Source organism: Listeria kieliensis, from assembly GCF_003369925.1.
GTDB lineage: Bacteria > Bacillota > Bacilli > Lactobacillales > Listeriaceae > Listeria > Listeria kieliensis_A.
This window is the reverse complement of sequence record NZ_LARY01000002.1, coordinates 403,700-634,385: the sequence shown is the minus strand read 5'-3', so window position 1 is coordinate 634,385 and position 230,686 is coordinate 403,700. Positions and strand designations below refer to the sequence as shown.

Below are 230,686 nucleotides of genomic sequence, written 5' to 3'. Positions count from 1 at the left end.
AGAAAACTATCTTCTGTGCTTTCTTATATGACGGATGGTGTTATTGCGACGGATCGTCGCGGGAAAGTTATTCTGATCAATTCGCCGGCAGAAAAAATGTTACGTATGCCTCACGAAAGTGCCAATGGTGAAGCGATCATTGATGTTCTCGATATTGGAGATAGCTATCAATTTGAAGATTTGATGGGACAAGAAGCGACGATCACACTGGACCGGAGCACGGTTGAGGAGCGGTATATTTTACGTGTGAATTTTTCTGTCATTCAGCGGGAAACGGGCTTTGTGAACGGAGTTATTGCGGTTTTACACGATATTACCGAGCAAGAAAAAGTCGATCAGGAACGCCGTGATTTTGTATCGAATGTCTCGCACGAGTTAAGAACGCCGCTTACGAGCATGCACAGTTACTTAGAAGCTTTAAGTGATGGTGCTTGGCAAGATCCTGAACTTGCACCGAAATTTTTGGAAGTGACACAAAATGAGACGGAGCGAATGATTCGGCTCGTTAATGATTTATTGAAACTTTCAAGAATGGACGGTGAGCGGGAACATATGGATAAAAGCTTCGTAAACTTCACAGATTTCTTCAACCATATTATTGACCGTTTTGAAATGATGAAAAAAGACTCGATTAGATTTAAACGATTTATTTCGAAAGAACCTGTTATTATTGAACTTGATGAAGATAAAATTATGCAAGTGCTCGATAATATTATTTCAAATGCCAACAAGTATTCACCAGATGGTGGACAAATTTCCTTTTTCTTGAAAAAATTTACTGATCATATTGAAGTCGCGATTAGTGATGAAGGACTTGGAATTCCAAAAGAAGACTTGGATAAAGTATTTGACCGCTTTTTCCGTGTAGATAAAGCGCGCTCAAGAGAAATGGGAGGAACAGGGCTTGGTCTTGCGATTGCACGAGAAGTGATTCGGGCACATGGTGGCGAAATTTGGGCAGAAAGCAATCGCGGCAAAGGGACCACTGTGAAATTTACCCTGCCATATAGCGAGCTTCCGGAGGATGATTGGGAATGAGAAAATTTTCTTATGTAAGAGGCTTGCTTTTAACGATTTTAGTTGTTTTAAGTGTCGTCTTAAGCTATTTAATTTGGAAAGCACAGCCTAATTATGAGTCGATTGATGTGAAGGAAGTAAAAAACACGGCTATTGATAAGCAAAAAACAGCTTCTCAGGTCTTTAAACCGATTCTTGCTCAAATTAACCAAGGCGGTTTGCATTATCAAACGAATACGGCGGAATTTGTAAATCACTTGGCCACTCAAGGTCGAGCATTTACATTTTCTGAAATTGTTTCTTCTGGTAAAAAAAGCAGTCAGGAATATGACCGGTTAATCCATCAAAATGGGACAGTTGAACTGGTTTATCCAAATAACATTCCTTTTTCGATTTTCTCGCAGATTTATGATCTTACTGGAAAGGATTTAGAAACTGCTTCGTTTAATCGTATTGTTTTTGATACGAATACAACAGAAGCTGGACTTTATACGGTGTACTTTACAAATGACCGTGAAGATACGATTTATCAAAGTTCACTCCCTCAGAAAGATATTACGATCGTGCGAAATTTGGTGGACGGTGCTAATGAACAAGATGATCTCGCCAAAGTGGAAGAAGTTAGCACAAGTAATCATGCCTTGTTTCTTTCAAAAAAAGCAACAACGCTAAAGAGCAAGAAGTATATCATTGATACGATGGATATTAGTTTGTTTACAAAAGCGTTATTCCCAGATGCGAGCTCTGTTAAGAATGAGGATAACTCGTATACAGATGGTTCTAGCAAGATTGTGCTAGATACAAATAACAAGGTGCTTGAATACATTAATCCAGCGCAAGAAAATGCAAATCCGGCTACGCAAAGTGAAGCGCGGCGGGCAAACATGATTCAAGATAGTTTTAATTTTGTAAATGAGCATTCGGGCTGGACAGATGAATATTATTTTACTGGTTATAACTTGGCAAACGGCAGTACGAAATTCAGCATGTTTGTTGATAATCTTCAAGTGCTAAGTGATAACGGGATGTCAGAGATAGCAGTAACGGAAGGCCAAGAAGCGGTGTATAAATATAGTCGTCCGTTGTTCAAGCTTGACTATATGATTCCGCGTGAAAGTACAAATGTGTCACTCCCATCTTCTTATGATGTTTTTAAAAAATTGCGGGATGAGAATATCGATATGGATGGATTACAAATGATAACGCTTGGCTACAAAATAAACTGGTCTGAGGATAAGGGCTTGAAGCGAATTGTCGAGCTGAAACCAACATGGATTTATAAATATCACGGGAAATGGCTTGAGGCTGACATGAAGGAGAGTGACTAAAAATGGATTGGAGAAAAACAGAAATCATTTTTATCGTTGCTTTCCTGTTGCTTGATATTTTTCTTGGCGTGATGTTTTTGAATAAGCAAGCAACAAATGATCCAGATAAACTCGGAAACGATACGCTACAAGATCACTTGAAAACAGATAATATTAGCTATCCAGAGCTTTCTTCAAAGGAAGTTTATGGTGAGGTTTTCACAGCTGATAAAGTGACAATCAATGAAAAAGACGTTTCAGATTTAAAAAATCAAACAATTACGCTTGCGAATAATTCTACAGAAATTATTTCGACGCTACAAAATCCTGTAAAAACGGATGGTAAAAAGGAAAGTGAAGAGTTTAAGAAGTTTCTGAAGGAAGATGTTTATAAAGGCAGTTCCTATCAGTTCTGGAAATACGATGAAGAGAAGCAAGAATTGATTTATAACCAAGTGATCAAAAGTGACATGGTATTGTTCGATACAGCCGGACAACTCGTTTTCAAGTTAAATAATGATAATGAAGTCGTCGCTTACCGACAAACCGTTCTTGGGAAACAAGATGATTTGCAAGAAAAGAAAAATTTGCTTTCGTCAATGGATGCACTGGAAGCTGTTTACCAGCATGGTGATTTAAAAACAGATAGCGAAATCACGCAAGTCGTATTTGGCTATTACACGACTGTTCAACTTTCAAGTGGGGACGTATACTTCCCTGTTTGGTGTTTTGAAGTAGAGCACAAGGGCGTGACGAGTTATTTTCTTGTCAACGCGAAAGACGAGCAGGTCATTAATCTAGATGAAACTAGACAACAACAGTAAAAATAGAACAAGACTTTTCGAAAAACCGCTTTTCTAGGCTTAGAAGGCGGTTTTTCTTAGAAGTACAATTAATTTTGGTTTTCTTTTTGCTTTATTAAGGTTAAAATAGGAAACAGATAGGAAATGTGCTCGGGGGGTAAAAGAAACATGATGAAAAGCCAAATTTTAACAGAAAAAGAAACCGAGCAAATTCGGTTTAGTATACTTGCGAGCGGCAGTACAGGGAATGCAACTCTGGTTGAAACTGCAGATCAGAAGATTCTGATTGACTGTGGTTTAAGCGGGAAAAAAATGGAAGGCTTGTTTAGTCAGATTGGGCGATCGATTGAGGATCTGGATGCGATTTTGATTACGCATGAACATTCGGATCATATTAAAGGTCTTGGCGTTTTGGCGCGGAAATATAAATTGCCGATTTATGCGAATCAGAAAACTTGGAATGCGATGAACGGTATGATTGGCGAAGTGGCATTAGAGCAAAAATTTGAATTTGGAATGGAAACAGTCAAAGATTTTGGCAGCTTACAAGTGGAATCATTCGGCGTTTCTCATGATGCTGTCGAGCCGATGTTTTACATATTCCATAATGGGAATAAGAAGTTTGTCATGATTACGGATACGGGTTATGTGAGTGACCGAATGAAAGGTCACATTGCGAATGCTGATGCGTACTTATTTGAAAGTAATCACGATGTGGAAATGCTCCGGATGGGGCGCTATCCTTGGAACGTCAAGCGCCGAATTCTCGGAGACGAAGGTCACGTTTCGAATGAAGATGCTGGGATTGCAATGAGTGAAGTGATTGGTGACCGGACGAAACGAATTTATTTGGGCCATTTAAGTAAAGATAATAACATGAAAGACCTTGCGCGGATGAGTGTTTCCCAAACGCTGAAGCAAGAAGGTATTATTGTTGGCGAATCTCTGGATTTATTTGATACAGATCCGGAACAACCAACAGATCTTTTCACAATTTAAAAAAGTGGCGACTTCTGGTCGCCTCTTTTTTAAATAAAAGGATTTTCATGTTATTTTTTAAAATTAATTTCATGAATTTTTCATATTTGTCATGTAGGATAGAATTATCAAGAGTTGAATCTGTGCAGGAAGGAATGAATTGCTTTGGAAGAAGAGAAAAGAGAATTTGAAAATACGAACCACCCGCAAGAACCTGTAAATGGAAATTCGCCGAAAGAGGAAGCGACACCTAACCAGGAAAGTCGGTCTGAATTTGTCTTTCCTGAAGCGGAGCGCTCCGCGGAGGCTGAACAAAATCGTCAAGCGGCACCTGAAACAGCGAGCGCCTCTTATCAAAATGCTGAGCGAAGCAGCGCAAACGAGGCTCATTCAAGCGGTGAAAGTGGAACTCCTCCTATTCCCCCAATCCCACCGACACGTTCGGGCGGAGGAAGCGGCGACGGTAACGAGCCACCTAAAAAGCCACGCGGTAAAGTACTTTTAGGCTATTTTTTAACTGGGCTTTTAGGTGTTATTGTTGGCGCGGTCATTATTTTCTTCGCGGTATCGGGCTTGAATCATGATGACTCCAACTCTTCGTCGGGTTCATTGGGAAATACGAGCTCAACGAAAAGTAACACGGTTGAAAAAGTTTCTTATAAAAATTCAACGGACATTACAAAAGCTGTTAGCAAGGTTCAAGATGCGGTGGTTAGTGTCTTGAATTATCAAGCTTCGTCTAACTCGCTTGAAAGTGGTCTTGGCGGCTTTGGAAGCGGCGGTAGCAATGGAAAGTCAAATGGTTCGGATTCCTCTTCTGAGAAAGAGGCTTCGTCTGGTTCCGGTGTGATTTACAAGAAAGCTAATGGTAAAGCATATGTCGTGACAAACAATCACGTGGTTGACGGCGCGGACAAACTGGAAGTAACTTTTTCAAATGGTAAAAAATCAACGGCTAAATTGATTGGAACAGATGAATGGAATGACCTTGCTGTTCTTGAAATTTCGGATAAAAATGTGACAAGTGTTGCGAAGTTTGGCGATTCTGATGCCTTAACGGTTGGCGAAACAGTCATTGCGATTGGTAGCCCGCTTGGAACAGAGTTTTCTGGTTCTGTTACGCAAGGAATCGTTTCGGGATTAAACCGAGCAGTGCCTGTTGATATCAATGGTGATGGACAAGAAGATTGGGAAGCTGAAGTTATTCAAACCGATGCAGCAATTAACCCAGGAAACAGTGGGGGAGCGCTCATCAATCTCGAAGGACAAGTCATTGGCATTAACTCGATGAAGATTTCAACGGAAAATGTGGAAGGGATTGGTTTTGCACTTCCAAGTAATTCTGTGGAACCGATCATTACGCAACTGGAAGAAAAAGGAGAAGTACAGAGACCAGCACTTGGCGTTACGCTTCGTGATGTGGATACGATTCCGGAACAACAACAATCCAGTGTGCTTAAATTGCCAAGCAACATCAATTACGGGGCAATGGTACAACAAGTCACTTCTAATTCTGCTGCATCGAAAGCAGGACTTAAACAATATGATGTAATTGTGGATATTAACGGTCAAAAGATTACGAATACGGTTGAATTGCGGAAAGTCCTTTACAATTCGAATCTGAAAATCGGCGATACGGTGAAAATCAAGTATTACCGGGATGGAAAAGCGAAATCGACTTCGTTAACGCTTGAAGAAGCGAAAACTGTTCAACAATAAAAATGGGAAAGCAGCCCCTCGAAAAGAGAGGCTGCTTTTTTGTGTGGAAAAAGGGAATCGACTTGTGGATAAATTGTGGATAGTGAAAATGGATGGGCGCTTATCTTGCTGGGAACACATATTCGGGCACAAAATATAGATCGTGGTTGTGGATATGTGGATGGAATTTGTGGATAAGATGTGCGTAAGCTGTGAGAAAGTGAAAATACTGAAAAATATAGTGAATAATACGAGGGATCATGGACTTTTAAGGCAGAATCACAGGATTTAATAGGTCCTTCATCCCTATTGTGAATGGTCTAGTTGAAAAGTAGCTTTTATCCACAATTTTATTAGGATTGGACTTTGAGAAAAAAATAAAAGTAAGTCAAAAATGGCTTTATGAAGGGATTTAAAGAAGCTGTGGAAGTGCTGGATTTACTTGTGGATAAGTTGTGGATAAAGAATTTGGATGGAAATAGATATGGGGGAGAACAAATTTTCTTGCACTAAATATGGATGGGGTTGTGGATATGTGTATAATTTTTGTGGATAACTACTGTGGGTAAGTAGCAAATGGATGTGGAAAACGAAAGTGTACTCATTTATTTGGCAATTTAGGTATTTTTACCCTGAAAAGCTATTTTTGATACGAATTTATGGGTTATGGTATCCATTTTTATGGCAAATTAGTGTATGATAAGGGAAACAGGAATTTTGGGAGTGTAAAGATGCGAATTCAAATCATTTGTGTAGGAAAATTAAAGGAAAAGTATTTAGTCCAAGGGACCGCAGAATACCTAAAGCGCCTTGGCTCGTACGCGAAGGTTATCGTGGAAGAAGTTCCTGATGAAAAGGCTCCTGAGGTTTTGAGCGAGGCGGAGATGGTGCAGGTGAAGGAGCGCGAGGGCGAGCGGATTCTCGGGAAAATTTCGGCGGACACGCACGTGGTGGCGCTTGCGATTGACGGAAAAGAAAAGTCGAGCGAGCAATTTGCGGCAGGAATCGACGGGCTGATGACTTACGGAAAAAGCAAAATCGCTTTCGTGATCGGAGGCTCTCTTGGCCTAAGCGATGCAGTTTTAGCGCGCGCAGACGAAAAAATCTCGTTCGGACGGATGACGCTGCCCCATCAGTTGATGCGCCTCGTGCTGCTCGAGCAAGTGTACCGCGCGTTTCGGATTATGCGCGGGGAGCCTTATCATAAGTGAATGAAGGTATAAAAAAGTTGAAAATTAATCTAGTTTGCAATTGGTTCATTTGACTAGTGTACTATAGGATATAAAAGTCGTGCACGGTGAATGGATCTCCTTAATAAGCTCATTCTAGATAAGTAATATTTAAACTGCTTTTAATAAAATTAACCTATTATTAAATTATAGGTGAGTTTTTTATGACATGCTATCTTTGAGTAACTTTGCAAAATACTTATAATCATGAGGACCTTGAAAATGATTATATATCCGCTCTCTTAGAAAAACTGCTTGTGGATTATATTATAAGCATTACTAACTCCATAAGGGACAGTCTTAAGAGAATTAAGTATGTTTACATGGACAAAAATTGATGTCATTTTTAATATAATAAAATAGTGTTATCTTTTTTTCTTATGAATATCTTCTTCTCTAATTTGCCTTATATGCTAAGCGACAAGCTTCCGCCGTATAATCACAGGCTTGAGCAATAAATTGAACTGTGGAAAATTAGGTGTGTGGGCGTCGTATCATTACTTGGATAAGAGTATTAATCAAAAAATATTTTCTCTTTTCCTTTTATCAGTAGATTGAGTAAAATGTGAGGAAGTCTAAGTTTTTTATAGAAACTTTGTTAGACTTACAAAAGCTATTCATTAATTGATTTCCCACCTTGATATCCGGTAGTGAACGAAGGAAATAAAAGCAAAGACCTGGGTATTTATCAGATTTAACTGACTATTTTCAGGTCTATATTTTTGCATATTTTCCACATATAATTAAAATTATTTTATACTAGCGTAATCCATCTGAAAACTATAGCAAAAAGTTGATAAATGCGATTAGAATTTGTCTAATATCAGCAACTGCTAGACCAACCTAAGCGATAAAGCCTTGTAGAAACCCCATTTTTTCATCCCCTCAAAAAGTGTATAAAATTTGTTTTATTCCGCGTTTAGATCAGCAAGATATGTTAAAATATTTTGTATCATTTGTAACCGAAGTATCAACGCTCACCTCCCTACAAATCCCAGTTTGCAGTGTAGCTGGAAAGGATACTGCAGAATAAAATTGAACAATTTGCTATTTAGCTTCTCGTTCATAAAATTTTTTCTACAAAAAGAAACTAAAGTCCAGAATTAATAGGCTTTGATTTCTTTTTTGGACTAGAAAGAGAGCACGTTCTACAGGATTACTAGTGATTGGATAATAATAGCGGGAAAATTTTGAAAACAATTACACAGGCTCAGATTTGGAACAATGGTACTCCTCAAACTATGGTAGGCGTTAAGAATGGTACGTTAGATGGGCCTATTATTAACTAAAAGCAGGAGATCTTGTCAAGCTTGATTGTAAAGATGCCATTGGACAAAGGGATCCGTAGAAACAAACTGTAATTACTTAAAATGAATAAGTTATAAAAATGATGAAAATATTTCATTGATGCCGTCTCTTCTAATATTAGATGATAAGTCTAATGTTAGGAAAGGCAGCTTTTTTATTGGATATGATGTAAATACTATACAAAGAGTTAAAAAGAGAGATTCACATAAAGTTGTGACAATAGGAAGGGATATCAAACGAGTTTCGTACAACTTCAAAATTTTCCTTGGAAAAGATAGGCTTTGCGTCAATTGTTTTTATAATAGTGCTTTAAATAGAAGTGACAGAAAAGAGTTTATAATCTTTTAGTTGTAAAGAAATCCTAGAATCTCTTTTGATATTGTGCAGCTCCCCAATCTCCAGATTGCTTGTTACAACCATCAGAAAACTAATATTTTTTACAGTTTTTATCCAAGACTAATCACCCTATGTTTTTCTCTTCTCGTTTTATATGTAATACTGGGGACACTGCTGTAGCTACATTATAACTTTTGTAAGTTGAAAATCCATTTTATCCAAGATAACACTGATTGTGATCGTCGATATACTAGATTTGGACTACATACATTATAATTTTGAGCTAGTTCCTTAATAAATTCAATATCTGGAAATTCTCCATGTTGGAGAACAAATTCAAATGAATCTCTAAATATTTTATGAGAAAGTATTAGTTCTACCAACTTTAATTGCCTATCTTTATAATTAAGTTTATATATTTTTTTACCTAGATCTGTCAATCTATAATAACGAAGCTCATCTTCTTTATATTTTTCAAACAACCCTAAGTATCGTCCAGCATTAAAATAATAATCTCTTTGTCTACTTGTAAACTGCATTAAATTTTCTATTTCATCGGCAGTCATATTATTCATATACATATTTTCAAGAAGAGAAACTATTCTATCAAAATTGTCAGCTTGTATAAAAGGCACATCGGAAATATTTTGATTATCATCAATAATATTAGTTACGCTATCAAATGCTCTCTTTAGCTCATCAATGCTAATATCTGTATTTTCTAATGAATAGTTTCTAGTCTTAATTAATTTAATAGATGAATAATTATCAGTTTGAACAAAGACATATTCCATAAGTCTAAATATTTTATTTGAATACACCGAGAAAATTAATTTGACAGGCTTTTTAACTTTATTTTCCCATAGTCTGAACGGATAATATAATTGTCGAATATGAAAATCTTCATGAATAACATTTTTGGCTTCTAAAATAGTTACATAATGTTCTGATTCAAAGCCGCCATCAATTTCAACTTGAGCGTTATTCACATGAATCGTTTGCGTATCACCTTGGAATGTATCAACATGGAAGCTAAATTCTCCAGATTTCATTCTACCATTAAAAGTAGCATACAAATCTTCTCCTACTTCTAAACCTAAAAAATCTTCTAAAATGCCTGATATTTGTAATACATTTATTGCATTTGCCTCAGAACTAATGTTATCAATATCTACAGTTTCCAACTGAGGAAGAACGACCTTGGGCATAGTTTGGACATGTTCTTCTAAACTAGGTAAAGGTTCATATAATTGAAATTCTCCTAGAATGTAAGATTTTCTGCTGTTAGGTAAGATATTAATTTTATTCTTTTTAAAAATTTTAGGTAGCTGTTCACTACTATCCCATTTAGCCATCAATCTTGGTTCGCGAAATTCTTTAATTTCATTTGCTGTTATATGATAAATTCCATCATTTTTAATTTTTTCAAGTATGTCATATTTATCAAATAATTGTTGCCACGCACTATCAGTTAAGTTTTCTGTTTTCTTGTTTAAGTTTTTATCCCTATTCATAATTATATATTAAAACTTCATTAATCTCGCCACGCTTATTTGCTTTGCTATTAATATTTCTGTTTGCTCTTACAACTTTTATGGTGAAAATGGAAGTATCTGAATAGAGGTCTAATATCTCTGGTGAATAGGAATTCGAAAGCAAAAACTTAATTCCTTTACTGTGAAGTTTTAAACATTCATTTCTCAATTCTGTCTGCTTTTCAAGCCCAAAACCTAATTCAGTGTATCCGGTGAAAGATGAAGACGATGAAATTGGCATATAAGGTGGATCGAAATATACAAAAGCTCCCTTTCTTAAATTTTTAAGTGCTTCCTTATAATCTCCGCTTGTAATTTTGATATTGCAATTATTGAAATAATCAGAGACAGCACGAATTGCGACTTCATTAACGATATTTGGATCTTTATATTTTCCATACGGAGAATTAAATTGTCCAGCTCTGTTTACTCTAAATAAACCATTATAGCACGTTTTATTAAGATATAACATTCTTGCAGCTTTATCTATGTTTCCAATAGTTTTGTATGAATCTGTTCTATCTAGAGCTCTAACTTCATAAAAAAATTCTTCGGAATTTTTTTCTTTATAATGTTTTAGCATGTCAATCAGCTCTTCAGGTTTATTCTTTATTACATTATAAACATTGATCAACTCTTCGTTGTAGTCATTTACTATAGCTTTATTGGGTTGTAAATCAAATAAGACTGCTCCGCCTCCTACAAAAGGCTCAACATAAGTACTAATATTTTTAGGAATTAGATTACTAATTTCATCTAACAGTTGTCTTTTTCCGCCCACCCACTTTACAACAGGGGTTATAAGAGTATTTTTTTTCAATTTTAAGCACTCCTCCATGTTGGCTATTGTAACATGTTTTTGTGCTAGACATCAATTAACACAACCGTGTTGTAATGCTAGCTTTTTAATCTCCTTCAACCAAATCCCGGCGTTTATACCCGATATATCCGAGTACAAGTAGCACAATCCCGATTGCCATAACGGTTAGGAAAGTAGGTAAATCAAAGGATTCACCCGGAAGTTGCGGGAACCAAAATTGGACAGCGGTTTTTGAGAACCAGTTTGGAAGGTCGAGGATGCCGCCGAAGTAATTCAACATAAACGAATAGCCTAAATAAATGTAAACGAGTTTTCCAAGTTTAGGTAGCCAGCCTAGGAATAAGCCGGCGAGGCCAATGAAAAATAAAATGGCAGGGAAAAAGTTGAAGCCGGCGCCAAGGAAATCGCCGAAGTTCATTTTTGTACCGCTTCCCATCGAAGACAGTGCAGCCCCACCTAAGCTTCCTGCGCTAAGAAATAGAGCTAGTACACCTGCTAAAGTCGCTAAAATGGCGCTTGTCCAGTAAAGCTTTGCGCGTGTGACTTTTGTCGAAAAAATTTGGCTGAAACGTCCACGCGTTTCTTCTGCGAAAAGTCGGTTCATGATCGCAATCGGTAAAATCGCCGATAGGGAAACGAGAACGATCATGATCGTCCCTGTGAACGATTCCTCAAGCGAGATGTGCGAACTGCTAAACATCTGCTTCATTAATGCGTTTCCTTCTAAAAAGGATTGCATGTCGCCATAAATCGAGCCGTATGCCGCTCCCATCACGATAAACGCGATCAGCCAGCCAATCGTAATACCTTTGTTTAGTTTGGTGAGTAAGCCGCGAACGGATAGCAAGCTACGTCGCGCTTCTCCTCGTCCTTCGCGCTGCGGAATGTAGCCGTCTCCCATGTCGCGCCCGCTTTCCAAAACGAACGAAAGGAGAGTGACTACGACTACGAAAACTAAAAGGTAAAGGACCGGTAACCAGTTATTTTCTGTGAAAGGGTAGGTGAGATACGTCCAACCCATGGGATTAAATGCGGATAAATCCACATTAGCCGTGTCGGTCGCTGCACGCAAGATGTAAAGTAAACCTAAGAATCCAAGCGAGGCCCCTGTCGTGCCTGATGATGCGGGCATAATTTGTGCGAAAAAGAGCGCAATCGCGGCGCCAAGAAGTCCCGCGCCGGCTACAGAGAAGCCGAATAAGAAGGAGCCTTCTGCTGTAATCGTATCTGCGCCAAAGCTTGTCATGATGATGCCGATGACTGTGCCGAGAAGTAAGTTGATTAAAAAGGTTTCTTTCATAACGGCGAGCGAATTCGCTTGGCGCCCAACGCTAAATGAGCGGACGAGTTCTGTTAAGCCAAGGTCTTCTTCTTTACGTGTGTGGCTTACGACGTGCAAAATGGAGATGACTGCTGCAAACAAACCGCAGAAAAGTAGCATTTCATTGGCATACATTGCCCCTAAGGTATAATCCCCAGCTCTTGTGATAGGGGTTGGTCCGACCATCGAAATCATCGCCGGGTTTTGCATCGTTTCGTACATGCCGATTAGTCCCGTCCCTTTGCTGATTTCTTCAAAAGCGGGAACGTAAGCGCCAGAAAAGAGTCCAAGTCCTCCGACCCAAAAAATGATTTTCTTCCAATCTCGTTTTAAATATTGGATGAACAGAAGCATCCAACGTGAAAATTTCTCATTCATTCTAATTTCCCTCCTCCGTGTCGCCTAAGCTTCGTAATGCCGCATGAACAAGTCTTCAAGCGTTGGCGGAACGGATTCGAATTTCATTACGCCGAGTTTAGCCGCGGTTGCTAGGATTTCATTCATTGCGGCATGATCTGCTGAAAATGTCGCTTCATCGTCTTTTTGAACGAAATCATGAACGCCATCCAAGTTTTTAAATGTCGCTACGTCTTCTTTAGTTTGAACGGTAATCGTGGAGCGAGTTAAGTGGCGAAGTTCAGCCAGTGTTCCAGTTTCTACGACTTTTCCTTGGCGGATAATGGCAATTTTATCCGCGAGGCGTTCCACTTCACTTAAAATGTGTGAAGATAAAATGATCGCTTTTCCTGCCTGCTTGATTTTTTCGACTTCATCTTGGAAAATAGCTTCCATGAGTGGATCAAGTCCAGATGTTGGTTCGTCAAAAATATAAAGGTCAGAGTCAACGGAAAGCGCCGCGATTAAACCGACTTTTTGCCGATTTCCTTTTGAATAGTTTTTAGCTTTTTTCTTCGGGTCGAGTTCGAATTTTTGAATAAGAGCATCGCGCTTGGCTTTATTGCCGTTTCCATGCAGTTTCATGAATAAGTCAATGATTTCTCCGCCAGTTAAGCTGCCCCAAAGAGCGACGTCTCCCGGAACATAGGAGATACGTTTGTGGATTTCAAGGCTGTCTTTCCAAACGTCTTTGCCGAAAATCTCAGCTTGGCCTCCGTCGCTGTGAATAATGCCAAGTAAGGTGCGAATCGTAGTGGATTTTCCGGCGCCATTTGGACCGATAAAACCGAGGACTTCTCCTTGGTTTACGGTGAATGAAACATCGGATAATGCGTGGAATTTGCCGAATTTCTTTTGCAGATGTTCGACTTTTACAATTTCTGCCATGATTTTTTGATACTCCTTTTTTAAAGTTTGATGATAAAATAGAACGAGATGGCTTTCTTAGGTTTAAAATTACCCGTATTTTCTATTTTATAAACTGGAATTCTGATTTCAGGACAATAATATTCCATTTTGTATCACTTGTCAATCAAAATTTTTATAAATTTTAGGACTGTTTTCTGCTTGATAGTTTATTAAATGAACTATATAATAGGAAGAGAAAATAATATGAACTTAAAACTCTATAATAGTTTATTATATAAATGAGAGGTTGAAGAGCAATGAACGGATTTGAAAAACGCAGCGAAGAAAAAAGAAAGCAAATTTTAACCGCTACTTTTGATTTAATGAATTCTCCTGATGGGGTTGAGGGGCTTACGGTAGATGAGATCGTCAAACAATCGGGAATTAGCAAAGCTACGATTTTTAAGTATTTTGGGAGCAAGGATAATTTGATTCACCAAGTGTTCATCCAGTTTATGACGGATATGGCGGACTCGGCGAAGGAAATTATGGCGGAGGAGCGACCGTTTGAAGAGACTTTGATTGCTATGAGTCAAAACAAGATTCGCTATTTGGAGCGGATTGAACATCAGTTTTACATGGATTTGATGGGCTACTATACGCAAAAAGAAAATCGTGATTTGTCGCTATTAATGGAAGCTTATACAAAAGAAAGTTTCAGCATTATGCTCGATTTATTTCACCGCGGGCGCAAAGAAGGAAAAGTCGATTTAAGATATTCCGATGAGTTTTTGATGCTGTTTTTCGAGGCGCTCGTAGAAGGGATTTCAAATCCCAAAATCTATGATAAAATCTTGCCGTACACGGAAGAATGGACAGAAATTATTGTTAAGGGAATTGCCCCAAGCAAGAAATAGGAGGTTTTGCGTGGATGAATGAAAAAGTATATGAATTTGATTCGGAAATTTATGAAGCGGAAGTTGGAAAAGGCGGTGCTTATACGGTATTTCCATATGATGTACGAGAGGAATTCGGGAAAGGCCGTGTGAAAGTTGCGGCAACATTTGATGGTGTACCTTATGAAGGAAGCATCGTCAATATGGGCGTTAAAAATCCAGATGGCTCGGTGTGTTATATTTTGGGTATTCGAAAGGATATTCGCACGAAAATCGGCAAAACAATTGGCGATACGGTTCATCTTACGGTGCGAGAGCGAATTTAAGAAAGGAAGTCTTTAGGATGGAATATAAAACTTTAAATAATGGATTAAAGGTGCCAGTACTTGGATTTGGTGTGTTTCAAATTACGGATCAAGATGAAGCGGAACAAGCGGTTTTACATGCGCTTCAAACAGGGTACCGTTTGATTGATACGGCTGCGGTTTATTTGAATGAAGAAGCGGTTGGCCGGGCGATTCAAAAAAGTGGCATCTCAAGAAGTGAAATCACTTTAACTACGAAGCTCTGGATCACGGATGCAAGTTATGATGGTGCGATGCGTGCTTTTGAGCGCTCGACGAAAAAGCTCGGGACGGATTACTTGGATATCTTTTTAATTCACCAACCTTATAGTGATTATTATGGGGCATGGCGGGCTTTAACGGAACTTTATCGGGCAGGAAAAGTGAAAGCGATTGGCGTTTCTAATTTTTCAACGGGAAGGCTAACGGATTTAATTTTAAATCAAGAAGTCAAACCAGTACTTGACCAAATTGAACTCCATCCATATCGCGGGCAAGCATGGCAACGTGATACGGCGGCTCATTTTGATGTGGCGATTGAAGCTTGGAGCCCGTTTAATCAAGGGAAGGATGGCATTTTTGAAGATCCTGTTTTAATGGCTATTGCGCGGAAACATGGGAAGACGGTTCCGCAAGTGATTTTGAGATGGCAAATTCAGCTCGGGAATATGGCCATTCCAAAATCAACGCACGCAAATCGGATCGAAGAAAACTTTGCAATTTTTGACTTTAAGTTAACGGAGGAAGAAATGCAGCAAATAGCAAGCTTGGATCGCGCACCTGATAGCACAGGTCCTCGTGAAAATTATCAGCTTGTGGAGCGATTGAATGGAATTACTTTAGATTGATTGAAGAAAGCTACCAATGGAAGAGAATTGGTAGCTTTTTTATGTCTATGTGTTTATGAGAGACTAAGGGGGTTATTAATAGGGGGATTATTGATTATAATTATAAATGTAAAATAATATAAATTTAGGTGTGTGTAAGCGAGGCTATAACCACTTCTGAGGGATTGTCCGTCTCTATGGACATAGATTGACGTGTAAACGCATACAAAGGTCTTATAATAATAACTGTGAGGTGGTTGAAATGATTTTTAGTACAAACGAGAGCAACGTATTAAATGTATTAAATTATGAAACGTTCACTTCTGCAGGTGAGTTAGCCAGTCAACTTTTTGTTTCAAACAAAACCATTTACCGATTAGTGAAGAAAATCAATGATATTGCACAAAGTGATTATCAAAAACCTCTCATTTTATCCGAAACGGGGAAAGGCTATATTTTGAACCCGGCATTTATTAATATCAATATTCAGCAGTCGATTGACTATAAGGAAGAAAATCAGTTGAATGACTTATTACTATCGTTAATGTATAAGCATCCTAACAAAAAAAGTCGTGAAGCCTTTAAGTTTGAATATGTGAGTGAAAGTACGGCGGAACGGCTGATGAAAAAATTGGAAGAGCGACTGCTCGCTTATCGCATTAAGCTTCGAATGAATCTGGATTATGTTTGGATTGAGGGGAAGGAACAAGATATTCGTAAGGCGATTCATGAAATTATTTTGGAAACACATAACTTGAATGCGCTTGGGGAAATTGGGATTGAATTGAACGAATTTGATAAGCATTTCCTAGATAAGCAATTGGCGCTTCTCGAGGAGTCGATCGGAGAAACTATTAATTACCCATATGATATTACGCTTTATACGCATCTTTATATGCTTCTGAAACGGTATCGCGAAGGAGATGTTAGTTATCTTCAAAGGCAGGAACCACTGGAAGTAGACGAGTTGCAGTTGCTTCATGCTAACAGGCGACTTGCTGAAGTGGCTAGGCAAATTAAAGGCAATATTGAACGCTATTTGAATCTTGAATTAAGTGAAATGGAAGAATTCTTTATTTTCCAAAATCTATATTCGATTAATATCCAAGAAAGAGAAAGCAGTAATGTAGACAAAAGCTTAGCCGAATTAATTTCCAATCGGTTGATCACTAGTTTTTTCAATATCTCGGACAAGTCACTCTTGCCAAGTTGCCGCTCTTTGTATGAGGATATTTACCAGCACACGCTCCCGATGCTTAGTCGGTTGAGAAGCGGCATCACGGTAGAAAATAATTTGCTAGAAGAAGAGAAAGTGGAATATCGAGATACTTTTTATAAGCTCAAGGCGATTATTACGGAAATCAATAAGGAGCTGACTTTTGAAACGAAAATCAATGAGGAAGAAATTGGTTATCTTACGCTGTACTTTGAAAAGTATAAGTTAAGCAAAAGCCAAGCCAAAAATGTGCTGCTCGTTTGTTCAACGGGGATTGGCACTTCGGAATTGTTGAAGATTCGTTTGGAAAAGAATGTTCAAAATATCAATATCGTAGCTGCGATGAGCCAAAGACAGATGAAAAATAACAAGGCGTTTTTAAATGAGAACATTGATTTGATTCTTTCAACTTTGCGAGTTCCACTGAATTCAGTAAATCTTCCAGTTTTAACAATCAGTCCGTTATTAACGAGCCAAGATATACAGAAAATCAATTACATGCTAAAGGAGACTTAATTATGGAAAAGGTGTTATTAGAAGAAGTCATTCATAAAGAGTTGATTTTAATTAACTCAAAGGCGGGAAATAAGGACGAGATTTTGAGGGAGCTGATTCATTTGCTTCATGAAAATCACTATATTGCAGATGAAGCGGCTTTTTTAGAGGATGTATATCTGCGGGAAACGGAAGGTGAAACGGGAATTGGTCAAGGAATCGCTATTCCGCACGGGAAGTCTGCTTCGGTTGAGACGACTACGATTGCGGTGGCTACGCTAGAAAAACCGATCCAGTGGGAAACGCTCGACGGTGAAGATGTTGAAGTAGTCATTTTGTTTGCAGTGAAAGACTCGGATATCAATACTACACATGTTTTGCTACTACAGCAAGTGGCGACACTACTCGCAGATGAAGACTTTTTAGATGATTTAAAGGGAGTTACGTCAGTCGATGAAATGTATCAACTGATTACCAATAAATAAAATACAAAAGGAAAGTAGGAGAGGAAATTATGTTAGTATCTGGAAAAGAAATTATGGCGGTAGCAAAAGAAAAAAAGTTCGCGGTTCCTGCGTTTAACGCTGGATCTGGACAACTTTTAAATGCGGTAATGGAAGCGTGTGAAGAAGCAAAATCACCAGTTATGATTGCGATTCACCCGGATGAATTAAGCTTTTTAACGGATAGTTTTGTGGATCAAGTGAAATATTTGGCGAATCATTCTAAAGTGCCAGTTTGTATCCACTTGGACCACGGAGCAAGTTATGAACAAGTGATTCATGCGATTCAACTTGGTTTTACGTCAGTCATGATTGATGCTTCTCACTTACCTTATGAAGAAAATATTGAGATTTCGAAAAAAGTAGTCGCGGCAGCTCATCCAGTGGGGGTTTCTGTTGAGGCGGAACTTGGAACGATTGGCGACACAGGGAACACTGTTGAAGGCGGCGTTAGTGAAGTGATTTATACGGATCCGAAAGTGGCCCAAGACTTCATTGATAAAACAGGTGTTGACAGTTTAGCGGTTGCGATCGGAACTGCACACGGCATTTATCCAAAAGACGTTGATCCGAAATTGCGCCTCGATATTCTAGAAGAAATTGAAAAAGCAACGGACATTCCGCTTGTTTTACACGGCGGGTCTAGTAATCCGGATGAAGAAATCGCCAAAGCAGTCACGATGGGGGTAAACAAAATCAATATTTCAAGTGATATCAAGATTGTTTTTGCGAATAAGCTTCGGGAAATCTTGAATAGCGGTAACTCCGAAATTCGCGAACCAAACGTACTTTTTCCTGACTGCATGAAAGAAACGAAAAAAGTCGCACTTGAAAAAATCAAACTGTTTAATTCGATCGATCAAGCCAAACATTATTTTAACTAGAAGGGGAGGTTGGACTGATGAAAATTGTTGGTATTGCAGCCTGCACAGCGGGTATTGCCCATACTTATATTGCGAAGGAAAAACTTTCTAAAGCGGCGGAAAGCAGAGGGCACGAAATTCATATCGAAACGCAAGGCCTTGCCGGAACACAAGATGCGCTTACGCAACAAGATATTGATGCGGCGGATATTGTAATCATCGCAGCGGACATTAAAGTGAACGGTCGCGAACGGTTCAAGGATAAAAAAATTGTAGAAGTTCCAACAAGTTTAGTCGTTAAATCACCAACTAAACTCATTGAAAAAGTAGAACAGGTTTAAAACAAAAAAATAAGCAAGGTGCGTTACGGAAACCAATGTGCCTTGCTTTTAGGAGGTAAAACAATGAAAGCGCTTAAAAATATCGGTTTTAAAAAGCATCTCATGACAGCCATTTCGTTCTTTCTACCGATCATAGTGGCTTCTGGTTTCTTGCTTGCCATTGGAAACATGACAGGTGGAGTAAATATTGAAAGCTTCAAGGACGGCTTTTCCTTCTCTGATGCCTTAACAACGATGGGAGGATACGGACTCGGCTTACTGCCAATGATCGTTTCGACGGCTATTGCGTATTCGATTGCGGATAAACCAGGGATTGCGCCCGGATTAATTGTCGGGATGGTCGCAAATGGAATTGGTACGGGCTTCCTTGGCGGCTTAGTGGGCGGTTATATTTCAGGTATTATTGTAGTTTTATTAGTCACTTATATTAAAGTTCCAAGCTGGATGGAAGGCCTGATGCCGACGCTTGTGATTCCATTTATCAGTACGCTTCTGGCTGGAATCGTGATGTATTATGTCGTTGGAACGCCAATTACTTGGTTTACAGAAATGCTGACTAATTACTTAGGAAACTTGAATACGTCGTCACTCTTTGTTTATGGGGCGATCATTGGCGTGCTCGCTTCGATTGACTATGGTGGAGCCATCAATAAAGTGGTGTTTGCCTTTGTATTCGCACTGTTCTCTGAAGGAATCTATGAACCGATCACGGTACTCATTCTAGCTTCTATGGTCACACCATTCGGACTTACGATTGCATTTTTCTTAGGCAAAGTGGTTCGCAAAAATATCTTTAACAAACAAGAAGTGGAAACTTTGAAAACGGCCTTTCCGATGGGGATCTGTCAAATTACGGAAGGTTGCTTCCCGATCGTTTTAAATGACTTATTGCGCTGTGTACTCGCAACGGGAATTGGTGGCGCTGTCGGTGGCGGACTAAGCATGTTATGGGGAGCAGATAGCCATATCCCAGCTTCTGGCATGTTCGCTGTTCCAACGATGACACATCCATGGGCATTCCTTGCGGCACTCTTGATTGGTTCACTTGTAACAGCCGTTTCCATCTTGATTCTTAAAAAACGAGTGGATCCAAATGCGGAAATCGTTGTGGAAGAAAAAGAAGAAGATGAAATTTCTTGGGATGATCTTAAAATTAATTAATATTTAGGAGTGGAAGGAAATGGATTATCAAGCGCGAATAAAGCAAGCTTTTCTAGATTCGGGGATTGCTTTTACGGAAGAAGAGCTAAAAAATATTGATTATGCAGACTTTGGCTTAAATCGCTTGGAGACGGAAGGCTTAAATTTGATCGTTTACGTCAATAACGACACATATTGCGCCAAGGAGATGGTTTTGCTTCCTGGACAAACGTGCCCAGAACACCGTCACCCGCGCCGAGGAGCGCATCAGGAAATCGAAGGAAAGCGTGAAACGTTCCGCTGTCGCAAAGGGAAAGTCTATCTTTATGTGGAAGGCGAGGAAAATACGGCAGCCATCAAAAGTACGATTCCGGCGGGGCAAGAAGCTTATTATACGGTTAGGCACGAAATTGAGCTGAATCCTGGTGAGCAGTATACGATCGAACCGGACACACTTCACTGGTTTCAAGCCGGCGAAGAAGGAGCTATTATTTCTGAATTTTCGACGCCAAGTGATGATCCAAGCGATATTTTTACCAATCCAAATATTGAACGCGTGACGAAATAATGATTTGGCAGACTTGGGCTTATTTTAAGTTCAAGTCTGTTTTTCGGAGGGAAGCATGAAAACTTATCAAATTGAAAATGAAGCAGTGCGGATCGAGTTTATCGACCAAGGTGGCTGCTTGACGAAGATGGTCAACAAGAAAACGAATACCAATTATTTAATTCATTATGCGGACTTAAATGAGTATCGAACGAATCCTTACTTTTTAGGGGCTACGATCGGACGAAATGCCGGCCGAACTTTTCCGCCTTTTTATACCAATTTCGCTGGGGAAAAAGTGGCACTTGATTGTAATGAAGGGGATCTTCATTTGCATGGTGGCCAAAACGGTTTGCAATTTCAAGAGTGGCAGGTACGAAAATTGAATGATTCTGCCTATGAGCTTTGTTTAGTGGATGACGCGAAGTCGCTTTATGAAAAGATGGCATTTCGGCTCGTTTACCGGCTTGAGAACAACCGATTCCGCATCGAGATGTATGGCACAGCAGAGGTGCCGACGATTTGCAATTTAACCAATCATGCTTTTTTTAATTTGAATCAAGATAAAGCAACCATTGAGTCGCATCAATTGAAAACTGCAGATGCGAGGTTGCAGCTGATTGATGAAGCGTTTGTGCCAACGGAAGAATACATAGACTTCCGTGTTGGGGATCCAGAATATGCGCCGTTTAATTTTAATTCGCGCGCTCAGGTCGGGAAAGCTTTCGAACTTGGGACACAGTTATCGGAAATTTGCGCGGGTGGAATTGACCTAGCATATTGCTTTGAAGAACCGAATAATCCCGAAGTGGCAAAAATTGAGCTCACAGGTGAAGCGGAAACGAATAAGCTAGTGATTCGTTCTAATCAAGAAGCTTGCGTGATTTATACCGCCAATAAAGTCGCAGCCCGAGTACCCATTAACGATGGCAAGCGCATGACGAAATATCAAGGAATCACCTTTGAAATGCAGCGCATGCCTAACTATGTTCACGAAGCGACGGATTATTTGACGGATGATTACTATGCTTTCACAGAATATGAAATTCTTTAAAAAGGAGTGAGTGATTTGGCGTGTTACGTCGGAGTCGATTTAGGAACCAGTTCCATTAAAATGATAGCGGCACGAAGCGACGGGACGATTTTAGCTACGACAACGAGCCCGTTTAGCATTATTTCCGAACAGTCGCATTATAGCGAAGAAAACCCGCAGGACTGGCTTCAAGCATTTGATGAGGCTTTCAGCCAGTTGTTGTTAGAAGCGCCGGAACTTGCGTGCGATCTTGAAGCAATCTCATTTTCCGGACAGATGCACAGCTTGGTCTTGCTAGATGAAACGGGATACCCACTTCGAAATGCTATCCTGTGGAATGATACGCGAACGGTGGCGGAAGTGGAATTTTTGAAGGCACAATATGCGGAACATTTGCTGCAAGTTGAAAAAAATATCGCTTTGGAAGGCTTTACGCTACCTAAAATTTTGTGGGTCAAGCGCAATGAGCCAGCGTTATTTGAACGAACGTGGAAATTCATGATGCCAAAAGACTATCTCGTTTACTATTTGACGGAGCAGGTTTTCACGGATCGTTCAGATGCGTCTGGAACTATTTTGTATGATGTGAAGCGCCATGCTTGGGATGAAGAGTTGCTTCGAGAGTTAGAAATCAAGCCTGAACAGTGCCCGGAAGTCGTGGAATCAGTGGCGGTTGTTGGAAAACTTAAACCAGCGCTTCAAGAAAAATTTGGCATGGAAAGGGAGGTGCGGATTGTGATTGGCGGGGCTGATAATGCCTGCGGAGCGCTTGGCAATATCAGTCATCCAGAAACGCAAGGATTGATTTCTGTTGGGACATCGGGCGTGGTGTTAGCCTATTCACGGCCGGCGGGTGAAGTGACGGGAAAGTACCATTATTTTAATTCCGCCATCTCAGGATGGGATTACAAAATGGGGGTAACCTTATCTGCGGGTTATTCACTCGAGTGGTTTCGAAAGGTTTTCGCGCCCAATGAAGATTTTGAAGAATTGACGGGTGAGCTTGCGCAAGTTCCGATTGGGGCGAATGGGGTTCGTTTTAATCCGTATTTGTTCGGTGAACGCAGTCCTTATTTTAATCCCTATTTGAGTGCATCGATCACTGGAATCAGGGCGAATCACAGGCGTCAGGATATTGTTCGCGCACTTCTTGAAGGTGTAACGTTTTCACTTAAAAATGTCTACGACCAAATGGAACTTGGTGAGGCGATCCAAACGTTTCGTATTACGGGCGGCGTAGTCAAAAATCCGCTTTGGCTGCAAATGTTTGCAGATGTTTTTGAAATGAGGATGGAGGTGCTCGCACTGGATGAGGGGCCAGCGTTTGGAGCACTCATTTGTGCGATTCAAGGAATAGAAGGCGGTGAATCAGCAGAAATCTTGAGGAAATTTAATCCACTTCGGAAAACATTTAATCCGATTGCAGGGAATGTGGAGCGCTACAGAGAGGCTTATCAAGGCTTTTTGGAACAAAGTGAGATGCAAAACCGAATAAGCAAGAAAATGGAATAAGAAAGCAGTTGAGCGCACCCGTGCGTTCAACTTTTTTATAATATTTATTTTTTGTGTGAAAAAAAGTGTCGAAAAATTGTCACATTAAAACGTCAGTAGATATGGTAAACTAATGACGTGAATAATGAATAAGAAAGGAGAAGGTAGATGAAAAGAAAAGCTTATCGAAATTCACCAGCATTTGTACTGCTAGCATGGGGAGCCTTTTTAGCTTTCCTCGCATTGATGATTATTGGATTAATCACGTTAAAAGAGCCGCTGATGGTAAAAGGTTATTACTTTATGGCTTCCATTGGTCTCGTTTCTTCGGCGTTTACTGTGGCAAAAGTGGTACGTGATAATCAAGAAGACGAAGAACGTTATAATCAAATGTTTCGTGCAGTCGACATAGACCACGATCAGAAAACAAGCCAAGAATAATCAAATTCAACTAAGAGGGAGAGAAGAAAGGCGTCATGTTAATTCTATTATTTGTTTTAGCCGTTGTTTATACAATTTGTACAGTACTAATACATAACCTGATTAAGAAAAAGAATCTCAGCAGCATGAGTTATGGTATTTTTTCCGTTATTCAGGGAGCTTGCATGAGCGCAAGTGTCATTATTTTATTTATTTTGTTGTTAAAAGGAAGAACATTAGTTTAATAACATCATTTCAAAACAATCTGTGAGTTTTTAAAACTAACAGGTTGTTTTTATTTTGAGTAAAGTAAGTTTTTTTATAAATAAAACGTGGCAAATAGTGTATAACTTGAAAATAAAGTAAAATTTTTCTATTATAATGAAAAAGGAGACAGCCCATGTTTGAACTAAGTGAAAACTTAACGAGGTTTCTTTTGCCGGTGATGGAGTGGATTGTTTTAATTCTTAACTTGATCTCGATTCTTATTTTAGTGATCGGCGTTTGGCAGGTTGTGTGGTTTTTACTAACAAAACTCATTTGGCCAGGAAAGAAACAAAATATCGTAAGAGCAAATAATTCAGTAAAAAATAAGCTCGGAAGTTATGTGCTACTCAGTTTAGAAGTGCTTATTGCCGCTGATATCATTGAAACCATCGTGAAGCCGACATTTAAAGATATCATGATGCTGGGCTTAATCGTTGTTATTCGAACGATTATTTCCTATTTTTTAACAAAAGAAATCAAAGAATTTGAGGACAACTAAGGAGAGAAACAAATGACAGAAAAACGTAAAGTTTTAGTAGCGGTAGACGGATCAGAGAAATCTTATCACGCTTTTTTAGAGGCGCTAGAATACGGAGAGAAAGCAGAGCTTACTTTGCTTGCAGTGGTGGATCAATCGCTACCAAATGATCAAGAATTTTATTTATCACCAGAGTACCAGATTTTACCGGAAACAGATGAATTCGAAACAATAGCTGAAACGTATTTAAATCAGCTTGTAGCAAGTGCAGAAACTAAAAGGCCAATTCAAAAAGTAACGGTCGAAGGTGATGCGAGTAAACAAATCGTTGAATATGCGAAAAAAAATGCAATGGATTTAATTATTTTAGGAAGAACAGGGAAGAATGCAGTGGAGCGAATGCTACTTGGTTCCACTTCGGCTTATGTCACGAAACATGCTCCTTGCAGTGTGTTGATTGTGAATTAATACAGATTTTTTGAAAAGAACTGCTATCACTATAGCGGTTCTTTTTTATGTTTTGCTTTTGATGAAATTTCCCTATATATGGTGAAAAACATTGCGTTGAAAACGTTTACTATTGGAAATAAAATAAATATGTACTAGAAAAAAGCATAGTTAGTGAAATGCGAGAAGGGAGAAAGTGAAATGGAAAGTCCAATTGCTCTTTTAGTCATGAGTCATGGCGACTTTGCAAAAGCAGCTATAGATAGCGCTGAGCTAATTGTAGGCAAGCAAAGCAATTATGCGACGATGGGGGTTGTTATGACAGATGAACTTGATTCGCTCAAACAAGAAATGCGAGAAAAAGTACAACAGCTTGATCGAAAGAAAGGTTTGTTGATTTTAACAGATATTGTGGGAGGAACGCCGACGAATCTGGCAAGTGAATTTTTGATGGAAGAAGAAACGTTACTTGTTTCTGGAATAAATCTACCAGTTTTGCTTGAAATTTTAATGAATCGAGCAAACTCATTAGATACGCTTAAATCACTTGTTAAGACGGCATATAAACAAGGTCTCTCTATTCGAACAAAAAGAGATTTGGAAGGGGAAGTGGACGATGATGATTTGCTTTAGTCGAATTGATGACCGTTTGATTCATGGCCAAGTAGTTACAACTTGGTCCAACTTGTACAACATTGAACAAATTATTGTATTAAACGATAAAATCGCAGGAGATATAACTCAGAAAAATATATTATCAATGGCTGCACCACAAGGAATTAAAGTGAAAGCTTTTCCCATTAAGAAATTTAGTGAAATCATTCAAACGACAACGATTACGCGCCGAACGATGCTACTTTTTTCGACAAGTGAAGATGTTTTGGAAGCTGTTCAAAATGGGGTTCCGATTGAAGCGTTAAACGTTGGTGGGATGCGTTATCAGGAAGGTAGAGAACGATTGACTAAAGCTGTTGCTGTCACTCCGTCTGAAAAAAAAGCTTTCCAAACACTTTTAGAGCATGGGCTTGAGATAACGGTGCAGATGGTTCCTAATGATGAAAAAGTCAATTTAAAGGAGGTTCTCTAAATGCTGACTGCTCTTTTAGTTTCAATTTGGGCCGGTATTTGTGCACTAGATGATATTGGTACACAAATGATTCGTCGCCCGTTACTGATTGCGACTGTTGTTGGTTTAATCATGGGAGACTTGAAAACTGGACTTTTGATTGGGGGAACACTTGAAGTAATGTGGATGGGAATCGGAAATGTAGGAGCTTACTCTGCTCCAGATATCATTTCTGGAACAGCGATTGGAACGGCTCTCGGGATTTCTTCAGGCGGAACGGCTACGGCTGTCGCGCTTGCAGTTCCGGCGTCACTTCTCGCACAGCAATTGCTTATTTTATACCGATCGGGAATTGTTTATTTAAACCCCATTGCAGATCGTATTGCAGATACGGGTGATTTTAAACGTGTTTTTCGGATTAACTATATTCCTATCTGTATTGCGTTTTTGATTCGAGCAGTGCCTACTTTTTTAGCCATTTATTTTGGTGCTGGGGTAATTGATAAAGTTGTTGAGGCGCTTCCAGATTCGATCATGGATGGGTTAAGTATTGCTGGCGCGATTATACCGGCTGTTGGGATTGGGCTTTTAATGTTAATGATGCTTAAGAAAGGTGCACTTTGGACATTTTTGATTGCTGGATTTACACTTGCTGTTTATTTGGATTTATCAGTGCTTCCGATTACATTAATTGCATTGCCACTTGCGGTCATTTATGATTTGGCCCAGCAAAATAAAGCTGCACCAGTGCAAAAAGAAGCAGCCATAGCTGATGAGGAGGATTATGACTTATGACAGCGGAAATTGGTACTCACAAAATTACAAAGCAAGATTTAAATAAAGTTTTTTGGCGGATGCAACTTTAGAATGTTACGAATAATTTTCAATCGATGCAGGCGATCGGATTTTTGTCTAGTTTTGTTCCCGTGCTTGAAAGACTTTATGAGGGGAAACCAAAAGAAATGCGCGTAGATGCGATGAAACGGCATTTAGAATTCTTTAATAGTCATGTCAATGCAGATGCGCTTATTATGGGCGTTGCTGCTGCAGTTGAAGAGACAACACCAGAGCAAGAAAAGGAAACAGTAACAGCGATTAAAACGGGACTGATGGGTCCGCTTGCTGGAATTGGAGATAGTATTCTAAAGTTTACTTGGTTGCCGATTTGTGGAAGTATCGGGGCATCGCTTGCATTAAATGGCAGTGTGATTGGACCGATTTTGATGTTTTTACTATACAATGTCGTTAATGTAGCAACGAAATATTATGGAATTCATTTGGGATATGCAAAAGGCATGGAGATGATAAATGGCGGCGGGAGCAATCTTTTACAACGACTATCAACGATGGCCAATGTAGTTGGACTAATGGTAATTGGGGCATTGATTGCTTCAGTTGTGAAGGTGCATGTTGTTGCAAAAATTTCTGCAGGAGAAAATGTAATCAAATTCCAAGAGATGTTTGATAAGGTCATGCCAGGACTTTTTAGTTTGCTCGTGACAATCGCAGTTTATTTTATTTTGAAAAAAACGAAAGGGAAACACGCTCCGCTTTTGATTTTGGGGATCATGGTGATTTCAATTCTTTTCACAATGTTTGGGGTGTTAGGTAAATAAAATGACAGAGAAATATTCGGTCACACAAGTGGAAACGGGTAAGTTTATCTTTAAAGCCGCATTCGCAGATTCTAGCCCGATAAAAGTTTATCATTTAAAAGGTCTAAATGACTTGCATCCACAATTTTTGCTTGAAACAGATGATGTGGAGTTTTTGGTATCACTTAACTGTGGGAATCAGCGTCCTTATTTTTTGCTTGAATCTGTGAATGGTAGGTTACAAATGGTTGCAGAGCGGACGCTTCCGGTTGACGGTATGAATAATTTTCGCGATATGGGTGGCTATTTAGCAGAAGACGGAAAAATGGTGAAATGGGGAAAGCTGTATCGTTCGGATCATTTATATAATGCAACGGATCAGGGTGTTGATTATTTGCAGCGACTAGGAATCCAAACAATAATTGATTACCGCAGCGATGATGAAATTGAAAAGTATCCAAATCGACTGCTTGATGAAGCTGTTAACACTTATAAATTAGATCCGGCAGCACATACTGCAGAGCTTTCAGCGCAATTCACATCTTCTAAGCAGGATGAAGATAAAAATTTGATTCATGAGATTTTTGTGCAAAAACAAAACGGAACACTTGTAAATCGGTATGATATTGTAATGCAACAGTATCGGAATTTTGTCTTTCAAAAAAAATCACAAGCTGCTTTCGGAGCGATGCTTAAGATTGCGGCGAAAAAGGAAACCCCAGCAATGGTTCAACACTGTCGTGGCGGAAAAGACCGCACTGGTTTTGGGGCTATGCTGTTGCTTGGTGTATTGGGAGTGAAAAAGGAAGACCTGATTGAAGATTATATGTTGACAGCAGCAAACAGAGAGGAACGCAATCGTGTGAAAATGACGGCTTACCGAAAGTTAACGGATGATGAGGAAATTTTACATTATTTATATTCGTTGATTGAAACACGTCCAGAATTTATTGAAGCTTCTATCGAACAAATCGAAAAGGAGTTTGGTTCAATTACAAATTATGCACGTGATGCACTTGGAGTTTCTGAATTTGAACTGGATTGTTTGAAGAAAAACTATTTAGTATAATGAAAATGAATTTTTTGAGAGGAGGAGAAGAAGGTGGTACTGGATTTAGCAAAAAAACTAGAATTTTTGAATAGTAAACCTAGATTTAAAGCACTTTTTCTCCTTCTATTGCGAGCTGAAGATTACGTGAAAAGTGAGGAATTAGCTCATGAGCTTAACGTTACGTCCAGAACAGTTAAAAATGACATCCAAAATTTGAAAGCTGAGCTTGAGAAAACAGGAATTCCCCTAATTTCTAAGCGTTCTAAGGGATATAAATTGGCAATTACAGATTTAAAATTGGAAAATGAGTTAAAAGGCTATTTTCAAATTTATCAATCGGAAACTATTGATAGCGAGTATGATTTACGTGTGCAGTATATTGTGCGAAGATTGCTTTCCACGAATGCTTTTGTCAAACTTGAAACGATTCAAAATGAGCTGGCGAGTACCAATCCCTTAACAAAAGAAATTTATCGAGTAAAGAAAATAGTCTCAGATTATGGCCTTTATTTTCGTGTGCGCCCTCATTATGGCGTTAAAATCGAAGGTGCAGAATTTCGAAAAATTATGCTCATCATTCGCTTATATAAATATTTTAATAAGACAGCTAATCCAGATTTCGGCATTTTGACATATAATGCACTTTTTTTCTGTGATCCAGAAGAAAAGAAACGTTTACGTAAGGTTTTCTATAAGACTATGACTCACTCTCGAGTTGTCTTTTCTGATATTAATGCGGAACGATTTTTCGTGTACCTACTCTACTTTAGAAATCAAGTATTGGGAAAAAATAGTGTTTTTCTTGACTTACCAAACATTGAATTTGATTTTCGGCATACAGAAGAATTTGTCCTTGTTTTGGAACTATTACAAAAGTTAAAGAATCAATTTAAGGGGTTTGATTTTTCAGATGAGATCATAGAATTTTTGACAAACATTGCAGTGATTAGCTCAGACTTATATCGTTTTCGTGACTGTACAAAAGAAAACTATGATACCCTGCTTGAGTTTGGAGAGGAGACGCGAAATTTTTTGTTTCGTAGGCTATCCGAAAAATTGCAAATTGATGTGTTTGACGATTATACTTGCATGAAAGATCTGCTTAAAATTATGATTCCAATTGGGCTCAAGATCAAATGGAATGTTTCAGACAGTGTAGATCTTGGTTATGAAAAAATTCGGATGAATGATGGAGAACCGCTGCTACAATTTTTTATGGCACAGATTTATCAAGAATTCACGGAGAAGTATGGTTATCATTTCTCTAGGCGGGAGCAACACATGATTTTTAGTACGTTTCTGGGGATGCTTAATCGGATTGTATTAACACATCGTAAATTAAAGCTTGCGATAATTGCTATTGATGGTAGACTAAGTACACAGCAACTAAAATTTAATTTGAAACGATATTTTTCTGAATACATCGAACATATTGAAACGCGTGTTTTATACGAATTAGATTTTTCGAGTGACCGTGACTATGATTATTATCTTTGCGCTAATTACGGTAAGAATATGAATATTCAATATCGGCCAATTTATTTTGCTGAAGAAAATATGACAGAATTTGAATATGTAGATTCTCTTAGACACATTTTTTTGGAAGCCTATGATTATGATGAAATACTTCCGCCAATCCATTTTGAAGTGATTCCGCCTAATTATAAATTTCAATCTTTTCCGGTCATGAACTTTTTTCAGGAAGGCATGATTTATGAGAGGATGGAGTTAAGTGGGAAGATGTCGATCCATATATACTTAAATCTTTGTTCGAAGCAAGAAGAATTTCAGATTTTTTCGTACGAAGCACAGGAGGCAAACACTGAATTTTATCTTAAAATCAATTTAATGATTGCGGAGAATAAGCAAAAGTTGCGTATGCTACTAAATATTCTCAATCGTTTAGCTGAAAATCCGGAGAAACTAGCTGAGCTTTATAGTGAGAAAAATACTTCTTATGGCAAGCTATTTCTATAAAAAACATCGAGGTGATAAGAGAATGAGAGTAGAAAAGGAATTGGAATTTGGTTGGAAGGCTTATTCAAATCAGGAAGTGCGTGTGTTTCGGGAGGGAGAAGGTAGCGTTGCTCTTTTTTTAAAGGAGAATTCGTTTAGTTTTGGAAATGCTCCTTCCGTGTGTTTACTTGCATTGACAGAGGATAGTTGTGAGCTAATGAGTGATCCGCAACTAGTGAAATCCATTAAAATAACACTTGAAAAGGAAATTTGGATTGACTGGCTAGAAGACTTCATGGATATGAGTTCGGCAGAGGAAGGAATTTATGTAAGCTAGCAAGAACTTGAATAACGTAAAAAGGAGCAGATCACTACATACTCAGAAAAGTGGTCTGCTCTTTTATTTTGGCAATTATTTGTTAGCTAAATTATCTAAGGAATAGTCTAGAAGAACGTCTTGTTTAATATATGCAATAAGCTTATCAGAATCAATTGTTTTATTTTCGCGTTGAACAATTATGCCTATTTGGTAGAACTCCTTGATCACTTCATTGGTTCGAGCTTTCCCTGTGTTTGAGATCTGGGATAAAAAGGCCTGAGTTACGAATCTAGGAAGACTAATCAAATTTGTGTCTTTTTGATTTGTTTGCCCAACTTTTACAGCAATGCGATACAAAGCCCAAGCGATTTTAGTTTGTGATTTTTTATTAGAAATCACATTTGAAAAAGAGATATTGACAAGCTGAACAATAATTTTTTCAAATAAGCGATGATATTTTCGCGGATCAACGTATAAATGTGACAATAAAAATTCTTTTTCAATTTCATAAACTTCAACAGAGCCAAGTGCGGTGACTTGGTATTGGATAAAATCTGGTATTTCCCAAGTGGGGGGAGATTCTAATAAAGCTTCAACATTGATGATATCCCCTTTCACAAGGATCTCTGTACTGATTTTTTCGCCTTGTTGATTTGAGATTTGAACTAAAAGAGTGCCCTGATTAACAAGTAAAATCTTGTTATCTTCTGGCTCTATGCTGCTATAACAGACTTGGTTATTGTCATATGACTTGGGTTTCCAAAAGATCGATTGCCATTCTTTAAATTCAATCGTTTCATGAAGCATGTTATACCATCCTTTCAATAGTAGTAATGGCGTGACGAGAATTGTGCTCGCCTCTGAGAAGTGAGGTTGACTAAAAAACGAGCATTTTTTGAACAGCCGATATATCCCTGTTTGAGTGAAAATGAAAATTCGTTTAGCCGTTGCGGCGAGCGAGTTTTCTTTTTTTTGTTTTATTAAAGTAAAAATGTTCAAAAAATGCTCATTAAAACAACAAAATGTATTAAACGCCTAGTATTAGTTTTGGATTTTTCTGTTTATATTTTTATTAATAGCAGAATATTAATGTGTCAAGAATTAGGTATAGACCAATGTGCTAAAAAAAATTTATAATCATCGCAAAATACTTCATGATTTGATAGTCAAATAAATTAAATTTTAAAAACCAGACATATTATACATAGTTCTGAATTAATTGAATATAAAAGTATAAAACAATATTAATCATATCATTGATCTTGTGTGAGAAATGATTGCAGAAAACACTAATATAATACTAATTATAAGTGCATATAAGTTTTGTTATGTTTCTTCAAGAAACATAAGCGCTTTTTTGTGTGACTATTCTATGAAGAATTGACACTTTTATTGTCGGCTGAAAAGAATATTAAGAATTTTGTTTTTAAGCGAGATTTGTTATAAAAGTTATTCATATACCGTCTTTATAGAAAGACGAAAGATAAAAAGTAGAATCCATATGATTAGTGTATCTTTGTTTACTTTATATTCCATTTAAAGCGTTAAAGTCTAAAAAAATTATCTTTTAGATCGTCAGAATAAAGAAAGTGTCATAAAAAATCAGCCATATATTTGTGGGCTTAAAGCACTTCTTTTTTATTGATTATCATTTTAAAAATACAACGATCAGATCATAAATTGAAAAAGAATTCTTTCTTGAAGAGCATTGCAATTAGGCTTTAAATAGGCCTTTTTTCCATTTCGTGTTAGAGGATAACAAATTCATACTATATTAGTCTTGAAACGATGATGGTACTGGTATGCTGATTTAAGCTTGGTTTTTGAATTTTATATCTGATAGTTATAGAAAATCAACAATAAGCAAAAAGAACAAATGACTTTAACACGTTAAATGATCATTTGCTCTTTTTGACCTATAATCTTTTGATTATATAGGCACTTAGAATCAAGTATATATTTTTGTTGTAAAAGTATTTACTTATTGAACTTATTCAGGTAAATTGGTAGTAAGGTGTGAAAGTAAACTTTTTCACATAATAATGACACCAAGGATAAAACTTCCGAATTAATCAATTGAGTAACCAATTAATCGCTGAGAATAAAAGTGTTACTAAAAATGATGAAAGGAATGAAATGATGATTATTGATAAAGATCTAGCTAAAGAATGGTATCCGACTTTTTGGAAATCAACTTATTTTAAGCCACAACAAATTTGTTATAGTACGAAAGAAGAAAAAGATGATCGGATTTTGATTATTGAAAAGGGAACCTTAATTGTTCAAGTCGCAACGGAAGATGGTAAGAAAATCCATACTGAAATTCTTACTAAGGGCAATGTAATCAATGCCGAAGCGCTTATTGAAAATCACTCGGAATGGGTAATCAAAGACTTCATACATTATCAAGTTATTGCACTCGATAATGTTGAAATTTACGAAATTGAAAAGGAATTCTTCCTATCTCACCTCTACTTGGATCCTCGCAAATACCACCAATTGATTGAAGAAATCATCAAACAGTTTATCACCGTATCTTTTTCTCACATTCTTGCCAATAAAAAAACGGCTGTTAAAATCTCATGGGCATTAGTAAGAATTGCTAAGCAAGTTGGCGAAAAGCTAACGGATGATTTATACCGACTGCCGAGCTTTGCTAACCGTACATTTATCGCACAAATTGCTAACGCAGGGAAAGCTAGAACAAGTGAAGCAATTCGTGAACTGGATGACTATGGTATTTTTGAAAAATGTGATAAAGAATTGATTATTAGTCGAAGTAGATTACAGGAATATCTAAAAGCTGAAAGTTTTTCTGAATACAGCGTGTTTTAAATTATTCTTCTCCTAAACTGGCCACAATAACTGCCTATTTTCTCCAACTTGATAATTCTGCACTTCCTCACTCTTGAATTTGTCTAACATGTTCGTGAACTTGAAGTTTTATATCGCTATATGAAAGCCCCTGAACACGTCTAGATTCGATGTTTTCCATGTAGTATTTTTTTAAGTTACGATAATAAGTGATATCTGTTTGATGAATAAACCTGGTTTCGAAGGTCTGCTGCTCATCGGTTGTTAAAGGTTTTCCTAAAAATAAAGAACAATTCATTGTCTGCTTACTCTTCCTTTCTTGCCTTATAAGTGTATTTCTTCACTTTTGATAATTTTTAGTAGCTCGGGAAATACTTTGTTTTGAATGCCAGTCTTACGCTCGTCAATTTGTGGACCGTGCCCATTTAACCAGCGAGAAACAGCTGACTTTGTTGAGGCTTCGTAATATACCTTTCTGGTTTCAACTCCGATAATTTTATACATTTTTTCCTCCTCAAACAGAAAAAAGGATATCCAGCTGTTGGATATCCTTTTTTTCGTAAAGTAGCCAAAAGCTTTTTAGTAAAATTGATTGCAAAATTGTAGCTGTCTATAAAAGTATACTGGAAACTGAAGGAATAATTTTTTCTTAAAGAAGGGAAAATAAGAAGTTTGTGAAGTTTATGTGTAAATTTTTAGCCGAATTTTGTTTCTTGTAATGAAGAAGTTGTATTCTGGATGGGAAAATATTTCCATAAAGAAAAGAAGTAAAGCAGAAAAAACTATGCTTAATTAAAGAGAGGGGATTTAGATTTATAGAAAGTTATTATAGATGAAAGAATAAACAGTAATTTTCAATTTTTCCAAGTGATAAACGTGTTATCTAGCGGATGTAACACATTTGTTGCTTTGCTTTTTTGGTGAAATCCGAGATAATAGAAGCATAAGGGAGGAAACAAAATGACGTTAGGGGAATCGCTAAAACAAGCACGAACAGAAAAAAATTTGACACAAGAAGAAGTGGCGCAAAAACTTTATGTCACGCGGCAAACCGTTTCGAGATGGGAGCAAAATAAAACGATGCCCAATATTTTTGTCTTGCAAGAACTCGGGAATTTATACGGGCTTTCCACGGATGAATTACTTTCCGAAACTAAAAAAGAAGCGAATGAGATCGGGGGAGAAAAAAAGATGAAAAAAGTGAATTGGCTAGCTTTGATTGGCGTGTTGTTTTTTAATTTGCTTTTATTTTCAAGTGTGGCGGTTACAGCAATTGCCCTTGTTTTAACTTTTTGGGCAGTAACTTTTATTTTCATTCTAGCACCAATCCTGTATATTAGTGTAACAGCAGTCGGTTGGCAAGACTTTGAAGCATTACAACTACTACTTAGCTTTGTTTTGATGCTGATTGGCTGGCTCTGGTACCCGCTAGCAAAAAAATTCACACAAATTTTGCTAGAGTTTTTTATCAAATATATCAAATTCAATCAAAAAACAATCTATAATTAAGCTAAAAAGGCAACAAATTTGGGATAAAATGAGACCAACTAGCTAAAAATAAAAGAACAGAAATCGTTCAATAAAGTCATTTGCAAAAATGACGCATTGACGATTCTGTTCTTTTTTATTTTATGTCTTTTTTAAACACATTCGTGGATAAAATATTCTAACAGCCGTAAATCGTCTGTTAGTTCTGGGTGGAAAGCTGTGACGAGCACTTTTTCTTGCCGCGCTGCCACCACTTTTTCTTCTACTTTTGCAAGAACCTCGATATTGCTTCCAAGCTGTTCGAGATAGGGTGCTCGGATAAATACAGCTTGGAATGGTCCACCTGAAATTCCTTGGATCGTGAGCGAGGCTTCAAAGCTTTCTTTCTGGCGGCCAAAGCCATTTCGAACCACCTTTGCGTCGATCAAGCCGAGACTTTTTTCCCCGCTATCCGTTTCCCGCGCCGCAAGCACCATCCCCGCACAAGTCCCGAAGATTCCTTTACCTGCTTGATGGAAACTACGCAGCGGCTCAGCAAAATCATAATGATTGATGAAGCGGAGCATCGTCGTACTTTCTCCGCCGGGTAAAATCAATCCATCAAGGGCTCCAAGTTGGTCGGAATGCTTCACGGGAATGGCTTCGGCGCCTGTTTTTTGGATGGCTGCTAAATGTTCGCTTACGGCACCTTGCAAGGCTAACACGCCGATCGTCTTTTTCAATTTAAATCCCCCGTTCTTGCATGCGCTCTTCAGGCGTTAAATGGGTGATTTCGATGCCTTTCATGGCGGTGCCGAGTTCTTTGGATAGCTCACCGATTAATTTGTAGTCTTCGTAATAAGTAGTTGCTTGCACGATTGCACTGGCGAATTTGGATGGGGTTTCGGATTTGAAGATGCCAGAGCCGACAAAGACGCCATCTGCGCCAAGCGACATCATCAAGGCTGCATCAGCCGGTGTCGCTACACCGCCTGCTGCAAAATTGACAACGGGTAATTTGCCGCGCGTTTTCACTTCTTTGATTAGTTCGTAGGGAGCCCCTAAGTTTCTTGCCGCAACCATCAGTTCATCATCGCTCATACCTGAGATTTGGCTGATTTGACTGTTTACTTTCCGCATGTGTCGCACGGCTTCAACGATATTTCCGGTTCCTGGTTCGCCTTTTGTCCGGAGCATCGCCGCCCCTTCCCCAATTCGGCGCAAGGCTTCGCCAAGATCGCGGCAGCCGCAAACAAAAGGCACGGTGAATTCGCTTTTTAGCAAATGATATTCGTCATCAGCGGGGGTTAAGACTTCGCTTTCGTCGATATAATCTACGCCCATTGCTTCGAGTACGCGCGCTTCTGTGATGTGCCCAATCCGAGCTTTGGCCATGACGGGAATTGAAACGGCGTTCATGACTTCTTCAACGATTCGTGGATCGGCCATTCGAGCTACACCGCCAGCTGCACGAATATCAGATGGCACACGTTCTAGCGCCATCACGGCTACAGCTCCAGCTTCTTCCGCGATTTTGGCTTGCTCGGCATTTACGACGTCCATGATGACGCCACCTTTTTGCATTTGCGCCATGCCGCGTTTTACTTTTTCAGTTCCTGTTGCTTTTTCCATTTAGATACCCTCCATTTCAAAATTGCGCTCTTACGCTTCCTATGATAAGCTAATGGCAATTAAGCGAAAACGGCCAATTGGATGTGAATTTATCCATCCAATTTTGAGTAGGAGGGAAGCCGCATGATTTGGCGACTTGAGAAGCAAATGGATTTACCCCTTTATCAGCAGATTATCCGCTTGGTTGAGAAGCACATTGAAAAAGGGGAGCTGCTCCCGGGCGAGAAGCTTCCGCCAGAGCGGAAGCTTGCGGAGTATTTGGATGTGAATCGTTCGACCGTTGTGCGGGCGCTAGATGAGCTTGCGGCAAGCGGGAAAGTGATTCGAACGCAAGGAAGCGGGACACGGATTAATGAAGCGAAATGGGGGCTGTTTGATTCAGCCAAAACGAACTGGCGCCATTATGTGGATAGCGGGGCGTTTAATACGGCAAATCCTTATTTGGATGCGATTCAGGTGCTGAAAATGGCGCACCCGGAGAAGGTAATTGATCTTGCAACGGGGGAGCTGCCGATCGAGTTGACACCGCAGATTGAGACCCCGAGTCTTTCGTGGCAGTCTTTTCTTGCGGAAGAGTTAAATAATCAAAGTCTGGGCTACTTGCCGCTTCGTGAGGCCATTGGGCGGCGAATGTTTCGGACGACTGGTTTGAGGCGGGAAACAAACCAACTCCTTGTCACTTCCGGCGCTCAACAGGCGATTTTTCTGATCACGCAATGCTTGCTGAAGCCGGGAGACGCGGTCGCAATTGAAGCGCCTTCTTACTTTTATTCGCTGCCTTTGTTTCAGTCTGCGGGGCTTCGGATTTTTGCCTTGCCAATGGATGAGGCGGGAGCAAAGCCCGATGAACTCGAACAGCTTTACCGCAAGCACCGGATTAAGATGGTCTTCACGAACCCGACTTTCCAAAATCCGACGGGGAATTTGATGACGGAATCAAGGCGGCGAGCGCTCGTTTCGCTTTGCGCGAAACTCCAAATTCCCATCGTTGAAGATGATCCGTTTGGCGAGCTTCATTTCCAACCCAATCAAAGGATTACGCCGCTGAAAAAATTGGATGAGGAAAATGTGCTTTACATCGGCTCATTTTCTAAGATTCTCGGCTCGACGACGCGAATTGGTTGGCTGGACGGACCGGCAGCTGTTGTGAATCGGCTGGCGGAAGCGCGGCAGGAAATGGACTTCGGATTGAGTATCTTTCCACAAGTTCTTGCGCGATTTGTACTCGAATCGAGTTCTTTTGAGCGACACTTGGCTTTTTTACGCGCGGAACTGAAAAAACGGCGCGATTTGCTAGTTGAGGCGCTTGAAGCGTATCTTCCTGGCGAATTGCAGTACAAGCTTCCACATGGCGGCTTTCATTTATGGATAGAGCTTCCTCGATTTAATCAAACAACGGCTCGCGATTTCAATCGTTTTCTCGATCAAAAGCTGCTCGTGATGCCAGGGTTTGTGTTCGGGCAAAAAGGAAGCGTCATGCGGCTTACCTTTGCGCGTGTGACGGAAACAAATGCAAAAGAAGCCGCGAAGCGGTTTGCAGAGATTCTTGAAGCGAAAAGCTAGAAACGGCGAGTGGGTATTATTCGATTTGTGTCCCGAAAACGCATTTCGAGTGAGCACTTTTCAATGTTATTTAACCTTTGTATGTTATTATAAATAAGTAGCTAACTTTTTAAAAGCGAATAAAATAGGAGAAGAAGGGACGACAAGATGGCGAACAAAGTCGTAAAAAAGCAAATCCATACCATTCCAGTGTTAGAGGTTGTGCGTGACGAACTGGCGGGGGAAAGGCTACCGCTTGTTATTTTCTATCACGGCTGGCAAATCAATAAAGAGCTTGTCTTAACGCAGGGAAGAAAGCTTGCGGCAAAAGGGTTTCGGGTTTGCCTGCCAGATGCGCCTAATCACGGCGAACGCAAGCAAACGCTATCGCCGATCCCATCCGTTACCTTTTGGAATAGCATCCAAGGAAATCTATTTGAATTTGAAACGCTTTGTGAGTATTACGAAAAAGAAGGTCTTTCAAACGGCGAGATCTATGTTGGCGGGCTTTCGATGGGTGGTATCACGACGTGCGCTTTGCTGACGCATTATCCTGAAATCAAGGCCGCAGTTTGCTTAATGGGCGAACCGGCAATCGTTGACTACCGCAATCGCGGCATTGAACGAGCGCGAGCTTTTAACGTTGATTTCCCGCAAAGCTACGTCGATTTAATGAGTTGGCAGGAAAAATTCGATTTAAGCTTACGTCCAGAACTTTTAGCAGGGCGCCCGATTTATTTCTGGCACGGGACAGAAGACCCCAAAATCCCGATTGACTCAGTGAAGCGTTTCGTTGCAGTGAATCAGGGTAAAGAATACGGCAAGAATATCGTGTTTGAAATCGGGGAAGGCAAAAAACATCTTGTGCATACCGACACAATGGATGCAGCAGCAAGCTTTTTGGCAGCACAAAAGTAAGGCAAGAACCCGCAGGTCAAGCTTTGAACCATTTTTGTGGCATGGAAAAAGATATAAAACAACAGGAGGCTAGAATAATGAAGAAAATTGGATTTTTTGTAGGAAGTTTAAGAAAAGATTCGTATAGTAAAAAAGTGGCGGAATCCTTTGCGAGATTGCTCCCAGATGGCTATCAAGCTGTCTTTATCGAATTAGGTGAGCTTCCGCTTTATAATCAAGATTACGATGATTTTGGACCGGTTCCAGAAAGCTATCAAAAGTTTCGTGGGGAAGTGAAGCAACTAGATGGCGTTGTTTTTGTAACGCCAGAATATAATCGCTCAGTTCCAGCAGTCTTGAAAAATGCGCTAGATGTTGGTTCAAGACCATTTGGTAAGAGCGTTTGGGATAAATTGCCGGGGCTTATCGTAACTGTTTCTCCGGGAGCTATTGGCGGATTTGGAGCAAACCATCATCTGCGTCAATCGCTTGTATTTTTAAACGTTCCTACGTTACAACAACCAGAAGCCTATGTGGGTCACATTGCGGATTCCATTGCTGAAGATGGCACGATTATCCCGGGAACAGAACAATTTTTCCAAACAATCTTGGATAGCTATCTCGCCTTCCTTGAGAAATTAACTAAATAATGAATGTGTACAAACTGCGAGCAAAGGGCTCGCAGTTTTTTTATCCAAGCGAGAAATCTGCTATAATAAACACTATGAAGAATGCCAACCAGATAAAACTAAAAGGCAGAAAGAAGTGAACCAAGTTGAATGAACTTGAAAATTTAACAGCAAAAATCAATCAATTTAGAGAAGAGCGCAACTGGCGACAATTTCATAAAGCAAAGGATCTGGCGATTTCTGTTAGCATTGAAGCGGCGGAACTGCTTGAAGATTTTCAGTGGAAAACAAGCGATGAGGCCATCCAGAAAAACAGTGAAAATATCAAAGAAGAAATTGCTGATGTGCTGATTTATAGCATCATGCTAGCAGATGATCTTGGGCTTGATATTCAGCAAATCATCGAAGAAAAACTTGAAAAAAATGCGATCAAATATCCAGTTGGGAAAAGCCGTAATACGAAAGCGAAATATACGGAACTTTGAGAGGAGAATCCAAATGACGAATGCGGAGGACTTGAAGGAAAGCTACCAAGCAACCACGTTTAAGCTTGCAGGAAGCGGCGCGCGGAATGTTGGCGTGCTAAAAGAAGCGCTTCAAAATGTGGATGCCGAGCTCGCAAGCGACATGTATGGTAGCGGTGAAGTGATTGAGAAGTTTGAACGAAAAATGGCGCGGATGTTAGGGAAAGAAGCGGCAGTCTTTTTCCCAAGTGGTACAATGGCGCAGCAAATTGCCCTACGTATTTGGTCAGATCAACGTGACAACTTGCCAGCCGCGTATCATCCGCTTGCGCACCTTGAGATTCACGAACAAGATGGCTTAAAGAAAATCCACAGAATGGAGCCAGTTCTTCTAGGTGGGGCTGATCGGTTGATGCGTTTTTCGGATGTTGAAAAACTGGGGGATTCGGTTTCTTCTATTTTGATTGAGCTACCGCAGCGAGAATTAGGCGGGGAATTGCCAGATTTTGCTGAATTAGAGGCAATTTCGGATTACGCTAAGCAAAACGGCATTTTTCTGCATCTGGATGGTGCTCGGCTGTTCGAAGTCTTACCTTACTACGGAAAAACTGCCGATCAAGTATGTGCGCTTTTCGATAGCGTTTATGTTTCCTTCTACAAAGGAATTGGCGGCGTCGCAGGAGCCATCCTCGCCGGGAAAACGCCATTTGTCGCGGAAGCGAAAATTTGGAAGCGACGTTATGGCGGAGACTTGATCAGTTTGTATCCGTATATTCTTGCGGCTGATTATTATTTGGAAAAGCGATTGCCTAAAATGGCTGAATATTTCGAAGCAAGTAAAGCGCTTGCCAAGTCATTTAATGCGCTCCAAGATGTGAAAACTCGGCCAGAAGTTCCTGTTTCGAATATGTTTCATGTGCACGTCAGCCGGGAAACGGAAGAGATGCAAGCGATTTTTACCGCGGTGCAGGGAAAAACGGATGTTGGAATTGTCGCAAATTTGCGGGATGGGATTTCTGCAGGTTCTTGCCAGTTTGAGTTGTCACTTGGGGATTCGATTCAAGATGTTTCGCGCGAGAAATTAGAGGAAGTGTTTCAAGAGCTCGCGCAGGCTTTGCGAAAATGAGGTTTTCTTTGATATAATGCGGAAGAAATAGGGGGTGCTGAATGATGGCTGAACAGCGTGTGTTTTCCATGAGTTTTGCGAGCATTTACAAGCTTTATATTCAAAAAGCGGAGCGAAAAGGTCGCGAAAAAGCAGAGGTGGATGAAATTATTCGCTGGTTGACGGGATATCATCAGGAAGAGCTGGAAAAACAAGTCGCGAGCGAAATTGATTTTCGAACGTTTTTTGCAGAAGCGCCACAACTGAACCCGAATGCGGAACTCATTACGGGAGTCGTTTGTGGGGTGCGCGTTGAAGAAATTGAAGATCCATTGATGCAGAAAATTCGCTATTTGGATAAGCTGATTGATGAGCTGGCGAAAGGAAAGCAAATGGATAAAATATTACGAAAAGCATTATAAAAAAGAAGCTCGTTGTCTGTCACAACGAGCTTCTTTTTTTCTTGCGGATAGCAAGCATCAGGAAGGCAATCAAAACGAGTAGGCCCCCTAAAGCCACTTTTAAGGCCATTCCCTGGTCGCCTGTGCTCGGTAAAGTACTCACTCGGATGTGCTTCGAACTGCGGGTTCCTGGAGAAGTGAATGTCTTAGAATGAGGTTGAATTTCCTGTTTAAATGGAGCCGGAGCAAGTTTACGGTCGCTTTTAAGTTTCGCTTTCGTTTCGCTGTTTGCTATCGCCGTTACTTCGACAGGAACGCGGATGAGCGTGTGATTGCCAGCTCTATCCTCTAGTTTGATCGTAATGTCTTGCTTGCCTAACAGGTTTAAATCTGGTTCTGTTTGATAGGTGATTTCTAGATTTTCGGGCTCTATTCCGGCGTTATCATAAATATCCGTCAACATTTCGCGCGGGTCTTCTGGATAAACGGTTCCGCGTTCAAAGGTTTGCTTGACAGGCTTGGCTTCTGGTGGTGTTGTATCTTGAACGGTTTGACTTTCAGAAGCAGGGCTTTCGTTTCCTGCTGCATCTGTAGCCATGGCTGTATATTCTTGGTAAGGGACGAGAGGTTTGTTTTGAGTTGGAATCGAAACTGAAAAGTTCCCAGCTTTATCTGTCTTCGCACTAGCTACTTTTTCGTGATCTGCATCCAAAATGGCCACCGTAGAATCTGGTTCAGCTTGTCCGGTGAAGGCTTGGTCTTGGTCCTTTATCGAGCCAAGGACTGGCGCGTCCGGTGCGACCACATCTTGTACTGTTACGCGGGCTGTCGCGGTTTTGCCATGAATCCTGCTCGTTCCTTGAAGCACTTCTCCTGCACTGAAAAATGTATCTTCTGGCAGTTCGAGTTGAAAATCTCCGTTTTCATCTGCACGAACATGGTGAGATGCTGGTACTCGCGGATCATCGCTAGGTAATGCTGCTTCTGGCAAAGTGGTTCTGCTCTCAAAATGAACTAAAGCTTCTGGATAGGTACGCCCGGTGATAGTATGGCTGCGCTTATCTGATGGATCATCGACCAGTTGGTCAAGTTGAATGGCTGGATTCACTAAATCTAGCAAGCTTTGCGCTTTATTCAACTCTTTTTGATATTCGGCGCTCACATCAAGATTTACGATTAAATCTAAATCAATTTGATCTTGAACAGCATCTATATCCTGTTGATTAACGGAGGGACGAAGCTTTGTGTGTGTATCATCAGTGAATAACTGGCTGATGCCCAATTCAACTTCTGCGATTCCCTGATCTAAGTCGAGAACGGAGAAGTGGGTGAGTGACATACTAACGGTACCGTATGAATCTGTCATTAGTTTGACTGAAATGGTAATCTTGTCACCGGTTCCTATGAAAGTCGCGGTTTTTAACTGATCAAAGCGCGGATCTATTTTGCTAAATTCTGGCACCAGAGAATCACTTGAATTAATATCTTCAGTGTTTAAAACTTCTATATCTCCACGAGGACCAAATGGATAAGAACCCATTTGACCATTTTGCACATCTTGAGGAGAGTCTAGTAAAGGGCTGTAACTTCCTTGATAAGCAATTTGATAGCGATGCCCTTTAATCGTAGGAAGTGATTGGGCAATAGCTTTATTGCCACCAATGGCTCCTCCAAATAAGCTTCGAGAAGAAATGGTTGTCTTTTTAAAGGCATCTTCTTGCAGGAAAGAAACGGTTCCTACCATTAGTCCATTATGAGTGAAATTTCCGTTAGCATCTAAAACAGTTGGTGTCCAATTAATGGGGGTAGTAAAAGTTCCTGTATAAGCTTTCCAGTGGTCATAACCGAATTGAAGTTGATTGTGTCGTTCTATTCGTTTGGGGTCTGTCACTTGACTCGAAGTCCCATTCATTAACGGGTTTTGCTTGGTTAGGTGTTGGTTTGCTTCCGCAGCTGTTCCACTGGCTGCAGGAGCGATTATGCTGAGCAACAAAATAAAAATTGTTGGAAAAACGATAAAGTGTCTTTTGTTCAATATTAATTAATCCTCCTATTACAGATCTATCGTTACCTAATTAAAGTATACTGAGGATTTCATGTTTTTCATGTTCTTTAAGAAACAAAAGTAAATTAATTGTGTCTAAATTATGAACGAGTAAGAATTAGTGTGAAAAACATTGGTAATGGGGGCTTTGAATCTTGGTTATTAGGAAAATTCAAATTATTTTCAGCTGTGCTGGGATATGTTTTATATTTGCTTTAACGCTTTAAATTGAATTTTTTTACTTACTCCCGAGAGTAACTTTCCATATTACTGTTATTTTGTGAGAGTGATAGAAAAGCTCTATAAAAGTAAAAATTCTTAATATTCTCTTCGGTCGGCAAAAAAATGTCAATTATTCATAGAATGGTCACATAAAAAAGACGATACGTTTCCTGAGGAACTATTTAGCGTTTTTGTTTGTACTATAATTAATTCTGTTAGTCATTTTGGCAAACTATTTTATCATTCAATCAAGAGATGCCCTTGTTTATCCAATTGTTCAAGTTTTTATTCATATTTTGTTTGTATTCTGCGAGTGTAAAGCTTGAAAGTTAGCTGACAAACCATAAGAAAAATAGTTTGCGGCTTTTTCTATGCCTTTAGCGTGTTCTTTTATCAATATAATATCCAACTGAAAAGATGTTTGGGAAAGTGTTTACGCAAACAAGTTGGCGACATAAAAATATTGATTATTCCGTTAAAAACACAACTTATTAATGAAGAAAGTCGTTTTGGTGAGACTTGGAAACTTCAAATTAGTGAGAGAATCAGCTGTTTTAGCAACACTTAAGGAGGTGAAACACATGAAAAAAAGGGGAAAGAGGCTATGGCTAGCTGCTCTAGTTCTTGCGGGAATGTTTAGTTTAGCCCCGGAGGTTTCGGCTGAAAGTAGCGAAGCCTATCAAAGAAATTATGAAAGCAATGGAGAAATTGGTTTTTACGGGACCTACATCTATCCTGAAAAGGATGAACCAACTATTGATGTACCATCTAATTCTCAAGAGGTCGCACCCCAAGCTCATATGAGTAAGGGGAATTCTGAAAAGAATCATGACGTTACTGGGAGCCCCGCTGTTGGTGTAACAAAAATCCCACAAACTGGGGATAAAAGCCCGTTTGAATCATGGGTCTATAGCTTGTTATTTATGACAGGAGCTTTTATGTTCTGGTCTAAATATAAAACCAAACAATCAAAGGAGGAATTAGTGTGAAACTAGTCAAATGGACAATCGCACCTGTTGCTGCAATGAGCGTATTTGCCGCAACATCATTAACAGCATTTGCTGAAGAAAGTAGTATCAAAGAATATCAATCAAATGGGGTTGTCGAATTTATTCCAAACCCAGACCCAACAGATCCTGTTGATCCAAATAACCCAGATCCAAATAATCCGGTTATTCCGATTGATCCAACAGATCCAGATGGACCAAATCCAGGAACAGAAGGACCATTAAGTATTGATTATGCATCAAGTCTTGACTTCGGAGTAAACAAAATCACGAATAGTGATGAAACTTACTACGCAAAAGCGCAAGAACTTGATCGTGCTACAGATAGCTGGGTACCTAACTACGTACAAATTTCCGATCACCGTGGTACCAATGCTGGATGGACTTTAACAGTTAGTCAAGAAGGTCAATTTAAAAATGATGCAACACAAAATAAAGTATTAACGGGTTCAAAAATTGCTTTTACAGAACCACAAGCAGCAAGTAATGTCGAAGGCGTTACAGCTCCTGATGTAGTAGACATCGCATTAGATCCAGATGGAGCAGAATCTTTAGTTATGTCAGCAAAAGCAACTGCTGGTGCTGGAACTTGGGTAGATCGTTTTGGTCATGTTGAAGAAATGACTGACGACCAAGGAAACGCCGTTCAAAAAACAAAAGCAATTTCTTTGACTGTACCAGGTAAAACACCAAAAGATGCTGTGAAATACACGACGAAATTAACTTGGAAACTATCTGACGTACCAGGAAATAACTAATTTAAAACAAATAAAGGGGAGTTTATGAATATGAAAAAGAAATTAAACGTATTTGCAAATGCAGCAGTTGCATCCGCAGTTTTAGTAGGCGGAGTAGCAGTAGGTGGAGTAAATGTTTTCGCTGAAGAAGGCGCAGCAGATGAAGGAAATAAAGAATATCAATCAAACGCGATCGTAGAATTTGAACCATCCACAGATAAAACCGATCCAACCGATCCAAACGATCCAGATGGCAAACCAGTTGGACCAATTGACCCAACAGATCCAGATGGTCCTAAACCAGGCACAGATGGTCCGCTAAGTATTGACTATGCTTCTAGTCTAGATTTTGGTAAACAAAAAATCACTTCGGCAGATGAAGTTTATACAGCAAAAGCACAAAAATTTACTGAACTTGCAGATGGACCTAACTACGTTCAAGTAACAGACAACCGTGGAACAGAATCTGGTTGGACACTAAAAGTAAAACAAGAAGCTCAATTTAAAACGGCAGATGGTAAAGAATTAACTGGTGCAGCAATTACATTTACAAATGGAGTAGTAAATACAGTTTCTGAATCACCAAAACCATCCATCTTTGCAAATAAAGTAACTCTAGTACCAGGAACAGAAGCATCAATGCTGGCAGCAAAAGACGGTGAAGGTGCGGGTACACACGTGCTTGCATTTGGTAACAATGATACTGCTGCTGAAAGTATTAAATTAGCAGTTCCAGGTAAATCAACTAAATATGCTAAAAAATACAGTACACAACTAACTTGGACATTATCTGATACTCCAGGTGCAGACGCTGCAGAAGGTAACGAGTAAAAATAAAATGAAGAGGCTGTTTTGCTTATCAAGCAGCCTCCTTTCTATATATGTTGGAGAAAGAAAGGAAAGAAGAGGCAATGAAAAAATTTGGAATGTGGCTAGCTGTACTTCTGTTTGCTATGTTGATCCTTCCACAAAATGGACAGGCATCTAAATTTAATTTTGCAGTAGATACAGTGCTTCCAGATAATCAAATTGACAAGCAAAAGACCTACTTTAATTTAAAAATGAAGCCAAATCAGGAGCAAACGTTAACGATTAAGCTTCGTAATGATACCGATTCACCTGTAGTTATTAACCCTGAAATTCATTCTGCAACGACAAACCGAAATGGTGTTGTTGAATATGGGAAAAGTTCGGCAAAACGAGATTCAAGTTTATCTCATGAGATGAACGAATTAATCAAAGTTAAAAAAGAAATCACAGTTCCAGCTAAAGGAAGTTATAACTTGCTACTGGAAGTGAAGATGCCAGAAAAAGCTTATGACGGAATTCTTGCTGGTGGAATTACTCTGGAAGAAAAACAAACAAAGAAAAGCAAACAAGATAAGTCTGAAGGCCTTCAAATTGAAAATAAATACGCTTATGTGGTGGGCATTACTTTACAAGAAAACGACAGTAAAGTAAAGCAAGATCTTAAGCTTAAAAAAGTAGCACCAAATCAAGTAAATGCACGAAACGTGATTGAAGCAACTCTTCAAAACCCAACAGCTACGTATTTGAACCGTTTTGAAGTGGATGCTGTGATCACGAAAAAAGGAAAAGACGAAGCCTTATATAAATCTAAAAAAGAGGGTATGCAAGTAGCGCCTAACTCGCACTTTGCTTATCCAGTGCCACTAAACGGCGAGAAAATGAAACCTGGGAAATATACGCTTCATTTAAAGGCGAAGTCATCCAAAGAAAGCTGGAACTTTACGAAAGACTTTACAATTAAGCCTGAAGAAGCTGATAAATTCAATGCTAAAGATGTTTCCATCAAAGAACCGAATTATTTCTGGTGGTACGTAGCGGGCATCGCCTTCTTATTATTAGCTATTCTGTTAGGATTTATCTTGTGGCGTCGAAAGAAAAAACGTGAACAAGAGCAGGAAACGAACGATTGAGAAATAAGGGCTTATTTTGGCTATTTATTAGTTGTTTAGTCTTAGCACTTTACTTTTTATTAGCTCCATTCGCCAAAGATTATATCTGGCTTATAAAAAGCAATCCGACCTCCTCTGTTCAGCCATTGAAGCCATCAGCTTGGTCACCTTCACAAGAGGTCTATGAAAATATTCACCCTCCCAGTTTGGCGGCTGTTTTAAAGGCTAATCCACCCAAAGAAGGAGCATGGGGTCGAGTGATTGCACCTCAAGTAAAGATGGATGTGTCCATTTATCAGATGCCGACCCAGGCGAATTTATTAGTGGGAGCTGCGACTTTTTATCCAGATCAGGTTCTTGGAGAGGGGAATACAGTTTTACTTGGTCACCATGTACAAAATCCAACGAGCTTATTTTCGCCACTTACACGAATCAAGGAAAGGGCATCTATTTATCTGGAGACGGATTCGAAGCTGCAACGTTATCAAGTTATTACTAAAAAAGTTATTCCAGAAACAGACTTGACGATGATTCAGAAAAAGAAAGAACCATATCTGACATTAATCACTTGTGATACCTATAGAGCGACGACAAAACGCTTAATTATTCAGGCAAAGCTCGTGAAGGAAGTAGCTAAAGTAAATAAGAATAAGAATACTATGCAATGTGACTATGAAAAACAGATAAGAAACTTGGAGGCTCAGCATCAACAATTAGTGATGAAAAAAACAATGAGTTTCATTTTGTTTGGAATTTTACTTCTAGGTTCAGGGAGTGGTGTTTTTTTATACTGGAAAAAGATAGAGGAGCAAGAAGATAATTAAAATGGAGTTAATTTGGTAAGATAAAGAATTTTTTCTTTATCAAAAAACAATAGAGTTTTCTTGTTCTCAGGATTAAAGGAGTAGAAAAGTAATGAAAGTTGGTGAATAGTAATTGAAACAAAAGAAGAAAATTTTGAGCATGATTGTCTTACTTCTACTTGTTTTAAGTATGGGCATGCAAATAGTAAGAGCTAGCACACAAGTAGAAACTTCACAAGAATCGGTGACAAAGAATTCAAAGCAGCAACAAGAAAATCATCAGAAAGATGACTCGTTAACGGAAAAACAAACACATCAAGATCTTTTGAATAAGGATGCGCAAGCCAAATTGTTAGAGCAGTCGCCTAGAAAAAAAGATCAAACCAAACAACAGTCTAGTCTTCAACCTAAACTTGCTTTAGATGATAAGTATGAGTGGACTGAGAGTGTCAAAAATCCAAAAGGTGAGATCGAACAGCCTGATGGTAGTCAACTTGTTTTTGGATTTGATGGAGCAGGTATGGTAGACAAAGATACTTCGGCTATCGCATTTGGCAGACCCAATATATATGTGAAGACTACTGAGGGAGAAATGATTTCGCTGATACGTGGCAGCACAGCAAATAGTATATCGGGTTCATATTCATCGGGTTTAATATTTATTGAAAATGGGAAACTGTTCGACGACGCTTTACAATCAACTTCTTATAGAAAAAATTTGAAAGTAATGACTGCGGTAGACGAGAATGAACATCCAATCATTCGAGCAGATATGACGAGTACTTATGCAAAACATGATTGGGGAATTACTACAGTATTAAAAGCATCTGCGGATGGGCAAACTATTCAGCAAGAATTTTATTTAACTAATTTGGGTACAGAATTACAAATTGGTTTTGGTAAAAAAATCAATACTAATTTTTCTGATAAGCCAGTAGTATCTTTAGGAAATGGCGAAGGAATGTCTGTTTTGGATGGTAGAGGTCATAAATTTAATCAAGTTGTGAATGTAAAGGATGGTCCAGATAATTGGACTGTTAATAGTAACAATATTGCTTTTTTAAATAGTTTTACACCTAATGACTGGACAGGGACAGGTAATGAAACTGAGAATCTATCCAAGGATGAAGTAATTGCCGAAAAGATTAATGCTGACATAAAACTTAAATGGCAGCCTAGAACTGTCGGGGCGAATGAAACGACACATATTCGTTATGACATTAAATATGTAGCTCCAGAAAAAAGTATTGTGGATAAGATGTATGACTGGAAAGAAGTACAACAAAATCCTAAGGGAGAGGTATTACAGCCCAATGGTAACACTTTAGTTTTTGAATTTTCGACGACACAATATGAAGGTTCAATGATTAAAAATATTAATGCTTTTGGTAAACCAAATGTGTATTTAAGAACACCAGATGGAAAGAAAATTCAACATTTATATGATGCGACAGGAACGCTGAGAACTTCAAAAGGATTGCTGTTTTTAGATGGTACTGAAGTTATAAATGATAACTTGATGAATAATAGTTCAAGCACAAAAGATGTTAAAGTCATGACTGCTATAGATGAAAATGGCCATACAGTTATCCGAGCACATATGGCCAGTAGTGCTACTGGTCATGACTGGGGAATAGATGAAGTATTGAAGCCTTCTAGAGATGGTCAAAGTATTCAACATGAATATTACCTGACTAATCTAGGCGAGGCAGGAAAGATTGGTTTAGCTAGAGCTGTTGATACTCAGTTGAATAACAATGACAGAGTACCAATTCATGCTATTGGTGAAAACCGGGGAATGTATATTGAATCGGATGGCTACCGCCTCTATTATCGAACGAATATGAAAGATGGACCGGAAAACTGGAATGGTGATCAGTTTAATAATGATTTTTTGAGTAATTTTACACCTGCAGATTGGACTGGAGCAGGGAAAGAAGCGGAGAACCTTTCTAAAGGTGCTATTATTGCAGACCAAATTGATACTGGGCTTAAGCTGAAATGGTTACCTAGAGATCTTAAATTAGATGAAACAGCTCATTACCGCTATGATGTGGGTATAGTTTCTGCAGGTCAACCTGTACCTAGTTTAGAAAAAAATGTGGAAAATATTTCATCTGAAGATCAAACTGAAGCCAGACTCGGAGATAAATTACGATATACAATCAAGCTTTCAAATACAGGTGACGATGATTGGAATAATATTGAAGTGAAAGATGAACTACCGGACGCAGTTAGTACGCCTGAAAATATTGTGCTCATCCATGCAAATGGAGATGCTGAAAGTCTATTACTTCAAGATGTTTATAATGACAAAACACATACCCTAGATCTTACCAATCAGACATTAAAGTCAGAAAAAGAAATTTTACTAACTTTTGAAGGTAAGATAATTAATAATGATAAAAGAGAAATTATTAATGTTGCAAGTGGAGAAGGACAAGGGGCAGATGGGAAAAATTATACGGTATCAGACGTGGCACGTATGAAAGTTAAAGAAAGTTCTATTCCTCATGTGGAAAAGACTGTGAAAAATGTGAATGGTAGCGATGACTACTTGCCTGGGGATACGGTTGAGTATTCGCTTAAGGTAGGAAATGCGAATAAAAATACGGCGATTAGCTGGGATAATATTTCGCTGAAGGATGTTGTTCCAGAAGATGTAACAGTTGATCCAACTTCTTTCCACAAAACGTATACCAAAGCAGATGGAACAACAGAAGAAAGTGATTTAGCACAAGACACGGTTTGGCAAGAAAGTAGTCGACAATTGTTAGTTAAACAAGATGCGCTTAAAGGAACAGAAGATGTGGTTGTGACATTTAAAGCAAAAATCAAAAATAGCGTAGCCAATAAATTGGTTCAAAATACACTCGAAGTGATTTCGGATGAGTTTGATCCAATTACAGCAGATGCAAGCTTTAATGTTGCGGGTCAATTAGAATTCATTTCTGCGCCGAAAAACATTTCGTTTGGTAAGTTGCCGATCAAGAGTTTTAAACAGACTTATAAGCCAGAATTATGGGATGAAGCTTTACAAGTTAAGGATAATCGTTCACTAACGATTTCACCTAGATGGTCAATGCTTGTGAAACTTGAAAAACCTTTGACGGGTGCTAAAAGTACTGAGACGCTGACAAGTTTATATTATAAAGCTGATGGACAGGAACAAATGATTACAGACGAGGATGGAGCTCAAATTTATGAGCATACAACAACCGATTCGAATGCAGTCACGATTTCTGACCTTTGGGATGATGATACAGGCTTGCGTCTTGACGTACCAGCTGGTAAAGCGAAAAAAGATGTTTATTCGGGAACCTTAGTTTGGACTTTACAAGATGTACCAGGCACTGAGTAAACGTAATGTTAAACACAAACAAGAAAATAAAGTAAGAAAAAGGCAATTCATTGATGGAAAATCAATGGATTGCCTTTTTTGTTTGATCAAGCGTTCAATTCTTTCTCCATTTTTAAGCGCTGAACTTTCATGGTTGCAGTACGCGGAATGTCTTCGTAGGCCATGACAAGTGGCTCATTTAGTTGCGGCAAGTCGCTTAAGGCTTCAAACCAAGCTTCCCAGTCCATTTCTTCACCGCTAGCAACCGAGATGACCGGCTGTGGCGTACCATTTTTGCCACGAATGATAACCACTTCGTCCAAGAAACGGAGGGTGTCGAGAAGCTTGTCCTCGATGGCTAAGGTGCTTTCGATGTTTTCGACTAAATCGACTTGTCGGTCAAGCAAAAGCAAAGCGCCAGCTTCATTTTTCATGCCGTAGTCTCCGCTATCCCAGAAAGGACCATAAACGTTTTCATTAAAGCGTGCATCTTCTTTGTAATAGGTAAGGGCGCGCCCTTTTGAAAGCATTTGAATATTTCCTGGCGTGCCATTTGAGACGACTTCGCCTTCCTCTGAAACGATCCGAACGTCCGTCAAATCTTTCATGCCATAGCCCATGTTTCTTGCATCCAGTTTTTGTATGCTTTGTTTGGTGTGGAAGCGAAGAATCATTGGGCCGCACTCGCTTTGTCCGTAAACTTGCATGAAAACGGGGCGGCGTTCTTTCGAGCAGTTCAGGAAAACGGCCATGGTTTCTTTGTTGATCGCATCAAAAGTGGAATGGTAATAACGAACGCTTGCGAACACTTCTGGCTTTTTGCGCGCGAGGCTCACCCACTGAACGAAGTTATTTGGATGTGTTTCAACGATAGTCGGCTTATATGTCGTCATGATGTGTTCAATGTTTGCGTGATCGGGCTGAGCGATCGGGAACATCGGGAAGCCTTGTGACATCAAAGAGGAGATGCCGATGTTGAATCGGGAATGGACGGGTGAAATGTGGAATGCAGCTAATTGTTTTTCAGGAATCAGGCTTAACACATTACGCTGCCACTGCGTCCGGAAGCCCATCGAATGTGCGCTATGAGCAATGAGTTTTGGAATTCCCGTTGTCCCGGAAGTATGGGTCATATAAGAAATTTCATCAAGCGATAGGGTTTCCTGGGAAGCAAGATTCTCGGGTTTTGAAAGGGCAAGTTCTTCAGCTCGAATTAATTTTTCTGCGGGGATATTTTCAATATGATGCGCTTTTTCTGCTGTTTCTTGATCGAATAAAATATAAGGAAAGTCGAGCCGCTCAGCAAGCACATTCATTGTTTCGACAGGAAGGTGATAGGAAATCATCGCTGGAACTGCTCCGAGATAGGAAGCGGCAACGGCTAACAAATAAGTGTCAAACTTGGGAGATTTATAGATGATGATTTTATCACGTTTCTTGATGCCGCATTCTTGAAGCAGGCTTGCTTTCTGGATGATCGCTTGTTCGCAAGCTTTGTAAGTGGTTTCAAGTTTGAGTTCTGGAAAAATAGCAAGCGGTTCGTCGAAGTAAATCGGAACTTCAGGGAAACGCTCGGCGGATGCTTGGAAATTGGAATACAAATTTAACGGTTCATATGGATTTCGCATAAAAAATCTCCTTTTTTATTGATTCATTGTTATTATAACATGTTCAACATTTCACTTGTATGAAAATTTGGCTTTTCTCGAGGAAAATTGATAAAGTAAAGCTATTCAATGGAAAAGAGGTGGCTAAAATGCGAACAAAGGTAAGCTTATTAATTCGTAAACCGGTGAACAAGGTATTTGAAGCCTTCATTAATCCGGAAATCACCACTAGGTTTTGGTTCTCGAAAAGTTCTGGTAAGCTCGTTCAAGGTCAAAAAGTGACTTGGGAGTGGGAAATATACGGGGTTACAGATGAAGTTTATGTTCAGGAAATTGTCCCGAATGAGCGAATTCACATTCAAGCGAAAAATCTGCAAGAAACAATTTTTCGATTTACGCCATTTTCTGAAACGGAGACGGTTGTTGAGATTGATAACGGTGAGTTTGAAACACTAGAAGAAATTATCGACACAACGGAAGGCTACACGCTTGTGCTGAGCGGCTTGAAGGCGGTTTTAGAGCACGATTTGAACCTGCATTTGATAGAAGATAAGCACCCGGATGCTCGAGTTTAGCGGCAAAAAATAAAAATTCAGGCAAATCCGCTTAGGAAAGGAAGCGCCTGAATTTTTTATACGGACTACGTTGGGCTATTTCATTTTGGTTCTATACGCTTTAAGAGAAAGCAGGTAGAACAAAATCGCAATGCCAGTTAACCAAATTAGCGAGGTGAGGATGGCGTGAGAGTCTGGCATTCCTGCAAAAAGCGAACGAATCGCATTCGCAATTTGAGTCATCGGCTGATGGTCTGCAAAGCTTTGAAGAACTTTCCCCATGCCGTCTGTTGGAACGAAAGCCGAGCTCACAAACATCAAGCCAATCAAGATGTAGCTGAAAACGCTAGCGCCTTCATAGGACTTCGAAACGAGCCCCGCGAGAACGGCAATCCAAGTAAAGGCGAATACGGCAAGGATAAGAAGCAAAGCGGCAAGTAGCCATTCTGCAAGATTTGCATCGGGACGAAAGCCCATCAAAAGAGAAATGAGCATTACGGCCACAACGGAAAACAAATTCAAGAGAAGCGTTGCGATGACGTGACCGCTTAAGATGGAAGATTTGGCGATGGGCATCGAATGAAAGCGTTCAAAGATGCCTTTTGTAATGTCTGTATTCACACGAACAGCAGTATAAGAAATCCCCATCCCGATGGTCATGAGAAGAACGCCAGGGACAATAAAGTTTACGTAATCGGCTTTTGGCATCGTCATCGCGCTTCCAAAGATATAGACAAAAGCAAGCATCATCATGATGGGCATCAAAATGGTCGTAATGATCGTGTCGATACTGCGTAGTGAGTGTTTGATTACACGTCCGCTCATGGTCCAAGTATCACTTAAAAAATGTTGGCGCATGACTATTCTCCTTTCTTTCCAGTCACAGCAAGAAAGATTTCTTCCAGTGATGGTTGTTTTTCGACATATTCGATTTGCTTCGCGGGTAAAATGGCCTTTAATTCATCTAGTGTGCCTTGAACAATGATTTGACCTTCATGAAGAATGGCAATTTGATCCGCTAAGGCTTCGGCTTCTTCCAAATATTGAGTCGTAAGAAAAATCGTGATGCCTGAAGCAGCCATTTTTTTGATGGTATCCCAGAGCGCTAAACGAGCTTCTGGATCGAGTCCGACGGAAGGCTCATCTAAAAAGACAAGTTCTGGGGAGCCTAACATCGTCATCGCAAGGTCCAAACGGCGTTTCATTCCGCCAGAATAAGTGGCGAGAGGCTTATCTCCAGCTTCTTCTAAATCAAATTGTTTTAAGCTTGCTGCTGTGATCGCTTTTCGGTCAGGTAAGTGGCGAAGTTTGGCAACGAGGTCTAAATTTTCGCGTCCTGTTAAAATTTCATCCACTGCGATATTTTGTCCAGTCAAACTGATTTTTTCACGAACTTGTTCAGGCGAATGCGCCACATCTATTCCACAAACTTCTGCTTTTCCTTCATTCGCTTGAATGAGCGTAGTCAGGATTTTAATTATAGTTGTTTTCCCTGCTCCATTTGAACCAAGCAAGGCAAAGACACTACCACGCTTAACTTCAAAGTTTACACCATTTAAAACTGTATGCTGCTTATAGGCTTTTTTGAGACCATGAACAGAAACGGCAAGTGCAGTCATTTTATTTTCCTCCTAACTTTTTCAAAATACTTTCGTTTAACGTTTTGCGTAAATCATCCGTGTAAGTTCGGCAATTTGCTAAAAGTTCATCACAAAATGCAGCCACATTTGTTCCGGCGAATTCCAAAACAGGTTTTCCTTCTAGCACGCCAGCTTCAAACAAATCAATCAGCTCATATTGAACTTTTAACCTGTCGTACCCGTTTCCTTTTGCGAAATTCCACATGTAATGTTGAATTTTGTCATAAACGAACTGATAGTCTTCTGGAAGCTGCTTTACGCGATCCATCATTTCTCGATATTCTTTTTTATTATCAACCATTCTTTTTAGTAAGTTCCACATGAATAGTCCTCCTCGATCATTTTTATTTCACATATGTAGTAATACTTAGTAGTGAAGGGAAGAAAAAAGTTTAAAGCTGTATTTAAACTTTCTTTTTCTGCTATTCAGTAATGCTTATTACCGGTACATCGTAACACTTAATAGTGAGGTTGTCAATAAAAAAGGAAAATAATTTTAGTATTATTTTCCTTTTAAGCTTCATTTTTTTTAGGTAGCTTGAAAACAAGTAACAAGCAGATAAGGAGTAAAAATAAATTAATGTAGATACTCATTTGTAAACTAAATGAATACTTTTCTGCTACATTGTGTAGCGAAGTTTCACTTAACGACCGAAAATAAATTGAACCGACGATGGCAATTCCAAATGAAGAGCCAACACGCTGTGCAGTATTGAAGATACCACTTGCTCCGCCTCGATCGCTTCCCGACACAGTTGCAAGCGTGAAGCTATTTAGTGGTGAAATAATGAGCCCACTGCCAAGCCCGGCAAGGAAAAGTGGAAAAACGGTAAGCCAAGGCGAAAATGCCCCGCCTTTCAAATGGAAAATGAAAGATGTGGTGGCAAGTCCGGTCATCACGAAAACGAGGCCAATAATCAGTAGTTTCCTGCCCAGCTTTTGCATGAAACGATTACTGTTTGCAGCTGCAAGCATACTTCCAAGTGCAAATGGACTAACGGCAAGGCCAGAGACGATAGCTGAACGACCAAAACCGGATTGCCAGGTGAGCGAGAAGATAAAAAAGATGCTCGTGAAAGCAGCGAAATAAACGAGTGAAAGAATTATGCCAGAAGTAAAGGCTTTGTTTTTTAATAAAGTTGGTGAGATAAGCGGTTGTTTGCCTTTTTTTGTCACATGGATACTATAAGAATATAAGCTAATTAAAATCGGAATTGAAATCAGCATGAAAAGAATATCTTGCCACTTAAATCCTTCTGAGCCATTAGAAATGACAGGATAAAGTAAAAAAAGTAAGCCTACGGTAAGCAAAAATACACTCAAAAAATCAAACGATACTTTTTTACTAGCTTTATCACGTTTTGGCAAGAAAAGAGCTGCAAGAATTAAAGTCACGATGACAAAGGGAACATTGACGAAAAAGACGAAACGCCAACCGTTTTCTGTCCCAAATAATTGGATTAATAAACCACCAGTAAAAGGGCCAATCGCAGTAGCAACACCGATAACAGAGCCAAGAACTCCGAAAGCTTGTCCGAGCTTATCTCCTTTAAAAATATCCATCATCATAGCATTAATTTGTGGGAAAAATAAACCAGCAGAAAGTCCTTGGATAATACGAGAAAGAATTAAGCTTGTTTCTGACTGAGCAAATCCAGCCGTGATACTCATCAATAAAAAAAGTGAAATTCCAAGTATATACAGGTTTTTACGGCCAAACTTGTCACCAAGCCGTCCGGCGAGTATTAAAATCAGCCCGAAGGCGAGTGCATAACCAGAAACGACCCATTCAATAGAAGCACTTGATGCATGAAGCGCTTTCGTAATGTCAGGCAAAGCCACGTTAACGACCGTCGTGTCAAGTAGTGAAATAAAAGCGCCAAGCATAATTGAAATAAGTGCAAGCCGCTCAGTATGAAATTTTTTTGTCATGAAAATCACCTCTAATGCCTAAATAGTAAGCTTAAAAAAAGAGTAGGTCAAGCAGGAACTAGGGGTTTTGCTTCATCACTTGTTTGGGTTTTTAAAATATATCTTACTTTTGTAAAATAATATTTTAAAACAGATACAAGAGGTGACCTTGATGAAAAGAGGTTTTGGTACTTCAAAGCATAACAAGGCTTATGGATTTCGCGTTTTAGCGAGACTATCGCAACAAGAATTGACGGGCAAGGTGGGTATATCCAAACAAACGATTTTTGTTATGGAAAAAAGGAATTATGTGTCTACTTTGCTGCTTGCAGATTCAGTACAAAAAAGAGGCTCCTGAAATCATACGATTTCAGGAGCCTCTTTAGCTAGTTTGAAATATTAACCTACTAATTTTTCGTGGAACATTCTTTGGCAAAGTTCCATTTTTTGTTCTTCATTTAAATCTTTTGTATTCAAGCAGTAACCGCTGATACGAAGGATAACGGGGATACCCGCTTTGATTTTTTCAACGACTTCTTCATGGTTTAACACGTTTAAGTTGATGTGTTGTCCACCTTTTTCGAAGTAGCCATCTAAGATTCCGACAAGGTTTGCATGTTGTTCTTCAAATGTTTTACCAAACATTTTCGGTGCCCCTTGGATTGTTAGCGAGATGCCGTCATTTGCATAATGGAACGGAATCTTTGTAAGGCTTGCAAGGTTATCAAGGAAGCCGCCTTTCGCTTTATTTGACGGATTTGCACCTGGGCTAAAGAATTCAGGTTCTTTGATCATTTTGTCGTTTTCATCAAAGACTGGACCACGGTGAACTGGAGAGTTCCCACATTGTTTCGAGTAAGCCACGTTAGAAGTGATTGTAAGAATCGAAACAGTTGCTTCACTGTCTTTATAAAGTTTGTGTGAATCCAATTTTTCTTTAAACATTTTAAGCACCATGACAGCAATTTCATCAGCACGGTCATCATTTTCACCATAACGAGGGAAGTCGCCTTCTACTTCATAGTCATAAACAAAGCCGTCTTCATCACGAATCGTTTTTACTTTCGCGTATTTAATCGCACTTAAGCTATCTACAACGTTAGCGAATCCACAAATTCCGAATCCCATGTTTGCTGTAACTTTTGTTGGTAAGAAAGCCATTTGCATGCTTTCATAGTTGTATCTATCAGTCATATAGTGAATGATGTTCATAGCATCTACATAAGTGTCTGTGAGCCAGTCCATAGAAACATCAAATTTCGAAAGCACTTCATCGTATTCAAGATATTCAGAAGTAATCGGTTCAACAACATCAAAGACGCGGTCTTCTTTGTGAAGATCATCTCTTCCGCCATTGATTGCCCCAAGCAAGCATTTAAGCACGTTGACACGAGCGCCGAAATATTGAAGGTTATGTGTTTCGCCTTTATCTTTGTCTGCTTCAGGGTTTAGTGGGCTTACGCAACAAGAAATACATTGCATATCGCCGTAGCCTTCTTCTTGCATTAGTTTATCATTTTCATATTGAATGGATGAATGTTTAACACTCATCTTCATGCAGTAATTTTTGAATGTTTCAGGAAGACGAGCATCCCAAAGTACAGTCAGGTTTGGCTCTGCCGAGTTCCCAAGATTATCTAGACAATGTAAGAAACGGAAATCTGTTTTAGTCACACGGTGACGACCATCTGCCCCCATACCAGCCATCGAAGTTGTAACGAATGTTGGGTTAGAAGCATAAAGCTCGTTGTATCCGTTTGTACGTGCAAAGCGTACCATACGAAGTTTAAGTGTAAGTTGTTCGATTAACTCTTGTGCATCAAGCTCAGTAATGATGCCACGTTCTAAATCACGTTGGATGTAAATATCTAAGAAGATAGGAATACGACCGAATGAGCTTGCAGCCCCATTTGCTTGTTTGATTGAAGCAAGGTACCCCATGTAAGTCCACTGAACAGCTTCATGTGCATTTTCAGCAGGACGACCAAGTTCAAGTCCGTATTCATTTCCAAGTGTAATTAAGTCTTTTAATGCTTTGATTTGCATATAAACTTCTTCACGCAAACGGATGTTTTCATCAGAAGTGACTGGAATTTGTTTTAAATCATTTTGTTTTTCAGCGATTAAACGATCAACACCGTAAAGTGCTGGTTTTTGATAAAGTCCGATAATTCTTCCACGAGAATAAGCATCTGGCAAACCGCTTACAATATGAGAGTGACGAGCACGTTTAATGTCGTTTGTATATGCGCGGAAAATACCATCATTAGCAGTTGGACGATTATTTACGAAAAAGTCATGTGTCGCTTTGTCCACTTCATAACCATTTTCAATGAGACATTGCTCAGCTGTACGAAGGCCACCATTTGGCATGAAAGCAAGTTTGAAGGGTTTGTCTGTTTGTAAACCTACAACGACTTCCAAATCTTTGTCTACATAACCAGAAGTGTGAGAAGCAACGTTTGATACGATTTTGTTATCCATATCAAGTACGCCACCTTTGGCATCCATTTCAGCAACTAAATCATTGATTTTGTCGTTTAAAGCAGTAGTACGAGGTGTGCTATCTTCTAAAAAGCTTTCATCCCCATCATAAGGCGTGTAGTTGTCTTGAACAAATTGGCCAACATTGACAGTTTCTTGCCAAGCTGTACCATTAAATCCTTCCCATGCTTTAGTCATAGTGTTTTTCCTCCTAAGTTTCCTATTTTTATTTGTTAAATTTTTAACGTGATAGAATGAACAATATTACTTTTCACTAAGATCATAACCTATTGTGAAAGCGAAAACAATATGAAAAAACAAAAAAAAGATAAAATCTTTTATATAACGAAAGTAACAGATTTTAGGGTGTAATAACACAGTTTTAATTTATTAAAAGGATTAAAAATATCTCATAGGCTTTACTTGCCTAACAAATGTTCATTTATCAAAACTAATCAGCTAGTTTCGTTTTGCACCCATTTTGGACTTATTGACTATAATTCTATATGAAAGTATTTTGTTGTGCTCGAAAAATGCCATTGTAATTCGAAATATGTTTTTTATTTCACAAGGAGGTTTTTTTTTGTTAAAATCAATTTAGAAAGAAAAAATTGAGAAATTGTCAAAAAATGGACACATTTTAGGCTCAAATTTCGTAGTATTGTCAATTTTTTATGACACACTTTATGATAAAATAAAGTTAATGTTACATGACACGCTGTTAATTGTGGTTCGTATTTGCTTCACCAGGCATCTGTACGACTTGCAAATTAACAGAAGTCACTCTATCCCATTAAGACCAGATGCTCCCATCAAAGCTTCTGGTCTTTTTTTAGATACAAACAGATCCACTTGTATCTAAAAATTCGAAAGAAGTATTGACTTGAAAAATAGGTTCGTAGGAAATAAAAGCCTTGAGGTAAATAGGTACTTTTAGAAAAGGTGTTTGTTATTGTACACAATGTTAGATACTTGACTAATATTTATAATAAGTTTAAAAAGGCTTGGTTTAAGCTTCATTTATTGCATATATACAAAAAAACCATACGAAAATCTCTGTTTTGGAGGAAATTGTAAAATTTTTGTCACATATTACGCGATATTTTATCTTTTAGGATAAAGAGCAAGTAAAAAAACTCGATATAATAGATATAGGTTGAAAAAGTTATCGTTAACAATTGTGGGTATCTATTATGAAGTCCTAAAGGAGGAAAAATGATGTATGTATCAAAGAAAAACGTTTTATCTTTTTCTGGAAACAAGGAAATTAATGAAGCGGGATTATTTTTAGTGGTAGATGGACATATTATGCAGGAATCAAATGGGACGCTTATTAAAGTTTTGAAGCAAGGTAGCGTCTTTCACATTGATCCTGTAAAGGAATCTTTTTTTCAATACTTTTCTCGAGGCAAGTGTTTTTTGCTTGAAATAGAAGATGAAAAATATTTAGAGGAAATCACAGAAAAAAATATTCATCGCTTGGCCGGTGCGCTTGAAAGGTATCGTCTTCCAGCAAGGCAGCGTGTCGAAGCTTTGATTTATCAAATTGCTTTAGATGTTGGTGTGGAAAGTGAAGATGAGATTTATATTCCAGTATCTTGTAATCAATCAGAACTTGCGCGTTACAGTAACGTGAGCCGTGAATATTTTGTTAAAATTAAGAACGATTTATTAATGGAAAACATGATTTCCATTCGTAGCCGCAACTGGGTTTTACTTGAAAAAAGTAACTGGGCAAAGCGGCCGAATTGCACGCCACTTGAAGAATCTGCAGGAGTGGAAGTTTAATTTCAAAAATCAGCTTTTAAACATTTAAAAGCTGATTTTTTTTGCTATTTTTTTCTTGATTTTATATTGACAGTTAAATAGCAAAATGAGATTATAGAAAGACTTCGCGTAAAAGAAAGTGGGGAATAAAGTGCAAATCAAAAGTTACGAAGAGAAATATCGTGATCAGCTGATAAAACTGGTTTTAGGGGTTCAACAAGATGAGTTTGGTGTAGCCATTACGTTAGATGATCAGCCAGATTTGAAGGACATTTCAAATCATTATATGAACGGATTAGGTCATTTCTGGGTGGCTGTTCAGGATGATAAAGTGGTCGGAACAATAGGCGTTTTATTTTTGGAGAATGGCAATGTTGCAATCCGCAAGCTCTTTACAGATGCCGAATATCGAGGAAAGGAATACCAGACTGGTCAAAAATTATTGGATACGCTTGAAGCGTTTTGTATAGAAAATGGAAAGAAGTCGATTTATCTTGGAACAACAGATAAATTTAAAGCAGCTCATCGATTTTACGAGAAGAATGCTTATGATGAGATTAATAAAACTGATTTACCAGTAGATTTCCATGTTCTTGCGGTAGATTCAAAGTTTTATCAAAAAAATATAGTTTGAATCATGAAGATTGTAAATCAAGAAATATCTTATTTACAATCTTTTTCTGATAGGAATTATTATTTGTGATTTTTTTTACAAAGTTATCACTTTAAGCTATACTGGTTTTTGCAAGGAGGAAATAGAAGGAAAGGGAGAGACCATTGTACGAACGAAAAGAATTATATGATTTTTTTATGGAACGGACAAGTGAGCTTACGGAAGATTGGTATAACAAGATGGATCACAACAATTTGCATGGGGTTTACGCATCAAATGATGAGGAAGTTATCGGCCGGCTTAAACAGCAAAATTATCAGTTTCATCTATTGTTTTGTCGCTTGTTTCTTGAAAAAGATGAAGACTTTGGGGCGCTTTTTGAAAATTGGTTGGGGGAACTTGGGAGCGACATCGAACATCTTTTGACGCCAATATATGAAATCATTGAACAATTTTTTCGCGTGGAAGATCAGTATCTAGAGTTGATCGAAAAATTTTATGCAGAGAGCGAGGGCGACACGGCAAACGAAGAAGTCAACTACTGGAGTCGAGAAATTACGAAGCGGCTTGGGGAAATTGTTATTCGTTTTGTTCGGGAGAACGCTTTACAGACGGAACTTAAGTTAAATGCACACAAGGAAACGATTTTAAAACTGAGCTGTCCTGTCATTCCGCTGATGAGGCACTCAGCTTTGCTTCCGGTGATTGGAGATATTGATGAGACGCGTGCTAAGGTGATTTTGCAGCACACGCTTGATGAATGTACAAAGAAAAAATTTGATCACTTATTTATTGATTTATCCGGGGTTGCCACCTTAGACAAAATAGCTGTAGATGAATTGAAAGAATTAATAGGTGCTTTGAAATTAATAGGAGTCGTTTGCACGCTTTCTGGCGTTAGGCCAAAAGTGGCGCAAGCTGTTGTTGAACATGGATTTGAGTTTGATACAGTTCATGTGGAACGTGTACTGAGCACGGCAATTGAAACGAAATTTACGACTGTATAATTCGAGTAGAAAATAGGAATTGAGCGGTGGGATTCTTGGAAAGTCAGTTTTTGAAGAGTACTAAGCTTTTTCCTGTTTTTCTGCTCTTTTTTGTTTGGAAACTTTGTGATATGCTTGTTCAGGTGAACTTAACGAGGTGGAAGGAAGGAAAAAATGTGACAAAACTTTTACCACGCGATTTATGGATTGTGATTGTGGGCATGGTTCTTTTATATACCGGCTTATCGTTTATTTGGCCGTTTAATATGGTTTATATGACTGGCGAGCTTGGCATGTCAGGAACGGATGCCTCACTGGTCCTTTTAGTGAATTCTTTTGTGGGTATTATTTCAAGCATTATTGGAGGATTGATTTTTGATCGCTTTTCAGGCTACATCTCACTTTGGATTGGAACGGTGATTCTCGTTATTGGGACACTTAGTTTAAGCTTGTTCCACGGATATCCAACTTTTATTTGGAATTTATGGCTTGTTGGTTTTGCGATGGGGATGGTTTTTTCAGGCTTATATGCTGCGGCAGGTCTCACGCACCCAGCAGGGGGAAGAACGGGGTTTAATGCGATTTATGTGGCGCAAAATATTGGCGTTGCGGTTGGTCCGTTTTTGGCGGGCTTACTTAGTGGATTTGGAATGGGGAAAGTCTACTTAGGAGCGTTTTTGTTTGCGATATTTTATGCGGTTTTCTTTTTTGTTTTCTTTCGTAAAATTGATTGGAAATCGGAACATATCGGAAGCGAAACGAAGCATCGTAAACGCGGCATGAAGCGTTCGCGTCCCACTTTGGTTGGTCTTTTTTCGATGATTCTTTTGCTCGCTACTTATTTATTTTGTCAGTTGCCGCACGTTCAGTGGCAATCCAATTTATCTACTTATATGACAAGTGATGTGGGGATTTCAACGGCGGAATACGGCAAGCTTTGGAGCTTAAATGGCGCGCTTATTGTTCTAGGACAGTTTGTTTTAATTCCAATTGTGGCGCGCTTTAAACGACATTTACATGCCCAAATTTATATCGGTATTTTACTGTTCGCGTTATCGTTTATTGTGGCGATGCACGCGAACGCTTATAGCGGCTTTGTGCTCGGGATGATTTTTCTGACGCTCGGCGAAATGTTTGCATGGCCGGCGGTTCCGACGATCGCTTATCAGCTTGCCCCGAAAGGAAGCGCGGGTCTTTATCAAGGCCTCGTGAATGGGATGGCGACGGCAGCGCGGATGCTAGCACCGTTTTTAGGAGCGGTTGTTGTGGAAAACTTTGGCGGGATTACAGCCCTTTTTGTGGGCATCTTTATTTTGCTCGGGATGGCTGTTTTATCCACCATTTTACAAAGGAGTTTGCAAATTCGAGACAAACGAAACAAAGCTTTGAAAGGGGAAGAGCTTAGTGAAAATCTATGAGAATGCCAAATTTTATACGATGCAACGAGAAGGCGATTTTGTTCGGAATGTTTTCGTTCAGGATGGTGTGATTCAGACGCTCGATGTGGATCCAGAGGCGTATCCAGATGCGGAACGGGTAGATTTGGATGGGAAGACGGTTTTCCCTGGTTTCGTGGATTCACATATTCATTTATTGTGGTACGGGCAGGCGCTTGACCGGCTGAATTTAAGTGAAACAACATCCAAGCGGGAAGCGTTAGAACTCATTCGGCGTCGGGTTGCTGATCTTGAAGCCGAAGCTTGGCTGTTTGTGGAAGGCTATGATGAAAATAAGTGGAGCGATGATGCGACACTCCTAACTCGGTGGGATTTAGATGGAGTAAGCGAAACCCATCCGATTCTTGTACGACGCATTGACTATCACAGTGTAAGCGTAAATTCGGCGCTGATTGATGCGGCTAAACTGGTGCGGCAGGAAGTGAGTGGTGGCGAGATGGTTCTGGATGAATCTGGCGTGTTTACGGGGATTTTGAGAGACAATGCGACTTATCTTGCAACGGATCGCTTTCCGGTTCCGACAAATGAAGCGATTAGTGCTTGGCTGAAACTTGCGGTGCGGGATTTATGGGAAAAAGGCGTGACTGGTGCGCACTCGGAAGATTTGCATTATTTTAATGGCTTCGAAGGGACGCTTCAGGCTTTTCGTGATACGCTTTCGGAGGATTTTCCTTTTAGAGCGCAACTTTTGATTCACAATGCGGAGTTCGATGTATTTGAAGATTCAGATGAGCGATTCATGGATGGTGATTCTTTTGTTGAACTCGATAGCATGAAAATTTTTTATGATGGAACGGTGGGTTCTAGAACGGCATACATGTCGGCGGGCTATCATGATAATCCAGAGGAACATGGTTTAAAGATTCAAACGGATGAAGAATTCGAGAAATTGGTTAAGCGTGCGCGTAAAGCTGGGCTGCCAGTTGCGATTCATATTTTAGGCGATGCTGCTTTTCGAGATGTGATTCGGATGCTAAAAAAGTATCCACCAAAAGCCGGGCAGCATGATCGCATGATTCATACGCCTTGGCTGACAGATGAGCTGATCGAGGAAGCAAAAGGCATGCCGCTTTTGTTTGATATTCAACCGCAGTTTCTTTCGAGTGATCTGCCCTGGGCGCTTGATGTGCTTGGCGAAAATCATCCACCTCGTGCGTTTGCATGGAAAACCCTGCTTGAAAATGGCTTTGAATTAGCTGGGGGAAGTGATGCACCGATTGAAATTCCGAACCCGCTTTATGGTATTCATGCCGCGGTGCTGCGGACTGCTAATAGTGATTTAACCGGAAAACGCTACTTTGAAACTGAAGCACTAAGTGTTTACGAAGCGATCGAGCTCTATACGACAGGAAGCGCAAAGGCTAGCTATAAACCGGATTCGCGTGGTAAATTAGCACCAGGTTTTGCGGCGGATTTTACAGTGCTTGAAGCAGATCCATTTGAAATCGCAAGAGAAAATTTGCGTTCTATTAAAGTCGCAAAGACCATCGTCAACGACCGCGAAGTTTATCCAAACGAAGGGTAACTTAGAGAGTTGACGAGGAGAGAAGAAGCTGTTAATATTTGAGTGGAAAGAGAGCTGTGGGGGACACAGCTCTCTTGCGAAGCACCATTTAAGATGGCGGCTAAACTTAGTTGGATAACCTACCAAGCTTGCTCGGCTTATGGTAGGTTATTTTTTATGGGCATTTCTGTCACGAATAAGTAGCACAAGTGTCGCAAATGCGATCATGAGTGCTAGCGCTTCATAAACAGACATTGAGATGCCCTTTCTAGGGAGCATGCAAAGAAAAACCATAAGGCATCCCCCTCTTGTAATAAAGTTATGTTTTTATCAAGAAAAAAATTTGTAAGGCTAGAAAATAAAAAAGAAAGCCAGAAAGCAGATAAAATGGCTTGAAAAAAGTTTGTATTTATCTGCCGCGGCTAAAAATTAATTATTTCGATGCAAGTAAAAGTCAATCGTTTTTTCTAATCCTGCTTCTAATGAAAATTGAGGACGCCAGTTGGCACATCGCAAAAATTTTGCAGGATTAAGGGCGTATCTTAAATCATGCCCTTTGCGATCTTCAACATGCTTGATTAATTGGAAATAGTGTTCGCCTGTTTCTTTAGAGAGCTGTATAAGAACTTTTTGGGTGATTTCAAGGTTGGTATATCTGTTTTGAGCGCTAATATTGAAGGTTTCAAAACAAAAAGTAGGCGTCGTAATAATCTCCCAAATCGCACGGCAATGGTCTTCCACATAGATCCAGTCACGGACATTTAAGCCGCTACCATAAATAGGAATTGGTTTTTTAGCTAGGGCATTTTCGATCAACGTTGGAATGAATTTTTCGCAGTTTTGGAAAGGGCCAAAGTTATTGCTACAGATTGAAATTGAGATGGGCATTTGATAGGTATTTTGGAAAGCTAAGACGAGCTGATGGGCAGATGCTTTGCTAGCCGAATAGACATTTTGCGGCTGAATCGGCGAATTTTCATCAAAACTCCCTGTTTCGATTGAACCAAAGATTTCATCTGTGCTGATAAAGTGAAACCGCTTGTTGGCGAGATCGTCTTTCCAAAAGTCACGTGCGGCGACAAGCAAGTTATAAGTGCCTTCGATGTTGCTATGCAAAAAGGGACGCCCGTCATTAATGCTGCGGTCAACGTGTGTTTCAGCGGCAAAGTGAACGATGGTATCGGGAGCGAAATTTTGGATGGCTTCTGCTGTCGAAGCGGCATCGTAAAGGTCGATTTCACCAAATTGGTAATTGGGATAGTGTTGCAGTTCTTCGTTTATAGGCGTACTGGCATAGGTCAGCTTGTCTAGGTTGAAAAACGTATGATTTGGATTTGACTGGACATATTGGCGCAAGAAATGACTTCCGATGAAGCCTGAACCGCCAGTAACTAAAATTTTCAAGTTGTTCACCCTTTCAACTAAGGAATTCAATTAATATGGCTTTTAAGCTATTGTAACTGAATGTATAATGAAGGGCAATCTAAGTGTTAATAAACAAAAATCGAGTGAAGGGCTACTTAAAATGTAGGCTTCACTCGATTTTTGTTTATTGTTAGGGGCATTAATTCGCAGAAGGGAAACTTGCGGGTTCTAGAAAAGATCTTTGCCGTTTGTTGCAATCACTTTTTTGTACCAATCGAAGGAATCTTTTTTGTAGCGCTTCATGGAGCCATTTCCTTCGTTATCACGGTCCACGTAAATCATGCCGTAACGTTTTTTCATTTCGCCGGTCGTGAAGGAAACGAGGTCGATGATACCCCAAGGTGTATAGCCCATCAGTTCAACGCCATCATAGTCAACGGCTTTTTCGAGCGCTTCGATATGCTTTCGCAAGTATTCAATCCGTGCTTCATCGTGAATTTGACCGTTTTCTTCGAGTACATCAACAGCGCCAAACCCGTTTTCAACGATGAAAAGAGGAAGTTCGTAGCGATCATATAAGCGGTTCAGGGTGTAGCGCAAGCCTTCTGGATCAATGGCCCAGCCCCAATCGCTTGTTTCGATATAAGGATTGTCAATACCGTTTGGTAAGCCGCCGTTAACGACGTCGCCAGTATTATCTTGTTTCACATCAGCTTTTACGGTGGTTGACATGTAGTAGCTGAAGCCGATGTAATCAACCGTTCCTTTTTTTAGGACTTCAAGATCTTCATCGCGGATATCAATTTGATAGCCTTCACGTTCAAATTCTTTTAGCGCGTAACGTGGATAGTGACCGCGCACGTGAACATCGGCGAAGAAGAAACGTTGGTGCATCGCTTCTTCGGCTGCCATAATATCTGCTGGATTGCAAGAATAAGGGTAGATTGGAACGTGTGAAACCATGCAGCCAATTTGAAATTCAGGATTGATAGCTTTTCCGATTGTGACGGCTCTTGCACTTGCAATGAGTTCGTTATGCGCTACTTGATACATCACTTCTTTGGCATTTTCTCCGGGTGCTACTTTTACACCAGAATTTGTCCATAAGAAAATTGGATTGTTCGTATCCATTTGATTATTGATTTCGTTAAAGGTCATCCAGTATTTCACTTTATGCTGATAACGCTTGAAGCAAGTTTCGGCGAAGCGAACAAAGAAGTCGATCACTTGACGATTCCGGAAACCACCGTATTCACGAGCCAAGTGAAGTGGCATCTCAAAATGAGAAAGTGTGATAACAGGCTCAATGCCATTTGCCAACAGTTCGTCAAAAACAGCATCATAAAATTTCAAGCCTTCTTCATTCGGCTTCGTTTCGTCACCATTTGGAAAAATTCTTGTCCAAGCAATGGAAGTTCGTAGGCATTTTAAGCCCATTTCGGCAAAAAGTGCAATATCTTCTTTATAGTGATGATAAAAATCAATCGCTTCATGATTGGGGTAAAATTCACCCGTTTCGATTTCCTCGGTGATTTTACGTGGAACCCCGTGTGCACCGGCTGTCATCACGTCGATAACGCTCGGTCCTTTTCCTCCCTGGTTCCATCCGCCTTCAAATTGGTGAGCAGCTAGTGCGCCGCCCCATAAAAAATCTTTTTGCATGATTCGTTTCCCTCCGATTAAATCGTATTTGTAATCGCTAAAATAGCAGTTGGATCTGTTGACATTTCATCTGTTTCTTGTGGCGTTACAGACGCAAATTCTTCTGCATTGGTAATTAATACTGGCGTGATAAGTGAACAACCAGCTTGTTCAATTTGCTTGCGATCAAACGTTAATAGTAAATCGCCTTTTTTGACGTGTTGTTTTTCCTTCACCAAATATGTGAAAGGTTCTCCGTTTAGTTTAACAGAATCAATACCGACATGGATAAGCATTTCCACGCCTTCATTTGACCGAAGCCCGATTGCGTGTTTTGTATCAGTCAGCATCACGACTTCTCCGTCAAATGGCGCCCGCACCTCGTCTTCTTCTGGCAAGATCGCAATCCCAGGTCCCATGGCGCCGCTCCTGAAAACTTCATCTGGTACGTCTGCAAGTGGCAAACGTTTTCCTTTTATTGGGGCAGGAATCGACAAGTTTTTCACTTGTAGGCTTGAAGAGACTCCAGCTTCCACTTTTGGCGTGTCATTTAAATCCACTTCTTTTTTAAGTTCTTCATCTTCTTCTTTTGTTTCGCCGAAGCCAAGGAATTGCACAAGCAACATCGCGCCGAAGAATGCAATCGCGCACCCGATGACAATCCCGATAAAAGATAACGGGAATTCACTGTTAATCCCATTCACAATTGTGATTAAGCTTGGTAGCCCCGCGTAAGCGAAGTAATACGGATTGAAGAAGCTTGCGACAATGGCACCAACCGCCCCAGCAATACAGCCATAGATGAACGGTTTTTTAAAGCGAAGCGTAACACCGTAAATGGCAGGTTCTGTTATCCCGAAGATTCCTGTAATAAAAGCGGACATCGAGACGTTTTTAAGTTCTTTACTGCGCGCTTTCAGCAAGACGCCAAACACGGCACCGACTTGAGCCACTACGGCAATGGTTTGAAATGCTTGGAACGAGTCGCGCCCGTACATATCGAAATTGGCGAGCACAACAGGTGTGATGCCCCAGTGAACACCGAAAATGACGATCACTTGCCAAAATCCGCCGATGATCGCGCCTGCAAGTGGCGGTGCAACTTGAACTAGATAGTTGTAACCGTTTGCGATTCCGTTCGCTAAAAGAGCCGAAGCAGGACCGAGAACTAAAATGGTAACAGGAACCATGATGACGAGGCAAATAAACGGCGTAAGTAAAGGCTTGATAACGCCAGGAAGACGTTTTTCAACAAATTTTTCTAAGTAGCTTAACAGCCAAACGAGAATAAGTGGCGGTAAAACAGAAGAAGTATAAGTAGTTGGTGAAAGCGGAATGCCTAGAAAATTATGCGCATCCCCGTTTGCGATAGATTCCGCAATTTTGGCTAAGTCCGGCGAGACGAGCGCCGCGCAACAAGCTACCGCGATATAAGTATTCACTTTGAAGTGTTTGGATGCCGTAATGGCAATGAAAATGGGCAAGAATGTGAATGGTGCCCATGAAATTAAACTAAAAACTTGATAGGTATCTGTATTAGCAAAACTCGGAAAAGCAAGATTGATTAAAATCAGACAGCCCTGTAAGATACCGGCTGCGGCAAGTATGTAAATAAAAGGCGCGAAAACAGCAGACATCGTTGCAATAATTCGATTGAGAACGCTTCCTTTTTGTTCCTCATTTGAGTCCGTTTGTACATTTACCAAATTCATGAAGGCGTCATAGACTTCGCCCACATGTGGACCAATGACAATTTGAAACTGACCATTATTCAAAACGACGGTGATAACGCCAGGAAGGGAAGCAATTTTTTCTTTTGCGCCTTCAGGTGTTTCCTTGAGGACAATTCTGAGCCGGGTCGCGCAACGCGTTACATTGGTGATATTTTCTTCGTGCAAGATGGCTAAAATGTCTTCAGCTAATTTTTGATAATCTCTAACTTTACTCATCTTTACTGAAACCCCTTTCAAAAATATTGTGCATGTACATTTTAATTCAACGCGCACAATTTGTCAATCCCGCTTCTTTTTTATATAATTGGGGAGGATAAATAATATGAGCGGGAAAACAGCGGGGAGAGAATTGAGATGTCGAAGTATCAAAAAGTAGTGGAACAAATTGAACAGAATATTATTGATAACCACTTGCAACAAGGCGATAAGTTGCCGACTTTTCAAGATTTAATGAAACAATACGATGTTAGTAAAAGTACGATTGTCAAGGCACTCAATATTTTAGAAAAACGTGGCGTAATCTATCAAATTCAAGGTAGCGGTGTTTTCGTTCGGCGTAGGAAAAGGACAGGCTACATCAATTTTTTAGAGAGCCAAGGTTTTACAGCAGATCTAAAAGAGTTTCAAATGAAATCGAAGGTTCTTGCAGTGGAGTTGATTCAGCCAAGTGAAGAAGTGCGCGCAAACTTGAAATGTGAGGCAGAGGAGCAGGTTTATTTCGTGAAGCGATTGCGTTTTATCAACGACCAAATTTTGTGTATCGAAGAATCGTATTATCGCCAGAAATTTGTCCCTTATTTAAGCAGAAGTATTGCGGAGGAATCGCTGTTTCACTATGTGGAAAAGGCGCTAGGACTGACGATCAGTTTTTCTGACAAATATTTACATGTGAAGAAACTTGACGAAAAAGAAAGTGAACTTTTAGAGCTAGAAACAGGAGATCCAGCGCTATTTGTCGAAGAATTATTTTATTTGAGCACCGGAGAACCATTTGACTTTTCGCGGATGGTCTATCATTATGAACATTCCCAGTTTTTCGTACAAAGTAATGGGCTTTAAAGAACTTTTGCAAGAAACGGAGAGCGGGGCTTTTAAATGCAAAAAAAGACTCCTCAATAAGAAGAGTCTTGTCTTTGTAAAAAGCCTTCGAAAAGATGCCTTCCAGAGTTGATCTCAAGTTTCCGGAAAAACAAAATGAATTTGCTATATTCTTCAAGAGAAAAGTCTACCTTCCCGGCTTGAATTTGAACGTCTAAGAATTCAATCGCTGCCGTATAAACCACATGATAATTTGAATAGACATCTTTAAAACTCGTATTCATATCCCGACGATCTTCACCAATTTCTTCAAAGAATGGAACGGCGCAAACCCCTTTACGAATGTTCTCGAATGCCGTAAGAAATAGTGAGATGGTCTCTTTGCGCTGGGCGTCTAAAAAGCCATCCACGTTTTTGCGCAATTCATATTCATCAGACTTTACATAATAAGTAGATAGCCAGTAATCAATGAGTGGTTCAATGTGTCCTTCGAGATAGTTGATTATTTTTTTCAAATGATGACCCCCTTAGCCTTCCAATCTAGCATCAGTATAACATGGAATGCGACTTGATTAGAACCAGAAATTTGGGGTAAAAGGATTAAAAGTGATGGAAGAAAAAATGCGGATGTTTCTAAAAGCAACTACAAACCGCAAAAAATAAGAAGCTAGCAGAGGAATAACTCGACAATGCTAGCTTCTTGTTTTTTATTTATCTTTTTTTAAGACGATGCTTTGATAAAGCCAAACGGTAATGAAATAGTAAATACCATAAATCGCTAAGAACAATAAGACTGGAATAAAGAAGCGATAATAAGGATTTACGAGCAAGAAGCTAAACATTTTCATTCCGATTGCTACATGGATAAAGCCGATGATACCAGGGAAAAGGAAAATCAAGAACATTTCTTTTCGGATAGACTGAACAAGCAGTTTCCGTTTGACACCAATTTTTTCAAGCATTTGGTAACGTCTAATATCCTGTGTCGCTCCCGTTAAGATCTTGAACATGAGCGAGCTTGCCATCATCGTTAGGAAAGCAAACCCAAGGAAGAATCCCATGAAGACTGTTCCATTTGCAAAGATTTTATACTGCGAATAAGACGCATATTTACTAAGAATTTCTTCTTTTCCATTGTAGCGCTCTTTTTCAAGTTGATCGAGTTTCTTTAAAGTTGATAGACTGCTTTCAAAATCAGGGACTTTTCCGATGAAAAGTGTATTTTCTTTTAAGCTTTTTGTATCGAATTCACGACCATCAACAAACTTGATTTCACGAGTACCAAGTGTTGATGATGGCAAGGAAAAGTTAATGAACTGAATCCAAGCCTCATTTTTGTCATTTGGTGTTTCTTTAAGGCGATACACCTTAGTTCCTTCACTTGCTGAAAATCTTGATACAAGCGGTGGTTCACTCTTTAGTTCTTTGACATTGAAATAAACAGCCTTGTCATCTGTTTTGAAATGATAGTCGAAGTCTTCCTTAAAGTCCATTGAGCAAATCACTTTTTGCTCCGCTTTCGTTGGATTAGAAAGAACAACATCGTATGGTGATACTTGTTCGGCGATAAGCACTCCGTTATTTTGGAAAGCGAATCCAACTGCAATTGCGCCCATTCCAAGTGCGATGAGCATGGCCACGGTGGCAAGCACACGCGACAGCTGGCTAATACGGAAGCTTAACTGGGCGTAGGTAAAAGAATTGAGCCGTTTGCTTTTTTTGATTTGCTTGTCACGCAATTTTTGGATAATCAGCGGCAAGAAAGTCGCGAAAAATAAGTAAGTTCCGAATGTGATGGTAAAGAGCGCCACGATGATGCCTATAAATTGAGTCGTTTTAATGTCAATCATGGCGTAGTATCCGATCGCAAGTAAGATAATGGAAAGAATCGCTTTAAATACAATTGCTTTCTTGCGGATAATGATACGTTCTGCTTTTGAGTCAGCGTGGATCAAATCTAAGATGGATACATTGGATAGGCGGAACAAGTTGAATAGTGCTGCAAGCAGGAACAAAATCGCAAAGAAAATGATGGTGACAATCATAGATGGTACGTAAAATGGTGCATAAGTTGTTGAAGTGAAGTCAAGCTGTTTCATGAGAAGGTTGCCAACAACAGCTGCTAACGCGGTTCCAAGAATCAGTCCGATGACAAGGGAACAAAGTCCGATGAACATCGTTTCAATGAACATGATGAGCGAGATTTTACGTTTTTTAGCGCCAAGGGTCATGTACATGCCAAATTCTTGTTGACGCAAGGAAAATAGGAAGGAAGTGGCGTACATCGTGTAAGCGACCGTGATGATAGCTAGTAAGACGGATCCCGCATGGAAGACAAAGCCAACAGCTGAGATCATCGAGTTTTCTTTAATAAAGGAAGAATTTAATGCGAGTGTTTCGAACATATAAAAAATCGAAATCGCCATCACTAGACCAATAAGAAGTACGATATAGTCTTTGAGACGTGTCTTAATACTTGAGAGTGCAAGTTTCAGTAACATATGATCACTCCCCGTCCTGATCGGCACCAAGTGTTGCCAGTACATCCAAAATTTCTTGGTAAAAAGCTTTGCGTTCGCCTGTTCGTTTTAGTTCTTTGTAAAGGACGCCGTCTTGGATGAAAAGGATGCGCTCACAGTAACTTGCGCTTTGCGGGTCATGCGTTACCATCAAAATTGAAACGGCTTGTTCGCGGTTAAGCTCTGTCATCGCTTCAAGCAAGCCTTGTGCGTTTTTTGAATCGAGCGCTCCAGTTGGTTCATCGCCAAGGATGATGGCTGGTTCGTGGACGAGCGCACGTGCTGCCGCTGTCCGTTGCTTTTGTCCGCCAGAAACTTCTGCGGGAAACTTCATTAAGATGTCTTGAATGCCGAGTTGTTTAGCCACAGTTTCCACACGTTCTTTGATTTTTTTCGCTTTCACATCTTGTAAAGAAAGCGGTAAAGCAATGTTTTCATAAAGTGTTAAATTTTCAAGTAGGTTAAAGTCTTGGAAGATGAAGCCTAGTGAATTTGCGCGAAAGTCAGCAAGCTCATCGTTTTTCATGTGTGTAATATCTCGACCGGCGATGCTGATTTCACCACTTGTTGGGCGATCGAGTGTGGAAAGAACATTTAATAGTGTAGTTTTCCCAGAACCAGATGGGCCCATGATCCCGATAAATTCTCCTTCTTGCATAGAAAAAGAGATGTCTTTTAATGCGACCGATTGATTCTCATTTTTCTTACCATAAATTTTTTCTACATGTTCAACTTTTACAACTTGATTTGCCAAAGTTAAAACCTCCTTGTTTATCTCTCGTATTCTATCTTAAAGGTATTTTCAAAGCTAATCCCGCGAATCAAGTGACAAAATAAGGGGATGAATCTTACATTTTTGTCATTCGATAAAATATTTTATGTTTAATGAGAAATGGAAAAGCCTGTTCCTATGCGATTGTATCGACTAGTTTATGAAAGTTAATCAGCCTCTAGACTGATTTTTAAACTTTATCGGATTAAAGCTTGAAAATCATTTTAAATTCAAGTAGAATAAACGTTCGTATGATTTTTTTGAAATGGGAGGGAAATAATGAAAATATTACTACAGCACTTGAAAAAGTATCGTGTTGAGACCATTTTTTCAACAATCTTTGTTGCGATCATGGTTATTTCACAATTGTGGCAGCCGAAATTACTGCAGCAAGTTTTGGATGCGATTGTGAAGGACAAGATGGATGAAATTTCATCCATTGGAATTCTGCTGATTGTAATCGCGGTGATTGGCTTAGTAGCTGGAATTTTAAATACGATTTTATCAGCCAAAATTGCGCAGGGGGTAGGCGCAGACATTCGCGAAAGCAGTTTCCGCAAAGTTCAAACCTTTTCATTTAGCAACATTGAGCGGTTCTCAACGGGGAACCTGGTTGTACGACAAACGAATGACATTACGCAGGTGCAGAATCTCGTGATGTTGTCACTTCAATCGTTGACGCGTATTCCGATCATGTTTATCGGAAGTTTTGTGCTTGCGATGGTGACTTTGCCTGCACTTTGGTGGGTAATCATTCTCCTTGTTGTACTCGTCGTTTTGATTGTGATGTTGACCTTTGGCGCCATGGGTAAGCACTTCGCAAAAATTCAAACTTTCCTTGATAAAGTCAATGCGATTGCGAAAGAAAATCTTGCAGGAATGCGAGTCGTCAAAAGCTTCGTTCAAGAAGATAATGAAATTAATCGTTTTACGGAAACGAGTGACAAATTAACTGCACATACGATTCGAGTTGGGGTTTTGTTCTCTGTGATGATTCCAGCTTTCATGTTCGTTTCAAACCTTGCGATTGTCGTTTCTATTTATTTTGTAGGCGATATGGTAAAGGATGATCCAACTGTGATCGGTGCGATCGCTTCCTTTATGAACTATCTGATGCAGATCATGATGGCGATCATTATTGGTGGGATGCTTACGATGATGGCTTCCCGCGCGTTTGTTTCGCTTGGTCGGATCAGTGAAGTTTTGAATACGGATGCGGATATTACTTACGATCCGAATGCGAAAGAAGAAGATTTAGATGGAAGTGTTGAATTTAAAGATGTAAGTTTCCGCTATGAAGGGGATGATGAAGACGCCTTGTCGCACATTTCCTTTAAAGCAGAGCCAGGCGAGACAGTCGGCATTGTCGGTGCAACAGGATCTGGGAAGTCAACGCTTGCTCAACTGATTCCGCGACTTTATGACCCACAAGAAGGGGAAGTTTTGATCGGCGGAGAGAATCTGAAGAAGGTTAGCAAAAAAACGCTTCGTCAAACGGTTTCTCTTGTTTTACAACGAGCTGTCCTTTTCTCCGGAACGATTTCGGATAATTTGCGGCACGGGAAGCAAAATGCTTCTGAAACGGATATGGAAAATGCCACGACGATTGCGCAGGCGAAGGAATTTATTGAACGCCAAGATAAACGCTACGAAGCGATTGTTGAAGAGCGCGGCAATAACTATTCTGGCGGTCAGAAGCAACGACTTTCGATTTCGCGTGGTGTCATTGGAACGCCGAAAATTTTAATTCTCGATGATTCTACGAGTGAGCTCGATGCCAAATCTGAAAAGCTAGTCAAAGAGGCGCTTGCAAATGAATTAAATGACACGACCACCTTTATTATTGCGCAAAAGATTTCTTCTGTTATTCAAGCAGACAAAATCCTTGTTCTTGATAAAGGAAAGCTCGTTTCAGTTGGAAGCCACCAAGAGCTGCTTCAAACAAGCTCGGTTTACCAAGAAATCTATGAAACACAAAAAGGGAAGGATGTGTTCGAAAATGAGTGAGTTTAGACAAATCACGAAGTTCTTCTGGCACTACCTTCGCGCCTATAAACTTCAACTATTTGTAATTCTTCTGGCAGTTGTCGGCGCTACTTTCTTGCAAGTTAAAGCCCCACAATATGTCGGGAAAGCGGTGCAAGAATTAGCGGATTATGCAGTGAAGCTTGTCACAACGGGTGTGGATGATAAATCCGATTTTCACCATATTCTGCTTATGTTGCTTTTATTCTATATATTAACGTCTGTTGCGATGTTTATTCAAAATATCATCATGGCAGGGGTTTCGGGGAAAGCAACGAACCGGATGCGGATTGGGCTTTTCAAGAAAATGGAAAAACTATCGATTCGCTTCTTTGATAGTCACAATGATGGGGAAATGTTGAGTCGCTTTACGAGTGACATGGATAACATTTCGAATACGCTCAACCAAGCGCTTGTTCAAGTGCTTTCGAATTTGGCGCTCATGATAGGGGTTATCATCATGATGTTCACGCAAAATGTAGAGCTTGCTTTTGTTACGCTAATTGCGGCACCGTTTGCTGTGATTATCGCAGGGGTTATCATCCGGAAAGCGCGCCGCTATGTGGACTTGCAGCAAGATAGCTTGGGCCGCTTGAATGCCTACATTGATGAAAAAATCTCTGGTCAAAAAGTGGTCATCACGAATGGCCTTGAAGAAGAAACGATCAAAGGTTTCTTAAAACACAATGAAATTGTTAAAAACGCAACGTATAAAGGTCAAGTTTATTCTGGCTTGTTGTTCCCGGTGATGCAAGGGATTTCGCTTGTGAATACGGCGATCGTGATTTTCTTCGGGGGTTATCTTGCTTTAAATGGGAGTCTTGACCGGACGGTAGCGCTTGGCCTCATCGTGATGTTCGTTCAGTATTCGCAGCAATTTTATATGCCACTTACGCAGATTTCTTCGCAGTACAGCATGCTACAACTAGCGATTACTGGGGCGCGGCGTGTGAGTGAAGTCTTTAAAGAGCAAGATGAAGTGGAACGTCCAAATGTCCAAACGATTGATGGCGTCCACAAAAAAGTAGAGCTGAACCATGTGAAATTTGGCTACACGCCAGATAAGCCAGTTCTAAAGGATGTGACGATTGGTCTTGAAAAAGGGCAGATGGTTGCTGTTGTAGGGCCGACCGGTTCAGGGAAAACAACGATCATGAACTTGTTGAATCGTTTCTATAACGTCGATAGTGGCGAAATTCTCTTTGATGGGAAAGATATTAGAGACATTGAACTGCATTCGCTCAGGAAACAAGTGGGGATCGTCTTGCAGGATTCTGTGCTCTTCTCCGGAACCATCCATGATAATATTGCGTTTGGGAAACCGGATGCGACGCGTGAAGAGGTTATCGCTGCCGCGGAACAAGCCCATATTCATGAGTTTATCGTTTCGCTTGATAAAGGCTATGATACAGAAATTAGCGATGAAAATAGTATTTTCAGTGTCGGACAAAAACAATTGATCAGTATCGCTAGGACGATTTTAACCAATCCAAGCTTGCTTATCCTAGATGAAGCGACAAGTAATGTGGATACAGTTACGGAAAGTAAGATCCAAACGGCGATGGATAATGTGATTTCTGGACGAACAAGTTTCGTTATCGCGCACCGTTTGAAGACGATTCTAGGGGCTGACCATATTGTCGTTCTTAGGAATGGGGAAGTGATCGAGGAAGGTACGCATGAGTCGCTTCTCAAGCAGAAAGGCTTCTACGCGGAACTCTATCACAATCAATTTGTTCTAGAATAAACCCGAAACACAGCTTTTTCTTTGAAGAAGCTGTGTTTTTTTCATATGATAAAAGAAAGAATTTGCTTTGAAGGAGAAAAACATGAAAAAAAGTTTACTTGCTATTGTCGGCGTTTGTCTTTTGCTTTTAGCGGCTTGTGGGCAAACGGAGGAAACGAAAGATCCTTACGTGATTTATACGGGAAATGTCAGTGAAAACGGAACGAGCGAGGCGAAAGGTGTATTTGTGGACCAGCTTGAATCGGAAGAGGGGAAAGTGATCAAGGGGCCAATTGAACTTGCTTCGATCAGCAAAATTAGCAATCTGAAAGATGAACGTGCCATCAATGTATCCGATCTAGTGGTGGGCGATGAAGTGGAAGTCCATTTGAAAAGCGATTTTTCTGTTCGAGGTTCTGCGCCGAAAAAAATTCGCTATCAAGATATCCTGAAAATTCTTAAAGAATAATTTTGGCTATTTTTATTGCCGGAGTTTGTCGAAAAAAGAAAATAAAATCGCTTTTTTTCTCGTAAATTTGTACAATCTGTGAATTTTTCAAGAAATGGGTTTAAAAATTTCATTTTAGCGTAAAATAAAGAATAAGAAAGGGGTTACATTTTAGGAGGGTATAAAAAATGCGAAACGAAAGGGAAGCTCTTGAGGCGACAAAAGAAGATTTCGAGCAGCTCGATCGGCTATTTTTCGAGTTGCAGAATTTACTTGCGGAAGCAGATGAATTTGGTAAATTTGAAGCGCTTGTACAAATTGAAAGAAAGTTAGATGAATATCGTTTACAACAATCACTTTCGGGACAGTTTTCTGAAACACGCTGTGCAGCTGAACTTGAAAGTTTGTAGGGGAGCTCCTTGCGAGTTCTCTTTTTATTGTTTGCGACTTGAAAAGCTGATAGAATCAAAGGAGACTGAAGCGAAGGAGCTTTTATAAATGCGGCTAGATAAATTGTTGGCGCACGCGGGATTTGGGACGCGTAAGGAAGTAAAGGACTTACTTAAAAAAGGCCATGTACAAGTGAATGAAAAGCGGTTTAAAGATGGCGGACTAAAAGTGAAGCCTGAAACGGATGAAATTGTTGTGAACGGGGAACGGGTTCAGTTTGCCGAGTTTTCTTATTGGATGCTCAATAAGCCGCAAGGGGTGATTAGTGCGACTGAGGATAAAATTGACCGGACGGTATTAGATTTATTTAAGCCAGAAGACAAGCGACAAGGGCTTTTTCCTGTGGGAAGGCTTGACAAGGATACGGAAGGCTTGCTTTTGATTACAAATGATGGCGAGCTTGCTCATGAGTTACTTTCACCAAAGAAACACGTCGATAAGGTTTATTTTGCAAAAGTGACAGGCGAACTTACGCAGGAAGACCAAACTGCTTTTGAAACGGGAGTCGTTTTTCTGGATGGGTACGAAGCGTTACCAGCTAAACTGGAGATTCTTGCTGCGGGAGAGGCGCGCGTGACGATTCGTGAGGGGAAATTTCACCAAATCAAAAAGATGTTTGAGGCGCGCGGGAAAAAGGTGACTTACTTGAAGCGCGAGAAAATGGCGAGTTTGGAACTTGATGAATCCTTGCCACTTGGTGCATACCGAGCGCTGACGGAGCGGGAACTGGCGTCGTTACTTAAGCGTTAAATTAAAAGAAAACGCTGTAAACAAAGAAGTAGCCGCTCGAATGAGCAGCTACTTCTTTGCTTATTTCTTCAAATCCTCAATTGAATTGATATTTTTCATATAAGTTGGAACGGCTAGTCCTACTTTGGCGCCTTTTAAGTTCACGCCAAGGTTTTCGACATCTTTTTTGTAGTCTTTATAATAAATGCCAGATGTGTTTGGTAACCAAGCGGCAACCATGCCATCCGCTGCGCCAGTCGCAATGGATGCCCACATTGGTTGGATTTCCATTGCTTGGATCGTTGGTTTGTAACCAAGGTCGCGCAGTACTTCTGCTACAACATTGGTGGAAGCAATTTCGGAATCCCAAGCGACATAAGTCAACTTAATCTTATCGCCATGTACTTTTTCAACACCATCAGTCCATTTTTTGACTTTGTCTGGATTGTCTTTGATCCATTTACGAGCAGCCTTTTCAGGATCTTCTCCGTTGTTAACTTGGAGCATCACATCAGACATTTCTTCTGCTGTCCAGTTGAAACGATCTAAAACGGTATAGGCAGAAGGCATATCTTTTTTAAGTCCTTTACGAACCATTGTATTGATGTTTTCTGCATCCCCATAAACGTTCTTCGGATCTTTCAAGAATTTCAAGTCGAACTTCGTGAACATCCAGTGTGGCGTCCAGCCGGTTACGACGATTGGGCGCTTGTCTTTGATGGCTTTTTCAAGTGTCGACGTCATTGCTGCTGTGGAACTTGTTTGTAGTTGCCAGTTATAATCGTCAAGCTTGTAGTCCTTAATGGCGTTTTGAGTGGACAGCATAATACCAGCGCCGGCGTCAATTCCCGTAATCGTGTAATTGATTTGTTCGCCAAGTGGTTTATCTGGGTCGTACTCAGCAAGCTCTGTTCCACAAGCGGATAAGATGAGGAAAAGAGCACTAAGCAAGGCCAAGATTGAAAGCTTTTTGCGCATCTTACTTCCTCCTTAATTTTCCGTTGTATTCTTTTTGTTAAAGCTTTGCGTCAAGCGGTCGAGGATGATCGCTACGATAACAATCGCGATTCCGGCTACGAAACCGCCACCGGCATCGTTCCGTCCAACTGCGAAGTAAACACGCGTTCCTAGACCCATTGCACCGATCATCGAAGCGATAACGACCATCGATAGGGCAAGCATGATACTTTGGTTAATTCCGGCCATCATGGTTGATTTAGCCATCGGAAGTTCAACTTTGATGAGCTTTTGCCAACCTGTTGAACCGAATGAATCGGCTGCTTCGACAAGCTCTGTTGAAACTTGACGAATACCGAGGTTCGTCATCCGCACAGTTGGCGGCATTGCGAAAATAACAGAAGCAACAACCCCTGGAACCATTCCAATTCCAAAGAAGGCAACCGCCGGAATCAAGTAAACGAAAGCCGGCATGGTTTGCATGAAGTCAAGAACCGGCTTAAAGATGGCTTCGACAATGTTGCTTTTCGACATCCAGATCCCAAGCGGTACTCCGATAACAAGAGCAATTAAACTACTTGTTAAAACGAGAGTGAGCGTTTGGGTCATGTCGCGCCAAAAGTCGAGGTTCCAAATGAGGAGTAGCCCAATTAATTCGAAAAGAAGCAAACCCCATTTTTGTTTCTTGCGATTAATCCAAAAAGTAAGCGCTAGAATCAAGATGATGAAAAGCCATGGTGGCAAGAGGTCAAACACCCACTGAAAGGCATTTACGACGCCACCGATAATATTTGTAATTACATTAAAGAAACCTTCAAATTTTGTTAAGCTATCAACGAGCTTATCAATCCAATCCGCAAGCGGAAGACTTGGAATATTAGGCATCTTGGTTCACCTCATTTCCCGAAAGTGCCGCGAGAACAGAACCACGGACGATAATTCCGCGAAGTTTGCCATCCTCAGTAACGGCTATTGGAATCGAAGTCGTTGAAACTTGATCCATCAGCTCAACAAGCGGCGTATCTGGACTTGTTGTCGGCACATCCGTTTTAATAACAGAATCAAGCGATTTAACTTGTTCTTTCACGAGTTTAGACACATCTGATGCGTGGGCAATCCCAACTAGTTCCCGTCCTTTTTTCACGACGAAAATACTGGAAGTCCCAGCTTCACGCATCCGCTGCAAGGCAACACGCGGGCCATCTTTTTCAAAGTTGATGATTTCTGGGCGAATCATTACGTTGCTTGCTGTGTAAACTTTCGAGCGATCCACGTCTTCAATGAATTTTTCCACGTATTCATTAGCCGGGTGCGCTAGAATGTCTTCCGGTGTCCCAGTTTGAACGACAGAGCCATCGCGCATGATCATGATGTGATCGCCGATTCGAAGCGCTTCATCCAAATCATGGGTGATGAAAATAATCGTTTTTTGCATTTTATCCTGTAAATCAAGAAGTTGATCTTGCATGTCTTTTCGGTTTAATGGGTCAAGCGCAGAAAAAGCTTCATCCATTAATAGAATGTCTGGATTATTCGCAAGTGCGCGAGCGAGTCCGACACGTTGTTGCATCCCACCAGAAAGCTGAGAAGGATATTGTTCTCCGTATCCAGAAAGGCCAACTAAATCAAGCGCATCTGAAGCTTTCTTTTCTCGTTCAGCTTTTGGAATTTTTTGCACCTCAAGTCCATATTCTACGTTGTTCAAAATTGAGCGATTTGGGAACAAACCGAAGCTTTGGAAAACCATGCTCATGCTTTTACGACGAACTTCCCGCAACTCTTTTTTATCCAGTTTCGAAAGTTCGCGACCGTCTAACCAAATTTCGCCACTCGTTGGTTCAATCAGCCGGTTTAAAAGCCGTACAAGTGTGGATTTCCCGCTTCCTGAAAGTCCCATGATTACGAAAATCTCGCCTTCTTCGACAGAAAAAGAAGCTTGGTTGACCCCAATGGTCGCACCTGTTTCTTTTAAAATCTCTGTTTTGGATTTTCCTTGAGACAATAGTGAAGAAGCTTTGGAAATTTTCTTGCCGAAAATTTTTGTCAAATTCTTAACTTCTATTTTACTCAAAATGATTCTCCTTTCTCACGTCCCATCGTCTTATCTTAGAATTTAAAAATAAAACGAACATCTTCCATTGTATCGAAGTTTTGGGGATAATTCACCCGATACACTCAAAAATGTAGAATTTATAACTTTTTATTATTGCGCTGAGCCGCATCAGCTTAGGGGTTAACAGAATTTAAAAAAATTTTTAGTTTTTTCTTGTGTAATGGCCAATTTATGCTACAATAAACATAAGTTTAAAAAATAAACTTATGTTTAGGAGGAGGGAGGAGCAGTGAAACAAGATCGACAAAAGATGAACGAAAATGAAGAGCTGATTTATCGCTCGATTCAAAATGATCCCTATATTTCACAACAAGAACTGGCTGAAATCGTTGGTTTATCGCGTCCGGCAGTTGCAAATTTAATTTCTGGCTTGATGCGAAAAGGTTGGATTTTAGGTAAAGGTTACATTTTAAATGAAGAAAATCGAATTATTTGTATAGGCGGAGCCAACGTGGATCGCAAGTTTTACTTGAAGGAAGCTGTTCAACTGGGAACTTCGAATCCGGTTCATTCCACACAAGGCGCTGGGGGCGTTGCACGAAATGTTGCGGAAAATCTCGGACGACTCGGAAGAAAAACCGTTCTTATGACAGTTGCCGGGATGGATGCGGACTGGGAAGCGATTAAGCGAGCTAGCGAGCGGCACATGGATTTGGATTATGTTGCTACTTTTTCTGGGATGGCGACAGGGTCATATACGGCTGTTTTGGAAGAGAATGGTAATTTGCATGTCGCACTCGCAGATATGGATGCTTATGATGAATTAACGCCAGAGGTGCTTGCGAAAAATGAAGCGCTACTCGTGAATGCAGGGGCAATGGTTGCGGATTTAAATTGTCCTCAGGAAACAATTCGTTATTTGAAAGCGGTGTCAAATGAGGCAGGGGTTCCTTTGGTTCTTGTCCCGGTTTCATCACCGAAGATGCAGCGCTTGCCGGAGGATTTGGATGGTGTTTCTTGGCTGATCTGTAACCGCGACGAGTCGGAAACCTACCTGAAAATGAAGATCGAGACAGAGGCAGATTGGAAGCTAGCTGTCCAGAGATGGCTTGATCTTGGGATTCAAAATGTGGTTGTAACAAATGGGAAAGACGGGGCGATAGCAGGAAACGCAGAAGAAGGAATCTTGTATGAGCCCGCAATTGTAGTGGGGAATATTCAAGACGTCACAGGAGCTGGGGACGCGTTTTGTTCGGCTGTGATTCATGCTTGGCTGTCGGGACGTAACCTTCGCGATATTGTGCGCGCTGGAAGCATTAATGCGGCTAAAACGTTGATGTCCAAATCGACGGTACGCCAAGATCTGTCAGCGGCAAAATTAAAACAAGAATTGGAGGAATTAAAATGAAACAATATCTTTCGTATTCAGAAGAAGTTAAGGAAGCTAAACTTGCAGGGAAACCTATTGTAGCACTAGAATCCACAATTATTTCGCACGGGATGCCTTATCCGCAAAATGTAGAGACGGCACGTGTGGTTGAAGATATCATTCGCGAAAATGGCGCGGTTCCCGCAACGATTGCGATTATCGATGGACAGATCAAGATTGGTCTTTCGGATGATGAGCTAGAACTTTTTGGGAAGAGTTCAGGTGTTGCCAAAGTTTCAAGACGAGATATCGGGTATTTGATTGCAACGAAGCAACTTGGAGCAACGACTGTTGCGGCTACGATGATTTGTGCGGAGCTAGCTGAGATTCCGATTTTTGTTACAGGTGGAATTGGTGGCGTTCACCGCGGGGCAGAAACGACGATGGATATTTCGGCGGACCTTGAGGAACTGGCGAAAACAAATGTGGCTGTAGTTTGCGCGGGTGCCAAATCCATTTTAGATCTTGGCCTTACGATGGAATATTTGGAAACTAAAGGCGTGCCAGTGATTGGTTACAAAACGGATGTGCTTCCAGCATTTTATACGCGGACAAGTGATGTCGAGCTGACGATTCGTGCGGATGAGCCAGGCGTTGTTGCAGAGAGCTTGAAAGCGAAATGGGACCTTAAGATTGATGGCGGTGCTGTGATTGCCAATCCGATTCCAGAGGAGCATGCGATGCCGGCAAGTGAGATCAATGCTGTGATTGCGAAAGCGCTCCAGGAAGCAGATGAAAAAGGTATTCACGGGAAAGATGTCACGCCATTCTTGCTTGGCAAAGTGAAAGAATTGACCGCGGGTAAGAGCTTAGAGGCGAATATTGAGCTAGTCAAACATAATGCGCGCGTAGGTACAGCGATTGCGAAAGCCTACCAAAATCTATAAAAAGGACGCTGTGGCTTCGAAATTGAAGTCATGGCGTTTTTTTGATAGAGTAAAAAAGAAGAAGAGAAGGGGGAGCGTCTTGTGAAAATGGTGAGCGCGTGTCTAGCGGGAATTCCTTGCAGATATGACGGAAATCACAAAGAAAATCTCGTTTTGAAGGAAATGGTGATTAAAGGCGAGGCGCTGGCGCTTTGTCCGGAAGTGATCGGTGGACTTGCGACGCCGCGAAATCCCGCTGAAATTGTGGGTGGCGATGGTTTTGATGTTTGGAACGGGACGGCAAAAGTGATGGACGATGAGGGACAGGACGTGACGGAAGCCTATAAAACAGGCGCAAAACGAACTTTTGACAGGCTAGAAACTTTGGGAATTACGACGGTCATTTTGAAGGAGAAGAGCCCTTCATGTGGGGCTTGCCAAATTTATGATGGCTCATTCGGCGGAAAAACAAAAGCCGGGATGGGCGTTGCGGCAGCTTACATGAAACTGAAAGGGTTAGAAGTTTTATCCGATCAGCAAATTTGAATAGGAACTCAAAACAAGGTCTTGCGCCCGGCGCAAGACCTTGTTTTGTAAAGTGGTTATTTAGTTTTTGGAAGTGCTAGGTTCGCGAGTAAAGCAAGCATGCTAATGGCAATAAGTGCAATGAAAAGAAGCGTACTACTTTTCGCAAGCAAGAAGTTTCCGACTGTTGGACCAATAAAATAAGCCAGATTTCCTCCTAATGTAGTGAATGAGAAATAAGTCGTTTTGAGATGAGGTGGCGCAATTTTAGCGGTAATTCCTTGCAATTTAGGTGCAATGAAAATTTCTCCGAGTGCAAAAAAGATAGCCGCCCCAAGGATAAGCCAAATGGATTTAGTCGAAAAGAACAAAATGATCGCTAGGGTATAAAAGAAAAAGCTAACGAATGCCAAAAATAGGCTACTTTTTTTGGTTGTGAAAAACATGGATAGCGGCTGGGCAACGATGATTGTGATGGTAATAATTGTGAGCATTGTGGCGACAATACTTAAGCCACTATTTCCAAAAGTTTGGTTTAAATAAATGGAGAAGCTCGTTTCATACTGAACTTCGATAAAGAAAATACAAAAAAAGGAAGCGAAGAGAAGTAAAGCGTTTCGATCCTTGAGTAGTGTCATAAAATCATGAAGCAAGTTGGTTTTTGTCGTTGCTTGGCTTTGAGTTGAATGGATTTTGTCTGGAACTATCCAAATAGCTAAAAGGGAAAGTATAAATAAAATGAGCCCGAAAAGTAAAAACGGGAAGGCAGATTTCCCACCGCCAATTAAAACGCCGATGATCGGTCCGGCGGCACCTCCAAGATTAATGATCCAATAATTTAAATTCATGATCGAATCGACTTCACTTTCAGCGGTAGTATTGCTGAGAGCGGTCAAAATCAAAGGATTGTAAATTGACCAACCGATACCACTAATAATGGAAGAAAGAATAAGTAAGGAATAATTGGTGAAAAAAATGTAGCCTAAAAGACCAGCTAATGGCAGGATCAACGAAAAAACGGTTCCCCACTTAAACGAAATTTTATCAACGATCCGCGCAGCAAACAAACCAATAATGAGCTGCACTAAAGCGGGAACGCCGATAATGAAACCAATTGAAGCAAGTGAAACGGATAGTTTGCTGGTTAAATAAACGGTTAGGAAAGGAATGGACATAAAACGCAAAAAGTTAATAGCAAAACTAACAAAAAGGAAAAAGTAAGTAAGTTTTGTATAACGCTTGAACAATTTTATGGTCATAGGATAGCCTCCTCTGGTTGTTTATTTGTATTTTAACATAAGAAAGATTTAAAAAACGAATTTTTCTAATTTTTCTATCTAGTTCATTAATAAAGAAGGAGCTTTGATTTTTCAAAGCTCCTTCTTTAGGATATTCAAGCCTTCACCGCTTTAGTCCCTGTTGCGACCGACAGGCGGTTCCAGCAATTAATTTGGTTGATTGCGTAAAGTAAATCGACATAGTCTTTCTCGTCAAAGGATTTCCGGACGCGTTCGTAAAGTGCATCTGGGACTCCTTTAGTCGGGATTAAAGTGATGTGTTCGCAAAGTTCAAGCGCGGCTCTTTCGGCCTCTGTATAAAAGGTGCATTCGCGCCAAGCGCTCACGCAATAAAGTCGTTGTTCGCTTTCCCCCGCGTTTCTTGCTTCTTGTGTGTGCATGTTTAAGCAATAGCCGCAGCCGTTGATTTCTGATGCGCGGATTTTGACGAGCTGTAGGAGTTTGGGGTCTAAATGTGTGGTTTTGAGGTATTTCTCCATCTCCATCATGACGCTGTAAGCTCCCTTGGCTGTGTTTGCATAGTCAATTTGTTGTTTCATTTGAAAGACCTCCTCTAGTTTTAGTGTAGCCCAATCGTCTCTTCGCTCAAGTTCTTTGCTTGGCTAATCAGCCTTCTGAAATTATTTTCAAGGTGCGCTAAAATACTGAAAGCACTTCAAATATAGCGCTTTCATATTCCAATTTCACTTGCGCGTTGCTATACTTATTTTGTACGAAAAAAGGAGGGAGAAAGGTTATGAAAAATATTGTTGCTGTTACAGCGTGTGCAGCAGGGATAGCGCATACATATATGGCCGCGGAATCGCTTGAAAAAACGGCCAAGGAACTTGGATATAACATAAAGGTAGAAACAAATGGCGCGATTGGCGCGGAAAATGAATTGACGTCTGAAGAAATTGAACAAGCGGATCTCGTGATTATTGCTGCGGATATTCGCGTGGACATGGTTCGCTTTACGGGGAAGAAGCTTTATCAAACGAATTCGATTGCTGCGATTGAAGATGCGGCAGGGCTTATTGACACGGCTGTTCAAAAAGGCGAAATATTCGGGGAAAAAGGGACTAAAGTTGGTAAAGTCCAAATCGGGAATGACAAGGGGAAAACGAATTTCTTTACGCATATTATGAGCGGGATTTCGTACATGGTTCCGATGGTCATTGCTGCTGGTTTAATTTTGACGATCGCTAATTTGTACGCTTTTCAACGAGATGATATGGGGCGGATTGTCGAATGGGGCTTTGATACGAAAACGACGATGGGGTTACTCATGTCACACTTGTTCCAAGTTGGGCAGGTAGGATTCAAACTAATGATTCCACTTTTTTCGGGCTTCGTTGCCAAATCCATTGCGGATAAACCTGCTATCGCGCCTGCAATGATTGGAGCTTATATCGCGAATGACCCAGAACTGCTTGGAACGAAAGCGGGCGGTGGTTTTATTGCTGCAATTATTGTCGCTTTTATTGTAGGCTACATGGTGAAGTTGCTTAAGAAAATTAAATGGCCGAAAATTGTACAACCGATTGTGCCGATTATGATTATTCCGTTTATCGCCACGTTGATTATTTCATTGATCGTCTTCTATGTGATTGGGGAACCGATTGCTTTTGGAATGGACAAGATGTACGCAGGCCTTACTTGGCTAAACGATAATTATAGCAGCGCACCGCTTTTAATTGGCATGATTTGTGGTGCGATGATTGGCTTCGATCTTGGTGGACCGGTAAACAAAACTGCACTTGTATTTGCAACGGCGATTTTCACGGATACACTTGCGAAATATGGGGTCAATGATGCGAACTTTGTGCCACAAACGGCTGTTCAAGCGGCTATTTCAGTTGCTCCACTTGGTGTTTGGGTGGCGACGCGCTTCTTTAAAAACAAATTTTCGAAAGATGAAAAAGTGGCTGCAAGTGCGGCGCTTGGGATGGGACTTGTTGGTGTTACGGAAGGCGCGATTCCTTTTGTGGCAGCGGATCCAATTCGGATGATTATCGCGAATGTTGCAGGTTCAGCGGTTGCTGGTGGGCTTGCGGCGGCCTCAGGAGCACGTTTCTTTGGTGGAATTGGATCGCCGCTTGGAACGTTTATTGGTTACATTGATCATCAGCCGATCCCGTTTTTATCGTGGATTCTTTGTATAACGGCTGGGATTGCGGTTACGGCGCTGATTATCGGTTTTTCAAGGAAGCCGGTTCCAGTTACGCCGCCAAATGATGAAGAAGTAGGAAGTGAAGGAAATGAACAACCAAATTTTTAATGAGGCAAATATTATTTTTGATGAAACGGCAACTACACAGGAAGAGGCATTCCAAATTATTGCGGATGTCGCTTATCAAAATGGCTACGTGAAGTCAGCAGCGGATTTTGTTGAGGCTTTGAAATTAAGAGAACAAGAGTCAACAACGGGGTTTAAGGATGGGATTGCGATTCCACATGGGAAAAGTGAAACGGTTCTAAGGCCGGGTCTCTTACTTGTGAAATATAAAACGCCGATCGAATGGCAGGCACTGGATCAAAAGTCAGTTCAAGTAGCGCTCGCCCTGACGATTCCTGTAGAAGGTGCAAGTGAGCACTTGAAGATTTTGAGTTTGATAGCGCGGAAGCTGATTGATGACGGTTTTCGCGAGACGTTGATTACGGCGAATGATCCCGCAGAGCTTGTACAGTTGATGGATGAAATTGAAGTTTAAGAGGTGAAGGACATGGTGAAAAAGGTGCACGTGATTTCCCACACGCATTGGGATTTTGAATGGTATTTTACGGTGAATGAGTCTTCGGTTCAGTTTGTTTACCATATGGATGAGGTATTTCGCGCGCTTGAAGAGGGCAAGCTTCGTTATTATTTGTTAGACGGGCAGATGAGTATTGTCGATGATTATTTGCGTTTTTGTCCGGAAAATAAGGAACGACTTGAAGCGCTTGTTCAGGCGGGAAAACTATTTATTGGACCTTGGTATACGCAAACAGATGAACTGGTGATCAGCGGAGAATCAATTGTACGCAATTTGCAGATCGGGTTGGAACGCGCGGCGCAGCTAGGTGGTGCAATGAAGATTGGCTATCTGCCGGATTCGTTCGGGCAAGGAAAAGATATGCCGAAGATTTATCGCGGGATGGGCATTCACGATGCAGTTTTCTGGCGCGGGGTCCCAAATGAAAAAGTGCAGTCGCGCGATTTTATTTGGGCAAGCGAAGACGGTTCGGATGTGACAGTTGCTAATATCAAAGATGGCTATTTTGTTGGCGTTGGTTTAATTGAAAAAGAGGAGCCGGAAACGCTTGTTACACAAATCTCTAAAGGTGCAGGTACGGATCAGTTACTTCTTCCAGTCGGTGGTGATCAGCGCTTTGTTGACTTCAACTTGAAAGACCGGATCGCTTCTTACAATGAAAAACTCACGGATACTGAATTAAGCGAAAGTCACTATGAAGCGTATTTTAAAGCGATTCACAGGAAGGATTTGCCGAAAGTGTCTGGTGAATTTATTTCAAGCTCCGTTTCGAAGATCCATCGTTCGATTTATTCCTCGCGTTACGATCAAAAATATATGAATGACAAGTTGGAGCGACGACTGATTTACCAATTAGAACCACTTATGGTCATGGCGGAGTCGCTCGGTATTCCATATAAAAAAGAATTGCTAGAAGAAATTTGGAAGCTTGTTCTCCGCAACCATGCGCACGATAGTGCTGGGGGATGTAATAGTGACGCAACCAACCAAATCATCAATGAACGTTTTAAAGAAGCAGATGAACTTTCCTACTCCGCTGTCGATTATTTAACAAGGAAAATCGCCGAATCCCGTAAAACGACGCAGCCCAATGATCTTGTTTTTTACAACACCTTGCCTTATCCTATCCGAAAAATCGCGCGTTTTGAGGTTTCAGTCACGACGCCATCCATTCGACTGTGGCAAGAAGGGGAGGAGTGGGCTTGTCAAATTTTGAACACGGAGAAGCGCTACCGCGGCGAAATTAAACGCGATGAGTCACTGTATGATCCTGAAAAATATTATTATGTGCATACGGTATCCGCTGAAATTGAAATCCCGGGACTTAGTTTCGTAACGTGCCAAGTGGAAGAAGTAGCGGAGCAAGCCGAATTTGGGCGAACTACTAGGCATGCCATCGAAAACGAGCGGTATCGCTTTACGCTTCAAAACGGGAAAGCAATGCTTGTCGATAAAGCATCTGGAGCTGAATATGCCGATTTTCTTTGGCTAGAAGATGGCGGGGATGAAGGCGACACCTATGATTATTCTCCTGCTTATCACGATGACATTTATCGTCTTGATTTTGCAGACGCTGAAGTGAGCAGCCAAACAGGCGAACTAGAAAGCTGCTTATTCGTATCTGGAACCTTTGCGGTTGCGCGTGATTTGGAAGATCGCAAGGCCGGAAAGCGGAGCGCTGAGATTCCTTACCGGATGAAAGTGAGGCTCGCGAAGGATACGGAGCGAATTGAATTTAATTTGAAAATGGATAATCGTGCGCAAGATCACAGAATGCGGCTGATCGTTCAAACGGATATCCAAGCGAAGCATTCCTATACCGATACACCATTTGGAACGATTAACCGCCCTGTGATTGATCCGTATTTGCATGATTGGAAGAAACTGAACTGGCGCGAGGAGCCGACAGCAATTTTCCCGATGCTGCATTATTTGAATTTGCATAATCTGAAAAGTAGCTGGACGTTTCTTGCTAAAGGCATGAAAGAGTATCAAATTGTCGGCGAGAAGTTTGATCAAATGGCTGTAACTTTGTTCCGAAGTGTGGGATATCTAGGACGACCCGACTTGATCCGTCGCCCTGGAGACGCATCTGGAAACCAGTATCGCTATGTGGAAACACCAGATAGCCAGTTAGAAAAGGAATTGCACTTTAAATTTGCACTTGTGCTTGATAAAACCTATAATCCAGCCCAAATTATGCGCGATTACCAACATTATGCCGTCAGCCAGCCATATTACCAAATTCAAAACTTGAATGCCTTCACGACGGCGCTAAAATACTTTGTTTCGAATCCGCTTCCTGAAAAAGTCGAAAAGCCGCTAGAATGGCAGCTTTCACCTAGAAAGTTAGTTTTTAGTTCCTTTAGCAAAACGGGTAAAGATGGTATCGCGATCCGCTTCTTCAACCCAAACATGACAGAAGAAGTGCCAGAAGAAAAAATTCATTTGCCAAGAAAAATGAAGGTGGCGTTCACAAATTTAAACGGCGAAGCCCTCACCGAGAAAATTTTCACAAAAGATGTTTTGCTTGGGCACTTTAAACCTGGAGAAATTAAGACAATCGTAGTTTATCCTAACTAAGAAAGTGAGGAAAAAGCTTTGCAAGAGAATTTGTTTTTGTTGATTGAGTCGCACCGAATGGACTTTACCGCTGTAGAGCAGGTGATTGCAGACTATTTTGTTTCGAAAAAGCCGATTTTACGAATTGAAGAACTGGCGAAAACCGTTGCTGTTTCGCCTTCTTCGATTACACGTTTTTGCAAGAAACTCAACTTGAATAACTATAAGGAACTGATTTTCCTTTACAATTTATCGCTTGAAGACAATGAAGAAAGTGTGCCTGTCTCATCAAGTGTGACAGCAAGCTACCACGCGCTGGCTACACAAAGTGATACCAATTTTGCAGAAGATGTGATCGAGCATTTCTGCAAGGCGATTTATAGCAAAAAAACGATCAATTTTTGGGGAATGGGCTTCAATTCATTTGCTGGCGGGGATTTTCAATTTAAGTTTTCCCGCCTTGGCAAATTTGTCCGCGTCGCAAGTGACCAGCACACGATTTTGATGACCGCGCATTTTGCCGATCCGAGTGATTTAATCATTATTTCTACATTGCGTGGGGAAGATGAAACGCTTTATGAAGCAGCTAAAATTGCTCAGCAAAAAGGTGTTGAGATGCTGCTCATTACGGCGAATAAAGAAGCGGAAATCATTCCTTTTGCGACGGAAACGCTTTTTGCAGCTTCTCTTTTAGCGGAAGACACACTTGGCAATATTTCACCGCAAATTCCGATTTTAATTGAACTTGATATGATTTATCGGCAATATCAAAATATGTATCAGTCGACCATTCGGCAATGGGTTATGTCGGAACAAATTTTAACGGATAAATTCAAAGGTGGGTTTTCAGAGTGAAACGTGAGAATTCGGCTCGATTTTAACGTACGCAAACTAGGCGTTATTTTTCTTGCTTAAAAAGATTTTAAGTTATAAGTGGTGAAAATCTCCATTTAATCCATAAAAAAGGGTAGAAAGGTGAGTAAGTGATGAAACTCGATAAACTACAAAATAATATGATCAAAATCGCCAGCAAAATCGAAGCAAACATAATTTTACAAGTAATTAAAAACGCCTTTGTTGCTGCTATTCCATTTACGGTCGTCGGCTCCTTTTCCAACTTGATTAAAATGCAGTTAGAAGCTCTTGCCAAGCATTTAAATGTCACATCTGGCTTCCTGCCAAAATTAATTGATTTATTTGGTTCGATTGGACAGGCTACATTAGGCATGGTCGCAATCGTCATTGTCCTTGCGGTATCTTATAACTATGCGAAGGAACTTAAAAAGATAAATGACAAAATAAATGTCATTTTGGTTGTTTTGTTAGCGTTTGCATCTTACATGGTGATGGTTCCAAATCTTGTTTCTTCGCCGGATATTAAACAAGATATTACTGGTTACGCGAATAACTTTTTTAGCTTTGAAGGCATGTTTACGGGTCTCATTACAAGTTTTTTATCTGTATATCTTTATTCCAAATTAGCTAAAAGTAAGTTTACCATCAAAATGCCTCCTGGGGTTCCACCAAATGTATTCAATTCCTTTTTTTCACTGATTCCAATTTCCATTGTACTCCTATTATTTGGTATTGTGCGGATCCTGATTGAGACACTTGGATACACTTCACTACTCGAATTAATCAACCAAGTGATTATCACGCCGCTAACCGATGTTGGGACAGGGCTTCCAGCAATTATCATTGTCATTATCTTGATGCAAGTTTTATGGTTTTTTGGCTTACATGGCTTCAATATCGTTTGGGGTGTGGTTTCGGCATTTTGGTTACCTCTATTTCTTAAAAATGTTTCCGAATTTGCGGAGCATCATGACTTTTCGCAAATCAGTATTGCACCGAATACCATGACAAATGTCTATGCCATGATTGGCGGCTCCGGAGCCACATTTGGCTTAATTCTTGCCATCTTACTGTTTACCCCTAAAAATTACAGTGGCCGTTCGGTCGCGAAACTTGGCTTTATCCCAGGGCTGTTTGGCATCAATGAACCGATTATCTTTGGTTTGCCGATCGTGTTAAATCCCATTTTTTTCATCCCATGGGTGTTCGTACCGGTGATCAATGCGGTCATTGCTTATGTGGTGACCAAAATTGGGTGGGTTGTGCCGCTCGTTGTACTTAATTCAGGGAATGAGCCCATCTTTGTCAGTACCTGGATTTTAGGAGCCTTCCATTTGAGTCCTGTTGTGCTCACACTAGCGTTAGTCATTCTGGATATTTTCCTTTATTTACCGTTTATCAAGATGAATCAAAAGTTGGATATGGCCACAGCAGGTGCGAGCGATGCCAAAACAGAAAAATAGTCGTGAAGAGCTTAGGGATTCCTAGGCTCTTTGTCTGTCACCGTATAGAATGATAAAAAGTGTCAGACATGAATATGCTAATCTATTTTTAAATTGGAGAAATATTGTTTTTGTCAATGTTAAAAAGTAATATAATACGTTTTTAAATGTGACATTGTGTATCTCTTGAGAATTTAATAGTAAAATTTTATAATGTAATAGGATGGCGGGCTCATCCAGAGTGTAAATAAAAATAGAGAAAAGGATGGGATTAAAAAGATGAAAACAAATTTTTGGAAAATGCTAATGTCTGCGGTTATTTTGTTGTTTGCTTTTGCTGGATTTGCAAGCGCTGCCAATGCGCACGGTTATGTAACAAAACCGGGAAGTCGTGCTTATCTTGGTAGTACTTCATTTACAAATGATACTGGACTTGCCCCATTAAATAAAAACGTTGGTGCAGTGCAGTATGAACCACAAAGTGTCGAAGCACTTAAAAACACCTTTATTACAGGAAAGCTTGCCAGTGCAGGCATTGATCGTTTTAGTGAACTTGATGAACAAACAGCAACCAGATGGCATAAAACAGACATCACAACGGGAACATTAACAGTCAACTGGTATTTAACAGCGCAACACCGGACAACGACATGGGATTATTACATGACTAAATCCAATTGGGATCCGAATGCACCGCTTAACATTCAAAACTTCGAAAAAATTGCAACGATTGACGATGGCGGAAGTCTCCCAGCTAAGGAAGTAGAACAAAAAATCAACATTCCAAGTGATCGAAAAGGTTACAATGTAATTTTAGCAGTTTGGAATATTGCTGATACAAACAATGCGTTCTATCAAGCGATTGACGTTAATGTAAAATAAGCAAGAAATAAAAAATCAAATCTATTTTTATTTGCACGCAAACGCAAGTTGATTTGAGAGCCTAGACTGGTGATAATTTATTATCACCAGTTTTTTATGTGATTCGTTTACGCCAGTTAATTTAGTATCTAGAGCATCTTTTTCTTTCTTAAAGAATAATATGATTGCATAAAATAAGCTAAGTGAATTAAAAGTTGAACTAAACTTCATGAATTTCGATAATCAGCTAAAGTACAGTTGCAAAATCCAGTCTGAGGTGATATATTTATAACTAGTTATAAATATATCACTAGAAAAGAGGGAACAACATGAAAAAAGAAATCAATTTGACAGGCAAAATTTATACAGTGGTGTTTTTAAGTGGCATGTTTTTTTATGTGATTGGGATTTGGCTGATTACACCAGCTACGAATCCAAGTTACATCAAATACATTGGAATTGGAGCGATGCTTGTCATCTTGTTTAGTATTGTTCTAGCTACAATCTTTCGGAAGTCTGAAAAACTAGATGAGCGGGCGCGACATAATTTTTACAAGGCCAGCAATTTGGCGTTACTTTTTACCTTGTTTTTATTGTTTCTTGGGGGAATAATTCTACTTGCCTTTCCAATTCGGCTAACACTTTTACCAGGCGTTATTTCGCTTGCATTAGCTACTATTTTTGCGGTTCATAGCCTGACATTCCGTACGCTTGAGCTATCGGGGAAGTGATTAAATGAGTAAAATAGAAACCGTTTTAAAAACCTACCGTGAAACCAAAGGAATGACCCAAAAAGAGCTGGCAGAGCAGGTTGGCGTTCGCCGCGAAACGATCGTTCACCTTGAAAACAACAAATATAATCCTTCATTAGAATTAGCGCTTGAGATCGCACGCTTGTTTGAGGTGAACGTGGAGCAATTATTCTGGCTGAAATCTTAACAAGATGGTGCGCCCGTCCTTTGCAAATTCTAATCGAACATTGAACCGCAAAAACGTTCATGATAGAATCGAAGAGAATAACACCCAAAGAAACGGAGAAAAGCGAATGACACAGAAAATTATGGTTGTGGAAGACGAAGAAGATATTGCTGAACTGATCGCGGAAACCCTTACCGAGCAGGGCTATGAGGTCGTAATTGCAAAGGACGGCGCCAAAGCGCTTCAGTTATTTAGCACGCTAGAAACGGTGGATTTGGTCTTGCTCGATTTGATGCTGCCTAAAATAAATGGCATGGACTTGTTGCAACGAATTCGCAAAGAACACCGCATGCCCGTTTTGATTATCTCAGCCAAAGATGGCGAATATGAAAAAATATTAGGCTTGGAATTTGGTGCTGATGATTATCTCGTGAAGCCTTTTTCTATCTTGGAACTGCAAGCAAGAGTGAAAGCGCTCTTAAGAAGAAATAATGACTATCAAAACGAAAAAGTCGCAAAAGCGCTTAAGCCCATTAAAATCGGTGAATTAACAATTGACCAAGAAAATTTAGCCGTCATGAAAGAAGGAGAATCCTTAAATTTAACGGCCAAAGAGTTTCAAATTCTGAATTTGTTTGCCTCGAATCCTAAAAAAGTGTATACGAAGGTTCAGCTTTATAAGGAAATTTGGGATGATGAATTTATTCATGATGAGAACGTTTTAAATGTACATATTCGGCGACTAAGAAAGAAAATTGAAGTCGATCCTTCTAACCCAGAATATATCCAAACGGTTTGGGGAATTGGCTATAAATTAGGGGTAGCAGAAATATGATGATGTTATTCCTTAGTTTATTTGTTCTTGCAGGTGGCGTAGTCGGTTTGCTTGTCTTTAAAAATATCCGTTTAAAGCGCGAAATGAAAAAAATCACACAAGAGCTAAACCGGCAGATTCTTGCAGGCGAAAGAGAGACGATTCAGCTCTTTTCGGGTGAAAAAAGTATCCAGCAATTGCTTGTTCAGCTGAACCGAATCCTCGAAGAATATCAGGCGGTCCAGTTGCGGGAACTGCGGTCAAACGAAAATAGCAAGAAGATGTTAGCGAATATTTCGCATGATTTAAAGACGCCGCTCACCGTTATTTCTGGCTACTCGGAAATTTTGCTCGCAGATCAGCGGATTAATGAAGAGGAAGAATTGAAATTGCGAATCGAGCGGATTCAAAAGCAAACGGGCAATGTTTTAAACACGATTTCGGAGTTTTTCGATTTGGCAAAACTTGAAGCGGAGGAACTTGCGCTGCGTCAAGATCCAGTGAATCTCGGGGAATTGTGTAAAGAAGTGCTGCTGACGTATTTTGAATGGATAGAAGCAGAAAAAATGGAGATGGAAGTTGAGATTCCAGACGCTGAAATCTTGATAGCGGGTGACGCGGAAGCACTGAAACGGGTGCTTTCTAATTTGCTCAGCAATGCTGTGAAGTACGGCGGAGCGGGAAAATACTTGGCTGTAAAGGCGGATTAATGAAGAGGAAGAATTGAAATTGCGAATCGAGCGGATTCAAAAGCAAACGGGCAATGTTTTAAACACGATTTCGGAGTTTTTCGATTTGGCAAAACTTGAAGCGGAGGAACTTGCGCTGCGTCAAGATCCAGTGAATCTCGGGGAATTGTGTAAAGAAGTGCTGCTGACGTATTTTGAATGGATAGAAGCAGAAAAAATGGAGATGGAAGTTGAGATTCCAGACGCTGAAATCTTGATAGCGGGTGACGCGGAAGCACTGAAACGGGTGCTTTCTAATTTGCTCAGCAATGCTGTGAAGTACGGCGGAGCGGGAAAATACTTGGCTGTAAAGATGGAGCTAGAAGAAAAGTGTGCCATGATTACCGTGACTGACCATGGTCCGGGAATTTTGGAAGAAAACTATGAGAAAATTTTTGAACGACTTTATACGCAAAACGATTCCAGAAATAGGCGTTATCAAGGTAGCGGGCTCGGCCTCACGATTACTAAACATTTAACGGAAGCAATGAACGGCAAAGTGAGCGTTTATAGTAAACCTTATGAACGAACCACGTTTACTTTGCAGTTTCCGATCTACAAATGAAAAAAGAGAATAGTCGAAGTTCGGCTACTCTCTTTTTTATAGCGCACGTAAAGTAAGAAATAGTTATGCAAAAAGTAAGAAATAAGTCATAAATAGCTGTGAAAAAGAAGATAGAATAAAAGTATCAAGAAAACGAAAGAAGGTATAACATGACAGAAGCAATCAAATTAAGAGGCATCAACAAGTCATTTAAAAAGCAAGCTGTTTTACAAGACATTTCGATGACGATCAAAAAAGGAAGCATCTACGGTTTTCTTGGACCAAATGGTTCGGGCAAAACAACTGTAATGAAAATCATTTTAAATCTAGTAAAAGCGGATTCCGGCGAAGTGAGCGTTTTAGGCGAAGCAGTAGAAACAAATTCCTATCAGTATTTGCAGTCGATCGGAAGCATCATTGAATACCCCGTTTTTTACGACACACTAACTGCTGAACAAAACTTGGAACTTCATTGTAACTACATGGGAGTCTATGACAAGGCAAAAATCCAAAAAGTTCTTGAGCTAGTGGATTTAAAAGGAATCACAAACAAGAAAGTGAAAGAGTTTTCGCTAGGGATGAAGCAGCGTCTTGGCATTGCTCGCGCGCTTATCACCGAGCCGAAAATTTTAGTTTTAGATGAACCGATCAACGGGCTAGATCCTTTTGGAATCCGCGAGGTGCGTGAATTGCTCGTTAAAATCAATCGAGAAATGGGAACGACGATTTTGATTTCGAGCCATATTATTTCTGAAATTGAGTCAATTGCCGATACGATTGGTTTTATCAAGAATGGTAAAATCGTGCGCGAAGTCGAATTGAAAGAAATTGAAAAGGAAACGCTTAGTTACAGTGAAATAACTGTGAATGATGTTAAGAAAGCCTCGTCTGTTCTTGATGAACATTTGAAAATCCGCAATTTCAAGATTATTTCTGAAAATGCCATTCGAATTTATGAAGCGGGGACAAGCCAGCAAGAAATTAGTCGGCATTTGATTCTTGAAGGCGTTGAAATTTATGAAATGCAACAACACACGGATTCTTTGGAAGAATATTTTGTAGAATTAATGAATGATGGGGAGAAAAAATGATTAAATTAATGAAATTAGAATATCAAAAATTAAAATTTACGAACTTTATTTTTAGCTTTATGGGAATTACAGTAGGGATTTTATTGCTTGTTTTGCTGACAGGCATGATGGATGGTGGAGAAGAAGTAATCTCGACGGGGAGCGAGTTATGGCTTTCTGGAGATTTGATGTTGCGAATTGCTTTCACGATTTATTCAGGGGTACTTATTTCGCAATTAATCGTTAAAGAATTTTCAGATAGAACGATTCAAGTTTTATTCACTTATCCGATTTCGCGTAAAAAAATCTTAGCGAGCAAATTATTGCTTATTATGATCACTATTTTCTTGTCCGTTCTAGCTGCAGAAGCGATCTTTATCAGCGTAAGCAGCGTGTTCAACAATTCCTTACATTTAACAAATGACGTTTTAACGATGAATGACGCAGTCCAATACTTCTTGCACAATAGTTTCTTGAGTGCATTAACGACAGTTGGCATCGGACTAATTCCGCTCTACTTTGGCTTGCTAAAAAATTCCACAGTAATGACGATTTTGTCAGCAGTGATCATTAGTATGCTTTTAAATGGAAATGTTGGCAGCGGTGGAATTGAAGATAATGCGTTTTCAACCTTGCTAATTCCAGTAGCTCTTTGCCTAATCGGCTTAGCCATTGCCTACTTGTCTTATCATAAAATTAATCGTAAAGATATTTAGCAAGAAGAAGAGCTTTGGCTTCAACAAATGAATAAACCTACACAAAAAGTCATGCGGATTTTTCCGCATGACTTTTCTATAAAATAGATTGGACGACTTAAAAAGTAAACTTAAGATTGTTTTGCTGGTAAGATGGTAATTTCATTGACGCCAACATCTTTGGGTTGAGATATTGCATAAAGAACGGATTCAGCAACCGATTCTGGTGAAATGGCGATTTGATAAAAATGATCCCAGTTTGCGCGATCTTCTTTCGACGAAATCGTTTCAAGTAGTTCGGTTTGAATCGCACCTGGATATAAAAGCGTGGTTTTTATATTAGTTTGTTCCGCAATGGATTCTTGTCTTAAGCCTTCAACAATTGCTTTAACTGCAAATTTTGTTCCGCAGTAAACCGAGTTTCCTGGGAAAACCTTTTTGCCTGCGATAGAGCTTGTCACAACCACATGGCCACTTTTTTGTGCGATGAACTTTGGTAGAACGCTAGCGATGCTGTTTAATACACCTTTTATATTGATGTCAATCATTGCATTCCATTCATCATGTTTTTGCTCACTGATGCTAGAAGCTGGCATAATTCCAGCGTTAGCGAAAAGAACATCAATTTTCCCAAATCGATTCATTGTTTCTTGGACTAATTGTTCAACTTGAGCAGGTAAGCGAACATCTCCAAGAACGTAAGCACAGTTTTCTTCTCCTAGTTCTTTCGTCAGTTGTTTTAATTGTTCCTCCCGCCTTGCGAAGAGCATCACCTTAGCCCCGTTCGCTACAAGTAGTCGTGCGCTTTCCATCCCAATTCCAGAAGAGGCACCAGTAATAATGATTACTTTGTCTTGAATACTTTCCATTTTGTCTGACACTCCTTATTGTTTTATTTATCTGCATTTTTGAGTTGTGACGGTGCTTCCCGTTTTACTTATTAAAGCTAGCCATCGCTTATCCTACAGACAATTTGTGAAACAACGAATTGTTTCACAGGTGTATATAGCACGAATTTGTGAATATAAACACTTTATACCTGAAAAGTCTATTTTGAGTCGTGAATGATCAATGAAAACCCTTTCCATGTTGATTTTTAGATACTATTTATATTTTTCAGATTAAAGTATCTTCGAAAGAATAATTCGAATCAATGAACGATATCGATCAAAAAATAATCAAAAAACGTAAAAAAATGAGCTTTATGAATATTTGATTCATAGCATTGAATAATTCTGGTCACCATGCTATTCTTAAGACAAATAAGGGAAAGCGCTTACTTTATTAGGAGGTTCTTAGCATGAGTATTATGGAATTATTAAATGAAAATCGTATTATTTTTGATGAAACAATAACTACAAAAGATGAGCTGTTTACAAAAGTAGCGGAACGTCTTGAAGCAGAAGGATCCATCTTGAATGGTAAAAAATTTGTAAAAGATCTTTATAAGCGGGAAGCAGAAACTTCAACAGGCATTGAATCCGGATTTGGCATTCCTCATGCCAAAAGTAAACAAGTAACAGAACCTTTGATTACTTTTGTTCATTCCGGAAAAATGACGGATTATTTTGGTCTCGATGAATCACCCGTTGAATGGTCTTTTATCATTGCCGTTCCGAAAAAAGCCGCGGATACACATTTGGAGATTTTAAGCGAGCTTTCTCGGAAACTAATGGATCCAGTATTTCAAGAAGAGTTGAAAAATACGAAAGATTATAAAAACGTTAGTGAAATATTAACTTAAAAGGAGGCGTCTCACATGAAAATTGTCGGTGTAACAGCTTGTCCGACTGGAATTGCACATACTTATATGGCAGCAGAAAAGCTGACGAATACAGCAGAAGATTTGGGTTATCAAATCAAGATGGAAACACAAGGTGCAAAAGTTGAAAATGTTTTAACAGCCGAAGAAATTGAACAGGCAGATTATGTGATTCTAGCTATTGATAAAGACATTGATTTAAGCCGATTTTCCGGCAAAAAAATCAAGCGTGTGTCCACTTCAAGAGCGATTAAAGAAGCAGATCGTGTACTTGAAGAAACACTAGCAGAAAAAGGATTAACGAAAGCAGAGTCAAGCAAAACAGATGGAAATACAAGTGATGGCAAGAAAGCAGGTATTTATAATCATTTTATGAATGGTGTTAACTATATGTTGCCATTTGTCATTGCAGGCGGAATTTTGATTGCTATTAGTTTCGCGTTTGGAATTGACGCATCCAATCCAGATTCAAGCAGTTATAATGCGATTGCTGGAGCCTTTTCGAAAATTGGGGGAGATACAGCCTTTGCGCTAATGGTACCCGCGCTTGCAGCAGGAATCGCAAGTTCCATTGCCGGGCGCGCTGGTTTTGCACCTGGACTTGTTGCAGGGACTCTTGCGACAGCGGGCGGATCCGGTTTCCTTGGCGGAATGATCGGCGGGATTTTAGCAGGTTACTTGGCGCACTTTTTCGCAAATAAAATTAAAGTAGCCAAATCCATTGCTTCCATTTACCAGTTGATTGTCGTTCCACTTGCAAGTATTGCGATTGTCGGCTTTGCGATGGTGTTTATCATTGATACCCCAATTTCATGGTTGCTTAAGGCGCTGACGGGTTGGCTAAATGGACTGGGTGAAACATCTGGCGTGCTATTCGGCTTACTGATTGGCGTGATGATGGCGGCGGATATGGGCGGACCAATTAATAAATCGATTTCAACTTTTTCGATTGGCTTAATGACAGCTGGCGTCAATGCCCCGATTGCGGCGTGTATGGCAGCAGGAATGGTGCCACCACTTGGACTTGCGCTTGCTACCTTATTATTTAAAAACAAATTTACTACGGAGGAAAAAACGGCAGGAAAGTCTTGCTGGGTTTTAGGAGCATCCTATATTACAGAAGGCGCGATTCCGTTTGCCGTAGCCGATCCGCTGAGAGTAATTCCGAGTCTAATGGCAGGATCTGCAACCGCTGCAGCTATTTCGATGGGAGCGGGCGTAACTTCACTTGCTCCACATGGTGGTATTTGGGTGATGTTTATCCCAGGCGTCATCAATCATGTTTTTATCTACCTGCTTGCGATTATTTTAGGAAGCATCGTGACAGCAGTGATGATTGGGCTGCTCAAGCGTCCAGTTAAACAAGAAAAACCAATAAAACAAGAGGTGAATGTGTAATGTTAATGACCATGAAAGAACTATTAAAAGTAGCGAATGAAAATGAATTCGCCGTTCCTGCCTTCAATATTTGCAGTTACGACATGTTAAAGGCTATCATGGAAGAAGTAGAAGCAAACAATGCCCCTGTCATCTTAGAAATCCATCCAGATGAAATTGCCTATCTAGGAGACGAATTTATTGCAACCGTAAAAGAATATGCACTAAGAAGCCGTGTCCCGGTTGTGATCCACATGGACCATGGCGGAACGATTCAAGACGTGATGCGGGCCATCCGAAACGGTTATACCTCCGTTATGATTGACGCTTCAAGAGCGCCTTACGAAGAAAATGTGGCGCTAACTAAAGAAGTTGTGAAGCTTGCGCATAAAGTAGGGGTTTCTGTCGAAGCAGAACTTGGTACAATTGGCAATAACGGTTCAGCAGAAGGTGGAGCGGATTCCATTATTTATACAGACCCCAATCAAGCTGAAGATTTCGTGAAAGAGACGGGGATTGATACACTTGCAGTTGCTATTGGAACAGCTCATGGCCTGTACCCGAAAGATAAAAAACCAGAGCTTAACATCGAACTTTTAAAAACATTGCATGAGCGCTTAGATATCCCATTTGTTTTACACGGAGGATCTGGGAATCCCGATGCAGAAGTGAGTGAATCTGTTCGTTATGGCGTCGGGAAAGTTAATTTAAGCTCAGATTTAAAGAGCGTCTTTTTTGCAGAAGTTCATCGGATGCTGAATGAAAATCCGGGAATGTACGAACCAAACCAAGTTTACCCAGCTGCAAACGAAAAAGTAAAAGAAGTCGTGCGCCATAAACTTAAAATTTTAAACACGGTCGGGCAAAGCAAGCACTATTAACTTTAGGCAAGAAAATGAGTAAGAGGTGAAGGCGATGTTAAGTGTTGCAGAAGAAAGGCAGCAGCAGATTGTCAATTATTTAAAAGTGGAACAATTTGCTCGGATTCAAGATTTGATCAAGCTTGTTAATTATAGCGAAGCGACCGTGAAGCGTGATTTAGTTCATTTGGAAAATAAAGGACTGGTGAGGCGAACAAGAGGCGGCGCTATGATTATCGACAATCAAAAAATTGACATCCCATATTTGATGAAGATGAACGAACTTAACAATGAGGAAAATAAAAAGTATATCGCGGAAGTGGCAAAAACGCTCATTCGTGACGATATGGTCATTTTTCTTGATTCAAGTTCCACCTCACTTTATCTAGTGGGCGTACTCAGTCGATTTGAGGGGCTTCAAATCATTACAAATGGTGTGATGACAGCCTCGATGCTATCCGAATTCACGAGCGCACGCGTGAGCATTTTAGGCGGCTCAATTTTGCCAAAGCGTTATACAGTTAACGGAGCCAAAGCCTATAATGACGCATTAACTTATAACGCAGACATCGCCTTTGTTTCTTGCCGCGGGATTGATTATGACAAAGGGGCGACAGAAACGCATGAAGGCGAGGCGCTTATCAAACAGGCGTATCGCAGACAATCCAACTTGCTCGTCTTACTTGCAACACAAGAAAAAATGAATCATAAGTTCATGCACCAAAGCCTCGCTTGCCATGACATTGATTATTTGATTACCGATTTTAAACTAGATGAAGAAACCGAAGCGCGATTTAATGCGCATCATATTACTTGTATGTATTAGAAGAGACGTGTAGCAAAGGCTACACGTCTTTAATATTGAAAATAGTTTTATTTTTTGAATAGTAATGGGGAAATACATGCTATAATAAATGAAATATCTTTCAATAATGGTTTAAAGCAAAAATTATAGACATAAGGATAAAAAGAAAGGGAGAAGTTATGACAATCATCGGTATAGACTTGGGAACATCAAATAGTCTCGTTTCGTGTTGGACAGAAGAAGGAGTAAAATTAATTCCTAATGTATTAGGTGACTATCTAACACCTTCCGTTGTGAGTTTAGACGAAAATAACCAGATATTAGTCGGGAAAATCGCAAAGGAAAGACTTGTTTCACATCCAGAAAAAACGGCGGCTGCCTTTAAGCGATTTATGGGCACGGAGAAAAAATATAAATTGGGAAATACTTATTTCTCTCCAGTTGAATTATCAAGTTTTATTCTAAGTAGCTTAAAAAAAGACGCGGAAACTTTCTTTAATGAGACAATTACAGAAGCAGTTATAACTGTTCCAGCTTATTTCAACAACTTGCAACGAGAGGCCACCATCCAAGCGGCTCAATTGAGTAGATTAAATGTAGTAGGACTTATAAGTGAGCCAACCGCAGCAGCACTCGCCTATGGGATTCACGATCTTAATCAAGATATTTCGTTTGCAATGATCGACCTTGGAGGAGGCACTTTTGATGTTTCTATAATGGAAATGTTTGAAGGAGTCATGCAAGTCAATGCGATCAGTGGTGATAATTTTCTTGGCGGCGAGAATTTCACACAGGAAATCATCGAATTTGTACTGAAAGAGAAAGATTTAAATATAGAAGATCTGTCAGCAGATGAAAAGGGGATTTTAACTAAGGCGGTTGAAACCTATAAAAAAGAATTGAATCCGCAAATTGACGGAGAAATTTCTTTCAGATGTGGCGAAACAAGATACAGTGTGAGTATTGATAGTAAGCAATTGACGGGAATTTGTGAGCCGCTATTTCTAAGGATGCGAAATATCATTTTAAAAGCTTTGAAAGACTCAAATCTTTCAGTCCACGATCTAGATAAAGTCATTTTAATTGGAGGAGCAACCAAACTTTCTATCGTACAAGATTATTTGCGGCATTTATTATTAAAATTTCCTTACACTGAGATCAATCCTGATGAAGCTGTTGGTATCGGAGCAAGCATTCAAGCTGCTTTGATTAGCCGGAATGAAGATGTATCGGAAATGATGATGACAGATGTTTGCGGTTTTTCTTTAGGAGTCGAAGTAGTGGCCAAATTTCAAAATAGCTACCGAGAGGGCTTATTCTCTCCGATGGTTGAGCGAAATAGTACCATTCCAATAAGTATAGAACGTCTTTTTACTCCTGTTAGCGAAGAACAAGATGAAATTCATTTTCAAATTTATCAAGGAGAAAATCGTTTTGTGAAGGACAACTTGAAGATAGGTGACTTGAAAATACTTCTTCCAAGAAAAGGCAAGGATCAGGCTATTTTAGTTCGGTTTACTTATGATACAAATGGAGTGCTCGAAGTCATTGCGAAAATAAGTGAGACTGGGGAGGAAAAGCAGCTTTATATTCAGCAAGGAAGCCAGTTATCCACTGAAGAGTTGAAAAAAAGCTTTGCTAGACTTTCCAAGCTGAAAATACATCCTCGCGAAAGAGAAGAAAATAAATATTTGATAGCAAAAGCAAACAGGATCTATGCGGAGTCCCTTGGAGAAAAAAGAGACTTCATTCAAAAAGTCACAAATGAATTTGAAATAGTTCTTGAAAAACAAAACGATCATGACATTAAGCATGCAGCGAAAAATTTTGCAGACCTTCTTAATGATTTGGAGAAGGAGGTTTTTTAGATGAATGAATGGGAAATTCTTGGAATCGAACCAACTAATGATTTGAAGATGGTGAAGCGAGCTTATGCTGCCAAACTAAAAACAACACATCCTCAAGATAAGCCAGCAGAATTTCAGGAGCTAAAAGAAGCCTTCGATAACATTTCTAAGAGGTTGAAAAATCAAAAAGAAGAATCATTTGATTTACGAGAAGTGGACTTTATTGTTAAAAATGAAGAAAATAATTTTGAAAATAGATATGTCAACCTTGCAACAGCAACGGAATGGCAAAATTCTTCAATAATCTATTTTCAGTCTGAGCTTACAAAATTATATGATTCTCTAGATTCAAGGTATGCATCCCAGAAGTGGCAAGCCTTTTTTCAAGAAATTGAGACATGGAATATGGAACAAATTCTTATGGCGCATCAAAGTGCAGAAGTTTTTGTTGCTCAATATTTTATGGTATTACCAAAGGCTGTCAGTATGTTCTTGATAGAAACTTTTCAAATAAGTTTTCATCTGAATGATGACACGGATGCGGGTGCAGATATTTTCGACCTGCCAGATTTTAATTTTTATGCTTACGAAGGATTGACATCTGAACAATTAGAGGCTTTCTACCAGTTGCGATACAATGCGTATCTTTATCTTGTACATGAAGATGTCAATAATGCTGAATATTTTTTGAATCAAGCTGAGGAGATATATGAAAAAGATTCAGATCTACTAACGCTCCGTGCGCTGATTTCTATTCGGAGAGACTTAGGTTTGCTTACAGTGAACTATCAGTCATTTTTAGTAAGCAGTGAAATTTTAAAGAAAGCCTTAGCGCTTGATCCTAAAAACGATACAGCACGATTTTATTACATTTTATTGTCTGCAAGAGCAACTAAAAAAATAACATCAGCGGCAGAGAATTTTGTGGCTCAAACAGATGGGGGTTACGGAGTACATATTACGTTACTCAAAGGATATATCTACTTTTTTGCAAATAAATATAAAGAAGCGATTTCTGAATGGGAACAATTATCTGATGGGTGGAAAAAAACAGTTCATGATGAACGAAAGAAAGCTTACTCGCATTTGTTTTATGCTAGCAATGATGAAAAAGAAAAAGAGATCCTAAGGAAAAATTTGAAAGAAGTTAAAAGAGAAAATAAGATATATCGAAATGTAACTTGGATTGGTTGGACGATCACGATTATCTTTATTTTGAAGTTACTAATAGAATATGGGGAAAATCTTAATTAAGATTCTCCCCATATTTTATTATTCAAACACGGCAAGCGACCCCATTGGATCCCAAGGTTTTAACTGAATAGGTTCCTCTGCAAAAGCTTGCGCGAGTTCATCCGACAAGAATTTTTTGTTTATGACCACTTGGAAAGTGAATTCGTCCATCCACGCATCGCTAGCAACAAAATAGCCGTTTTTGCCCACTTTTTCGCCCCAGCTGTTTTCAATTTTCCAGCGATCAACTTTTCCGTCTTTTTCATTAAAACCCGTTAGTACCATCGCGTGTGTCAACATGCTTTCCTTGTAGTCCAGCCGCTCCGCTTTCGACATGCCAGAATGTAGCGAAAAGGCCGTTTCAAAATCGAAAATGGCTGGATCCAAAATCCCGTTTTTTCGTTCGAAGCTTTGACCAACATCGCAGCCGAACCAAACCGTTTCGCCGGCTGAAATTTGCTTTTTCGCTAGACCTTTAAGCGTTTCACTATCCACGTTCAAATATTTGATGGGGCGACCGTCTGTCACATTTCCCAAAAATTTAACCGTAAACGTCCGATTAAAAGGCTTATCTTTAGTTGGCGCATTAATGATCGGAACATAGTCGGTTAGCGGAATGCCAACGTATTTTTGATAAAAAGCTTGCGGCGTTAGCCCTAAATCTTGATGGAAAACGTCTTCCTTATCGCGGTATTCAAAATCAAATGTTTTAGGCGGTTCACCAAGCGAGAACGCGAGGATGCGGTAAATCTCGCCAAGTACTTCTTCCTTGAGCGACGAAATGTCCTCTGGCGCAATTTTGCGAAGCTTCACAGCTGCTGCACGAAGACGTGCGTTTAAGAGTTCATTCAAGTCGCGAGAAGAGGAACTTTGAAACGTTTCCTGCATAGCGCTCTTTGGTACAACGCCGTATTTTTCAATGAGGGAGGCGATCATATCCCATTGCCCGCCATCTTGTTGCGGTGTTTCAAGCAAAAACGCCACCGTGCGACTATCCACCGCTTCATCTCGTGTTGCAATGATATTTTCCAGAAAATAGTTCGCTTTCTCAAATTTATCCCAAAAGTTTGTGTAGTTCTGCGAAAGCTCGAAATCTTGGATTCCAAGCGCTCCGTTCATATGATGACGAAACGTATTTAAAGCTGCAAACATCCAGCAGAGACCACTTTGCTTTTGATTCGTGACCTTATCCGTTTTGACTTCGTTCGAAAAAACAGGCTGCAATTTCCAAGCAACCTCCGCGTTTTCAGTTGCCGCTTTGATCCCATTTTTCATGATGGCATCTTGTACAATTTGATTTGTGGGATTTTCCTTCAAACGCTTAGAAAAATCTGCAATCAGCTTTTCATCGATGTTTTTATCCATAAATAATCCCTCCAAAAAGATTCCATTTGAAGTATACGCCTAAAATACAAAAACATCATGAAAAAAGACTTTTCATGATGTTTTAAAATAAGTTATATTCACGTTTTAAGCGTTCCTCGTGCTTTTTAAATTGATAAATTCGCCATGGTTTGGGCGACAGAGCAAGGATTCCTTCTTCTTCAAGCTTCCGTAAATTCGTCGCCACATACGCACGAGCTAAATTCAAGTAATTCCCGAGAATTTTCTGCGTGAAAAAATAGGGAATCAGGCAGGAACCGTCTTCTTCAAGACGCCCGAATTTCTTCCCAATGATGATCAGCCCCGCTAAAATTTTTTCGTCTGACGGAAGGTGAACCTTGGCTTCGCGCTCGAACGCAGGAAAAGCAGCCAGATTTGCAAGCTGTAAAAAAAGATCCGGTTTTTCCTCTGCCACTCTTTCACGAACATAACTGCTTTCAAAACGGTAGGCACTAACTTCGCTAACAGCCTCATAAGAGACGGGCGAAGGGCTGTTTTCGACCAGATGAAAAAACCCTAATTGTTCTTCCTTCCCAAGAAAGGATAAAATAATATCTTCTCTGCAAGTGCCTTTGTTCATTGAAACGGCTCCATCTAAAATGATGTAAAAATACTGATTTTGCTCTCCCTCTGAAATAATGGTTTCTCCCCGCTTGAAATGGACTCTTGAATACGGCAGAACAGATTCCCGTTTTGACTGCAACAGCGTAAGCAAATCAAAGTCTGTTTCTTCCAGTTCTTTTTCAAGTGACATATAAATTCGTACCCCTTTTTCCGATATTTACTTTTTTATTATAAGCAAGAAAAAGCAATTTGGGTACTATTTGAATTGTGTAATAATGCACGTTTAGGGCGATTATTCGCGAATTAAATGACTTTTGATTAAGCGGTTTCGTATCATAATTCCTAAAACACCAGCAAGAACGGCCTTGATAATACCAGGAATGAGGAAAGGCACAAACCCAGTATAGAAGGATTGTGAAAGCGACATACCTGCGCTAATTTTGAGCCACAACATCCCGAAAAGTAAGGTAAACATGGCCCCGATGATATTCGCGATGATGGCCATGTTGGTTGTGTAACGCGTTTTATCCAAAATGAGCCCCGTTAAATAAGTATTGGCTAGGAATCCAATAATATAACCGCCCGTGATGCCGACAATAATTCCAAGCCCAGCCGTCATACCTTGAAAGACAGGAATACCAATTGCGCCAAGTAATATGTAAACAAAAACAGAAATCGTTGCGTGGCGAGCCCCTAAAATGGTAGCAGCAAGTCCGACGGCAAAGGTTTGTCCTGTGAAGGGAATTGGGCCAACCGGAATAGCAACTTGGGCTAAAATCGCTATGATAACCGCAAATAGCGCGTCTAAGATTAAAAATTTTAATTTTTCATTTCGCAAATGGAAACACTCCTTAATGTAAACTTATAATAAAAAAAGGTTAACATTGATTGTGTTTTTTTTCAAGTGAAAAAGGGTAAAGAGCTGAATAAAATAGAATTTTGAATCAGGGGGGTTCATGATGGCCATAAATATTAGAAAAGCCGAAATAAAAGATGCAGAAAAAATTCGCGAAGTAGCAACTTCATCCTTTCATGATACGTACGAAACGATTATTCCAAGAGAAACGCAAGACGGTTTTTTGGAAAAATTTTACAATCTGGCGACACTTGAAAACAGAATTAGCGCAACCCCATTTGTTGTTCTAGAAAAAGAGGGTGAGCTTATTGGATTTGCTAATTTTATCGAACTTGATAAAGGGAAAAGTGAACTATCCGCTTTCTATATTCTTCCGAGTGAAAAAGAAAAAGGCTACGGAACGCAAGTTTTAGAAGAAGGAATTCATCTGTTTAACTTACCGCTCCCGATGTTTGTGAATGTAGAAAAAGGAAACGATTATGCGCACCAGTTTTACTTACAAAGAGGATTTGTTGAAACAGAGCGCTTTGTCGATGATTTTTATGGATATAAATTAGATACAATTCGGATGCATTTAACGCATAATGTTGAAGAGGAATCATGATAGATTGAAAGTGCCAAGTGGAGCCGTACGGGAAAAAGCAACCTTGGTAAAGAGTTGACTTGTATTTTGAGTAGTAACATATTATGATGGTAGTGAGACTAAGTGGAGTCAGGCAAGAAAAAGGAACCATCAGAATTGAAGTCCTTGCTAGGGACGAATAGCGCGATTACGAAATGTCGGAAAAACTTTCCGAGGTTTTAGAGGTATGTTATTCTGAATGGTTCCAAAACGGGGTTGAATGGTGTCATGAATGTAGCAATGTTTTAGAGGTATGTTATTCTGAATGGTTCCAAAACAGTCCTTTATGGAAATCGAGCTTAACGCCGGTTTTAGAGGTATGTTATTCTGAATGGTTCCAAAACTCCGCGTCGTTATTGAGGCACGTGAAAAACGTTTTAGAGCTATGTTATTCTGAATGGTGTTTTGATATTGGAAGTACAAATCCACTACAACTATATTTTGAGACTGTACTCTAGAAAGCTTTTAAAATGCAACTAAAGTTCTGTTAAACCTTGTCCTTAGACGAGGTTTTTTGTGTTTGGCTGAAAAGTTCACAAAATATTCACAATGAATAGATTGGATTCATGCTATACTTTTTATGAGGTGAAAAAGATGGGACAACAAATTAAACTTCCAAGTAATAGACTTTCTGAACATGCCGCATCCATAGCACGACATGCCGCCGATTTAAAAGTGAAAACGCCTTCTTATTTAGGCTATTCAACCGGATCTGCACAAAGTTTGCAATATGGACTTTCTGAGATTGCTGAAGGACTAAACGGGTTTGATTCGGCGGTGCGAAAAGAAAGTGAAAATTTACGAAATATAGAGAAAGCAATGGTTGAGGAGGAGAAAAAATTAGCTCACTTCATTGCACAAGCCATAAAAGGATAGGGAACAGACATGAAAACAAAAAACGATGATGAAAAGTTGCATCACAATTACTTAAAACGAGCTCGAATAGAATGGGTGTTAGAAGATATCACTCGTTTGGGGCAGGAACAAAGAGAACTGTTAGATTTGGCACGCGAAGGTTGGCAAGGGCAACAAGCTAACTCATTCCATCTTGAGCTAGAAGAAAGTGCTGAACAAGAATTCAATGCTTTAAAAAATGCCAGTCAAAAAATCAAAGAAGAGTTGGAAGAGGAAAAACAAAAATTAACTCGCGCTCAACAGGAGGGACTTAAACTAGATGGCGAGAATTGATATTGCAGAAGTCAAACAGATGTGTGATGCGTTTCAGCGAGAAGCGGACCAAATGGAGGAAGCACTTAATAGTTTAAAACATGATGTCAATAAGTTAATTGATGATCACGATTTACAAGGAAAAATGGCGGAGAATGCTAAAACTTACTATGAAAAAGTTATTTTAATGTTAGTTAAAAAAGGAAAATCCTTATTAAAAGAAGCGAAGAAAAAAGCGCATCAATATGTGAGTGATTTTCATAACCAAGTAGATCCCTCAGGAGATGCTCGTTTAGATACAGAAAGGCTATATGAGATGGAAGCCCAAATAGCCAATTATCAGTACATGATGGAAACGGTTCTTGTCGAAATGAAAGCGGTTGGAGGAATTGATGCGTTGCCTCAACAATTCAAGCAGCTTGATCAATATGCGAGTGCCATGAGCACCATACATAATAAAATGGACATTTTGCATAAGTTTGAAGACTTTGAGGCTAGAAATCAAGATGTCCTAGAGGAAGCATTAAAAGATATGTATTACGTGAAACAAGGTCTTGAGGATATTCGGAATGGGCGTTTTTTCAAAGGAAAAAGTCATTCCTATCAGTATAATTCAAAAATCACTTGGCTGTCTCATTTGAAAGAAAAAGACAAGCAAGTAAAAGCAGATTATGACTGGGATTCATTTGAAAAATATCAAGATAATCACGGTTTCTGGGTGCTTTCCAAAGAAGGAATGTCTTATGAAGAAAGTATGCGTGTTTCGGCTATTTATAATGGACTGATCGCAAATGGAAAACTTAAAGATCCCTCACAAATTGAAAAAGAGCGAGGCGAGGAATTAACAAAAGTTATGACAGATACGATTTGGGCGGCTTGGGCTAATCAATTGCGCGATGGTAGTGGTAAAGATTTAGATGAAGTCCAAAAAATGTCTATTACAGTTGGAAGTGCAATTGGCTTGGGGACACTGCTTTGGACTGGGAGAATAGGTGGAAAAGGTGTTAAAATAAAGGCAGGAGAGCTTGCCAATTTAAAATCAGTACAGAAGAAATTGTCAGGCAAGACTTATTCAATCAACAAACCGAAAAGTGTTGTCGAAAGCCAGTTAATTCGTGACTATATACGGGATGTAGAAGCTCGAACTGGTAGAAGTATCCCAAAAAATCAAGTTGATTTGTTGAAGGAAGCACTTAGAACAAAGGAGTATACGAAGTTAACTCCTCGAGAATCTAGAGCCAATAGATATGAATTTAATAAAGTAAAAGTTGAACTAAAAAAGGAATGGGAACTAAAAACTGGACAAAAATGGCCTGTCTACAAAAATGATATCTACTCTGCTAATACAGGAAAAGTTTTAAAAAAAGCTGGAGAGCCGTATGATGCTCACCACGTAATCGAAAACAGTTTTGGTGGAGATAGCGCTTGGTGGAATATCCATCCAGCAAGATATCCGAATGAACATCAGGCTGGTATACATGCGGCTGGGTCACCTGCTAGAAAATTATTTAAAGGAGATTAGTGATATGTTTGAATTCGTGTTGAAAAATAAGCAAAATTCATTTTATCCAGTTTCAACAAAAGAGATTGAAGAGCTAGAAAAATTATTAAATATCCAACTGCCTGAGCAATTGGGGAAATTTTATAAAGAAATAGGGTATGGTTTTTTTAAAAGCAATACAGATAATACAAATAGGTTGATGGATCCTGTGTCAGTAAGAGATTTTCGAACTCGTCAAGGGGATTATATAGGATTTGTAGATGATGAGATGTATCAAGATATTGAAGAGGAAGGGCTGGTGTTTTTTGAAGCTGATAGTAATTTGTATTTATTGATGGGGATTTCAAAAGAAACGCTGGGCAAGATTTATTATGGGGACTTCAAAATCGCAGATTCTCTCAAAGAATTTCTAGAAAAAATAATGGAAGATGATAACTACTATCTTGACATCCCAAGTTAGTCACTTGATGAAAGAAAATACTCATAAGGCAAATAACAGAAGCGCTGGGCAACTTGCCCAGCGCTTCTTGTTTGGCGTCAAAAGTGGACTTTGCGGAACTTGCCTGGCGTTGTGCCGGCATTTGCGCTAGCGAAGGCCTTGATAAAATGCGTGCTTGAAGAAAAACCGCATTGTGTGCTTATTTGTTCGACCGTCAAGTTGGTTTCAAGGAGCATTCGCTTGGCTTGTTTGAGCCTATGCGTAAGCAAGTATTGATGCGGACTTTCCCCGGTGTGCTTTTTGAAAAGTCTAGAAAAATGATACGAACTGAGGCTCGCTTCATGACTTAACCTTTGGATGGTTATTTTTTCGTAATAGTGACTGTGAATGAAAGTAAGGGCCGCTTGGATTTCTGGCGGATATTTATCCGATGGTGCGCTGCGCATCTCAAGTGGCAAGCGAGTTCGCTCAAACAAGCGCCCCAATAGCTCATTAAAGCAAGTCGCGATTTCAAAGTCGTGCAGAGCGCCAGATTCCATCAAATCAAGAATGCGCGGAATTGGATTTTGCTCTGGCGGAAGGGAAAAAAGCGAGCCGTGTTGAGCGTACAGCGCATCGCAGAAACTTTGAGCCGTGGGGCCGTTAAAATGGACAAACTGGAACCGGGCGTTTTGCGAAGCAAAGTAATGATTTTTTTCTTTGCAGTCAAGCAACACGAGCGTTCCTGCAGGAGCCGTAAAGGTTTGTTCGCGGTAGTCAAAATGCAGTTCGCCGGATTTGACGAAGAACACCAAAAATGAGCTCATGTAATCGCGGGTTAGGCTGTACTGGACATCCACGAGATATTCGCCGCTCCAGTACGCGTGGAGGTAAAGCTTTCGAGTGAGCTCCGTCGTTTCGTAAAAGAAAGGACCTCGTTTGGCTAGAATCCCCGGTTCGATTTTTGGGATGTAAGGATTGATTGTGATCACCTCTTTGTCAGACTTGATTATCAAATGTTGGATTTCTTGGTTCCAATATAACCAAGAATTGATAAAAAAGCAAAATTTTACGATTTTATAGCACTTTTTTGCCGTGGCAGGGAATCGAAATTTCATTACAATGAAAGCGGATACAAAATAAATCAAGTTAATCAAAAGGAGATGGCAAGCATGACACTTAAAATGGGTGTAGTAGGAACTGGGGCAATTGGACGAGAACATATCGAGCGAATTACGAAACGGATTTCAGGGGCGGAAATTGTAGCGCTATCAGATATCCATCAAGAAAATGCGGAGCAAATCATTCGCGATTTTAAACTAGATGCGCAATTTTTTGCGACGGATGCTGAACTTATCGCAGCTGATGTGGATGCGGTCATCGTTTCAAGTTGGGGGCCGGCTCATGAGGAAACGGTTTTGAAGGCAATCGAAGCTGGGAAGTACGTCTTTTGTGAAAAGCCACTTGCGACAACGGCTGAAGGGTGCAAGCGAATCATCGATGCCGAAATGAAGCAAGGAAAGCGGCTGCTTCAAGTGGGCTTTATGCGCCGTTATGATGCGGGCTATCAGATGCTGAAGCAAGCGCTTGATGCGAAAGAAATTGGCGAACCGCTGATGCTTTCTTGCCAGCATTTCAATCCTCAAGTGGATGAAAACTATACAACCGATATGGCAGTTGTCGACACGTTGATTCATGAAATTGATGTCTTGCACTGGCTCGTGGATGATGATTATGAAAGCATTCAAGTTTTCTATCCGAAACAAACGAAAAATAAATTATCGCATTTGAAAGACCCGCAAATTGTTCATTTGGTGACGAAAAGCGGCATTTCAATTCATGCGGAAATCTTCGTAAATTGTGGCTACGCCTATGATATTCAGTGCCGCGTGGTTGGTGAAGATGGCATCCTGTCCTTGCCAGAAGTGAGCAGTCTTGGAATTCGAAAAGACGCCAAACGCAGTGAAAACTTGTTGATGGACTGGAAAAAACGTTTTATGGATGCGTATGATAATGAATTTAATGCTTTTATCAATGCTATTGAAAAAACGGGCTCGCCTTCTTATCCAACCGCTTGGGATGGTTACGTTGCAGCGGTTACGGCGGATGCAGGCGTGAAGGCGCAGCAAAGTGGCGAAGTAGAAAAAATTGATCTTCCAGAAACACCTGACTTTTATCGTATCTAAAAAGGAGGAATAGGGCATGAAAATTGGATTTAACGAAGGAACGACATTTGAAAGCGCAACGCTTGAAGAAAACCTAGAATACTGCGAGAAATACGGGTATGACTACATTGAAATTCGTTCGATCGATCAGCTGAAGGATTACTTGACACGCCACAGCTTGGCGGATTTAAAACAGTACTTTGATAGCCATCAAATTAAGCCGCTTTCGCTAAATGCGCTTTGCTTTTTCAATAATCGCACGAAAGAAGACGAAAAGGCTGTCATTACAGAGTTTAAGGAATACTTGGAAATTTGTCGCGCGATCGAATGCGAATATATTTGTGCAGTCCCATCCAATTTGGACGACACTGAAAAAGGAAAAACCCTTGTTCCAGAAGTGAATGAAAGTTGTGTGCGAGTGCTAACCGAGCTATCCGATCTCGCCAAGCCGTATGGCGTAAAAATTGCTGTCGAATTTATCGGCATCCCAGAAAACACGGTGAATACTTTCGAACAAGCTTATGAAATCGTGCGGACGATTGACCGAGACAATGTGGGTCTCGTTTATGATACTTTCCAATTTACAGGAATGAATTCAAACCTTGCGAATGTGACGAAAGAAGCTGCCGATAAAATCTTCATTTTCCATATTAATGATGTTGATGATTATCCAGTTGGGCAAATGCGTGATACTGATCGCTGCTACCCGGGAGAAGGGATCATTGACCTGCAGGTGCATCTTGCGAAAATGAAAGAATTGAATTATGATTTCGTCGCTTCTGTTGAGCTATTCCGACCTGAATACTACCAAATGAATCCAGAGGAAGTCATCAAAAAGGCAAAAGAAACAACCGATGCGGTTATCGCAAAATATTATTGAGCAAATGAAAAGGGCAACCCGGAAACCGGGTTGCCCTTTTCATGCTTAGTTGAATCTTCGAAGTGAATCCATGAAGTTTTTTCCTAAGCGTGCATATTCAAGCGGGTTAGCTGTTTTCGGATCTTGCTCGGCTTCGATCACAATCCAACCTTCATAATGGTTTTGAATGAGATAATCATAAATTTCTTGGTAGGAAATGTCGCCATCTCCTGGGACCGTGAACATCCCGTGAAGAAAAGAGCCTAAGAAAGACTTATTCGTCTGTTTGCATTCTTCCAGTTTCTTGCCCCGAACGTCTTTAAAGTGAACGTGTGCGATCCGGTCAAAGTGGCTATGCAGGATTTCTAGCGCGTTGCCATCCGAAACAAAAATATGTCCTGTATCGTAGAGTAAATGTACTTTATTAGGATCAGTTGCTGCCATTAAACGATCTACTTCAGCTTTTGTTTGGACGCCTGTTCCCATATGATGGTGGAAAGCGAGTTTCAAGCCGTAACGATTTGCGATTTCGCCGAGTTCATTGAGTCCAGAAGTGAGTGTCTCCCATTCAGCATCACTAAAATCTGGTTTCTCTGTATAAACGCATTTATCTGTTCCTTGGATGCTATAAGTTTGCTCGGAATAAACGGCAATATCTGCGTTAACCGCTTTCAAAAAAGCACAATGTTTTTCAAAATCTTGTTTTGCTTGGTTGATTCCGTCACGAATCAGATAGCCGCTAAACCATTGCCCGATAATACGCGTATCACGGAGGCTAAGTTCTTTATTCAGTTCGTCAGGATCAGTCGGATAACAACCACCTACTTCAGTTCCTTCAAAGCCAGCTAGAACTGCATCGCTTAGAATCTGTTTATATGTATTTTCTTTTCCGATCTCTGGGATGTCATCGTTTCTCCAACCAATTGGAGCAATCCCTACGTGGATTTTTGCTACTTCAACTGCCATTTTGCTTCACTCCTGTTCTTTTATTGGTTATATTATGGTTATATTGACCCGTGAATCTTATTTCTTCTTTATTTTAGCTAATTTGATAAGTTAAATCAAGCAGTTTTTGGATATATTTATCAAAAATTAACAAAAGTTGTTGAAAAAATGACCAACATTTATTATAATTGATTTTATCAAGAATGCGCTTACATAAAAAGGAGGAAAAAAGATGGAACCGATAAAGGCAGGAATTGTTGGATTAGGCCGTCTTGGGAAAGTCCACGCTTCAAATGTACAAAATTATATTAAAGATTTAGAACTTGTAGCTGCTTGTAGTGTTGTACCCGAGGAGCTTAAGTTTGCTAAAGAGTCACTTGGTATTCAAAAAGGATATGAAAGCTTTGAGAAAATGGTCGATGAGGCAGAAATTGATGCCGTCATTATTGTATCACCCTCAAGCTTGCATACCAAACAAATTGAATACGCTTTCGCTGCAGGGAAACATGTTTTTTGCGAGAAACCACTAGGGGTGTCGCTACCGGAAATTGAACAGGTGAAAAAGGTGATTGAAGCTCGGCCAGAACAAGTCTTTATGTTAGGCTTTATGCGCCGCTTTGATGAGTCTTACCGCTACGCCAAAGAAATAGTAGAAAGCGGAGAAATTGGGAAAGTGACGCTCGTTCGTTGCTACGGAATTGATCCAAGTTCTGGGCTGGAAAGTTTCGTTAAATTTGCTAAAAACAGTTCAAGTGGAGGTCTTTTCATCGATATGGCTATCCACGATATTGATCTTGTACGCTGGTTCACTGGTGAAGAAGTAAAGCAGGTTTGGGCAATTGGTAACAACTTCGCTTATCCAGAACTAGCGGAATATGGGGATACAGAAACTGGCGCTGCGCTTATGAAATTAAAAAATGATGCGATCGCCATTCTTGTTTCAGGCAGAAATGCAAATCACGGTTATCACGTTGAAACAGAAATTATGGGAACAAAAGGAATGCTTCGTGTGGCCCAGGAGCCAGAAAAGAATCTCGTGACGATTTTTGACGACAAAGGAGTGAGACGTCCTTGCTCGGAACACTTCCCAGAACGATTTAAACAAGCTTTCATCAATGAATTAACAGAATTTGCTCGCTGCATTCGCGAAGGGGATAAACCGGATGTAACTGCAAAAGACGGATTAGAATCAACAAAAATTGCCCTTGCCTGTACGAAGTCCTTTGAAACAGGCGAACTTGTGGCATTGGAGGATGAATAAGCATGAATTTAGACCAGCGATCAAAGAGAAATTTAGCAGTTTTTGCACTTATTTCAACTTTTGGGGGATTATTATTCGGTTATAACACAGGCGTTATGAACGGTGCGCTTGACTTTATGCGTCTTCCAAGAGAACTCGGATTAACCCCTGTGACAGAAGGCCTTGTAACAGGAGCCGTCACATTTGGCGCCGCATTTGGTGCTTTAATTGGTGGTAAACTTTCCGATAGCTTCGGCAGGAAACGAGTGATTTTTTACTTAGCCATTATATTTGTACTAGGTTCTGTATTTTGTGCGGTTGCACCAAATATTCCTTTAATGATTGCGGCTCGGCTGTTCCTAGGCCTTGCAGTTGGTGGGGCTTCCGTTATCGTTCCAACTTTTCTGGCAGAGATTTCACCTGCAGAAATGCGCGGCCGGATTGTTACTCAAAATGAATTAATGATAGTTTCCGGACAATTTATTGCTTTCTTGATCAATGCTGTTCTTGGAACGGTCTTTGTCGATAGCACGCACATCTGGCGTTACATGCTAGCCGTGGCGATTGTTCCAGCACTTGTTCTTTTCTTTGGCATCATGCGTGTCCCAGAGTCACCACGCTGGTTGTATCTCAACAAAACAAAGGAAAGAGCACTCGACTCTCTTGGTAAAATACGTTCGAAAGAAGGCGCGAAAGAAGAATTAAATGTTATTGATATCTCGCTAAAACGCGAAAAAGAAGCACCAAAAGCTACTTTTTCCGACTTAAAGAAACCTTGGATCAGACGCCTGATCTTTATCGGAATCGGTCTTGGGGTGACGCAACAACTTATCGGAATCAACATTATGATGTACTACGGCACAACGATTTTACAACGTTCTGGTTTCGCATCCAGTGCGGCGCTTATTGCAAACGTTGCGAATGGACTTGTATCCGTGCTTGCAGTTATCATTGGTATTAGTTTGATGCACCGCGTTGACCGCCGCAAACTCATCTTGACTGGGATTACTTGTACGACACTCTGCATGGCATTAATCACCATCGCGCTATTCGCTTTTCCAAATGCCGCTTTCTTGCCGTACATGGTTATCACTCTAACAGTACTATTTATTGGGTTTTTCCAAGGATGTATCGGGCCAATCACATGGCTTTTACTTTCTGAAATTTTCCCGCAAAAAGTTCGCGGACTCGGGATGGGAATCTCGACTTTCTTCCTTTGGATGGCAAACTTTGCCGTAGCACTCATTTTCCCGATTTTACTTGCAGGCGTGGGGCTACCAAATACATTCTTAATCTTTACCGTCTTTAATATTCTTTCTTATCTGTTCACTTTCAAATATGCACCAGAAACAAGAGGGAAGACGCTTGAAGAAATTGAGCTGGACTTCAAATTTGAAGATCAGTTTGAATCTAATATGAAAGCAGAAGAAGGCATTCTTGAAAAAGAAATGGAAGAAGAAATTAGAGAAGAAGCAAGAACTGAAAAATAAAGGAGCGAGCAAATTGAAAAGTTTAAATGTTGGCATGATCGGTGCCGGACGTGTTGCACAAGTCCACTTAGGCAATTTAAAACAAATGAAAGATATAAAAGTAAAAACAATCTGTGATATTTTTGCAGAGGATTCCTGGAAAGAACGTTTCAGTGTAGAAAATGTCACCAAAGAAGCAGCCGATATTTTCAATGATCCAGAAATTGATGCCGTTTTCATTTGTACACCAACTGATACGCATACAGATTTAACAATCCAAGCTGCAAATGCTGGGAAACATATTTTCTGTGAAAAACCAGTAGGAACAGAAGAAGCTTCCATTTTAGATGCTTATCACGCTGTTTTAGCAAACAACGTAAAATTCCAAACAGGTTTCAATCGTCGGTTTGATAAAAGTCATGAAAAAGTGAAGCTTGAAGCAGCGAGTCAGGCCATTGGCGAGCGACACATTTTGAAGATCACATCAAGAGACCCTGAACCACCGAATATTGATTACGTGAAGCGTTCAGGCGGTATCTTTATGGATATGATGATCCATGATTTTGATATGGCACGTTTTATGATGGACGATGAAGTCGAAGAAGTCTTCACATATGGAAACAGCTTAGTTGATCCAGAAATTGGCGCCGCTGGAGATGTTGACACGGCGATTGTTTCGCTGAAATTTAAAAATGGGGCGATGGGTGTCATTGATAATAGTCGTAAAGCCGTTTATGGTTATGATCAGCGGATTGAAGTTTTTGGAGAGAAGGGAATGCTCCAATCCTTAAACCAACCCGACTACCATGTCAATCGTTATACGGCGCAATCTGTTGAAGCAGGAACGCCAAAATATTTCTTCTTAGAGAGATATCAAGATGCCTTTTTCAATGAAGAAGTCGCCTTTTTCGATAGTATCCGACAAGATCAGCCAACAAAATGCAGTTTTAAAGATGGCATCATGGCGATTCGAATTGCAGAAGCGGCTAAAAAATCACTCGAAACGGGTGAAAAAGTAGCGGTTAATCTGGAAATCAAATAACAAAAGAAACAAGCACATTGGAAACTTTTCCAATGTGCTTGTTTCTTTAATGATCTAGGGAATGAAAAAGGTGCAAATAAAAAACTTTGGCTTAGTAGGAGCTGTACTCTTAAGCCAAAGTTTTTATTTTACCTTAAAATGGTTTGATTTAAAGTTTTCCGTTCAAAAATTGAGCTTCACCGTATCCAAATGACCAATCTGCGTTGCCGTTTTCAACAATGGAAATCATCACATCGCGAGGCTCGATTTGGCATTCATCCAAAAGACGCTCTGTGACTCGTTTGTAGAAAAGTTGTTTTTGCTTTTCTGTACGCTTTTTACTTGTCACTCGAATGACCAGTTGGTTTTCCGTCCGGTCAAAACCAAGGCCCGTATCTAGCAAAATCATCTCTGCTTGGTCATGCAAATTTAAAATTTGATAGCGGTCACGTTCGGGAACTTCAAAAGCTTCCACGACTGCCGCATGAATCGCATCCAAAACTTTCTTGTTTTCCGTGGGCGTTTTCCCACGGAACATATCAATGTTTAATAAAGGCATATAAGTTTCCTCCTTATTTCGCTGACGTCATGATTTCGACATCATGCTTCTCACAGTAGTCTTGATAGGCATCCGGAAGCGTGCTAGAAGTCACTAGATAGTCAAAATCGGCAAGTGCTCCGTAAGTTAGTAAAGCGGATTTTCCGGCCTTGTTATGGTCAACCATCAAGATCTTCTTGCTGGCTTTATTCATCATTCGTTTTTTGATTTCATATTCGAGATTATCTGAGTTCATAACGCCGCGTTCATAGGAAAACGCTGTCGCCGCCATAAAGGCTTTTGTGACGTTGTATTTATCAAAAAAGGACCAGTTTTCAACACCGACAAATGATTTAGTTCGGTGCTTCAGCGTTGTTCCAATGACGATAATTTTGATGTTGTCCATTTTGCTTGCCAGGTTGATGACATCTAGGTTGTTCGTGATGATGGTCACATTTTTTGTAGCTGGAATGTGCTGGACAAGATAACGCGTGGTCGTTCCTGAATCAATGAAAATTAAATCATCGTTTTCAATCAATTGAGAGGCAAGCGAGCCGATTTCTTCTTTTTCAAGGTGATTTGTGATATCTCGATTTTCAAATGGAAGGAGCTCGTTTTCGCTTGATAATACGGACACAACGCCGCCATAAACTTTTTTTATTCGGTTCGTTTCTACAATTTTATTGATATCCCGACGAATCGTGTTTTTTGAAACATTAAAATGTTCACACAGGTCATCAAGGCTCACGGTTCCCTGAGCGTGGATGTAATCTTCGATAGCTTGTATTCGTTTAACTTTCATGGGTAAACCACCTTTATCTATATTTGGTAATATTACATGTTCTATTTATATCATATTATCAAAAAATAATCAACACTTACTCTTTTTTGGTGAAAAATGAAGGTATTTTTGGATGTTTTTCTTGACGAAAACAATGTTATCAACTATTATATATAATATAATCAAAATATAACAAATATGTTCAAAAGGTAAGCATGTTTGTGAATGTAGAGGAGAATGATCATGACGGAAATTCGGAAGCTTAAAAACTACATAGGTGGCGAGTGGCGCGAAAGTAAGACGGAAAAATTTGAAGACGTTTACAACCCAGCAACTGGAGAAGTCATCTGTCAAGTTCCGATCTCGACAAGAAGCGAATTAGATGAAGCGGCAGAAATTGCTGAAAAAGCATTTGAATCATGGAGTAAAATGGCCGTTCCAAGACGTGCACGGATTTTGTTCGCGTTCCAACAATTACTGATTGAACATAAAAAGGAACTAGCCGAACTTATTACGATTGAAAATGGGAAAAGCCTTTCGGAAGCACTTGGTGAAGTAGGACGTGGGATTGAAAATGTGGAATTTGCTGCTGGTTCCCCGTCACTTATGATGGGAGATTCACTTTCTTCGATTGCAACAGATGTTGAAGCCACAAATTATCGCTATCCAATCGGAGTAGTTGGCGGGATTGCGCCATTTAACTTCCCGATGATGGTTCCTTGCTGGATGTTCCCGATGGCGATTTCTGTAGGGAATACTTTTATTTTGAAGCCATCAGAAAAAACGCCACTATTGATGGAAAAACTCGTTGAACTCTTTGAAAAAGCAGGTCTTCCTGGTGGCGTCTTAAACCTTGTCTACGGCGCGCACGATGTCGTGAATGGGATTTTAGAGAACCCGATTATAAAAGCGGTTTCTTTCGTTGGTTCTAAACCTGTGGGTGAATACGTGTATAAAACGGGTAGTGCGAACTTGAAACGTGTTCAAGCGTTAACGGGCGCGAAAAATCACACGATTGTTTTAAATGATGCAGATTTAGAAGAAACGGTAACGAATGTGATTGCGGCAGCCTTCGGATCAGCTGGTGAAAGGTGTATGGCTTGTGCGGTTGTGACGGTAGAAGATGGGATTTACGATCGCTTTGTTGCGGCGCTCAAAGAAGCAGCGGAAAACGTGAAAATGGGGAACGGCTTGGATGATGGTGTTTTCCTTGGTCCGGTGATTCGTGAAGAAAATAAAGCACGGACGCTTTCCTATATTGAAAAAGGAATTGAAGAAGGTGCGAAGCTTACGCTCGATGGGCGGAAAGAACTTCCAAATGATGGCTATTTTGTAGGTCCAACGATTTTTGAAGAAGTCACAACTGACATGACGATCTGGAAAGACGAAATTTTTGCTCCTGTGCTTTCTGTGATGCGCGCGAAAAACTTGCAAGAAGCGGTGGAAACGGCTAATCAATCTGAATTTGCTAACGGCGCTTGCCTCTTCACGAATAGCGCAGATGCCATTCGTTATTTCCGTGAAAACATTGACGCTGGAATGCTAGGTATCAACTTAGGCGTGCCCGCTCCGATGGCTTTCTTCCCATTCTCTGGATGGAAATCTTCGTTTTATGGTACGCTACATGCAAATGGAAAAGATAGCGTTGATTTCTATACACGCAAAAAAGTGGTAACGGCTCGTTATTCACAAAAAGCTTTTCGTGACTAGAAAGAGGAGGAGTAAAGATGAGTAAATTACAAAGAAAACCACAAAATGCGAAAATCGCTGAAGGCGTTACGCTCGTTCAAGATATCAATGAAGCGAATTCTGGATTAGAGTATGTGGGCTTTAAAATGATTGACTTAACACAGGGCGCGATTTACGAAGAAAGTTTGAGCGGGCTAGAATGCTGCGCCGTTGCTTTAGCCGGAAAAATCTCGGTAACTGCTGGTGCGAAAACCTTCGAAAACATCGGGACGCGTGCGAGTGTCTTTGAACAAATTCCGACGGACAGTGTTTATATTGGAACCGGTGAAAGTTTCACGATTAAGGGGGAAACGGGGATTTCGCGTGTTGCACTTTGTTATGCGAAATCGGACAAGCCGCTTGATGTTGCGCTGATAAAAGCCGAAGACAACTCCATCGAGGACCGCGGCAAGTATCAAAATAAGCGGCATGTACACAATATCTTGCCTGATGACAGCAACCTTGCGGAAAGTCTACTTGTTGTTGAAGTGTATACAGAAGGAGGCAACTTCTCAAGTTATCCACCACATAAGCATGATGTGGACAATTTGCCGAATGAATCCTTCCTTGAAGAAAGCTATTATCACGAAATCAATCCAGGACAAGGCTTCTTGTTCCAACGTGTCTATACAGATGACCGCTCGCTTGATGAAACGATGGCGGTTGAAAATCGCGATGTGGTCCTTGTACCGAAAGGTTACCATCCAGTTGGCGTTCCAGATGGCTACACGTCATATTATCTAAATGTGATGGCGGGCCCAACGAAAATTTGGAAATTCCATAACGATCCAGATCATGAATGGATATTAGAGAGGGAGTAGTGGACGGAAATGATAAATTTAAATAAAAATAAAGAAGCTAAATTTGATCTCATCGCACTTGGGCGAGCTTGCATTGATTTGAATGCAGTCGAATATAACCGGCCGATGGAAGAAACGATGACCTTTTCGAAATATGTTGGCGGCTCGCCCGCCAACATTGCGATCGGAACTTCGAAGCTGGGCTTAAAGGCTGGCTTCATTGGTAAGATCCCGGACGATCAGCATGGCAACTTCATTAAGAGCTACATGGAAAACTTGGGAATTAATACGAGTGGCATGGTGAAAGATACGGAAGACCGCAAAGTCGGGCTTGCCTTTACGGAAATCAAAAGTCCTGAGGAATGCAGCATTTTGATGTATCGTGAAAATGTGGCAGATCTTTACTTAGAACCAAGTGAAGTATCCGAAGCTTACATCAAACAAGCTAAACTGTTGCTCATTTCGGGAACAGCACTTGCCCAAAGCCCATCCCGAGAAGCGGCGATCAAAGCCGTTCAACTAGCTCGTGAAAATGGCGTATTTGTGGCATTTGAACTGGATTATAGACCTTATACGTGGAAATCAGAAGAAGAAACGGCCGTTTATTATTCACTCATCGCAGCCCAATCGGATATTGTTATTGGGACGCGCGATGAATATGATATGATGGAAGGGAAAAAGGGCACCAATCAAGAAACGGTGGACAATCTCTTCAAACATCATGCTGAACTTGTCGTCATTAAGCGCGGCTCGGAAGGGTCAAACGCTTATACAAAAGACGGACAAATTTACCAAGCTGGTATTTACAAAACGAACGTGCTCAAGACATTCGGGGCGGGCGACTCCTATGCCTCCGCTTTCTTGTACGCGCTCTTCCAAGAAAAAGATATTGAAACCGCTCTCAAATATGGGAGTGCATCTGCATCCATTGTTGTGAGCAAACACAGTTCTTCAGATGCAATGCCGACGGTGGCAGAAATTGAAGCCTTGATTGGCGCTTAAGTAACGAGAGAGATGGAGGGAACGGAAGTGGCATACGAAACAATTCGACTTACAACGGCACAAGCGTTAGTAAAATTCTTAAATGCACAATATATTGAATTTGACGGTGAGGAAACTCCTTTTGTGGAAGGGATCTTCACGGTTTTTGGACACGGGAATGTTCTTGGGATTGGTCAAGCGTTATCAGAAGATAGCGGGCACCTAAAAGTCTACCAAGGGAAAAATGAACAAGGGATGGCACATGCGGCGATTGGCTTTGCGAAACAAAAAAACCGTCGAAAGATTTTTGCTTGCTCGGCTTCAGCAGGTCCGGGTTCAGCCAACTTCACAGCGGCGGCGGGAACAGCCCTTGCGAACAATATTCCAGTTCTCTTTCTTCCAGCCGATACTTTTGCGACGCGTCAGCCAGATCCCGTTTTACAACAACTCGAGCAAGAATCGAGCATTTCGATTACTACGAATGATGCCCTGCGAGCGGTTTCCCGCTACTGGGACCGAGTTGAACGTCCTGAACAGCTGATGAGTGCGTTGCTTCGCGCTTTTGAAGTGATGACGAACCCGGCAACAGCAGGACCCGCTACGGTTTGTATCGCCCAAGATACAGAAGGGGAAGCATATGATTATCCAGCTGAATTTTTCGAGAAAAGAGTGCATTACATCAATCGAATGATTCCGACTGAACGTGAAGTGCTTGGTGCGGCAGATTTGATTAAAGAAAGTAAACGTCCAGTTATCATTGTCGGCGGAGGCGCACGTTATTCTGGTGCACGCCGTGAGTTGATCGAGCTTTCGGAAACTTGCAATATTCCGCTTGTAGAGACGCATGCTGGGAAATCGACTGTTGAATATACCTTTGCGAATAATCTTGGCGGAACAGGGATTCTCGGAACGTTAGCCGCAAATAAAGCGATTCGTGATGCTGATCTTGTGATTGGGATTGGAACACGCTATACCGATTTTACGACAAGCTCGAAAACGGCATTCAATTATGACAAAACGAAATTTTTGAATATCAATGTGAACCGCCCACAAACGTATAAATTTGATGCGTTTCAAGTGGTGGCAGATGCGAAGACGACGCTTCTTAAATTGAAGCCGCTACTTCTTGATTACCAAACGAGTTACGGGGATGAAATTGGGAAACTTAAAGCAGAATGGGAAACGGAACGCGCGCGGCTTGCGAACGTCAAATTCGATCGAGCAAGTTTTGATCCAGAAATTAAAGATCAATTTACGCAAGAAACATTCAATGAATATGCAGACGCGCTTGGAACTGAATTTACTCAAACGGAAGCACTCATTACGATTAATGATGTGATTGCAGAAGATAGCATTGCTTTAACATCGGCGGGATCGCTCCCGGGAGACATGCAGCGCCTCTGGAACCCGACTGTTCCAGAAACGTATCATTTGGAATATGGTTTTTCTTGCATGGGTTATGAAATAAATGGTGCACTCGGCGCCAAAATGGCTTGTCCAGACCAAGAGGTTTATGCGATGGTTGGCGATGGCAGTTTTGTAATGCTTCATTCGGAGTTACTAACCTCGCTTCAAACGGGCTATAAATTGAATATTATGCTCTTTGATAACTCTGGATTCGGTTGCATCAATAATTTGCAAATGGAAAATGGCAGCGATAGTTTTTACTGCGAATTCCGTGATCAAGACCAAAAGGTTATGAATGTGGATTATGCGAAAATTGCGGAAGGCTACGGGGCTGTGGTTTACCGTGCCAACACGAAAGAAGAACTTGAAGCGGCGCTTTTAGATGCGAAAAAACAAGACCGGACGACGCTAATTGAAATGAAAGTGTTACCGAAAACGATGTCGGATGGCTATTTAGGATTCTGGAACGTTGGGGTATCCGAAGTTTCATCGAAAGAGCAAGTCTTGGAAGCATCCGCAGAACGAGCAGAAAAATTGAAAAAAGCGAAACGCTATTAAGGAAAAGGGGGAACCCGAATGGCTTTTGTTTCATTGAATCATTGTTTGAAGGATGCAAGAGAAAATGGCTACGCGGTGGGGCAATTCAATATTAATGGCCTCATCTGGATTCAAGCGATTCTGCGGACAGCAGAGCGCTTGGATTCCCCGGTGATTGTGGCTGCTTCTGACCGGCTGGTTGACTATCTTGGCGGGTTTAAGACCATTGCGGGGATGGTCGACCATTTGATGGAAGAAATGAAGATCACGGTTCCGGTTGTGCTACATCTGGATCACGGGCAAAGTGTCGAACGCTGCTTTGCGGCTGTTGATGCGGGTTTCAGTTCCGTCATGTATGACGGTTCGCATCTTCCGATAAAGGAAAACATCCAAAATACGAAAAAGGTAGCTGATTATGCGCATTCAAAATGGGTATCCGTGGAAGCGGAAGTCGGCTCTGTCGGTGGAATGGAAGATGGGCTCGTTGGTGGAATCAAATATGCTGATTTGAATGAGTGCGTGGAGCTTGTTTCTTGCACAAAGGTGGATGCACTAGCCGCAGCACTTGGCTCTGTCCACGGAAAATATCAAGGCGAGCCGAAATTAGGCTTTGCTGAAATGGAAGCGATCAGTAAGGAAGCGGGCGTTCCGCTTGTTTTGCACGGGGCATCGGGTATTCCGTCACAGCAAATCCAAAAAGCGATCGCACTGGGGCACGCTAAAATTAATATCAATACGGAATGTAATCTCGCTTGGCGAAAGAAAATGGCGGAAACGCTTACGGAAAATCCAGAGGTTTTTGAACCACGTGCGCTTACATTGCCAAGCCTTGTTACGATCGAAGAAGTCGTGGAAGAAAAAATGCGCGAATTTGGCTCGGTAAATCGAGTAAGTGAAATGGCGGCAAAAAGAAGCTAATATAAAAATGCAGAATGGGTATCTTAGCGTCAAAACGAGCAATCAAGTTTTAGCTGAATTAAAAGCAATGTCTGTGATGAAGATTTTTAAATGATTGTAAATAGGGAGGAATTACATATGAAACTTGCTTATGATCCGTCCCATTACCGGGACAATACAAATTTGCGAGACACGGTTGAACATGTAGCAAGACTTGGCTATGAGTACTTGGAGCTTTCACCGCGAAAAGATTTCATCTGGTTTTATGAGTATCCCAAAGTGGATAAACAATTGATTGCAGATTTGAAGCGCTACACAAAAGATGCTGGTGTTAAGATTTCATCTGTACTTCCAGTTCAGCAATGGTCCTCGCCGAACGAGGAAGAACGAAAAGCGGCTGTTCGTAACTGGAAGCGCTCCATCGAAATCACTTCCGAGCTAGGTGTTGATTTAATGAACACTGAATTTAGTGGCAATAAACGGATGCCTGTAGAAAGTGAAGCGGCTTTTCTTCGCTCCATGGACGAGTTGATCCCGCTATTTGAGAGAGAAGGCATCAAGCTGAACTTGCAAGCTCATCCCAATGACTTCATCGAAACGAATACAGAAGCGATCCGGATGATTCGAGCGCTGGATAAAGATTGGATCAAATATGTTTATTCAACGGCACATGCTTTTTATTATGATGATGGGATTGGCGATGTAGCGAAGCACTTTGAAGAAGCTGGAGATTTGCTTGCGCATGTACTTTTTGCGGATACGCTCAATCATAAAGCGGCTTTTGGATTGCGTTATATCATTAATCCGCCAGATGCCGATGTGACGATTCACCAGCATCTCAATATCGGCGAAGGTGAAGTGGATTTTGATACGCTATTTGCGGAACTTCGCAAGATGAATTTTGATGGCATTGCGACAAATGCCGTGTTTGCCTATCCAGACCGACCGGATTGGTCAAATGAAGTAACACTTGCGAAAATGAAAGCGGGACTTGGGATTAAATAGGTGGATAATAAGAGGGGGCTTTGATTCGTGTTCCTTTGTATTTGAAAATGCCGTGTCTCTTAGCCCTATCATTAATCAATTGCTATAGAAAGGAGCTGTCATCAAATCCACAGCTCCTTTCTACATTAGAAAATACATCTTTATGCTAGATTTTAGATTATTTTAGTATAGAATCAGAAATTTGTTTAAATCCTCGCCATCCCCAGTAGATTCTATGATTCCAAATTTTACCTTCTTTAAGCTCCATGAGTTCAAGTATATCTATTTGTTCGCCATTAGGCATTTGTCTTGGATATTCCCAAACTAACATATTTTCCTTCGTTAAGAAAAAGTTCTTTTTTCGGTACCATTTTACGAGCTCATTTGGTCTTCTTTTCGCCCCCTCTGTTAAAAATTGATAGATTGCTTCCTTTCCATATAAAATACCTGTTTGGTTATCAGTAATCGCAAGTACTAAAGGACTCTCGAAAACGGCTTGTTCATGATATAAATCAATCAATTTTTCAGTTTTACTTTTTTGAGCGTACCTGTGCCAAAGTTCATAAATATCTTTTGCTGAATAATGCATAACAATCACCTCCTTTATTTCTATCTTTAGTTTAGCAAAGAAATATTTCGGCTCTCGCCGAAATTTATTCATGCTATACTTTATTTAAAGGAGTGGTTGCATGTCTATTTACAAAAATCTTTACTCAACAAGTTCATTACTGACCCATCCAACAAGAATGGCAGTACTGATTGCTCTAAGTGATGGGAACTCATTACCTGCTGGAGAATTAGCCCAAATAGCTCATGTATCACCTCAAACAATGAGTGAACATCTAACTAAATTAGTAAAAGCAGAAATGTTGATTAAACATAAGTCGGGGAAACACCGATATTATCGCATAGCAAATTCAAGAGTTGTAGAGGTTGTTGAAGCAATTGCTAACCTTACACCAGCAATTGAAACATCCTCATTAAAAGACTCCATTGATAAACAAGCGTTAAGTTTGGCTCGTACTTGTTATGGTCATGTAGCTGGAAAGTTAGGGATACAGTTAACTGAAGCGTTAATAACTTTAGAATACATTCAAGATCTTGGGAATAGTGGAAAATTAACTAATAAAGGTTTTCAATGGTGCCAAAATTTTGGTTTAGTTCTTTCTAAAAAAAGTGTGCAAGAATCTATTCCTTACCATGTGGATTGGACGGAGCGTAAATTTCATATTGCTGGACCATTTGCCTTAAAACTGACAAAGAGGCTATTTGAACTAGGTTGGATAAAAAATGGTACTACTCGCAGGTCAATTGTTGTTACTCAAATTGGAAAAGAAAAATTGGAACAAGAGTTTAATATCAGTTTATAAATTCTTTCTACATTCAAGAGGCTGGGATAAAATGGTAAAATAAAGCAGATTAGCCAAAACTAAAAGAACAGAATCGGTCAATGAAGCCATTTACAAAATGGGAATTTGACGATTCTGTTCTTTTTTGTTTTTTTCCTAGACTCTTTTCAGGACCTCGTAGCTTTACCACTGCTTTTTTTGCCGCCTCGGAAAGTAAAGAAAATTAGTGCAAGTAAGGCTGTGAGGATGCCGCTTAGGATCGAAACGAGGATCACGATAAACATTGATGCGACTTGCATCACGCCAGTAATGATGATGACGGCAAAAAGGCCATAAAGGAAGCCAAAGAAGGCAAAGCGCTGCCAGTTGGCATTCTTGCTGAAGCCATAGTAGATTTCTGCGATGGTGGCGCCGACGAGGACAAGCGGTGCCGCAATCAGGATCGCCGCGAAGACGAGCTCCGCGTCTAGCTTTCCAAAAAGGATCGCTTCTACGCCAAGGCAAGAAAAAATGCCTAGGATAAATACGGTTAAATAAGCGAAGATAAAGCGCATGTATGTCACACTCCCTGTTCTTGTTCCAGTTTTTAGTATATCAAAAAAGAGCCGAATTTGCTGTTTCGACTCTTTTTAGGGGTTATTCGGTTATATAATGACTTTCTGCTTCATCATGTACGAGCATTTTAACGCCACGAATGATGTTGAAAAAGAAAAGTAAAATCGAAAAAATGACGAAGGAAACGACGCCCGTAAATGCAATGAATCCCGCTGTGTTTGCGCTATCTGTACTGATTTGCACGAGTGAAAAAATCGCAAAAGATAAAAACAAGCTGATGGCAGGAAGCACGTGTGTGGTGAGCGCTGTTTTGGCGTGATGCTGAACTTCCTTGTCGTCTGCGAATACCCAGATGAAAAGTGGGACTACAATCGGCGCAAAAAGTATGCTGAAATAACTGAGCGACTTCATAACTTTATGGCTGTTCATAAAAATCATCCTTTCCTTTATCGTAATTTCATTATAAAGGAAGAACGATTGCGGTTCATTCGAATCAAGTGACAATTTGTCAGATTCGGATGACAGTTTTGTAAGATTAGAGAACAGATTTGAGCGTCCAAACTTTGCTGCGCCATCTCTTGTACATTAAAGCGGAACGAATGCCTTCATCAATCAAGTAAGCTAGCCAAACACCGACAAGGCCAAGCCCAGCTGTGATTCCAAGCAAGTAAGAAAACGGCAAGCTGACAATCCACATGACGATGAGGCCTACGATGAACGGGAAGCGAACATCTCCGGTTGCATTCAAACTGCTGATCAAAATGATATTGGTCGCGCGGAACAATTCCAGTCCGATCGAGAGTAAGAAGAGCTGTTTGACCATTTGAATGACAATCGCATTACTTGTAAAGAGGCTCATCACAGGTTCTGCGAAGAGATAAAGCAAGATGCTCACGACAAGCGCGATGCCAAGTCCAATTTTCCAACTTCGCAAGCCTTGTTCGTATGCCCGGTCCAGTTCTTTAGCCCCAACGGCTCGGCCGATAATGATCTGGGAAGCTTGCCCAATCGCGATGGCAAACAAGGCCACAAACTGGCTAACACTCGATGCGTAAACTTTCGTCGTGAGGGCTTCAGTTCCAAGCAGGGCAATGATCGCCGTGACGACAAGTTGTGAACCCGCATAGGACATGTTTTCTCCAGCAGATGGCAATCCCAGTTTCAAAATAGCAAACAATAATTTTTTAGAATAAAGTTTTAGCTTTTTGAACGTGAATATATAGCCGATATGCTTTTTGAGCATCCAAATGGCTAGTAGCATGCCGACAAAGTTGGCAACCATGGTTGCGATCCCCACTCCAGCAACGCCTAAATCAAGGAAGCTAAGTGAACCATAAAGGAAGAGGTAGTTCCCGACTACGTTGATAATGCTAATTGTGATGGGAACAAGCATCGCTTGACGAACGTAACCGTGAACCCGCAAAATGGGTAAAATGGAAGAATGGATCGCAATGATGATGGAGCTACCGCCGATGATTTCAAGAAACGGCGAGCCAACTTGAACGAGTTCTTCGCTTAAGCCAAGCAGCCTCAAGAAGGTATCGCTTAGAAAAATAAAAACGATGCTCATCGCGATACCAATGAAAAAAGCAACGATAAGGCCATTCGTGATGATTTTTTCAATCATATCATGCTTCCTTGCTCCGATCATTTGCGCCACTAAAATTTGAACGCCAACGCTGATAAAGCCATACATAATGACAGAAATCACGAGGATTTGATTAGCGACACCGGTTGCGGCAACGGCCTCATCCGAATAGTGACCAAGCATGAACACATCCACGTAGTTAATCATAATTCGTAAAAATTGCTCTAAAAAAATAGGCCACGCAAGTGCATAAAGCCCCATGTGTTTATGAATTCCTTCCCCCATGTTTTTCCTCCCTTGATTAGAAATTTTCGGTAATAAAGGATCATTATAAGGGAAATAGATTTGAAAGTATAGAGCGATTTGAAAAAAGTTTTTTAAAAACAAGTTTTCCCTTGACTTTTTTTTCAAATTCCATATAATTAGTTAGGCAAACTAATTAAAAAGGAGGGAAGGTCGAATGCAATCAGAAGAGCGTGAATTAGGATATTCGGTTATTCGGGCGTTTATGAATTTTAAGCGAGCGGAAATGATGAACTTTCATATTGATGGCTTTACGAAGGCAGAAATTCGCTTCATGTTTACATTGTTTCGGGGGATACGAATTAGTAACTCAGAACTTGGCGTGAGCGTAAGCGAAATTGGTAAACGGCTGGGCATTTCTAGACCGAGTGTGACGCAACAGATTAATGCCCTCGAGAAAAAGGGATTAATTACGCGCATTCAAAATCCGGAAGATAAGCGCGCGGCGTACCTCAATTTTACGGAAAAAGGGGAAAAATTAACGGATCAGATCATTCATTACTTTCATGAGAGTTTTATCGACATGAAGAATTATCTGGGCGAGGACGATATGAGGACTTTGATTCGACTACTAAGCAAGCTGACAGATTATCTGAACAGCAAAGCAGATCATGAAGAAGGAGGCGGAATTCCCAAGTGATGCGTTTAATGAAACGGCTAAAATCCTACTGGCTTGGGATTGCAGTCGTACTATTACTTACTTTTATTCAGGTTTTAGGTCAGCTTTATTTGCCTACTTTAATGTCCAACATTGTAGATAAAGGTATTGTACAAGGCGATAAAAGCTATATTTGGAAAACGGGTTCGTTCATGCTGCTTATTTCAGCGGGAGCGGTACTGCTTTCTGTCATCATTGTTTATGTTGCCTCAAGAATTTCGATGGGCTTTGGGCGAGAATTACGAGATAAAATTTTTAATCAAGTCGAAAACTTTTCTTTGCAAGAATTTAATAAAGTTGGAACGGCTTCGCTTATCACAAGAACAACCAATGATGTGGTGCAAATTCAAAATGTGATCTATATGATGTTACGGATGATGGTAATGGCGCCGATCATGTTGATTGGTGGGATTATTATGGCCGTCAGTCATGATGCTAAATTATCATTGATTTTCGTTGTCGTATTGCCAATCTTACTTTTACTTGTAATTGGACTCGGCGGAAAAGCCATGCCGATGTTTAAAAACTTACAAAAGAAAATGGATAAATTAAACCGAGTGATTCGAGAAGGTCTTACTGGGATTCGAGTGATTCGTGCGTTTAACCGCAACAAGGATGAACTTGCAAAATTTGAAGAAGCCAACAATGACTATGCGGTTACAGCCATTGGAGTCAACCGTTTGCTTGCTCTCATGAGTCCAATCATGATGCTGATCATGAACTTGACTAGTATTGCTGTCATTTGGATTGGTTCGCATTTTATTAGTAACGGCAGTATGATGGTCGGCGATTTAATGGCGTTCATTCAATATGCGATGCAAATTATGATGAGCTTCATGATGCTTTCAGCTGTTTTTATTTTCATTCCACGTGCAGGGGCTTCAGCTGAAAGAATCAACGAGGTGCTCGAAATGCAAGCTGAGATCATTGATCCTGCCACACCGAAAAATGGTGAAAAGCCAACACGTCTCGAGTTCGATCAAGTATCGTTCCGCTATGAGGGTGCTGAAAAACCGGTTATCGAAAACATTTCCTTTAAGGCGCAAGCAGGGGAAACGGTGGCAATTATTGGAAGCACGGGTTCAGGGAAATCTACGCTCATTAATATGATTCCGCGTTTTTATGATGTCGAAACGGGTTGTGTCAAAGTGGATGGCATCGATGTGCGTGAAATGAGTCAAGCGGCTTTACGTGAAAAAATCGGTTTAGTTCCACAAAAAGCTGTTTTATTCACGGGTGATATTGAATCAAATATGCGGTACGGGAAAGAAAATGCTACAGAAGAAGAAATTTGGGAAGCTCTTGAAATTGCTCAAGCGAAAAACTTTGTCGAGCGCGGTTCTAAAGGTCTTCAAGCGCGCGTTGAGCAAGGCGGGAATAACTTTTCTGGTGGACAAAAACAACGACTTGCGATTGCGCGAGCGCTCATTCGTAAACCAGATATTTACATTTTTGATGACAGCTTTTCAGCACTCGATTTTAAAACGGATGCTGAGCTTAGAAAACGGTTAAAACCAGAAACAGAAGATGCAGTCACATTGATTGTGGCACAACGGATTACTTCGGTGGTGGATGCGGATCAAATTATCGTGCTAAATGAAGGCAAAATAGCGGGTATCGGCACACACGAAGAACTTAAAGAATCGAACGAAATTTATCAAGAAATTATGCGTTCGCAACTTTCAGAGGAGGAGATAGCATGAGTCCAGGACACGGTCATGGTGGAGGCATGGGAGTGACCTCAAAACCGAAAAACTTTGGTAAAACTTTATCGCGTCTACTTGGCTACATGAAGCCGAGAACGATTGCTATTTCAGTAGTTTTCCTATTTGCGATTCTTTCAACGATTTTTAATATCTTTAGTCCGCGAGAACTTGGGAAAGCAACGACAGAGATTTTTAAAGGGGTTATGAGTCCAGCTGGAATAAATGACGACGCGATTTTTGATATTTTATTTGTAGTTCTCTTGCTTTACCTTGGAAGCTCGATTTTTAACTTCATTCAACAATTCGTGATGTCAAGCGTTGCCCAACGAACAGTTTATGATATGCGAAAAGATTTAAAAGAAAAAATGGCGCGTTTGCCGCTTCGCTACTATGATACTCGTTCAAATGGGGATATTTTGAGCCGAGCTGTTAATGATATGGATAACATCGCGAATACTTTGCAACAGTCGCTTACACAAGCGATCACAGCAGTTGTCCAACTTGTCGGCGTTCTGATTATGATGCTTACGATCAGCTGGCAAATGACATTGATTGTTGTCGCGACGGTGCCACTTAGCATCATCATTGTGGCGATTATTGCCGGGAAGTCGCAAGCTTTCTTTGCAGCCCAACAACGCAATCTCGGGATTTTAAATGATACCGTGGAAGAAACTTACGGCGGGCAAACGATCGTCAAAGCATTTGGGCAAGAAAAAAACACGCTGGATACGTTTGAAACGGTCAATGATGATTACTACAAAGCTGCTAAAAAAGCACAATTTATTTCAGGAATCATGATGCCGATGATGCAATTTGTTGGGAATCTGGGCTATGTGGCAGTCTGCGTTGGTGGCGGGATTTTCGTAACGAACGGAACACTCCAAGTTGGGGATATCCAAGCCTTTACGCAATACGTTCAACTCTTCTCGCAACCGATTTCGAGCGTTGCGAATATCGCGAACGTCATTCAATCAACCATTGCTTCTGCAGAACGGGTATTTGAAATCATGGATGAACCAGAAGAAACGGATGTCATTCCAGAACAAATCCCAGTCGTAGAATCGGAAAAAACAAGCATTGTGTTTGATCACGTAGAATTTGGCTATACGCCTGACAAACCGCTGATGACTGATTTGAACATTAAAGTAAACGAAGGTCAGATGGTTGCGATTGTGGGTCCGACAGGTGCTGGGAAGACTACGATCATCAATTTGCTAATGCGCTTTTATGATGTGAATGGTGGCGCGATTCGAATCGAAGGTGTGGATACACGCGATATGACAAAAGATGATGTTCGTTCGAAATTTGGCATGGTCTTGCAAGACACTTGGCTCTTCAATGGAACGATCGCTGAGAATATTGCTTATGGTCGCGACGGGGCAACGAAAGAAGAAGTCATTCAAGCTGCAAAAGCTGCTTATGCCGATGAATTCATTCGTCGCTTGCCGGATGGCTATGATACGATGCTCAATGAAGAAGGATCAAATATTTCGCAAGGACAAAAGCAACTCTTAACGATTGCAAGAGCGATTTTATCGGATCCGTCGATTCTCATTTTGGATGAGGCCACATCAAGCGTGGATACGCGGACAGAGCTCAACATCCAGCTTGCGATGGGGAACTTGATGGAAGGGCGCACGAGTTTCGTGATTGCCCACCGCTTGTCGACGATTCGCGATGCCGACTTGATTCTTGTCATGAACCACGGAAATGTGATCGAACAAGGCACGCACCAAGAATTATTAGCCGAAAATGGCTTCTATGCCGATCTTTATAATAGTCAATTTACAGGCGCTCAAGCCGTCTAAGTGAAACCCCGAAAGATTTTCTTTCGGGGTTTTTTATTTTGGATGAGCATCTTGTTTGTTCTTTTATACCCCATAGGGTATTATAAGCGTTGAAGGAGTGAATTTGATGTTTCAAAAAATACCGTCCATCCAAGTAGCAGAGCTTATAGAGCTAAAAAATCCAGTGATTATTGATGTCAGGAAAAGTTATGAGTTTCAAGCAGGGCACATTCCGAAAGCAAAAAATGTCCCGCTTTCAAAGATTGCAAGTTACGAGCCGCAAGGAACTACTTATCTCATTTGTGCATCTGGCATGAGAAGTAAGCGCGCCGCCAAAATGCTTCTCAAAAAAGGCTATGATGTAATCAATGTTCGTGGTGGAATGAGCCAGTGGCAAGGCCCGACTAAAGGAGGAGCAAAATGAAAATTGTGATTGTTGGAGGCGTCGCAGGCGGAATGTCCGCAGCAACGCGATTAAGAAGATTAAATGAAGAAGCAGAAATTGTCGTGCTAGAAAAAGGACCTTATGTTTCTTTCGCCAATTGTGGATTGCCTTATTACATTTCAGGGGAAATTAGCGAACGCGAAGATTTGCTTGTTCAAACCCCAGAAAGTTTGCGGGCCCGGTTTCGGATTGACGTGAAGCCGTTTCATGAAGTTCTTGAAATCAAGCCTGATGAAAAACAAGTGGTTGTTCAAAATCAAGCTGAAACATTTGAAATGAGTTATGATAAGCTGATCCTATCTCCGGGAGCAAAGCCTATCACCCCACCAATTCCGGGATTAAATGACACGAAAAACTTGTTTACGGTGAGGTCAGTTCCGGACGTCGATGCGATCGAGCGTTTCATCCAAGAAAAAATCCCTCAAAAAGCCGTTGTGATTGGCGCGGGATTTATTGGCATGGAGATGGCGGAAAGCCTTGCGAGGCGGGGGATGCAAGTAACGATTGTTGAGAAAGCGCCCCACGTGCTTCCGCCGCTAGATGTGGAAATGGCTGTTCGAGTTGAGCAAGAGCTTACAAAAAATAACATCAATTTACGGCTTGGAAAAGGTGCCACAGCTTTTCGGGATAAAGGACGCCAGATTGAACTTGAAGACGGCGAGGTGCTTATCAGTGAATTAACGATTTTTTCGATTGGCGTTGCGCCGGAAACGAGTCTTGCGCAGGCAGCTCAGATTAAGACGGGGCTTCGCGGGGGCATTATCGTAGATGAAAATTATGAAACGAGTGCAAAAGATGTCTACGCGATCGGGGATGCAATCGTGGTCAAGCAAGAAGTAAGTCAGCAAGATGCGCTCATTTCGCTTGCTTCTCCTGCGAACCGTCAAGGTCGAATGCTTGCAGATATCATTTTTGGAAAAGCTCGACCGAATAAAGGCTTTCTTGGAACGGCGATTGTTCGGGTGTTTGATCTTGCAGCGGCAGCGACAGGACTAAATGAAAAGGCGCTTCAGGAGGCGGAAATTCCTTACACGGCCGTGCATATTCAGGGGAAAAGCCATGCGAGTTATTTTCCAGGGAACACGCCGCTTCTTTTGAAAGTGCTGTTCGAAAAAGAGAGCGGCCGGATTCTTGGGGCACAAGCGGTCGGTGAAAACGGCGTTGATAAACGGATTGATATTTTGGCGACGGCGATCAAAGCGGGCATGACGATTTGTGACCTCCCGGAACTTGAATTCACTTATGCACCCCCGTTTGGCTCTGCGAAAGACCCGGTCAATATGGCGGGCTATGCGGGATTGAATTTGCTTGAAGGGCTATCTGAAAATATCCAGTGGCACGAACTCGAAGCCGAAAGAGCAAAAGGAGCAGTCTTGCTAGATGTCCGCAGTCAAGCTGAAATCGAAAAGGGGAAAATCAAAGGTTCAATCCACATTCCACTTGACGAGCTTCGTACGCGGGTTTCCGAACTTGAAAAAGACGTCCCGATTGTTGTAACCTGTCAAGTAGGGCTACGTGGCTATTTAGCGGAACGGATTTTAAAAAATACTGGCTATCAAGCTAAAAATTTAGATGGCGGATTTAGTTTATATCAAACAATCTTGCCGGAAGAGGTGGAATAAATGTATTTATCGACAACAACAGCTGAGCTTCGTCAAAGCTTAGCGAACTATCAAATTTTAGATGTACGTGATGCAGAAGATTTTCAAAAAGGACACATCCCAAAAGCGCAAAATATCCCGGTTCATGAGTTAGGAGAGCGGTTCAATGAACTTGATCCGAAAGTAGATTATGCGATCATTTGTTACGCTGGCGGACGCTCGGAACAAGCTTCGATTTTTCTAAGTGCTAAAGGCTATCAAGTCACAAATGTAATGGGAGGAATGGGCGCATGGCAGGGCGATCTGGAGAATTAATCTATGATGCTAAAATGAAAAATCGCTTGAAGCGGGCAGAAGGGCAAATTCGCGGTATTTTAAAAATGATGGAAGAAGAAAAAGAATGTCGTGAAATTGTGACGCAATTAAGTGCAGTTAGAACAAGTGTAGATCGAGTGATTGGACTGGTTGTAGCTCAAAACTTAGCAGCTTGTATAGAAAATGCTGAACAGGATGGAACGGATCAAACGGATGCTTATATCGAAGAAGCCATTCAATTACTTGTGAAAAGTAGGTAAGTTAATAAAAAAGGGCCAAGAAAGCAAGTTTTAACTTTCTTGGCTTCTTTTTTGTAGCAAAATCAAGAAGAGATTATTCATTTGTTCACAAAAAAGACACAAAAAAACTTTTTTTGTTTCTTTGGGGGATTTGGAAAAGCTCGTCAGCATATTAAAATTCGGATAGGTGCTGTTCATAAGCGTGGCAAATTCACCAAGTTGGGGTGAATTCATGATTGCTTGAAAGAACTCATGTAGTGTTTATTAAAGTATTTGAATTGCATGCGATTGTTTACTTTGTAAAGAAAAGGAGTTCATGATGTTAGAGAAAGAAACTGATTTTTGTTGTTTAAATGAGCATTTTTTGAACGACAGCATTTTTTTGTTTTTTTCTCTAAAAAAGTCTGCCAACCCATTGCGGAAGGCGAACTTTTTTATTTATTACTTTTGCTGAGTAAGGCTGTTCAAAAAATGCTCATTTTTTAGACGTTTAATTTTGTATACTGAGATTATTTTCTTGTCACTTAATTTGTATGTTTAAGTGGAGTCCATACAACGAAAGCTAGATAAAAAAGGAGGAAAATGAATGGTCATTTTTCAAGAAATGAATGATTTTCAAAAATGGTATTCGATTTTTTGGAAGACGAAATACTATAAAAATAATCAAATTTGTTATAACAGTGCGAAACCCAAAGACAATAAGATTCTATTAATTAAACAAGGTATTCTTTCAGTCCAAACGACTAATCGCCAAGGAGAAAAAACGAATTCAGAAATTCTTGTTGCAGGAGACATTGTAAATATTGAAGCCTTAAAGGAAGCTCGAGGCGAGTGGGATATACCTGGACTCATTCAATATCAAGTTGTCGCACTTGGTTTAGTAGAAATTTATGAGATTGAAAAGGAATTTTTGCTTTCTCACTTATATGTGGATCCTAGGCAATATCATCAATTTTTTGAAAGAACGATTATTCAACTAATTAATGTTTCGTTTTCTTATGCGATATCGAATAAACGACCACAAGATAAAATTGCGTGGACCCTGTTTCGAATTGCTGAAAAGGTTGGCGAGCAACATAAGAAAGATCGCAATTTAATTATATTACCTTCATTTGTCACACAAACATTTGTATCAGAAATGAGTAATACGGGAAAGTCTCGAGCAACAGAAGCTTACCGAGCACTTCTTAAAAATGGCGTTCTTATTCAGCGTCATGGACATAAAATGATTGATTTTAAGCGGTTACTAAATTATCTCAAGCAAGAAGTTTTAAGTGATTATTCTATTAGCAAAGCTACGAATCAAGCGGATGAATCTTTCTTCAAGAAAGGCTGATAACAAGAGACGTAAATTATTTTCGATCTTTTGAGAGAAAAAAAGGTTTCGTAAATTAATTAACGGAGTTCACAAATGGCTTCTCAATGCGAAATGACGGAAATATAAGCTTTAAATTTACTGCATTGAAGTTTCTGTTTGTTACGGAAAAGTGACAAAAAAAGCTCGTTCAATCGTAAAATACGTTTATTTTTCTCTATAATTCACACTTGAATTTACAGATAATGTTAAGTGAAAGTTAAATGACTAAAAAAGAAGGTATAAAAATTGCAGAGAAGGAAGGTATAAAATGAGATATTTGGAATTCCATGAGTATTTGAAAAAAGATTCGATTATGTACTCTTATCTTGCGAGAAAGTTTCATAAGCAAAATAAAAAAGTTCTTGCCGGAGAAGTGGTTGTTGTGAGTAAAGAGCATATTGCGATCGTGAGAAAAGGAGTTTTAGTAAAAGAAAGCGTTGAGCAGCGAAAATTTTTCACAAGATCTTTCTTTCAAGAAACAATCATTGTTCCTACTACTCATACGATTATGCTTAAGGCACTTGAGGAATCAGAAATATCGTTTATTAAAGCAGATGAAGTATTTGAGAAGTTAGAAGAAGAAAAGTTGCTTTCTAACTTATTCTTACAGGTTGCTGAAAAACTAGAAGCTGATTTAGAACGCCAAGAAATGCTAGCAGTAGAATTTCCAGAAAATAAGATTCTTGAAACACTTTATTTTATTTCTATTTCCTACTCCTCTAAAAGCCTTAAGTTAAAACTTCCACACTGGCTTCAAATAAAGGTTTTAGCTAGATTTGCAAATTGCTCTGTTTCCACAACTTCTTCTGTCATACATAGCTTGCATAAAAAAGGGATTGTCGATATTATGGCTTCTCCTTGGCAATTAAACATGGAAGCATTAGAATTCAAACCCGCCTGATTTTAAATAAATGATAATTATTTTTATTTAAAATTTTATATAAATTACACTAAAAGAGGAGGAAGTTCTCTTGAAAAAGAATGTTTTAGTCGTATTGACGGTCTTGCTCCTTGTAGTAGGCGCACTTCTGACATCGTTTTTCCTATCTAAAAATACGATGTATGCAATTAAAGCGGCTGGATATACGTATAGTGGCGCAGGGAAAGTAGTCACGTTCTCAAAAGAAGCCAAATACGATAGTGGCAAGATTAATGATAAAAAAACAATTATTGATGGTAGCAAAGTAAAAGAAATGGATATATCTCGGACTTTATTTTTAAGTAATAAAGATATTCAATTTTTAGGAAAAAGTGTGGCTATTAAAAGTGCAAAAGATTTGTTAGAGCTGCCCTCGAAATCTTTCGTGAAAGGAAGTGCGGGAGCTTATAAAGCAATGAATGAGGCGAATAAAGTGGTTGCGCAATTACCTAAAGGAACAGTAGTGAAGCTTGCTGAAGGGCGCTATATGATCCTAGATAATGCCTATTTAAAAAATAAAGAAGGACTCAATAAAAAACTTCCCAAGAATTTACTCGTTTCGTTCAAGAAAAACGGCAAAGTAGAGCTACTTGGAGAAAAGAAGAATGATGAATTATCAAGTAGTGATGCCTACATTGAAATGGAAAACAGCGTCTACAACTTTGATTTGGCAAAGGAAATGCTTATCAGTCGAAGTAGCCCAGAAAAAAAGATTGATATTCGGTCCATCAAGATAGAGTTGGATGATGATGCTGAAGCGAGAATTGGCAAAAAAACAGCAGACAAATTGAGTCCATCCGAGCAAGATAAAAATGAAGAAAAGAAACAAAAAGAAAACGATGCAGCTGGTGCAGGAGATAAGGGAGCTCAAGATGCTGGCGCGGAAAGTGATGCTTCCGAAAATTCCGCACAGGGAGCAGATGGAGCGGGATCAGGAAAAGGGAATTCTGGAACAAATTCGAGCAAAGCGAAAGGTTCGCAAAATGTGAACGAGTCTGGAAAGAAAAATGAAACGGGTGCTCAAAAAGAATCCGCTGATCCAAAATCTGACACGAATAAAAACGCTCAGAAGAAGCAAGACAGTAAAAATGTTGAGGAAGCCAATAAAATTATCGACAAAATCAACAAAGCGGAAAATGTGGATTCTTTTCAAGTGCCGATCGTTGATGTGGATTTGAAAGTGAAGGGTCAACAAGTCGATGCAAAAGTTGGCATTACAGATAAAGCAAAGCGACTGAAGTCTTTAGAAGCGCTCGTCTATGATGATAAAAATAAAATTGTCAAACGAATCGCGCTTGATCCGAAAGCCAAAAAGCAAAACTTCAACGTGTCGAAATTGAAATTCAATGTGGATTATCAAGTGATCGTGCAAGGCAGCTACGAGTCATCTGGCGGGAAAGCGCAAGAAACGATTTTCTTCCGTCAATTGTTTAAAACGAAGCCGATTACATTGAATGCCAAAGTTGTGGAGCGCGGCGAAAATTATTTAAAAGTCGAGCTAAACGCGACAGAACTCTACGGGAAAGTGGATAATCTTGTGCTTAAAGTAAAAGAAAATAATAGTGCGTCAAGTTCTTATAAAACAGTGAATGCCAACGCTCTTCGTTTAACCGAGAAAAAACAAACGGAAGTTAAGTTAGATGGAATTGATAGTAACAAAGAATACTTAGTGGAAATGAACCAACTAATTATTGACCAAACGGACGTCACTGATGATAGCTGGTACTTCATTGCTTCTACTTTAAAAGCAAAACCAACGATTCAAGGGCTTGATTTAGAATACAGCACGAAAGGGGAATTTACGGTTTCCCCAGTAAAACTAGTTGATAAAGACCAATCGATCAAAAGTATTCGCTATGTGGCTTATTTGAAAGATGATTACAAGAAAAATGGAAGCAAAGCGACAGAATATGCCTATTCAGTGGTTGATGCTGAACGGAAAAATGCAGCGGTCAAAGTCGGGCGTACTGTAAATATGAGTGATGGAGACTATGTTTTCGTCGCTTACATTTCTGGAAACAATGGTCAAGCAGATTATACGATCGCATCTCCAGTATCAAATAGTGTAGTCGTTGGGAAAAAAGCGAAGCCTACCGTCCATTTTTCACTTAAAGAAGCGGATCAAGACCAGCTAGCCATCAACTACGAAATTGACGATGCTGATGAAACGATTCTTTATAATAACCTCACGCATCCAGTTTTACGTCTCTACAAAACAGATGAATCCGGTGTAATAAGCGGTTCTTATGTGGCCTCTAAAGAGCTGAAAAAGAAAGAGGACATCACGAATTTAGTGGAGTTTGATGGACTGGAAAGTGAGACGAATTACATTGTGATGCTAGAAGGGTCTTATAACTTAGATGACGGAGCGGGCATCCAAGTGAATCAAATCATTGGAAGGTCGCCAGTCTTTAAAACATTAAATGTTGCTAAAGTAACGGCTACTTTTGAAATTCATTCTATGGGTAGTTCGGAAGGAACGATCAATGTTCGACTATCGGATTCTGCTGCTAAGTTAACAGAGGCAAAGCTGAATTTATATGATAGCGAAACGAATGAGCTTGTTAAAACAGTTTCTTTAAAAGGAGACTTCACGGATTTAATGAGCACAAATGGGAAAAATTATTTATTTGAGGATTTAGATGCGAATAAAAAATACCTCATTAAAATTGAAGACGGCAAAGACAGTGGGAGTAACGAAGTGCCAATCGAAGGCGACTTTATCTTCAAAACCAAAAAAGAAGCCCCGACTGCTGAAACGGTATTAGTGGATTATCGCAGCGAGAAAATGAGCATCGGCGGGCTAGTAGGTTTTAATGAAAATAAGGCGTCATTTAAAGATGAGCATCATGCAACAACTTCCATTAAGTATTCGATCTACAAGAGCGATGATTTAGGAAATGCTTTAGTAGAGCAAGAAGTCACCAATACGTCTGATTTTAAAAAATATGTGTATTTTGATTTGAATAATAAGCGGCTGGGTCGTGGCTATACTTATGTAATCAAAGCTGTTGTGACTTGGAATGATAATTACGAGACACATCAACTGCAATTTGAATCCGAGCCGGTTCAAATTAAAAAAGAGAAGCCAACAGCTGAATATGAGATTCTTAGCCGGACGAAAACGGCAGTAAAAATGAATGTTTATGTCAATGACGGCGAAAGTACGATTGTCCCGGGTACGCTAAAAATGACCGATTCGGATGGAAACGAACAGCCGCTTGAAAACGGCAAGAATAGCGTGACGCTTGGAATTCCGAGTGACAAAGAAGTTACTTTATCCACGAGTGGAAAATATACCACTGTAGATGGTGAGTCAGTCAAAGATCTAACGCTTGTCACGAAGAAACTTCCACGATTGGTGCTTGAAACGCCGCAAGTGGCTACACAAATCGTCCTGAATGACAAAAAAATAGATTTAGTTGCGCATCCGGATAGTGTGGCGCAAGCGGCAACGATACAAGCCACTTATGAATTAGCGGATGAAAATAGTTCGAAGCCAGATTATTTGGCTACTAAGTCGGGTGACAACCGATTTGCTAAGCAAGAACTTGGTCTGCCTTTTGGCAATATTTGGTTTGATAATTTGTATAAGCTGACATTAAACACCAAGCTCGATCATATAGAAAACAAAATGGACAATCAAAAATTAGAAGGTAAGTTTTACATGGCGGTAGATGACGGACATTCATTTGTAAGTGCATTGGATGAAGGCCTTGCTACCGTTTCTAGCCATACGTCAGCTGCAGTTTTCACTTTGCAAAAAGGAAGCACGGATGCGAAAGGAAATATTTCGAACGTTATTTTTAAGCTGAGCGGCGAAAAGAAATACCTCGCTTATCGTAGCGGCGTGTTAACGAGCGATAGTGAAGAGGGTGATCCTTTCAAGCTAATTCGGCAAGAAAATGGAAGTTATGTGGCACAAATTAACGGGCGTTACGCGGATTTTGCCACGGGGAGCTTGGTGGATGAAGCGGTAAATGCTTCGAAATTTGATTTCTATTCGGTGAAGCAAAAAGAGGAACAAACGACAGAAAGTATCCAAACAAAAGCCCTGAAAGTTCCAGAAATTTCAGCTGAAAACCTCCATGTTTATGACAAGCGTGTGAGTCTTGATGTGATTGGAAAAGACGAAGATGAGACGACTGTTCAAACCAATGATGAAAACGAACTTTACTTGAAGGTGTATAAAGAAGACGGAATGACTTTGGTGGATTCGAAACGCGTTGAGAGCTTGCCGACTAGAGGGCTATCAATCAGTGGATTATCCCCGAATACGACTTATGTCTTAAAGGTAGAGGGCAAGTATGACTTACTGGATGGCGAAGGTGAAAAGGCGAAAGTTTATTATTCAGAGGAAATCAAAACAGAAAAAAGCTTGCCTAAAATGAATGCTAGTACCTACAAATGGAGCCCTGTATTTGAACGCCGAGATATTCAAGGACAGGTTCAATATACGGATGAAAGCAATGTTTTAACGGGCATCGAGTATCGCTTGTATGATGCGTCAAAAGTAAGCTCATCGCTTGATGATTTAGGGGCACTTGAACAAGAACTTTCAACATTGTCTCCAGATGCTGTCTTTGAAGATATGAGCAAAAAACCTACCATGTCGATTTATGATAATGATGGAACGCAAAATTACGTTTCCCTAAAAACTTATGTGATTGCCGCTTATATGAAAACCGATTTGGCTAAGCTGCCGGTATTTCTAAGCGATGCTAAGAAAATTTATATTACACCTCCTGCGAATGTCGTAGCTCCGATCACGCTAGAGAGTGTTTCAACGCGAAAAGCCACTGTGAAATTCTCTTATAATGATCCGCAAAGCTACTTTGTCGGTGGTCCTTCGAAACAATTTAGCTATTCACTTCGTAAAACTCAAACTGGAGAAGAAGTGAAAAATGGGCAATTCACAGGTGGCAACACGGTCAGCTGGGTGAATGATTTTACGAAACTTGAGCCGGGGACTGGATACACGCTTATGATCAGTACGAATTACGATAACTTAAACGGGCAAGGAAAGCGGCCTTGGAGCACAACGTTTAACTTTACAACGGACGATGAATATGTGACGTCAAACTCGCTTACTTTGACGCTAGATGCTGAAAATCAAAAAGTGAAGCTTCAAGCCAAAGAAGTTAGACCGGGTTCAGCAAAAATAAAAAACATCAAGATGGAATTTTACGAGCTGATTGATTTTGGTGGAAATAATGAACGGACCAAACTTTTAGCGAGTAAAAATGTGCCGCTACCGGGAAGCTATCCTTTTGTTGCAGCGGAACACTTTAGCGTAGCTGGTGCCATGGAAGGTCAAAGTTTCTTAGGGAAGATGATTATCACGTATGAAACGCCGACAAACGAAACACGTGTGTATGAAAAAACATCCAACTTTATTCTTTTACAACAAAATATTAGTGCTTTCGGTCTGCCGTTTTTTCTAGGTTAATATAGATCGTTTCATTGAAACCGGAAAATTTGGCGAGAAAATCGCAACGATGCTGATTAATTATTTGCAAAGTACTAAAAAAGAATGAAGTGGAGGAGGAGGGCGTATGAAACCTATCTGGAAAATAGGCTTGATTTTAGCGGCGATACCGATTATTGTCGTGGCTGTCATCGTCTGGGGGCGAGCGAAAGAAGTGCAACATGATTTGATTTCTATCCCTGATGATGGTCGGGTTTTAAATAGCGAACAGGAAACGCTGCAATTTCGAAAAGGCAACTTGCTTTATAAGAGCTGGGACGATAAACAAATGATTGCAGAAGATGATAATAAAGATACGCGCAATGAAATCATGCCGAGTTCCATGCTTTATTTGAAGCAACAAGGCTTGCTCTTTACAGGGGCGGTTCCTGTTATTGACGTAAACGGTGTCAGTCGCAAGTTGAAGGCACGGAAAGTTTACCAACCTGAAAAGGATTCTTACAGATATAAAGATTCGGAAATCCCGGATAAGAGCATTGTCAAACTAGCTAATCGGCAATATTATCTAAACGCTGATGCGACGCTTTATTTGGGCGATGAGAAGATTGGAAAAGTTTCTAAGCCGCTTCTTCTAATCGACAAATCAGGAAGTGTGACGGTTTATGAAAAAAATAAAAAAAGCCGCTATCTTGGCTACATGACGCTAAAGGTTAACGACCGAACGGTTCTTGATGCGAGTGATGAGACTTACACGATTGGCAAAAGAAAAATTGATTTAGCTAGCTTTGGTGGAAGTGACAATAAAAAAGTTGTGCTGCAAGATACAGAAACTGAACAAGACACGTCAAAAAAAGAACAAAAAGATTTAAACGCTAAGCAAGAAAAAGGGAAAATGGCGCTAGCTAAATCAGCGAAAGCTACGGAAGCCAGTAAAGGTGTGAAAGCCAAGAGAAAATACGGCGAGAGCTTGAATTCTAAAGGTAGCAAAGCGGCTGGAGGCGCGGGAAATGGTGAGGCATCAGAATCAGGATCTAAGTCTGGTGCTTCAGATGGCCGCGGCGGCGGTGCGGATCTAGGTGCGTCTGCGAGTACTAATAACCAAGGAAAGCAGGGAAGTAGCGAAGAGCCGCCAAATCCGCAAAAAGAATTGAACAAAATTGATAACTATGCGGATATTGTGAAAAAAATAGAAGAAATCAATCAAAAATTGGAAAGAAGCATTCCTGTCTTGAAAATTGGCTATATTGCGCCTGGAGTAACAAGCGTGAAAGTGAATTATCAATTTGCGGATCCAAGCAACACCCTTATTGGTACAACGAAAGTAAGTGTGATCGACGAAAACACGAAAAAGGCGGTAGATACGCAGTACGTTTCAGCTGTAAATCAGGAAGTGATGCTAAGTCACTTATCGCCGAATAAAAACTATCACTTGGAATTTGTCTATCATTACGATTTAGGGAAAGAAGCTGGGATTCAGGAAATGAAAGTGCAAAGTGCTTCCTTTCAAACGCAAACTGTTTCCGCGATTTATCAAATGGAGCACATCACGAGTACGACCATGAAACTAAATGTAGCTCTTGATACGCGTGTCGATGGGATCAAAAAAGTGCGGCTCAAAGTCATCAAACCAAACGGCGATCATTTTTATACGAATAGCAATGCGAACCTGCTGAATGGGAAAGGAGATGTTGTAAATTTAACAGGGCTAGCGCCGGATTCTGCCTATGAATTTCAACTTCAAATTGAACTCAAAAATGGTCAAACGATCGAGCTGGATAAATCGGAAAAATACTACACGATGCAAGCCACTGTTTTGAAAAATTTGAAGGCAACTATTTCTAAGGAAAATCGGATTTTGATTGATTATGATTGGGCCTCGAGTGACTATGAAATCAAGGATTCAAAAGTTGAACTGGTGGATCAAGCAAGTAATGAACAAGTGGATTATCAACTCATCAGTCAGGAAAAAGGAACACTTGTGTTGGTTCCAGATCTAGTGGATAAAGAAGCACTATTAGAAGGAAAGCTCACACTGAGCGCAGTGCATAAAAAAACGCGTGCCAGTAAAACGTTTGAATATCCGATCAAAAAAGCGCTGCTATATAGTAAAAACGCTGATTTACAACTCGAATTAACTCCTTTTCAGCAAAAAAATGCTGAATCAAAAGAAACACAGCGTGGCAAGTCGGTTGAAAATATGGAAGCTCAAACGGAAAAGGCAAACACGATGATGAAAACGGAAGATTTACTGGCTTCAGAAGATGCCACTTATGATTTGGTCTTTCAAATGAACGGCGCATTAAATGCAGTGTATCAACTTGTTACGGAACGGCAAAGTAATGCAAAACCAGGAGATTGGACGATTTACGATAAGCAAGAAGTAAAAGCTAGTGAGGAAGGGAAAGTACACCTAATTCAAACCATTTCCAAACTTTCAAAAGACAACTTTCATTATCGAATCTCAGTTTTTGACGAGAAAGGTCAACTTTTACTTTATAGCTATCCTCGGTAGCAAGCTTTAGAAAGGAAGGAATAAAAATGGATTTAGTAGTGGCATGTAGCATATTAGGTGCTGCAATTGCAGTGGGATTAGCCACATTAGGTGCGGCCATTGGACAAGGAATTTCAGTGAGTCGAGCAACAGAAATAATAGGAAAGAACCCCAATGCCAAAAAGGAAGTTATGAGCGGTTTACTCTTAGGCCTTTTGATGATCGTAGCATTGATGCTATTTTCTTTAGCGATTGCGATCGTTTTGCTTTGGATGAATCCTTTTGTGTGACGAATGGAGAATTTTATGGAAAATGTGATTCAAACTATCACGATATATACCATTTTTGTAATCGGGTTCTTGCATATTTTGCGTTTTTCGTTGCAAAAAATAGAGATGGTTTTTACAAAAGCTTTCTCCGCTTTAAGCCAAGATGATTCCGTTGAAAAAGAGCATCTCTTAGCTAAGGTTGAGCAACAAGGTTCTACGATTTCGAGTGAAAAACGAAAAAATCAAGAGATAAAGCGAAAAAGTGTGCAGAAAGAAAAGCTATTTCTAACCCAAATCGAAGAACTTTTAGCTAAAAACAGAAAATACACCCGAGAGCTAGAAAGGCGGCCAAATGTAAGTTTTGATCGTCCGAATGAAGCGGCGCCCAATTCAGAAATCGCACCACAAGTAAAGAAACGCTTGCTAAGGGACTATAAAGAACGCTTTATGCAAGAAGTGGTTACCGCATCAAGGCAAAAAGAAAGTGCTCTTTTTATAGATGCCATGACGGCCTTTGACAAACTTGTTTATGCTGAAAAAATCCGTTCTGCTCTTCCTTATCGAATTATCTTGCGGTTGTTTGAAATTTACGGAGAGTCTGAGCTTCATCAATTTGCGAAGTCTTTCCAAAAATTTCACAAAAGAATTTTGCAAACTGATATCCGGCAAATCTATCAAAGCAGTTACTTATCGCCGGAACAAAAAATTCGAGTGATGAATGATAATGGTTTGTTAAAAGGCTTAGACGAGGAATTTATTCAGTTTCTGTTTTACATGGTGTTGAACTTTTCTTATAAAGAAATGAAACATATTTATCAAAATTACATGCAAGTCTACAAAGTTCATTTTTATAGTGAGGAAATCCGAGTTATTGTGACGGATCAAGAAGCGATAGAAAAATTTCATGCTATTTGGCAGGAAAGGTATCCCAACTACTCGGTCAATTATGAAGTGAAAAAAGAATTGATTAGTGGAGTGATAATTTACTACGGCACGAGGGTTATTGATAGAAGTTATCAAGAATTAATCAGACATTCTGCTGAAAAAATTGAAATGGAGGTGATGCTTTGAAATCCATACTTTTCGACATTGAGAAATATGAAAAACCAGTTGATTTGGAGTATCTAAAGGAAAATGGCCGAGTGGAAAAAGTATCAGATGGCATCATCTACTCTTCTGGACTTGATGATGCGGCGCTTTATCAGTCGGTGATCGTGGATAAAACGTATCGAGGTATTATTCTCGAATTAAATGAAGCGAGCGTTGGAATCGGGTTGATCGACGACACAAATGCCATCCTTGAAGGAATGGAAGTGGAGTTGCTAGCTTATTCTATGGGTGTTGCTGTACACGAAGATATGTCGAATCGAATCATTGATGTGACGGGCGAATCGCTAGACGGCGAAGAGGCACATCCGGCCGAAAAACGCCGACCGCTTTTTAGTCCAACTCCGCATATTATGGAAATTGACAACATCAATCGACCGATGAATACGGGGATAGCGGTTATTGATTCGATAACGCCGATTGGTAAAGGGCAACGACAACTTATTTTAGGGAATCGCCAAACGGGAAAAACGCAAATTGCGATAGACACGATCATTAACCAACGAAATCAAGATGTACACTGTGTTTATGTTGCCATCGGATTAAAAGGCGCTTATATCGCTGAGGTAATTAAAACCTTGAAAGAGCAAGGTGCTATGGCTTATTCGACCATTATTGCAACCACGGCGAGCGATTCTTTAACGGCACAGTATTTGACCCCCTATGCAGGAATGGCTGTCGCAGAGCATTTAAGGGATCAAGGGAAAGATGTACTCGTCATTTTTGATGATTTGACGAAACATGCGAATGCTTACCGGGCGATTAGTTTGCTTTTCAATCGTCCGCCTGGAAGGGAAGCTTACTCGGGAGACACTTTTTATATTCATTCCAGCCTTCTAGAAAGAGCCGTTCAAATGAATCAAGAAAATGGCGGGGGCTCAATTACGGCACTGCCGATCATTGAAACTTTATCGGATGATGTTACGGCGTATATCCCAACAAATGTGATCTCGATTACGGATGGACAGCTGTTTTTGAAATCAGATTTATTCAATCGCGGACAGAAGCCTGCTATCAATGTAGGGGTTTCGGTCTCTCGAATCGGAGGAGACGCGCAGCATCCGATTGTCCGCAGCTTAAGCAAGAATTTGACGCTAATTTTATCTCAATTTGAAGAACTAAAAGAATTGCTGGATTTTGGAAATACGTTAGACGAAGGAAACATGAAAATTGTGACAGATGGTCAAATACTACTAGAACTTTTCAAGCAAAGTCCACTACAAACTTTATCGGTAGCAGAACTGACCATCATGCTCTATGCTTTCCAACATGATTTTTTGTCTCAAGTTCCAGCAGACCAAATTCAAGCCTTTAAAGCTTTATTATTTGAAAATGCAAGTCAAGTCAGTGAGTTTGAAAACTACGAGAATCAACTGGGTCAAATTGATGAGCTGAGCGAGGCGCATGAAGTCTTATTTGAGGAAATTATTAAAAAAACAAGGAGCTTTTTTGAATGAGTGGTGCTAGTGAACTAAAGAAGAAGCTAAAGGTTCTCAATTCGACTTATAAAATTGTTCGGGTGACAGAACTTGCCACTCTTGGGAAACTATCTTATTTGCGAGAAAAAGCTGAAGCGGCTGTGAGCTACTACGAAACGATTCTTAAGAGCCTGAACTGGATGAAAAAAACGATGTATCTCATGCCAGATGAAGCGAAAGTAAAGCGAGTGACAGCGATTGTTATCACTTCGGAGCGTGGACTTTGTGGAGCCTACAATAATGAGGTGTTTTCACAAATTGATCAGTTGATACAGGATTTAGGGAACGAGGTCATAATTGATTGGGTGGTCATCGGCGAGCAGGGAAATCGCTACTTGCAAAGCTTAGATCAAGAGGTCAAGGCAAACTTGCAACTTAAATTAGAAGAAATCACCGTAGAAACCACGATTGCAATCACAGAAGACTTGATCAAGCAAATTGTAAATCAAGAAACAGACGCTGTTTATGTTATTTTCACCAAATATCTCAATGCCGTAAATTCTGAAGCGATGTACGAAAAAATTTACCCCAGTCTTTCTGCTGAACAAGAAAATGACGCAAAAGAGTTCGACTATATCTTGGATTATGAGGAAGAGGACGAAGAAATCGAAAAGCTATTACTTGAGAATTATTTATGCGGCTTACTTTACAGCATGTTTTGCTATTCAGTCGCGAGTGAATACTGCATGCGGCGAATCGCAATGAAACAAGCAAAAGATAACATTTCCGATCAAATTAGCGATGTGATTTTCAAAACCAAGAAAAAAGAATTGAATCAAAAAACAAGTGAATTGTTAGACATTATTAGTGGTGCCCAGTCAATTAGGAAGGACGAGTAAGATGAAGAAAAAAAGTACAGGAAATATCATAAGCATCGTCGGTTTTGTATTGAAAATCGAGTTTAAAGAATTCGAACTTCCAGAAATTGGCTATGCACTTGAATACAAAATCGGGGAAACGACTTATATTGCGGAAGTCGTTCAGCACATTGGGATCAATACCATTTCTGCGATTGCAATAGGAGAAGTAAACGGCTTAAAACGTGGCGCTGAAGTGGTGAATTTAAATCACCCCATTCGAGTACCTGTCGGAAAAGAAGTTTTAGGACGAATGCTTAACGTTTATGGTCGTGCCATTGATCATGGACCAGAAGTTGAAGCCTCAGAACGACGCTCCATTTTCCAGAAGCAGCCGCGACTGACGGAATTAAACCCGGACAAAGAAATTCTCTACACGGGAATAAAAGTGATCGATTTGATGTGTCCCGTTTTAAAAGGCGGTAAAACCGGACTTTTTGGTGGAGCAGGAGTTGGGAAATCCGTTTTGATGCAAGAAATGATCAACAATACCAGCTTGATGGGCGGCTATGCAGTTTTCACCGGAGTAGGCGAGCGCGTTCGAGAAGGGCGCGGACTTTACCACGAACTGTCTGAAAGCGGTGTGCTAGAAACAACGGCGATTGTCCTTGGACAAATGAATGAGTCTCCGGGAGTACGAATGCGCGTAGCTTTAACCGGTCTAACCATCGCAGAATACTTACGCGACGTCGAAGAAAAAGATGTGCTGTTCTTTATTGATAATGTTTTCCGATTTATTCAAGCTGGGACAGAAGTTTCCTCGTTACAAGGAAAAATCCCAATCACGGGCGGCTATCAGTCCACACTCGCTAAAGAAGTTGGCGATTTCCAAGACCGAATCGCTTCGACCCATAAAGCGGCCATCACATCCATCCAGTGCGTCTTTTTGCCAGCCGATGATATTGATGATCCATCAGCAGTTGTCACTTTTAGCCATTTAGATTCAACGATTGTCTTAGACCGATCAATTTCTTCACTCGGGATATTCCCAGCCGTCGATCCGCTACAATCGGTCTCAAGATCGCTCCATCCAGATTTTGTTGGGGAACGCCACTATAAACTCGCGACGCAGGTTAAATTTATTTTGCAGCGTTACGAAGAATTGCAGGAAATCATTAACGTATTAGGAATGGCAGAGCTAAGTGATGCGGATCGTAACTTGGTGGGACGTGCTAGAAAAATCCGCAACTTCCTTTCCCAACCATTTCATGTATCCGAACGATTTACAGGCAAAAAAGGAACTTTTGTCGAAATTGAAGATCTACTTGAAAGCGTTGAGCGGATACTAGACGGATACTATGATGACCGATCTGAGCGAGATTTCTTGTTTATTGGCTCGCACAAAGATTTATAAGCAGAAAGGAGAGACTTACAATGAAGTTGAAAATTGTTTCTCCAGACGGAACGCTTTTTGATGAAGCTGTAGATGGATTTGTGATTAATACAAATAGGGGGCAGCAAACCGTTTTAGACGATCATATTGATTTTTTAAGCTTTTTCGATCATAGCGAAATCGTGATTCTTAGCAACTCGGTACCCGATCCAATTTTTCTTTCACATGGCTATTTACATCTGTTCCAAAATGAAGCCAATGTGATTGCCCACCTAGTCACAACAAACGAAGAGAAGGCGCAAGAATTTACAGCAAGACTAGAACAATCTAGGGAGCATAGACATGGCTAATTCATTTATCATAGCGTTCTTTACAGTTTGCACGTTGTTATTAGCTATTTTCACGGTAATCTATCTTAGTTTCATTTTTTCACTCTGGTACTTGTTTAAAAATAAAAAGAGTCTCGAACGAGTGAAAAGATATCAAAAATGGCATATCAATCAGCAGCTTGACGCGAAAACCGTCGCCTATCTGATCACATTTTTGGCGATTCAATTGATCGGGCTTGTGATGATTCAAATTCCAGGTATTCCCATTCAATATGTATTCCTAATACTTTTGATTTACTGGTGGCAATGTCTTTTTTGGCTGATAGAAGAAGGACATTCGAAATACGGAACAAATTTATCTTCAAGAAAGACTCTCGCTTTAATTTCATGTATCAGCTTGGGTGGCGTGAATTACCTATGCTTGAGTGCTAGCCATTTCCTGCTTACAAATATCGAAGCGGCAACTTGGGGCAAGCAACTTATTTTTCGAATTGGGATTGGTATCGTAAGCATATTAGCCTCGGGGGCACTACTTTACGTGTGGCAATATTTGTACATCAAACTTTTCAGCCCGGCACGAGTAGCAAATAAAAACGATTTCTTGATGATAAAAAAATCAACTAAAAATAATTGAAAATATGGGGGGATAACAATGAAGATAAAAAAACGACTGATAATAGTCACGGTAATGGCACTGGTACTGCAATTTATTGTCCCAACTGTAGGGAGAGCAGAACAAGAGCCAGCAACTGCTCCGAGTTCAGCACAAGTTACTGATGCAGGGGAAAAAGAGTCTCTTTCTAAGGAACCTACCGAAACAGATTCAACTGGAAAAGAAGTGGAAAATCTGTCTCCAAAAAAAGAAACTATACCAGAGGAAAATCAACCTTTAAGTGAAGAAACTGCAAAACCTAAGTTAGAAAAGACAGAAGGAGAAGCTCCAGAGGCTAGTTTCAATGGTCAATCACTTGCCGGAGATAACGTGCATTCCTACAAATGGGAGAACTTTATTGGGGCAGAGAGATTTGATAATAATTTATCTCTAGAAGCTCATTTCAATCCAAGTCCTGTAGCTGGGAAAAAAATAACGATCAAGCTTTCTAAGGAATTTGAATATAGCTCTTTACCAGGATTCAAAAGAAGCGGAGGAAAACTTGTTTTTGACCGGTCAGCGCTTTCAAGCCAATTAGCTTCTGTTGTGACAGGTGCAACGATAGAATATCCGAAAATATATGGAAAAGATATGGTGAGCTCTGGAACGGTCACATATGAGCTAGCCAATACTGTTTCCACAGTGAATATGACAATCACACTAGGCGTAAATAATCGTTTCTTGATTAATGAAGGCGGCGGAAGAAACTACATCGATCCAATTGAAGTGAGCTATTCAGAATCAGGAAATGAAAATTTCTATCATGAATCTTTCGAAAAAATCACTTTATTGTCAGGTGCAAAGATTGTTCCACGATTTTTTGCGAAAGCTTCGCAAAAATATAAGCAAGTTTTCCGCGGGGAAACAGGGACATTTTCTACGGGAACCTTTTATTTCATGACAACTGGTGGACAAGCCATTGAAGGTGTGGGAGCTTACCTAGATTCCTATTCATATGAAGTGAAATATGATAAACGCTTGGATTTAAAAGCGGCTGTCTTCCCACAAGCTGCTTCAGTTTCGATTCAGGAACTACCCGAAAAAGAAGATGACGAATATAAGTACGCCATTGTTTCTGCAAAACAAGTGTTAGCCATGGGAAGTATTTATTATAAAGTGGCTTTTGCAGAAGGAGTTGATCCTGAAGATATTGAAGCTGGAACAGCGCTACATGTAGCAACTACTGGTAAGCAAAATTATCAAGCCAACAATCGCGAAGAGGTTGTTGGTGCTCCACTCATTTCGAAAGCTGAAGTAGGTGTCGAGGTTGCAAAAGAATTTGAAAACAAATTAACTTCATCAGACAGTTCTCGTCAGTTTCCGAAAAATGAGGGATCAAATTACTCTTATTTAGGAAAATTCAATATACAAAATAAACAAATCCAACCCGTAACCAATCAAAAATTTGAAGCCAGTTTCGATACAGATCAATTGAAAGTACAGGCAATGCGTGTCGCTACTGTAGGCGGAAAAACGAAGAACATTAAATTAACAACGACAACAGGGCGAGTGGTGAATGTTCCAGATAACAGTTCTACGGAAAATGTGGACCAAATCGTTGACTTAGCCAAATATGAACAAGCCGAAGGTGAATATATTGCCTCTGTTGAATGGACAGATGACGTTCCAGCCGATTATTCCGGCTCAAGCAGTGAATATTTCGGAACAGGTGGACTCCAGTTTTATGGGAATGTGAAAGCTTCTGTTCAAATTGGCGATACCATTAATAATGAACTGAGATACGGAGATGCTGATGCGCCGCTCGGTGAATTAGAAACGACGAAAGCTTCCGTTACGGTGACTAAAAATGCTGATTTTGCTGGACTTGTGCGGAGCTCAGGTGCGAATTTATTCGGCGGAGAGCAAGCCAACGTTTTTTCTTCGGTTATTGTAAAAGGAGATGGAAATGATGGTATGGTTTCGGCTTTTAAGGGAATCAATCTATATGCTCGTGAAGAGGGAGATATTACAATCACACCAGATAACTTTGTCGCGGTGGATAGCGTAGGGAATCAATTTACTGTCGCATCTGGTAGCGTGACGGTTACTGAAATGACGGATAATACAGGCGCAAAAGTTTATCAATTCTCTATCCCAGACTATGAAGTAAACGCAGCAATTACTCCTAAAAGAAGAACTGAAAATATTAAAATAGGTATTTCTGTTTCTAAGACGAGTCCAACAAAAACGCATTCCCTAGCAAATTTAATTTACATGGAGCCGATGGATTCTAAAGTAGCCATTCGAAACACAAACAAATTAATGGGCGTGGATAAAAATAAATATGAGCTAGGTGAACGAAAAGTAACGGAGAACATCTTTACAGCGTTACCGGCAGCAAACCTTATTATCCAAGCCAATATTGATTTTAATGTGACGACAGCAGCGAATTTAGATGGTGGAGCGTTTATCAATTATGATGGAACGCCAAATACGATCATCGATTTAAATCCAGAAGGTCATTCGCAGTATGGTCTTAAAATTTTAAATTCATCTGGAAAAACAGTGGATGGCTATCAAACGATCATTCCGATCCCGAAACGAAACGAGACAACGGATCCATCTTACCAGTTACAAAAAGAAAAATTTGGTTGGACAGTGAATTTAACAGAACCATTGGATCTATCTTTAAACAAGTATAACTACACCGTGTTATATGCAACGGAATATGAATTACAGTTTAATTCTCCAAAGTGGAAAACCTGGGATGAAATAGAAGATAAAACTGAAATTCGTGCTGTTTACATCCAAACGAAAGATAAAATCAATACGATTGAAAAAGCAACGACAGACAATCCCGGTGAAGACTTCATAACTTTCGATATTGACATGGATAAAGAAACAGCAGATAGAGATGCAGGAAATGTAAATATTTATAAAGCACTTGTTCGCAGATCGCTTGATGGCGTCGTTACTAGTGTTCCAAGTGAAGCTGTAGCGATTCGCCTGCAAACAGGGGTAGTTAAAGGACAAGTTTTCCAAGATAAAAATAGAGACGGACTTGTAACCCCAGATGAAGCAGGCTTAAACGGAATAAATGTCACAGCTTACGAAACTGGAACGAAGAATATCGTTGCTTCAACCACAACGAAAACCATCAATGGCAAAGCTGGAAGTTATGAATTTGTCGGCTTAGAAAAAACAAAGTTGATTGATGTGGTGATAACGAGTCCTGTCACAGACGATAGCAAACGCTTTGTTGCGAGTGACCGAGTCGAGGTATCTGCAGATCAAAAAGAAGCTCAGATTAGCAGCATAGAACCAAGTTCAAAAGAAGCAATCGGTATCAATGTAGGAATAATGACACCGACAAAAATCAGTTATGATGCTCAAGGCGGAACAGGACTCAGCACAACTGAAGTGTTTAAGTATCCTGGCGGTGAAATTGCTACAGGACCAGTCGTAAGCAAAGCAGGTTACACATTTTCTGGCTGGTATACAGCCAAAACAGAGGGAGAAAAAGTAGAATTCCCTTATGAAGTTGGTAACCTAGATACAGTTTTGTATGCACATTACATCGGGATTCCTGAAACGATTACATTTGATGTAATGGGCGGAGATACGACAAGTGAACCAGCAGATATCACTCTTCCAACTGGTGATCAAGTTGATCTAAGTAAAATTGCAGAACCAACTCGGTCCGGCTACGCATTTACAGGCTGGTATAATGGAACAACCAAAATGCCGAATGTCTTCACCATGCCGATTGGCGGATTAAACTTGAAAGCTCATTGGAAAGCGCTCGATCAAACGATTACATTTGATGTCAACGGCGGAAAAGAATGGAGTAAGCCAAGCGATATTGTCGCTTCAACGGATAGTTCCGTTTATTTAAATGCCATAGCAGATCCAGTTCGATCCGGCTACGAATTTTTAGGTTGGTATCAAGGCGATTATAAGGTATCAGGAACTATTACGATGCCAGCAGGAGGACTAGCCTTAAAAGCGAAGTGGAAAGCCCTTGACCAAACAATCACTTTCGATGTGAATGGTGGCGATTTAACAACACAACCGGCTAACATCACCCTGCCAACCGATAGTGACATTGATATCAGTGAAATTCCGATACCCGTTTATTCAGGTTATACATTTGTTGGCTGGAAGAATAAAGTGGATGGGGAATTTGTAACAGGAACGATCAAAATGCCGGCAGGCGGGCTAGATTTGCAAGCTGAATGGTCGGCCTCAGATCAAATCATTACATTCCACGCAAACGGTGGATCGACTGTTTCACCGATCGCAGCTCCAACAAATTCACAAGTCGATCTTGATAAAGCAACGACATCACGAAAGGGTTACGAATTTTTAGGGTGGTTCGATGAAAAAGATAATCAACGAAGCGGAAAGATCACGATGCCAGTTGGTGGATTAAACTTAAAGGCGAAGTGGAAAGCCCTTGACCAAACGATCAAATTTGACGTGAACGGCGGAGATAATGCAAGCAAACCAGCTGATATTATCGCTCCGACAGATACAAACGTTGATTTAAGTACAGTTGCTGATCCTTCCCGAGCTGGATACGCATTTTTAGGCTGGTATATCGGCGAAAAACCAGTTTCTAGTGAGATCAAAATGCCAGCAGATGGCGCGAAGCTAGTAGCGAAGTGGAAAGCCCTCGATCAAACCATCACTTTTGATGTAAACGGGGGAGACCCTTCAACACAACCAGCGGATTTTCTTGCAGCAACGGATAGCAAAGTCAACTTGGATACCCTTGCTAAACCAATACGCCTAGGATACACATTTGAAGGCTGGTATAGCGAAGCAGGAAAAGTAAGCTCTTCTTTCAAAATGCCAGTTGGCGGTTTGAATCTGATCGCAAAATGGTCAAGAGATCCTTGGGGAATTAAGGGAACGAATATCCAGTTGAAAGTAAGCGAAGTCAAAGAAGCTGAATCAGCCGGTATCCTAGAGAATCTCATTCGCCAAAAAGCAAGTCCAAGTGTAATCAGCGAAAAAAGCGGACAAGTCATCGATGACCAAGCAAGCATCCTGATGGACGCAAGCGCTGTGAAAGCGGAAGCTGGAAAATATCAAGTTCTACTGAGCTACGAAAAAGAGTTGCTTGAAGAAGAGGGACCATCCTCTCGTTTATCGTTAGGTAAAGCAGAATCATCAGTGGTTCCATTAAAATTAAATGGTGCCATTCAAGTCACAGTCATAAATGATGAAAAGCAAACCTCTGTCAAACCTGGAAAACCTAGCAAGCCTGGAAAACCTAGCAAGCCTGGAAAACCTGGAAAAGATACAAATAAAGATGTTGCGAATAAAACCCCACAGAATTCTAAAAGCAAGATAACAAGTTCAAAAGAAAAAGCGATCCGCTCCAAACAAAACGTTACTGAGAAACCGCAACGATTCATTATTATGAGTCTTCCTAAAACAGGAGATATTCGAACTTGGCTTCCAACAGGAATAGGACTTCTTGTGCTCCTTACAACGATTTTCATCATAAGACAAACTCGAAGAAAAAAACAACAAGATAATCGCTACTAAAAAGTTACACAAATAAAAAAGCAGAGTTACTTGGTGTCCATTTTAAACAATGGCTAGTACCAAGCTCTCTGCTTTTTTTATTTAAAATTCATTTCACAACTAAACGATCAAAAAGTTTCGGCAAGACAGCAAGCTTTATCGCAACCTGTTTTAATAATCGCTTGTGCTTTATCCGGAGTAGCATTGTGTCCTTCCACAACAAGCGTTTCGATATCAGTTACACCGAAATGGTTCAAGATGTTTTTAACATAGCTTAAAGACATTTCATGACTTTCAAGTGGACCATCCGAGTAAATGCCGCCACGCGCATTGAGCAATGCCACTTTCTTATCGCCTACAAGCCCAACTGGACCTTCTGGTGTGTATTTGAAAGTTTTTCCCGCTTGATTTAAGTAAAATAGATAAGTTAAGAATTGCGCTGGAATACTGAAATTCCAAAGAGGGAAAGCCATAACTACCTTATCCGCTTCTAGAAATTGATTTAAGTAACCATTCGCAATATCAGCAAGACGTTTTTCTTCCGGTGAAAGAGGCTCGCCAGCCACTTCTTTATGTAGTCCGCTCATCATTGTGCCATCGTAATAAGGCAGATCAACTTCAAATAAGTTTACTTCCGTCACTTGATCGTTTGGATGGCTTGTTTTGTAGCTTTCTAAGAAATTTTCATACAAGGCTACACTAACAGAACTGTCAGCTGGACGTCCGTTAGCTTTGATAAATAGTACATTTGACATATTTGTTTTTTCCTCCTAAAAATAAACTCCATTTACTAGTGTAGCTGAATGCGCTAACATTGGCAAGTTAAATGCTTACAAAAAGTTAGTAGCAAGAAACAAAGGAAACAGCATTTCTCACTTAAAAATGCTAAAATAAAACAGATAGGAGTTGATCGACTTGGAAATCAGAGAAATACAAAAAGAAGAAATTCATCAAATGAAGAAATTACGAGATTACGCATTCAGAAATTCATCAGGAGGAGGAGAAGAAGACTTTTTCTACTGGATGGACCATGGAAATCGCCTAGGCGCCTTCAAAGATAACGAATTGGCCGCGCAAGTTGTGACTTACCCGCTTGAAGTCATGCTATTTGGAGAACGTTATCAAATGGGCGGGATTGCCTACGTGGCGACCTATCCAGAACACCGCCGCGGTGGCTTGATCAGACAACTGATGACAAAATCCATCGAAGCGATGAAAGAAAAAGGACAAATCGTTTCCTATCTTCAACCATTTGACGTCAGATTTTATCGCAAATTTGGCTACGAATTAGGGTTTCATATGGCGCATCTTCGTTTAAAACTGGATCAATTTGTTCGCAAGTCAAGCGGAATCGGTCAAATCAAGCGAATCAACCATTCTAGCCCAGAGTTTGCTTTTATAAAAGAAGTTTATCATCAATATTCGAGCGTGCATCAAGGCATGCTAGTCCGCGATGAGGCTTGGTGGGCTCGGTTAACTCGTCGTGGCTTCACTAAGGAAATGGCGCTATACTTCGACGAAAACGGCGAAGCAAAAGGTTACCTATCCTTTGGATTTGAAGGAACCAAAATGATCATCCGCGAATTGATCGCACTGACAAGTGAAGCTGAAAACGAGTTGTGGGCATTTATTTCAAGCCATGATTCCATGTTTGATATCGTCGAATTAGAGAACACAGGAGATATCCAAGAACTGGCATTAGGGTTGACCAATCCAACAGCTCTCAAAGTGGAAGAAGAGCTCTCTTATATGTTGCGAATTGTGGACGTCAAGGAATTTTTAAGACGCTATCCATTTGAAAAACACGAAAAATCACTATATATCCGAGTAACTGACGAAGTAGCTCCATTTAATAGTGGCCTTTATAAAATTGCAGATGGAGTCTCACAAGAAAACGACAATGGAGAAACTTATGAAAACTTGCTGGAAATAGAGATCGGGACTTTGAGCCAAATGCTTTTAGGGGCTGTTCATCCGCGGATGTTAAAGGCGTATCACAAAATCAAAGCAAGCGAAGAAACGATCAATTTACTGGAAGCAATTATCCCACAAACTTCCCCACGATTTTATGACCATTTTTAATGCAAAAAGAGGACGCCGCAAAAGGCGTCCTCTTTATTAATGTGGTAAGAAGTTAGGCTTCAAAATTTGTAAAGGCGTATGGGTAGAAGAAAGAATCCCTTCTTTAACGAGTTTTTTCAAGCGTATCGAAATCGCACTCTGTGACAAACCACACAAAGAAGCAAGTACAGACTGATTAATAGCAGAAGGAAGCAAGACGCTTTCGCTAGCTTGTTCCCCGGAAGCACTAGCAATGACTTGAAGCATACGATCAATTCGTTCTTCGGTTGGAAACTTATGAATATGAAAGATAAGCTGAGCAGAGCTAAGTTCACGTAGAGCCGTTAAAAAAAGAAAGTTCAAATGCTTAGGCTGTGCGTAAAGGTGATCCATCATGAAATCACAATCAATTTTATAAGCAGACAAATCGGAAGCTGCCCGAAGTTGCCTTGGAAATAAATTTAAGTAACCCTTAAAATCATCGTATAAGCTTTCCGGTGAATAAAGCTGGTTTGAAGTTAAAAAATAAAGCACTTCACGTTCATTACTTTCAGTCCAAGCTTCGACGAATGCAACACCTGATTGAACCAAATAAAAGAAATTAGAAGAATCATTAGGCTCAACAATAATATCGTTTTTTTGAAAGGAAACTTCTTGGATGTAACGAGTTGCAAGATCAGAGGAAGTGTAGAGATAGTTGAGTAATTCTTGCATTTTTAGTGTAGCGCTTTGATCATCAACAAAATTCATAGCATCCCTCTTTTTGTGAAATATAATACATTAAAATAATAAGGGATAGCTTTTTGAAAGTCAATTTACTTGTATGTATTTAAACATTTAAAGTTATAATTATGAAATAAAGGAAGATAACAAAAACAGATAACGATAGCATTTAGGATTATTACTTTAATAAGTAGCGTATTTTTATACAGTTTCCCCCTCTTTATAGTAAGAAGCAGTCCCTTCATCACTTAGGATGAAGGGACTGCTTCGAGATTCATTCTTTATTTTTTAGCAGACTGACTATACGCCACAAAATAATCTAGTTTTTCCGTATTTGTCAAATGAGCATTGCAACTTTCTGCATCTTGGCAGATATAATTGCTAAGGGCTTTATAAGTATTTGCCTTCGAATTTAAAGTTACATCCACTGTGAATAAGCCAACATCTGTTACTTGATTACAAAAGTGGCAAATATCTTTCTTTTGACTAGGCAAAAAGCTTCCTTTTAAAGCAGCCAATTTGCCTTCGTACTCATAAACCATAAATTTTTTCATCGAACCAGCATCGAGCCAGCTTAAATAAGTAAGCTGTTTCCGTTTTTTATCTGTAAGTTCTGGTGGATGTAGTTTTTTTGTTTTTTTAAACATCTTTTTGAGTTGTGCTTCACTAATTGAAGGAAATGGGTAAATATAAGAAGTAAGCGATTCTTTAAAGTTTTCCAGCTCTTGCTCGTTTTTAATTTCAGTAAGTGGCTTTAAAAGAGCAGCTTGTTCTTGAGTTAATTCTTCAAAAAGGCTTTCTGCTTTACTTAGCGAGTAAAACGCAAATTCTTTTTTTATTTGAATATCATTTACACTTCGTTCCGCATCCAAGACTTGCTTGGCATGACGCATAATGGCATTAAAAAGATGATTGGGAATAAAAGCTTCCACAGTTCAACACCTCCATAACTCATTTTAAAGGAAGAAAAGCATCGTTGTATAGTACCGAAAACATTTCTTAACTGTTTTAAAGAAGACCTGCTAATAGTCAGCAGGTCTTCTGATAGATGATATTTTTAATAGTATTTTCCGATAGAAAGTAAGTTTTAGCTAGCTCTTGCATAGAGGTGCCCTCTTCAAAAGCTAATTTAATTGCTTCATTTCGTTTCTTTAATTTTGATTTGATTCCTGAATTTTCCCCCCACGCGCGTTTTTTTCTAGCGGGAATATAAAGCGTTGTCCCGGCGGCGTATTTTTGAATTTCCTCAATAAGGGATTCTGGAAGCACATCTTCGACAGATTGATATTTCATTTGGCTCGCTCCTTTATTATTTGGTCAAATAATAAATCGGCAAAACCATTCTACTTGGCGATTTTGCAATTGAACCATTCCAAACAAAGTATCGCCATTAAAAAGGCTTTGCCTGGAACGTTTGAGTAAGAGCTGTCATAAAGCTCGTCACCTCCCGTTTAATAAAGTTAATATAAGCCTTTTTATTAAATTTGTAAAGTAAATTTTAATGAATTGAAAACATGGAGTCGAAATCTGAGTAAAGGATTGCTATAATGGAAGGGAGGAGAGGTGAGCGTTTTGAATTTCGGTGAAAAATTGATAAATTTACGTAAGAAAAATCGGTTAACACAAAAAGAATTGGCGAAAAAAATTGGCGTCACACCGTCTACGATTAGCAAGTATGAAAACGGGACGCACAAACCACCCATTTTTATGTTGGCTCTTTTAGCGGAAACGCTTGGAACCACAACAGATTTTTTACTTGACGACGTAGCAGCGCTTCGAGAAAAAAACTCGGTCAATGCCTTTCCACTTATTGGCAATCCGGAACTTGAAAAGTGGTATCTCGAATTACCTTATTCCTTTTCAGAAAAAGATTTAAAATTAATAAAAGAAATTTCAGATGTGATTTTAAAACAAAGTAAATGAGTTTTCCTAAGAATTAGGAAAACTCATTTTTTTATTTTCTGGGGGGATCATCAGGAGGTTGATTATTATTTGAAGGCGTTCTCCTGTAGCCAAGGAAACTTTCTGCGACATAGTTGGAAGGCGGGAAAAACATAGAAGTTTGCGGGATTTGACTTTCGATTTTTCTCATCTTTTGAGAAAATTTCATGTGCAGCATCGAAGTTCGAGCAATTTGATTATTAAATGAGGAAATCGAAATATCTAAGACCACAGTTTCTAAGTTGGCGAAGCGAATGAATGTTTGATTGTTATCGGCGGACTGGTAATCTTTAATATGTTGTGGAAATATCCATACACAATGAGGATTTTGTGGAGAAGTAGTAGGAAAAGCATAAGTGAATGAAATCGGATCGATAATAATTGGTGGCTTGTGAGTAATTCCGATCAGGTGCTTAGTTCCTTCTTTGCGGCCGTCGTAATTGGCGCCGAAATATTTGCAACTAGTTTTAATTAATTCAAAGGGGGTAAACTTTGATATAGAGTGAGAACCAAGTTCCATCACCTCTGAGTAGAGCGACCCACCTGCTTTATAGGGCAAAATAATCATCGTATGAGGATTCACCTCATAAATTTGCTGATCTTGCATTTTCTTCATTTCAAGCATCTCCTTCTAAGATTGTCTTTAATATTTATGAAAAGAAGTTTGGAATAAGAAACTTCTAGCCATCTGTTTATGTCAGCTAGTTATTTGTTGGCTATTATAGCACACAAGTTTTCTTGCGTCAGTAGAATTTAGAAAAGTTGAATTTTTGAAGCTTTTGATGATTTTTAAAGCCGATTTAAGCATTTTTCAAGCGAACTTGGCCATGAAAATCCCGAAAAGGAGTGATTAGTCGTGGAAATGCGTGATTTTTCAAATTCATTAATGAATCAAGTCGGTCTGTTAAAGGGCGAGAAAGAACTGACCAATGTTTTTATTGAATGCTACATGACAATGCTCCTAGAAAAACGGAAAGAAGAACAGCTAAAACTTGAAATTGATCAGGCGCTTGATGACGGAGATGCAGAACGTTTTGGAGAGCTTACGAATAAATTGCTAAAATTAAAGAAGGAAATGCTGGAATTTAAATGAGATTTGTGAAAAACTAAGATAGTGCAAGCTATCTTAGTTTTTTTGCGTCATGAAAATTCGATTTTAGCAACTTTACGGAAGGAAGAAAATCCGTTACAATAAGAAATAAAAACATATGTTCGGTGGTGATGAGATGACGCTTCAATTTATACTTGGGAAAGCAGGATCGGGAAAGACAACAAAGCTCATTCAAGAAATGAAAAAAAACGAGGCACAGTATCCAAATGAACAACAGATTTTGATTGTTCCAGACCAAATGACTTACCAAATGGAACGCTTTCTTTTTAATGAAACAAAAGCCAAGGGTTTAATGAATATCCAAGTGTACAGTTTTAACCGAGTTGCTTGGCGAGTCTTGTCTGAAACGGGTGGACTCGGAAGAACCTTTTTAACAAGAACAGGTACGGAAATGCTGTTACGCGAAGTCGTAAAAGAAGAGGCAGATCGGCTGCATGTCTTCCATAAATCTGCTAAGAAGCGCGGCTTTTATAAAGAATTAACGGAGTTGTTTAAGGAATTTAAACAATACGAAGTGGAGCAAGAAGCTTTTAAAACAGAAATCGAAAATCCAGCAACGAAAGAAAAAATGTTGGATGTTTCTTTGCTATTCGAAAAATATCAAGAAAAATTGTATGGGAAATTTTTAGAAAGCGAAGACTATCTCAAACTTTTAATTGATAAAATGCCAAGCAGTTCTTACATTCAAAATGCTTCTGTCTATTTAGATGGTTTTGATAGTTTCTCGAAACAAGAACTTTCAGTCGTCGAAGCGCTACTTAAACAAGCCAATCAAGTGAAGATTGCTTTGTCACTCGATCAGGCTTCGCTTGGAGGCAGAAATAACTTATTTAGCATGTTTGACTTTAATTTAGAATCCTATCAAGCTATCACGCAAATTGCTGAGACAGCTAGCATCGGGATGGAACCGGCTGTTTACTTAACAGATTTCAAACGATCTACGAAGGAAGGCTTAACGCGTCTAGAAAAAGCTTGGAGTGGAAATACATTTGAAGCGTTTGAAGCCTCTCCTGAAGGTGTGAACTTACACCAAGCGAATAATCGTCGTTCTGAAATAGAAGGCGTTGCTCGTGAAGCGGCAAAACTTGTGCGAACGGATGGATATCGCTATTCTGATATGGCCATTTTGATTCGTAATATGGCAGATTATGAAGAAATTGTGCACTCGGTTATGACGCGCGATGCGATTCCTTACTTTTGGGATAAAAAACGCGGGATGGCAAGGCATCCTTTGATTGAGTTTATTCGTTCAAGTTTGGAAGCTATTTCGCAAAATTGGCAATACGAACCGCTTTTTCAGGCCGTTCGAACGGAAATGCTATTTCCGCTCGAAGAAAGCCAAGAAGCTCTTCGTTTTAAGGTGGATCAATTTGAAAATTATCTCTTGGAAAACGGAATCTACAACAGGAATCGTTTTCTTGCCAGTGAAAAGTGGCACTACCGCAAAATACGTGGGCTGGCCACTAATGTCGGTGTTCAAACAGATGCTGAACTTGAGATGGAAGAACGGATCAATGAAGTACGCAGTATGATCACGGAGCCGCTCTTGTTTTTAGAAGAGCAGGTGGCGCGTAAAGATACAGGAAAGTCGCTTGCGGCAGGGTTATTTGCTTACTTGGAACACGTAAAAGCTGCTGAGCGGATGGAACTTTGGCGTGCCCGAGCGGAGCGAGAAGGGTTTATTGAACTTGCGCGTGAGCACGATCAAGCTTGGAAAGCCGTCATTTCGCTTTTAGATGAATTTGTGGAAGTACTTGGTGAAGAAGAAATGACACGCGAGGATTTTCTAGAGGTGATTCAAACAGGACTGGAAGCTTTGGAATTTTCGCTTCTTCCGCCTGCACTCGATCAGTTGATTGTGACTGATATGGAACACGCACGTTTGCTTGAAGCGAAGGTTGTATTTGCGGTTGGCTTAAATGACGGTGTCTTACCGCGACGAGTGAGCGATAAAGGGATTTTATCGGAAGAAGACCGAGCGATTTTGCAAGAACGAGGAATTTCGCTTAAACCATCTAATCACCGTGCGCTGCTCCACGAAGAATTCATTGCATATCGCGTGTTTACTTCGGCAAAGAACGCGCTTTATTTAAGCTACCCGGCAGCAGATGAAGAAGGAAAACTGCTTGCTCCTTCCAATTATATCCGCAAAATAAAAGCGATTTTTACTGGGCTTCAAGAAGAAGTTTATTTGGCGGATCCGAGTTTGCTCACGGAAGAAGAACAGAAAGATTATATCGAAGCGCGGGAAGAAACACTTGGACTTCTGACATCAATTCTTGGGATGCACAAACGTGGCTATCCAATTATGCCCATTTGGTGGAAGGTCTATAATTATTTTGCCACTCAAAATGATAAGGGGGCTGAGCGGATTTTAAGCAGCTTAAATTATCAAAACAACACCGGCGTTCTTGCAGAAGAAACGGCTTCTGGCTTATTTGGCAAGGAAATTCATGCCAGCGTTTCGCGAATGGAGAAATTTTTCAGTTGCGAGTTCCAGCACTTTGCGCGTTACGGGCTAAGGCTTGAAGAACGGGCGACTTATCAACTGGAAGCGGTGGATATGGGCGAGATTTTTCACGGGGCGATGGAATGGATCTCAGCTGAACTTAAAAAACGTGGCACGGAATGGGGCAACTTGACGGAGGAAGAATGCCTTGCTTTTTCTGAACAGGCAATGGATTATTTGGCACCTAAATTGCAGCACGAAATCCTATTAAGTACAAAGCGGATGGCTTATATCAAATATAAACTTTTCCATATTATTGCGCGGGCTGCTATTGTGCTGAATGAACAGGCAAAAGTGAGCGCTTTTCGCCCGGTTGGTTTAGAGGTGGATTTTGGTCGGAGCAGTCAAATTCCTGCGATGAAAATTCCGCTTAAAGGAGGGCACGAGTTGCTTCTTCAAGGCCGAATTGACCGCGTGGATGAAGCGGAAAAAGATGGACGAAGTTTTCTTCGGATTATCGATTATAAATCAAGTGCACATGACTTGAAATTACCTGAAATTTATTACGGGATTGCGCTCCAGATGCTGACGTATTTGGATGTGGTTGTTAGTAATGCGGCTGAATTTATTGGCAAGCAAGCTGAACCAGCAGGCGTTCTTTATTTCCATATGCACAACAAATTGATTTCTGCAGATACGCCACTTGATGAGGCTGAGCTGCTAAAAGAAGTGAAGAAAAGTTATAAAATGAAAGGACTTGTTTTACGAGATCCGGTTACGATTACATTAATGGATGAAGAATTGGAAAATGGCGGTTCTTCGCTTATTATTCCAGCAGAAATTAAGAAAGACGGCTCTTTAAGCGCGCGTTCAAAAACTGCAAGTAAAGCGGAATTTGATGAGATGCGCCGCTTTGTTCGGCACAAGTATCAAGAAGCTGGGAACAAAATTTTAGATGGTGAGGTGGCAATTAATCCTTATAATATGCAAGACCGGACGCCTTGTCAGTTTTGCCCTTTCCGTTCGGTTTGTCAATTTGATCCTGGCGCGGAAAGCGAAAAGTATCGCTATTTGAAAAATGAAGACCCTAAAACGATTCTAGAAAAAATGAAAGAAGAGGGAGGTGAAACGGATGAGACCAATTCCTGAAAAACCTGAAAACGCAACTTGGACAGATGAGCAGTGGCAAGCTATCCATGCAGGTGGAGAAAATATTTTGGTTGCAGCGGCAGCGGGATCGGGGAAAACAGCCGTGCTTGTTAACCGCATTATTAGCCGCTTGTTAGATGAAGCGAATCCTTGTAATGTGGATGAACTTTTAGTAGTTACATTTACGAATGCAGCAGCAGCTGAAATGAAGCACCGGATTGGGCAAGCTCTTGAAAAGGAACTGGAGAAAAATCCGGATTCACTTCATTTGAAAAAGCAAATTGCGCTACTAAATACGGCCACGATTTCAACTTTGCATGCATTTTGTCTAGACTTGATTCGGAAATATTATTACCGCACAGAAGTGGATCCCGATTTTCGCTTGATGGACCAAGTGGAAAGCATGCTTTTGCGGGATGAGGTTTTGGATGCTTTTTTGGAACGCGAGTTTGCTGAAGAAGGGAATGAAGCTTTCTTTCACTTGGCGGACACGGTGACAGATGACCGTTCGGATCAAAATTTAGCGGATCTTATTTCCAAGCTCTATGATTTTTCGGCAGCAAATCCAGATCCTGCGAAATGGCTCGATGAAATGGTCTCCTTTTATGAGAAAACTGATGGTAAACAAATTAGCGATTTACCTTATTATTCACTGATTGTTGAAACCATTCGAGCAGAGATTGAAAAAGCAAAAGATCAATTGGAACTAGCAAGACATATTAGCGAGTCACAAGGAGGCCCAGAAGGGTATTTAGAGACCTTCCAAGACGATCTGAGACAAGTAGAGGAGTTACAAGTTATAATGCAGCAAGCGTCGTTTGATGAGCTAGGAGAAGCTTTTCAAGCTGTATCTTTTAAGCGAATTGCTACCCTTAAAAATAAAGATGAACTTGATCCAGTCTTGATCGAACGTGCTAAGAAAGCTCGAGATGCGGCTAAAAAGGCGATTCAAGGAGCCTCTGAAAGCTGGTTCAAGCGAAAAGATAAGGAATACTTAGCTGACCTTGCGAGTATGCAAAAAGACGTGGCTACACTAGCCAAACTTGTAAAACGATTTTCAACTGAATTTTTTGCGGTGAAAGAGCAAAAAGGCGTATTGGATTTTAATGATTTGGAACACCTTGCTTTAGCTATCTTGCAAGAACAAGACGGTTCGAAATCCATCGTTGCACGTGAAATGACCGAGCGATTTAAAGAAGTGCTCGTTGATGAATATCAAGATACAAACCTTGTGCAAGAAATGATTCTTTCACTGGTGACGATTCCAGATGAAGCATCTGGCGATTTGTTTATGGTGGGTGATGTGAAGCAATCGATTTACCGTTTCCGACTAGCTGAACCCACTTTATTTATGGAAAAGTACCGGCGCTATTCGAAAGGAAATGCTTCTCAAAGTGGTGGCTTGAAGATTGATTTGTCGAAAAACTTTCGTAGCCGGGCAGAAGTTTTAGATGCTACTAATTTTATTTTTAGACAAATTATGGATCGAAACGTAGGTGAAATCGACTACGATGCCGACGCGGAGCTTTATCTTGGGGCGAATTATGAAGAAGCAGAACAAATGGAAACAGAACTCTTGATTGTAGATCGCAATCAAGAAGAAAAAGCTGATGTGGCAAGTTCTGCTGATGAAATGAAAAAAGATCAATTAGAGGCGCGCGCGATTGCTCGGCGAATTGAAGAACTTGTTCAAACGCGTTTTCAAGTCTTTGATAAAAGTTCTAGACAGTTTCGTCCAGTTGAATATCGAGATATTGTCATTTTGTCGCGTTCAATGACAAGTGCAACCGACATGGAAGAAGCAATGCGCGAACGGGATATTCCCTTTTATGTAAGCAGCCAAACAGGTTATTTTGAAGCAATTGAAGTGGCTGTAATGATCTCGCTTCTTAAACTAATTGATAACCCGTACCAAGATATCCCGCTCGCTTCCGTTTTACGTTCGCCGATTTTTAGCCTTACCGAAGAAGAGCTCGCACAAATTCGCTTACAGAAAAAGCAAGGCTACTTCTTTGCTGGATTACAAGAATATGCGCAAGAAAACGGGGATGCGCTTTCGGACAAACTAAACGAATTTTTGACTAAGCTGAAAAAATGGCGGGACCTGTCAATTCGTGAAAGCTTGACTGCACTGATCAGCCAAATTTATGAAGATACGCAGTTTTACGAATTTGTTGGCGGCTTATCTGGCGGTAAAACCCGCCAAGCCAATTTGCGGGCACTTTATGAACGTGCTGGGCAATATGAAAAAACAGCTTTCCGCGGTTTGTTCCGCTTCATTCGATTCATTGAGCGGTTAGAACTTCGCGGGGAAGACTTGGGAACTGCGAAAACTCTCGGCGAAAAAGAAGACGTGGTTCGAATGATGACAATTCATGCAAGCAAAGGCTTGGAATTCCCAGTTGTTATTTTAGCAGGACTGAATCGCAAATTTAATCGCCGCGATATTACGGCTAAAACTTTGCTAGACAAAGATTTTGGCTTTGCAGCAAGCTACACGAATACAGAAAAACGAATTACCTATCCAACGATCATGCAGCGCGCCGTGAAGGCAAAAAAAACGCGCGAGATGCTCGCCGAAGAAATGCGAGTTCTTTATGTTGCTTTGACGCGCGCGGAAGAAAAACTCATTTTAGTAGGGACTGTTCCGAAGTGGGAGGATACCTTGGCGCACTTTCTTGCGGTGAAAGATACGGAAACTACCCTTCTTCCAGCAAGTGTGCGTTTGAGCGCATCGACTTATCTAGACTGGGTTGGTCGTGCTTTTGTTCGCCATCCTGATTTTTTGCGGCAAACAGAGGCAAGCGGTTCAGAGACCATTTCACCACTTCAGACGGCCATGAAACTCAAAGTGACGATCTTGACGCAAGATATGGTTACACCTGCCACTGGAAAAGCGGAGTCCACCAACTTTATGAAGGAAGTTCAAGCATTTCAAGAGGTTCCAATTGGTCAGGATACCGCGGAAATTGCGCAAATTCTTGAGTTTAAGTATCCGCATAGCGCAGAAACTGGCATTTATTCGAAACAATCGGTAACCGAGCTGAAACGACAATTCCAAATTCAAGATAGTTTTAGTGATGATCGATTTGTTCAAACGTTGAAGGGAGCGTCTCTTGAGCGTCCGAAGTTTTTACAGACCGAAAAAAAACTGACGGGTGCAGAAATTGGGACCGCGATGCACACAGTTATGCAAGCCGTTCCGCTTGATGCGCCGCCGACAAAAGAAAGCTTGACGCAGTTGCTTACGCGGATGGTCGAAGAGGAAAAACTAACAGAAGTCGAGAAACAAGCCATTAACATTGAACAAATTTGTGCGTTTTTTGATACAGAATTGGGGGAAGCCTTGTTTGACCCAGCGAGTGAAATTAAACGAGAAGTGCCGTTTGTCTATCAAATTCCTGCTCACGAAATTCATTCGGAAGCAAAAACGGACAGCCCAGTTCTGGTTCAAGGAGTTGTAGATTTAATTCTCGTTTACGCGGACCATGTTGTGCTAGTGGATTATAAAACGGACCGAATTCGAGATAAGTATTCAAGTAAAGAAAATGCAATGGCGGAAATGAAAAGGCGTTATGAAGTTCAATTAAAATTGTATCGCCAAGCGGTAGAAGCCATCCTCGAGAAGCCCGTTAATGGAACGTATCTTTATTTCTTCGATAGTCAAGATTTGCTTGAACTTTGAGTTCCATTTGGCGACGTGGTATGATAGTGCTATTGAATTTAAAGTGAATAGAAAGAGGGACAAATTTATGTGGGGATATCTTCATTTGATTTCTTGGGCTGCCATCATTATTTTGACGCTAGCTGCTTGGATCAGCTATCCGAAATCAGAAAAGGGTTTTACCATCTTTGCGATGATTGACCGTGTTTTCTATTTGGTACTGATTTTGAGCGGGATCATGATGATTCAGTACAGCATTGAAACAAATTGGCTTGTTGCGATCTTCAAGATTTTGATGGGCATCGTGACGATTGGCGTTATCGAAATGCTACTTAGCTTTCGCAAGAAAAAACGACCAACTGGCTTGTTCTTAGTTTTATTTGTGGTCGCTGTAGTTATCACTATCGCACTTGGTTTTTATTTATCAGGTGGAGCACCACTATTTTAAAAAACGGTTGGAGTGCGTGCACTCCAACCGTTTTTTTATAGTAAGTTTTCTTCAAGATAAATCGCAATGCCATCTTCTTCGTTAGATTTTGTGACCGTGTTTGCAGCGCTCTTAGCTGCATCAATGGCATTTCCCATCGCTACGCCAACACCAGCATAATCAAGCATTTCAAGATCATTAGCTTCATCGCCAAATGCAATTACATTTTTGGTTTCAAAACCAAGTGTTTTAGCAGCTTTATCAACGCCGATTGCTTTATGAATACCGTGTTTCACGACTTCAACTGCAGGCCAGCTTGCTCCCCACGTGTGGTAGGAAATCACATGAGACAAAGCATCATCAAGATGGCGGCTGATGGTGTTGAGCTGTTCAGTTTGTCCAAAGAAAAGCACGGAAGTAGGGTTCGCCGTAATTTTATTTCTTAGATTACCAATGTAAACCTCCCCGGTTCCTGTCTTAAAGTTTGCGGGTACGCTGTCGTCTCCACGTGCGAGAAAAACGCTGTCTTCTACTTCTGCGGCAATGTTCGAAAGCGGAAATTGCTTCGTGTAATCAAGTAGTTCGTGAACGATGGCAAGATCAATCGCTTGATGGTAACTTCCAGTATATGAAGCATCAAGCGGGTGATGTAAAACAGCGCCATTAAAATTGACGATCGGGGACTTTAGTTCTAATTCGCGATAATACTGACTGCTTAGCCGAAATGGCCGTCCAGTTGCGATCATTACCTCGTGTCCTTTTTCGCGTGCTCGATTTAAAGCGCTTTTTGTTCGCGCTGAAATGGTTTGATCTTCTTTTAAAGTTGTTCCATCAAGGTCCAATACGATTAGTTTTTTATCCATAACTGACTCCTTTATCTATAAATTCATTTATTAGCGACTCTTTGTTTCTTCGTGCTAAAATGAAGGTATCTCTATGATAGACTGTAAAGCGAGCTTTGTAAATGGGCTTTACCTTGCAGTAAATCAGCAAAAATGAATAGAAATGAGGCTGTAAGAGTGATTCAAGTAACGAATGAACAAATCAAAAATATTCCATTACTTCATGTTGTTAGACACGATTTACAAGGAGAGAAATTGCCAACGGTCTTTTTTTATCATGGTTTTCAGTCGGAAAAGGAGCTTTATCTCCACTACGGGTATTTCTTGGCGGAACGGGGATTTCGTGTCATTTTGCCGGAAGCAAAATTTCACGGGGAGCGCCAAGGTCAGATTTCCGGTACTGAGCAAGCCGCATATTTTTGGGATACTGTTACAGCGAATATTGAAGAGTTTAATGAGCTGTATTTGGAACTGGTTGCTAAGGGGCTCGTGGATGAAGACCGGATCGGTGTGGCTGGCGTTTCGATGGGCGCTATTACGACGCTTGGTATTTTAGCACGTTTTGAAATGGTAAAAGTTGCTGTAAGCTTAATGGGAAGTGCTTATTATGAAGAGTTTGCAAGAGAACTAGTTGCAGCAGCCGAAGCGGAAGGAATGGAATTTCCTTATGATGTCGAAACAAGGATTTCAGAACTTGAACCTTATGATTTAAGTAAACATCTGGAACGTTTGGGAGATCGGCCGTTACTTCTTTGGCATGGTAAGAAGGATGATGTTGTGCCCTTTAAATATAGTGAAAAACTAGTTGATACGCTTACTTTGGAAAACCGAGCGAAAAATGTTGAATTCGTCATTGACGAACACGCTAAACATAAGGTGTCGATTGATGGCATCAATCGGACAACCGTGTTTTTCCAAAAAAATTTATAGGTGATGAAAATCATGATAAGTTGTGTTACAATGTCTCTACAAACAGCCAAAAGGAGGTTCGCTCTTCATGGATGAGGAACTAAAAGAAAATATTATGGGCGCACTTGAACAAGTGATTGACCCAGAACTTGGAATAGATATTGTGAATATTGGGCTTGTTTACGACGTTGATTTGGATGCAGATGGGCTGTGTACGGTTACGATGACTCTTACAACAATGGGATGCCCACTTGCCGGCATTTTAACAGATCAAGTTCACGCGGCACTTGCTGATATTCCAGAAGTGAAAGATACACATGTTGATATCGTTTGGAATCCACCTTGGACAAAGGAACGAATGTCACGTTACGCGAAGATCGCACTTGGAATTCGTTAAATAAATCTAAAGCGGCATGTCTCTTTTGCGGGAGACATGCCGCTTTTGCTTGGAAAATCAGCCTTAAGAAGGATTCTATCGAGGAGTTGCTTAGCTATAATGAAAATAGATAGAAAAGGGAGGTTACCAAAAATGGAAGAACGTCTTTATGAATTAGAAGATAAAGTGCAAGACTTAGAGCTAGAGGTTCTTGATTTAAAACAGCAAGTCTATAAACTTAAACAACAACCAGAACATACAAGTTCTTTTTTAGGCGGACAGTTTTGGGTGCTGATTCCAGTTGTTGCGATTTTAAGCTGGATGTTAATCGAGATCTTTGATTGATAATATTTTGTTGTGAACAAGTCTTTTTACTGGATTTTTATTAGACAATTAGGTAGAATGTTTTGTTGTACGATTAATCTTTTATTTTTGAAGTGCTTTTTTGGGATTGTCACAAAAAGTCCACAATTAAGCACTTGATTTTTTTTAGAAGAATAGTACAATAAACATATAGAGTTTTATCCCGATGAAAGCTAAAAATCTTTTTTGGTTTTCATGGGGATAAGACCCTATCATGGTTATAGTGGCTTTCGGTGTATCCATCTTCCAATAGATTAACATTTTGTTAATCATCTGTTTTAACACCGAACCATTATTTGTTTTCATTCATCTCATTTGCCATGTAGTCTCCGTCTATGCCTCATCCCGTTATGCATAGACAATCGAGCATGATGGCGACGCTGGACGTTTTGTCCAGCGTATTTTTTTGTATAAAAAACAGATGATTTCTGTTCAAGGCAAGCTCTTGTTATACTAAAAGTATCGGAAAGGGGTTGAGAGAATGACTTTAACAGGTAAAAAAATTATTGCCTTGGTAAGTGATGACTTTGAAGATTTAGAGTTGTGGTATCCAGTTCTGCGACTTAGAGAAGCTGGTGCAACAGTAGATCTTGTGGGGGAAGAAAAAGGACGCGTGTTCCGCGGAAAATACGGTGTGCCTGCCACATCGGATTTTGCCTTTCAAGATATTAATAAAGAAGATTATGATGCGATCATCGTTCCTGGAGGCTGGTCTCCAGATAGACTGCGTCGCTTTGATGAAGTCTTAGATTTTATTCGCTATTTTGATGAGCAGAAAAAACCAATCGGACAAATTTGCCATGCAGGATGGGTTCTTGCATCTGCAGGCATTTTAAAAGGCGTAAATGTAACAAGTACGCCTGGTATCAAAGATGATTTAACTAATGCAGGTGCGATTTGGCATGACAAACCCGCTGTAACGGATGGGCATATTATTTCAAGCCGCTGTCCGCCAGATTTACCGGAGTATTTAAAAGCTTTGATTGACGCTTTTGATTAAAAAGAAAAAGCCATTCTACTAAATTCCAACTAGGAATAGAAGTAGAATGGCTCTTTTGTTTTAGAAATAGTAGCTGATAATGAAGCCAATGAAATTTGGAACAGCCGCTAAGAACAGCATGATGCTCCAACGAAGCTGTTTGCTTCGTGCTTCACGATTGTTGCGTCCACCCAGTGAAACAAAGGCAGAACAAGCAATGGAAATGAAAATTAATAGCATCGCTACAAAGGAAAACATCGTGGCGAGCGTATAATTTGGAAGTAAGAAGCTTGCGAGGAAAGTAAGCACAGCTATGCCGATTCCTGCAAGAAATGATTTTAAGTACAAAGCGATGACATCCTTTTCTAGTGTTTACTTTCTTTATAGCAAATGCGCCCGGCTTTGTCTAGTTAAAAGCGCCTGCAAAAGCTACAGGCGCTCCACGATTAATGAGGTAAGAAGGCAACGAGAATAAAGAATAAAATAGCGATCAGAATAAGGAACCAGTTTAGTTCGCGCCATTTACCAGTGAAGACTTTAAGAATCGGATATGAGATAAAGCCAAAAGCAAGGCCGATCGCGATACTTGAAGTGAGTGGCATCGCTAGGATAACAAGGAAAGCTGGGAAAGCTTCATCTAATGTATCCCAATCGATTTCTTTTACAGCACCGATCATCATGCTTCCGACAATGATAAGCGCTGGTGCAGTGATAGCTGAAATTCCTGAAACAGCGCCGACAAGTGGAGCAAAGAAAGCAGAAACTACAAACAATGCAGAAACTGTAAGTGTTGTAAGCCCGGTACGTCCACCAGTCGCAACACCTGCTGAGGATTCTACATATGCACTTGTTGGTGTAGTACCAAACATTGAACCAACTGTTGTTGCAATAGCATCACCTAGCAAAGCTTGTTTAGCATTTGGCAGTGATTCGCCTTTCATCAAACCAGCTTTTTTAGCAACTCCGATCATTGTTCCTGTCGTATCAAAAATAGTGATCAGAAGGAACGAAAGGATAACAGCATAAAGGCTGTGTGAAATAACATCTGAAAACGCATGAATCGGGTTTGTAAAAACAAATTCAGGCATTGGCGGTAATTTAACAAAGCCATCAGTAAATTTAAGTTCTCCTGTGAAGAAAGAAATGATTCCAGTTGCGATCATTCCGATAAATAAAGCACCTTTTACATTTAGTGCAAGAAAAATAAGCGTGATTAAAAGTCCCACAATGGCAAGTAAAGCTTCAGGCGAATGCAGGTTGCCAAGCCCGACTAAGTTAGAATCATTTTTAACAATGATCCCAGTCATTCGGAAACCTAAAAACGCGATAAAAAGACCAATTCCGGCTGTGATCCCAGCTTTTAAGTTATGCGGAATCGCCGTAATAATTTTTTCCCGGAAAGGTGTTAACGATAAAATAAGAAAAATGATTCCAGCTACAAAGACTGCAGCGAAAGCAACGGAATAATCCATTTTTTGAGTCGTTACAACTGTCACGAAATAAGCATTCATACCAAGACCTGGAGCGATGGCGATTGGATAATTAGCGAAAAGCGCCATCCAAAGTGTACCAACGACAGCAGAAATAATGGTTGCCATGAAAACCGTGTTGAATGGAACACCTGCGGCAGAAAGGATTGCTGGGTTTACGACGATAATATAGACCATCGTCAAGAACGTAGTAAAGCCGGAAATTATTTCCGTTTTTGCATCTGTTCCGTTTTCTTTTAATCGAAACATAAGATTTGGACACTCCCTTTAATATCATTTACGAACAATTAATGATTACTATATTATAATATTCGTTTTTTGAGGAAAATGCAACCCTGTTTTTTGTGTTTTTGGGGTAAAGGAAAAGTAAATAGGTCTATGTTATAATGAAGATGATTTCACCTGGAAAAGGAGGAAGTGCGATTTGAAGGCGATTATTTTTGATTTTGACGGAACGATGATCGACACAGAAAATTTATGGCATGATGCGACAATGAACTATGTGAAAGAAACGTATGGAATTGAAGTTCCAGCAGAGGTATACGAGCAAATTATTGGAACGACAGAAGAGCCACTGCATCATTACTTGACAGAAGCTACAAATGGCCAGTTCGATGTGGAAGCTTTTACGACACACATTTCGAACGAACTTTTAGAAGGAATTGCTCATTTAAACCTTCGCCCAGGATTCAAGCGCGTTTTTGATTACGCAGTTTCAGATGGCTTCAAGATTGGCCTTGCAACGAGCTCTGGCCGTGAATGGGTGGAACCCATACTTAAGAAATTTGATTTATTTCCGCATTTTTCAAGCATTCAAACCGCGGATGATGTGATGCGGATCAAGCCCGATCCAGCGCTTTATCTCCAAGCAGCTGCTGAACTCGGGAGCAAGCACGTTTATGCAGTAGAAGATTCACTAAATGGTGTTATTGCAGCACAGGAGGCCGGTTTAAAAGTTTTAGCTGTGCCAAATGCAGCGACGGCAAATATTAAATTCCCGGAAGGAGTAGCTGTTTTTCCGGATTTTGATTCAATCCCGCTCGAAAAAGTTTTTGCAAACTAAATAAAAAAATTTGCTCTAAAAATTAAACCTTAATTTTTAGAGCTTTTTTTATAGAAACAGAATAAAAAAGGACTTAAAAAGATAAAAAAAATTAATTTTATGAGCTTTTAAACGTTGCTATATAGCTGCTTTTTGACAGACGAGGGTATTGCTTTCCGAAGAGCAGGCATGTATAATTCAAAACAATTATGTTATTTGTTCATATCTAACTGATTACACACCAAGAAACGAGGAAAACAATACCAATGAACAACTTTTTGAAGCTAAGATTACAAACAAATCAGCGGCTTTTCGCCCTTTTAATCGGTTTAGCCATGGTTGGTGCCCACCTTTTAAAAGTTTACGGCTTGTCTGTTAAGCAACATGTCGCTTTTACTCCATATACGGCCTGGCTTTCAATGGATTTTTCAGGTACGAGCGCTTTAATGCTTCTTTTTTATCTACTTTTGCCAATTATCGCTTCGCTTTCTGCCTCAACTGTTTTTTTAGAAGATAAAAGAAATCATTTAATTTGTTATGGATTATTGAACTTTTCCCGAAAAAAATACTTTTCGATGTTATTCTTAAAAACTTTTTTAACGGGTGCAGTTGTTGTTGCACTTCCGCTGATTATCGATTTGATTGGTTGCTTTTTATTACTTCCAAACTTAAAACCAGATCCACTTATTAATGTAAATCTTGGAATTTATGAAGGAAGCGGTGATTTATTTCCCCACTTGTTTTATGCGCATCCACTTATATATGCCCTCGTTAACATTGCCATCAGCTTTGTATTTGCAGGACTTTTTGTGACTTTTGCGCTTGCTTCTTCCTTTTATATTAAAAATAAAATGGTGATTTTGCTTCTTCCTTTTTGCTTGCAACTGTTGAGCATTGCAATAAATTCATTTGTCTTGAAAAACGTTGCCTTCTCACCTTTTGGTTTTTTGCCAGAAGCGATAACAACGTATGATAAAAGCTTTTTAGCGATGCTGCTTTATGGACTAATCCTTTTTTTGATTACACTATTTCTATACGTTCGTGGAGTTAAAAAGAATGAAGCGTTTTAAGAGTATAAAATTTGCAAGAATCCGCTTGTCTCGCTTTTACGGAATTTATTTGCTTTTTGGTGGTCTCACCACTCTTTATTTTGCTTTGACCTTTTTGCAGGCAGAGTCTAATGATGCTTTTACGGATAGTCAAGTTTTAATGGCTTTAAGTCCCTTAGCTAGCATCCTATTTGTTTTTATTCCGTGTCTGCTCATTTTTATGGCCATTTTGCCAGAAGTGAGTGTTTTAGAAATGGCTATTTACCGGAAAAGGCAACTTTATTTAACTTTTCATCTTATCAAATTTGTCATAGTCTTCTTAGTCGTTTTGCTACCGTGCATCTTGCAATATGTCTTTTATCTATATAGACTTCTTCACTTGCAAGGGCTTGATTTACTGGCAGTAGGCGGTTCATATGCTTTAATTTGGCTCGAAGCCTTTTTACTGCTAGGACTTCTTTATTTATTTTTCCTTATTCTTATTAAAAACAAGGGAATAGCCTTGATGCTCACTTATTCAATATTTGTTTGTGATGCTCTTTTTATATCAGGAAAGCTTGGTTGGAGCTTTTTTTGGAAAACAACATTTGCGAAAATCACGAATTTTGATCTCACTATTCAATTAACGGAACAACTTGAAATCATTGGTAAAGTGTGTCTTCTTCTTGCTTGTATTTTGCTTATTTTTTATAAGAAAGATGTGAAAAGATGATTTTTAAACTTTATAAGCAAGAATTAAGTGTCTATTTTTTTCGAGAAAAATGGAAGATTTTATGCTTATTCATCTTATTATTTTTGCTTATTTTCTTGCAGACTAGTCAGATAAGTGAGAATGAGAACTTATTAAATAAATTGTTAAGTGGCCCTTCAAAAGTAGATTTAGATAATAACTTCTATCAATTTCCCATCCTCTGGTTTGCTTTTTATTTTATCCAGTTGTTCCATCTTTATAATTATCTTGGACGACAAGAGCAGCAAGATAAAGCCGTGTTTATTGCAAACGGGATGAATCGCCGAATGATTATCAGCAGTAGGTTGCTTATTGTTATGAGTTTTGCAGGGCTATATTGGCTTGTATTTGTTGGCTTAAATGTCGTGTTCTCCCTTTTTAAAACTAGTCAATATAGCTTAAATCAATTGGAAGAACTTGCTTTCTTTTTGCTTGCGCTTTTGCTACTTAATGTTCTAGGAGTTATGATTCAGCTCGTTTTTAACACGATTTCGGCACTTTTACTGACATGTACCTTCTTGATTTTGTCCACAAGGTTTTATCTATTTTATTCTATTGTTAACACAACGTTTAGTAGTCGCTGGATGGATTATCCGGAACTAACACGTATTAAAATGCTATTTATGGCACTTTTTATACTTTTATTGCTTATATATCTTGCTATTTTTATCTACAGACAAAAAGACATCTTGAGAAAGTAGGGGAAACATGGATTATATTAAATTGTTTAATGTGACCAAAAAAATAAAGGGGCAAACGGTACTCGAAGGGATCACATTAACCTTGCAAAAAGGGTCGATATACGGATTAAGAGGGGCAAATGGTTCGGGGAAAACGATGCTTTTGCGGGCTATTCTTGGATTGATTCGATTAAATGACGGGAAAGTAGAAGTTTGTGGTGAGCCGATTTTGGCTGAAAAGCGGTTTCCTGTTTCTACAGGATTGTTACTAGAAAACCCCTCGCTTGTTTTTGAATTCAGCGCCTATAAAAACCTTCAATTGATTGCGGCGTTGAAAGAAGAAAAAGTAACAGATGAAGAGCTTGGTGCCTTGCTTATAAAAGTCGGGCTTGATCCAAAAGATAAGAGGCGTGTGAAGCGTTTTTCACTTGGGATGAAGCAAAAAGTGGGAATTGCTCAAGCTTTGATAGGAAATCCAGAATTACTTATTCTAGATGAGCCTTCAAATGGTTTAGATGAGGATAGTGTTGAAAACCTGAAACGCTTATTACTGGGAGCAAGGGAAAATGGGGCAACGTTAATTTTGACAAGTCACGATCGGTCTTTTTTGGAAGGCGTTTGTGATGAAGTGATTGAAATAAAAAGTGGAAAACTGATAGACAAGCAGTATGAGGTATGAAGATGAGTAAAATTAAATTATTGGTAGCGGTACCTGCAGTTCTAGTGCTAGGGGTTTTACTTGTTTTAGGATATCTTCATGCGAATCAACCATTTCGCGATTTTGCGGTGAGTGAGAAGAAGATCGTGAAAGATAAGTGGGTAGAAACGGCTGATTATAAGCTGAAAGTGCTAGACGTGAAAGAGGAGAAGCAAAAGGAAGCTGGGGAACTGGCTTGGTCGAATTTGATTGTTTCTGTTTTGATCGAAAACAAAAAGCATCAAAATATAAGAAGTCAGCTGCTGGGAGAGACTTTTCTTTCATCAGAAAAAGCGAGTTCTGGGCAGGCGTTAGATATTTTGGATGAAGATGGACATTCTGCAGTTCTAAAATTTGGAAAAGCGATTCCTTGCCAAATTGTTTTTGAGACGCCATCACGAGATATTGCGGATCTTACGAAGGTATGGATGACAGTGATGCAAGAAAAAGGGCATCAATATACGAAATATGTTTATCATTTTTAAAAAACGGCTGGTAGTTTCCAGCCGTTTTTTAATTTAATTAAAGTTAAGGCTTTCCAGCCGGTCAAAGGCTTCTTTTAGAACTGTTAGATCTTGGGTGACGGCGAGACGAACATATTCGTCACCACTATCTCCAAAAGCGCGTCCAGGAATGACTAGGACTTGTGTTTCTTGCAAAAGATATTCACTAAAAGTGACGGAATCCATCCCGGTTCGGCTGATGTTTAAAAAGGCATAAATCGAACCTTTTACTGGATGAAGCGACAGATAAGGGATTTTTGCTACGCGTTTTTGAACGTATTCGAGTCGCTCTTTAAATGTGTTAGCCACTTTTGGAATAAGCTCTTCTGCGTGATTAAGAGCGTAAATGGCAGCCCGTTGTGATGGCGTTGGCGCAGAATAAGTGATGCCTTCATTCAGCAGCTTAGCGGCTTCGTTGATATATGGTGGAGAAATCATGTATCCGAGACGCCAACCGGTCATGGCAAAGTTTTTCGACATGCTGCCGAAAGTAATAGTATGCTCCGGCGCAAGGGAAGCCATCGGTGTGAAATCTTCATAAAAGCAAAAGCCGTCATACACTTCATCAGAAAGTATGTAGAAATCGTGTTTTTTCGCAAGTTCTGCAATTTTTTCAAGTGTTTCTTTTGAGAAGATGGCTCCAGTTGGATTGTTGGGCGAATTCAAAATAAGCGCTTTCGTTCGTTCAGTAATAGCAGCTTCTAAAATGTCCGCATTAATCATAAAATCATCTTTTTCATAGGTTGGGATAAAAATGGGAGTGCCACCTGAATTTAAAACTTGGTCCTTGTAAGGCGAAAAATAAGGCTCGTGAATAATGACTTCATCGCCTGGATCAAGAAGAACTTGAAGTGCTAAATACATGCCGTGAAGCGCGCCAACTGTGGCCCGGATTTGATTTTCGGCAAAATCGAGCTTGTATGTTCTTTTGAAAAACGCTTGGATGGCTTGGATCAATTCAATGTCACCGCCGGACTCTGTGTACTTTGTCGCGCCACGTGAAACGTCCGCAAACGCTGCATTAATGATGGACTCATCCGTGATTAAATCGGGGTCGCCGATTGATAAATCCAGAATGTTAGATGTTCTTTTAGCTAAAGTACCAATGTCCGCTAAGATGTTCACGGGCGTTTCTTGAAATTTCTTTGCGATGTTGCTTTTATCCATCCTAATTCCTCCTCATAAAGAAAAAAGAACGCAAAGCTGCATTCCTTTTTCTTTTTATTTTAACATAAATTAAGCGAGTACTTTTCCTAAAAAGTCTTTCGTACGATCATTTTTCGGATTGCCAAAAACTTCATCTGGCGTTCCTTCCTCTTGGATAACACCAGCATCCATGAAAACAACACGATCAGCCACTTCACGGGCAAATCCCATTTCATGAGTGACGACAACCATCGTCATACCTTCTTTTGCAAGTTCTTTCATAACGTTTAACACTTCACCGACCATTTCCGGATCAAGGGCCGACGTTGGTTCATCAAACAACATAACATCTGGATTCATCGCGAGCGCTCGCGCAATAGCTACGCGTTGTTGTTGACCGCCCGACAAATTGGCAGGGTAGCTTGAGGCCTTTTCAGCGAGACCAACTTTTTCAAGCAACTCCATTGCTTTCTTGCCTGCTTCTTTTTCGCTTTCGCCTTTTACTTTTGTTGGCGCCAAGGTTAAGTTTTCAAGAACGGTTTTGTGCGGGAAAAGGTTAAAAGCTTGGAAAACCATACCCATGCGCTGGCGGAGCCGGTTGATATTCGTGCCTTTAGCAAGCAAGTCATTCTCTTCGAAAATAACATGGCCAGAAGAAGGTTGTTCGAGTAAATTGAGGCAGCGAAGCAAAGTGCTTTTCCCGCTACCAGAAGGGCCGATCACAACGACAACTTCACCAGCATCGATTTCTAAATCAATTCCTTTTAAAACCTCATTTTTTCCATAGTGTTTGTGTAGGTTCAGAACATTAATCACTAGTTTTGAATCTCCTTTCCGCAATGCCCAAAAGTCTGGAGAGACTGAATGTAAGGACAAAGTAAATGAGTGAAGTGATGATTAGCGGAACAAATGGCTTGAAGCTTGCGCCTTGAACGACGCCAGTCATAAACATAAGTTCGCCAACACCAATAACCGAAACGATGGAAGATTCTTTGATGACTGTGACAAATTCGTTTCCTAAAGCAGGTAAAATGTTTTTGATGGCTTGCGGCAAAATGATAAAGCGCATTGCTTGGTTTTGCGTCATGCCAAGTGAACGTGCGGCTTCCATTTGGCCTTTATTCACCGCGGTGATGCCCGCACGGATAATTTCAGCGACGTAAGCAGCACTGTTCAGTGAAAGCGCGATACAGCCGGAAATGAAAGCTGAAAGGTTCAGCCCGAAAACTTGTGTTCCGAAAAAGACGATAAAAATTTGGACAAGAAGCGGCGTGCCGCGAACGAATTCTACATACCACGTCGCAGGCCAGCGGAGCCATCTTGTTTTGGAAAGCTTCATTAGTGCCAGAAGAGCCCCGAAAATCGCGCCACAAAAGACGCCGATGGCTGCTAAAACGATCGTATAAAGAGTTCCTTTTAAAAAGTAACTGCCATATTGGCTGAAGAAATTACTTTTTTGGAACATCAATTCATTTGCTTCTTTTTGATATTCTTTTAGCAACTTTTGCTCTTTAATTTCTTTGACTGAATGGTTAATTTGATTTTTTAAAGCTGTTGCGCCTTTTTCCATAGCAACGGATGTTTCTTTTCCACCATTCACAAATCTTGCATCGGAAATCGTGAGAGTATCATCTTGACTTGCATAAGCTTCAGCAACAGGTCCTTCGAGAACAACAGCATCAATCTTGTTGTTTTTTAAGTTCAAAATTAAATCAGGAACTTTTTGAAGAGAAGTGACTGTTGAACCGGTCAATTCTTTTTGAGCTAACTCTTCTTGAGTGGTTTGCTTCTGTGCGCCTACTTTTGTTCCACTGAAATCACTTGTGGATTTTAGTTTATCTTTGTCTGCTTTACGAATGACGATCTCTTGCTCGACATTCATGTAAGGCTCGGAAAAATCAACTTCTTTGAGTCGTTCTGGTGTGGGGGACATTCCTGAGATGATTAAATCAATTTTGCCAGTCTTTAAAGCGCCAAGTAGGCTATCAAAGCCCATTTCTTTAATGCTCAGTTTTACACCCATATCATCTGCAATTTTTTGAGCGATACTGATATCAAAGCCGACAATTTCATCTTTTCCCTTAATGGTTTGATGAAATTCGTAAGGCGGGTAATCTGCCGACAAGCCAACTACCAATTCTTTTTTATCTTTGATTTGTTGCAGCGAATCATCGCTAGCCGCTTTGGCAGAAAGAAACGGCATGCAAAGTGAAAGCATAAAAATGACGATAAAACTGATGATGGCTAGTTTTTTAGGGTGTTTAACATTAAGCATATCTGCAACTCCTTATCGTTTTACTAAATTTACTATATAATAATAATACATTAATTTGATTAAATATTCAATAGTAGATTTAAAAAACTTTTGTTTTGGGGAGAGAAGTGTTGGTTTAAATGCATAAACAATGTATTTTACAAGCCGATTTTGCTTAAAATAGCGATGAAATAACCCAGAAAGAAAAAGCTATCGGGGACATTCGTATTCTCATCAATCAGCTGCAAGAGGATTTGCTGATCTTGGATGATGATAAAAGCACTTTCTTGTCCATGGAAAAGTATAGTTATACGGTCCATTGTATCTTTTTGGATAATTTCAATGGGGAATTCGGATTCGGTTGTGAATAGATGAAGGAAGTCTTTTGAGGTTTCGTCTTCATAAAAAGCAAGCTGTTTATCGTTTTCCAGATCATGAAAGACAACTGCAGCATTGTCGCCTTTGCGCCAAGCAATTTCAAATGTTAAAGCTGCGAGTTCTTGTTTTTCACGACGTTCGTTTGAAAAAAGTTTAGCATCACGAAAAAATGAGATTTTGGCTGGCGATTTGATAATTGTGCCGGCGAGATCTCCGTTTTCTTTATTCACTTTAACTGGTTGTTTATTTACAAGAGCTGCTGGTTTTTCAAAATAATAACGCATGGATTTCGCTCCTTTCTTGGGTTTTATTCCCGCTTTTTAAGGGGTGAAACGATATCAAGCTAACAAAAAAAGTCACAACCGCGTGTGGGTCATGACTCGAAAGTAATGATTTATTTTATAAGAACAGATTTAAGATGAAGAACATGAGTGCAGCTACCGCAGCCGAAATTGGCAACGTGATGATCCAAGTTATAATCATTCGTTGTGCTGTATCCCATTTTACACCCTTCACACGGTGAGCAGTTCCTACTCCAAGAATAGAAGAGCTGATAACGTGAGTGGTACTTACGGGTAGATGAATGAAAGTAGCTCCAAAGATCACGATAACAGAACCAAGGTCTGCTGCAACCCCGTTAACAGGTTTGATTTTCATGATCTTGCCGCCAACTGTTTTAATGATTTTCCAACCACCGATACTTGTTCCGATTGCCATTGCGAGCGCACAGGAAACTTGTACCCAGAGTTGAACATCATCTTGCGTTTGGAAGCCGTTTGCAATTAAGGCCATGGTGATAATCCCCATCGATTTTTGCGCATCATTTGTACCATGTGTATAAGACTGAAGCGCCGCTGTTGCCACTTGAAGGAAACGAAAATTACGGTTTGTTGTTGACAAGTTCAAGTTCTTCAAGAAAATTTTAAACAGCGTATAGATGGTATAACCCACTGCAAATGCAAGAAACGGTGATGCAATCAATCCAATAATAATGGTTACGAAGCCTCCATATTCGATTGATGCAAAACCAGCAGAAGCAATAGCTGCTCCGGCAATAGAACCGATTAGTGCATGCGAAGAGCTACTTGGAATTCCGAAATACCAAGTAAGCAGATTCCAGAATATTGCAGCAAGAAGGGCAGCTAAAATGACAATTTCACCATGCGGGATTTTGAACGGGTCAACAATATCTTTTGTGATGGTTTTTGCTACACCAGTAAAAGAAATCGCACCAATAAAGTTCATCACAGCCGCTAGTAAAATAGCATGCCTAGGCTTAAGGGCTTTTGTGGAAACACTTGTAGCAATTGCATTTGCTGTATCATGAAATCCGTTGATTAAATCAAACGTAAGTGCAGCAAGCACAATAACCACTGTAATCAGAAATAATCCTTCCATTGTTCGGCTCCTTATGCGTTTTTCATGACAATTGATTCAAGTGTATTAGCGACACTTTGACAGTTGTCTGCAACTTCTTCGAGATCTTCATAAACTTGTTTTTTACGAATAATTTTAATTGCATCTGTTTCTTCTTGGAATAATTTAATAAGTGATTCGCGGTAAACTTCATCACATTGTGATTCATAATCTTTGATTTTTATGGCTAACTTACGCACTTCTTTCAATTTCTTATTGAAAACAAGATCGACTGCTTTTTCGATCTCAACAGTGCTTTCTTGGATCGCTTTAATAAATTTCAACATGTACTCGTCATAATGTGTAATCTGACAGATTTCAAGTGAAAAAGCAGTTTGTTCAAGACCATCCATTACGTCATCCAAACGGTTTGTAAGTTCAAGCATGTCTTCACGCTCGATAGGTGTAATGAAGGCATCGTTTAGCTCCATGATCATTTTGTGAACCATTGTGTCACCAGAAGTTTCATATTCTTTCATTTTGTCTGAAAAAGTATGTAAGTCTCCAAGTGAATCAATGTTGTAGGTAGCGAAAAAGTCTGCTCCTTCATGAAGATTCACGGCAATGTCATGCAGTAAAGATGCAAAGCGGTCTTTCTTATTTTTAAAAGCCATTTTCTTAAATTCCTCCGATCTTTTAAGTAAGTAATTTTTGCAAATGAATTCCCTACATTTAAAAGGTTTTTCTTAACAATTTGCTTACAAAAAAATAAAACGTATCAACTTGAAATTTACCACATGATAATACTAACATATCGAGCACCGAAATAGGAAACTTTTTTTGGGTTAAAATAAGGCGGGAAAAGACTGCAATCGCTTACAATGGGTTGAATAGAGCAACATCTATTTTTTTTGTTATGAAAAAATAACTTATTATTAGGAAGAAAAGCGGAAATTCGGTATACTGGGAATAGAACTTTCTGAACAGGAAAGCGGTTTAAAGGAGGCTTTCAGATGGTAAAAACCGTACATGATAAGTACCGGCTCCAAAATGGAAGTGAGATTCCTTATATTGGGCTTGGAATTTTTCAAATGAGTGAAGAAAAGTATATTACTCAAGCTGTTGTGGAAGCGATTAATGCAGGCTATCGCTTGTTTGATACAGCAGCTGTTTATAATAATGAACATGAAGTTGGTGAAGCGATTCGCGCGGGCGGCGTTTCGCGAGATGAACTTTTTATCAGCTCGAAAATTTGGAATGGGGATCAAGGCTACGATGAAACCCTATTTGCCTTCGAGCGGACGCTCAAAAATTTAAACTTGAGCGAACTTGATTTGTACTTAATTCACTGGCCACTTGCAGGAAAGTATCGAGATACTTGGCGTGCGATGGAGCGACTTTATGCCGAGGGAGCGGTGAAAGCAATTGGTGTAGCGAACTTTAAAGAACATCACCTAGAAGACCTTTTGGCTGTTGCGAATGAACTGCCAGTCCTGAACCAAGTAGAAACGCATCCGCTTCTCCCGCAAAATGAACTGCGCGCATTCCTGAAAAAATACGGGATTGCACATGCTGCTTGGTCGCCACTTGCGAAGGGAACGCTCATGCAAAATCCAGTGATCCAAGATATTGCGAAAAAGCACGGGGCACAAGTTGATCAAGTTATTCTGCAATGGCATTTGCTTCGAGATACCATCATCATTCCAAAGTCGATTGCTTCCTCACGAATCAAGGAGAATTCGAAGTTGGCATACTTTGAACTCGACAGCGAGGATTTGTATAAGATCAGCAAATTGGAGACTGGGAAATATGTAGGACCTGATCCAGATGATTTAGCTTACTTTCTTGAAAGTATGGAGCGCGAAGAAGAGCAACTTCGAACTGCTCGTGAAAATGGTTGATAAAAAGAACTGCCAAACGGTGTCAGGCTTCGTTTGGCGGTTCTTTTTTGATTGTAAAATCACTTGGCGGCTCTTTTTTTACGACTAACGTTTGATTTAAAAACGGATGGAAAAATTCGAGCTCTTCGGCATGTAGCAAAGTACGCTTCGCAAGTTTCGCGCCACCGTATAAATGATCGCCAATGATTGGGTGACCGATGCTTTTTAAATGAACACGAATTTGGTGAGTCCGCCCAGTTTCAAGCTTCAATCGAACAAGGCTGGTGTCATTCGGATAGGTTTCGAGCCGTTCAAGATGTGTTATCGCGTTTTTTCCACTGGCACTAATGCGCATTTTGTTCGGATGATGGCGGTCGGTGCCAATCGGCTCTTGGATGGTAAGGGTTTCCGGGGTTTTGCCACTAACAAGTGCGAGATAGGTCCGGTGGATGTTGCGGGCTTCAAGTTGCCAAGAAAAAGCAGCGAGGCTCAAGGGATTCTTGGCAAATAAAACGAGCCCCGACGTTTCTTGGTCAAGCCTGTGCACTGCAAACGGGGAAGACGTGGGATCATGCTTTAAATAGGCTGCCGCAAAATTTGCGAGCGTCCCGGTTTCGTTCGGGCTGTTTGGGTGCGTTTTGACGCCAGCGGGTTTATTTAAAACGAGAATAAAATCGTCTTCGTATGAAACCTCAAGTGGGCCTGACTCAATTTTTGCGGCATTCTCTTTCTGGAGCGGGACTGTTAAAATTTGTCCGGCGGAAAGCTTCCCTTCCCAGTTAGGCTTATCTGAGCCATCCAGTGTGAACTCAGGGGACATCCGAAGTTCATGACGCGCTTTTTTTCCTAAATGAAAAGTATCTCGAAACAGCTCGGTTAGCGTTTGATTTCTCCATTCAGGGAGAACAGTGATTTTCAGCATTTTTCTTAGCCTCCTTGGCAGCAAAAAGCTGGAACTTTCTGCAAAGCTCCAGCTTTAACCTTTTTAATCGTCATCTTGATCATCATCTTGATCTGGTTCAGGTTTGTCCATTTTGATGATCTCAAGGTATTCAATGTGATGTGGTTCGGCTTCTTTAACGCGGAAGATATAGCCGCCGTATTCGATTTCATCGCCGACTTCCACTTCGTAATTTTGCGTTAGGAACCAACCGCCGATCGTATCAACTTCCTCTTCTTCAATGTCCGTTCCGAGAATGTTGTTCACTTCATCAATTAAAAGCTTGGCATCGACAATATAATGCCCATCTTTAATGCGGCGGATTTCAGGGATTTCATCTGCATCGAATTCGTCTCGAATGTCGCCAACGATTTCTTCAATGATGTCTTCAACAGTTACGAGTCCAGAGGTGCCACCGTATTCATCAAGCAAGATCGCGATGTGCGAACGTTCTTTTTGCATCCGGAATAAAAGCTCTTTGATCGGAATGGTTTCAATCACGCGAATAATCGGTTTGACATAAGGATCGATATTGAATTTTTTATCGGAACCATGTTCTACGTAAGCCGATAAGATTTCTTTTAAGTTTAAAACACCGATAATGTGATCTTTATCCCCATCAATCACGGGATAACGCGTATAACGCTCGGTTTTCATAATATCGGATAGATCAGAAATATTCGACCCGGCATCAATCGTGACGATTTCTGTTCGCGGGATCATGACTTCTTTTGCCATTCGTTCGTCAAAATCAAATATTTTATTTACGTAGCGGAATTCAGATTGGTTGATTTCGCCGCTTTTGTAGCTTTCTCCAACGATAATACGCAATTCTTCTTCTGTGTGTGCAACTTCATGCTCATTCGCGGGTTCTAGTCCAAATGCCTTTGAAATAAGAACGGAAGATTCGTTTAATAACCAGATAAATGGGAACATGATTTTATAGAAATAATGAAGTGGTCTCGCAACCGTAAGTGCGACAGCTTCTGTTTTATCAATCGCAAGCGTTTTTGGAACAAGTTCCCCGACAACAACGTGCAAGAATGTGATAATGATGAAAGCAATCACAAAAGAAAGCAATGTAACAACCGAACTCGGCACATGTAAGAGATCAAAAAGTGGATGTAAAGCAGCTTCAACAGTGGATTCCCCAAGCCAACCTAATCCAAGTGAACTGATCGTAATTCCAAGCTGACAGGCTGATAAGTAAGCATTTAGATGGTTATAGATATAGCGAGCTAAGTTTGCTCGTTTACTTCCTTCCGCTATCAACTGATCAAGTCGGCTTGGTCGCATTTTAACAATCGCGAATTCAGTCGCTACAAAAAAAGCCGAAACGCCGATCAAAAGTGCGATGATTAAAAATTTAATGGTAAGTATCAATCGTAGGTCATTTATAGAAAAATTCTATAAATGACTGCCACCTCCTAGGTAATGTTAATTTTTAGAAAGGAGTAGGCTATCTGGCTGAGAGGAGAAAATTCTCAAAGCGAAGCGCCTACTGGATAAATAATGAATTAAATTTAAAATTAGTTGCACTGCCCCATTCGAAAATCCCCTCCTTCTCCGAAATGGTAAAGTTATCTAAATTATAATGGAGAATGAAAAAGAACACAATAATCTTCTACTTTTCAAAAAAGGGTTCAATGTGAACAAGCGTATAAGCTGTTGGAAACTTAGAGCGAATGGCTTGTTCAATTTGTTCCGTTATTTCGTGGCTGCGAACAACATTTAAATCAGGATCAACAGCGACGGTTAAATCAATCCAAATGCGGTTTCCGTTGAAGCGAGCTTTGATATCTTTAATTTCTTTCACATCTGCTACGTCGCGAACAAGATCATGGATGGTTTCAAGTTTCGAGACATCAAAACCGTCTGTTAAACTGTGAGCGGCGTCGAAGAAAATTTTAACTGCGGTATAACCGATCAAGATACCAACGAGGAGTGCTGTTACCGCATCAACCCAAGGCAGACCAAATAGTGCAAAAATAATACCGATAAAAGCGCCAAAGCTTACCAAAGCATCGGAGCGGTTATCCAGTGCGGCAGCTTTTACTGCTTGGCTCTCGATTTTTTTCGCAAGACGAATGTTATAAAGGTAAATGCCAAACATGAAAATGCCGGAGAAAAAAGCAACAATGGCTGTTAAAGTATTGGGTGCAGCAAAATTTCCTTTAAATAAGTTAGATATGGAATTAAAAATAACTTCGAGACCGACGAGTAGCATAATGAAAGAAGCGACAAGTGAACTGATCGTTTCGGTTCTGCGATGCCCGTAAGCATGATCAGCATCAGGCGGGATGCGTGATATTCGTAGTCCAATCAGTAAGGCAACAGAAGCGATAACATCCGTAGTATTATTTAGTCCGTCGGCGAAAAGAGCATCAGAGTGTCCGATTAGTCCAACGATAACTTTGATCGCAGCTAAGAAAAGGTAGGCTAAAATACTCAATAAAGCTGCTTTTTCTCCTTTTTTAATATCTTGATAGCCTTCCAATTTAAACGCCCTCCATTACAAAAATCTCCCCGAAATGTTTCGGAGAGACAAATTTAAACTTCAATAAACTGTTTCTTTAAACTCTTAACAAGAACGGCAATTTGTTCGCAAATTTCCTGATATATCGCCCATTTTGAATGAGTGCTCTTAGCATGCTCTGGATCTTTGATATCCCAGTAGACAACTTTTTTCTGGAGTGCTTCTGGATAGTGCGGCGCGATTTCATAAGTGGAGTCATAAATTGTGATGATTAAATCGGCTTTTGCCAGAAGTTTTTGACTAGGTACATAAGACAAACTACTCGGAGTATCGATTGCAAACTCTTGAAGCGCTTCAGACACAAAATGTGTTTTGCGAGCCTTAAGCCAAGAACCGCTGATGAAGGTCACATCAGGAAGTTTGAGTTTCTTCGCCCACGCTTCCGCGATCAAGCTGCGAATATGCGATTGTGACAAGAAATAAATCAATTTTTTTGGCATTTTTAATTCCTTTCCGTGTTGTCTTTGTGCAGGTCTTTCTAAAAAGTCCCTCTGTCCATACTTGTTGTCTACCCAGTTTCGTTTTTGGGGAAACATCTTTTTTATTTTCAGCTATTTTGGCATAGGCAAATGGGAAGAGAAAAAAATAAGGCTTAGGGCGGTAGAAAAAATTCTTCGTTTAGCGTAAAATAGTCGTAGTTCAATGTGCGATTTATGACAAGAACTAAATTCAAAGGAAAGTTAGGAGATAAGTTTGGAAAATTTTAAACAGCTGATTTTAAAATCAATCAAACAATTTTTCAGCTTTATCTGGAAATGGCTTAAGATTTTTTGGAATAAATTACGCCGCTTTATGAAAAATAAACACGTGATTAAATGGATTATTTTATTTGTACTACTTGCGATTCTAGGATTTATTATTTATTTAACGGTTGTAGCCAAATCTGCAGATATTGATGCGCTTAAAAAAGGTCTTGAAACAGCGACTGTCGTCTATGACAAAGATGGCGACAAGGCAGGGGAGCTTTCGTCAACGGATGCAACTTTTGTCAAAATTGATAAGATATCCAAAAACGTGCAAAATGCAGTGGTATCTGTCGAGGACCGAAAGTTTTATGAGCATAATGGCTTTGACTTAAAAGGAATTTTCCGGTCGGCGTTTGGTATAGTTAAAACTGGTGGTATCACTGGTGGTGGTAGTACGATCACACAGCAACTTGCGAAAAATGCGCTCCTCAGTCAAGAACAAACGTTTACGCGGAAAGCGAAAGAATTATTTATGGCGCGTGAAATTGAGCGGACGTATTCCAAGGATGAAATCTTGGAGATGTACTTAAACCGTTCTTATTTTGGTAACGGTGAATGGGGCGTTGAAAATGCTTCGAAAAAATATTTTGGAAAAAAAGCTTCCGAGCTTACAGTTCCTGAAGCGGCAATGATTGCTGGGTTACTTCAGGCGCCTAGTGCTTATGATCCGTACAAACATTTAGAACGAGCAACTGAGAGACGGAATGTTGTTTTAAAAACCATGCTTGAAAATAAAAAAATTAGTAAAAGTGAATATAATACGTATCGGAATACTAAAGTGGCGCTAAACAATAAAGCGTCCGATCCGCTTGCTAACAAATATCCGTGGTATGTGGATGCTGTCATTAACGAGGCCGTGAATAAAGCGGATGTTTCACAAGATGAGATTATGCGTAAAGGTTATAAAATTTATACAGAGCTCGATCAAAACTACCAAACTTCACTAGAAAGCATCTATGACAATAATTACAATTTCCCACAAAGTGCGAGTGACGGAACACTGGTTCAGTCTGGAGCAGTATTAATGGATCCAGCAACAGGAGGCATTCGAGCTTTGATCGGCGGTCGCGGGGAGCATACTTTCCGTGGCTTCAACCGAGCAACACAAATGCGCGCTCAACCTGGTTCGACAATGAAACCTCTTGCAGCTTATGTGCCAGCTCTTGAAAAAGGCTGGGATGTCGATACCATGCTGAAAGATGAAAAGAAAACCTATAAAGGAAACTATACGCCGACAAATGTGAGCGGCACGTATCAAGGTGAAGTTCCGATGTACAAGGCGGTGGCGCAGTCGATTAATGCACCAGCCGTTTGGACTTTGAATGAAATTGGCATTAAGCGTGGCATGAAGTCTGTGGAACGATTTGGAATTCCACTTGAAGAAAGCGATGATACGCTTGGACTTGCACTTGGTGGACTTAGCAAAGGGGCAACACCAGTTGAAATGGCCGCAGCTTATGCGACGTTTGCCAATAAAGGTGTAAAACCGAAGGAAGGCTATGTCATCAGCAAAATTGTCGATCCATCTGGAAATACGATTTATGAACATGAGCCTGAAACAAAGCGAATTATTTCAGAAGATGTATCCGATGAAATGACTTCAATGCTACTTGACGTTGTAAACAATGGAACTGGACAAAATGCGGCTGTAGCTGGCTATGAAATGGCTGGTAAAACAGGGTCGACACAGGTACCATTCAATGATAAGAGTGGAACGAAAGATCAGTGGTTTGTAGGTTATACGCCTAATCTTGTTGGAGCTGTTTGGATGGGCTATGATAAAACGGATGAAAATCATTATTTGAAAACGAATAGTTCAAGCGGTGTGGCAAACTTGGCACACTATGTCATGAAGAGTGGACTGAGATATTTGAAACCAGAAGACTTTGCTACGAAGAGTGCTGCCCAGATAACTCAGAAGAAAAAAGCAGATGAAGCGAAAAAAGAAGAAGAAAGCGATAATTTCTGGGATTCGGTGAAAGATAAGGCTAGCGAAGCTGGAGAAACGATCAAAAAAGGTGCTGGTAAAGTGAAGGAATTTGGTGGTAAAGTGACAGATGAAATCAGCGGCTGGCTTGGTGGAAATTAGTTTTAAGAGAAGCATATGACGAACAGTCATATGCTTTTTTCTAGCAGTAGTTGACAATCAGAAGTTTACTGTTATACAATGTGTATAACAGTAAATAAGGGAGGAACTGTGGATGGAAATTTTTGGAATTGATTTAATGTTATTGCTACCGATTTTTATTTTATATTTAATTTTGCTCGTTACTGCACTTGTTGACCTTATTCGCCACTGGCAGGTGAGGAAAGCACCGATTGTTTGGCTTGTTGTGATTCTTGCTGTCAGCTCGTTTGGCCCGATTGTTTACTTTATTTTTGGAAGGAAAGAACTATGACATCTCTTAAAATTTATCAATTATCAAAACAATTTGAAAACAAAAAAGCGGTTTCGGATGTATCATTTTCTGTTCAAGATGGGGAGTGCTTAGCATTAATTGGCCCGAATGGCGCTGGGAAAACAACGCTAATCAATATGCTCGTGCAAATTTTAAAACCGGATCAAGGATCGATTTTACTGGATGGGGAAAAAATGAGCGGAGCGCGTGAGAAAATAGGATTCCTGCCGCAGTATCCGGCTTTTTATGGCTATATGACGGCGGTTGAGACGCTTCGGTTTATGGGAAGGCTTTCTAAAATGAGCGGAAAAGAGCTTGAGATGCGTATTGATGAGGTGCTCCAGCAAGTGGGGCTGAGCGAGGAAGGTAAGAAAAGGGTAAGTGGCTTTTCAGGGGGAATGCGGCAACGGTTAGGGATCGCCCAAGCCATTTTGCATAAGCCTAAACTGCTGGTTCTTGATGAGCCGGTTTCTGCTCTTGATCCTATTGGTAGGCGAGAAGTGATCACGCTCATTGAAGAATTGAAAAAGGAGACGACTATTCTTTTTTCGACGCATATTTTGCAAGATGCTGAGGAAATTTGTGACCATATTACGATGATGAGTCGTGGTGAAATCGTGCTCGACAAGCCGCTTTCTGAAATCAAAAAGGAAGCGAGTACGTCTGTTTTTGAAGTGGAGTTTGCTTGTTTCCCGGAACAGTGGTTTGAAGAAATAAGAAAAAGTGATCGCTGGATTCGGACAGAGCGGATTGGGACGATTTGCCGCTTTGAAGCGAAGAACCGCCATATTGACGGAGAATGGCTGTTTAATGAGGCAGGAAACGCGGGATTGGAAATTCAGCGATTTGAGAATATCCACGAAAGTCTGGAACAAATTTTCATGAAGAAGGTGAGCGAATGAAAGCACTACTAGCGAAGGAATGGCTTGAGAAAAAGCGGAATTTGAAATGGATTTGGTTGCCGGTTATTTTTGCTATTCTTGGTTTGACACAGCCGCTCATGGTGAAATTTTTGCCAGAAATTTTGAAAGCCGTTAGTGGAATTGAAAATTCAGATGCGCTGTTACAAATGATGGGGACACAAACTTCGGTAAGCATTCTCGGACAAACTTTAGCTTCACAGTTTGACCAAATGGGCATCATTATTTTTGCAGTTGCTACGATGGGATGTATTTCAGCAGACCGGTCGAGTGGCATGCTTGCTTTCATGATGACAAAGCCTCTGCGGGTTTCAAGTTATTTGAGCGCGAAGTGGATCAGTGAAGGGCTAACGGCTTTCTGCGCGCTTTTGATTGGCTATTTGTTTTCCGTTTATTATACGGTCGCATTGTTTGGAAAAGTGGAATGGGAACGCATTAGGCCCCCCCTGATAAGAATGTTTCCGTATGTTCTTTGAAAAGGGTGTGAATTGGCAATCATCACGCGGATTTCGCGGTGGTGGTTGCCTTTTCATTTTGCTTTGTGGCCCTCTGTGTCTTAGGTATTTCCAGTTGGCCGATAATGCCGATAAAGTTATAATGAATGTCGATTTGCTGTGTAGTCTTTTTCTTCGCGTATTTCTTGTCCCGCTTGTGAACATCAATGCGGTCAATTAGCTCATTCATGATTTCCGGGGTGAGCTTTTTGATTTTGGTGTACTTTTTAACCGTAGCCAGAAATTTATCCACATTGATGGTCTTGCGCTCCTGTTCCTCAATTATCTGAGTCAGCTCGTCGCAATCTGCCTGCAATAGCCGCTGTTCACTTTCAAAGTCAGCGCAAAGAGCAATAAACCGGTCTTGGTTAAGCTGGCCGAGAACAGTGTCCTCATACAGCTTTTTGATGATCTGGTCTAGCTCTGCCACGCGCTTGGACTTCTGTTCCAACAGTTTCTTACACAGGGCCAGTTCTTGTGTGTTCTGGACTTCGGCACGTTTTCTTACTATCTCCACAAAAGCGTCCTCATAGTCCTTTATGTAGGCCATGACACGCTTCATGTCGGCCAAAACGATTTCTTCCAGAACAACCAGCCTAATAAAATGCAGGTCGTCACAGTCATTCGCCTTGTGCTTGGTGGACTTGTTTCGCGCACTGGAACAAACATAGTTCTCTTGCTCCGGCTTCAGGCTCTTGGCGGCACAGAAGTACATTTTACTGCCACAGTCTGCACAGTGGGCAATGCCTGAAAATAAACCAATTTTGCCCGTAGCCGTGGGGCGACGCTTGCCAGCCCGGATTTGTTGTACCTTATCGAATGTTTCTTGTTCAATAATGGCAGGATGGGTATTATAAAACCATTTCCATTTTTCAGGTGGGTTTTTCAGGGTCTTTTTGCTCTTGTAGGATTTCTTGTAGGTTTTGAAGTTTACGGTATGCCCCAAATACTCATGGCGTTCCAGCATATCAGCAATCGTGGAGCTGTCCCAGCCATAGGGGTCTTTTGGGGGCCTAGACGGTGTTTTCACACCGTTCAAACTCCAATGAACAGAAGGCACATTTACCTTTTCTGCCAGCAACCTCTTAGCAATCTGTGTCGGCCCCATACCAGCAATACAATAACGGAAAATGGTCTTAACTACCTCTGCGGCTACCGGATCAATAATCCACTCTTTTGGGTTCTCCGGGTTTTTCATGTAGCCATACGGTGCATTGGTACACAGCTTTTCGCCAGCATTTCCTTTAATGCGGTTTACGGCAAGGATTTTTCGGGACGTGTCTCTGGCATACCACTCATTAAACAGGTTTTTGAGGTCAATCATATCGCTTGCGCCGCCCTCGGCTCTGGTACTGTCGTAGCCTTCTGTAATAGCCAGTAGGCGCACATCCAGCTCGTCGAACAGCACATGGGTGTAATACCCGATTTGCAGGTGATCCCTGCCGAAGCGCGACATATCTTTGACAACTACCGTCTTAACCTTACCTGCTTCAACCTCGGCAATCATTTTCTTAAAGCCGGGGCGGTCAAAAGTGGTGCCGGATATTCCGTCGTCCATGTAGAAAATACAGTTGGTTAAACCATGCTCAACGGCGTACTTACCTAATATCTTCTTCTGGTTCAGTATGCTGTTGCTTTCGCCCTCCAGCATATCTTCTTGTGATAACCGGCCATACAGGGCGGTGATTTCGGTCATCTTATCTGTGTTTACTTCCGTATACTCTGGAATAGTGATTTCGTTCTTAACATTCTTCTTGCTCACTGTACGTCGCCCCCTTCCTGTTTTGCAACAAGGGCGGCGAGAGTGTCATGCAAAGGTAGAAATGTATTCACATACTCCGCAGAATTTATACCGTCTCTTACAAAGATGAAGTCAACACCATCATTCTGGTACAGTTCTTCAATAACCTTGCCGGTGGTATAATAGTCTCTGCCTATACGGTCTATGCTTGTGGTGATAACCGTTTTCACCGGGCCGTTGGCTGTATCAGCAAGTAGCTTTTTCCAGCCGGGCCGGTTGAAGTTCAGGCCACTAAAACCATCATCCACATAAATTTCTGTGGTGGTTAGGCCATGCTTTTCACAATAGCTGTCCAGTAAAAGTTTCTGGTTGAATATTGCCGTTTCGTCCTGCCTTGCCGTGCGGTAATAGCGGACTACCTCATTGTTCGACTGCTTAAACATAAATCCTCCTTCCGGCAGTCAAACAATATCATGTTGTGATACCTATATTATACTTCATAATAGGCCATAACACAACATAAAAACCAGCATTTTATGCAGGTGCATAGACGAAAAACACCTGCAATGCTGGCCGGAAGATTGTATATGCTGACTGCGGCAAATGGTTCAATAGGAAGCCTGTTTGTCGGCGTTCCTGTTATCGTTTTCAAGTAGCCGCACCACCTTGTCAACCAGCCCGTCTTTGGCGTCTGCCTTGAAGCTGGAAGATACTATATATGTGGTGCCGCCGATTTTATGTTCAGCAACACAAGGTTGCGTCAAAGGATTTTCTTTCTCCATAAAAATCCTCCTTCTTTGTTTATGCGTTCGCTCACAATCGGAAGGCCCTTTGTCATTGGCTCCACGGGAATTTCACCCCGGTGGGTTCTCCACCACCGCCCCGGATGCTTGCGACGGCTCACCGTCATAAAATATGGCTGACTGTCTATGACGGCTTCAACGCTCGAACTACCGCTGGGCAGGTGTCTCATTATGGGGTAGTCTAGTCACAGCCCACAGGCCGACAATGCCTGTGTTGCGTCTGGGTGGTGTTCGCTCGATCCTGCGGACGTCGTGGCGCACCCGGACGCTGTAGCTCATAGACTACCTTTCGTTTCCGAATTGTGTGTATGAGGACGGAAGCGTCCTTTTTTTCAAGATGCAATCGTCTATCAGCCCGCAAAAGCGCATTGCAGTTTTTGGCCGCAATGCGCTTTTGCGGAATGATAGCAAGTGGGAAGCGGAAAAGGGTAAATATGCTTCCCAGCAAACCTAGCGTTTACCGAAACTCAAAATCAAGTATCATTTCGATAAGAGCCATTTCCATGCTGTGCCGAATATCAGGGTCAACCATTCTGGTGACGCTTCCATCAGGCCGGTAGACACTGACCTCGGCCCGGCTAACAATAAAGCCTTCAAAGTAGTTTATAATGTGGGCGATTGCGAGGGCGTCGCCTTGTTTCACGGCCACAAGTATAGGAAATGGTATGTGGCGTTTATCATTCATAGGCTTCGTCCTCCTTTATCAACCGTTCCAGCATTTTCAGTGCGGCAAGCCGCTGGTGGCGAATTGTGTCGCCCTTAATTTTGAAAGTTTCACCGATTTGCCTGTCAGTCCAGCAGAGAAAATATTTCAAGAGGATGATGTTGCGCTGGTGTTCGGAAAGCTGGGCGAGGGCCTCGGCCAAAAGGCGGTCTTGCACAACAACCTCAAGGCCCATAACGTCAAACAAAACATCCGGGTTGAAGTACCGGTCAGTAGCTGAGAGTTGATTATTCTCGGCGTGTGATAACGCGCTAAAAGTCACTTCGCGGTCAGCTCTACGGCGTCGTTCCCGTCTGCCTGCTTTGGCGGTCAGCTCCAGCGTCTTTAATGCCTTCCTAACGAACTGGCGCATGTTACGATCTATGTATTCAGGGGATAGCTCCATCTTGTTCACCCCCCTTCGCTTTGAGCTTGTCCCTTTTCCGGCCATTCCTGACTTTGAAGGGGCATTTTCGGATAGCTGGGATGAACTTTTTTCTAAAAGATTTCTCCTTCCCCAAAAAGAAAAAGGGTGTTTTATATCCAGAAATGGACATAGAACACCCTTTGAAATTATTTCAATATGGTTTGCGTGAAGTGAAGTATAGCATTGCATGACGGCACCCTCCCCGAAGCCGCCAAAACAATGTAAAGGCGGCAATACAAACTGCCGCCTTTTGGACATAATTAATCGCCGCCCAGCTTGCAGTTTTTTTTTGAAACTGAAGCTCGGTGGTGCTGTACCGATTCAATTCAGAGATATTTGTAGCTTCCCCCTCCTAGCTGTTTTGTTTGGGTCGTCAACAAAAACTATATAAAGGTAAAAAGGCACTGGTAGCAGTCACTTTGCACCAGTGCCTTATGTATGCCCGTCCGTTATTTACTGTACTGGCACATAGAGCAAATTGTTATGTTTTCCTATCTTATTAAAACAAGCTCACCTAAATTGTTTTTGACATAGTTATCCGATTTTGTCCTTGATAGTTCAGTAATTAGTGGAGTAACAAGCATAGGAAGTGGCTATCCACGCGCCACCTTCCGAGATTGCCGCCCGGCCTGCTCCGCAGGCTGGGCTTCTGCAATCTTGCTTGATGGGGACACCCCATACCCCGTTGAAAGGAGTTGAAATATGCAAAGCAACACGCCCCCCAAAAAGCCGCCAAACCGCAAGCGGCCAATACAAAAAATCGTCCGATTTTCCCCCGACGAATGGAACTTCATTCAGGAGAAAGTAGAGCTGGCCGGGATGGACAACTACAGCGAGTACATAAGGGAAATGGCAATCAAGGGCTATGTGATTGAAATAGACCACACCGCCGTGAAAGAGCTGACACGCGAGGTTGGCTACATCAGCCGCAGTATCAACCAGATTGCCAAACGCATAAACACCACCCACACGGTTTACAAAGAGGACTTGGACGAAATAAAGGAGCTGATGGAAAAGGTATGGCGTGGACAGAGATCCATCCTATTAAGTCAACTCTAAGGAAAGCACTGGACTATATTTGCAATCCTGAAAAAACGGACGGCAAACTTCTCATTTCCTCCTTTGGCTGTGATCCCGAAACCGCAGACATAGAATTTCAGTTTACGCTAGACCAGAGCGTCGGCAAGAAAGGCAACAACCTTGCTCACCACCTGATACAATCCTTCGATTATGGCGAGACGACTCCAGAGGAAGCGCACCGCATTGGGCAGGAGCTATGCGACAGGCTTCTTGGCGGCAAGTATGAATATGTGCTGACAACGCACATAGACAAGGGCCACGTCCATAATCACATCATGTTTTGTGCCGCCAATTTTGTTGACCGCCACAAGTATGTGAGCAACAACAAAACCCGGTTTGGTATTCGCAAACTAAGCGATCAGCTTTGCCGTGAACATGGCCTTTCAGTTATCAAGGCCCAGCACTGGAAAACCCCAAACTTGGGCCAGAAGTATGGCGGCAAAGAGGGTCAGAGCAAGAAAGCAAAGCTGGCAAAGGCAATAGACCACTACATCACCATATCCAGAGATTTTGAGGATATGTTACAGCGCATGGAGCGCGACGGCTACGAGATAAAACGGGCAAAGTATATATCCTACAAGCCGCCCGGCGAGGGCCGGTTTATGGGCGGCGTGACGCTGGGCGCAGAGTACACCGACGAGCGTGTAAGTGAACGCATTGCCGGGCTTGCCAAAGCCCCACAGAAGAAAAGGCCGGTACAGCTCCATGACGACAATCGTATCAATCTAATCACCGACATAGAGAACAATGTAAAAGCGCAGGCCAGCCGTGGCTACAAACAGGCTGTGCAAATTGAAAACCTGAAACGGATGGCCCGGACAGTTAATTTCCTTACCGAAAACAACCTGTTACAGTACGAACAGCTACAGGCAAAAATCAGCGAAATTCAAACCCTGTTTGACGACACTACAGCCGAGCTAAAAGCTGTGGAAGGTCGGCTATCGGATATGGCCCTGCTTATTAAAAACGTCGAAAACTTCCGGCGCACCTATCCGGCCTACAAGAATTATAAGCAGGCCAGAAACAAACAAAAGGCATACGAGGAAAACGAAAGCGCAATCCTTATCCACACCGCCGCTAAAAAAGCATTGGCCGACATGGGCATTACCGGCAAGCTCCCCAGTGTGGCCGAGCTGAAAGAGCAGTATGCCGAAATGGAAAAGGAAAAGGCCGCGCTGTATAAGCAATACAATGGGCATAAAGTTCAGGTGAAAGAGTACGGCACCGTCAAAGCCAACATTGACGAAATATTAGGCCGCAGGCCAGAACAGGAAAAAGAGCAGGAAAAATCCAAAAAGCAAATATAGGGGGACAATATGAAACACGGAAAATCAATCATGTGGGGACTGGTGGCCCTGCTGTGCATGTGTGTGGTGCTGTACGCACTGTGCAGTATCTTCATGCAGTATCAGGAGTACAAGGCCGCTGGGGATGAATATGACGAGCTGGCCGAGCTTGCTCATAAAAATGGCGACGACGCGGCACCAGCCGCTAGTGAGCTGGAAGCCGACGCCGCCGCAGAGGGGGGCGACGCACCACCATACGAAAGCCCCATTGATTTTGACGCCCTGCACGAAATCAATCCTGCTATAGTGGGATGGATAGTTATTGAGGGAACCAACATAGACTATCCGATTGTGCAGGGCGAGGATAATAGTCATTATTTGAATTTTACTTACACCGGTGCGGCCAATTCATCTGGTGCCATCTTTATGGACTACAGAAATGCGGCTAACTTCACCGATCAGAACACCATCATTTACGGCCACAAAATGAACAACGCCACAATGTTCCATGACCTATCAGAGTATAAAAGCCAGAATTTCTTTGAAGCACACCCGGCCTTTATCATCTACACACCAGACAGTGAATATCGTTGTGAGGTTTTCGCGGCCTATGTGACGTCGCCGGTTAGCGAGACGTATGTGCTGGACTTCGACGGCGCGGCCAGCTTTGTGCAATACATGAACATAGCCATTGGCCGTTCCCTTATCCAAACTGGTACAATCCTCTACAGTACGGACAGGATTGTCACCCTCTCTACCTGCGACTACAGCTACGACAATGCCCGGATGGTGGTACATGCTGTGTTGCATTAAGGATAGGGAATTGCATATCCTTTTACTGTGCTATTTTAACTGCCGAATATCCACCAGTTTGTTTTCAAACCCATCAACGAAGTAACGAATATTCTTCTTCCCCTTTGAGATAATGATATGGCCCTCGGCTTCTAGTAACTCTTTTTGCTTTTCCTGTCCACCGGGGTACTTGGGATTGAGTTCACCACCTTTTTTCAATGTGCGCCAATATGGGGTTTTATCAGACGCCCGCTGTTCACTTGCCCATGCAACTATTGATACGAATATGCCAGCAGTTAGGGGATCGGTGAAATCAGCCCCATGTTGCTCGGCAAGATAATTGCGGATTAAATTAACAGTAATCAGTTTTCCATTTGAAATCTGACGCATAACTTTATCATATGCGATTGGTGGCGCAAGAAGCATTTTTGTGCCACCATATTTCACTATGGTTTTTTCATCTGTTATAATCTTGATTTTTGGCATATCCTTGCTATCGTGAAGCATAGCGTTAAAATCTTTTGTTTGCTCATTAGACATAATAATCCTCCTGTATTTTTGTGTGTACACTATCAAAAGTCCCTCGACGGTTTATAGATACAGTTTACGACACACCAGAACGGCATGGTTGCTTGTGCCAGTACAAGAGCCGCTGGCAAACATGCAGTCCATAATTTCAGTCCAAGCCGCATATTGTTCATCAGTCATTTTGTTTATATCAGTAGGACTAAATGTATAGTCCACTCCTGCGTTACGAACAACAGTCAGCCCCTCTTGCTTCACATCATACTCGATTTCTTCCGGCATGGTGAAGTAAAAAACGTCCGGTAATTTATCGTCAACTCCATGAATAAGCACAGACTCATTCGTCTTTGAATTTGGGTAGCCTGCTTTCATATTTTCATCAATACATGCTCGTAAGTAGGCCCCTATTTTATTGATGTAGGCAAACATAATCACGCCGCCATCTTTACATATCCGCTTACTTTCCACTAAAACTTTTTGACGCTCTCCGTGTGGCAAGTGGTACATAGGCCCTAAAACCAAAACTACGTCATAGGTATCATCCTTTATTTCTGGCAAATTCGTTGCATTTCCCAATGATGCACTAACGTCGCGTAAGCCTTGTTCGTTGATTTTAGACTGAAACTGTTCTATGTGTTTGGGAACAATGTCAATGCCATGATAGGACTTACATCTACCGGATAAATAAAGGCCATAGTATCCGGTTCCACATCCCAACTCAATAACTGTTTTATCTGATGAAATGTACTGGTTAAGAAGCCGTTTTGTGTATATAAACTCTATCTGGTCAGCTCTGCTTCCGAAAGCTCTTTGATCTTCGTCAAAGCCAGAATAGTTAGAAATAATTTTATTACTATTCATTTTTTTCTCCTTCAAGTGGCATTGTATGACTTTTCCATTGACATGGGGTAACTGTCATTTCTGTGAACTCAGCTTCACATGAAGATGCTTCAGGGCTACAGGCATATACGCCAAAGCAAATACTTCTTTCTGCCCTGTGTAGATGGCAAATACGCATCTGCTGGTATTCGATACCATCTACAGAACATTCAACTAGAAAGTCGTCCTTCCTGCGGCTCAACCTGTAATACATAATCTTGATTTCAGCCGAAATATCCGTTGTTGCCCAATCGGAATAACCGTTATTTGTAACGACACTCCCTAGCCGTTGATAATTGTCATTTTCATATTCAACAGAAGCCTTTATCCAGTTTTCGCTATCTTGATAAACAATAACACCACATTGGTCAAACCTATTCTGGCTGTCAAAGGCGGTTTTAACGGAAAAGGAAAAAAAGGGTTCTGCCGTTTTCATACAAAGAATCGGCGCATTATCATTTTGAAAGCCATAGTAAGTGCGTTGCCACAAATCTGTATGTGGCTCTGTAGTGATGGCTATTTTTTCTGGTTGAACAACCTTTGCTTTAGGCTCTCTAATCCAGAACAGCTTATTTGTATCAAACGTGAACAAAATACTCACCTTCCTTTTTTGGCAATTCTAATATTAATATCTTTAGGATATATGGTAAAAAGTGTACAACATACATCTGAATTTTTAACATCATAGGGATAGAACTCACAGCAAACATGCCCCTGAACAAACCCATGACTTTCAACCTCTTTGGCAAACCGGCCAATGTTATGAGCTGGCGGCGGGAAATCACTGGTTGTTCCGTGGCCCAATAGCATTGAGGGAACATCTCTGTATTCAAACCCTGACGGAACTGGTGTTCCCGCAGGGCAAATAGAGCAAACCATATAAGTGTAAGCCTTTGTAATGGAATCATAATCACTAAACCACGCAACAGTAGTAGGGACTACCTGCGGCAAACCCTCGACTGTCTTGTGATATTTCTTGAAGTATTCTTCCCAAAATAGGGGGATGGGTGTAACCGAGGTTTCATTAGTATGCCGTAACGTTTTTCCAATCAACCGCACATCCGGCAAAGAAAAGAAACGCAGGCGATTCTGGAAAGGAAAAATATTTGTAATTGACTGAATATCCATAAGTTTCCTCCAATAATAAATTTTCACTGTTATATGGCGAATAATATAAAGGAAACTATCATGCTCCCATTACCAACATTAATATCGGTAAACACCATATTGTTAAGGCCGGAATATTAACCTTTCTTACCTTTAAGTATTGACACACTAATCTTTGCGAGTAGTATTTTTTTCACATCTATAAGATGCTCTTGCGATAAAACCCTATATGTTAGCCATCCACCTTCGCCACACGGATATTTTTCATCACATATTTTCTTAGAATAATCCGAAAGGCCGTCATAAACTGTATTCAGACAGTCATTGTTTACCCGAAAATGCAAAGCAAAGGCACCATTCTCCGCAAATACGTCACAAATGTGTCTATTTTTCAAGCTGTACTTTGTACTCCACCCATATTTGTTCCCATAGGGAAAACGTATTTGCTGTTCTGCGGAATACTCACTCTGTAAGTAATCATCCAGCTCCACCCATAAATCACTACATGATCCACTATATTTGAGTAAATCTGTAAATGATGGAGATAGTGTTTTGTCTAATAATCTTTCATACATACCTGTGTTCTCCTTGAACAATTATTCTTTAGCAGGCGAAAAACATTATCACAGAAGTGCATCGGTTATACAATCAGCCGTTATTCCGTCTAATGTTCGACACCTATTAAGTGTTTCAACTATTTTTTTACGCACCACCCAATCACGTAAAGCGGTGTTTCCATTTTCTGCTTCGTTGACGATTGAGTGAATTTGCCACATTAAACTGTGAATTTCATTGCCTGCATGAACTGCTTGCATAAGTTTATCAGTACAAAGTAAATCCCCAGCTCTTTGCAGAAATTCAGCACCATAAATACGGCGTTCAGCCAAGTCAAATATTTCCGGATATATATAAGGAAACCCTGTAATATTTGCCGCCCAAAAGCTCTCATCCCTAAGTCCATTAATCCAGTTATCATAGTAATTAATATCTACTCCGTAAGGTGCGCTACGTTGATTTCGCAAAAATCTTTCGTTACGAATAAGCGCCCGGCGATAAATATCAATTAGGACTTCTGCTTTGGGGCGATTAGCTCTCTCGCTAACAAGCGAGACTGCACCTATGTCTTGATACCATTTTGAAATATACTGGCAATCTTGTGGTGAAAAGCATTTGTTGGGAATATCGTTACCAGATGAAAATGTCCATGCGATAAGAGTGTCCCCATAATTCTCATAGCCGATAGCCAGAATTACCCGTTCTATTTTCTTGTGGCCCATCAGCAACACAGGAAACCCGTCACATAAGCTCTTCAAAACAAGATGCTTCAATTCGTCCTCGTCTGTAAATACACCGTCAATCCCATCAACAGTCTTAATGGCATATAATTCACACTGCAAACCAATAGCTGAAAAGCAATCCCGCACTGGAGCCACACCGACTGACATAGGGAATTGGAAATATTCTGCCGTGTCAAACATAAAGCGAAATGCTTCGCCAGAAATACCAATATGCAAGTTATGGTCATGATCCATTCGCCAAGTTCTCCTATGTCTTTCAATAAGACTAGTATCATGACTAAGGCCCATAAGTACACCCAGAGACATCATTGCTGATGGAAAAGCATTTCTATGGGGAACCAAAGGTTCTTGATTACGCTCTACCGAACCATCAAAAGAAATTAGTTTGCTCACAGGATATTTCTTCATAGCTTCCCCTTTCTAATAATTCATACCATTGACACCCTGAATATGATATAATATTAACATGATACAAAATGAAAAAATGAACCCAAATTGCGGAGAGTTCCTATGTCGATTGTTACCCAAATAAATGACACCTTTGAATATATTGAAGATAACTTAAAAAATTCTATTTCTCTTGAACAGTTATCACAGACTGCAAATCTAAGTATTTTTCAGTTGATCCGCCTGTTTGACCGTTTTATAGGTATGACACCGATGGCTTATATCCGCGCACGAAGATTAGCCAAGAGCCTGCCACAGTTACTGGCAGGAGATTCGATACTATCCGTAGCACTAGATTGTGGTTTTCAGTATGAACAGTCTTATATTCGTGCTTTTAAGGATTGCTATGGTGTCACCCCAGCACGCTTCCGAAATCGTGGTGTCAGTGTGCAAATAGTGGATGTACCAACTTTAGAGCGTTTTACAGTTTCGGCAAACGGGATGATTGGCGAAGCCAAGTTGCTGGTTCGTCCAGCGTTTACTATATCAGGTGAGCTAAAACGTTACCATAACCTAGATAATTTGCTATGGGGCAAAAGTTTACTAGAGGGTGTAGAGCGTTGTACCTCAAGGATATACACAGCCGCATGTAGAAATCTATCGCCGGGCGTATTTGAACACCATTATCTTGTGCAAAACGACGTATGTAATCCGGTTGAATGGCAATTTGCAAGCGGCCAGTGGGCCAGCTTTGAATATTTTGGCTTACATCCGTTGGATAATGCCGGTGTAACTCGTATAAGAATATTAATGTCACAGGTTATCGGTAACTGGTTTGCAGATAATGGTATTTATTGGGATGGAAATTTTACCGAGTCGGTAAATTTAGATAAATGCTCTGACAATTATTGCGAAGTTACATTTGCTTGCCATACCCAAAAATTTTCATAGCTTAGATTATCCTGACAACTTTAATTATAGCGCGTAATTGCATAAAAGGCAATCAAAAGCATTGATAAACTTCATAATATGATGTATAATAAATTTAGAACTTACTACTGTGATACAATGGTTTTATAGAAAGGAGTGGAGAGCATGATGTGTGAACGCTGTGGCAAGGAACTTACTGCCGGTTCTGTTTTCAATAAGCCCATGTGTAGAAAGTGCGCCATTTCCATAACTGTAAAAGAGCTTTTTTCCAGACTGATTCTTCCTCTTGTGGGTGCATATATTTTATATTGGTTTGCAAGCGGCTGGTTTGCTAACAGTAGCGACAAGCTGATCCTGTGTGCATTGGTTGTTGGCGTCCCCTTTGGCTTCGGCAGACTACGGGTATTGTTGTTCCCCGGTGGTGGCTCCAGCGTGGCCGGTTCAATCGGTGTACTGCTACTAAACGTCCTCGGCGGTGCCTTGATTGGCTGGGCGGTGCTGGCCTATCGGATTGTAACTACATTTTTCCTGACGATTTACCGGCTTATTCGGATTGTGGCTTTCCGGCCTTCGTCTGGCACTTACGTTACATAAAAAATCCCAGCCACACGGCTGGGATTTTCTTATCAAGTAGATGCGGCTTCCCCTCTGCGGAAGCCGCATTTATGCTTTATTCTTATTCAAGTGTTTGCACATATCAATAATCAGTTTCATTTCTTCTGGAGTCAGTTTTTTGGATAGCTCTATCAGCTCCACCAACTCACTCGGCATTTCAACATCCTTGTCAAAGAACACGCTAACGGGTGTATTGAGGTAATCCAAAATATAGTAAAGCCCATCAATGGAAGGTTTTGACCGTTTGTTCTCAATTTTGTTTATATATGCCTTATTCTGCCCTAATTCTTCACTCATAGTTTGAGCAGTAACTTTGCCCTCTCGTATCTGGTTGACACGGGTGGCAATAAAGTCTAAGAAAATTTCAAGTGTCTCAAAATCTGCTACCATACCATCACCTACCTTTGATTTCATTATAAGCTATAGCATTGTCCAAACCGCTTCATTTTATGAAGGCTTTTGCTTGTTTAATGGCCTGAAATGAAGTATAATAGCACAGAGCCAGCATACAATGAAATTTGGGCTATAATAATAACGAACAGGCGGTGAAAATCGATGTCAGATTTTATGGATGTTACTTGTGGTGTGACCGGCATGGCCGAGCTGAAGGACGAACAGGTACAACCTGTAATAGCAAAGGTCAAAGAGCAAACAGAAACGGCAATACAGAAGGGCTACAAAATCTTTTGGCTGGCTGTTGTGGGTAGTGCCAGCCTGCACTATGCCACCGGCATATTGGACGCTATTGCCGGGCGAGAAGGAATTACCTTTGAGGTTATGATACCTTATCCGGGCTGGGACAACGCACAGGAAGAACGAACAAAGTATTATGAGCTGGTTGCAAAATCAAATGGCCGGGAATATGCTCACGGATCTCCAGAGGATGAACCGGCCATGTTTACAAATAACCGGGTGCTGGACTTAGCAACCCGGATGATAATTGTCACGGATGGCAAAGAAAAAGAAGCAAAATCTATTCAGAAAATTGCTGAAAGTGTTGAATGTCCGGTGGTGCTTGTCAATCCATAAGATAGAAAAAACGCGGCGACTGTCCACTGAGGACAGCCGCCGCACCTTATAATACATCTATATTTTCTTTTAACTATGTTGATTACATTGACAGAGCGAAAGCACTATGATATATTTGGTACAAAGAAAGTGAGGGGTGCTTGGTGTCGGTTGTTCTGTAAGGAATTAGATTAATGACATGAAATGAGCAGTAATACTGCTTTGTTTTGTGTTATACAAAACTGCCTTACAGATTGAGCAAGTGCCATTTATTAATGTGGTGTTATTTGTAGCGCAGTAGGAATACTGCGCTTTTTTTGTCGTTTTCTGTAAGGTAAAATGAATTAGACATAATATGAAAATACAAAAGGAGTATTTGAAATGGCAAATAAAGAACTATCTATGATTGATTTAGTTATTGAAGCTCATACGGGGTTGGAACGGCAAGGGCCTGGTAGCCCTGAAATGACTTTGAAGGCATTAAGTTTCTTGGACAATCTTGATAAAAATATGCTGGTAGCTGATTTAGGTTGTGGAAGCGGTGGGCAAACAATTCTTCTTGCACAAAATCTAACCGGCAAAATTATTGGCGTAGACCTTTTTCCTGATTTCATTAACATGTTGAACCACAATGCAAAAAAACAAAACTTGGATGATAGAGTTAATGGTGTTGTTGGATCGATGGAAAACCTCTCTTTCCAAAAGGAAGAATTTGACCTCATTTGGTCGGAAGGGGCTATTGATAATATTGGTTTTGAAAAGGGATTAACATATTGGAATGGTTTTCTAAAAAAGAATGGTTATGTTGTAGTAACTTGCCCCTCATGGTTTACCCGTGAACGCCCTGCGGAAGCAGAGAAATTTTGGGCAGATTCTGGAAGCGGGATAGATACAATAGAGCATAATGTCAAGGCCATGCAAACCGCCGGATTTCAGTTTGTTGCTTCATTCACATTGCCTGATGTTTGCTGGATGAATTATTTTATTCCGCGAGATAAAGCGTTAAAAGCTATTTCAAAGAAATATGCTGGAAATAAGACTGTAGAGACTTTTATAATGGAAAACCAGTACGAGGTAGAGCTATATGCTAAATACAAACAGCATTATGGATATGCTTTTTATATCGGTAAAAAAATATAAATAGTAAGCATATCGCACACCACATTCACTTTAAGAGATATGCTGATAAACTGGAACTAAATAATAAGGAGTGTTTACAATGAAACTAGGAGCAATTGTATTAGACAGTGATAACATTGAAGAATTGTCTGATTTTTACGCAAATATGCTAGGATGGACTAAAAGTAGCCAGATACATGAGGGAGAAAAATGGATTACGGTAATAAAGGACGATTATTCGGAAACACCTTTGGTATTTCAGGAAAATCCTGATTATAGATGTCCCACATGGCCCTCCGAAAAAGCAGAACAGCAACAAATGATTCACATGGATTTTTACGTTAGGGCAGATGAATTTGAAGAAAAAGTCGAACATGCTATAAAGTGTGGCGCGAAAAAGGCAGAAAGCCAATTATCAAATGATTGGAAAGTATTGATTGATTGTTCGGGACATCCATTTTGTATTATTCCAATACCCAAAGAAATATATGAACAGCGGTATGGTTTATAAACTTCATTGCACATCCCAATTTTGGGAATGTGTCTACTAAGTGCTTTTTTACAGAAAGGCCCCGGCCATCCCAAAAGGGACAGCCGGGGCCTTTGCTCGTATGTGTACCAAAACCATACATTTTTCCGGTTTCCGGGGTGGTAATAGAAAACCATTACCGCCTATAGGTGGACGCCATACAGGGCAAAAAAACCGGCATTTTCGCCCCTAATCTCTACAGAAAATGGCCCCTACACACCTACAACAGCATTGGAAGTATGTAACGGGTAAACGGCCACGGCCCGTTTGCTTTCGTACTTCGGACACTCCAGCACAATGGCCCGGAAGCTCTGTTTGCAATCGTGGCGGCAATGGCGGCACAGCTCGTTGTACTGCCGCCTGCCGTTGGCACCTATGAAAAATGCCCATTCCTGTTTCATTTTCTTACTCATGCGGGGCATGGTTGTATATTCTCCTTCCTAAATAGATATGTCTGTCGCCGCCTTTGCCCTGCCGGGTGGGGGGCTGGCAGGCGGCGGGGATTTCAGTTGCGCTAAAATGGACGGCATAGTGCTGGCAACGTGCTTTTTACCGGGCTTGTCGTCTACAGCATCCCGCCCGGCCACTTTCAGGTCAGGGGGGTCGCCCTCGTCCGGCTCGTCGTCGTCCATCAGCTCCGGGTCGTCGTCTTTGTCTAGGTCAAGCTCGGTGTCCACTTCGGCCAGCCGCGCCACTTTCTGTTCCAGCTCGGCTTCGTAGGCAAAGGGCCGGGCCAGCTCTGCTTTGGCGGCGGCAACCTGTTTTTGTAGGTCGTCCAGCTCGGCTTGGTGGTTCTCGATCCGGGCCGGTATGTCGGCCAGTTCATTGTTGATACGGGTAAGGTTGCCGAACACGTCGCCGCCCAGCTTCACCCTGTACGTCATTGCGCCTTTCAGGGCCAATTCATACTCGGTGGCATTGTTCAAAAAGGACTTGTAGGCCGTTAGCTCCAACTCCAGCCCACGGTACTGGCCTATGCTTTCCGGGCCTGCACCGTTCTGGCCTTTGGGTATCTTCAACCGCTTACAGGCCATTAACAGGGCTTTGCCAGCGTCCTCCTTCTCGGTGTACAGCTTGCCGCCCACCTGCATAGGAGAAAAGCCCTTGTCATTGGGCTTGGTGTTCTCCTGCACCAGCTTGGCGTCGGATTCCAGCCGGGCCTTACTGCTTTCATAGCTCTTTATGCTCCGGGGGTAATGCTTCAACAAGTTATCCTCCAGCTTGTAGTGCTGGCTTTTGTAATCGGATTGAAGGACACGCAGTTTGCGTATATCCAGCTCTAAGTCGGTTTTTTCCTTTACCAGTGGATTCCCGGCGCACAGGGCCTTGATTTCAGCAAAGGACAGGGCCGTTTCGTCCAAATCTTCACAGCTCCGCAGGGGCGTCCGCGACGTCATAATCTGCGCTATGAATTTCTGCTTGTTTTCTACGGTTTGCCACAGGTAGGCGTCAAAGGTTTTCTCCGTCACATAACGGTAAATATGGACTTCCTTGTTTTCGTTGCCCTGCCGGACAATGCGCCCGGCGCGTTGGGCGAGGTCAGCGGCGCGTTGTAAAGGGTCGTGAGCAGGTAGCTCCTGATGTTACGGATTTTGGTGGTGTTCTTTTCCAAACAGTCAAATACATATTCAATGTGGAATTGGCCCAGCTTCATAAGCCGCGATTTCACTACCTCGGCGGGTTTATCCTCGCCCCCAATGCGTATGCGCTTTCTCTCGCTACATACTGTTTCCACAATCAGCTCGGCAATCTCCGTCAGGCGATCCCGGTCATACTTGTGGCACAGGTGTTCAAATTCAATGTTCTCATACACAATTTGGCGGTAAATCTCTATCGCGTCCATCTTTCTATCAATCTCGGTGTCCTCCGGGTCTGGTGGCCCAACCGGGCTTTCAGGATGGATTGATGGATGGGTACTTGATAAATCAGTATTTGTTAAATCCGTAATCACTTCATCAGTAATTATTTCCGTTGGATTTTCCGACGCCGGGGAAGCCGACGCCGGGTTATCCGGTATTGGCTTATCCGATATTGGATTTTCCAATGACGGCGGTTTTTGGGGCTGTTCATAAATGGTATACTCAATGCCTGCCATTTTCCCGGTTACAGGGTCGCGGCCCTGCCGCCGTGTGATGTACCCGGCTTTTTCAAGCTCAAGCACAGCAGTTCGGATGGCGTCTATGCTCTCCTTGTTGATAAAGGACAGCCCGGCCAGCGTGTAGTCCCACGATTCCGGCAGGGACAGCATTTGAGATAACAGCCCTTTAGCCTTTAGGGTCAAATCCTTGTTGCGTAGGTGGTGGTTGGACATGACCGTGTAGCCCTTGTTTTTCTCGACGCGAAAAACAGCCATTTCATCAGCTCCTTTCCGAATCGGCATAAGGAAAGGGCGTCCTGTGTATCGGACGCCCTTGTGTGGGGTTATTTCTTGGGTTTGCCCTTGCCGACTGTTTTCCTGCGCTTAACCAACGCCACAGTCAGCCCAGCGGCACCACCCAGCAGTAAAATGATGGGCAGAAGCAGGTTGCTGGTGTCGCCGGTTTTGGGGCTGTCGCCCTTGCCCGTCTGCGTGGTGGTGGAAGTGGACGGGTTGGACGTGGAAGGCTTGGAAGTGCTGGGGGTGTCGGTTTTGGCCTTGTTGGTGGCCGTCAGCTCCACCAGCACCGTGCCGTCCTTTGTGGTGGTGGCGTCCACGGTAAACTTGATCTCGGTGGTGTCCAGTTCAAAGCCGTCCGGGGCGGTTTTCTCTACAAACCGGTAATCCCCGTAGGCAAGGCCGGTCACTTCAATGACGCCCTTGTCGTTGGTGGTGTAAGTTCCCACCAGCGTGGTGCCGCTGTACAGCTCAAACACAGCACCTTTCAGGGTGGTGTCCTTGTTGGCCGCGTCCACCTTAACCAGCCGCACACCGCCCGTAACTTCCGGGGTGGCCTTGTTGGTGGCTGTCAGCTCCACCAGCACAGTGCCGTCCTTCGTGGTTTTGGCGTCAATGGTGAATTTTATGGGGCTGGAGTCCAATTCAAAGCCCTGCGGGGCCGTTTTCTCCACAAACCGGTAATCGCCATAGGGCAGGCCGGACAATTCAATCACGCCTTTGGCGTCGCTGGTGTAGGTGCCTACCAGCTCATTGCCCCGGTACAGTTCAAATACAGCACCTTTCAGGCCCGTGGTTTTGGTGTCCTCGTCCACCTTCAAAAGCCGGACGCCGCCTGTAGGCTCCGGCGTGGCCTTGTTGGTGGCCGTCAGCTCCACAACCACCTTGCCGCCTTTGGTGGTCTTGGCGTCAATGGTAAATTTGATGGGGCTGGAGTCCAGTTCAAAGCCTTCCGGCGCGGATTTTTCCACAAAGTAGTAATCGCCGTACAGCAGGCCGGACACATTGATGATGCCACGGCGGTTGCTGGTGTAGGTGCCTATCAGCTCGTCGCCCTCGGCGGCAAACAGGTCAAAAACGGCACCCTGTAGGCGTTCGCCGCCCTCGTCGGCCTTAATCAGCCGGACGCCGCCCCGTGCATATTCATTGGTGGCTTTCAGCTCCACAAGGACGGTGCCGCCCTCGGTGGTGGTGCCGTCAATGGTAAACGGGATGGGGTCGGTATTCAGCACAAAGCCGTCCGGGGCCGATTTTTCCACAAAGTAGTAATCGCCATATTTCAGGTCGTTTACAGTGATTATGCCTTTGCGGTTGCTGGTGTAGGTGCCTACCAGCTCGTCGCCCTCCGCGGCGTAAAGCTCGAACACGGCCCCGCGCAGGCGTTTCCCGTCCTCGTCGGTTTTCACCAGCCGGACGCCGCCTGTGCTTCGCTCATTTTCGGCCACGATTTCAATAACCTCGCCATGCTCGTTGATGGTAAACATGAACGGGTGGTCTGCCAGCTCGTAGCCCTCCGGGGCTTCATGCTCCAGCAGGTAATAGGCCCCATACAGCAGGCCGTCCCGCTGGTACTCGCCGCCCTCGACGGTAAACTCGTCCAGCAGGTCGCCGTCCACGGTGTACAGGCCAAACACGGCCCCGTCCAGCCGCTTGTCGTGGTCGTCGGCATCCACTTTCAGCAGGTGGAAGCCGCCACGGATAAGCAGGTTTTCAAACGCAAGCTCGGCGGGGTCGCCCAGCTCCACGGTTACGGTTTGCCTGTCGGGCAGAATATAGCCCACGGTGCGCTCATTGGCAAGCTCCGTTACCTCATACTCGCCCAGCGGCATGTCGGGGATATGGATTTCGCCGTTGGCGTCCGTCTCGGCCACGATTTCCACGGGGGTGCCGTTGATGGTGGTGCCAGCGATACGGAAGGCAAAGCCCTCCAAACTGCCGTCGCCTTCCACGGCTTTGGTAATACGGATGGCCCCGCGCATAAGCTCGTTGGGTATGCCGTCCTCGCCGCCCACAATGATTTCCACCACGGGGGTGGTTACGTCCTCATGGGTCAGGGTAAATTCGTAGCTCTCGCCGTTCAGGTAGTAGCCGTTGCCTGCGGCCAGCTCCTTGACGTAGTACACGGCAAAAGGCAGGTCGGTTGTGATGGTGCCGGTGCCGTCCTCGTCCAGCGTGATAATTTCAAGCAGGCTGTCAGCGGCCAGCACCACGTCGCCCTTGCTGTTCAAAAACTCCACGCCGCTGTACAGGCCAAAGACAATATCCGGGTACGGGTTGTAGCTTTGGTTTTCCAGTGTTTCGGCGGTTTTGTTCAGCTTTACAAGGGCTTTCTGGCGTTCATTCTGGTGCCAATCCATTTCAGGCACCAGCGCGGTGTGCTGATCCTCGTAGGTCAGCTCAAAGGGGATGGGGTTTTCGTCCAGCACAAAGCCAGCAGGCACAGAACGCTCTACAAGCTGGTACTGGCCCAAATACAGCTCCCCGGACGTGGCCCGGCCATCTGCGCCGGTGGTAAGGGTTTGCACCACGCTCCCAGCTTCGGCCCGGACAGTGCCGTCCGGCGTCACAATATCGGTGACGGCCACAATGTCATAGACAGTGCCGGGGACGCCCTTCACCTTGTAAACCGGGCTGAAAATGTCGCCGTGGGCTTCATTTTCGGCTTTGCTAAAGCCGGTTAGGTATTCGCCCAGCTTTTCAATGGTGACGGTGCCTTTTACCGGCATATTCTCGGCCACCACTTCCAGCAGGACGGATTGATTGTCGCTGGAAACGGTAAATGGGATAGGCTCGTCGGCCACCGTGTAGCCATAGGGGGCCTTTACTTCATACAGCCAGTAGTCCCCGGCAGGCAAAGGCAGGGGCAGGACAAGGGTGCCGTCTGCCGCCGTCTCGTACTCGGTTAGCACGGTGGGCGTCGGGTAGTTGATTTTTTGCGCCACCCATTCGCCGGTGCTGTCCATGATTTTGAAGGTCGTACCGGCCAGCGGGATGGTGTTGCCCGTCTCGGCGTCCTTCTTAATGATTTTGATTTCACTTTCAAACACGGTATTCTCCAAAATGTACTTGTAGATTTTGGCCTGCGTGTCTATGGTGACTTCAAACGGCTCAATCAGCCTGTAGCCGTCGTTTGCGCTGGATTTCACTTCCTCTACCCGGTAGGTGCCGTAGGGAAGCAAGGGGGTGATGGCGTAGCCGTCGCTGTCCGTGGTGATGGTGCAGGCCACTTCACCCGTGGACACCAGCGTAAAGGTAAAGTCCACGCCGCCCAGCGGGGTTTTTAAGCCGCCGTCGTTGGGGTCGCCGGTTAGGGGCTTATCCACAAACTTGGCAAGTACCACCTGCCCCTTGATAACCATGTCCTGTATGCCGGTGTCGGCGCGGCCAATCTCTACCGTCTGGCCGTCAAAATCGCCTGTTACAGTGACGGGCTTCTCGTTCAGGTTGTAGCCCTTCGGTGGGATTTTTTCATACACATGGTACGTCCCCAAAACCAGCAAAGAGCTTCGGGCCACGTTGCCCTCGGCGGTGATGGTTTCCACCAAATTGCCGCTGGCGTCGTATATCTCATACACGGCCCCGTCCAGTGTGGCGTCGCCCTGCGCCGCCGCGCCCGTCTCGGTGTCCGTCTTGGTAATGTAGATATAGAACTTTTTGAGGACGTTTTCAAAGGTCACGGTGGTGGTACGGCCCGGCAGTACCGTGACAACCTGCGTCTTTGGCACTACATACCGGTTGGGGGTGTCCACCTCGGAAATGGAATAGTCCCCGGCCACAAGGTTTTCAATCAGAAACGTGCCGTCGCTGGCCGTGGTGACGGTTTTGTCAACGCCATTGCCGGTGATCCTGAATTTCAAGCCGCCAACAACTCCGTCCTCGGATTTCTTCACCAAATTGATATGGCCGATTTTCTCCGTGGACAGCTTCAGCACGGCGGGAATTTGCAGGGGGCTTCCCTCCACGTTGATGGACGTAAGGTTTTGCCATGTGGGGTGCGTCCAGTATTCCGGGCTTCCGTTTATCAGCGTCGGATATTCCCCACGGGGCAGGGTCTTGTAGGCTGTAACCAGCGCATTTTCCAGTACGTTTGTGGTGGATATGGTAAGCTGGTTGCCGTTGCGGGTGAATGAAATGCCATTGGCCGCAAAATCAAACTGGCTTAAAACGCCGTTGGTATCGGTCAGGGTCAATTCATACCGGCCATTCACCATGTTGTATTTCAGCTCATGGCTGGGGGCCGTCCATTGGCCTGCCCCGGCAAAGCTGGGAATGGTGGAAAAATTCTGCACGTTGTTCCGCATGGTGTTGTAGATACTCCGTGCATTGGGGCTGTTGGCAAGCAGGGCATCTACAAGCCGGGTTTCCCAGCTTGTACCATACTGGCCGGTAGATACCATCCACACCATAGCTTGCGTGGCAATGGTTTCCTCTGCCCAAGTGCCGCCGTACTTAGTGCCGGTTTGCTCATTGTATCCCATAATCAGGACTTTGTTCAAAAGCTCCTTTTGGTCGGCGTTCATTTCGTTATAGTCGTCCTGCCGGGAAAGCTGGCTTCCCGTAGAAACTTCCACGCCGTACTGTATACAATACGCCTGTTTCAAATTGCCGCTGTTGTTCTGGTTGACATAGTAAACAAAAAATTCGCGTAGATTTGGGTTATTGCCAAAAGGCGCGGGATAACTGCTATCAAACTGATAAGGTACTCCTACCCTTTGGAAACTGAATGTGCCATAGCTTGCCGCCGCTGATGCCTGCAAAGGCAGGGCGGTAAACAGCATGGCTACCATAAGGAAAAGGGCCGAAGCCCTTTTCCATAGTTTCGCTTTGTGCATAGAAACGCATTACTCCTTTCAGGTGAAAAATGCCTGCGGGGGCGCAGGCTTAAAGCTCGGTATCGTCGTATACCTCGGCCATGTCAATGCCGTGTACCTCGCACAGCTCGGTGAGGTCAAACATTGCCAGCCCTTCATCCAGCAGGATGGGGAGCTGTTCGTTCTCCAAAACCTCCGTCAGCAAGGGGTGAAGGAAGTCCACAAGGTTGTGGTGCGGCACCCACACCAAAAACCTCTCGCCGTAGCAGACGGCCACAGCGTTTTCCTCAATGGCGTCGATCAGGTCGCCTTCGGTGAACGGCCTGTCGTCCTCCAGCACTTCCGCAAGGATTTCCAGCACCCGGAGAGCTTCGGCAAAGAAGTCGTCCGGGCCTGTGGGCAGGTTGCCGTGAAGCCCCAACCGCATACAGCAATCACAGCAGACGTCGCCACCGCCATAGTCGCGGCAGTCATAGCCTTCGGGCAGGGTGGTATTATCGTGACGGGTTTTCACTTTGGGATATTTCATGTTACATACCTCTTTCTATTTGAATTTGGGCATAAAAAATAGGCGTCCATTTTTCAATGAACGCCCTGTGGCAGTAAACAATATTTATCGTGGTACAAGAGAAGGACACCGACTAAAAATCGGTGTCCTTTACCCCTCGCTAGGGAGTTATCACAAACATAATATTGTTTGACCGCCTGTAAACGCTTGATTTTACAGGGTTTTACGATAACCTTCCTATGCGGGTGCGCCTTTGTGATAGCCTTTTTTGTTTATTTCATTTGGTTTGTATTTTTAGTAGGACTTCTTATTTTATGCAGTGCAAGTTTTAGAAGTGGAGCCGCTTCAGCAAGTATTACTGTGGTTGTTGCGATTTTACTTACAAGTATCACGGCGGTGGGAACCAAATGGCAAATGTTAAATCCGGCTTATTTAAGTCAAAACGCGGTCGCTTTTCTTGTAGATGGAAAAGGTCTCGATCACTTTGTTGTTTGTCTTTTTTGGACACTTGGGTTGATTGTGCTGCTTTATTTTGCGGCTTTTTGGGTGATGAAGAAAAAACCGCTTCAAACTGAAAATCACTAAAAAAACATGCTATACTGAATGAAAAGGAGTGTGGCGTGTGGAAAGAATCGAAAAAGATACGTTTGGTGAAATTTCTGTTGACGCTTCAAAGTTTTGGGGCGCGCAAACGGAACGAAGCTTACGAAATTTTAAAATTGGTGCGGATAAAATGCCGCTTGAGATTATTGATGCGTTTGCGTTTTTAAAGAAGGCTTGTGCTGTTGTAAATGTTTCGGCGGGAAAGCTTTCTGAGGCAAAAGGTAAGGCAATCAAACGAGCATGTGATGAAATTTTAAGTGGGAAGCTTGACGAACATTTTCCATTAGTGGTTTATCAAACGGGAAGCGGTACACAAACGAATATGAATGTGAATGAAGTCGTGGCGCATGTTGCGAGTGAAAAAAGTGGACAAAAGATCCATCCCAATGATGATGTGAACATGTCGCAAAGTTCGAATGACACGTTTCCGACTGCGATGCACATTGCGGCTTATCAAAGAATCCAGCAAGAGCTTCTTCCGGAACTCGACAAATTTGAACGCGTTTTGAAAGAGAAAAAGGAAGCTTTTATGGATGTTGTGAAAATTGGTCGGACTCACCTTCAAGATGCAACGCCACTTACGCTTGGCCAAGAAATCAGCGGCTATGAAGCGATGATCCGTCGAGCGAAGCGTTTTATTGAAGAGAGCAGCAAGGAGCTACTTCCGCTTGCAATTGGCGGAACGGCAGTCGGAACGGGTATTAACGCACCAACTGGTTTTGGTGATGAGGTGGCGCACGAACTTGCGAAGCTTACAGGGGCACCATTTATTTCGGATGAAAATAAATTTTTTGCGCTTTCGAGCCACAGCCCGCTTAATTTCGTTCATGGGGCACTGCGAAGTTTAGCGGCGGATTTGATGAAAATTGCGAATGACATTCGTTTTCTTGCTAGTGGACCACGAAGTGGGATTGGCGAAATTTCGATTCCTGCTAATGAACCGGGTAGTTCGATTATGCCGGGAAAAGTTAATCCAACGCAATGTGAAGCGCTAACGATGGTCGCGGCGCAAGTGATGGGGAACGACACGACGATTGAAGTGGCAAGTAGCCAAGGAAATCTTGAATTGAATGTGTATAAGCCTGTGATTATTTTTAATTTCTTGCAGTCGGTGAAATTGCTCAGTGATGGGATGCGTTCGTTCCGGATGCACACTTTGGATGGGCTTCAAGCGAATGAGCAGGCGATCAAAGAGAAACTTGAAAACTCGTTGATGCTTGTTACAGCGCTAAATCCGCATATTGGTTATGAGAAGGCGGCGCAAATTGCTAAGGCTGCTCATGAAAATGGAACAACATTACGAGCGGAAGCCGTGAAATCGGGCTTTTTAACGGCGGAAGAATTTGATGAATGGGTTGACCCGCTTAAAATGACGAATCTATGAACCAAGAATTTTTTCTTGGTTTTTTTGTGTCATACTTTAGAATGAATTTTGGGCGTGAAAGTTGTCGTTTACCTGCTTGGTAGCTTATAATGATAACACTTGAAAAAGGTGGTGCAGGCGTGAATATTTGGATTTCAATACTGATCATGATGGTGATTGGTGGTTTTATTGGGATGATGACGAATTTTATTGCGATTCGGATGCTTTTTAGACCGTACAAAGCGATTTTTTTAGGGAAGTGGCGGTTGCCTTTCACACCAGGACTTATTCCTAAGCGGCGCGATGAGTTAGCGCAGAAAATTGGACAGGTCGTAACAGAACATTTGCTAACGGGCGACATGATTCAAAAGAAGCTGCAGGATGAGAGGCTACGTGATGGCCTAACTGAGACGGCGCAGGAATTTTTTAAGGAGAAGATGGCGCTAGAAACAACCCCTACTGAGCTCGCGGAATTTGCTGGGTTTCAAAATGGCAAGGAGCGCTTGGTAGACTGGGTTTCAAATAAAGCTGTAAGTGAAACGGAACGATTTTTAAATGAAAAGGAAACAACCAAGCTTGAAAAACTAATTCCAGATGCGGCAAATGTCTTTTTGTTGAAAAATCTGGCTGGCTTGTCTGAGATGGGGATTGCACGTGCGACGGATTATTTGCAAAGCGACGCGGGAAAAAAGCAAATCCATTTGATGCTTGAAACTTTTTTTGAAGAGCATGGTAAAATGGGAAGCTTCGCCAAGATGTTTTTAAATGTGGATGCATTAACGGAAAAAGCACAGCGAGAACTGGAAAAGCTATTAAAGCGCCCTGAAATGAAAGAAACACTTGAAAATTTGTTGATCACGGAGTATCAAGCGTTACTTGAGAGCGATTTAGGCGAACTGGTTTCACCTAAGAAGAAAGAAGATTTTTTGCGGCAAGTTGGGTATGAAGCGCGGTGTTTTCTAGAAAATGAAAAATGGTTGAATCGACCGATTCAAGAGAATTTAGCGAAATATGAAGAGCAAATTACAGGGCACCTTATTCCGTATATTGTGGAGCGCTTGCTTGCGTTTGCCTCAAGTCACAGCACCGACTTGTTCAACCGATTAGAAATTGCTGTGCTAATCGAATCCCAAATTGCTACTTTTTCACTTCATGAAATGGAACAGATTGTCATCAGTATTTCCGGAAAAGAACTCAAAATGATTACTTATTTGGGTGGAATTCTTGGTGGTGTGATTGGAATTGTGCAAGGCGTTCTGACGTTATGGATCTAAAGGTAGCATCTAAGCCATAGTTTTGTTATAGTTAGAGAAGAATAAATTTTAACTTGTGGAGGATTTTATTAATGAGCGAAAATATTTATGATTTAGCGCACGGCTTAGAACGTGGAATTCGTGAAACAGACGAATTTAAAAGCCTAGAAGAAGCTTATAAAAAAGTGACAGAAGATGCGGAAGCAAAGGAAAAGTTTGATCGTTTTCGTGAGATTCAAATCACAATTCAAGAAAAACAAATGACGGGTCAAGATATTGATGATGAAACGATTGATCGCGCACAAAAAGTTGCTGATGAAGTTCAACAAAATGAACTGATTCTTGGCTTGATGGAAAAAGAACAAGGGATGAGCACAATTATTAATGATTTGAACCGCATTATCATGATGCCACTTCAATCATTGTACGAAGTGAAAGAATAGAAGATGAAGATACTCGCTTACGGGCGGGTATCTTTTTTCGTTAAAGAATTGCAAGCTTGTGTGATCCTAAAGCTAATAAATTCACAAATTCGACACAGACAAATATTTTAGTTTGTGCTATTGTATACATGTTATGCATACATATTAGATGAAGGTTTAAAAAAGATGGCATTCACTGCTTTAGGAGGACACGAGAACATAAATGGAAATGATTAATCGGATACTACGAATTGCACAGATTGTTTTGATGTTTTTTATCATTTTTATGACGCTAGGAGGAATTTATTTTTTATTGAATTTTATTCCTGTAACTTTAATGGGGATTTTATACTGGGGCGTTATAGCTTTATTTTATTTGAGTTTAGTCATTGGACGATTAACTGGGATAGGTAATGGAATCGGTGGGATATTAATTATCTGCGGGGCACTCTGGAACGCGATGGCGAGCCTAAATGGATATGAAGTCATGTTCATGCCAGCATGGTTTTTTAAAATTCCGCTAGTACTCGCATTCAGCGGTTTGTTTGTTCTAAGCATCGATCTATATTTGAAACGAAAAGTTGTCATTTCTCATAAAGTACGTACTAAAAGCAATTTTTGGATAGTAGTAATGAACCTTCTCGTTATGCTTGGTTTTTATTTTCTTATCCATGCGCCGCGTGTCACGTTAGCCAATGTCGACCAAGCTGTTTCTATTACATATTTTACGGGGATTTACCTCTATCTTTCAGTGGCTGCTATTCTACTAACCGCGATCGCATTAGGCCTAGTCATTATGAATATTAAGCGGTCTTATAAAATCGGAACAAGTATCGTTAGTTTTTTGGTTATTTTAACTTTCGATGGGATCTATTTTGCAACGCCGGCAAGCTTTTGGTTCGGTTTTAATCCAGTTTTGTTAAGTTTGTATTTGCTGACTTTTGTAGCAGCTTTACCAGTAATAAAAAATTCAAGTAAACGGTCTTTAGTTGTTGAAAATCAAAAAGAAAGCATGGAATGAGCTTGGAATATTTGAATGAAATTAAAAGCCTTCGTTATGAGAGTAAATTACGGAGGCTTTTTCATTGGAAATCGGAATTAAATAGTAAAAGAAGCTTGGGGCAAAACACTAGATCAAGCTTGCGAAATGCAAGGCAGCTCGTTATAATAGGAACATATATTCGTTTTAAGGGGATGCTCTAACATGGCAAAGGTACGGTTTTTACATATCGCAGATTTACACTTGGATAGTCCCTTTACTGGACTTAGTGCGCTTTCAGATGTGGTTTACAAGGAACTGAAGGATGCGGCTCATGAGTCGTTAGTGCGGATTGTCACACGAGCAATAACGGAACAAGTGGATTTTGTTTTGATTGCTGGTGACATTTATGACAAAGAAGATCGGAGTATTAAAGCGCAAGTTCAATTTTATAAAGAAATGAAACGGCTGCAAGAAGCTGAAATTGATGTTTTTTTAATTCACGGGAATCACGATTTTCTTGAAAAAGACCGAGATGTTTTAGAGCTTCCAGAAAATGTTTTTACTTTCGGAGAGACTGTCCAGTGTGTGCCTTGGAAGGGAAAAAGCGGCCAAACGGTCAAGCTTTATGGGTTTAGCTACACGGAACGCCATGTGCGTGAAAAGCGCTTAAATGAGTTCCAAAA

At 40.9% G+C, this 230,686-nt stretch carries 219 protein-coding genes and 1 pseudogene (2 of these 220 cut by a window edge); 147 read left to right on the top strand and 73 right to left on the bottom strand.

Annotated elements, in window-relative coordinates; genetic code table 11:
- The 6 genes from walK to rlmH form a co-directional block, all read left to right on the top strand.
- On the top strand, positions 1-1,038 hold the 3' portion of the coding sequence (gene walK / locus UR08_RS08890) for a cell wall metabolism sensor histidine kinase WalK (RefSeq protein WP_115753301.1). It extends 795 nt beyond the left edge of the window; the window shows 1,038 of its 1,833 coding nt (coding positions 796-1,833); its start codon lies beyond the left edge, outside the window; its stop codon occupies positions 1,036-1,038.
- The gene (locus UR08_RS08885) at positions 1,035-2,345 is read left to right on the top strand and encodes a YycH family regulatory protein (RefSeq protein WP_115753300.1); all 1,311 of its coding nucleotides are present in this window, start codon (positions 1,035-1,037) and stop codon (positions 2,343-2,345) included. The genes walK and UR08_RS08885 overlap by 4 nt, the downstream gene beginning before the upstream one ends.
- A 2-nt stretch (positions 2,346-2,347) precedes the next feature.
- Positions 2,348-3,148 (top strand): two-component system regulatory protein YycI, encoded by an 801-nt coding sequence (locus UR08_RS08880; protein WP_115753299.1) that lies wholly within the window; start codon positions 2,348-2,350, stop codon positions 3,146-3,148.
- Positions 3,149-3,295: 147 nt separating this feature from the next.
- Positions 3,296-4,126 carry an MBL fold metallo-hydrolase gene (locus UR08_RS08875; RefSeq protein ID WP_115753298.1) on the top strand — a complete coding sequence of 277 codons (831 nt, stop codon included), beginning with the start codon at positions 3,296-3,298 and terminating at the stop codon, positions 4,124-4,126.
- A gap of 138 nt (positions 4,127-4,264) precedes the next feature.
- Positions 4,265-5,824 (top strand): S1C family serine protease, encoded by a 1,560-nt coding sequence (locus tag UR08_RS08870; protein WP_115753297.1) that lies wholly within the window; start codon positions 4,265-4,267, stop codon positions 5,822-5,824.
- A gap of 710 nt (positions 5,825-6,534) precedes the next feature.
- On the top strand, positions 6,535-7,014 hold the full coding sequence (gene rlmH, locus UR08_RS08865) for a 23S rRNA (pseudouridine(1915)-N(3))-methyltransferase RlmH (protein ID WP_115753296.1): 480 nt from the start codon (positions 6,535-6,537) through the stop codon (positions 7,012-7,014).
- 1,847 nt (positions 7,015-8,861) lie between these two features.
- Here rlmH and UR08_RS08860 read toward each other — a convergent pair.
- The 4 genes from UR08_RS08860 to UR08_RS08845 all read right to left on the bottom strand — a co-directional run bounded on the left by UR08_RS08860 (position 8,862) and on the right by UR08_RS08845 (position 13,636).
- Positions 8,862-10,190, bottom strand: a complete 1,329-nt coding sequence (locus UR08_RS08860; RefSeq protein ID WP_115753295.1) for a type II restriction enzyme — start codon at positions 10,188-10,190, stop codon at positions 8,862-8,864.
- Entirely contained in the window at positions 10,183-11,031 is an 849-nt protein-coding gene (locus tag UR08_RS08855) for a DNA adenine methylase (protein WP_476703317.1), read from the bottom strand. The genes UR08_RS08860 and UR08_RS08855 overlap by 8 nt, the downstream gene beginning before the upstream one ends.
- Before the next feature lie 85 nt (positions 11,032-11,116).
- Complete coding sequence (locus tag UR08_RS08850) at positions 11,117-12,730, bottom strand: ABC transporter permease (protein WP_115753293.1); 1,614 nt, start codon at positions 12,728-12,730, stop codon at positions 11,117-11,119.
- A 24-nt stretch (positions 12,731-12,754) separates the two neighbouring features.
- Positions 12,755-13,636 carry an ABC transporter ATP-binding protein gene (locus UR08_RS08845; RefSeq protein ID WP_115753292.1) on the bottom strand — a complete coding sequence of 294 codons (882 nt, stop codon included), beginning with the start codon at positions 13,634-13,636 and terminating at the stop codon, positions 12,755-12,757.
- A gap of 278 nt (positions 13,637-13,914) precedes the next feature.
- Here UR08_RS08845 and UR08_RS08840 point away from each other — a divergent pair, with 278 nt between their 5' ends.
- From UR08_RS08840 to UR08_RS08740, 21 genes and pseudogenes are all read left to right on the top strand, one after another.
- Positions 13,915-14,514, top strand: a complete 600-nt coding sequence (locus tag UR08_RS08840) for a TetR/AcrR family transcriptional regulator (RefSeq protein WP_115753291.1) — start codon at positions 13,915-13,917, stop codon at positions 14,512-14,514.
- A gap of 14 nt (positions 14,515-14,528) precedes the next feature.
- The gene (locus UR08_RS08835) at positions 14,529-14,819 is read left to right on the top strand and encodes a DUF1905 domain-containing protein (protein WP_115753290.1); all 291 of its coding nucleotides are present in this window, start codon (positions 14,529-14,531) and stop codon (positions 14,817-14,819) included.
- A 17-nt stretch (positions 14,820-14,836) separates the two neighbouring features.
- Positions 14,837-15,685, top strand: a complete 849-nt coding sequence (locus UR08_RS08830; protein ID WP_115753289.1) for an aldo/keto reductase — start codon at positions 14,837-14,839, stop codon at positions 15,683-15,685.
- A gap of 241 nt (positions 15,686-15,926) precedes the next feature.
- Positions 15,927-17,396: a BglG family transcription antiterminator gene (locus UR08_RS08825; protein ID WP_115753288.1), complete on the top strand. Its 1,470-nt coding sequence runs from the start codon at positions 15,927-15,929 to the stop codon at positions 17,394-17,396.
- 2 nt (positions 17,397-17,398) lie between these two features.
- Positions 17,399-17,860 carry a PTS sugar transporter subunit IIA gene (locus tag UR08_RS08820; RefSeq protein WP_115753287.1) on the top strand — a complete coding sequence of 154 codons (462 nt, stop codon included), beginning with the start codon at positions 17,399-17,401 and terminating at the stop codon, positions 17,858-17,860.
- A gap of 29 nt (positions 17,861-17,889) precedes the next feature.
- Positions 17,890-18,762 carry a ketose-bisphosphate aldolase gene (locus UR08_RS08815; protein ID WP_115753286.1) on the top strand — a complete coding sequence of 291 codons (873 nt, stop codon included), beginning with the start codon at positions 17,890-17,892 and terminating at the stop codon, positions 18,760-18,762.
- Positions 18,763-18,779: 17 nt separating this feature from the next.
- Positions 18,780-19,082, top strand: coding sequence for a PTS fructose transporter subunit IIB (locus UR08_RS08810; RefSeq protein WP_115753285.1), 303 nt, complete (start codon positions 18,780-18,782; stop codon positions 19,080-19,082).
- Positions 19,083-19,145: 63 nt separating this feature from the next.
- Positions 19,146-20,243, top strand: coding sequence for a PTS fructose transporter subunit IIC (locus tag UR08_RS08805; protein ID WP_115753284.1), 1,098 nt, complete (start codon positions 19,146-19,148; stop codon positions 20,241-20,243).
- 19 nt (positions 20,244-20,262) lie between these two features.
- The gene (locus UR08_RS08800) at positions 20,263-20,790 is read left to right on the top strand and encodes a D-lyxose/D-mannose family sugar isomerase (protein WP_115753283.1); all 528 of its coding nucleotides are present in this window, start codon (positions 20,263-20,265) and stop codon (positions 20,788-20,790) included.
- Positions 20,791-20,845: 55 nt separating this feature from the next.
- A complete protein-coding gene (locus UR08_RS08795) occupies positions 20,846-21,823 on the top strand; it encodes an aldose epimerase family protein (RefSeq protein WP_115753282.1) in 978 nt (325 codons plus the stop codon).
- Positions 21,824-21,838: 15 nt separating this feature from the next.
- Positions 21,839-23,314: a xylulokinase gene (xylB, locus tag UR08_RS08790; RefSeq protein ID WP_115753281.1), complete on the top strand. Its 1,476-nt coding sequence runs from the start codon at positions 21,839-21,841 to the stop codon at positions 23,312-23,314.
- Positions 23,315-23,461: 147 nt separating this feature from the next.
- The gene (locus UR08_RS08785; RefSeq protein ID WP_115753280.1) at positions 23,462-23,734 is read left to right on the top strand and encodes a YiaA/YiaB family inner membrane protein; all 273 of its coding nucleotides are present in this window, start codon (positions 23,462-23,464) and stop codon (positions 23,732-23,734) included.
- Positions 23,735-24,113: 379 nt separating this feature from the next.
- Complete coding sequence (locus UR08_RS08780; protein ID WP_115753279.1) at positions 24,114-24,479, top strand: DUF1622 domain-containing protein; 366 nt, start codon at positions 24,114-24,116, stop codon at positions 24,477-24,479.
- A 12-nt stretch (positions 24,480-24,491) separates the two neighbouring features.
- Positions 24,492-24,926, top strand: coding sequence for a universal stress protein (locus UR08_RS08775; RefSeq protein ID WP_115753278.1), 435 nt, complete (start codon positions 24,492-24,494; stop codon positions 24,924-24,926).
- A 180-nt stretch (positions 24,927-25,106) separates the two neighbouring features.
- Entirely contained in the window at positions 25,107-25,538 is a 432-nt protein-coding gene (locus UR08_RS08770; protein WP_115753277.1) for a PTS sugar transporter subunit IIA, read from the top strand.
- A complete protein-coding gene (locus UR08_RS08765) occupies positions 25,522-25,992 on the top strand; it encodes a PTS sugar transporter subunit IIB (RefSeq protein WP_205757237.1) in 471 nt (156 codons plus the stop codon). The genes UR08_RS08770 and UR08_RS08765 overlap by 17 nt, the downstream gene beginning before the upstream one ends.
- Positions 25,993-26,766 (top strand): PTS mannose/fructose/sorbose/N-acetylgalactosamine transporter subunit IIC, encoded by a 774-nt coding sequence (locus UR08_RS08760; RefSeq protein ID WP_115753276.1) that lies wholly within the window; start codon positions 25,993-25,995, stop codon positions 26,764-26,766.
- 89 nt (positions 26,767-26,855) lie between these two features.
- Positions 26,856-27,587, top strand: a pseudogene (locus UR08_RS08755) (PTS system mannose/fructose/sorbose family transporter subunit IID); the annotation flags it as partial.
- 1 nt (position 27,588) lies between these two features.
- The gene (locus UR08_RS08750) at positions 27,589-28,635 is read left to right on the top strand and encodes a tyrosine-protein phosphatase (protein ID WP_115753275.1); all 1,047 of its coding nucleotides are present in this window, start codon (positions 27,589-27,591) and stop codon (positions 28,633-28,635) included.
- 33 nt (positions 28,636-28,668) lie between these two features.
- Entirely contained in the window at positions 28,669-30,594 is a 1,926-nt protein-coding gene (locus UR08_RS08745) for an HTH domain-containing protein (protein WP_115753274.1), read from the top strand.
- Positions 30,595-30,616: 22 nt separating this feature from the next.
- The gene (locus tag UR08_RS08740; protein ID WP_115753273.1) at positions 30,617-30,910 is read left to right on the top strand and encodes a hypothetical protein; all 294 of its coding nucleotides are present in this window, start codon (positions 30,617-30,619) and stop codon (positions 30,908-30,910) included.
- 75 nt (positions 30,911-30,985) lie between these two features.
- Here UR08_RS08740 and UR08_RS08735 read toward each other — a convergent pair whose 3' ends face one another.
- Complete coding sequence (locus UR08_RS08735) at positions 30,986-31,699, bottom strand: cyclic nucleotide-binding domain-containing protein (protein ID WP_115753272.1); 714 nt, start codon at positions 31,697-31,699, stop codon at positions 30,986-30,988.
- A 1,329-nt stretch (positions 31,700-33,028) separates the two neighbouring features.
- On the opposite strand from UR08_RS08735, the gene UR08_RS08730 reads away from it, so the two are divergent.
- A complete protein-coding gene (locus UR08_RS08730; RefSeq protein ID WP_122865936.1) occupies positions 33,029-33,727 on the top strand; it encodes a cyclic nucleotide-binding domain-containing protein in 699 nt (232 codons plus the stop codon).
- Positions 33,728-34,030: 303 nt separating this feature from the next.
- Here UR08_RS08730 and UR08_RS08720 read toward each other — a convergent pair whose 3' ends face one another.
- Positions 34,031-34,210, bottom strand: coding sequence for a hypothetical protein (locus UR08_RS08720; RefSeq protein WP_115753269.1), 180 nt, complete (start codon positions 34,208-34,210; stop codon positions 34,031-34,033).
- 456 nt (positions 34,211-34,666) lie between these two features.
- Here UR08_RS08720 and UR08_RS08715 point away from each other — a divergent pair, with 456 nt between their 5' ends.
- Positions 34,667-35,215 (top strand): helix-turn-helix domain-containing protein, encoded by a 549-nt coding sequence (locus UR08_RS08715; protein WP_115753268.1) that lies wholly within the window; start codon positions 34,667-34,669, stop codon positions 35,213-35,215.
- A 131-nt stretch (positions 35,216-35,346) separates the two neighbouring features.
- Here UR08_RS08715 and pdxT read toward each other — a convergent pair whose 3' ends face one another.
- Both pdxT and pdxS read right to left on the bottom strand, forming a co-directional pair.
- Positions 35,347-35,916 (bottom strand): pyridoxal 5'-phosphate synthase glutaminase subunit PdxT, encoded by a 570-nt coding sequence (gene pdxT / locus UR08_RS08710; protein WP_115753267.1) that lies wholly within the window; start codon positions 35,914-35,916, stop codon positions 35,347-35,349.
- A 1-nt stretch (position 35,917) separates the two neighbouring features.
- Positions 35,918-36,805 (bottom strand): pyridoxal 5'-phosphate synthase lyase subunit PdxS, encoded by an 888-nt coding sequence (gene pdxS / locus UR08_RS08705; RefSeq protein WP_115753266.1) that lies wholly within the window; start codon positions 36,803-36,805, stop codon positions 35,918-35,920.
- 126 nt (positions 36,806-36,931) lie between these two features.
- On the opposite strand from pdxS, the gene UR08_RS08700 reads away from it, so the two are divergent.
- The 6 genes from UR08_RS08700 (at position 36,932) to UR08_RS08675 (ending at position 41,864) form a co-directional block, all read left to right on the top strand.
- Positions 36,932-38,368 (top strand): aminotransferase-like domain-containing protein, encoded by a 1,437-nt coding sequence (locus UR08_RS08700; RefSeq protein ID WP_115753765.1) that lies wholly within the window; start codon positions 36,932-36,934, stop codon positions 38,366-38,368.
- A 147-nt stretch (positions 38,369-38,515) separates the two neighbouring features.
- Positions 38,516-39,265, top strand: coding sequence for an alpha/beta fold hydrolase (locus tag UR08_RS08695; protein WP_115753265.1), 750 nt, complete (start codon positions 38,516-38,518; stop codon positions 39,263-39,265).
- Between the two features lie 77 nt (positions 39,266-39,342).
- Complete coding sequence (locus UR08_RS08690) at positions 39,343-39,894, top strand: NADPH-dependent FMN reductase (protein WP_205757235.1); 552 nt, start codon at positions 39,343-39,345, stop codon at positions 39,892-39,894.
- Between the two features lie 125 nt (positions 39,895-40,019).
- Positions 40,020-40,358: a nucleotide pyrophosphohydrolase gene (locus UR08_RS08685; RefSeq protein WP_115753264.1), complete on the top strand. Its 339-nt coding sequence runs from the start codon at positions 40,020-40,022 to the stop codon at positions 40,356-40,358.
- Positions 40,359-40,371: 13 nt separating this feature from the next.
- Positions 40,372-41,463 carry a threonine aldolase family protein gene (locus UR08_RS08680; protein ID WP_115753263.1) on the top strand — a complete coding sequence of 364 codons (1,092 nt, stop codon included), beginning with the start codon at positions 40,372-40,374 and terminating at the stop codon, positions 41,461-41,463.
- 44 nt (positions 41,464-41,507) lie between these two features.
- Positions 41,508-41,864 carry a DUF2200 domain-containing protein gene (locus tag UR08_RS08675; protein ID WP_115753262.1) on the top strand — a complete coding sequence of 119 codons (357 nt, stop codon included), beginning with the start codon at positions 41,508-41,510 and terminating at the stop codon, positions 41,862-41,864.
- Positions 41,865-41,883: 19 nt separating this feature from the next.
- On the opposite strand, the gene UR08_RS08670 is transcribed toward UR08_RS08675, so the two are convergent.
- Entirely contained in the window at positions 41,884-43,878 is a 1,995-nt protein-coding gene (locus UR08_RS08670; protein WP_115753261.1) for an Ig-like domain-containing protein, read from the bottom strand.
- 812 nt (positions 43,879-44,690) lie between these two features.
- On the opposite strand from UR08_RS08670, the gene UR08_RS08665 reads away from it, so the two are divergent.
- The 6 genes from UR08_RS08665 to UR08_RS08640 all read left to right on the top strand — a co-directional run bounded on the left by UR08_RS08665 (position 44,691) and on the right by UR08_RS08640 (position 51,936).
- Complete coding sequence (locus tag UR08_RS08665; RefSeq protein WP_115753260.1) at positions 44,691-45,098, top strand: hypothetical protein; 408 nt, start codon at positions 44,691-44,693, stop codon at positions 45,096-45,098.
- Positions 45,095-45,874 carry a WxL domain-containing protein gene (locus UR08_RS08660; protein WP_240616059.1) on the top strand — a complete coding sequence of 260 codons (780 nt, stop codon included), beginning with the start codon at positions 45,095-45,097 and terminating at the stop codon, positions 45,872-45,874. Before UR08_RS08665 ends, UR08_RS08660 begins: the two co-directional genes overlap by 4 nt.
- Before the next feature lie 30 nt (positions 45,875-45,904).
- The gene (locus UR08_RS08655; RefSeq protein WP_115753259.1) at positions 45,905-46,684 is read left to right on the top strand and encodes a WxL domain-containing protein; all 780 of its coding nucleotides are present in this window, start codon (positions 45,905-45,907) and stop codon (positions 46,682-46,684) included.
- A gap of 80 nt (positions 46,685-46,764) precedes the next feature.
- Positions 46,765-47,793 (top strand): WxLIP family cell surface protein, encoded by a 1,029-nt coding sequence (locus UR08_RS08650; protein ID WP_115753762.1) that lies wholly within the window; start codon positions 46,765-46,767, stop codon positions 47,791-47,793.
- Positions 47,790-48,596 (top strand): class A sortase, encoded by an 807-nt coding sequence (locus tag UR08_RS08645; RefSeq protein ID WP_115753258.1) that lies wholly within the window; start codon positions 47,790-47,792, stop codon positions 48,594-48,596. The genes UR08_RS08650 and UR08_RS08645 overlap by 4 nt, the downstream gene beginning before the upstream one ends.
- A 112-nt stretch (positions 48,597-48,708) precedes the next feature.
- Positions 48,709-51,936: a DUF11 domain-containing protein gene (locus UR08_RS08640; RefSeq protein ID WP_115753257.1), complete on the top strand. Its 3,228-nt coding sequence runs from the start codon at positions 48,709-48,711 to the stop codon at positions 51,934-51,936.
- A gap of 86 nt (positions 51,937-52,022) precedes the next feature.
- On the opposite strand, the gene UR08_RS08635 is transcribed toward UR08_RS08640, so the two are convergent.
- Positions 52,023-53,543 (bottom strand): AMP-binding protein, encoded by a 1,521-nt coding sequence (locus tag UR08_RS08635; RefSeq protein WP_115753256.1) that lies wholly within the window; start codon positions 53,541-53,543, stop codon positions 52,023-52,025.
- Between the two features lie 128 nt (positions 53,544-53,671).
- Here UR08_RS08635 and UR08_RS08630 point away from each other — a divergent pair, with 128 nt between their 5' ends.
- Positions 53,672-54,097 (top strand): SRPBCC domain-containing protein, encoded by a 426-nt coding sequence (locus UR08_RS08630; protein WP_115753255.1) that lies wholly within the window; start codon positions 53,672-53,674, stop codon positions 54,095-54,097.
- Between the two features lie 75 nt (positions 54,098-54,172).
- Here UR08_RS08630 and UR08_RS08625 read toward each other — a convergent pair whose 3' ends face one another.
- From UR08_RS08625 to UR08_RS08610, 4 genes are all read right to left on the bottom strand, one after another.
- Complete coding sequence (locus UR08_RS08625; RefSeq protein WP_115753254.1) at positions 54,173-54,934, bottom strand: ABC transporter permease; 762 nt, start codon at positions 54,932-54,934, stop codon at positions 54,173-54,175.
- A gap of 2 nt (positions 54,935-54,936) precedes the next feature.
- A complete protein-coding gene (locus UR08_RS08620; protein ID WP_115753253.1) occupies positions 54,937-55,695 on the bottom strand; it encodes an ABC transporter ATP-binding protein in 759 nt (252 codons plus the stop codon).
- A 1-nt stretch (position 55,696) separates the two neighbouring features.
- Positions 55,697-56,038: a DUF1048 domain-containing protein gene (locus UR08_RS08615; RefSeq protein ID WP_115753252.1), complete on the bottom strand. Its 342-nt coding sequence runs from the start codon at positions 56,036-56,038 to the stop codon at positions 55,697-55,699.
- Positions 56,039-56,229: 191 nt separating this feature from the next.
- Positions 56,230-57,648, bottom strand: coding sequence for an MFS transporter (locus UR08_RS08610; protein ID WP_115753251.1), 1,419 nt, complete (start codon positions 57,646-57,648; stop codon positions 56,230-56,232).
- 151 nt (positions 57,649-57,799) lie between these two features.
- On the opposite strand from UR08_RS08610, the gene UR08_RS08605 reads away from it, so the two are divergent.
- Positions 57,800-57,985 (top strand): transcriptional regulator, encoded by a 186-nt coding sequence (locus UR08_RS08605; protein ID WP_115753250.1) that lies wholly within the window; start codon positions 57,800-57,802, stop codon positions 57,983-57,985.
- A 41-nt stretch (positions 57,986-58,026) separates the two neighbouring features.
- On the opposite strand, the gene pflB is transcribed toward UR08_RS08605, so the two are convergent.
- Positions 58,027-60,309, bottom strand: coding sequence for a formate C-acetyltransferase (gene pflB, locus UR08_RS08600; RefSeq protein WP_115753249.1), 2,283 nt, complete (start codon positions 60,307-60,309; stop codon positions 58,027-58,029).
- Between the two features lie 1,017 nt (positions 60,310-61,326).
- Here pflB and UR08_RS08595 point away from each other — a divergent pair.
- The 5 genes from UR08_RS08595 (at position 61,327) to UR08_RS08575 (ending at position 66,459) form a co-directional block, all read left to right on the top strand.
- Entirely contained in the window at positions 61,327-61,899 is a 573-nt protein-coding gene (locus tag UR08_RS08595; RefSeq protein WP_205757234.1) for a Crp/Fnr family transcriptional regulator, read from the top strand.
- Positions 61,900-62,029: 130 nt separating this feature from the next.
- Entirely contained in the window at positions 62,030-62,512 is a 483-nt protein-coding gene (locus UR08_RS08590; RefSeq protein WP_115753248.1) for a GNAT family N-acetyltransferase, read from the top strand.
- 143 nt (positions 62,513-62,655) lie between these two features.
- Positions 62,656-63,498 carry an STAS domain-containing protein gene (locus UR08_RS08585; RefSeq protein WP_115753247.1) on the top strand — a complete coding sequence of 281 codons (843 nt, stop codon included), beginning with the start codon at positions 62,656-62,658 and terminating at the stop codon, positions 63,496-63,498.
- Positions 63,499-63,653: 155 nt separating this feature from the next.
- Positions 63,654-64,895 (top strand): MDR family MFS transporter, encoded by a 1,242-nt coding sequence (locus UR08_RS08580; protein ID WP_115753761.1) that lies wholly within the window; start codon positions 63,654-63,656, stop codon positions 64,893-64,895.
- A complete protein-coding gene (locus UR08_RS08575; protein ID WP_115753246.1) occupies positions 64,882-66,459 on the top strand; it encodes an amidohydrolase in 1,578 nt (525 codons plus the stop codon). Before UR08_RS08580 ends, UR08_RS08575 begins: the two co-directional genes overlap by 14 nt.
- A 147-nt stretch (positions 66,460-66,606) precedes the next feature.
- Here the strand turns inward: UR08_RS08575 and UR08_RS13120 are convergent, their stop codons facing one another.
- From UR08_RS13120 to UR08_RS08560, 4 genes are all read right to left on the bottom strand, one after another.
- A complete protein-coding gene (locus tag UR08_RS13120; RefSeq protein WP_240616058.1) occupies positions 66,607-66,732 on the bottom strand; it encodes a putative holin-like toxin in 126 nt (41 codons plus the stop codon).
- A gap of 135 nt (positions 66,733-66,867) precedes the next feature.
- Positions 66,868-67,842 carry a dTDP-glucose 4,6-dehydratase gene (locus UR08_RS08570; RefSeq protein WP_165849972.1) on the bottom strand — a complete coding sequence of 325 codons (975 nt, stop codon included), beginning with the start codon at positions 67,840-67,842 and terminating at the stop codon, positions 66,868-66,870.
- Between the two features lie 189 nt (positions 67,843-68,031).
- Positions 68,032-69,465, bottom strand: coding sequence for a 6-phospho-beta-glucosidase BglA (bglA, locus tag UR08_RS08565; RefSeq protein ID WP_115753244.1), 1,434 nt, complete (start codon positions 69,463-69,465; stop codon positions 68,032-68,034).
- A gap of 17 nt (positions 69,466-69,482) precedes the next feature.
- A complete protein-coding gene (locus UR08_RS08560; RefSeq protein ID WP_115753243.1) occupies positions 69,483-71,393 on the bottom strand; it encodes a beta-glucoside-specific PTS transporter subunit IIABC in 1,911 nt (636 codons plus the stop codon).
- Between the two features lie 138 nt (positions 71,394-71,531).
- Between UR08_RS08560 and UR08_RS08555 the strand changes: the two genes are divergently transcribed.
- Positions 71,532-72,236, top strand: coding sequence for a GntR family transcriptional regulator (locus tag UR08_RS08555; RefSeq protein ID WP_115753242.1), 705 nt, complete (start codon positions 71,532-71,534; stop codon positions 72,234-72,236).
- Between the two features lie 53 nt (positions 72,237-72,289).
- Here UR08_RS08555 and UR08_RS08550 read toward each other — a convergent pair whose 3' ends face one another.
- The 3 genes from UR08_RS08550 to UR08_RS08540 all read right to left on the bottom strand — a co-directional run bounded on the left by UR08_RS08550 (position 72,290) and on the right by UR08_RS08540 (position 75,488).
- On the bottom strand, positions 72,290-72,730 hold the full coding sequence (locus UR08_RS08550) for a hypothetical protein (RefSeq protein ID WP_115753241.1): 441 nt from the start codon (positions 72,728-72,730) through the stop codon (positions 72,290-72,292).
- A gap of 192 nt (positions 72,731-72,922) precedes the next feature.
- Positions 72,923-74,716, bottom strand: a complete 1,794-nt coding sequence (locus tag UR08_RS08545) for an ABC transporter permease (RefSeq protein WP_115753240.1) — start codon at positions 74,714-74,716, stop codon at positions 72,923-72,925.
- Positions 74,717-74,720: 4 nt separating this feature from the next.
- Positions 74,721-75,488 (bottom strand): ABC transporter ATP-binding protein, encoded by a 768-nt coding sequence (locus UR08_RS08540; protein WP_115753239.1) that lies wholly within the window; start codon positions 75,486-75,488, stop codon positions 74,721-74,723.
- Positions 75,489-75,785: 297 nt separating this feature from the next.
- On the opposite strand from UR08_RS08540, the gene UR08_RS08535 reads away from it, so the two are divergent.
- The 5 genes from UR08_RS08535 to UR08_RS08515 all read left to right on the top strand — a co-directional run bounded on the left by UR08_RS08535 (position 75,786) and on the right by UR08_RS08515 (position 80,905).
- On the top strand, positions 75,786-77,513 hold the full coding sequence (locus tag UR08_RS08535; protein ID WP_115753238.1) for an ABC transporter ATP-binding protein: 1,728 nt from the start codon (positions 75,786-75,788) through the stop codon (positions 77,511-77,513).
- Entirely contained in the window at positions 77,506-79,278 is a 1,773-nt protein-coding gene (locus UR08_RS08530) for an ABC transporter ATP-binding protein (RefSeq protein ID WP_115753237.1), read from the top strand. The genes UR08_RS08535 and UR08_RS08530 overlap by 8 nt, the downstream gene beginning before the upstream one ends.
- 82 nt (positions 79,279-79,360) lie before the next feature.
- Complete coding sequence (locus tag UR08_RS08525; RefSeq protein ID WP_115753236.1) at positions 79,361-79,726, top strand: hypothetical protein; 366 nt, start codon at positions 79,361-79,363, stop codon at positions 79,724-79,726.
- 167 nt (positions 79,727-79,893) lie between these two features.
- Positions 79,894-80,115: a hypothetical protein gene (locus UR08_RS08520; protein ID WP_115753235.1), complete on the top strand. Its 222-nt coding sequence runs from the start codon at positions 79,894-79,896 to the stop codon at positions 80,113-80,115.
- Positions 80,116-80,203: 88 nt separating this feature from the next.
- Positions 80,204-80,905 (top strand): pseudouridine synthase, encoded by a 702-nt coding sequence (locus tag UR08_RS08515; RefSeq protein ID WP_115753234.1) that lies wholly within the window; start codon positions 80,204-80,206, stop codon positions 80,903-80,905.
- A 60-nt stretch (positions 80,906-80,965) separates the two neighbouring features.
- Here the strand turns inward: UR08_RS08515 and UR08_RS08510 are convergent, their stop codons facing one another.
- The 3 genes from UR08_RS08510 to UR08_RS08500 are packed head-to-tail and all read right to left on the bottom strand — an operon-like array spanning position 80,966 to position 83,912.
- Positions 80,966-81,862, bottom strand: coding sequence for a glycine betaine ABC transporter substrate-binding protein (locus UR08_RS08510; protein ID WP_115753233.1), 897 nt, complete (start codon positions 81,860-81,862; stop codon positions 80,966-80,968).
- 12 nt (positions 81,863-81,874) lie between these two features.
- Positions 81,875-82,726, bottom strand: coding sequence for an ABC transporter permease (locus UR08_RS08505; protein WP_115753232.1), 852 nt, complete (start codon positions 82,724-82,726; stop codon positions 81,875-81,877).
- A complete protein-coding gene (locus UR08_RS08500) occupies positions 82,719-83,912 on the bottom strand; it encodes a quaternary amine ABC transporter ATP-binding protein (RefSeq protein WP_115753231.1) in 1,194 nt (397 codons plus the stop codon). Before UR08_RS08500 ends, UR08_RS08505 begins: the two co-directional genes overlap by 8 nt.
- 271 nt (positions 83,913-84,183) lie before the next feature.
- Between UR08_RS08500 and UR08_RS08495 the strand changes: the two genes are divergently transcribed.
- The 3 genes from UR08_RS08495 to UR08_RS08485 all read left to right on the top strand — a co-directional run bounded on the left by UR08_RS08495 (position 84,184) and on the right by UR08_RS08485 (position 86,735).
- Positions 84,184-85,302 carry a carbohydrate kinase gene (locus UR08_RS08495; RefSeq protein ID WP_115753230.1) on the top strand — a complete coding sequence of 373 codons (1,119 nt, stop codon included), beginning with the start codon at positions 84,184-84,186 and terminating at the stop codon, positions 85,300-85,302.
- Positions 85,299-86,210 carry a pseudouridine-5'-phosphate glycosidase gene (locus UR08_RS08490; RefSeq protein WP_115753229.1) on the top strand — a complete coding sequence of 304 codons (912 nt, stop codon included), beginning with the start codon at positions 85,299-85,301 and terminating at the stop codon, positions 86,208-86,210. Before UR08_RS08495 ends, UR08_RS08490 begins: the two co-directional genes overlap by 4 nt.
- A gap of 81 nt (positions 86,211-86,291) precedes the next feature.
- Positions 86,292-86,735 (top strand): 2-thiouracil desulfurase family protein, encoded by a 444-nt coding sequence (locus tag UR08_RS08485; protein ID WP_115753228.1) that lies wholly within the window; start codon positions 86,292-86,294, stop codon positions 86,733-86,735.
- Positions 86,736-86,791: 56 nt separating this feature from the next.
- Here the strand turns inward: UR08_RS08485 and UR08_RS08480 are convergent, their stop codons facing one another.
- Both UR08_RS08480 and UR08_RS08475 read right to left on the bottom strand, forming a co-directional pair.
- Positions 86,792-87,973 (bottom strand): MFS transporter, encoded by a 1,182-nt coding sequence (locus UR08_RS08480; protein ID WP_115753227.1) that lies wholly within the window; start codon positions 87,971-87,973, stop codon positions 86,792-86,794.
- Positions 87,974-88,107: 134 nt separating this feature from the next.
- Complete coding sequence (locus UR08_RS08475) at positions 88,108-88,551, bottom strand: carboxymuconolactone decarboxylase family protein (protein WP_115753226.1); 444 nt, start codon at positions 88,549-88,551, stop codon at positions 88,108-88,110.
- 197 nt (positions 88,552-88,748) lie between these two features.
- Between UR08_RS08475 and UR08_RS08470 the strand changes: the two genes are divergently transcribed.
- From UR08_RS08470 to UR08_RS08410, 13 genes are all read left to right on the top strand, one after another.
- A complete protein-coding gene (locus UR08_RS08470) occupies positions 88,749-90,272 on the top strand; it encodes a PTS fructose transporter subunit IIC (protein WP_115753225.1) in 1,524 nt (507 codons plus the stop codon).
- Positions 90,253-90,705 carry a PTS sugar transporter subunit IIA gene (locus tag UR08_RS08465; RefSeq protein ID WP_115753224.1) on the top strand — a complete coding sequence of 151 codons (453 nt, stop codon included), beginning with the start codon at positions 90,253-90,255 and terminating at the stop codon, positions 90,703-90,705. Before UR08_RS08470 ends, UR08_RS08465 begins: the two co-directional genes overlap by 20 nt.
- 12 nt (positions 90,706-90,717) lie before the next feature.
- Positions 90,718-93,330 carry a glycoside hydrolase family 38 N-terminal domain-containing protein gene (locus tag UR08_RS08460; protein WP_115753223.1) on the top strand — a complete coding sequence of 871 codons (2,613 nt, stop codon included), beginning with the start codon at positions 90,718-90,720 and terminating at the stop codon, positions 93,328-93,330.
- An 18-nt stretch (positions 93,331-93,348) separates the two neighbouring features.
- A complete protein-coding gene (locus tag UR08_RS08455) occupies positions 93,349-94,164 on the top strand; it encodes a MurR/RpiR family transcriptional regulator (RefSeq protein ID WP_115753222.1) in 816 nt (271 codons plus the stop codon).
- A 131-nt stretch (positions 94,165-94,295) separates the two neighbouring features.
- Positions 94,296-95,627: a PTS sugar transporter subunit IIC gene (locus UR08_RS08450; protein ID WP_115753221.1), complete on the top strand. Its 1,332-nt coding sequence runs from the start codon at positions 94,296-94,298 to the stop codon at positions 95,625-95,627.
- 258 nt (positions 95,628-95,885) lie between these two features.
- Positions 95,886-96,488, top strand: coding sequence for a lytic polysaccharide monooxygenase (locus UR08_RS08445; RefSeq protein ID WP_115753220.1), 603 nt, complete (start codon positions 95,886-95,888; stop codon positions 96,486-96,488).
- A gap of 308 nt (positions 96,489-96,796) precedes the next feature.
- On the top strand, positions 96,797-97,198 hold the full coding sequence (locus UR08_RS08440) for a hypothetical protein (RefSeq protein WP_115753219.1): 402 nt from the start codon (positions 96,797-96,799) through the stop codon (positions 97,196-97,198).
- A gap of 4 nt (positions 97,199-97,202) precedes the next feature.
- On the top strand, positions 97,203-97,406 hold the full coding sequence (locus UR08_RS08435; RefSeq protein WP_115753218.1) for a helix-turn-helix transcriptional regulator: 204 nt from the start codon (positions 97,203-97,205) through the stop codon (positions 97,404-97,406).
- A gap of 106 nt (positions 97,407-97,512) precedes the next feature.
- On the top strand, positions 97,513-98,220 hold the full coding sequence (locus UR08_RS08430; protein WP_115753217.1) for a response regulator transcription factor: 708 nt from the start codon (positions 97,513-97,515) through the stop codon (positions 98,218-98,220).
- Entirely contained in the window at positions 98,217-98,909 is a 693-nt protein-coding gene (locus UR08_RS08425) for a sensor histidine kinase (RefSeq protein WP_115753216.1), read from the top strand. Before UR08_RS08430 ends, UR08_RS08425 begins: the two co-directional genes overlap by 4 nt.
- 13 nt (positions 98,910-98,922) lie before the next feature.
- A complete protein-coding gene (locus UR08_RS08420) occupies positions 98,923-99,492 on the top strand; it encodes a sensor histidine kinase (RefSeq protein WP_133296343.1) in 570 nt (189 codons plus the stop codon).
- Positions 99,493-99,641: 149 nt separating this feature from the next.
- Positions 99,642-100,562 (top strand): ABC transporter ATP-binding protein, encoded by a 921-nt coding sequence (locus UR08_RS08415; protein ID WP_115753214.1) that lies wholly within the window; start codon positions 99,642-99,644, stop codon positions 100,560-100,562.
- A complete protein-coding gene (locus UR08_RS08410) occupies positions 100,559-101,257 on the top strand; it encodes an ABC transporter permease (RefSeq protein WP_115753213.1) in 699 nt (232 codons plus the stop codon). The genes UR08_RS08415 and UR08_RS08410 overlap by 4 nt, the downstream gene beginning before the upstream one ends.
- Before the next feature lie 110 nt (positions 101,258-101,367).
- Here the strand turns inward: UR08_RS08410 and UR08_RS08405 are convergent, their stop codons facing one another.
- Complete coding sequence (locus UR08_RS08405; protein ID WP_115753212.1) at positions 101,368-102,105, bottom strand: SDR family oxidoreductase; 738 nt, start codon at positions 102,103-102,105, stop codon at positions 101,368-101,370.
- Positions 102,106-102,536: 431 nt separating this feature from the next.
- On the opposite strand from UR08_RS08405, the gene UR08_RS08400 reads away from it, so the two are divergent.
- The 6 genes from UR08_RS08400 to UR08_RS08375 all read left to right on the top strand — a co-directional run bounded on the left by UR08_RS08400 (position 102,537) and on the right by UR08_RS08375 (position 109,141).
- Entirely contained in the window at positions 102,537-102,980 is a 444-nt protein-coding gene (locus UR08_RS08400) for a PTS sugar transporter subunit IIA (RefSeq protein ID WP_115753211.1), read from the top strand.
- A 15-nt stretch (positions 102,981-102,995) separates the two neighbouring features.
- Positions 102,996-104,396, top strand: coding sequence for a PTS fructose transporter subunit IIC (locus UR08_RS08395; RefSeq protein WP_115753210.1), 1,401 nt, complete (start codon positions 102,996-102,998; stop codon positions 104,394-104,396).
- Positions 104,396-105,256, top strand: a complete 861-nt coding sequence (locus UR08_RS08390; RefSeq protein ID WP_115753209.1) for a ketose-bisphosphate aldolase — start codon at positions 104,396-104,398, stop codon at positions 105,254-105,256. Before UR08_RS08395 ends, UR08_RS08390 begins: the two co-directional genes overlap by 1 nt.
- Before the next feature lie 34 nt (positions 105,257-105,290).
- On the top strand, positions 105,291-106,061 hold the full coding sequence (locus tag UR08_RS08385; RefSeq protein WP_115753208.1) for a DeoR/GlpR family DNA-binding transcription regulator: 771 nt from the start codon (positions 105,291-105,293) through the stop codon (positions 106,059-106,061).
- A 158-nt stretch (positions 106,062-106,219) separates the two neighbouring features.
- On the top strand, positions 106,220-107,908 hold the full coding sequence (locus UR08_RS08380; protein ID WP_115753207.1) for a molecular chaperone HscC: 1,689 nt from the start codon (positions 106,220-106,222) through the stop codon (positions 107,906-107,908).
- Positions 107,909-109,141 carry a hypothetical protein gene (locus UR08_RS08375; RefSeq protein ID WP_115753206.1) on the top strand — a complete coding sequence of 411 codons (1,233 nt, stop codon included), beginning with the start codon at positions 107,909-107,911 and terminating at the stop codon, positions 109,139-109,141.
- An 18-nt stretch (positions 109,142-109,159) separates the two neighbouring features.
- Here UR08_RS08375 and UR08_RS08370 read toward each other — a convergent pair whose 3' ends face one another.
- The 3 genes from UR08_RS08370 to UR08_RS08360 form a co-directional block, all read right to left on the bottom strand.
- Positions 109,160-110,485 carry a C1 family peptidase gene (locus UR08_RS08370; protein WP_115753205.1) on the bottom strand — a complete coding sequence of 442 codons (1,326 nt, stop codon included), beginning with the start codon at positions 110,483-110,485 and terminating at the stop codon, positions 109,160-109,162.
- Positions 110,486-110,567: 82 nt separating this feature from the next.
- Positions 110,568-111,257 (bottom strand): Crp/Fnr family transcriptional regulator, encoded by a 690-nt coding sequence (locus UR08_RS08365; RefSeq protein WP_115753204.1) that lies wholly within the window; start codon positions 111,255-111,257, stop codon positions 110,568-110,570.
- Between the two features lie 102 nt (positions 111,258-111,359).
- Positions 111,360-111,905, bottom strand: coding sequence for a biotin transporter BioY (locus UR08_RS08360; protein ID WP_115753203.1), 546 nt, complete (start codon positions 111,903-111,905; stop codon positions 111,360-111,362).
- Between the two features lie 121 nt (positions 111,906-112,026).
- Here UR08_RS08360 and UR08_RS08355 point away from each other — a divergent pair, with 121 nt between their 5' ends.
- The 5 genes from UR08_RS08355 (at position 112,027) to UR08_RS08335 (ending at position 115,673) form a co-directional block, all read left to right on the top strand.
- Positions 112,027-112,527, top strand: a complete 501-nt coding sequence (locus tag UR08_RS08355) for a GNAT family N-acetyltransferase (protein WP_115753202.1) — start codon at positions 112,027-112,029, stop codon at positions 112,525-112,527.
- Between the two features lie 612 nt (positions 112,528-113,139).
- On the top strand, positions 113,140-113,421 hold the full coding sequence (locus tag UR08_RS08350) for a DUF3130 family protein (protein WP_165849971.1): 282 nt from the start codon (positions 113,140-113,142) through the stop codon (positions 113,419-113,421).
- A 9-nt stretch (positions 113,422-113,430) separates the two neighbouring features.
- Positions 113,431-113,733 carry a hypothetical protein gene (locus UR08_RS08345; RefSeq protein ID WP_115753200.1) on the top strand — a complete coding sequence of 101 codons (303 nt, stop codon included), beginning with the start codon at positions 113,431-113,433 and terminating at the stop codon, positions 113,731-113,733.
- On the top strand, positions 113,720-115,234 hold the full coding sequence (locus UR08_RS08340) for a T7SS effector LXG polymorphic toxin (protein WP_115753199.1): 1,515 nt from the start codon (positions 113,720-113,722) through the stop codon (positions 115,232-115,234). The genes UR08_RS08345 and UR08_RS08340 overlap by 14 nt, the downstream gene beginning before the upstream one ends.
- A 4-nt stretch (positions 115,235-115,238) precedes the next feature.
- The gene (locus UR08_RS08335) at positions 115,239-115,673 is read left to right on the top strand and encodes an SMI1/KNR4 family protein (protein ID WP_115753198.1); all 435 of its coding nucleotides are present in this window, start codon (positions 115,239-115,241) and stop codon (positions 115,671-115,673) included.
- Positions 115,674-115,750: 77 nt separating this feature from the next.
- Here the strand turns inward: UR08_RS08335 and UR08_RS08330 are convergent, their stop codons facing one another.
- A complete protein-coding gene (locus UR08_RS08330; RefSeq protein ID WP_165849970.1) occupies positions 115,751-116,647 on the bottom strand; it encodes an AraC family transcriptional regulator in 897 nt (298 codons plus the stop codon).
- 156 nt (positions 116,648-116,803) lie between these two features.
- On the opposite strand from UR08_RS08330, the gene iolG (UR08_RS08325) reads away from it, so the two are divergent.
- Both iolG (UR08_RS08325) and UR08_RS08320 read left to right on the top strand, forming a co-directional pair.
- Positions 116,804-117,817, top strand: a complete 1,014-nt coding sequence (iolG, locus tag UR08_RS08325; protein ID WP_115753196.1) for a bifunctional inositol 2-dehydrogenase/D-chiro-inositol 1-dehydrogenase — start codon at positions 116,804-116,806, stop codon at positions 117,815-117,817.
- Between the two features lie 16 nt (positions 117,818-117,833).
- Positions 117,834-118,676 (top strand): sugar phosphate isomerase/epimerase family protein, encoded by an 843-nt coding sequence (locus UR08_RS08320; protein ID WP_115753195.1) that lies wholly within the window; start codon positions 117,834-117,836, stop codon positions 118,674-118,676.
- Between the two features lie 45 nt (positions 118,677-118,721).
- On the opposite strand, the gene iolE is transcribed toward UR08_RS08320, so the two are convergent.
- On the bottom strand, positions 118,722-119,621 hold the full coding sequence (gene iolE / locus UR08_RS08315; protein WP_115753194.1) for a myo-inosose-2 dehydratase: 900 nt from the start codon (positions 119,619-119,621) through the stop codon (positions 118,722-118,724).
- Positions 119,622-119,832: 211 nt separating this feature from the next.
- Here iolE and iolG (UR08_RS08310) point away from each other — a divergent pair, with 211 nt between their 5' ends.
- The 3 genes from iolG (UR08_RS08310) to iolG (UR08_RS08300) are packed head-to-tail and all read left to right on the top strand — an operon-like array spanning position 119,833 to position 123,351.
- The gene (gene iolG / locus UR08_RS08310) at positions 119,833-120,861 is read left to right on the top strand and encodes an inositol 2-dehydrogenase (protein ID WP_115753193.1); all 1,029 of its coding nucleotides are present in this window, start codon (positions 119,833-119,835) and stop codon (positions 120,859-120,861) included.
- A 2-nt stretch (positions 120,862-120,863) separates the two neighbouring features.
- Positions 120,864-122,330: a sugar porter family MFS transporter gene (locus UR08_RS08305; RefSeq protein WP_115753192.1), complete on the top strand. Its 1,467-nt coding sequence runs from the start codon at positions 120,864-120,866 to the stop codon at positions 122,328-122,330.
- Between the two features lie 13 nt (positions 122,331-122,343).
- The gene (gene iolG / locus UR08_RS08300; protein ID WP_165849969.1) at positions 122,344-123,351 is read left to right on the top strand and encodes an inositol 2-dehydrogenase; all 1,008 of its coding nucleotides are present in this window, start codon (positions 122,344-122,346) and stop codon (positions 123,349-123,351) included.
- A 148-nt stretch (positions 123,352-123,499) separates the two neighbouring features.
- On the opposite strand, the gene UR08_RS08295 is transcribed toward iolG (UR08_RS08300), so the two are convergent.
- Positions 123,500-123,889 carry a tautomerase family protein gene (locus UR08_RS08295; protein WP_115753191.1) on the bottom strand — a complete coding sequence of 130 codons (390 nt, stop codon included), beginning with the start codon at positions 123,887-123,889 and terminating at the stop codon, positions 123,500-123,502.
- A gap of 13 nt (positions 123,890-123,902) precedes the next feature.
- Complete coding sequence (locus UR08_RS08290) at positions 123,903-124,670, bottom strand: DeoR/GlpR family DNA-binding transcription regulator (RefSeq protein ID WP_115753190.1); 768 nt, start codon at positions 124,668-124,670, stop codon at positions 123,903-123,905.
- A 222-nt stretch (positions 124,671-124,892) separates the two neighbouring features.
- Here UR08_RS08290 and iolA point away from each other — a divergent pair, with 222 nt between their 5' ends.
- The 6 genes from iolA to UR08_RS08260 all read left to right on the top strand — a co-directional run bounded on the left by iolA (position 124,893) and on the right by UR08_RS08260 (position 132,004).
- Positions 124,893-126,359 carry a methylmalonate-semialdehyde dehydrogenase gene (iolA, locus tag UR08_RS08285; protein ID WP_115753189.1) on the top strand — a complete coding sequence of 489 codons (1,467 nt, stop codon included), beginning with the start codon at positions 124,893-124,895 and terminating at the stop codon, positions 126,357-126,359.
- A gap of 17 nt (positions 126,360-126,376) precedes the next feature.
- Entirely contained in the window at positions 126,377-127,198 is an 822-nt protein-coding gene (iolB, locus tag UR08_RS08280; RefSeq protein WP_115753188.1) for a 5-deoxy-glucuronate isomerase, read from the top strand.
- A 12-nt stretch (positions 127,199-127,210) separates the two neighbouring features.
- On the top strand, positions 127,211-128,179 hold the full coding sequence (gene iolC / locus UR08_RS08275) for a 5-dehydro-2-deoxygluconokinase (RefSeq protein ID WP_115753759.1): 969 nt from the start codon (positions 127,211-127,213) through the stop codon (positions 128,177-128,179).
- Positions 128,180-128,206: 27 nt separating this feature from the next.
- Positions 128,207-130,123: a 3D-(3,5/4)-trihydroxycyclohexane-1,2-dione acylhydrolase (decyclizing) gene (gene iolD, locus UR08_RS08270; protein WP_115753187.1), complete on the top strand. Its 1,917-nt coding sequence runs from the start codon at positions 128,207-128,209 to the stop codon at positions 130,121-130,123.
- 18 nt (positions 130,124-130,141) lie between these two features.
- Complete coding sequence (fba, locus tag UR08_RS08265; RefSeq protein WP_115753186.1) at positions 130,142-131,020, top strand: class II fructose-1,6-bisphosphate aldolase; 879 nt, start codon at positions 130,142-130,144, stop codon at positions 131,018-131,020.
- A gap of 117 nt (positions 131,021-131,137) precedes the next feature.
- Positions 131,138-132,004: a sugar phosphate isomerase/epimerase family protein gene (locus UR08_RS08260; protein WP_115753185.1), complete on the top strand. Its 867-nt coding sequence runs from the start codon at positions 131,138-131,140 to the stop codon at positions 132,002-132,004.
- A 157-nt stretch (positions 132,005-132,161) separates the two neighbouring features.
- On the opposite strand, the gene UR08_RS08255 is transcribed toward UR08_RS08260, so the two are convergent.
- Entirely contained in the window at positions 132,162-132,572 is a 411-nt protein-coding gene (locus tag UR08_RS08255; RefSeq protein WP_205757233.1) for a nuclear transport factor 2-like protein, read from the bottom strand.
- Positions 132,573-132,672: 100 nt separating this feature from the next.
- Between UR08_RS08255 and UR08_RS08250 the strand changes: the two genes are divergently transcribed.
- Positions 132,673-133,353, top strand: coding sequence for an ArsR/SmtB family transcription factor (locus tag UR08_RS08250; protein ID WP_115753184.1), 681 nt, complete (start codon positions 132,673-132,675; stop codon positions 133,351-133,353).
- A 146-nt stretch (positions 133,354-133,499) separates the two neighbouring features.
- On the opposite strand, the gene UR08_RS08245 is transcribed toward UR08_RS08250, so the two are convergent.
- From UR08_RS08245 to UR08_RS08235, 3 genes are all read right to left on the bottom strand, one after another.
- Entirely contained in the window at positions 133,500-133,886 is a 387-nt protein-coding gene (locus tag UR08_RS08245; RefSeq protein ID WP_115753183.1) for a hypothetical protein, read from the bottom strand.
- An 82-nt stretch (positions 133,887-133,968) separates the two neighbouring features.
- Complete coding sequence (locus UR08_RS08240; RefSeq protein ID WP_115753182.1) at positions 133,969-134,316, bottom strand: magnetosome magnetite crystal formation protein family; 348 nt, start codon at positions 134,314-134,316, stop codon at positions 133,969-133,971.
- 106 nt (positions 134,317-134,422) lie between these two features.
- Positions 134,423-135,760, bottom strand: a complete 1,338-nt coding sequence (locus UR08_RS08235) for an MATE family efflux transporter (RefSeq protein ID WP_115753181.1) — start codon at positions 135,758-135,760, stop codon at positions 134,423-134,425.
- 175 nt (positions 135,761-135,935) lie between these two features.
- Here UR08_RS08235 and UR08_RS08230 point away from each other — a divergent pair, with 175 nt between their 5' ends.
- The 19 genes from UR08_RS08230 to UR08_RS08140 all read left to right on the top strand — a co-directional run bounded on the left by UR08_RS08230 (position 135,936) and on the right by UR08_RS08140 (position 164,245).
- On the top strand, positions 135,936-136,418 hold the full coding sequence (locus tag UR08_RS08230; protein ID WP_115753180.1) for a MarR family winged helix-turn-helix transcriptional regulator: 483 nt from the start codon (positions 135,936-135,938) through the stop codon (positions 136,416-136,418).
- A complete protein-coding gene (locus UR08_RS08225) occupies positions 136,415-138,139 on the top strand; it encodes an ABC transporter ATP-binding protein (RefSeq protein ID WP_133296342.1) in 1,725 nt (574 codons plus the stop codon). The genes UR08_RS08230 and UR08_RS08225 overlap by 4 nt, the downstream gene beginning before the upstream one ends.
- Positions 138,136-139,950 (top strand): ABC transporter ATP-binding protein, encoded by a 1,815-nt coding sequence (locus UR08_RS08220; RefSeq protein WP_115753179.1) that lies wholly within the window; start codon positions 138,136-138,138, stop codon positions 139,948-139,950. The genes UR08_RS08225 and UR08_RS08220 overlap by 4 nt, the downstream gene beginning before the upstream one ends.
- A 106-nt stretch (positions 139,951-140,056) precedes the next feature.
- Positions 140,057-140,353, top strand: coding sequence for a rhodanese-like domain-containing protein (locus UR08_RS08215; RefSeq protein WP_115753178.1), 297 nt, complete (start codon positions 140,057-140,059; stop codon positions 140,351-140,353).
- A complete protein-coding gene (locus tag UR08_RS08210; protein WP_115753177.1) occupies positions 140,350-141,996 on the top strand; it encodes an FAD-dependent oxidoreductase in 1,647 nt (548 codons plus the stop codon). The genes UR08_RS08215 and UR08_RS08210 overlap by 4 nt, the downstream gene beginning before the upstream one ends.
- Complete coding sequence (locus UR08_RS08205; protein ID WP_115753176.1) at positions 141,997-142,290, top strand: rhodanese-like domain-containing protein; 294 nt, start codon at positions 141,997-141,999, stop codon at positions 142,288-142,290.
- Positions 142,266-142,550 carry a metal-sensitive transcriptional regulator gene (locus tag UR08_RS08200; RefSeq protein ID WP_115753175.1) on the top strand — a complete coding sequence of 95 codons (285 nt, stop codon included), beginning with the start codon at positions 142,266-142,268 and terminating at the stop codon, positions 142,548-142,550. Before UR08_RS08205 ends, UR08_RS08200 begins: the two co-directional genes overlap by 25 nt.
- A 565-nt stretch (positions 142,551-143,115) precedes the next feature.
- Complete coding sequence (locus UR08_RS08195; protein ID WP_115753174.1) at positions 143,116-143,865, top strand: cyclic nucleotide-binding domain-containing protein; 750 nt, start codon at positions 143,116-143,118, stop codon at positions 143,863-143,865.
- Between the two features lie 316 nt (positions 143,866-144,181).
- Entirely contained in the window at positions 144,182-144,787 is a 606-nt protein-coding gene (locus UR08_RS08190) for a cyclic nucleotide-binding domain-containing protein (protein WP_133296341.1), read from the top strand.
- A gap of 70 nt (positions 144,788-144,857) precedes the next feature.
- On the top strand, positions 144,858-150,254 hold the full coding sequence (locus UR08_RS08185; RefSeq protein WP_115753172.1) for a fibronectin type III domain-containing protein: 5,397 nt from the start codon (positions 144,858-144,860) through the stop codon (positions 150,252-150,254).
- Between the two features lie 106 nt (positions 150,255-150,360).
- Positions 150,361-152,745 (top strand): hypothetical protein, encoded by a 2,385-nt coding sequence (locus UR08_RS08180; protein ID WP_115753171.1) that lies wholly within the window; start codon positions 150,361-150,363, stop codon positions 152,743-152,745.
- Between the two features lie 26 nt (positions 152,746-152,771).
- On the top strand, positions 152,772-153,014 hold the full coding sequence (locus UR08_RS08175; RefSeq protein WP_115753170.1) for an ATP synthase subunit c family protein: 243 nt from the start codon (positions 152,772-152,774) through the stop codon (positions 153,012-153,014).
- Between the two features lie 15 nt (positions 153,015-153,029).
- Complete coding sequence (locus UR08_RS08170) at positions 153,030-154,064, top strand: F0F1 ATP synthase subunit delta (RefSeq protein WP_165849968.1); 1,035 nt, start codon at positions 153,030-153,032, stop codon at positions 154,062-154,064.
- The gene (locus UR08_RS08165; RefSeq protein ID WP_115753168.1) at positions 154,061-155,557 is read left to right on the top strand and encodes a F0F1 ATP synthase subunit alpha; all 1,497 of its coding nucleotides are present in this window, start codon (positions 154,061-154,063) and stop codon (positions 155,555-155,557) included. Before UR08_RS08170 ends, UR08_RS08165 begins: the two co-directional genes overlap by 4 nt.
- Entirely contained in the window at positions 155,554-156,417 is an 864-nt protein-coding gene (locus UR08_RS08160) for a F0F1 ATP synthase subunit gamma (protein WP_115753167.1), read from the top strand. Before UR08_RS08165 ends, UR08_RS08160 begins: the two co-directional genes overlap by 4 nt.
- Position 156,418: 1 nt before the next feature.
- Positions 156,419-157,789, top strand: coding sequence for a F0F1 ATP synthase subunit beta (atpD, locus tag UR08_RS08155; protein ID WP_115753166.1), 1,371 nt, complete (start codon positions 156,419-156,421; stop codon positions 157,787-157,789).
- A 20-nt stretch (positions 157,790-157,809) separates the two neighbouring features.
- On the top strand, positions 157,810-158,118 hold the full coding sequence (locus UR08_RS08150; RefSeq protein ID WP_115753165.1) for a F0F1 ATP synthase subunit epsilon: 309 nt from the start codon (positions 157,810-157,812) through the stop codon (positions 158,116-158,118).
- A gap of 121 nt (positions 158,119-158,239) precedes the next feature.
- Complete coding sequence (locus tag UR08_RS08145; protein WP_133296340.1) at positions 158,240-158,731, top strand: hypothetical protein; 492 nt, start codon at positions 158,240-158,242, stop codon at positions 158,729-158,731.
- Positions 158,732-158,749: 18 nt separating this feature from the next.
- Positions 158,750-164,245, top strand: a complete 5,496-nt coding sequence (locus UR08_RS08140; protein ID WP_115753163.1) for an InlB B-repeat-containing protein — start codon at positions 158,750-158,752, stop codon at positions 164,243-164,245.
- A gap of 107 nt (positions 164,246-164,352) precedes the next feature.
- Here UR08_RS08140 and UR08_RS08135 read toward each other — a convergent pair whose 3' ends face one another.
- Positions 164,353-164,979 carry an FMN-dependent NADH-azoreductase gene (locus tag UR08_RS08135; protein ID WP_115753162.1) on the bottom strand — a complete coding sequence of 209 codons (627 nt, stop codon included), beginning with the start codon at positions 164,977-164,979 and terminating at the stop codon, positions 164,353-164,355.
- Between the two features lie 160 nt (positions 164,980-165,139).
- On the opposite strand from UR08_RS08135, the gene UR08_RS08130 reads away from it, so the two are divergent.
- Entirely contained in the window at positions 165,140-166,306 is a 1,167-nt protein-coding gene (locus tag UR08_RS08130; protein WP_115753161.1) for a GNAT family N-acetyltransferase, read from the top strand.
- A 36-nt stretch (positions 166,307-166,342) separates the two neighbouring features.
- Here UR08_RS08130 and UR08_RS08125 read toward each other — a convergent pair whose 3' ends face one another.
- From UR08_RS08125 to UR08_RS08115, 3 genes are all read right to left on the bottom strand, one after another.
- Positions 166,343-167,035, bottom strand: a complete 693-nt coding sequence (locus tag UR08_RS08125; protein WP_115753160.1) for a Crp/Fnr family transcriptional regulator — start codon at positions 167,033-167,035, stop codon at positions 166,343-166,345.
- Between the two features lie 254 nt (positions 167,036-167,289).
- On the bottom strand, positions 167,290-167,940 hold the full coding sequence (locus UR08_RS08120; protein WP_115753159.1) for a FusB/FusC family EF-G-binding protein: 651 nt from the start codon (positions 167,938-167,940) through the stop codon (positions 167,290-167,292).
- A gap of 97 nt (positions 167,941-168,037) precedes the next feature.
- Complete coding sequence (locus UR08_RS08115; RefSeq protein WP_115753158.1) at positions 168,038-168,301, bottom strand: CD3324 family protein; 264 nt, start codon at positions 168,299-168,301, stop codon at positions 168,038-168,040.
- 279 nt (positions 168,302-168,580) lie between these two features.
- Here UR08_RS08115 and UR08_RS08110 point away from each other — a divergent pair, with 279 nt between their 5' ends.
- The gene (locus UR08_RS08110) at positions 168,581-168,931 is read left to right on the top strand and encodes a helix-turn-helix domain-containing protein (RefSeq protein WP_036071350.1); all 351 of its coding nucleotides are present in this window, start codon (positions 168,581-168,583) and stop codon (positions 168,929-168,931) included.
- Positions 168,932-168,962: 31 nt separating this feature from the next.
- On the opposite strand, the gene UR08_RS08105 is transcribed toward UR08_RS08110, so the two are convergent.
- Positions 168,963-169,565: a competence protein ComK gene (locus UR08_RS08105; RefSeq protein ID WP_115753157.1), complete on the bottom strand. Its 603-nt coding sequence runs from the start codon at positions 169,563-169,565 to the stop codon at positions 168,963-168,965.
- 240 nt (positions 169,566-169,805) lie between these two features.
- Between UR08_RS08105 and UR08_RS08100 the strand changes: the two genes are divergently transcribed.
- The 4 genes from UR08_RS08100 to UR08_RS08085 all read left to right on the top strand — a co-directional run bounded on the left by UR08_RS08100 (position 169,806) and on the right by UR08_RS08085 (position 177,770).
- On the top strand, positions 169,806-170,042 hold the full coding sequence (locus tag UR08_RS08100) for an IDEAL domain-containing protein (protein WP_115753156.1): 237 nt from the start codon (positions 169,806-169,808) through the stop codon (positions 170,040-170,042).
- Positions 170,043-170,175: 133 nt separating this feature from the next.
- Complete coding sequence (gene addB / locus UR08_RS08095) at positions 170,176-173,658, top strand: helicase-exonuclease AddAB subunit AddB (protein ID WP_115753756.1); 3,483 nt, start codon at positions 170,176-170,178, stop codon at positions 173,656-173,658.
- The gene (addA, locus tag UR08_RS08090) at positions 173,642-177,343 is read left to right on the top strand and encodes a helicase-exonuclease AddAB subunit AddA (RefSeq protein ID WP_115753155.1); all 3,702 of its coding nucleotides are present in this window, start codon (positions 173,642-173,644) and stop codon (positions 177,341-177,343) included. Before addB ends, addA begins: the two co-directional genes overlap by 17 nt.
- A 67-nt stretch (positions 177,344-177,410) precedes the next feature.
- Complete coding sequence (locus UR08_RS08085) at positions 177,411-177,770, top strand: YisL family protein (RefSeq protein ID WP_115753154.1); 360 nt, start codon at positions 177,411-177,413, stop codon at positions 177,768-177,770.
- A 35-nt stretch (positions 177,771-177,805) separates the two neighbouring features.
- On the opposite strand, the gene UR08_RS08080 is transcribed toward UR08_RS08085, so the two are convergent.
- Positions 177,806-178,612 (bottom strand): Cof-type HAD-IIB family hydrolase, encoded by an 807-nt coding sequence (locus UR08_RS08080; RefSeq protein ID WP_115753153.1) that lies wholly within the window; start codon positions 178,610-178,612, stop codon positions 177,806-177,808.
- A 156-nt stretch (positions 178,613-178,768) separates the two neighbouring features.
- On the opposite strand from UR08_RS08080, the gene yjfP reads away from it, so the two are divergent.
- The 4 genes from yjfP to UR08_RS08055 all read left to right on the top strand — a co-directional run bounded on the left by yjfP (position 178,769) and on the right by UR08_RS08055 (position 181,239).
- The gene (gene yjfP, locus UR08_RS08075) at positions 178,769-179,521 is read left to right on the top strand and encodes an esterase (protein WP_115753152.1); all 753 of its coding nucleotides are present in this window, start codon (positions 178,769-178,771) and stop codon (positions 179,519-179,521) included.
- Positions 179,522-179,588: 67 nt separating this feature from the next.
- Positions 179,589-179,897, top strand: a complete 309-nt coding sequence (locus UR08_RS08070) for a metal-sulfur cluster assembly factor (protein WP_115753151.1) — start codon at positions 179,589-179,591, stop codon at positions 179,895-179,897.
- A gap of 132 nt (positions 179,898-180,029) precedes the next feature.
- Positions 180,030-180,221, top strand: coding sequence for a hypothetical protein (locus tag UR08_RS08065; RefSeq protein ID WP_115753150.1), 192 nt, complete (start codon positions 180,030-180,032; stop codon positions 180,219-180,221).
- Between the two features lie 499 nt (positions 180,222-180,720).
- Positions 180,721-181,239: a type 1 glutamine amidotransferase domain-containing protein gene (locus UR08_RS08055; RefSeq protein WP_115753149.1), complete on the top strand. Its 519-nt coding sequence runs from the start codon at positions 180,721-180,723 to the stop codon at positions 181,237-181,239.
- Positions 181,240-181,299: 60 nt separating this feature from the next.
- Here the strand turns inward: UR08_RS08055 and UR08_RS08050 are convergent, their stop codons facing one another.
- Together UR08_RS08050 and UR08_RS08045 are read right to left on the bottom strand one after the other, a co-directional pair.
- Positions 181,300-181,566 carry a hypothetical protein gene (locus UR08_RS08050; protein ID WP_115753148.1) on the bottom strand — a complete coding sequence of 89 codons (267 nt, stop codon included), beginning with the start codon at positions 181,564-181,566 and terminating at the stop codon, positions 181,300-181,302.
- Positions 181,567-181,664: 98 nt separating this feature from the next.
- Entirely contained in the window at positions 181,665-182,957 is a 1,293-nt protein-coding gene (locus UR08_RS08045; RefSeq protein ID WP_115753147.1) for an NCS2 family permease, read from the bottom strand.
- Positions 182,958-183,132: 175 nt separating this feature from the next.
- On the opposite strand from UR08_RS08045, the gene UR08_RS08040 reads away from it, so the two are divergent.
- The 6 genes from UR08_RS08040 to UR08_RS08015 all read left to right on the top strand — a co-directional run bounded on the left by UR08_RS08040 (position 183,133) and on the right by UR08_RS08015 (position 187,391).
- Complete coding sequence (locus tag UR08_RS08040) at positions 183,133-183,771, top strand: HAD family hydrolase (RefSeq protein ID WP_115753146.1); 639 nt, start codon at positions 183,133-183,135, stop codon at positions 183,769-183,771.
- Positions 183,772-184,016: 245 nt separating this feature from the next.
- Positions 184,017-184,820, top strand: coding sequence for a hypothetical protein (locus UR08_RS08035; RefSeq protein WP_115753145.1), 804 nt, complete (start codon positions 184,017-184,019; stop codon positions 184,818-184,820).
- The gene (locus UR08_RS08030; protein WP_115753144.1) at positions 184,807-185,511 is read left to right on the top strand and encodes a hypothetical protein; all 705 of its coding nucleotides are present in this window, start codon (positions 184,807-184,809) and stop codon (positions 185,509-185,511) included. Before UR08_RS08035 ends, UR08_RS08030 begins: the two co-directional genes overlap by 14 nt.
- On the top strand, positions 185,508-186,230 hold the full coding sequence (locus UR08_RS08025; protein ID WP_115753143.1) for a hypothetical protein: 723 nt from the start codon (positions 185,508-185,510) through the stop codon (positions 186,228-186,230). Before UR08_RS08030 ends, UR08_RS08025 begins: the two co-directional genes overlap by 4 nt.
- A gap of 7 nt (positions 186,231-186,237) precedes the next feature.
- Positions 186,238-186,888: an ABC transporter ATP-binding protein gene (locus UR08_RS08020; RefSeq protein WP_115753142.1), complete on the top strand. Its 651-nt coding sequence runs from the start codon at positions 186,238-186,240 to the stop codon at positions 186,886-186,888.
- A 2-nt stretch (positions 186,889-186,890) separates the two neighbouring features.
- Positions 186,891-187,391, top strand: a complete 501-nt coding sequence (locus tag UR08_RS08015) for a hypothetical protein (RefSeq protein WP_115753141.1) — start codon at positions 186,891-186,893, stop codon at positions 187,389-187,391.
- A gap of 33 nt (positions 187,392-187,424) precedes the next feature.
- On the opposite strand, the gene UR08_RS08010 is transcribed toward UR08_RS08015, so the two are convergent.
- The 6 genes from UR08_RS08010 to UR08_RS07985 form a co-directional block, all read right to left on the bottom strand.
- A complete protein-coding gene (locus tag UR08_RS08010; RefSeq protein ID WP_115753140.1) occupies positions 187,425-188,576 on the bottom strand; it encodes a pyridoxal phosphate-dependent aminotransferase in 1,152 nt (383 codons plus the stop codon).
- A 69-nt stretch (positions 188,577-188,645) separates the two neighbouring features.
- Positions 188,646-189,371, bottom strand: coding sequence for an amino acid ABC transporter ATP-binding protein (locus tag UR08_RS08005; protein WP_115753139.1), 726 nt, complete (start codon positions 189,369-189,371; stop codon positions 188,646-188,648).
- Positions 189,364-190,830, bottom strand: a complete 1,467-nt coding sequence (locus UR08_RS08000) for an ABC transporter substrate-binding protein/permease (protein ID WP_420812324.1) — start codon at positions 190,828-190,830, stop codon at positions 189,364-189,366. Before UR08_RS08000 ends, UR08_RS08005 begins: the two co-directional genes overlap by 8 nt.
- Before the next feature lie 137 nt (positions 190,831-190,967).
- Complete coding sequence (locus UR08_RS07995) at positions 190,968-191,471, bottom strand: hypothetical protein (RefSeq protein ID WP_115753138.1); 504 nt, start codon at positions 191,469-191,471, stop codon at positions 190,968-190,970.
- A gap of 115 nt (positions 191,472-191,586) precedes the next feature.
- On the bottom strand, positions 191,587-192,585 hold the full coding sequence (locus UR08_RS07990; protein ID WP_115753137.1) for an inorganic phosphate transporter: 999 nt from the start codon (positions 192,583-192,585) through the stop codon (positions 191,587-191,589).
- Between the two features lie 11 nt (positions 192,586-192,596).
- Positions 192,597-193,217, bottom strand: a complete 621-nt coding sequence (locus UR08_RS07985) for a DUF47 domain-containing protein (RefSeq protein WP_115753136.1) — start codon at positions 193,215-193,217, stop codon at positions 192,597-192,599.
- Between the two features lie 339 nt (positions 193,218-193,556).
- Here UR08_RS07985 and UR08_RS07980 point away from each other — a divergent pair, with 339 nt between their 5' ends.
- Positions 193,557-194,444, top strand: coding sequence for an aldo/keto reductase (locus UR08_RS07980; protein ID WP_115753135.1), 888 nt, complete (start codon positions 193,557-193,559; stop codon positions 194,442-194,444).
- 22 nt (positions 194,445-194,466) lie between these two features.
- On the opposite strand, the gene UR08_RS07975 is transcribed toward UR08_RS07980, so the two are convergent.
- The 4 genes from UR08_RS07975 to UR08_RS07960 form a co-directional block, all read right to left on the bottom strand.
- The gene (locus UR08_RS07975; RefSeq protein ID WP_115753134.1) at positions 194,467-195,345 is read right to left on the bottom strand and encodes an RluA family pseudouridine synthase; all 879 of its coding nucleotides are present in this window, start codon (positions 195,343-195,345) and stop codon (positions 194,467-194,469) included.
- Positions 195,346-195,408: 63 nt separating this feature from the next.
- Positions 195,409-196,746, bottom strand: a complete 1,338-nt coding sequence (locus UR08_RS07970) for a hemolysin family protein (protein WP_115753133.1) — start codon at positions 196,744-196,746, stop codon at positions 195,409-195,411.
- A 241-nt stretch (positions 196,747-196,987) separates the two neighbouring features.
- On the bottom strand, positions 196,988-197,860 hold the full coding sequence (locus UR08_RS07965; protein ID WP_115753132.1) for a cation diffusion facilitator family transporter: 873 nt from the start codon (positions 197,858-197,860) through the stop codon (positions 196,988-196,990).
- 53 nt (positions 197,861-197,913) lie between these two features.
- Positions 197,914-198,339: an arsenate-mycothiol transferase ArsC gene (locus UR08_RS07960; RefSeq protein WP_115753131.1), complete on the bottom strand. Its 426-nt coding sequence runs from the start codon at positions 198,337-198,339 to the stop codon at positions 197,914-197,916.
- A gap of 253 nt (positions 198,340-198,592) precedes the next feature.
- Here UR08_RS07960 and UR08_RS07955 point away from each other — a divergent pair, with 253 nt between their 5' ends.
- The 4 genes from UR08_RS07955 (at position 198,593) to UR08_RS07940 (ending at position 202,440) form a co-directional block, all read left to right on the top strand.
- Complete coding sequence (locus UR08_RS07955) at positions 198,593-200,734, top strand: PBP1A family penicillin-binding protein (protein WP_115753130.1); 2,142 nt, start codon at positions 198,593-198,595, stop codon at positions 200,732-200,734.
- 112 nt (positions 200,735-200,846) lie between these two features.
- Positions 200,847-201,044 (top strand): PLDc N-terminal domain-containing protein, encoded by a 198-nt coding sequence (locus UR08_RS07950; protein WP_115753129.1) that lies wholly within the window; start codon positions 200,847-200,849, stop codon positions 201,042-201,044.
- A complete protein-coding gene (locus UR08_RS07945; protein WP_115753128.1) occupies positions 201,041-201,946 on the top strand; it encodes an ABC transporter ATP-binding protein in 906 nt (301 codons plus the stop codon). The genes UR08_RS07950 and UR08_RS07945 overlap by 4 nt, the downstream gene beginning before the upstream one ends.
- Positions 201,943-202,440, top strand: coding sequence for an ABC transporter permease subunit (locus UR08_RS07940; protein ID WP_115753127.1), 498 nt, complete (start codon positions 201,943-201,945; stop codon positions 202,438-202,440). The genes UR08_RS07945 and UR08_RS07940 overlap by 4 nt, the downstream gene beginning before the upstream one ends.
- Before the next feature lie 22 nt (positions 202,441-202,462).
- Here the strand turns inward: UR08_RS07940 and UR08_RS07935 are convergent, their stop codons facing one another.
- The 5 genes from UR08_RS07935 to UR08_RS07915 form a co-directional block, all read right to left on the bottom strand.
- On the bottom strand, positions 202,463-204,220 hold the full coding sequence (locus UR08_RS07935) for a recombinase family protein (protein WP_240616057.1): 1,758 nt from the start codon (positions 204,218-204,220) through the stop codon (positions 202,463-202,465).
- Positions 204,217-204,642, bottom strand: coding sequence for a recombinase family protein (locus tag UR08_RS07930; protein ID WP_115753126.1), 426 nt, complete (start codon positions 204,640-204,642; stop codon positions 204,217-204,219). The genes UR08_RS07935 and UR08_RS07930 overlap by 4 nt, the downstream gene beginning before the upstream one ends.
- 165 nt (positions 204,643-204,807) lie before the next feature.
- A complete protein-coding gene (locus UR08_RS07925) occupies positions 204,808-204,981 on the bottom strand; it encodes a transposon-encoded TnpW family protein (RefSeq protein WP_115753125.1) in 174 nt (57 codons plus the stop codon).
- Positions 204,982-205,459: 478 nt separating this feature from the next.
- Entirely contained in the window at positions 205,460-205,687 is a 228-nt protein-coding gene (locus tag UR08_RS07920; protein WP_115753124.1) for a helix-turn-helix domain-containing protein, read from the bottom strand.
- Positions 205,680-206,321 carry an RNA polymerase sigma factor gene (locus UR08_RS07915; RefSeq protein ID WP_165849967.1) on the bottom strand — a complete coding sequence of 214 codons (642 nt, stop codon included), beginning with the start codon at positions 206,319-206,321 and terminating at the stop codon, positions 205,680-205,682. The genes UR08_RS07920 and UR08_RS07915 overlap by 8 nt, the downstream gene beginning before the upstream one ends.
- A gap of 513 nt (positions 206,322-206,834) precedes the next feature.
- Here UR08_RS07915 and UR08_RS07910 point away from each other — a divergent pair.
- From UR08_RS07910 to srtB, 3 genes are read left to right on the top strand one after another with little or no spacing between them, the layout of a single operon-like run.
- Positions 206,835-207,191: a plasmid mobilization protein gene (locus UR08_RS07910; RefSeq protein ID WP_115753122.1), complete on the top strand. Its 357-nt coding sequence runs from the start codon at positions 206,835-206,837 to the stop codon at positions 207,189-207,191.
- Positions 207,152-208,519 carry a relaxase/mobilization nuclease domain-containing protein gene (locus tag UR08_RS07905; RefSeq protein WP_115753121.1) on the top strand — a complete coding sequence of 456 codons (1,368 nt, stop codon included), beginning with the start codon at positions 207,152-207,154 and terminating at the stop codon, positions 208,517-208,519. The genes UR08_RS07910 and UR08_RS07905 overlap by 40 nt, the downstream gene beginning before the upstream one ends.
- A 9-nt stretch (positions 208,520-208,528) precedes the next feature.
- Positions 208,529-209,311, top strand: coding sequence for a class B sortase (gene srtB, locus UR08_RS07900; RefSeq protein ID WP_115753120.1), 783 nt, complete (start codon positions 208,529-208,531; stop codon positions 209,309-209,311).
- Positions 209,312-209,341: 30 nt separating this feature from the next.
- Here srtB and UR08_RS07895 read toward each other — a convergent pair whose 3' ends face one another.
- From UR08_RS07895 to UR08_RS07870, 6 genes are all read right to left on the bottom strand, one after another.
- The gene (locus UR08_RS07895; protein WP_115753119.1) at positions 209,342-209,830 is read right to left on the bottom strand and encodes an MGMT family protein; all 489 of its coding nucleotides are present in this window, start codon (positions 209,828-209,830) and stop codon (positions 209,342-209,344) included.
- Positions 209,831-209,881: 51 nt separating this feature from the next.
- Positions 209,882-210,676, bottom strand: coding sequence for a class I SAM-dependent methyltransferase (locus UR08_RS07890; RefSeq protein ID WP_115753118.1), 795 nt, complete (start codon positions 210,674-210,676; stop codon positions 209,882-209,884).
- Positions 210,669-211,295 (bottom strand): DUF1349 domain-containing protein, encoded by a 627-nt coding sequence (locus UR08_RS07885; protein WP_240616056.1) that lies wholly within the window; start codon positions 211,293-211,295, stop codon positions 210,669-210,671. Before UR08_RS07885 ends, UR08_RS07890 begins: the two co-directional genes overlap by 8 nt.
- Positions 211,292-211,822, bottom strand: a complete 531-nt coding sequence (locus UR08_RS07880; protein WP_115753116.1) for a GyrI-like domain-containing protein — start codon at positions 211,820-211,822, stop codon at positions 211,292-211,294. The genes UR08_RS07885 and UR08_RS07880 overlap by 4 nt, the downstream gene beginning before the upstream one ends.
- A gap of 116 nt (positions 211,823-211,938) precedes the next feature.
- Positions 211,939-212,376, bottom strand: coding sequence for a DUF3788 domain-containing protein (locus UR08_RS07875; protein WP_115753115.1), 438 nt, complete (start codon positions 212,374-212,376; stop codon positions 211,939-211,941).
- Between the two features lie 48 nt (positions 212,377-212,424).
- Entirely contained in the window at positions 212,425-213,507 is a 1,083-nt protein-coding gene (locus UR08_RS07870; RefSeq protein ID WP_115753114.1) for a hypothetical protein, read from the bottom strand.
- A 102-nt stretch (positions 213,508-213,609) separates the two neighbouring features.
- On the opposite strand from UR08_RS07870, the gene UR08_RS07865 reads away from it, so the two are divergent.
- Together UR08_RS07865 and UR08_RS13115 are read left to right on the top strand one after the other, a co-directional pair.
- On the top strand, positions 213,610-214,437 hold the full coding sequence (locus UR08_RS07865) for a helix-turn-helix domain-containing protein (RefSeq protein ID WP_115753113.1): 828 nt from the start codon (positions 213,610-213,612) through the stop codon (positions 214,435-214,437).
- A 144-nt stretch (positions 214,438-214,581) separates the two neighbouring features.
- Positions 214,582-215,010 carry a DUF6050 family protein gene (locus UR08_RS13115; protein ID WP_115753112.1) on the top strand — a complete coding sequence of 143 codons (429 nt, stop codon included), beginning with the start codon at positions 214,582-214,584 and terminating at the stop codon, positions 215,008-215,010.
- A gap of 69 nt (positions 215,011-215,079) precedes the next feature.
- Here the strand turns inward: UR08_RS13115 and UR08_RS07855 are convergent, their stop codons facing one another.
- Positions 215,080-215,421, bottom strand: coding sequence for a helix-turn-helix domain-containing protein (locus tag UR08_RS07855; RefSeq protein ID WP_165849965.1), 342 nt, complete (start codon positions 215,419-215,421; stop codon positions 215,080-215,082).
- A gap of 165 nt (positions 215,422-215,586) precedes the next feature.
- On the opposite strand from UR08_RS07855, the gene UR08_RS07850 reads away from it, so the two are divergent.
- The 3 genes from UR08_RS07850 (at position 215,587) to UR08_RS07840 (ending at position 217,669) form a co-directional block, all read left to right on the top strand.
- Positions 215,587-216,060 (top strand): hypothetical protein, encoded by a 474-nt coding sequence (locus UR08_RS07850; protein WP_115753110.1) that lies wholly within the window; start codon positions 215,587-215,589, stop codon positions 216,058-216,060.
- 360 nt (positions 216,061-216,420) lie between these two features.
- Positions 216,421-217,179: a class I SAM-dependent methyltransferase gene (locus tag UR08_RS07845; RefSeq protein ID WP_115753109.1), complete on the top strand. Its 759-nt coding sequence runs from the start codon at positions 216,421-216,423 to the stop codon at positions 217,177-217,179.
- Positions 217,180-217,258: 79 nt separating this feature from the next.
- Positions 217,259-217,669, top strand: a complete 411-nt coding sequence (locus UR08_RS07840) for a VOC family protein (protein WP_115753108.1) — start codon at positions 217,259-217,261, stop codon at positions 217,667-217,669.
- 458 nt (positions 217,670-218,127) lie between these two features.
- Here the strand turns inward: UR08_RS07840 and UR08_RS07830 are convergent, their stop codons facing one another.
- From UR08_RS07830 to UR08_RS07815, 4 genes are all read right to left on the bottom strand, one after another.
- Positions 218,128-219,048 (bottom strand): helicase, encoded by a 921-nt coding sequence (locus UR08_RS07830; protein ID WP_133296339.1) that lies wholly within the window; start codon positions 219,046-219,048, stop codon positions 218,128-218,130.
- Between the two features lie 104 nt (positions 219,049-219,152).
- Positions 219,153-220,067: a DUF6017 domain-containing protein gene (locus UR08_RS07825; RefSeq protein ID WP_420812323.1), complete on the bottom strand. Its 915-nt coding sequence runs from the start codon at positions 220,065-220,067 to the stop codon at positions 219,153-219,155.
- Positions 220,068-220,108: 41 nt separating this feature from the next.
- Entirely contained in the window at positions 220,109-224,893 is a 4,785-nt protein-coding gene (locus tag UR08_RS07820; RefSeq protein WP_115753105.1) for a SpaA isopeptide-forming pilin-related protein, read from the bottom strand.
- A gap of 49 nt (positions 224,894-224,942) precedes the next feature.
- A complete protein-coding gene (locus tag UR08_RS07815) occupies positions 224,943-225,401 on the bottom strand; it encodes a hypothetical protein (RefSeq protein WP_115753104.1) in 459 nt (152 codons plus the stop codon).
- A 234-nt stretch (positions 225,402-225,635) separates the two neighbouring features.
- On the opposite strand from UR08_RS07815, the gene UR08_RS07810 reads away from it, so the two are divergent.
- The 6 genes from UR08_RS07810 to UR08_RS07785 form a co-directional block, all read left to right on the top strand.
- Complete coding sequence (locus tag UR08_RS07810; protein WP_115753103.1) at positions 225,636-225,965, top strand: hypothetical protein; 330 nt, start codon at positions 225,636-225,638, stop codon at positions 225,963-225,965.
- Between the two features lie 37 nt (positions 225,966-226,002).
- The gene (gene fumC, locus UR08_RS07805; protein WP_115753102.1) at positions 226,003-227,367 is read left to right on the top strand and encodes a class II fumarate hydratase; all 1,365 of its coding nucleotides are present in this window, start codon (positions 226,003-226,005) and stop codon (positions 227,365-227,367) included.
- A gap of 119 nt (positions 227,368-227,486) precedes the next feature.
- Positions 227,487-228,620, top strand: coding sequence for a DUF445 domain-containing protein (locus UR08_RS07800; protein WP_115753753.1), 1,134 nt, complete (start codon positions 227,487-227,489; stop codon positions 228,618-228,620).
- Positions 228,621-228,691: 71 nt separating this feature from the next.
- Entirely contained in the window at positions 228,692-229,042 is a 351-nt protein-coding gene (locus UR08_RS07795; RefSeq protein ID WP_115753101.1) for a YlbF/YmcA family competence regulator, read from the top strand.
- Positions 229,043-229,244: 202 nt separating this feature from the next.
- A complete protein-coding gene (locus UR08_RS07790) occupies positions 229,245-230,042 on the top strand; it encodes a hypothetical protein (protein WP_115753100.1) in 798 nt (265 codons plus the stop codon).
- A gap of 183 nt (positions 230,043-230,225) precedes the next feature.
- Positions 230,226-230,686, top strand: the beginning of a protein-coding gene (locus UR08_RS07785) for a metallophosphoesterase family protein (RefSeq protein ID WP_115753099.1). The gene runs 769 nt beyond the window's last position; 461 of the gene's 1,230 nt are visible here — the first part of the coding sequence; the start codon lies at positions 230,226-230,228; the stop codon falls past the right edge of the window.

What these genes read in the sequence shown, in the direction of transcription:
- UR08_RS08000 (WP_420812324.1), bottom strand. Translation starts at nt 190,830, where the DNA reads ATGCTTAATGTTAAACACCCTAAAAAACTAGCCATCATCAGTTTTATC.
- UR08_RS08770 (WP_115753277.1), top strand. Translation starts at nt 25,107, where the DNA reads ATGGAAAGTCCAATTGCTCTTTTAGTCATGAGTCATGGCGACTTTGCA.
- UR08_RS08255 (WP_205757233.1), bottom strand. Translation starts at nt 132,572, where the DNA reads ATGCATTATTCAGCAAAAGATATTTATGAACTTTGGCACAGGTACGCT.
- UR08_RS08595 (WP_205757234.1), top strand. Translation starts at nt 61,327, where the DNA reads ATGATGTATGTATCAAAGAAAAACGTTTTATCTTTTTCTGGAAACAAG.
- UR08_RS08070 (WP_115753151.1), top strand. Translation starts at nt 179,589, where the DNA reads ATGGATGAGGAACTAAAAGAAAATATTATGGGCGCACTTGAACAAGTG.
- UR08_RS08260 (WP_115753185.1), top strand. Translation starts at nt 131,138, where the DNA reads ATGAAACTTGCTTATGATCCGTCCCATTACCGGGACAATACAAATTTG.
- UR08_RS08085 (WP_115753154.1), top strand. Translation starts at nt 177,411, where the DNA reads ATGTGGGGATATCTTCATTTGATTTCTTGGGCTGCCATCATTATTTTG.
- UR08_RS08435 (WP_115753218.1), top strand. Translation starts at nt 97,203, where the DNA reads ATGAGTAAAATAGAAACCGTTTTAAAAACCTACCGTGAAACCAAAGGA.
- UR08_RS08625 (WP_115753254.1), bottom strand. Translation starts at nt 54,934, where the DNA reads ATGCGCCAACATTTTTTAAGTGATACTTGGACCATGAGCGGACGTGTA.
- UR08_RS08115 (WP_115753158.1), bottom strand. Translation starts at nt 168,301, where the DNA reads ATGAAATATCAATCTGTCGAAGATGTGCTTCCAGAATCCCTTATTGAG.
- UR08_RS08825 (WP_115753288.1), top strand. Translation starts at nt 15,927, where the DNA reads ATGATTTTTAGTACAAACGAGAGCAACGTATTAAATGTATTAAATTAT.
- iolG (WP_115753193.1), top strand. Translation starts at nt 119,833, where the DNA reads ATGGAACCGATAAAGGCAGGAATTGTTGGATTAGGCCGTCTTGGGAAA.
- UR08_RS08605 (WP_115753250.1), top strand. Translation starts at nt 57,800, where the DNA reads ATGAAAAGAGGTTTTGGTACTTCAAAGCATAACAAGGCTTATGGATTT.
- UR08_RS08385 (WP_115753208.1), top strand. Translation starts at nt 105,291, where the DNA reads ATGTTAAGTGTTGCAGAAGAAAGGCAGCAGCAGATTGTCAATTATTTA.
- UR08_RS08675 (WP_115753262.1), top strand. Translation starts at nt 41,508, where the DNA reads ATGGCTGAACAGCGTGTGTTTTCCATGAGTTTTGCGAGCATTTACAAG.
- UR08_RS08780 (WP_115753279.1), top strand. Translation starts at nt 24,114, where the DNA reads ATGTTTGAACTAAGTGAAAACTTAACGAGGTTTCTTTTGCCGGTGATG.
- UR08_RS08200 (WP_115753175.1), top strand. Translation starts at nt 142,266, where the DNA reads ATGGCAGGGCGATCTGGAGAATTAATCTATGATGCTAAAATGAAAAAT.
- UR08_RS08555 (WP_115753242.1), top strand. Translation starts at nt 71,532, where the DNA reads ATGTCGAAGTATCAAAAAGTAGTGGAACAAATTGAACAGAATATTATT.
- UR08_RS08490 (WP_115753229.1), top strand. Translation starts at nt 85,299, where the DNA reads ATGAAACAATATCTTTCGTATTCAGAAGAAGTTAAGGAAGCTAAACTT.
- UR08_RS08840 (WP_115753291.1), top strand. Translation starts at nt 13,915, where the DNA reads ATGAACGGATTTGAAAAACGCAGCGAAGAAAAAAGAAAGCAAATTTTA.
- UR08_RS08030 (WP_115753144.1), top strand. Translation starts at nt 184,807, where the DNA reads ATGAAGCGTTTTAAGAGTATAAAATTTGCAAGAATCCGCTTGTCTCGC.
- UR08_RS08635 (WP_115753256.1), bottom strand. Translation starts at nt 53,543, where the DNA reads ATGCGAAATCCATATGAACCGTTAAATTTGTATTCCAATTTCCAAGCA.
- UR08_RS07795 (WP_115753101.1), top strand. Translation starts at nt 228,692, where the DNA reads ATGAGCGAAAATATTTATGATTTAGCGCACGGCTTAGAACGTGGAATT.
- UR08_RS07855 (WP_165849965.1), bottom strand. Translation starts at nt 215,421, where the DNA reads ATGGTAGCAGATTTTGAGACACTTGAAATTTTCTTAGACTTTATTGCC.
- UR08_RS08365 (WP_115753204.1), bottom strand. Translation starts at nt 111,257, where the DNA reads ATGTCACTTGAAAAAGAACTGGAAGAAACAGACTTTGATTTGCTTACG.
- UR08_RS08140 (WP_115753163.1), top strand. Translation starts at nt 158,750, where the DNA reads ATGAAGATAAAAAAACGACTGATAATAGTCACGGTAATGGCACTGGTA.
- UR08_RS08810 (WP_115753285.1), top strand. Translation starts at nt 18,780, where the DNA reads ATGAAAATTGTTGGTATTGCAGCCTGCACAGCGGGTATTGCCCATACT.
- UR08_RS08025 (WP_115753143.1), top strand. Translation starts at nt 185,508, where the DNA reads ATGATTTTTAAACTTTATAAGCAAGAATTAAGTGTCTATTTTTTTCGA.
- UR08_RS08350 (WP_165849971.1), top strand. Translation starts at nt 113,140, where the DNA reads ATGGGACAACAAATTAAACTTCCAAGTAATAGACTTTCTGAACATGCC.
- UR08_RS08295 (WP_115753191.1), bottom strand. Translation starts at nt 123,889, where the DNA reads ATGCCTTTATTAAACATTGATATGTTCCGTGGGAAAACGCCCACGGAA.
- UR08_RS08440 (WP_115753219.1), top strand. Translation starts at nt 96,797, where the DNA reads ATGAAAAAAGAAATCAATTTGACAGGCAAAATTTATACAGTGGTGTTT.
- UR08_RS08815 (WP_115753286.1), top strand. Translation starts at nt 17,890, where the DNA reads ATGTTAGTATCTGGAAAAGAAATTATGGCGGTAGCAAAAGAAAAAAAG.
- UR08_RS08170 (WP_165849968.1), top strand. Translation starts at nt 153,030, where the DNA reads ATGGAAAATGTGATTCAAACTATCACGATATATACCATTTTTGTAATC.
- UR08_RS07995 (WP_115753138.1), bottom strand. Translation starts at nt 191,471, where the DNA reads ATGCGTTATTATTTTGAAAAACCAGCAGCTCTTGTAAATAAACAACCA.
- UR08_RS08465 (WP_115753224.1), top strand. Translation starts at nt 90,253, where the DNA reads ATGAACAACCAAATTTTTAATGAGGCAAATATTATTTTTGATGAAACG.
- UR08_RS08220 (WP_115753179.1), top strand. Translation starts at nt 138,136, where the DNA reads ATGAGTCCAGGACACGGTCATGGTGGAGGCATGGGAGTGACCTCAAAA.
- UR08_RS08680 (WP_115753263.1), top strand. Translation starts at nt 40,372, where the DNA reads ATGACGAATGCGGAGGACTTGAAGGAAAGCTACCAAGCAACCACGTTT.
- UR08_RS08460 (WP_115753223.1), top strand. Translation starts at nt 90,718, where the DNA reads ATGGTGAAAAAGGTGCACGTGATTTCCCACACGCATTGGGATTTTGAA.
- UR08_RS07850 (WP_115753110.1), top strand. Translation starts at nt 215,587, where the DNA reads ATGTCAGATTTTATGGATGTTACTTGTGGTGTGACCGGCATGGCCGAG.
- UR08_RS08470 (WP_115753225.1), top strand. Translation starts at nt 88,749, where the DNA reads ATGAAAAATATTGTTGCTGTTACAGCGTGTGCAGCAGGGATAGCGCAT.
- UR08_RS08405 (WP_115753212.1), bottom strand. Translation starts at nt 102,105, where the DNA reads ATGGAAAGTATTCAAGACAAAGTAATCATTATTACTGGTGCCTCTTCT.
- UR08_RS08370 (WP_115753205.1), bottom strand. Translation starts at nt 110,485, where the DNA reads ATGGATAAAAACATCGATGAAAAGCTGATTGCAGATTTTTCTAAGCGT.
- UR08_RS13115 (WP_115753112.1), top strand. Translation starts at nt 214,582, where the DNA reads ATGATGTGTGAACGCTGTGGCAAGGAACTTACTGCCGGTTCTGTTTTC.
- UR08_RS08175 (WP_115753170.1), top strand. Translation starts at nt 152,772, where the DNA reads ATGGATTTAGTAGTGGCATGTAGCATATTAGGTGCTGCAATTGCAGTG.
- UR08_RS07790 (WP_115753100.1), top strand. Translation starts at nt 229,245, where the DNA reads ATGGAAATGATTAATCGGATACTACGAATTGCACAGATTGTTTTGATG.
- UR08_RS08480 (WP_115753227.1), bottom strand. Translation starts at nt 87,973, where the DNA reads ATGACCATAAAATTGTTCAAGCGTTATACAAAACTTACTTACTTTTTC.
- UR08_RS08880 (WP_115753299.1), top strand. Translation starts at nt 2,348, where the DNA reads ATGGATTGGAGAAAAACAGAAATCATTTTTATCGTTGCTTTCCTGTTG.
- UR08_RS08390 (WP_115753209.1), top strand. Translation starts at nt 104,396, where the DNA reads ATGTTAATGACCATGAAAGAACTATTAAAAGTAGCGAATGAAAATGAA.
- UR08_RS08395 (WP_115753210.1), top strand. Translation starts at nt 102,996, where the DNA reads ATGAAAATTGTCGGTGTAACAGCTTGTCCGACTGGAATTGCACATACT.
- UR08_RS08045 (WP_115753147.1), bottom strand. Translation starts at nt 182,957, where the DNA reads ATGTTTCGATTAAAAGAAAACGGAACAGATGCAAAAACGGAAATAATT.
- UR08_RS08525 (WP_115753236.1), top strand. Translation starts at nt 79,361, where the DNA reads ATGAAAAAAAGTTTACTTGCTATTGTCGGCGTTTGTCTTTTGCTTTTA.
- UR08_RS08885 (WP_115753300.1), top strand. Translation starts at nt 1,035, where the DNA reads ATGAGAAAATTTTCTTATGTAAGAGGCTTGCTTTTAACGATTTTAGTT.
- pdxS (WP_115753266.1), bottom strand. Translation starts at nt 36,805, where the DNA reads ATGGAAAAAGCAACAGGAACTGAAAAAGTAAAACGCGGCATGGCGCAA.
- UR08_RS08690 (WP_205757235.1), top strand. Translation starts at nt 39,343, where the DNA reads ATGAAGAAAATTGGATTTTTTGTAGGAAGTTTAAGAAAAGATTCGTAT.
- UR08_RS07940 (WP_115753127.1), top strand. Translation starts at nt 201,943, where the DNA reads ATGAAAGCACTACTAGCGAAGGAATGGCTTGAGAAAAAGCGGAATTTG.
- UR08_RS07890 (WP_115753118.1), bottom strand. Translation starts at nt 210,676, where the DNA reads ATGAATAGTAATAAAATTATTTCTAACTATTCTGGCTTTGACGAAGAT.
- UR08_RS08655 (WP_115753259.1), top strand. Translation starts at nt 45,905, where the DNA reads ATGAAAAAGAAATTAAACGTATTTGCAAATGCAGCAGTTGCATCCGCA.
- UR08_RS08650 (WP_115753762.1), top strand. Translation starts at nt 46,765, where the DNA reads ATGAAAAAATTTGGAATGTGGCTAGCTGTACTTCTGTTTGCTATGTTG.
- UR08_RS08230 (WP_115753180.1), top strand. Translation starts at nt 135,936, where the DNA reads ATGCAATCAGAAGAGCGTGAATTAGGATATTCGGTTATTCGGGCGTTT.
- UR08_RS08785 (WP_115753280.1), top strand. Translation starts at nt 23,462, where the DNA reads ATGAAAAGAAAAGCTTATCGAAATTCACCAGCATTTGTACTGCTAGCA.
- UR08_RS07825 (WP_420812323.1), bottom strand. Translation starts at nt 220,067, where the DNA reads ATGCCGATTCGGAAAGGAGCTGATGAAATGGCTGTTTTTCGCGTCGAG.
- UR08_RS08375 (WP_115753206.1), top strand. Translation starts at nt 107,909, where the DNA reads ATGAATGAATGGGAAATTCTTGGAATCGAACCAACTAATGATTTGAAG.
- UR08_RS07895 (WP_115753119.1), bottom strand. Translation starts at nt 209,830, where the DNA reads ATGTCTAATGAGCAAACAAAAGATTTTAACGCTATGCTTCACGATAGC.
- UR08_RS07945 (WP_115753128.1), top strand. Translation starts at nt 201,041, where the DNA reads ATGACATCTCTTAAAATTTATCAATTATCAAAACAATTTGAAAACAAA.
- UR08_RS08125 (WP_115753160.1), bottom strand. Translation starts at nt 167,035, where the DNA reads ATGAATTTTGTTGATGATCAAAGCGCTACACTAAAAATGCAAGAATTA.
- UR08_RS08380 (WP_115753207.1), top strand. Translation starts at nt 106,220, where the DNA reads ATGACAATCATCGGTATAGACTTGGGAACATCAAATAGTCTCGTTTCG.
- UR08_RS08250 (WP_115753184.1), top strand. Translation starts at nt 132,673, where the DNA reads ATGTCTATTTACAAAAATCTTTACTCAACAAGTTCATTACTGACCCAT.
- UR08_RS08765 (WP_205757237.1), top strand. Translation starts at nt 25,522, where the DNA reads ATGATGATTTGCTTTAGTCGAATTGATGACCGTTTGATTCATGGCCAA.
- UR08_RS07985 (WP_115753136.1), bottom strand. Translation starts at nt 193,217, where the DNA reads ATGGCTTTTAAAAATAAGAAAGACCGCTTTGCATCTTTACTGCATGAC.
- UR08_RS08205 (WP_115753176.1), top strand. Translation starts at nt 141,997, where the DNA reads ATGTATTTATCGACAACAACAGCTGAGCTTCGTCAAAGCTTAGCGAAC.
- UR08_RS08065 (WP_115753150.1), top strand. Translation starts at nt 180,030, where the DNA reads ATGGAAGAACGTCTTTATGAATTAGAAGATAAAGTGCAAGACTTAGAG.
- UR08_RS08415 (WP_115753214.1), top strand. Translation starts at nt 99,642, where the DNA reads ATGACAGAAGCAATCAAATTAAGAGGCATCAACAAGTCATTTAAAAAG.
- bglA (WP_115753244.1), bottom strand. Translation starts at nt 69,465, where the DNA reads ATGCAAAAAGATTTTTTATGGGGCGGCGCACTAGCTGCTCACCAATTT.
- UR08_RS08875 (WP_115753298.1), top strand. Translation starts at nt 3,296, where the DNA reads ATGATGAAAAGCCAAATTTTAACAGAAAAAGAAACCGAGCAAATTCGG.
- UR08_RS07960 (WP_115753131.1), bottom strand. Translation starts at nt 198,339, where the DNA reads ATGCCAAAAAAATTGATTTATTTCTTGTCACAATCGCATATTCGCAGC.
- UR08_RS08695 (WP_115753265.1), top strand. Translation starts at nt 38,516, where the DNA reads ATGGCGAACAAAGTCGTAAAAAAGCAAATCCATACCATTCCAGTGTTA.
- UR08_RS08135 (WP_115753162.1), bottom strand. Translation starts at nt 164,979, where the DNA reads ATGTCAAATGTACTATTTATCAAAGCTAACGGACGTCCAGCTGACAGT.
- UR08_RS08795 (WP_115753282.1), top strand. Translation starts at nt 20,846, where the DNA reads ATGAAAACTTATCAAATTGAAAATGAAGCAGTGCGGATCGAGTTTATC.
- UR08_RS08740 (WP_115753273.1), top strand. Translation starts at nt 30,617, where the DNA reads ATGAGAGTAGAAAAGGAATTGGAATTTGGTTGGAAGGCTTATTCAAAT.
- iolE (WP_115753194.1), bottom strand. Translation starts at nt 119,621, where the DNA reads ATGGCAGTTGAAGTAGCAAAAATCCACGTAGGGATTGCTCCAATTGGT.
- UR08_RS08800 (WP_115753283.1), top strand. Translation starts at nt 20,263, where the DNA reads ATGGATTATCAAGCGCGAATAAAGCAAGCTTTTCTAGATTCGGGGATT.
- UR08_RS08345 (WP_115753200.1), top strand. Translation starts at nt 113,431, where the DNA reads ATGAAAACAAAAAACGATGATGAAAAGTTGCATCACAATTACTTAAAA.
- UR08_RS08860 (WP_115753295.1), bottom strand. Translation starts at nt 10,190, where the DNA reads ATGAATAGGGATAAAAACTTAAACAAGAAAACAGAAAACTTAACTGAT.
- iolG (WP_115753196.1), top strand. Translation starts at nt 116,804, where the DNA reads ATGACACTTAAAATGGGTGTAGTAGGAACTGGGGCAATTGGACGAGAA.
- UR08_RS07980 (WP_115753135.1), top strand. Translation starts at nt 193,557, where the DNA reads ATGGTAAAAACCGTACATGATAAGTACCGGCTCCAAAATGGAAGTGAG.
- UR08_RS08080 (WP_115753153.1), bottom strand. Translation starts at nt 178,612, where the DNA reads ATGGATAAAAAACTAATCGTATTGGACCTTGATGGAACAACTTTAAAA.
- atpD (WP_115753166.1), top strand. Translation starts at nt 156,419, where the DNA reads ATGAAGAAAAAAAGTACAGGAAATATCATAAGCATCGTCGGTTTTGTA.
- UR08_RS08610 (WP_115753251.1), bottom strand. Translation starts at nt 57,648, where the DNA reads ATGACAAAAAAATTTCATACTGAGCGGCTTGCACTTATTTCAATTATG.
- UR08_RS08235 (WP_115753181.1), bottom strand. Translation starts at nt 135,760, where the DNA reads ATGGGGGAAGGAATTCATAAACACATGGGGCTTTATGCACTTGCGTGG.
- UR08_RS08180 (WP_115753171.1), top strand. Translation starts at nt 150,361, where the DNA reads ATGAAACCTATCTGGAAAATAGGCTTGATTTTAGCGGCGATACCGATT.
- UR08_RS08620 (WP_115753253.1), bottom strand. Translation starts at nt 55,695, where the DNA reads ATGACTGCACTTGCCGTTTCTGTTCATGGTCTCAAAAAAGCCTATAAG.
- UR08_RS08820 (WP_115753287.1), top strand. Translation starts at nt 17,399, where the DNA reads ATGGAAAAGGTGTTATTAGAAGAAGTCATTCATAAAGAGTTGATTTTA.
- UR08_RS08475 (WP_115753226.1), bottom strand. Translation starts at nt 88,551, where the DNA reads ATGAAACAACAAATTGACTATGCAAACACAGCCAAGGGAGCTTACAGC.
- UR08_RS08750 (WP_115753275.1), top strand. Translation starts at nt 27,589, where the DNA reads ATGACAGAGAAATATTCGGTCACACAAGTGGAAACGGGTAAGTTTATC.
- UR08_RS07925 (WP_115753125.1), bottom strand. Translation starts at nt 204,981, where the DNA reads ATGGAGAAAGAAAATCCTTTGACGCAACCTTGTGTTGCTGAACATAAA.
- UR08_RS08355 (WP_115753202.1), top strand. Translation starts at nt 112,027, where the DNA reads ATGGCCATAAATATTAGAAAAGCCGAAATAAAAGATGCAGAAAAAATT.
- UR08_RS08340 (WP_115753199.1), top strand. Translation starts at nt 113,720, where the DNA reads ATGGCGAGAATTGATATTGCAGAAGTCAAACAGATGTGTGATGCGTTT.
- UR08_RS08320 (WP_115753195.1), top strand. Translation starts at nt 117,834, where the DNA reads ATGAAAATTGGATTTAACGAAGGAACGACATTTGAAAGCGCAACGCTT.
- UR08_RS08830 (WP_115753289.1), top strand. Translation starts at nt 14,837, where the DNA reads ATGGAATATAAAACTTTAAATAATGGATTAAAGGTGCCAGTACTTGGA.
- UR08_RS08850 (WP_115753293.1), bottom strand. Translation starts at nt 12,730, where the DNA reads ATGAATGAGAAATTTTCACGTTGGATGCTTCTGTTCATCCAATATTTA.
- pflB (WP_115753249.1), bottom strand. Translation starts at nt 60,309, where the DNA reads ATGACTAAAGCATGGGAAGGATTTAATGGTACAGCTTGGCAAGAAACT.
- UR08_RS08665 (WP_115753260.1), top strand. Translation starts at nt 44,691, where the DNA reads ATGAAAAAAAGGGGAAAGAGGCTATGGCTAGCTGCTCTAGTTCTTGCG.
- UR08_RS08015 (WP_115753141.1), top strand. Translation starts at nt 186,891, where the DNA reads ATGAGTAAAATTAAATTATTGGTAGCGGTACCTGCAGTTCTAGTGCTA.
- UR08_RS07820 (WP_115753105.1), bottom strand. Translation starts at nt 224,893, where the DNA reads ATGCACAAAGCGAAACTATGGAAAAGGGCTTCGGCCCTTTTCCTTATG.
- addB (WP_115753756.1), top strand. Translation starts at nt 170,176, where the DNA reads ATGACGCTTCAATTTATACTTGGGAAAGCAGGATCGGGAAAGACAACA.
- UR08_RS08035 (WP_115753145.1), top strand. Translation starts at nt 184,017, where the DNA reads ATGAACAACTTTTTGAAGCTAAGATTACAAACAAATCAGCGGCTTTTC.
- UR08_RS08290 (WP_115753190.1), bottom strand. Translation starts at nt 124,670, where the DNA reads ATGAAAGTTAAACGAATACAAGCTATCGAAGATTACATCCACGCTCAG.
- UR08_RS07840 (WP_115753108.1), top strand. Translation starts at nt 217,259, where the DNA reads ATGAAACTAGGAGCAATTGTATTAGACAGTGATAACATTGAAGAATTG.
- iolB (WP_115753188.1), top strand. Translation starts at nt 126,377, where the DNA reads ATGAGTAAATTACAAAGAAAACCACAAAATGCGAAAATCGCTGAAGGC.
- UR08_RS08630 (WP_115753255.1), top strand. Translation starts at nt 53,672, where the DNA reads ATGCGAACAAAGGTAAGCTTATTAATTCGTAAACCGGTGAACAAGGTA.
- UR08_RS07910 (WP_115753122.1), top strand. Translation starts at nt 206,835, where the DNA reads ATGCAAAGCAACACGCCCCCCAAAAAGCCGCCAAACCGCAAGCGGCCA.
- UR08_RS08400 (WP_115753211.1), top strand. Translation starts at nt 102,537, where the DNA reads ATGAGTATTATGGAATTATTAAATGAAAATCGTATTATTTTTGATGAA.
- UR08_RS08195 (WP_115753174.1), top strand. Translation starts at nt 143,116, where the DNA reads ATGGTCATTTTTCAAGAAATGAATGATTTTCAAAAATGGTATTCGATT.
- UR08_RS08835 (WP_115753290.1), top strand. Translation starts at nt 14,529, where the DNA reads ATGAATGAAAAAGTATATGAATTTGATTCGGAAATTTATGAAGCGGAA.
- UR08_RS08445 (WP_115753220.1), top strand. Translation starts at nt 95,886, where the DNA reads ATGAAAACAAATTTTTGGAAAATGCTAATGTCTGCGGTTATTTTGTTG.
- UR08_RS08845 (WP_115753292.1), bottom strand. Translation starts at nt 13,636, where the DNA reads ATGGCAGAAATTGTAAAAGTCGAACATCTGCAAAAGAAATTCGGCAAA.
- srtB (WP_115753120.1), top strand. Translation starts at nt 208,529, where the DNA reads ATGAAACACGGAAAATCAATCATGTGGGGACTGGTGGCCCTGCTGTGC.
- UR08_RS08210 (WP_115753177.1), top strand. Translation starts at nt 140,350, where the DNA reads ATGAAAATTGTGATTGTTGGAGGCGTCGCAGGCGGAATGTCCGCAGCA.
- UR08_RS08055 (WP_115753149.1), top strand. Translation starts at nt 180,721, where the DNA reads ATGACTTTAACAGGTAAAAAAATTATTGCCTTGGTAAGTGATGACTTT.
- UR08_RS07865 (WP_115753113.1), top strand. Translation starts at nt 213,610, where the DNA reads ATGTCGATTGTTACCCAAATAAATGACACCTTTGAATATATTGAAGAT.
- UR08_RS07870 (WP_115753114.1), bottom strand. Translation starts at nt 213,507, where the DNA reads ATGAAGAAATATCCTGTGAGCAAACTAATTTCTTTTGATGGTTCGGTA.
- UR08_RS08615 (WP_115753252.1), bottom strand. Translation starts at nt 56,038, where the DNA reads ATGTGGAACTTACTAAAAAGAATGGTTGATAATAAAAAAGAATATCGA.
- UR08_RS08720 (WP_115753269.1), bottom strand. Translation starts at nt 34,210, where the DNA reads ATGTATAAAATTATCGGAGTTGAAACCAGAAAGGTATATTACGAAGCC.
- UR08_RS07915 (WP_165849967.1), bottom strand. Translation starts at nt 206,321, where the DNA reads ATGCAATGCTATACTTCACTTCACGCAAACCATATTGAAATAATTTCA.
- UR08_RS08530 (WP_115753237.1), top strand. Translation starts at nt 77,506, where the DNA reads ATGAGTGAGTTTAGACAAATCACGAAGTTCTTCTGGCACTACCTTCGC.
- UR08_RS08805 (WP_115753284.1), top strand. Translation starts at nt 19,146, where the DNA reads ATGAAAGCGCTTAAAAATATCGGTTTTAAAAAGCATCTCATGACAGCC.
- UR08_RS08775 (WP_115753278.1), top strand. Translation starts at nt 24,492, where the DNA reads ATGACAGAAAAACGTAAAGTTTTAGTAGCGGTAGACGGATCAGAGAAA.
- UR08_RS08715 (WP_115753268.1), top strand. Translation starts at nt 34,667, where the DNA reads ATGACGTTAGGGGAATCGCTAAAACAAGCACGAACAGAAAAAAATTTG.
- addA (WP_115753155.1), top strand. Translation starts at nt 173,642, where the DNA reads ATGAGACCAATTCCTGAAAAACCTGAAAACGCAACTTGGACAGATGAG.
- UR08_RS08545 (WP_115753240.1), bottom strand. Translation starts at nt 74,716, where the DNA reads ATGTTACTGAAACTTGCACTCTCAAGTATTAAGACACGTCTCAAAGAC.
- UR08_RS08215 (WP_115753178.1), top strand. Translation starts at nt 140,057, where the DNA reads ATGTTTCAAAAAATACCGTCCATCCAAGTAGCAGAGCTTATAGAGCTA.
- UR08_RS08510 (WP_115753233.1), bottom strand. Translation starts at nt 81,862, where the DNA reads ATGCGCAAAAAGCTTTCAATCTTGGCCTTGCTTAGTGCTCTTTTCCTC.
- UR08_RS08760 (WP_115753276.1), top strand. Translation starts at nt 25,993, where the DNA reads ATGCTGACTGCTCTTTTAGTTTCAATTTGGGCCGGTATTTGTGCACTA.
- UR08_RS08010 (WP_115753140.1), bottom strand. Translation starts at nt 188,576, where the DNA reads ATGGATAAAAGCAACATCGCAAAGAAATTTCAAGAAACGCCCGTGAAC.
- UR08_RS08730 (WP_122865936.1), top strand. Translation starts at nt 33,029, where the DNA reads ATGATGATTATTGATAAAGATCTAGCTAAAGAATGGTATCCGACTTTT.
- UR08_RS07875 (WP_115753115.1), bottom strand. Translation starts at nt 212,376, where the DNA reads ATGTATGAAAGATTATTAGACAAAACACTATCTCCATCATTTACAGAT.
- UR08_RS07975 (WP_115753134.1), bottom strand. Translation starts at nt 195,345, where the DNA reads ATGCTGAAAATCACTGTTCTCCCTGAATGGAGAAATCAAACGCTAACC.
- UR08_RS08410 (WP_115753213.1), top strand. Translation starts at nt 100,559, where the DNA reads ATGATTAAATTAATGAAATTAGAATATCAAAAATTAAAATTTACGAAC.
- UR08_RS07845 (WP_115753109.1), top strand. Translation starts at nt 216,421, where the DNA reads ATGGCAAATAAAGAACTATCTATGATTGATTTAGTTATTGAAGCTCAT.
- UR08_RS08245 (WP_115753183.1), bottom strand. Translation starts at nt 133,886, where the DNA reads ATGCGCTTTATCTTCGCTTATTTAACCGTATTTATCCTAGGCATTTTT.
- UR08_RS08150 (WP_115753165.1), top strand. Translation starts at nt 157,810, where the DNA reads ATGAAGTTGAAAATTGTTTCTCCAGACGGAACGCTTTTTGATGAAGCT.
- UR08_RS07815 (WP_115753104.1), bottom strand. Translation starts at nt 225,401, where the DNA reads ATGAAATATCCCAAAGTGAAAACCCGTCACGATAATACCACCCTGCCC.
- UR08_RS08160 (WP_115753167.1), top strand. Translation starts at nt 155,554, where the DNA reads ATGAGTGGTGCTAGTGAACTAAAGAAGAAGCTAAAGGTTCTCAATTCG.
- UR08_RS08560 (WP_115753243.1), bottom strand. Translation starts at nt 71,393, where the DNA reads ATGAGTAAAGTTAGAGATTATCAAAAATTAGCTGAAGACATTTTAGCC.
- UR08_RS08425 (WP_115753216.1), top strand. Translation starts at nt 98,217, where the DNA reads ATGATGATGTTATTCCTTAGTTTATTTGTTCTTGCAGGTGGCGTAGTC.
- fba (WP_115753186.1), top strand. Translation starts at nt 130,142, where the DNA reads ATGGCTTTTGTTTCATTGAATCATTGTTTGAAGGATGCAAGAGAAAAT.
- UR08_RS08520 (WP_115753235.1), top strand. Translation starts at nt 79,894, where the DNA reads ATGCGAAACGAAAGGGAAGCTCTTGAGGCGACAAAAGAAGATTTCGAG.
- UR08_RS08105 (WP_115753157.1), bottom strand. Translation starts at nt 169,565, where the DNA reads ATGAAGAAAATGCAAGATCAGCAAATTTATGAGGTGAATCCTCATACG.
- UR08_RS08305 (WP_115753192.1), top strand. Translation starts at nt 120,864, where the DNA reads ATGAATTTAGACCAGCGATCAAAGAGAAATTTAGCAGTTTTTGCACTT.
- UR08_RS13120 (WP_240616058.1), bottom strand. Translation starts at nt 66,732, where the DNA reads ATGGTTTTTCTTTGCATGCTCCCTAGAAAGGGCATCTCAATGTCTGTT.
- UR08_RS07905 (WP_115753121.1), top strand. Translation starts at nt 207,152, where the DNA reads ATGGCGTGGACAGAGATCCATCCTATTAAGTCAACTCTAAGGAAAGCA.
- UR08_RS08735 (WP_115753272.1), bottom strand. Translation starts at nt 31,699, where the DNA reads ATGCTTCATGAAACGATTGAATTTAAAGAATGGCAATCGATCTTTTGG.
- UR08_RS08335 (WP_115753198.1), top strand. Translation starts at nt 115,239, where the DNA reads ATGTTTGAATTCGTGTTGAAAAATAAGCAAAATTCATTTTATCCAGTT.
- UR08_RS08450 (WP_115753221.1), top strand. Translation starts at nt 94,296, where the DNA reads ATGAAACTCGATAAACTACAAAATAATATGATCAAAATCGCCAGCAAA.
- UR08_RS07930 (WP_115753126.1), bottom strand. Translation starts at nt 204,642, where the DNA reads ATGTTTAAGCAGTCGAACAATGAGGTAGTCCGCTATTACCGCACGGCA.
- UR08_RS08505 (WP_115753232.1), bottom strand. Translation starts at nt 82,726, where the DNA reads ATGCCTAATATTCCAAGTCTTCCGCTTGCGGATTGGATTGATAAGCTC.
- UR08_RS07920 (WP_115753124.1), bottom strand. Translation starts at nt 205,687, where the DNA reads ATGAATGATAAACGCCACATACCATTTCCTATACTTGTGGCCGTGAAA.
- UR08_RS08515 (WP_115753234.1), top strand. Translation starts at nt 80,204, where the DNA reads ATGCGGCTAGATAAATTGTTGGCGCACGCGGGATTTGGGACGCGTAAG.
- UR08_RS08535 (WP_115753238.1), top strand. Translation starts at nt 75,786, where the DNA reads ATGAAAATATTACTACAGCACTTGAAAAAGTATCGTGTTGAGACCATT.
- UR08_RS08430 (WP_115753217.1), top strand. Translation starts at nt 97,513, where the DNA reads ATGACACAGAAAATTATGGTTGTGGAAGACGAAGAAGATATTGCTGAA.
- UR08_RS07880 (WP_115753116.1), bottom strand. Translation starts at nt 211,822, where the DNA reads ATGGATATTCAGTCAATTACAAATATTTTTCCTTTCCAGAATCGCCTG.
- UR08_RS07950 (WP_115753129.1), top strand. Translation starts at nt 200,847, where the DNA reads ATGGAAATTTTTGGAATTGATTTAATGTTATTGCTACCGATTTTTATT.
- rlmH (WP_115753296.1), top strand. Translation starts at nt 6,535, where the DNA reads ATGCGAATTCAAATCATTTGTGTAGGAAAATTAAAGGAAAAGTATTTA.
- UR08_RS08020 (WP_115753142.1), top strand. Translation starts at nt 186,238, where the DNA reads ATGGATTATATTAAATTGTTTAATGTGACCAAAAAAATAAAGGGGCAA.
- UR08_RS08240 (WP_115753182.1), bottom strand. Translation starts at nt 134,316, where the DNA reads ATGAACAGCCATAAAGTTATGAAGTCGCTCAGTTATTTCAGCATACTT.
- iolA (WP_115753189.1), top strand. Translation starts at nt 124,893, where the DNA reads ATGACGGAAATTCGGAAGCTTAAAAACTACATAGGTGGCGAGTGGCGC.
- UR08_RS07990 (WP_115753137.1), bottom strand. Translation starts at nt 192,585, where the DNA reads ATGGAAGGATTATTTCTGATTACAGTGGTTATTGTGCTTGCTGCACTT.